This is a genomic window from Terrabacter sp. RAF57 (assembly GCF_052113925.1).
Taxonomy (GTDB): domain Bacteria; phylum Actinomycetota; class Actinomycetes; order Actinomycetales; family Dermatophilaceae; genus Terrabacter.
On record NZ_JBFRDT010000007.1, the window covers coordinates 1 to 163,011 of the forward strand.

Genomic DNA, 163,011 nt, shown 5'->3' on the forward strand with positions numbered 1-163,011 from the left:
GCCGCGCGCTCCACCTCAGCAGGTGTGAGCGACTTCTTCGCTGGCCGCGCGCTCCACCTCAGCAGGTGTGAGCGACTTCTTCGCTGCTCTCTCAAGCGGGCTCACGCCCACCAGTGTGTCGGTCATCATCCGACCCTTCCCGCTGAACCAGTCAGCGCGTTGGGCCAGTTACACCGTTACTCGGACAGTCTCGCGCAGGGCGTTGACTCGACTGTGACGGGGCGCTCACTCGACTGTGACGGGGCGCTCACTCGACGGGTGGGGGCGGGGTCAGAAGGCGGTGGCGACGAGGTAGGCGCAGAGACCGACGATGACGGCGGTGATGAGCACGGCGACGGCCGTCGTCAGGCGGTGGTTGACGAGCACGCCCATGATCCTGCGGTCGCGGGTGAAGAGCAGGAGCGGCACGAGGGTGCCGGGCAGGGCGAACGACAGGACGACCTGGCTCCACACGAGCGCGTTGGTCGGCTCGACACCCAGGCCGAGGATGACGAGCGTGGGCACGACGGCGAGCATCCGGCGCAGCAGCGGCGCGATGGGCCGGCGGCCGAAGCCCTGCATGACGACGTCACCGGTCTGGACGCCGACGAGGGTCGAGGCGAGCCCCGACGCGAGGAGGGCGACGGCCAGCATCGTCGCGGCGATCTGCCCCGCGTTGGCCGACAGGGCGGCATACGCCGTCTCGATGCTCGCGCCGGCCGTGGAGGGCAGGGCTGCTGCGAACACGACGAGGCTGATGTTGGCGGCACCCGCGATCGTCATGGCGATGACGACGCTGCGCACGGTGCGGCGGCCGCTGCGCAGCCGCTCGGCGTGGCTCGCCTCGCTGCCGTCGTCATGACCTCGCGACGCGGCCGAGTGGAAGTGCAGGGCGTGCGGCATCACCGTCGCGCCGACGATGCCGACCGCGAGCAGCGCCGCCGACGAGTCGAGCGGTCCGGGCACGACCGAGCGCAGCAGCGCGACCCGGTCGACGTCGGCGACGAGCACCTGCCACAGCAGCGAGCCGATGATGACGACGAGCAGGACGAGCACGACCGAGTCGAAGTGGCTGCGCCCCCGGACCTTGAGGGCGAGGACGACGAGGCTGAAGAGGGCCACGCAGACGGCCCCGGCCATGAGGGGCATGCCGAAGAGGAGCTTGAGCGCGATGGCCCCGCCGACGACCTCGGCGAGGTCAGTCATGATGACGACGAGCTCGGCCTGGGCCCACAGGAGCAGCCGGCCGACGCCCGGGAAGCGGTCGGAGCTGTGCTCGGCGAGGCTCTTGCCGGAGGCCATGCCGAGCTTGGCCGCGAGGTACTGGATGACCATGGCCGAGCAGCTCGCGAAGACGACGACCCACACGAGCGTGTAGCCGTGCTCGGCCCCGGAGGTGATGTTGACGCCGAAGTTGCCGGGGTCGACATAGGCGATGGCGGCCAGCAGCGCCGGGACGAGGGTGCGGGGCGCGCCGATGGTGCCGCCGAGCCCACGCTCGGGCGACCGGTCGTCCACGCGTGGCTGCTGCGCCACTCGCTCACCCATGGGACACAGCATCGAGCCTCCGGGGCGCGTGCGCCAACTCCCCCGGCGTCGATGCGACGAAGGCCTCACCCCGACCGGCCCCCCTCCAGGAGCTCAGCGGGCCGACGCGACCCCCAGGAGGGCGGCGATCCCGAGGGCGCTGCGCGGGTCGTAGGCGGCCGTCCACAGGCCTCCGTGCGCGGCGGCATACGCCTCGTCCTGCCAAGCCGTCGGCTGCGTGGGCGAGCCGGTGCGCAGGTCGTGGACGAGGAGCGCGGCCATGAGCGTGTTGGCCGTGCCGGGCTCGAACACCTCGATGCCGAAGCGGTGCGCGCCGGCGTAGGCGGCGGCGAGCGCCCGGTTCTTGACGACCGAGCGGGTGCGCGTGGGCGGGGCCACCTTGAACGACACGAGACCGCCGTCGGCGCGGTATGCCGTCGCCCGCCACCGCTGGAGGCGCTTGGCGAGCAGGTAGTTGGGTCCCTGCTGGAGCACGACGCTGTCGTTGATGCCGGGGTCCTGGCCGGGCACGTAGTTGCGGCGCAGGAGCCGGCCGCCACTCACGGTGCGCAGCGGCACCCGCAGGACCTTGGAGGTGCGCCGGTGGGCGTAGCTGTCGACGGAGCGCTCGACCGCGGCCCCGGGGACGGCGAAGACGTCGGTCGGGGTCGCGAGGAAGGCGAGGGCGACGTCGTCGCGGCCCTTGGCCTCGACGACCGCGCGGGTCAGGGCGTCGACGGCCATCGAGACGCGGACGTTGGTCTCGCCGTCGGCGTAGACGTAGTTGCCAATGGCGAGCGGTCCGTCGATGGCGGCGACCCATCGGGTGACGGCGCCGAGGTCGTGGACGAGGTCTCCGCCCGCGCGTGCGACCAGTGGCTCATCCCCGGAGCGGACCGGCACGGTGATGGATCCAGCAAGTCGGCGAGTGTCGCCGATCAGCTTGTCCCACAGGTCTTTTCGCGGTAGATCGACGGCGGCGACGTCGGCGCCCCAGCGCAGCAGCGAGCGCAGTGGGCCCATCTCGGCGGCGGCACCGAGCACCACGACGGTGCGGTCGGAGAGGTCGAGCCAGTCGGGGTTGTCGATGACGAGGCCGACCGCCTCGGCGCACGTGGGCTCGACGGTCCCCGCCTCGACCCACAGCTCGAGCCGTCGGCGCAGGGCATCCCCCGAGAGTCGCTCACCGGCATACGGCACCGAGAGCGTGCGGTCGGGCGCGCCCTTGCCACGCACGGTCTCGGAGCCGAGCGCAGGCACGCTCTCGTCGGCGGCGACGGCCGTCTCGAGCGGTCGGTCGCCGTCGTCGGTCGCCCAGAGCATGCGCGCGTGCAGGGAGTCGAGCCCACTCGTGGCGATGGCCTGCGCCGCGCCCGGGACCGCGACCCCGGCCTCGACGAGGCGCCGGAAGTGCGGGAGGTAGCCCTGGCGCCAGTTCGTCTCGCGTTCGGCGGAGGCGGCGCCGACCGGGTCGACCCCCCGCAGGGCGTCGGCGACCACGGCACGTCCGGTGGCAGTCGTGCTGCGGCGGCCGGACGACGGGTCGAGTGGGAAGACCACTCCTCTGGGGTCGCTCATGGGTCCATCCTGCCGGGTGGGCAGGTCGATCCGTCCCAGCCCGGCTGGTCGGCGGGCGCTCGGTCGGCGTGCCCGGCCGCCCGTCCGTCCGTCGTCCGCGGTCGGTCAGCCCTGGCGGAGTCGTCGGTCCTCGACGAGGTAGGACACGCTGGCCGAGGCCAGGTTGCCGGCGCGGTCCCGCACGAAGCACGTCGGGGGCGTGCCGTAGACGGTACGAAGCACTCCCGAGTCGACGGCGACGACGGATCCGCTCTGGCACGAGGCGATCCCGCCGCCGAGGTCCTGCGCCACCCAGTGGTAGCGAGCCGGGGCGGCATACCAGTCGTCAGCGTTCGGGCCACCCTCGATACCCAGCCCGCTCGACGGCGTCGTGGTGACGACCGACGATGCCGCGACGACGCCGTGGCCGCTGCGCGGCGCGACGCCATGACATCGGGGAGGCGGGCTCGCGGCGTCGTGGGCGTCCGCCGGGGATGGTGCCGTGGACCACTCGATCAGGCCGGCTCGACCGAACGGGAGGACGATGGGGACATGAGCACCAAGACGGCCGCCCACGCGGCGAAGCTGACGGCGGACCGGGCCACCGAGGTCGAGCGCATCACCGGGCTGCGCCGGGAGTTCACCGAGGTCGTCGAGGCGTCGGCGGCGAACATCGCCGACGACGAGCACGACCCCGAGGGCTCGACCATCGCCTACGAGCGGACCCAGATCGGCGCACTCATCGAGCAGGCGGAGCGGCACCTCGTCGAGATCGACGCCGCGCTGCAGCGGATCGCCGACGGCGGCTACGGCCGGTGCGAGGTCTGCGGCGAGGCGATCCCCGACGAACGGCTACGGGCCCGACCCACGGCCCGGACCTGCATGAGCCACGCGGGGACCGCCCTGCGCTGACCGACCGTGCGGCAGCGGACAACAGTGAGGGCCCGTCGCCACGAGCCCCCACTGCTGGTCGAACGTCTAGAACCGCGTCACGGTGCTGCTGCCACCGGCCGCACCGCCGAGTCGACGACTCCGACGACGTTCACTGCGCGTACCCGGAAGGACCAGGCCTGCCGGGCGATGTTGCCCGTCGTGAAGGTCGTCGAGCCCGCCGCCAGTGCTCCGGACTGCCCGGAGACCGTCGCGAAGCTGTTCGCACTCCACTGGACGACGTAGCTCGTCTCGTTGGCGACGTCACCCCACGTCAGGCTCACCCGCTCGTTGTTGCCGGACCGGACCGCGGTCGCCGTGGCGATCGTGGGCTGTCCCGGGAGCAGCACCGCCGCCGTGGCGGTGTTGCTCGGCGTCGACTGCCCGGCGACGTTGACCGCGCTGACCCGGTAGGCGTACGTGCTGCCGACCGAGACGGCGCCGTCGACGTAGGTCGCCGTTCCAGTGTTGGCACGCGCCGGCGGGGTCGCGAGCCGGGCGAACGCGCCGCCGTTGACCGAGCGCTCGACGAGGAAGCCGGACTCGTTCGTGGCGTTGTCACGCCACGTGAGGCTGACCTGCGGGCCTGCCGCCAGCGTCGCGGTGAGGGTCGTCGGAGCCGCCGGCGCGTTGACACCCAGGGTGGCCGAGGTCGAGCTCGCCGTCATCGTCGGGAACCCCTTCCCGTAGCCGACCGTGTTCTGGGCGACCACCCGGTAGAGGTAGGCCGTGCTCGGGTTCGACGTGGAGTCGGTGAGCGTCCGCGACTGGTGGATGTTGGTGGCCGTGAGCGGCACGGTCACCGTTCCCACATCCACCCACGACGTCCCGTCGGTGGACCGCTGGACCACGAACGCCGTCTCGGTGATCGAGTTGTCGGCCCACGTCAGGGTGATGTGGCGGTTGTTGCCGTTACCGGTCACCACTGCTCTCCCGGTCGCCGGCCAGGTCACCGTGTTCGGTGGCAGGGCCAAGGACTCGGGACGCATCATGTCCATCTCCTCGTGACTGAGGATGTGGCAGTGGATGACGTACTCCCAGCCCATGTTGACGAGTGAGTTGACGATGGCACCCGTCGGGTTCCCTTGCGGGTCGATGTTGTTGAACCCGGACTGTGATCCGAGGGGCATCATCGGGTTGAGGGCGCGGATCGCGTTCGGCACCTCGAAGGGCACCTGGGGGACCACAGGCCGCAGGGCGACGATGGTGTCCTCGAGCGGGCTCATCCGCACGGTGTCCTTCCAGCCGAGCTCGTTCGCGTCCGGTGGGATGACGATGTTGTCCCACGTGACCCGGTTGAGCACCTGGACGTCGTAGAGGTGGAAGTGGATCGGGTGCGTGTCCACGCCGTTGTGGGTGAAGCGCCAGATCTGCGTCCCGTCCTTGGCGTCCGTGATGGGGGTGACCGCGACGTCCGCTGCCGGCAGGTTGGTGCCGTCGATGAGCTCGGTCGCCGGGTTGATGTACGGGTACAACGTGACGTTCTGCGCTCCCGGTGCCGGAGGTTGCGCCTCCACGCCGAGGTTGGCCTGCATGCGCCCGTAGTCGTCGAACGTCGAGGAGTTCATCTCGTCGTGGATCGCCTTCGGTTCGAGCCCCATCGTCATCTTCGCGGTGGGAGCCGCAAGGGTGTTGAAGCCGAAGGTGCCGGTGTCGTTGACGCGCACGAGACCGTCGCACTTGGTGACGTTTCCCGTCTTGACGTTGCAGTTGCTGCTGGCCGCGAAGCTCGTCCCGTAGGCCGAGTTGTAGGCGGCTTGGCCGACGATCGCCGGGTGCTGGCCGGACTCGAAGACTCCGGATCCGTTCGCCTGGTGCTTGAAGGCGGCGGCGAGCGCCGTCACGTTGAAGGCCGGCGCCGGGGTGGCGGCCGCGATCTTCACCTGCATGACGGTGCGGGTGTTGGGCCCGTAGCCGGGCATGACGGTCGGAGCCCCGGTCGGGCTGAGGTCCGGGCCGCCCGTGTAGTAGTCGTACGACGGCACACGTGCCGGGAAGGCAGCGGGTGCGTCGTTGTAGAGGATCAGCGTCTTGCCCGCGAACTTCGAGAAGTCGACGACGACGTCGGCACGCTCCGCCGGAGCGAGCAGCATCGAGTGCTTGTCGACGTTGCCGAAGTCGAAGCGGGTCGGGTCGGTGATCCAGGTCGTCGGCTGCTGGCCGTCGATCACCGCGGGCGCAGGCAGGAAGCCGCCCTCGCTCGCGATCTGCACCCAGTCTGGGCCGGCGGCGTCGTTGTGGGCGTCGGCCGGTGTCGGTGACACCGTCGGGTCGGTCTGCGCGGCAGCCAGCTCGGTCGGGTTCAGCTTGACCTCGCTCTGGCCGTTGCCGTTCGCCGGGTCGGGGTCGGCCGTGTACCACTGGAAGTTGAAGAACCGGTCGTTCGCGGCGTTGAGCAGCCGCATCCGGTAGGTCTTCGGCTGCAGGGTCATGGTCGGGTAGGCGACTCCGTTGACGATCGGGGTGTCGTTGAACTGCTCCATGCCGGCCGACACGTTGGGCGTGCCGGGGATCTGCTCCGGCTCGCAGAACGGGTCGGTCTGGTACTGCCACGTCGACGGGTCGTCGAGGTTGCAGCTCGGGTCGTAGTACGGGTTCGCGATCGGTCCGTACGTCGTGCCCGTTGCCGGTGGCCAGAACCACGGTCCGTACATCCACCGTCCGTAGGCGCTCAGCCCACCGGGGTCACCAGGGTTCTGCGCCGGCATGTAGACGTGGTGGTACCAGAAGCTGCCCTTGGTGCCCCATCGCTTCGCGTCCCACGTCGGGTCCTGGCCGTATGCCGTGACCTTGCCGTTGGCGTCGACGGTGTCCTTGAGCTGGGCGTCGCCGGGCACGAAGGTCCGGTCCTGGACGATGAGCGGCAAGGTGTCGGCGGCGGTCGGGATCAGGCCCGCGTTCACGAGCGCCTTCTCGGTGTTGTCGGTGATGGTGTAGCCGGCGGCCTCACCGGCATACACGTTGAGACGCGTGATGCCCCACGAGTGGTCGTGGTAGAACATCAGCCGCGCGCTCTGCTGGTTGGTGTAGTAGAACGTCGAGCAGCCATCGTCCTTCGCGGCACAGACTGCGGGAGAGCTGGGGTTGGCCGGGTCCGACAGCATGTCGGGGACGTTCTGCACGCTGACGCCCTGCGGCCACGACGTGCTCTCCCCGGCGGGCGTGATCCACTGGTGCGGCGTCCCGTCGCTGATCCACGGGGTCGTGCCGCCGTGCAGGTGCAAGGTGGCGCGGTTGTCCTTGAAGCAGTCGACGGCCTTCGGCTCCTGGGTGCACGCGGGGTTGCGCACGGCGTCGGTCACGGCGCCGCTGTCGACGGGTGCGGGCATGGCCATCGGGCCCATGCCGGAGCCCATCATCGTACTGTCGGTGGGCAGGAAGAGATCACCGTCGGCGCCCTTGGGCAGCAGGTTGCGGAAGACGATGCGCACTGGACGGTCCTTCGTCGCCGCGATGATCGGGCCGAGCCACTGCGGGGCGGTCACCCCGGTGTAGCCGGAGATGGCTTGCTGGTCGCCGTTCTGCAGCTCGTTGAAGAGGGTGACCTGCCGGCCCGGGACTGCGGTCGTCGAGAGCTGGACGTAGCCGCGGACGAGGGTTGCCGGTAGGTCGGACGAGAACTTCGTGCGGTACTGCACGAGACCGATGACGTACTCGTCGGCGACCTTGCCGTTGTAGGTCTTCGCCTCGGGGACCGCCAACGGGATGAACTTGTTGGCGGGCCCCATGGCTGCGTCCGTCCCCTGCACCTGGGCGATGGCGGGACAGCCGGATCCGTCGGCCTTGGGGTCGCACGTGACCGGCAGCACGTCCTGGAACTTCCTCATGCCCGCCGTGAGGTAGCCGCTGCCGGCATTCGTGACGGTGACCGAGTCGAGCGATCCGACGTCGGTCGTCACGGCGCCAGTGGCACCCGTTCCGCTTCCGGTCGGATCCGTGACATCCACCGTGGCCGCGGTGTACCCCGAGCCCGGGACGTCCACAGCGAGTCCGACGAGCTTGAGCGTCGCGGTCGCCGCGGCTGGGGTCGACCCACTGATCGGGTCGGCGAGCGTCCCGTCGAGGATCCTGACGCCCGGTGCGGTCGTGTAGCCCGAGCCGGGGTCCTCCACCGTGACCTTCTGGACCACGCCGCCGACGAGGTCGGCCTGCTCGACGTGACCGGTGGCACGCGTGCCGTTCGGGTCGTCCGGGAGGTCGATGAGGACGGTGGGCATGGTGTAGCCCGCGCCGCCGTCCGTCAGTGCCACGGCGTCGACGCCACCGGAGGGCGTCACGCCGGCGCCTGCCCCGTCGCCCGTCACGGTGGCGGCCAAGCCGGAGTAGCCGGAACCCGCGGCCGTGACCGACGCGGAGACGACCGCGCCGGTCGCCTTGACCGTCGCGGTCGCCGTCGCCTGCGTCCCGCCAGCGGCGGTCGGCGCGTTGATGGTGACGGTGGGCGAGGTGTAGTCGTGCCCCGGAGCGGTCAGGTTGATCGCACCGATGCTGCCGTCAGGTCCCACCTGCGCCACGGCGGTCGCGCCTGCTCCGGTGCCGGCGTCCGTGATGCTGACCGTCGCCGTCGGCAACGTCAGGGGGCTGTTGGCCCAGTTCGGCCAGGGCCCGAAGTAGTGGGGAACCTTCGACGCGTCCGTGGCTCCCGTCGGTGGCGACGCTGCCGCGACCGTGGCCGGCACCACCCCCGCCTGCAGGCCCAACGCGAGCACCGTCGCGGCGCTGGCCACGATGGCCGACAACCATTTCCGTGGACTGCTTCCTGGCATCTTCCCCACCTACCCCGTTAACTCACATCACATGACCAGTGAATTCACAAAGGCTAGACAGGAATGGAGGTGAGAATATGCCGTTCGTGACCAATAAAGATGCGAAACCTTATGCGCCACAATAGATTCCGGAAACAGAATTCTGCTCTTTCCATTCTCACGCAATCGTGCTCATAATCGCCGAAAGAGGACGCGTTCCGGACCCAGAAAGGGATGAAACCCCCGTTCGACGAACGGGTGTGACGAAGCCCTCTTCGCCTTTTCCAGCGCTTGCAGCGAACCGGGCCTACGGTCGGTACATGAGCAGGAATAGATGGACCTTCCTCTCGAACCACGGACACGTCCTGGTCTGCCTGGCGGACAATCCCGACATGCTCCTCAAGGACGTCGCAGTGAACATCGGGATCACCGAGCGATCCGTTCAGCAGATCGTGTCCGACCTCGAGGGGGCACACGTCATCACTCGACACCGCGACGGGCGGCGCAACCACTACGTGGTCCGTCGCGAGGTGCGCTTCCGACACCCCCTGGAGGCGGGACTGCGCGTCGGCGACTTCATCGACCTCGCCCGGCGACGCCCGCGACTGCGGATGACCGACGCCGCACCACGCCTCGCGCCCGTGCCCACCCCCGTTCGCGAGCGCGAGCGCGACGTCCAGTGACGCCGTCGCGGGCGCCCGCCTCGGTCAGCGGACGATCCGGAAGTTGAACATCGGCGTGCCGAGGGCGCCCATCAGACGGAGCCAGACCGGCAGCAGCATCTCCGTGCCGCGGGCCGTCGTGATGTCGCCGAGGTCGATGACGTCCTCGTGACCGAACTCGGTGAGCAGGGCCGTGACGGCGGCCTTGGCCTCGGCGTCGTCGCCGGACACGAAGACGCTGCTGCTCTCAGGCAGGCCGGCCGGGCGCACCATGAGCTCTGCGGTCAGCGTGTTGAGCGCCTTGACGACCCTGGCGTCGGGGAAGGCACGCTGGATCTGCTCGCCGAGCGAGTCGGAGTCCTTGACGAAGAGGGTGGGCGGCATCCCTGCCGAGAAGTCGAGCGGGTTGGCGATGTCGAGCAGCACCTTGCCGGCGAGAGCGTCGGCACCGGCGAGGCCGAGCACCTCGAGCGAGGCGTCGCCGCTCGTCGCGTTGACGACGACCTCGGCCGAGGCTGCGGCCTCCGCGAAGGTCGCGAGCGAGATGCCCGGGTGTGCCGTCGCCCACGTCGCGAAGGCGGCGTTGCCCATCTGGTCGGGCTCGGTGCGCGCGAGCGTGCTCGCCGGGTCACGCGTGCCGATGGTGACCGCGTGGCCGAGCTCGTCGAGACGGGACGCGATGGTGCGACCGACGGAGCCGGTGCCGAGAACTGCGTAACGCATGGGAGGTCCTTGGGTGTCGGAACAGAATAGACAGATCTGTCTACTTGTCGGGACGCTAGCAGACAGATCTGTCTACTCGCAAGGTATGATGGCCCCATGGCACGGACAGCGAGCGCGGCTCGGCAGCGCATTCTCGATACGGCCTTCGCGCTCTTCTACGCCCACGGCATCCGCGCGGTCGGGGTCGACCGGATCATCGCCGAGTCCGGGGTCGCCAAACAGACCTTCTACAACCACTTCCCGGCCAAGGACGACCTCGTCCTCGCCTACCTCGACGTCGTCGACACGACCTGGTCGGGCCAGCTGCACGCTGCTGCCGAGGCGGCCGGCCCGGCGCCCGCGGACCAGCTCGTCGGGCTCTTCGACGCTCTCGACACGGCCTGCCGTCGCGACGGCTACCGCGGGTGCGCCTTCATCAACGCCGCGGCCGAGAACGAGCCGGGCACGGCCATCCACGCCCGGACGCTCGCCCACAAGGACTCGGTGCGCGGCTGGGTGCGTGGGCTCGCGGTCGACGCGGGAGCACCCGACCCCGACGGCCTGGCGCGCACCCTCACCCTGCTCCTCGACGGCGGACTCGCGAGCGGCTCGCTCGATGCCCTGCCGGACGCACCCCGCGCCGCCAAGGCCGCGGCCCAGGCGCTCGTCAGCGGGGCGACCGCCTCGCACTGAGCGACCTCGAACCGGTCCGCCCCAGCGACGACGGTCCGTCTCAGCGACTCCGGTCCGTCTCAGCGACTCGGCAGCTCTGCGGYGCTCCTCAGCGCAGGCCGGCCGCGATGCGGTCGAAGGCCTGGTCGATGTTGCGCTCGAGGCGACCCGAGCCGCCGTTCTGCTGGTGCTCGATGCAGGCGCGCACGGCCGCGATGGCCACGGCCACCGTCAGGCGCGCCTCGAGCGACGCGCCCGGCTGCACGCCGAGACGACGCTCGAGCGCGGCCGTCAGGGCGTTCTCGATCCGGATGTTGTTGCCGACGAGTGCCGGGGCGAGTGACGGCTCGCCGAGCAGGATGCGCCGACGTCGAGCCCGCAGCTCGCGGTCGATCGACGCGGGCGCGAGCATGCCGGCGAGGATCCGTCGGAGGGACTCGAGCGGCGTCTCGCCCTCGACGTCCTGTTCCAGCGCGGCGGCATACGACTCGAGCTCCTCGGCCGTCGTGCCGATGACGGCGGCCTCCTTGGACGGGAAGTAGTTGAAGAACGTGCGGGCGCTGACGCTGGCCCTGGCCGCGATCTCCTCGGTCGTGACGGCCGCGAAGCCCTTCTCCTCGACGAGGTCGAGGGCGGCGAGGTTGAGCGCGCGGCGGGTCTCGCGCTTCTTGCGCTCACGCAGGCCGCACGACTCGTCGGTCAGCAGGTCCGTGCTCATGCCCCCATCGTGACACGCCCACTGCACGGACTGCAATTTTGCAGTGACTGCACTTTCGGCGTACCGTGGAGGACATGCCACAGAAGACCCAGGGGGTAGCCACGGACACCGCGACCACATCAGCCAGCGAGGCGACTGTCACCAAGGCGCCCGGACTAGACCGCCCGACCCGCAACATCTTCATCGCGCTCATGCTCGGCATGCTCGTGGCGTCGATCAGCCAGACCATCGTCGGCCCGGCGATGCCACGCATCGTCGCCGAGCTCGGCGGCATCGACCACTACTCGTGGCTCGCCACGGCCGCCATGCTCGTCAGCGCGATCACCGTCCCCATCGTCGGCAAGATGAGCGACCTCTACGGTCGCCGCGGCTTCTACCTCGGCGGTCTCGTCGTCTTCATGGCCGGCTCGGTCCTCGCCGGCTTCGCCCAGAACTTCTGGTGGCTCATTGCCGCCCGCGCCATCCAGGGCATCGGCATGGGCACGCTGATGCCGCTGTCGCAGACGATCATCGGCGACATCATCCCGCCGCGGCAGCGCGGCAAGTACCAAGGCCTCATGGGCGGCGTCTTCGGCCTCTCCTCGATCCTCGGGCCGCTCGTCGGCGGATTCGTCACCGACAACTGGGGCTGGCGCTACCTCTTCTTCATCACCCTCCCCGTCGGGGTCTTCGCCTTCTTCGGCATCAGCCGCTTCCTCCACCTCGAGCACACCCCGCGCGAGACGGTCATCGACCGGGCCGGCATCGGCCTGCTCTCGATGACTCTCATCCTGCTCCTCGTGCCCACCTCGCTCGGTGGCACGACCCTGGCCTGGGGCTCCCCCGCCATCCTCGGCATGTACGCCGCCGGCATCGTCACGCTCGTCGCGTTCATCGCCGTCGAGCGCCGGGCCGTCGAGCCCGTCATGCCGCTGCGCCTCTTCAAGAGCTCGCTCTTCACCCTCTCCAACATCGCGGCCTTCATGGTGTCGGTGATGATGTTCGGCGCGATGATCTACCTTCCGGTCTACGCCCAGGGAGTGCTCGGCGCGTCGGCCACCAACTCCGGTCTCATCCTCATGCCGATGTCGGTCGCCATGATCGGCCTGTCGATCATCTCCGGCCTCGTCATCACCAAGACCGGTCGCTACAAGCTGCAGACGATCGCGGGCATCCTCATCATGGGTGTCGGCTTCTGGCTGCTGACCCAGCTGCACTACGGCTCGAGCCAGCTCGACCTCACGCTCTCGATGATCGTCTTCGGCATCGGGCTCGGCATGGCCCTGCAGGTCTTCACCCTCATCATCCAGAACTCCTCGCAGCGCAAGGACCTCGGTGTCGCGACGGCGTCGACCCAGTTCTTCCGCAACGTCGGATCGACTGTTGGCACAGCCGTTTTCGGCACGATCATGACGAGTGGCCTGGCCGGCAACATCGCCTCGCACCTGCCGGCTTCGGTCGTCGAGCAGATGCAGGCCTCCGGTCAGCAGGTCAGCGCCGGCTCGGTGCTCGACCCGGCCGCCCTCGCCAAGCTGCCCCCGCAGATCGCCGCCGGGGTCCAGCAGGGACTGGCCGACTCGCTGCACACCGTGTTCGTCTGGGGTCTCGTGCCTTTCGCGCTCGCCCTGCTCGCCGCGCTCTTCATCAAGGAGGTGCCGCTGCGCGACACCGTGCACACGCCCGACGAGGCCGGCATCGAGCTGCTCGACACGATGTCGCAGTCTGCTCCTGACGACGAGCTCAAGGTGCCGCTGGGCCGCGAGGCCGGCAACACGCGTACGCACGAGCGGCTGCTCGGACTTCGCCTCGGCCTGCTCGCCGACTCGGCGCTGCGCGGCGACCGTCCCCTGCTGACCCAGGCCGTGAGCCGACTCGGCGAAGGCGACCTGGACGCCGGCGCGGCGCTGCTGCACCGCACGTCGCGGATGCTGACGACCGAGGACGCCACGCTCGCCGCCGAGACCGAGCGGTTCGCCGTCGAGGTCGCGGCCCGGGCCAAGGTGCCCGGCGGCATCCTCGACGAGGCGCTCAAGCGCGAGCTCGCCACGGCCGTGGCCGAGCGCGACGCCCGCACGGTCATGACGACGGTCGAGCCGACCGTCGCCGAGCGCCACGAGGCCGTCGACATCCGCCTCCTCGCCGCCGTCGGTGACGACCTCACCGCCGCCTACCTCGTCGACCGGCAGAACGCCAGGGTCGCCGAGCAGGCCGAGGCGCTGGTGCGCTGACCGCGCCCCACTCCCCGACCTGAACCGTCGAGAGGCCACGTTCTGTGGGTCTCGGTCGGGGCGGTTTCAGGGAGCTGTTGCAACGAGGTGGGTGTTGAGGGCTTGTGCGGGAGTCTGCCAGTTCAGGGTTTGTCGGGGGCGGCCGTTGAGCTCGCGGGCGACCTGGTCGAGGTCGGCTTGGGTGTAGGTGCGGAAGTCGGTGCTCGAACGGGGGAAGTACTGGCGTAGCAGGCCGTTGGTGTTCTCGTTGCTGCCGCGCTGCCAGGGTGAGTGCGGGTCGCAGAAGAACACCTTGCAGTCGGTGGCCAGCGTGAACTCTGTGTGGCGGCGCATCTCGATGCCCTGGTCCCAGGTCAGGGTCTTGGCCAGCTCGGCCGGGACCCGGCCCATCAGCTCGGTCAGGACCCGGATGACTTCGGGGCTGACCCGCGACTGGGGCAGGGCTCCGAGCATGACGTAGCGGGTGGCGCGTTCGACGAGGGTGATGATCGCGCTGGCGCCGCGGGCGCCGATGACCAGATCGCCTTCCCAGTGCCCGGGCACGGCCCGGTCACTGGCTTCGGCGGGTCGGGTGGAGATGTGGAAGTCGGCCAGCCAAGGCCGGCTGCCGCGGGCACCGTGCGCGGTGCGGGACTGCGGCCGGCGGCGCGCCCGCCCGGAACGCAGGGCCTGTTGGGTGGCGATCTCGCGGCGCAGCTCGCCACGGCCTTGGAGGTAGATCGCCTGGTAGATCGTCTCGTGCGACACGTGCAGCTCCGGCTGGTTGGGGTAGGTCGAAGCCAACCATCGGGAGATCTGTTTCGGGGACCACCGCTGGGTGAGCTTGGGCAGCACGTGCTCGCTCCACAGGCTCGGCCGGTCCCAGCTGTACGAGCTGCGCAGCTTGGGTCGGTGCGGGCGCCGGGCTCGGCGCCGGTAGTTGTACTGGGCTGCGTGGTGCTCGTAGACCCACCGGTAGGGGCCGCCGAGGTGGCCGCCGGTCCCGCGGGTGCGGCGGGCGTGCGGGTGCCGGGCGCCGGGGCGCCTCAGGTTCGCGCCGCGGTAGGAGTTGTTACGGGTGACCTCGCGCCAGACGGTGGAGCGGTCACGACCGATCGCCGCGGCGATCGCTGGGAAGGTCAGGCCCTGACCGAAGAGCACTTCGATCTGAGCACGTTCGGACAACGACAGACGAGGACCAGGCATGGAGGCCATCCTTGGGGTAGCCCTCGTTGCAACAGACCCTTGAACCCAAGACGTCGAAAGGCCACTTCTCGTCACGAGAAGTGGCCTTTCGTCTGCCCGTGACCGGCACGAAGTGGCCTCTCGACGGTCAGGAGGTGGGGTGTCAGCGGAGGTCGTACGCCTTGAGGAAGCTGACGATGAAGGGCGCGGCGCCCGTCACGCCGTTGTCCCCGACCTCGTTGTAGGCCGCGATCGCGATGTCCCCGCGGCCGGCGACCATCCACACGTGGGTGTCGGGCGGGCTCTTCGTGCCGAACTCGGCGGTGCCGGTCTTGGCGTACTCGACGCCGAGCGGACCCAGGACCGTGCCGGACCCCTCGGTGACGACGTCACGCATCTCCTGACGTAGCACGCCCGCCTCGGTGGGGTCGAGGGGCGTCGCGGGCTTGGGCAGGGCGGGGGCGCCGGCCACGAGCTGCGGGCGCACTGTCTGGCCCTTCATGACCGACGCGACGACGATCGCCATCGTCAGCGGTGACGCCTCGACGCGCCCCTGCCCGATGAACGACGCTGCGTGCTCGACGACGTCGTCGGTCGTCGGCACCGAGCCGAGGAAGCCGGTGAAGGGCAGGTCGAGCTTCTCGCCCATGCCGAGCGACTGCGCGGCGGAGACGAGGTCGTCCTGGCTCACCTTCTCGTGCTGGCTGATGAAGGCCGTGTTGCACGAGAAGGCGAGGGCGGTCCGCATCGGGATGTCGCCGAGCTTGTCCTTGGGGTAGGTCATGTAGTTGCTGAACCGGCGACCGTTGACGGTGAGCGTCTCGGTGCACGGCAGCGTGGTGTCGGCCGTGGCGCCCTTGCGCACGTTGGCGAGCGAGCTGACGATCTTGAACGTCGAGCCCGGTGCCTCCTTGCCGGCGAGGGCGAGGGTCGTGCCGGCGGCGGCGGGCCCGACGGCCGCGGCGAGCACCTCACCGGTCGACACGCGGACGGCGACGAGCGCGGTCGGGTGCTTCGTCTGCTTGGCGAGCGCCGCCTCGGCCGCGGACTGGGCCTTGGGGTCGAGGGTGATCGTCAGCGGCTCACCCTCGGTCGACTGCTCGGCGAAGAGCTCGCGCTTGTCGAGGACGCTGCCGTCGGCGCCGCGCTTGACGGCGTGGACCGCCAGGCCGGGCGTGCCCCGCAGCCGGGCGTCGTAGCGGTACTCGAGGCCGTTCTTGCCGACGGTGTCGCCGGCCTCGAGGGCGTCCTTCGAGGCCTTGATCTGCTCGGCCGTGGCCTCGCCGACCGTGCCGAGGATCGGGGCGGCCCACGTGCGGCTCGGGCCGAGCACCTGCAGGGCCGGGACGGTGAGCGCGCCCGTGACCTTCTCGATCGCGGCGCCCCGCTCCTCGATGATCGGGTCGGTGGCGCGCAGGGTGACGCCCTCGACGAAGGCCTTGGAGCCGGCTGCCGCGACCTTCGCCGCGAAGCGGGCGGGGTCGATCTCGATGAGTGCGGCGAGCTTCTTCGCCGAGGCCGTCGCCTCGGCGCCCGACACCTTCGTCTTGTCGATGCCGACGGCGGCGACCTCGCGCTCGGTCATGATCTTGCCGCCCGAGGAGTCGACGATGTCGGCCCGCCGAGGCCACTTGCGGGCGAGGTCGAGGGTCTCGTCGGAGGTGAGCTGTGGAGCGACGACACCGGGCGTCCAGGACACCCGCCACTGGTCGTCGACGAGACTCAGGTCGACCTGCGTCTCGTAGGTCCAGTCGGTCGGGGACGTCGAGACATCCCAGCGGCTGAAGAGCGTGGCCGTGGCGTGGTCGGAGCCCTCGGTGTGGCTCATCTCGCTGAGGGCCACCTGCGGACGCAGCGTGCCGAGGTCCTTGTAGGCGGCCTTGACGAAGGCGGTCGCCTTGGCGGGCGTCGTGTTCTTGAAGGTGACCGCGCCGAGGTCACCGCTCGCCAGCCCTGAGGCGAGGGCACGAGCGGTGTCGTCGGGCTTCGGCGGCGAGTCGAAGAGGGAGCAGCCGGCGACGAGCGTGCCGACGAGCACCCCCGAGAGCGAGACGGCGACGAGAGTCCTGGCACGAGATCCCCTGAGCATGGCTCCACGGTACGTGCCGGGCCGCGGCCCCCGTGTCATGAGGTCGTGGCGCCCGCGTGACGGTCCTGTGCAGGAGAGGTCGTATGCCGGGTGGTCGGGCCGGGTGCCGGGCGCGCCGTTCCGGGGCTGCTCGGCGTACGGGGACGCCGCCACAGCACGAKCGACCCGAGCAGGCCGACGGCGATCGCGACGAGGTGCACGCCCCAGGCCTGGTTGGCCGGTGAGAGGGCGGCGACGAAGACGTCGCGGCTCGCCTCGACGTGGTCGCGCAGCCCGTCGGGCAGTCCCGAGCGCGGCCGCAGGTAGGACGCGAGGTAGGAGAAGGCGGTCTGGCCGGCGGCGCAGACGGAGAGCAGGACGAGCACCGAGAGCCACGCGACGAGGCGTCGAGCCGGGCGCAGGCCCAGGCCGGCCAGGGCGAGACCTGCGGCCACGCCCACGACGACGGAGCTCCACTGCAGCAGGCCCAGCGACCGCTGGAGGCCGAGCAGGGCGACGACGACGGCGCTGACCCAGCTGCCGAGGGCCACGGCGAGCGGAGCGGCGGCCAGGGCTCGCAGCACCGGGCCGCCGAGGGCGACGAGGAGCCCGAGCACGAGACCGACGACCGTGCCGAGGACCGCGACGGCGAGGACGCCGACGATGACGCGGTCGTCGCGGTCGAAGTCGCTGCCGAGCTGGCGGGTGGCCCCCGCCGACTGGGCGATCGTGTAGGCGCCGGACGTGAGGGCCCCGAGGGCGGCGAGCACGGCCACCCGGAGCCGCCGCCCGGCGCGGGGACGCACCCAGAGCGTCGCGAGGGCCGCGAGGCCGCCGCCGACGAGCGTGATCGTCAGGAGCAGCCCGAGGCGCGCCGTGGTGAACGGCAGGAGGCTGATGTAGCCGTCGGTCGCCGAGCCCGTGGCGACGTCGTAGGGCCAGTTGCGTGGTGAGCGCGCGCCGAGCCCGTCGAGGATCCAGGGGAACGCGCCGCCGACCCACCAGGCCGCCGCCGCGAGAGGGAGGACCGGCCACAGGTGGGCACGCGCAGGCCGACGGTGTGCCTCACTGCCCACGCCAACGCCGGTGTCCACGCGCAGATCCGATCATGACTGACCGACATCCGCCAATCGTCGGTGTGCTCGAGCGCCGCCGAGGGTCAGCGCTCGGGGTCAGCAGTCGGGGTCAGCGCTCGGGGCGCCAGAGCTGCACGGACGCCACCGGCTCGAAGCCGGCCGCGAGGAACGCGCGCAGGGCGCGGGCGTTGCCGGGCGCGCAGGCCGCGACGACGACGTCGCCCTCGTCGATGAGGGTCAGGGCGTCGCGGACGACGTCGGTCCCGACGTGGTCCTTGGACGGATCGGTCTCGAGGCCCACCTCGGGCAGTCCGCCCAGCCCCGTCGAGAGGGTCACGAGCGTGTGGTCGTCGGGGGCGGCATACCCGAAGGTCGTGACGTCGCTGCGCACGGAGGTCGCGTGCTGGGCGCGGGGGTGGTTGCGCAGGTCGCTGCGCGGCACGAGCGCGGGCTCGCCGCCGGCTCCGCGGGCCACGAGGATGAGGTCGAGGGCGTCGATCCAGCCGGTGCCGGCCAGGCGCGAGACGAGGCGCGGGTTGCTCGCGCCGCCGAAGCCGTCCGGGCTCAGGGAGTCCAGGGTGCCGTCCGAGACGTCGTCGTCGACGGCGAGGTAGGCGTGCCCGGTGAAGGCGACGACGCCCTCGACGCCGGGCCGCCACGGCTCGACGCGCTGCCACGCGCCGTCGACGGTCGGGAAGTCGCCGCCTGCGGCCTTGCTGAGGACTTCGGCAATGGGGTGCACGGCGTCCATCAAACCCGCCGCGTCGACCCGGCGCCCGCCGGGGTCCACCTGGTGGCACCCGCCCGGCGCGCGCCCGGCGCGCGCCCGCCGCGCGCCCGCCGCGCTCCCTCTGCTCGCCCGACACCCCCGCCGGGTAGGTTGTGGCCATGTCCCGACCGCACGCGGCCGCCATCGTGGAGGACGCCGTCCACGAGCAGGTCGAGCGCGTGCTCCGCAGCCGCGGCTGGGGCAACCGGGTCATCACCCACGTGGGCTACGGCTCGTCCTCCTTCGTCCGTGTCTATGCGCGGATCCTCCTCGGGCGCAAGGGCCGTGAGGACGTCGAGGGTCCGGAGGCCAGGCAGGACGCGACCGGTGCCCTGAGCCCGGCCCACTACGACCGGGGTTGGCGCGCCTTCATCACCTCGCCCGCGACGGGCGTCCCGGTCAAGGTCACCGCCGGTGACCGTGAGGTCTACGGTCGGTCCGACCGCGGCGGACACGTCGACATCGTCGCCCGCGACCACGGCCTCGCCCCGGGCTGGCAGCAGGTGGTCGTCGAGGTGCAGGGCACCGACCCCGTCGCGGCCGACGTCTTCATCGTCGCCGACGGCGTCACGCACGGCATCGTCAGCGACATCGACGACACCGTCATCACGACGATGCTGCCCCGCCCGATGATCGCGGCGTTCAACACCTTCGTCCGCCGGGGCAAGGCGCGTCACGCGGTCTCGGGCATGGCGCCGATGTACCGCCGCATCCTCTCGGCGCACCCGGGCGCGCCCATCGTCTACGTGTCGACCGGCGCCTGGAACGCCGCCGCCACCCTCAACCGCTTCCTCGTCGAGAACGGCTTCCCCCTCGGTCCGCTCATGCTCACCGACTGGGGGCCCACCAACACGGGGTGGTTCCGCAGCGGACAGGCGCACAAGCGCACCTGCCTCGACCGCCTCGCCCGCGACTTCCCCGAGATCACGTGGCTGCTCGTCGGCGACGACGGCCAGCACGACCCCCAGATCTACGCCGACTTCGCCGAGGCGCGCCCCGACCGCGTCGACGCCATCTGCATCCGGCACCTGTCGCCGACCGAGCAGGTGCTCTCCAACCCGATGAAGATCGACTCGCCCATCCGTCCCTGGGCGTCGCGGTCCGTGCCGACCTACTCGGCTGCGGACGGGCACGGGATGCTCCGCGTCCTCGAGGGCGCCGGCAAGGTCGGCGAGGTCGTCGCGGCCGACGAGCAGCCCTCGCGTCCGGGCCGTTCCGTCGGCTCCGGGTGACAGACTGGGGCCATGCCTGAGCTGCCGGAGGTGCAGGCGCTCGTCGACTTCCTCGCCGAGCGGACGGACGGCCTTGCCGTCACGAAGGTCGAGCTCGCCTCGTTCAGCGTGCTCAAGACGTTCAACCCGCCACCGCAGGCGCTCGAGGGTGCACCCATCGACGGTGTCCACCGCCACGGCAAGTTCCTCGACATCGACGCCGACGGCACCCACCTCGTCTTCCACCTCGCGCGGGCTGGCTGGCTGCGCTGGTCCTACCAGCTGCCGATGACCGTGCTGCGACCGGGCAAGTCACCGATCGCACTCCGGGTGCGGTTGTCCGACGGCTCCGGTTTCGACCTCACCGAGGCCGGCACGAAGAAGTCGCTCGCGGCCTACATCGTCACCGACCCGGCCCAGGTGCCCGGCATCGCGCGCCTCGGCCCCGACCCGATGGCCGACGACTTCACGCTCGAGCAGTTCCGCTCGATGCTCGAGGGCCGGCGCACGCAGATCAAGGGCCTGCTACGCGACCAGGAGTTCATCGCCGGCGTCGGCAACGCCTACTCCGACGAGATCCTCCACGTCGCCAAGATCAGCCCGTTCGCCATCGCGGGCACGCTCGCCCCCGAGGTGGTCGACCGGTTGTATGCCGCCCTGCGCGACACGCTGAAGAGCGCGGTCACGACGGCGTCGGGCAAGCCGGCCAAGGAGCTCAAGGACGCCAAGCGCGCGGGCATGCGGGTCCACGCGCGGACCGGCCAGCTGTGCCCGGAGTGCGGCGACGTCGTCCGCGAGGTGTCGTTCGCCGACACGTCGCTGCAGTACTGCGCCACCTGCCAGACCGGCGGCAAGCCGCTCGCCGACCGACGGATGTCCAAGCTGCTCAAGTGAGCACGTCTCGTCAGGCATGACGGCCCGGCGCGGATTCGTCCGGAATGCAACGCTTCCGGTCTCGTGGTTGTCTTCATCGTCATGAAGCCGTTGACCCACCACGTCCTGCGCGGTCCCCTCCACCCGGTTCGTCCCGGTCGAGCGTTCGTCGCGCTCGCCCTCGGATCCGTGCTCGTCACGAGTGCCTGCGGGCAGGCGACGCCGTCACCCGGGGCCGCCACGCCCGCCGGTGGCGACGGTCCGTCGGCCACGGCCGGCTCGACGGTCGACGCCGGCGCGGGCGCCGAGACGGCGACGTCGGGCGGCGTGCGCCTCGAGGCGACGATGGCGCCGGGAGGGCCCGAGGTGGGCGCGACGGGTGCCGGCGTCGCGGCGAGTCCCGGCCTCGTCGTCGACTACACGCTGACCAACACGGGCACGAAGCCCGTCCTCGCCTACGACGTCGTGCCCGCCGACCTCGGCAGCGCGACGCTGCCCATGGACGTCGATGCCAAGCACGCGTGGGTCTACGAGGAGTCCGGCGTCCTCCGCCTCAGCAAGCAGGGTTTCGCTCCCGGCCCGAACGTCCGCTTCGCGGCAGCGCCCGTCATGGGCGGCCACACGATCGCGCCCGGTGCCAGCATCACCGGGAAGGCGTATGCCGTGTCGCCGCCGACGCTCGACGTGCCGAGTGACTCCTTCGAGGCCCCACGGACCCCGGTCGACCCGGCCGTCAAGCAGTGGCAGTTCTGCGTCCAGGTGTCCGATCGTGCCGAGCAGGCCCGACCGTCCGCCGTCGGCGGCGGCGTCGTCGAGGCGCCCTCCACAGCGCCGCAGGGCGACGAGCTCGTCTGCACCCCACCGTCGACGATCCCGGTCGCCTGACGGGGTACGCCCGGCCCCTCAGGGACCGACCTACAGGGAGTCGGTCATGTGCCCGACCGAGGAGCACGCGAAGAGCAGCATCGAGGCCCCGGGTGAGATGGCAGCGGCGAGCAGGCACCACGTCTTGACCGACCGTGAGGCGACCCGCGCCCCGTCCCAGTCGCCGAGGGCTCACTTCGGGTTGACCTGGGTGGACTTGATGATCGCGACGATCCCGAAGGGCGTGAAGCAGCAGATCGTGCACAGGATCGCCCAGCCGAGGCGGGTAGGGGGTGGCGGTGCCTGGCCGCTGCGGGGGCCGACCCACTCGGCGATGGGGGCGGCGGCATACGGCAGCGGGTCGAGCCGGCCTGCAGGCGGCGGCAGGGGGACGGGCGGCTGCATCACCGGCGCGCTCGAGGCGCTCGGGACGGGAGTGGCCGTGGCGTCCGGCGAGTCGAGGTCGGGCAGCCACTGCGACCAGGTGTCCTGCGTGGGCTCGGGTCGACGGTCGTCCATGGTCCGGGTGCTCCTGGCTCGGCGGGTCGGTCACTGGTGAGACCCGTCAGGAGCGACAGCGTTACACGGAGAAGGCGCGTGCGGGTGTGAACCGGACGAATCGCCCCGAGTCAGATGATGGTGGGGTCGCCGTCCGCGCTGAGCTGCTTGCCGGCCCGCTCCCACTCGAGCATCCCGCCCTCGACGTTGGCGACGTCGTAGCCCTGGTGCACGAGCCACTGGACCGCGCGGGCCGACCGGCCGCCCATCCGGCAGACGATGGCGACGGTGTCGTCGGTCTCGGGCAGCTCGTCGATGCGTGCCGGCAGCTCCGCGAGGGGGATGTGGATGGCGTTGGGGGCGTGGCCAGCGGCCCACTCGTCGGCCTCGCGGACGTCGACGAGGACGGCGTCGTCGGGCAGCTCGGACACGGTCGTCGTGGGGATGCTCATGCCGTCCATCCTGACACGGGACCTCGTCATCCCACGCGGGCGGCGAGGGTGTTGAGCACGGCGGCGGCCTCGTCGGCGTCGTCGACCGTGACGACGACGTCGGGCTCGCCGATGCGGTGCACGACCAGCGCCTCGCCGGCGCGGGTGACGTAGCCACGCCGGCCGTCGACGCCGATCCGCCAGCCCCAGCCGCCGAACTCGCGCAACGGGGAGACGGTCGTCGTCCCGGCCGACGCCACCCGCTCGAGCGGCACGCGCGACCACGAGAGCCCGGCGCTCGAGACCCGCAGGCCGGAGGTGTCGACCGTGACGCGCGCCGAGAGGGTGAGAGCGAGGAGAGCCCCGAGGGCGAGCGCCAGCAGCCAGACCCAGGCGAACCCGGCGAGCGCCACCCAGACGAGCGGTAGCGCGACGACGACGGCGAGAGCCAGCGTCGGGCCGACGCGCAGGCTCGCCCGCCCCGTCCACGCGAGCCGGGTCGTCGGCGTGACGTCGAGCCGAGGCGCGTCGGCGGGCAGGGGCTCGCGGGCGCCGGTGACCTCGGGTGGCGTCGGGCGTCCCCAGCGCCAGAGCCCGACGGCGACGAGGGCAGTCAGCAAGAGTGTCGGCACGGCCCACTGCGGCGGGAACGCCTGCGGGACCTGTCCCGGCCGCTGCGCGACGAGGCCACCGAAGAGCACGCCGCCGAGGAACACGGCGAGGCCACCGGCGACGGCGGCGAGGGGACCCCGGGCGGAGCGGTGCATGAGCGCGCCGAGGCCGACGAGGGCCAGTGGCATCACCATCGTGATGACGGCCGCGGTGACGACGGCCGCCCCGAAGGGCTGCCAGCGGTCCGGCTCGCCGTGCAGGCCCCAGTGGACGGCCACGGGGTCCGGCACCAGGTCGCGGACGGCATACGCCAGCCCGGTGCCGACCGCGGCCACGACGGGAGCCAGCGCGGCGCTCGCGATGAGGGCGTGGGTGGGGCGGCGGTCGGTGGTCATCGCTGGAACTCGCTTTCGATGAGTCGGGTGAGGTCGGCCGGGGTGGCGCCGACGAGCCGAGCCGCGGCGACGAGCTCGGCGACGAGGGTGCGCAGCCGCGCGTCACCTCCGGGGTCGGAGGTGCTGACGACGGCCCCGCGGCCGCGGCGCAGGTCGATGAGCCCCTCGTCCCGGAGGGACTGGTAGGCGCGGAGCACCGTGTGGAGGTTGACGTCGAGCACGCCGGCGACCTCCTTGGCCGAGGGCAGGCGGTCGCCCTTCGCGAGACGCCCGGAGGCCATCTCGCGTCGGACGCAGGCGGCCACCTGCACGTGCAACGCCGTGCTCGACGTGGGGTCCACCCGCCACAACATAGTTCTAGTATCACTATAAATAGGTCATCAAGACAAGCGGCTAGGGTGGAGGCCGTGAAGATCCTGTCGATCCAGTCCCACGTCGCCTACGGTCACGCCGGCAACTCGGCCGCGGTCTTCCCGCTCCAGCGGCTCGGGCACGAGGTCTATCCCGTGCTCACGGTCACCTTCTCCAACCACACCGGCTACGGCTCGACGCGAGGCCCGCTCATCGCGCCCGCCGACGTCGCGGCCGTCATCGACGGCGTCGAGGAGCGGGGGGCCTTCCCGGCCATCGACGCGGTGCTCTCCGGCTACCAGGGCGCCGAGGCGGTCGGCGAGGTCGTCCTCGACGCCGTCGCACGGGTCAAGGCGGCCAACCCCGCCGCGGTCTACTGCTGTGACCCGGTCATGGGCGACGTCGGCCGCGGCTTCTTCGTGCGCGAGGGCATCCCCGAGTACATGCGCGACCACGTCGTGCCGAGGGCCGACATCGTCACGCCCAACCAGTTCGAGCTCGAGTTCCTCGTCGGTCGCCCGGTGTCGACGCAGGCCGACCTCGTCGCCGCGGCGCGCGAGCTCGTCGCGCAGGGGCCGAGCGTCGTCCTCGTGACGAGCGCGCTGACCTTCGACACGCCTGAGGGCTCGATCCAGATGGCGTGCGTCACCGCCGACGACGCCTGGGTCGTGACGACCCCGATGCTGCCGATGACGGTGCGCGGCGGTGGTGACGTGACCGCTGCGGTCTTCCTCGCGCACCACCTGACCGACGGCCCGGAGGTGGCCCTGCGCCGCACCGCGGCGACGATGTATGCCGTGCTCGAGCGCACCCACGCGAGCGGCTCGGACGAGATGCTGCTCGTGGCCGAGCAGGACGCGATCGCGCACCCCGACGAAGTTTTTGAAATCTCTTCGATCAGTTGACCGTTTCGCCCCAGAGCGCGTTATAGTCGCAACGCGCCGTTCCGCATGACCACCCCTGACCGTGCGGAACGGCGCTTTTTCATGTCTGAATTCAGTGGAATCCGAATCAAATGACTTCGGTATCCATGGAGTCGGTGTGGGTCTCGCCCTCCGGCCCGGCGTTCGGAAGACGCGCCGATCAGGGCCGATCGGGATGTCTCAGGTTTTCGGTAGAGATGGGTATAGCCTCCGATCGTGGACCCGATCACGAACCCGTACGCCCCGGGGGCGGGCCAGCGCCCGCCCGAGCTCGCCGGCCGTGACGAGCAGCTGCGCACCTTCGAGGTCGTGCTCGAGCGCATCGCCCGCGGACGCTCCGAGCGCTCGATCGTCCTCACCGGCCTGCGCGGCGTCGGCAAGACCGTCCTGCTCAACGCCCTGCGCAGCTCGGCGGTGCGGGCCGACTGGGGCACCGGCAAGTTCGAGGCCCGCCCCGACCAGCGGCTGCGGCGACCGCTCGCCGCAGCCGCGCACCAGGCCGTGCGCGAGCTCGGTCACCCGCGCGGCGAGGACGTCGACCACGTGCTCGGCATCATCAAGGCCTTCGCCCTGCGCGACGCCCCGACGGGCGCGAAGCTGCGTGACAAGTGGCAGCCGGGCATCGACGTGCCGGCCGTCACCGGACGGGCCGACTCGAGCGACATCGAGATCGACCTCGTCGAGCTCTTCACGGACGTCGGCGGCCTCGCCGCGGACGTCGGCAAGGGCATCGCCTTCTTCATCGACGAGATGCAGGACCTCGACCCCGACGACGTGTCGGCGCTCTGCGCGGCGTGCCACGAGATCTCGCAGTCGGGCCTGCCCGTCATCGTCGTCGGTGCCGGCCTGCCCCACCTGCCCGCGGTGCTCTCTGCCTCGAAGTCCTACTCCGAGAGGCTCTTCCGCTACTCGCGCATCGACCGGCTGCCTCGCGACTCCGCCGACCGCGCCCTCGTCGGGCCGGCCACCGAGGAGGGGTGCGAGTTCACGCCCGAGGCGCTTGACGAGATGTATGCCGTGACGGCGGGCTACCCGTACTTCATCCAGGCCTACGGCAAGGTCGTGTGGGACGTCGCGCCCTCCTCACCAGTGACGGCCCAGGACATCCGGGTCGCGGTGCCCGAGGCCGAGTCCGAGCTCGCCGTCGGCTTCTTCGGCTCACGCTTCGAGCGGGCGACGCCCGCCGAGCGCGAGTACCTCCGGGCCATGGCCGACGCGGCCCTCGTAAACGCGCCTGCGGGGGAGGGGGACAYGGAGGGGGGCGACGCAGCGATCGCGGACGAGACGGCATACGTCCGCGACGGGGTGACCGAGCGCGACGCCGTGCCGACGTCCGCCGTGGCGGAGGTGCTGGGGCGCAAGCCGCAGTCGCTCTCGCCGGCGCGCGACGCCCTCATCAAGAAGGGCCTCATCTACTCCGGCGAGCGCGGCCTCATCGCCTTCACGGTGCCCCACTTCGGCCGCTACCTGCGCACCCAGTCCTGAGGGCTACGCGGGCGCCTCGCCCGCTGCGACGTCGAGGTGGGCGCGCCGTCCGTCGCGGTCGAGCACGAGGATGACCTCCACCGGCTCGTCATCGGCGGTGATGGCGTGCGGGACCATCGTCGAGAACTGCGCCGACTGGCCCTCCTCGACGAGCACGACGCGCTCGCCGAGGTGCAGCCTAGCCGTCCCCGACAGCACGGTGAACCACTCGTGACCCGGGTGCACGCCCAGCCGGCCGCTGTGGCGCGTGGCCGTGATCCGCATCTTGGCCACGACCAGACCGTGCGGCTCGTCCTCACGCGTCAGCAACCACGTCGTGCGCCCCTGGGTCGTGTCCCGGCGCGGGTGGATGACGACGTCGTCGTCGCTCGCGAGGTCGACGAGCTCGTCGATGGTCGTGCCGAGCGCGCGGGCGATCGGACCCAGCTGGTCGATGGCGATCCGGCGGTGGCCGGTCTCGATCCGGCTCAGCGTCGACGGGCTGAGGCCGCACCGGCCGGCGAGGGCGTCGAGGGACCACCCGCGAGCGACGCGGAGGCCGCGGATGCGGGCGCGGATCACTGCGTCGAGATCGAGTTCTTGCGTCATCGGCAAGATCGTATGCCGTATGCGCAACGGTGTCCTACCGTGACACGTATGTCGCACGCACAGCACGGAGACGCCCCCGCCCCCGCCGGTCACGCCGCCCACCACGGACACGCTGACCACGACGGCCACAGCCACGACGACCTGGCGTCCGAGGTCGAGGGCGCCGACCTGCTCGACCTCGACGGCGACGTGCTCCGGGGCTACTGGGACGCGGCGCTCGACCGCGTCACCGCGGCCCTGGCGTCCTCGCCGGCCGACGAGCAGGGCGCGCCCGCCCGCGTGGTCGACCTCGGTGCCGGCACGGGCACCGGCACGCTCGGACTGGCGCGCCGGCTGCCGCACGCAGAGGTCGTCGCCGTGGACGTCTCCGAGCTCGCCCTGGCTCGCGTCGACGCCAAGGCGAGGGCCGCCGGCGTGGGCGACCGCGTCCGCACCGTCGTGGCCGACCTCGATGCCGGATGGCCCGACCTGGACCCGATCGACCTCACCTGGGCCTCGATGTCACTGCACCACCTCGCCGACCCGAACCGCGCTCTCGCCGACCTTCGACGGACCACCCGCGACGGGGGTCTGGTCGCGGTGGCCGAGTTCGACGAACCGCTGCGCTTCCTGCCCGACGACCCCGGTCTCGGCCGTCCCGGCTTCGAGGGCCGGGCGCTCGGCGTGCTCTCCGCCGTGCACGCCGAGGTGCTGCCCACCATCGGCGCGTCCTGGGGCGAGGTGCTCGGCGAGGCGGGGTGGACCGTCGTCGACGAGCACGACGTCGTCATCGACGAGCGCTCGCCGGACCATCCGCACGCCGGCCGCTACGCCCGAGCCTGGTTCGACCGGCTCGCGCACGGCCTCACCGACCGGCTGGACGCCGAGGACCACCGCACGCTCACGGCACTGCTCGACGACGACGGCCCCCACGGCCTGCTCCACCGCACCGACCTGCACCTGCACGGCATCCGCACGGTGACGATCGCGCGCCGCTGACCGGTCTCGGTCTGCCGACGGCCCGCCGATGGGGAGTGCTCCCCGCCTTCCGGCGCGCCGGCCGCGAGCGGCTGTCCTAGCGTCGGACCCGGGACGAACGTCGGGCGACCGCCCGACGGCCCGGGGGCCCGTGGGCCCCACGACGACAGGGGACACCATGAAGAAGACGATCGCGTCGGCCGGAGTCGCGGCCGCGCTCGCCGGGGCCGTCGTGGCTTCGGCACCCGCCGCGCAGGCCGCCACGGCGCGCAACGGCGTCTGCGAGACGGGCGAGTTCTGCCTCTACTACAACTCCGGCAACGGCGGGTCGCTCGTCGACCTCGCGAACAGCCAGTCCGACTACGGCACCGGGTCCGGGTGCGTCACCTTCGTCTCGGCGGGCAACGGCCAGGGGCAGTGCGTCAAGAACAACGCCGCGTCGGTCTGGAACCGGGAGGCCGCCGTGGCGACGGTCTTCTACCGGAGCGGCTACTCCGGGGCCATCGACTCGGTCGACCCGGGCGTCAAGGCGGACCTGCGTCCGGAGCTGAAGAACGAGAATGCCGGCCACATCGTCGGCTTCGCCACCAACGACGCGTTCGAGTACGGCGTCTACCACTCGTCGGGTGCACGCGTGACGGCGTGGTTCGACGGCTACCTCAACACCCCGGGGCGACACGAGGGCATCGATGTCGCCTACCAGTCCGGCGCCGACGTCTTCGCCGTCCTCGGCGGCACGGTGACCCGGGTGACCGAGGGCAGCGACGCGACGGATGCGCTGTCCACGCTCGCGGTCTACAGCGCCACCTACGACAAGACCGTCATCTACCTCCACCTCAACCCATTGGGCTTCGCGGTGGGGCAGTCGATCTCAAAGGGCCAGAAGATCGGCGACGAGGCAGCTCGCGGCGCCCCTGCCACGCACACCCACGTCGAGATGCGCCCCGGGCGCCAGACCGCGGCGACCTTCAGCAGCGACACGACGCTCGTGAACCCGGTGCCCACCCAGTTCTGGATGGACCGCGGCTACAACGCCTGCTGCCAGTGACGCGTCGGGTGTGGCCGACGCGCTCGGCCGCACCCGACACCCGGGGCCAGCCGTCTCGGCGAGCCGCATGCCTCCCAATTCCATTGTGTGGCAAGGTTGCCGATCGTGCCTGCTCGCTCCTTGCCCCCGCTCCTGGCCGTTCTCGTCGCCGCGGGCGTGGCGCTCGCCGGCTGCGGCCTTCCGCTGCCGTCGCCCGGCGCCGGCGTCCCGCACGCCCCGACCCGCGTCGTGCCCGGCAGTGCGGCAGGCGGACCCACCGCGAGCTCCGGGCCGTCCCCCGGCCCGACCCTGACGCCCGCGCTGGCGCGCGCGGCGCTCACGACGCTCGACGGCCTCCCGGTCAAGGGCCGGGCCCCCAAGACCGGCTACGACCGGGACGCCTTCGGCCCCGCCTGGAGCGACGACGTCGACGTGAGCCTCGGGCACAACGGCTGCGACACCCGCAACGACGTGCTGCGCCGCGACCTCGTCGCCGAACGGTTGAAGGCCGGCACACGCGGGTGTGTCGTCGTCTCAGGCACGCTCGCGGATCCCTACACCGGGCGCACCATCACCTTCGTCCGGGGACGTGCCTCGTCGTCGAAGGTGCAGATCGACCACGTCGTCGCCCTCGGCGATGCCTGGGTCACGGGTGCGCAGCAGCTGACGGCGACCGAGCGCAGGACGCTCGCGAACGACCCGCTCAACCTGCTCGCCGTCGACGGCCCGACGAACAGCGCCAAGCGTGACGCGGACGCCGCGTCGTGGCTGCCTCCGAACAAGGCCTACCGCTGCACCTACGTCGCGCGTCAGGTCGCCGTGAAGTCGCGCTACCGCCTCTGGGTCACCGCGGCGGAGAAGGCGCAGATCGCTCGGGTCCTCGCCGGGTGCTCGCGAGCGCGCTGACTCCGGCTGTCGCCTGGGAGGTGGAAGGGCCGGACCCCACCTGACTGCCAAGCCGTGAGGGAGGGGTGGAGTGGCAGTCAATCCCGGCCCTTCCAGTAGGACACGCTACGGGACGCGAGGTGCCCTGTGGGGGCGAAGATCCCCGTGAATCCTGTCGATTCGACAGGAAATGCGCCTTTCGTCGGGCTCGTGGGCGTCACATCCTCGGTGCACCGTTCTCCCGGAATCGCCCGAACCGCGTTCGCCGCGCACTTCGACGACCCGCGAGGCGGTGCGACCTAGCCTGCTGGCATCCGGGGTCCTCGGCATCCCGGCGACCTCTGGCGGACCCGATGCCCAGACCGACAGAACGCCCGACCGCCTACGTGCCGGGGCTCGACGGAGTGCGGGCCCTCGCGGTGGCGGCTGTCGTCGGCTACCACCTCGGGGTGCCGGCCCTCGGCGGAGGGCTGCTCGGGGTCGGGGTCTTCTTCACGCTCAGCGGCTTCCTCATCACGGGCGTCCTCGTCGCCGGCTGGGAACGCACGCGGACCGTCGGACTCGGCCGCTTCTACGTGCACCGGGCCCGTCGGCTGCTTCCGGCCGTCGTCGTGGTGCTCGTCGTCGTGTCGTTCGTCTCCGTCGTCACCCACCCCGACGCCGCGGGTGAGCGCCTGACCGAATCCGTGGCCGCCCTGCTCTACGTGAGCAACTGGAAGACGATCTCGGACGGCGAGTCCTACTTCCAGCGGTTCAGCGGGCCGGGGCCCTTCGACCACCTCTGGTCCCTCGCCGTCGAGGAGCAGTTCTACGTCGTCTGGCCCGTGCTCATGCTCGGACTCCTCGTCGTCGTGCGGGGTCGGCTGCGTGGCGTCGCGACACTGACGACGGTGCTCGCCCTCGCGTCGTTCGTGCTCCTCTGGCTCCTCGCCGTGCCGGGCTTCGACAACACGCGGGCCTACGAGGGCACCGACGCGCGGGCCGGAGGACTCCTCGTCGGCGCCGCCGTGGCCCTCGTCTGGCGTCGCGGCGCACTGCCACCACTGCCCGAGCGGAAGGACCGTCGGGCTCTCGACGCCGTCGGCGTCGGCTGTCTCGTCGTCGTCCTCGCCCTCATGACGCTCACGGACGAGTACTCGCTGTCGCTCTACCGCGGTGGACTGCTGCTGCTGTCCCTCGCCACGGCCGGCCTCGTCGCGGTCGTGTCGCACCCGCGGTCACGGCTCGGCCGCCTGCTCGGGGTCCGGCCCCTGCGCTGGGTCGGCGAGCGCTCGTACGGCATCTACCTCTGGCACCTGCCCGTCGTCGCCCTGACCGGCCCGGACGTGCTGCGGGGGCATCACGGGCTCCGGGGCGCGCTCCAGCTCGGGCTGACGCTGCTGCTCGCGACGCTGTCGTGGAACCTCGTCGAGGACCCCATCCGCCGGCGCGGCTTCCGGCGCGCCCTCCGCCCGCGACGGCCGCGACCCGGCGACCTGCCGCGCGCCGTGCCGTCGATGCCGGCCGTCGCCGCTGGCACGATCGCCCTGGCCCTTGTCTCCGTCACCTCGCTCAGCGCAGCCGCGCTCGTCGGCGGGGGACGGGCGGACGACCGGGCGCTCGACCCGGGCGACCCGCCCGTGCCGCCGACGACCGCCGCGACCGCGACGTCCCCACCCGCGTCACCGACGTCACCGCAGTCCCCGACCTCACCGACCTCACACTCGTCACCGACGTCACCGACCGTGCCGCCGTCGCACCCTCCGGCGCGGACGTCGTGCACGTCCCTCGTCCACGTCGGGGACTCGACGTCCGTCGGCCTCGTCGACCCGGCATACCAACCGCGTTCCGCGACGCGGCTGCCCGCCCAGTACGCCCGCGTCGGGGTCACGAGCTTCGTGCCGGACATCCTCGGTGCGCGCTCGATCGTCGAGACGTTCCGGGGTCAGCCGAACGCCGAGAGCGCCGTGACGTCACGGACCACGCAGGGGTATGCCGGGTGCTGGGTCCTCGCGATGGGCACCAACGAGGTCGCGAACCAGTACGTCGGGGGTGTCGTGCCGCTCGCCGACCGGATCGACCTGCTGATGCGGCCGATCGGCAACCACCCCGTGCTGTGGCTGACGGTGCGCACCACAGACACCTCGGGGCCCTACGCCGACCGCGAGATGGAGAAGTGGAACGCGGCGCTGCTCGACGCGTGCAGCCGCTACCCGACCATGCGCGTCTACGACTGGCGCACCGAGGTGCACCGGTCGTGGTTCGTCGACGACGGGATCCACTTCACGACGCGGGGCTACACCGAGCGCGGCAAGCGCATCGCCGACGCGCTGGCCCGGGCCTTCCCGGCCGCCGGGGTGCCGGCCCCCGGCTGTCTCGTGCAGTCGGGAGACTGACACGCCGGGACGCCCCGGCCACCATCCGGTTTCGCGACGAGGCCTCCGGGAAGGCATGCTCGTCGCATGCGCCCGGCCCTCGACCTCCTCCTCGTCGTGGTGCTCCTCGGCCTCGCGGTCCACCTCGCGCGCACCGACCCGCGCCGATGGCGGATCGGGGTCCTGCTCCTCGGCGCCCTCTGGGCCGCGCTGTCGGCGCTCGGGGTGGACGTGCTCGTGCTCCCGCAGGTCCTCTCGGTCGTGCTGGGACTCCTCTTCGTCGGCAACGGCCTGCGCCTGCTGCGCCCGCAGAGCCGGGGTCTGACCAACGTCCTCGCCCTGCTCCTCGGCATCGCGATCCTGACCGCGACGGCCGTCGGAACGGGCGTCGTCGGCTCCGGTGCCGCCGGCGCGATCGCCGCCGCCCCGACGGGGCCGGAGGTCCTCGGGATCGTCGTCCTGCTCCTGCCCGGCTACCCGGCGCTCGCCTTCGGCAGCTTCGCGCTCTACTGCCTGACCTACCGGCGCCACCGTGCGCGCGCCGAGCCGGCGGCGGTCGTCGTCCTCGGCTCGGGACTCGTGGGCGGCACGGTGCCGCAGCTGCTCGCCCACCGGCTCGACGCGGCCGCCGACGCGTGGCGGGCAGAGCGCGACCGCGGCCACGAGTGCCTCCTCGTGCCGAGCGGCGGGCAGGGCGACGACGAGCCGATGTCCGAGGGGGTGGCCATGACCGCGTACCTCATGGCCCACGGCATACCCCAGGGGTCGGTCGCGACCGAGGACCGCGCGACGACGACCGAGGAGAACCTGCTGCTCTCACGCGAGATCCTGCGCTCGCGCGGGATCGGCGACGCCGGGCCCCTGCGCGTCGTGACGAGCAACTACCACGTCGGCCGCGCGGCGCTGCTGGCCCGGCGCCTCGGCATCGACGCCGACGTCACCGGCGGCCCGACGGCGTGGTACTTCGTGCCGAGCGCCTTCGTGCGCGAGTTCCTCGCCGCGCTGACGCTCCACCCGCGCACCAACCTCGGGGGCCTCGGCGTGTGGGCGGCCTGGACGGCCTGGCTCGCGTATGCCGTCCTGCCCGTCTGAAGGCGCCCCGCGCGGTCACGACGTGGCTGGCCCCTGAGCCAGGTCGTCACGCAGCACCCGCTTGAGCAGCTTGCCGCTCTGGTTGCGGGGCAGCTCGTCGACGAAGTGGATCGCCTTGGGCAGCTTGAAGGGCGCGAGACTGGCGCGGGCATGGTCGACGAGCTCGGTCTCGGTCACCGTCTGTCCGTCGCGGAGGACGACGACGGCGGTGACGGCCTCGACCCAGCGCTCGTGCGGGGTCGCGATGACGGCGACCTCGGCCACGGCCGGGTGGGTGTAGAGCGCGTCCTCGACCTCGCGGGAGGCGACCATGACGCCGCCGGTGTTGATGACGTCCTTGATGCGGTCGACGACGGTGAGGTAGCCGGCGTCGTCGCGGGTGACGAGGTCGCCGGAGTGGAACCACCCGTCACGGAAGGCCTCGGCCGTCGCGTCCTGCTTGTTCCAGTAGCCGGTGCACAGCTGCGGCGATCGGTAGAGCAGCTCGCCCGACTGCCCGGCGGGTACGTCGGTGCCTTCGGGGTCGACGACGCGTGCCTCGACGAAGAGCACGGTGCGGCCGCACGCCTCAGGTCGCTCGGCGTGCTCCTCGGGCCGCAGCACCGTGGCGAGCGGGCCGATCTCGGACTGCCCGAAGCAGTTCCAGAAGCCGAGCCCGGGCAGGCGCTGCTGGAGCCGGTCGCGCACCGGGACCGGCATGATCGACGCGCCGTGGTACGCCTTGCGGAGCGAGCCGAGGTCGGCGGTGTCGAGCGCCGGGTGGTTCGAGAGCGGCACCCAGACGGTGGGGGCGAGGAAGAGCGAGCCGATGCGGTGCGTGGCGACCCGCTCGAGGATCGTCGCGACGTCGGGGCGGGGCAGCAGGTGGTTCGTCGCCCCCACGGCGAGGTAGGGCAGGAGGAAGACGTGCATCTGGGCCGAGTGGTAGAGCGGCATGGAGTGCAGTGGGGCGTCGTCCTCGCGCAGGTCGAGGCCGACGATGCAGGAGACGTACTCGTGGACGAGGGCCCGGTGCGTCATCATCGCGCCCTTGGGCTGGGACGTCGTGCCCGAGGTGTAGAGCAGCTGGACGAGGTCGGTGTCGCGCGTCCCGACGTCGAGCGTGGGCACGTCGCCCTCGCTCCACCGCGGCAGCACGGCGCCGTCCCCGCCGTGGAGCAGCAGCACCTGCTCGAGGTCGGTGTCGGCGCGCACGGCCTCGACGCCGTTGCGCAGTGCCACGTCGACGAGCGCGACGCGCGCGCCCGAGTCGCGGAGCAGGTAGGTCAGCTCGGGGCCGGTCAGCGCGTAGTTGACGGGGACGTGGACGAGGCCCGCGCGGGCACAGCCGAGGTAGGCGAGCAGGTAGGCGTCGGAGTTGACCCCGACCGTCGCGACGCGGTCGCCGCCGGTCAGCCCGAGACCGAGCAGGTGCGCGGCCGCGCGGGACACGGCGTCGTCGAGGGCGGCATACGTCCACGTGCGGTCGTCGAAGACGAGCGCGACCCGCTCCGGATGCCGCGCGGCGCTGCGGCGGACGACGTCGTCGACGGTGCTCGAGGTGATCTGCGCGGTGCTGGCGCTCATGGGGTGTCTCCGGGGTTCGGGCGTTCGCGAGGTCGGTCGGGTCGGTGGGCGGGCGCGGCGAAGGACTCGAGGAGGGCTCCCGCCCCGGCGCCTCCGGCGAGTCGCGCGATGGTCGCCGCCTCGTCGGCGAGCTGGACGGCATACGGCCGCTCACCGGCCAGGCGCAGCAGGCGGGCCGCCTCGCCGACCGCCTCGCGAGGAAGGGCGGCGATCGCGGCGACGACCTCGCCGGCGCGGGCGTCGAGGTCCGGGGCGGGGCACACCTCGGTGACGAGACCCCAGTCGAGCGCGGTCGCCGCGTCGATGGGGGCGCCGGTCAGCAGGAAGAGGGCGGCCCGGCGAGCGCCGACCGCGCCGGGCAGCAGGGCGCTGACGCCGCAGTCGGGCGACAGTCCGACGCCGGGGTAGGCAGCGACGAACGTCGCGTGGTCGGCCGCGAGCACGATGTCGGAGGCGAGGACCAGGCCGACACCGGCTCCGGCTGCGGCGCCCTGGACCACCGCGACGACGGGGACGGGCAGGGCGCGCAGGGCCACGAGCGTCTCGTGCAGCACCTCCGCCAGCTCGGCGACGAAGGCCCGGCGCGCTGGTGCCGCGGCCATGGCGCGCACGTCGCCGCCGGCGCAGAAGAGCCGGCCGTCGGCCCGGAGGACGACGACGTGCACCGGTCCGGAGGCGCTCGCGACCGCGCCGACCGCGTCGCGCAGCGCGATGGCGGTCGGCAGGTCCACGGCGTTGCCGGCGTCGGGTCGCGCGAGCCGGATCGTGGCCACGCCGTCCGACACCGACAGCATCGGCACCGTCGTCGTCACGGGCTCATCCTGCCCCGCCGGAGCCGTCCTGGGGAGGGTGGCGCACGGAACGACCGCTCGCGTATGCCGTCCGGCGTGGTCGGCGGCCCCGTACAGTGACTGGGCATGGACTTCGTGACACGAGGGTTCCAGGGTCGGCCACGCGGCCGTGACGACCGGCTGCCCCCGGGCCAGTACCTCACCGGTGACTTCCCGGTGCTCTCGGCGGGCCCCACCTCGAACGTCGACCACGACGAGTTCGAGCTGTGGGTCGCGACGGAGGACGGCACCCGCCACGCGTGGTCGTGGGCCGAGCTCATGGCCCTCCCGGCCGAGACGGTGACCGTCGACATCCACTGCGTCACGAGCTGGTCCAAGCTCGACACCGAGTGGCGCGGCGTCTCGCTCGACACCCTCCTCGCCGACGTCGAGACGGCCGCCGACTTCGCGATGGTGCACAGCTACGGCGGCTACACGACGAACCTGCCGCTCGAGGACCTCCTCGACGGACAGGCCTGGGTCGCGTACGGCTACGACGGCGACGACCTCCGACCCGAGCACGGCGGTCCCGCAAGGCTGCTCGTCCCGCACCTCTACTTCTGGAAGTCGGCCAAGTGGGTGCGCGGCATCGAGCTGATGCTCGAGGACTCGCCCGGCTTCTGGGAGCAGCTCGGCTACCACGACTACGGCGACCCATGGCGCGAGCAGCGGTACCAGGGGGACTGAGCGCCCGGCGCGCGTGGCGGGAGGCCACGCTCGTCGAACGACGCCCCGAGACCGACAGCGCCGTGACGCTCGTCCTCGACGTCGACGGGTGGCCCGGTCACCTGCCGGGTCAGCACGTGGACGTGCGGCTCACCGCGCCCGACGGCTACACGGCGACCCGGAGCTACTCCGTCTCGGCGCCCGAGTGCGGTGACCGGGTCGAGCTGACCGTCCAGCGGGTGCCGGACGGGGAGGTCTCGACCTTCCTCGCCGACGGTCTCGCGGTCGGTGACGCCGTGCGCGTGCGTGGGCCCGTCGGTGGCTGGTTCGTCTGGCGCACCGGGCAGCCCGGGCCCGTGCTGCTCGTGGCCGGGGGCTCCGGCGTCGTCCCGCTCATGGCGATGCTGCGGGCCCGTGACCTCGGCGCACCGCCCTTCCGTCTAGTGTACTCGGTCCGCGGGCCCGACGAGGTCATCTACCGCGACGAGCTCGCGGTGCTGGCCGCCACGGAGGGCGTCGAGGTCCGGCTCGTCCACACGCGCCGGGCCCCCGACGGTGACGGGCGCCCGGTCGGCCGGCTGCGCGAGTCGGACCTCGCCGCTCCCGGCTGGACGGGGGAGGACGCACCCACGTGCTACGTGTGCGGACCGACCGGCTTCGTCGAGGGTGCTGCCGACCTGCTCGTCGCGCTCGGCCACGCGGCCGACCGCATCCGGACAGAGCGATTCGGGCCGAGCGGCCCGTGAAGGAGGACCTCCCATGACGATCCCCGACGGTCCCGGGCCCACGGCGGCGTACGACGGCAACCTCATGGCCGGCCCGCTCTCGGAGCTCTTCGCGCTCGACGTCACGGTGGCCGTCGTCCGCTGTCGCGGCTGTGGCACGGACTCGGAGGTCGCGACGCTGCGCGTCTACGGGCCCGAGCCGGGCCTCGTCGGTCGGTGCCCCGGCTGCGACGACGTGCTCGTCCGGGTCGTCCGCACTCCCGACGCGGTGTGGCTCGACCTCGGCGGCGTCACGTCACTGCGGGTGCCGGCCCCGAAGCGCTAGCCGGGTCAGCTCAACGGTGCGGCCTCGTGCCACAGGTGCGCGTTGCAACGCGCACTCCAGGCGTCGGGGACCATCTCCCGCGCCACCGCACACCGCTGCGGGTGAGCCGGTCCGTTGAGTAGGGCGTGGATGCCGATGGCAGCGAAGACGCCCGCCCGGTCAGCCCTGCAGACCGGCCTCGATCGCGGCGATGATGCGCGGACGCATGTCGTGGGCGTCGATGACGGCGTCGACGGACCCGACCGAGACGGCGCGGTGGATGCTGTGCACCGTGTCGAACTCCGACGCGACCTGGCCGAGCTTCTCAGCGCGCACCGAGCTGCGCAGCTCGGCGAGCTCGGTGGCCAGCCGGGCGCGCCCGACCCCGGTGGCCGACGCGAGCTGACCCTCGAGCTCGGTGACGCGCGGATCGGACGCCGTGCGGGCGTCGACGTCGCGCGAGAAGACGACGGCCGCGGCCGGCGCACCGCCGAGCACCGACGCGAACGACCCCTCGATGGCCAGCACCGTCATGCGCGGGTTGAGCGTCTTGGAGAAGACGACGAACGCGCCGCCGTGGTAGCGGGAGACGACGGTGAAGACGATCGGGCCGTCGAAGTTGACGATGGCCCGGCCGATCTCGGCGCCGTACTCGAGCTGGAGGCTGCGCATCGACTCGGGTGAACCGTCGAAGCCCGACAGGTTCGCCAGGACGACGACGGGGCGGTTGCCGCTCGCCGCGTTGATGGCGCGCGCCACCTTCTTGCTCGACCGCGGGAAGAGCGTGCCGGCCGTGTACGTGTCGGGGCCGTCGGTGGGCGGGAAGCCGCGGCGCGGCACCGACTTGGACTCGATGCCGATGAGGCACACGGGGATGCCACCGAGGTGGGCGTCCTGCACGACCGCGGTCTCGGCGTCGGCCATGCCGGCCCAGCGCTCGAGCGGCTCGCGGTCCTGGTCGCTGACGGCCCGCATGAGAGTGCGGATGTCGAACGGCTTCTTGCGGTCCGGGTTGGTGAGCGAGCTGAAGATGTCGCCGACCGTCTTGAAGCCGGAGTCGGCCAGCTCGTGCGGGTAGAGCGTCACGTCACGGTGCGACGGGTCGCTCGTCGTGACGCGGCGCGGGCCGGACTCGCCCGGGCTGACGTAGGCGTGCTCGTAGTGCGCCATGAGGATGGCGCGGGCACCCGCGAGGTCCTTGGCCCAGTACTGCGCCTGCCCGTTCGGGCCCATGACGCGGTCGTAGCCACCGATGCCGAAGTTGTCCTCGGCCGAGACGCCGCCGGAGAAGTCGAGCGACTGCTTGCCGGTGAGGACCATGGCGCTGTCCGGCGTCATGACGAGGATGCCCTTGGTGTGCATGAGCATCGTCGCCTCGGCGTTCCAGTAGGGCTGGGCGCCGACGTTGATGCCGGCGACGACGATGTTGATCTCGCCACCCGCCTGGGTGAACTCGATGATCCGCTTGAGGGCACGGGCGACCCAGTCCATGTTCTCGGTGCCGGAGTCCATCGAGATGCGCGCACCGGCCGAGAGGGAGTACCACTCGAGAGGCACCTGCATCCGCTCGGCGAGGTCGAGGGCCGCGATGACCCGGGCGCACTCGGCCTCGGCCACGGAGCCGAGCGACCGGAGCGGGTCGCCCGAGAGGACGACGCGGGTCACGCCCTCGGGGTGGCGGACCGTCGGCGAGCTGACGACGGCGACGATGATGCCGGCCTTGTTGAGACCCTGCGGACGGTCGACGGGCACGAGCGTGCCCGAGTCGTCGAGGTCGTGCTCGACCACCGTGCCGCCGTCGCCGGCGATCATCGACTGGAGCTCGTAGGGGTAGACGAGACCTCGGCGTCGGGCCCGGACGACCTTGGAGGCGTAGTCGTCGAGCGGCTTGAGCGGCTCGGTGGGTGGGGCGCCGAGCGATCCGGTGACGCCCGAGCCGGGCTGGTAGAAGAAGYGGCCCGCGATCGGAGCGGGCGCCTCGCCGGGTGCCCCGGCGACCTGCGCCTGCACGAGGACCTCCTCGATGCCGGCGCCGGCGGTGACGGGGGCGATCTTGCTCTGGAGCGCCGTCAGCTGCCCGAGGTCGGCCTCGATGGTCGGCCAGATCTGGACCCACACGTGGTTCATGTCGAGCCGGGAGCCCTTGGCACCGCGGCTCGCCCGGACCCGACGGATCGCCTCGAGGCAGTTGGCGATGGCGCGCTCGACGTGCGGCAGGCCCGACACCTGACCGGACTCGTCGCGCACGACGACGACCTGACGCACCTGCGCGAGGGCGACGAGGCGGTGGTCGTCGGGGTTGTCCTTGGCGACGCACTCGTAGAGCAAGACGTCCTCGGGGGCCTCGAGCCGCGTCACGTCGAAGGACGTGAGGCGCCACAGGTTGAGGCGGCGCCCGACCATGGGGTGCACGCCGCGGACGAGGCGGTCCTCCACGAGGGTGCCGTCGACGGGGCGGAAGGTGAAGTAGCCGACCGGGCGCCCCTGGCCGGCGCTCACGGCGACGGCGACCCGGCGTACGTCCTGGGCGAAGGGCAGCTGCTGGAGCAGCGCGGCGAGCTGATCGCTCGCGGCGTCCGGCGACTCGGGCTCCTGCGCCCAGCGCAGGTAGAGGTCGACGACGGACTGGAGCCCCGTGGGTCGCGACCACACGTCGTTGGAGACGGCCGCGTCGAGCGGGCTGCCCGGCACGAGCTCGTCGACCCCGCCGATCGTCGACGTCAGGTGCGTCGGACGCTCGTCGAGCGTGTAGTCGGCGACGGCGAAGGGCCGACCGCCCTCCGAGAAGGTGCGCAGGCCGTGCAGCTCGTGCTCGCGGTAGTGCCGCTTGATGAGCACCTCGAGCATCGGCTCGTGCTCGGGCAGCCGCTCCGGCGCCTCCTCGTGGAGGCGCTCGGTGAGGAACCGGACGATCTGCTCGGGGATCGCGGCGAGCTCGTCGATGCGCGCCGTGTGGTCGGGTGCGTCTGGCTCGGCCGCGAGCGCCGCGAGCTTGTCGCGGACCCCGGCGAGGACGCTCTGGCGCTCCTCGTCGACGAGCGGCTGGTCGAACCAGCGGAAGCGGACGCTGCGGGCGAGGTCGCCGATGACGGGGAAGCGCAGCTGGGTCGCGACGACGAGCCGGTCGAGCGCGTCACGGGCCGCCGCGTTGAGCGGCGGCGCCGGGATCGGCTCGGCGAGCCACCGCTGGAGGATCGATGTCGCGAGCTGCACCTCGGGCGCCGAACGCTGCTGCGCGAGGAAGACGCGGAAGACCGCCTCCTCCAGGTCGGGCGTGCGCTCGAAGTCGGTGACGCCGTAGTGGCGCAGGACGCGGGCGAGCTTGTCGCGGAAGTCCGCCGAGAGACCGGCGCGGTCGACGTCGAGGCTCTGGAGGTAGGAGTGGAAGTGCTCACGCGGGCTGTGGACGAGCAGCTCGGTGTGGCGCTCCTCGGCGGCCGGACGGTTGCGGCTCAGCTCGGCGAAGTCGGTGAGCAGCTCGAGGACGTCGATCTCCTCGGCCAGCGGGATCGTGCCCTCCGCCGCGAGCTCGTCGCGCGCCGAGAGGTAGCCGGCGAGCACCCTGCGGTCGCCGATCGGGTCGCCGTCGAAGCCGAGGACGCTCGCGGAGAGGTCCTCGATGCCGCGGTCGACGCGCTCGCGAACGCTCGCCTGCCCGGCGTTCGAGTCGGGCAGGTCGAGGTCGACGGTCTCGGTGGCCACGGCCTCGGTGACCTCGGCCTCGTCGCCGGTGGGCTCGAGCCGAACGAGCGGTGCGCCGGTCTCGACCTGGCTGCCCACGCTGACGAGCAGCTCGCGCACGCGCGCGGCGAAGGGCGCCGGCAGCACCGTCTCCATCTTCATCGACTCGAGGACGAGCACCGGCGCACCGGCGGCCACCTCGTCGCCCACCGCGGCCGGGGTCGCGACGACGAGCGCGGGCGCGGGCGACCGGACGACGCCGCCCTCGTCGCGGGACACGCGGTGGGTCACGCCGTCGACCTCGACGAGGTGGACGGGGCCGTGGGTGGCGGTCACGAGGCGGTGCGCGCGTCCCTCGACGACGATGCGGCCGGCATACTCGTCGATGCGGTCGAGCGTCGCGTCGACGACGTGCTCGTCGCCGCCGTTGGCGATGGAGACGCGGTAGCGGTGCGACGCGGTGCGCAGCACCATGACCTTGTATGCCGTGCCGCGCAGCTTGAGGTCGATGGCGCGGCCGACCGTGTGCTGCACCTGCGGACGACCCCCGCGGGCCGACTCGAGCAGGCGGGCCCGCTCGATGGCCTCGGCGTCCTCGTAGGCCTCGATGCCGGCGGCGACGAGCGCGACGCCGGAGTGGCGGTGCGACACGAGGCGGCCCTCGGCGCGGACGCGGTCGATCCAGCCCGTGTCGGCGGAGCCGTCGATGATCTCGGGCTGGTCGAGCAGGTCGAGGATGAAGCTCTTGTTCGTCGAGCCGCCGTCGATGACGACGGTCGTCTCGGCCATGGCGCGGCGCAGGCGGGCCAGGGCCTCGTCGCGGTCGCGGCCGTGGGCGATGATCTTGGCGATCATCGAGTCGAAGTCGGCGGGGATCGAGTCGCCTTCTCCCACACCGGTGTCGACGCGGATGCCAGGCCCGGCCGGGAACTGGAGCAGGCTGATGCGGCCGGGGCTCGGGGCGAAGTCGCGGTCGGGGTCCTCGGCGTTGAGGCGGGCCTCGACGGCGTGGCCGCGCTGCGTGGGGCGGCCGCCGGGCAGGTCGTCGAGACGCCCGCCGTTCGCGACGTGGATCTGGAGCTTGACGAGGTCGGTGTCGGTGACGACCTCGGTGATGGGGTGCTCGACCTGGAGGCGGGTGTTGACCTCGAGGAAGGCGAAGAATCGCTCGCCAGGGTGGTAGAGGAACTCGACGGTCCCGGCGCCGGCGTAGCCGACCGCGATGGCGAGCCGCTCGGCGCTGGCCCGGACCTCGTCCTCCTGCTCGGGGCGCAGGACGGGAGAGGCGGACTCCTCGATGACCTTCTGGTTGCGGCGCTGCACCGAGCAGTCGCGCACGCCGACGGCCCACGCGGAGCCCTGGCCGTCGGCGATGACCTGGACCTCGATGTGGCGGGCGCCGGTGACGAGCTTCTCGAGGAAGACGACGCCCGAGCCGAACGCGCGCTGGGCCTCGTCGCGGGTGCGCTCGTAGGCATCGGTGAGGTCGGCGTCGGAGTCGACGCGGCGGATGCCGCGGCCACCACCGCCGGCGGTCGCCTTGAGCATGAGGGGATAGCCGATGCGTGCGGCTGCTGCCTTCGCGTCCTCGAGGGTGTCGACGCCGCCGCGGCTCCACGGCGCGACGGGGACGCCGACCTCCTCGGCGATGAGCTTGCTGCCGATCTTGTCACCGAGCTTGCGCATGGCATCGGGGCTCGGACCGATGAAGGTGACGCCGACGCGCTCGCACAGCTCGGCGAAGGCGGGGTCCTCGGCGACGAAGCCCCAGCCGACCCACGCCGCGTCGGCCTTCGTCTCGCGCAGGGCGCGCTCGAGGACGGCGTGGTCGAGGTAGGGGCGCGCCGAGGCCGGCCCGAGGTCGTAGGCGTCATCGCTCTCGCGCACGAACATGGCCCGCCGCTCGCCCTCGGTGTGCAGGGCGACCGTCTCGATGCGGTGGCCGTCGCGACCCGCGGCGGCGTTGAGGTCCCGCACCGCGTGGATGAGCCGCATGGCGGCCTCGCCGCGGTTCACGATGGCGATGCGCGAGATCATCGGTGCTCCTTCAGACGGGGGTGGTGTCGCACCCTGCAGCCTTCCACGCCTGCCCGGTGACCGGCGAGTAGACAGGCCAGTCGTTCGCCCGTGGGCGGCTGGCCGGCGCGCTACCGTCGGATCGTGGAGGGGAGCTCGGCCGTCGGCGCGTTCGGTACGCGGCTCCGCGCCCTGCGCGAGGCCAGGTCGCTGACGCAGGAGGAGCTGTCGGAGCGATCCGGCCTCAGCGTCAAGGCGATCGGCGCGCTCGAGCGCGGCGAGCGGCTGCGCCCGCATCCGCACACCGTCCGGGCGCTGGCCGACGCGCTTCTCCTCGGCGACGTGGAACGCTCTGCGCTCGTGGCATCGGTCCCGCGCCGGGCGGGGCCGTCAGGGCCGTCAGGGCGGTCGGGGCCGCTTGAGCACGAGGGCTGGTCTGCAGCAGCGGGTGGCGCCTTTGCGGGGTCGGGACTGACGCCGCTCTTCGGGCGCGACGAGGACCTGACGCGTCTCACGGACCTTCTCACCGCGCGCGGCGCCCGGTTCATCACGCTCACCGGACCGGGCGGCGTCGGGAAGACCCGCCTCGCGACGGAGGCCGCGATGCGGGTCCGCGACGCCTTTCCCGGCGGCGTCCGGCTGCTCGACCTCGCGGCCGTGCGCGAGCCGGACGAGGTGCTGCCACAGGTCGCGGCGGCGCTCGGGGTGATCGAGGAACCGACCGGGACCGTCCACCTCGCGGAGCGGGTCGCGGGCCACCTCGCAGATCGTCGGGTGCTGCTCGTCCTCGACAACCTCGAGCAGGTCTTCGCGTGCGGGCCTCGCGTGGCCGAGCTCCTCGGGCTCGCGCCGGGGCTCACGGTGCTCGCCACCAGTCGCGCTCCGCTGCGGGTCCGCGCCGAGCAGGAGGTGCCGGTGGCGCCGCTGGCTCTGCCCGCCCTCGGTGACGGGCCCGACGCCATGACCGCCGTGGCCGCCTCCCCTGCCGTCGCGATGTTCCTCGACCGCGCTTCGGCGGTTGGCGCTCAGGTGCGCGACGGCGCTGCCGGGGCCGCCACACTCGCAGCCATCGCGCGACGCCTCGACGGGCTCCCGCTCGCCATCGAGCTGGCCGCGGCGGCGGCGCGCGTCCTGCCGCCCGACGCGCTGCTGTCACGGCTGGAGGCAGGCACCATCGACGTGGGCGTCGGCGGCCCGCGCGACCTGCCCGAACGGCAGCGCAGCATGGCGACCGTGCTGGCCGGGAGTGTCGGACTGCTGGAGTCCGGACAGCGCGACCTGTTCCTGCGCGCTGCCGTGTTCTCCGGCGGCTTCTCGCTCGACTGGCTCGCAGCCGTGGAGCCGATCGTGGAGCCACTTACGACTGCCGGCTCCGACGACGTGTTGCCCCGCGTCGCCGCCCTCGTCGAGCAGGCACTCGTGCTGCCGGCGCCCTCGCCGGACGGCGTCCCCCGATTCCGCCTCCTCGAGCCGGTTCGGCAGCACGCGATCACGCAGGCGCACGCCGCGGGTCTGGCGCTGCCTGCGGCCGACGCCCACGCCGCGTACGCCCGGCAGGTGGCCGTGGACGCGCACCGACGACTGTGGTCGGCCGGCATCGGACCGGTGCTCGACCGCGTCGAGGCCGAGCGCGGCAACCTGAGGTCGGGACTGCTCCGGCTCCTCGAGCTCGGCCGGGTGTCAGAGGCCGCCGACCTCGCCGGAGGCCTCTGGCCGTACTTCGCCATGCGCGGTCGCGTGCGCGAGGGCCACGAGTGGCTCGAGCGCGTGCACGGCACCGGCACCACGACGGCGGTGGCCTGGTCAGCGGTCGGCCGCATGGGACTGATGCTCGTCGTCGGGGAGGTCGACGGCCTTCGCATGCTCGGCGACCTGGCGATCCGGCTGTCCGAGCGGGCCGGCGACGCGCTCCTTGTCGTGGAGGCCTCCCTGCTCAGTGGGCTCGGTGCACTCTTCGCCGGCGACCTCGCCGCAGGGGAAAGGCTCCTGGCCCTGGCGGAGGCCCGCGCTGAGGATCTGGGCGTCGAGGAGGCCCACCCGGTCGACCCCCTGCCCTGGGCGCGGCTGCACGTGCAGGTGGGGCGCGGACAGGGGCTGCTGCTCGCGGGCGACGCCGAGGGTGCGACGCGACTGCTCGCGGAGGCGGTCACGGCGGCAAGGGCGCTGGGCAACGAGTTCGGGCTCGCCACCTCGCTCAACACGCTCGCGACGGCACGCCAGGTCGCCGGGGACGACGCCGAGGCCGCGGCCCTCCTCGGCGAGTCCCTCGCCGTGTCGTTCCCGCTACGACTCGGCTGGACGCTCGGCTACGCGGTCCCCGAGCTCGCCGGGGTGGCGGCGCGGTCGGGCCGCCCCGTGGCCGCGGCCCACCTCTTCGGCGCGGCGGCGACACTCGGTGACACGACCTCGGTGGACCCGCACTACCCGCCCTCGCGCGCCGGCGCGGAATCCGGGCTGGCGGTCGCCCGGACGCAGCTGGGCTCCGACGAGTTCACCGCCGCGTGGGATGCGGGTCGGACGGCGACGCAGGAGGAGGTGGCCCGTTTCGCGGCCGATGTCGTGGCCGACATCACCTCCCCGGGCGACACGGACCTCAGCCTTCGCGGACGCGGCTGACAAAGCGTCGGTACTGCCGTGCGCCGAGGGTGCGCACGAGGACACGAGCCGGAAGGGGCAGCTTCGCGAGCATCGCCCGGCGCTCCTCGGGCGAGCACTCCTCGAGCAGCGCACCGAAGAGCAACGGCAGTTGTGGTCGGGTCATCGCCTCCATTCCGTGCTGCCCGAGGCTGTCCCACTCCGCAACGGTGACATACCGCAGGCACAGTGGCAGGATCTCGCGCTCCTCGAGGTCGAGGTGCTCGGCGAGGTCGGCAGCGAACCGTTCGAGGACGTCGGCCAGCTCGACGCCGCGCTCTCGGGTCGGCGCCGCCTCCCAGGCGGGCAGCAGGTGCGCCACGCGCTCGAGGTGGTCCTCGATCCCGTGGTGCTGGGCCCGCATCGTCTCGACGAGACCGGTGGACGGCGCGGCCCGTTCGAGCAGCGCCGGCCACAGTACGGCGTCCTCACTGGTGTGGTGCATCTCGAGGCCGGCGAGCACAAGGCGCAGCACCTCGGCGAGACTCCTGGCCCGCGCCCCGTCGCCGTCCGCGACCTGGCGGACGAGTCCCGGCAGCAGGCGCGTCTCGCGGCGGAAGGCGCGGTGGATGATCACCATCTCGTGGACCCACGGAAGGTCGGAGGTCGGGGTGGTGCTGAAGGTCGTGGTGCTCACGGTGGTGCCTTTCGACGAGGACGAGCGGTCCCCTCCAGCGTCGGCCGACGAAGCGCGCGGTCCCAGCCACGGCGGGCCCACGCCACCCCCACAGTCCCGCCTCAGTGACGCGTCAGGTGAGCTCGGTGACGACGGCACGCACCATCTGACGGCCGTGCTCGGCCATCCGCGGGAAGGTGTGCCGGTAGTAGTCGATGCCGGTGAGCGACGGCGCCAGTGCCCAGCCGCACGCCCGGAGCCACGTGGCGTCGTCGGGGCAGACGGTCCGGCGGTAGAGGTCTCGTGCGTCTCCCGTGAAGGTCCACAGGGCGGCGGCGACGTCGGGAGCCGGGTCGCCGACACCGAGGGCGCCCCAGTCGATGACGCCGACGAGGCGGCCGCCGTCGACGACGAGGTTGCCGGGCTGGAGGTCACCGTGGATCCACACGGGGTCGCCGTCCCAGTCCGGAGCGGAGACGCAGATGTCCCAGGCGCGCTCGGCGGCGTCGAGGTCGAGGCCGTCGTCGTGGCCGCGCAGCCGCTCGAGGCCGGCGCGCGCCGCCGCGTCGACGTGGGAGAGCGGGGTGCCGCGCGAGCCCGCTGGCTTGGTGGGGCCCCCCGTGGGGTCGACCTCGCGCAGTCGCAGGGCGAAGTCCGCGACGTCGCGGGCGAGCGGGGCGTCGTCGGAGCCGAGGCGCGGCGGGGTCGCGCCGTCGACCCAGGGGACGACCGACCACGCCCACGGGTAGTCGTCGGACGGGCGTCCGAGGTGGACGGGGACCGGCACGCTGACGGGCAGGTGCGGTGCGAGACGAGGGAGCCACCGGGCGTCGGAGTCGGCCTGCTGCGCGGCCCACTCGACCTTGGGCATCCGCACGACGAGCGCGTCGCCGAGCCGGAAGAGGACGTTGTCGGTGCCCTCGACGTCGTCGGGGAGCGCCGTCACGGGCAGACCGTGCCACTGCGGGCACTGCTCGGCGACCAACCCCTCGACGAGCTCGGGAGTCGCGCGGACCTCGTCCTCGTGCATGGGCATCCCGGCACGCTAGGCGGCGAGCAGCGTCTCTGGCGACTGCTTTCCGGGCGGGCGAGGTGGGTCTTCGCCGCAGAGGCGCACCTCGCGCCAGCAGGTGCGCGGTGCACTGCGCACTCCTGAGATGGACGCGTTCTTCTGGGGCGACGGCGTACCTCCGACGTGGCGGCAGGAGTACGTTTCCCTCACCGGCGCAGGGGAGCGCCACGGACGACAGGGGCAGTCGCATGGACGAGACGGTGACGAGCTCGACGCGGGCGGAGGCGCCGGACGGGCTCGGGCAGCCGGGGCAGCGCGGTCCGGACTCGCCTCTCAGCGGCGTGGAGCGTTCAGTGGGTCGCCCCGTGAGCGTGGGCCTCGTGCTCCTGCTCGTCGTCGCCAACACCATCGGCTGGCTGTGGTTCGTCAACCACCAGGACGAGCAGTTCCAGATGCTCCAGTCGCAGGTGGGGGCGGTCGACGTGTCCGTGCCGTCCTCCCAGACCGACCCGACGCTGTGCTGGCTCGTCGGAGCGCAGGCACGGGCCGCCGGTCACGCCAAGGAGCTCCTGGGTCAGGTGACCACGTCGGGCACCGTCGACGCGTGCATCGAGAACGTGATCCGAGGCGCCAACGGCGACGGCCGATGACCCGGGTGCGAGGCGCTGCCACCGACTGACACCAGGGGCCGATAGCGTTCTCACCCGTGACCACGATCGACGACGTCAGGCAGGCCGTCCGCACCGCGTCCGAGGTGTCGCTCGACGTCGTCCTCGGGCCGATGAAGTCGGGCAAGAGCCTCGCGCTCATCTCGCTGCTGTCACCGCTGCAGTTCACGCGGGTGCGACACCGCGTGTACCAGTCGGAGCGGCACGTCCGCGACAGCGGCGTCACCTCCCGCAGCGGTGGTGTGCTCGCGACGACGAAGGTGCGCAGCCTGCACGAGGCCCTCGACGAGCAGCTCGACGTCGTGGCCGTCGACGAGGTGCACATGTTCGACCTCGACGACGTCGCGGTCGTCGACCAGCTCCTGCGTCGCGGCACCCGTGTCGTTGTCGCCGGCATCGACCTCGACCACCGCGGCGAGCTCTTCGCCCCCGTCCGGGCGCTGCTCGAGCTCGGGCCCGACACCGTGACCTACCGCCGCGCCGTGTGCGACCAGTGCCGCGACTTCAGCGCCACGCACACGCAGGTCCTCCGCGCGGGTGAGCCCTTCCTCGACAGCCTCGGCGGGTCCGAGGCGCTGCCGGACGACGGCACCTTCACCTACGAGGCCCGCTGCCGATCCTGCTTCGTCCGACCTGTGGTGTCCTGACGCGCCTGATCGAGCGGGTGGGGTGTGGTCACGTCCTCACACCCCGAGGTCACCGCTTCCGGGCGATGGTCAGACCATCGAAGGCGGTCAGGACGACGGTCTCGACGCGATCGTCGGAGACCACCAGGTCGTTGAAGGCGCGCAACGCGACGGTGTTCGCGTCGTCGATCTCGGGATCGGTGATTCGGCCGCTCCACAGGACGTTGTCCGCGAGCAAGAGCCCCCCAGGGCGAACCCGCGGCACCAGCTCGGCCCAGTAGGCGGCATACGCCGGCTTGTCCGCATCGATGAAGACCAGGTCGATGTCCGCCGCCGTGGGCAGTGCCCGCAGGGTGTCCAGGGCCGGCGCTATACGCAGCTCGATCCGGTCATCGAGGCCGGCGGAGGCCCACGCCCGTCGACCGATCTCGGTCCACTCCGCGCTGACGTCGCAACAGAGCAGGGAACCTCCCTCGACCAGACCCCGGGCGATGCACAGGCTCGAGTAGCCGGTGAACGTCCCCACCTCGACGGCCCGGCGGGCGCCGACGAGTCGGGCGAGCAGGGTGAGCAGCTGTCCCTGGTCGTCGCCGATCTGCATCCCGGCCGCGTCCCCGAGCCCGGCCGTCTCCGCCTGGAGGCCCTGGATCACGGGATCGGGACGGCAGGTGCCGTGAGCGACGGCGTAGGAGCGGATCGCGTCGGTCACCGGGAAGCTACGCATCCTCGAACGCTACGCCCCCGGCCAAGGGCGTGCTCCGCGTCCGGAGCCACGGGCCCTCCCGCTACCGTCCTGGGCATGAGCCGACCCACCAGCGCCGTGCGCCTCATCAGGGCCGCCGCGCTCACCGACACCGCGCCCTACGCGTATGCCGCGACGACCGACGCCGGCGCCCGGCTCCTCTTCACGGCGGGAGCCTGCCCCCTCGACGAGTCCGGTGCGACCGTGGCTCCCGGCGACGTCGCGGCCCAGGCCCGGCAGTGCGTGGACAACCTCGTGACCGCTCTCGACGCCGCTGGCGCCACGCTGGGCGACGTCGCCTACACGCGCGTCATCGTGGCGACCACCGTGCGGGAGGACCTCGTGGCGGCGTGGACCGTCGTCCACGACGCCTTCGGCGAGCACGAGGTGCCGAGCACCCTGCACGGCGTCACCGTCCTCGGCTACCCCGACCAGCTCGTGGAGATCGAGGCCGTCGCCGCGCTCAGGTAGCCGGCTCGGCCTCGTGGGTCGTGACGATGTCGTGGGCCGCGGCCCAGGCCGTGATGTCGCGCTTCTCGATGGCCGTGGCCATGAGGTCGGGGAACTGGTCGGGCGTGCAGGCGAAGGCCGGCACCCCGACGGCCGCGAGGGCCGAGGCGTGGTCGGCGTCGAAGCTCGGCCGGCCCGAGTCGCTGAGCGCGAGCAGGGCGACCATCGTCGCGCCGGACGCGACGATCGAGGATGCGCGTCGGACCATCTCCTCGGCGATGCCGCCTTCGTAGAGGTCGCTGATGAGCACGAGGATCGTCTCGCCCGGCTGCTCGATGAGGCCCTCGCAGTAGGCGAGCGCCTGGTTGATGTCGGTGCCTCCGCCGAGCTGCACGCCGAAGAGCACGTCGACGGGGTCGTCGAGCTCGTCGGTGAGGTCGACGACGGCGGTGTCGAAGACGACGAGGCGGGTCTCGACCGACCGGAGCGAGGCGAGGACTGCCCCGAAGACGCTGGAGTAGACGACGGACTCGGCCATCGAGCCGGACTGGTCGATGCAGAGGATGATCCGCCGCTCGACCCGGTGCGCCCGCCGGGCGTGACCCACGAGCCGCTCAGGCACGACGGTGCCGTGCTCGGGCTGGTAGTGCTTGAGGTTGGCCGCGATGGTGCGGTTCCAGTCGATGTCGGACGCCTTGGGGCGCCGGGTGCGCGACGCCCGGTTGAGCGCGCCGGAGACGGCCTGGACCGTCTCGGAGCGGAGCCGCTCCTCGAGCTCGTCGGTGACGACGCGGACGACCGCCCGCGCCGTGGCGCGCGACCGCTCGGGGATGACACGGCCCAGCCCGACGAGCGTCGTGACGAGGTTGACGTCGGGCTGCACGGCCTCCATGAGCTCGGGCTCGAGGAGCAGCTGGGTCAGGCCGAGGCGGTCCATCGCGTCGTGCTGCATGACCTGCACGACCGACGACGGGAAGTAGCCACGGATGTCGCCGAGCCAGCGCGCGACGCGCGGCGCCGACGCCCCCAGACCGCTACGGCGCTCGCCGTCGTAGAGCTCGCGCAGGGCCTCGTCGCGCTTGAGGTCGTCGGGGTCGAGGCTCGCGCCCTCGCCGATGCCGTCGGACTGCTCGCCGCCGAGGACGAGGCGCCAACGGGTGAGCCGATCGCGGTCGGTCATGACGCCACCTCCATCCCGAGCAGTCGGGCGACCGCGGCGAGCGCCGGTGCCGCCCGGTCGAGGTCGAGCGAGTCCGTCGACGACGGGGTCGTACGCGTGCCGCTCGCGAGGTCGCGCAGGTGCGTCCCGATGAGGCGGCGTTCGGCGGGCTGGTAGCGCGAGAACGTCCGGCGCACGAGGGGCAGGAGGTCCTCGAAGGCCTCCTCGGACGCGCCGACGAGCCACTCGTCGATGATCGAGAGCAGGTCGTCGCCGTGGATGAGGAGCAGCGCCTCGCCGGTGAGGAAACCGTCGAGCCAGGCCGCGGCGGCCGGGGCCGGGGTGCCGGGGGAGAGCCGGCGGCTCAGGCGCGCGGCCGCCTCGTCGTGCGTGAGGTGCCCGCCGTCGAGCAGCAGCCGGTTGACGCGTCCGGCGACGGCGCCGTGGATGACCTCGTCGCGACCGACGGTCACGAGCGCCTCGGTCCACGGGTCGCGCAGGTCGTGGCGGTCGACGAGCGCCACACCGCGGTGCGCCGCCTCGACAGCGGTGCGCATGGCGGCCGCGCTGTCGTCGTCGAGGCTCGAGCACGCGGCGCGCAGCCCGACGGACGCACGCACGACGACGGTCTGGAGCACGTGCGCCACGTCGGCGACGTCGACCCCGCGCACGTCGCCGTAGCGGCACGTCCGCGCGAGCGGCTCGACGGTCTCGAGCAGGGCCTGGGTGTCGTGCTGTCGGGCCGTGCGCTCGGCCAGCGCGGCCACGACGGCGCGCAGTCCCTCCGGCAGGTCGGCGAGCAGGCACTCCTCGATGAGCCGCCCGAGGACGCGGAGGTCGGCCGCCTCCCGCGCCTCCTCGGCGATGCGGGACTCGGCGGCGCTGCGGACCGTCGTGCCGTGGAGGCTCGCCTCGATGACGGCGACGGCGAGCTCGGGTGTCCACTCGAGCTCCCAGGCCTCCTTGAAGGTGCCCGTTGTGCGGCCGGCGTCGACCTGCGTGCCCCACGGGACGTCGAGGACCGCGAGTCGGTGCAGCAGCACCGACCGGGCGAGCTGGGACTCGCGGCGGAGGTCGAGCTGCACGACCGTCGAGGTCGCGGACGCCTTGAGCCGCAGCGTCTTCTGCTGCTTCGCGAGGTCGCCGGCCAGCGGCACCATCGGCGTCGACTCGGGCACCCGCCCGAGCAGCTCACCGATGACGAGGGTGCGGTCGACGAGCCGCAGGGGGAGGTCGGAGCCCTCCGTGAGGACCGCCCGGGCCGCATCGGTCAGCTCGGCGAGCCCGACCGACGGCCTGCCCCGCACGGCGGCGAGCGCGCCCGCGAGGCGGGTCGCCTCGACGACCGAGGCGGTCGACGCGTCGAGGTCCTGGTCGCGCAGGGCCCGGGCGACGCGGACGAACCACGACGGCACGACCTCGTCGTCGGGGGTGACGAAGAGGTGGTGGTACCACCCGGGCGAGCGGACCCCCGCGCCGTAGCCACTGGCATACGACAGGCGCTCGGAGCTCCACGGCGCCCACGTGGCGGCGACCTTGATCTTCGGCAGCCTGCTCATGAGCGCGTTGTCACGACTGGCGGGCGGGAAGGAGGCCGGGTCTAGAGCTGGGGCGTGGTAGGCGCCGCAGATGACAGCGATGCGCTCGCGACCGCCCCGCATCTCGGCGCGGATCACCTTGCGCATGAAGGTCTCTCGGCGCGCGTCGTCGTCGACCTCGAGGTCGCCCCGGATCCCCTCCATCGCCTCGCGCAGGTGGGCGAAGTGGGCGAGGGACGAGGTGCGGCGGTGCTCGACGGCGTCCTCCCACCAGCGCTCGGGGTCGTCGTAGCCGGCAGCCGACGCGAGGGCCGAGATGGGGTCGAGGCGACGGCCCGGACGACGCGGAGCGTCCCCGGCGTCGCTGTCGGCGAGGTGGTGCGTCGCGGGCAGGTCGGCGAAGCGGACGTCGACCCCGTGCTCGAGCGCCCACTTCAGCGCGACCCACTCGGGGGAGAAGACGGCGAACGGGTAGAACGCCGCCCGCCTCGGCTCGTCGACGGCGTAGACGAGCCCGGCCACCGGCGGCACGAGGTCGGGGTCGGCGGCGAGCGGGATCAGCGCGTCGAGCTCGGGCGGCCCCTCGATGACGACGACGTCGGGCAGCAGCTCGTCGAGGGCGCGCCCGACGGAGCGTGCGGAGCCCGGGCCGTGGTGCCGTACGCCGAGCACCTCGACGCGGACGTCCAGCCCACGCACGCTCACGGGCTCAGCCGAGCTCGCGGCACGCGCGGTAGAGGTCGGTCCACTCGGTGCGGTCCTTGACGACGGTCTCGAGGTACTCGTGCCAGACGATGCGGTCCTGGACCGGGTCCTTGACGACGGCGCCGACGAGGCCGGCCGCGACGTCGTCGGCCCGGACGATGCCGTCGCCGAAGTGGGCCGCGAGCGACAGCCCGTTGGTCATGACCGAGATGGCCTCAGCCGTCGACAGCGTCGCCGAGGGTGACTTCACGGTGGTGCGCTGGTCGGCGGTCACGCCGGAGCGGAGCTCGCGGAAGATCGTGACGACGCGCTCGATCTCGGCGAGGGACTCGAGCCCGGGCGGCAGCTCGAGCGAGCGGCCCAGGGAGTCGACGCGGGTGCGGACGATCTCGACCTCCTGCGCCAGGGTGTCGGGCAGGGGCAGCACGAGGGTGTTGAAGCGGCGCTTGAGGGCCGACGAGAGGTCGTTGACCCCCTTGTCGCGGTTGTTGGCGGTGGCGATGACGTTGAAGCCCTGCTGCGCCTGCACCTCGGAGTCGAGCTCGGGGATCGGCAGGTGCTTCTCCGACAGGACCGTGATGAGGGCGTCCTGGACGTCGGCCGGGATGCGCGTCAGCTCCTCGATGCGCACGAGGGTGCCGGTCTCCATGGCTCGCATGACCGGGCTCGGCACGAGCGCGCCGCGCGTCGGCCCCTCGGCGAGCAGCCGCGCGTAGTTCCAGCCGTAGCGCAGCGACTCCTCGGGCGTGCCGGCCGTGCCCTGGACGATGAGGGTCGACGAGCCGCTGACGGCGGCCGCGAGGTGCTCGCTGACCCACGTCTTGGCCGTGCCCGGGACGCCGAGGAGCAGCAGGGCCCGGTCGGTGGCGAGGGAGGCGACGGCGACCTCCATGAGCCGTCGTGACCCGAGGTACTTCGGCGTGATCTCGGTGCCGTCGTCGAGCGTGCCGCCGAGGAGATAGGTCGTGACGGCCCACGGTGACAGCCGCCAGCGCGGAGGGCGGGGGCGGTCGTCGGAGGCGGCGAGGGCGGCCAGCTCGGCGGCATGCGCGTCCTCGGCGTGGGCGCGCAGGACCGTGGTGGGAGATGGTGATTCGCTCATCTGAAGGCCTCGGTGATCGATCGCTTGACGGAGTGGAACTGGAGCAGGTTGCGCAGGTTGGTCGTCAGGGTCTGGTCGGCACCGCTGGACTCGAGCCAGCGCTCGACGGCGTCGAGCGCGGCCGGGTGCAGCCCGGCGACGAGGTAGGGCATCGTCGCGACGACGATCGCCGAGCCCTGGGGTGCGGCGCGCAGCCGGGACACGAGCGCGACGCTGTAGTCGGCCGACCACGGGGGCTCGACGGCCGCGATGACGGCGGCCGCGTGGTGCGGCTTGGTGCTCGTGGCGTCGACGCGCCTCAGCACGGCTCGCTCACGCAGCTCGCGCGGGAGGGCGGGCACGAGCGTCGGGTCCCAGCCGCCGTCGAGGAGCGCCGCCGCCCACTCCGGGTCGCGTCGGACTCGCACGGCACGGCGTATGCCGGCCAGCGCGTCCGTCGCCTGCGCGTCGGTGAGGCGCTTGACCGTCGCCACCGGACCGGCGCCGGTCAGCTCGGCCCAGAGCTCGAGCGGGGCGCCGGCGCAGAGCTGCTCGAGCCACCAGCCGCGGGCGGAGCGGCGCGGCGGGGGCTTGCCGAGGCCGTCGYGCACGGCGGCGGGGTCGGGCTCGTCGGGCAGGGTCACCTCGACGGCGCGACCGAGCAGGCCGGCGCGCCGCACGAGCGGTCGCAGCCGTGCGGCCATGCGCGTGGCCCGGGCCGAGCCCGGGAGGGCGTCGAGCAGCTCGGCCGCCAGCTCACGCACGCTCGAGGCCCGGTCGTCGAGAGCGTCCTCGAGGAGCGGCTCGTCGTCGGGGCCGAGGGCGATGCGCAGGGCGTCGAGGTGTGCGCGTCGGTCGCGCGCCGCGTCGGTGGCCCAGGTGGAGCGGACGAGCTCGCGCGCCGCAGCCGGGTCGTGGGCCCGGACACCGGCGAGCACGGTCACCCGGTCGGTCGAGGGCAGGCGGGCCCAGTCGTCGCCCCGCGGCGCGGTGCCGGTCCGGCGCGAGGCGGTGCGGGCCTCGGCGCCCGCGGAGGCGTCGGCGACCCACGACCACTCGTCGCGCAGCCCGGCGAGCCAGCGGCCACGCTCGTCGAGCACCGCGGCCGTCGGGCGCCGCAGCTCGCGCGCCCCGGTGGCGAGCGCGAGCAGCGTMGAGAGCAGGGCGTGCGGCACCCGGCAGCCGGCGTCGTCGGCGGCACCCAGCCAGTGCGCGAGCAGGGCGCTGCGCTGCTGGGCCCCGGCCGGGGGCTGGGTCATGACGAGCTCGAGCAGCTGGACGGCCCGGCGCGGAGCCACGGGACGCCGGTCGTCGGGGGCGGCTTGCGGTGGGTCGGCGTGGTCGAGCCGGCGCCCCGCGCGCAGGGCCGCGCCGCCCAGCGCGGCGGCGTCGAGGAGGGCCTCCTCGCGGGAGGACTCGCCGGAACGTCCCAGGACACCGGCCCGCCCGAGGTCGGGCAGCGGGGGCGCCGGCCGGCGCGCCGTGCCCAGCAGCGCGGCGTTGCCGACGTCGCGCCACCACGTGTCGAGGTCGCTCACAGCCCGACCACCTCGCCGTCGAGCACGACCGTGAGCGGCCGCAGGCGGGTCTCCTCGAGCTCGCCGAAGACGCGCGCCGGTCCGCCGCCGGTCAGGGCGAGCAGCGACCACACGTCGGCGTCGTCGGTCAGGGAGACGCTCGAACCCTCCGCGTCGACGACCCGGTCGACTCCGACGCGCACGTCGGACAGGACGACGGGGATGCGGCGCGCCCACGGGTTGCGGCCCCAGGTCTCGGCCGCCGCCGACCGCGCGTCCTCGAGGGACGCGCCGGACGGCATACGCACGTCGCCGTCGGAGACGGTGGGCTCGTCGACGAAGAGGGCCCGCCGCACGGCGGCACCCGGGTAGCGCGCCAGCGTCGCGTCGAGCCCGGATCCGACGACGCGCGCGACCGGCAGCACCTGGCCCCCGGCCGCGAAGTCGAGCACCTGCACCGTCTCGCCGGTGGCGCTCCCGCGCAGCCACGTGCGCTGCTGCTGGAGGCGGCCGTCGTCGCTGCGGTGCGCGCCGAGGACGAGCCAGCGGTCGGTCACCGCGTCGGCCCGGCGCACCGACTCGGTGCTCGTCGACCAGCCGAGGTAGGCGCGCAGGTCGCCGAGTCGGGCCTCGTCTAGCGACTCGCGTCCGGACCAGGCCCGGGTGGCGGTCCACCAGCGACCGAGCGCGACGAGCAGGCGCTCGGCCCAGTCGGGGCGACCGCTCACGGCGCCGCCGACCGAGCGCACGTCGTCGGCGAGTCCGGGCAGCTGGGCGTCGACGAGGCGCGCGGCCGTGCCGTCCCACCACGCGTAGGACTGGTGCCGTGCGGCTGCCGTGCCGCTGCGCGCGAGGTCGGTGAGCCACCGCGCGAAGTCGTCCATGCCGTCGTCCATGAGGGCGAGCCGCTCCTCGAGGCGCTTTGCCGCGGCTGCGGGGTCGGGGGTCCTCGCCGGGCGGGCGGCGTCCCCGGCGGCCTTCGCCTCGGCCCGGGCCGAGCGCTCGGCGGCCCACTCCTGGGCGAACCCGGCCACCTCGGTCGCCTCGGCGACGGACCCCGACCCGTCGACCCAGAGGAGCAGGAGCGCGAGCCCGTGCTTGCACGGGAGCTTGCGGCTGGGGCACGAGCACCGGAACGCGGGCCCGGTGAGGTCGATGCTCACCTGGTAGGGCGTCTTGCCCGAGCCCTGGCACTTGCCCCAGAGCAACGTCTCGGTGGAGCCGGTGTCGGACCACGGCCCGGGGCGTGCGAGCCTCCGGGCAGCGGCCAGCGACGAGGCGTCGGGAGCCAGACCGGCCACCTGCTGGGAAGTCCATCGCGTCATGACTCGCACATCATGACCGACACCTCCCACACCCGTGGGCGGAGCGCCGTATGCCGTGTCGCCGTTTGCCGTGCCGCCGCGTGCCGGGTCGCGCGCGTGCGGTCAGGCGTCGCCGGTCGAGCTGCGGCTGCGGTCGGCGTCACCCTCGCGGAGGAGCCGCTCCAGATGCGCCATGACGCTGGCGCGCTCGAACCGCCGGTGGCCGCCGGGCGTCCGGGTGGAGGTCAGGAGGCCCACCCGGGCCCAGCGGGTGATGGTGGCCGGAGAGACCCGGAAGATCCGGGCGACCTCGTGCGGAGCCATGAGCTCCCGCGCATTGCCGTCGTGCCCGCGGTCGGACGAGTGTGCTGTCGCCATGGTGCTGCCCCCGTGTCCCCTGTGCGCTGCGTCCCCCGACGCGCGATCGACCACAACATACCCACCTTCGCAGCCGTGAGTCGGCGAAGCGAGGGCCGAAGCGCACCTTCCGGCCGGCCGTTCGCCGGGTGATGATGGCCGGGTGACCGACCTCGCCTCTGCGCACGTCCTCGTCCTCGGCGCCACGGGCGGCCTCGGCAGCGCGATCGCGAGGCGTCTCGTGGCGTCCGGCGCCCGGGTCACCCTGTCCGGTCGGGACGGAGCCCGTCTGGAGGCGCTCGCCGACGAGCTCGGCACCGCCGTCGTGACGGTCGTCGCCGCCGACCTGACGATACCCGACGGACCGGCCTCGGTCGTGCGTGCCGCGAGTGCGGACGCAGCTCTCACGGGGGTCGTCAACGCCGCCGGTGTCGTCGCGTTCGGCCCGGTCGAGGACCTCGACGACGACACCCTCGACGAGGTGCTCCTGCTCGACCTCGTCGCGCCGATCCGCCTCGCCCGTGCCGCCCTCGCGGTCATCCCGGAGGGTGGCTTCCTCGCGCAGGTGAGCGCCGTCGTCGCCGAGAAGGCGATGCCCGGGATGGCGGCCTACAGCGCCGCGAAGGCGGGGCTCACCGCCTTCGACGCGGCTCTCGCGACCGAGCTGCGGCGGCGACGCATCCGGGTCCTCGACGTCCGTCCGCCGCACACCGAGACGGGTCTGGCGACCCGACCGGTCGCCGGCGAGGCGCCGAGGCTGCCGCAGGGGCTCGACCCCGACGCCGTCGCCGAGCGCGTCGTGCGGGCCCTCGCCGACGACGAGCGCGACCTCCCGTCGACGGCCTTCACAGCCTGACGCCGGAGGCCCTGAGCAGATGGGCGAGGTCGGGGGCGAGCTGGCGGGCGTACTGCACCGACGTGTGGAGGTAGTCGCCCTTGAGCACCGTCCCGGTCGTCGTCGTGAAGATGGGGCACCGTCCGTCGACGCAGTACCAGTGGGTCGTGTCGACGAAGACGGCGTGCTGCACCTTCTTCTCGACGTTCCGCGTGCGCGCCCACCACGTCGGGATGCCGGTGACGCACCGTCCCGGCGACCCGCCCGGCCGGTAGCAGTCGAGGAACGCGACGCCCGGCATCGACGGCGCGACGATGACGACGGTGCCGACGCTCCCGCGCACCGCGTCGACGAACGCCTGGTCGGCGGCCAGCCACTCCTTCGCCGAGGCCGTGCCCTTCGCGTGGGACCTGAGGCGGACGGCCCACGAGTACGTCTCGGTCATGATGAGGACCTTCGGCTTCACCTTCCGCACGTAGTCGAGCACCATCTTCCGGTGGTCGACGCAGGGGAGCGCCCACTCGTCCTTGCCGTAGTCGGCGTCGACGCCGTTGACGGCACAGGCGATCTTCGTCATGCCGCGCACCTTGTAGGTCCTGCCGTAGGCCTTCTCGACCGTCGCGAGGAGCGGGAAGCCGATGGAGTCGCCATAGACGATGATCTCGGGCCCGGCGAGGTTGCCGAAGGTGCACGACTCGGGGTCCTCGGCGTCGGTCGCCGTGCAGGCGCTCATCGCGGCGCGCTGGTCGGCGGTCGTCTGCCACTGGTCGGGTGAGGGATTGAGGTCGGCCGGCCACGACCCCGACGCGAGGGCGCCTCGGAGCCCGTCCTGGATGCGGGTTCCGCTGGCGCCCAGTGGGATCGGCGTCCAGCTCGTGGCCGTGGGCGTCGGCGTGGAGGCCGGCATGGAGGTCGGCACGGGGGGCGTCGTCCGGGTCGGTGGGCTGGTCGTCGCGGTGGGCGTCGGCTCGGGGGTCTGCGCCGTCGGAGCGGGCACCTCGCCCTCCGGAGGTGGGACGGCGCCATCGGGGTCGTCGGCCGCGACGACGGTGCCACCCGCGAAGAGGTCGGGTCGGGCCGACGCCGCCCCGCCGACCCCGACGACGAGGAGCACGAGCGCCAGGGCGGCGGCCACCATGCTGCGACGCCGCACGCGTGGCGCGTCGAGGACCGGTCGCTCGACGAGGTGGTGCGAGATGACGGCCAGCGCGAGCGTCGCCGTGAGGACGATCGCCGCGCTCGTCGCCCCCGTGGTCGTCAGCACGACCGGGGCGAGCACGACGAGCGGGAAGTGCCAGAGGTAGAGCCCGTAGGAGATGTCGCCGACGTAGCCGCTCACCGGGTTCGTCAGCAGCACCGCTCGCGGTGCCGGCGCACCGATCCCGGCGACGAGCACGAGCACGGTGCCGACGGCGACCCCGAGCGCCGCCGGCCAGGGGACGCCCGTGTCCGGCGTGGCGAGGACGTATGCCGTCACGACCGTCGCGAGGCCCGCCCACGAGAGTGCGGTGCGGGTTGCGGGAGCCAGCCGGACGGCATACCGGGGCACGGTGGCGAGCGCGGCGCCGAGCGCGAGCTCCCACGCGCGGGTCAGCGTCGAGAAGTAGGCGGTCGTCGGGTCGGAGGAGGTCGAGGCGGCTGCCCAGACGAGGGACGCGACGCCGACGGTCGCAGCGAGGCTGCCGATCGCCACCCGGTGTCGGCGCACACCTCCCGCGACGGCGACGACGAGCACGACGAGCAGCGGCCAGACGAGGTAGAACTGCTCCTCGACCCCGAGTGACCAGTAGTGCAGGAGCGGCGAGGGCGCCGACCCGGTATCGAAGTACGTGTCGGCGCGGGCGGCGTAGTGCCAGTTCGCGGCGAAGAGCATCGCCCACAGGGCATCCGTGTGGATCGAGGCGACCTTGGCACCCGCCCACGCCCACGGCGCGATGGCGACGACGGCGGCGATGACGAGCAGGGCGAGCGGCAGGATCCGTCGAGCCCGACGGATCCAGAAGTCGCGCAACGAGATCCGTCCGGTGCGGTCGCGCTCGCGGACGAGCACCCCGGTGATGACGAAGCCGGACACGACGAAGAAGGCGTCGACTCCGAGGTAGCCGCCGCTCGGCCAGCCGAAGAGGTGGAAGGCGATGACGGCGGTCACGGCCACGGCCCGGAGGCCCTGGATGTCCGCCCTACGCGGTCCCCCCACCGGACCGTCGCTCATGCGGGACAGCATGCACCGCGCGAGCCTCCTGGGAGACGGTAACGCGGGTGCCGATCCGATCGCGGCCGGGCAGGGCGGTCAGGGCGAGCGCCAGGGCGAGCGCGGCGAGCACGACCACCGCGCCCACGACGGCGCGCCAGCCGGGTCCCGACCACGCGTAACCGAGCAGCCAGCCGACGAGGGCGGACCCGCTGTAGTAGGCGACGTTGTAGAGCGCGGTCGCCTGGGCGCGCCCGGTCGTCGCCCGGGCGCCGACCCAGGCGGAGGCCGTCGCGTGGGCGGCGAAGAAGCCGGCCGTGAGGACGAGGAGGCCGACGACGACGACGGGCAGCGCGCCCGACAGCGTGAGCAGGGCGCCGACGGCCATGGTCACGGTGCCCGAGACGAGCACGCGCCGCCGCCCGAGACGCGGCACCCAGCGGCCGGTGAGGCGCGAGCTGACGGTGCCGGCGGCATACGCGGCGAAGATCAGCGACCCGACCGTCGCGGGCAGCGCGAACTCCGGGCCCTCGAGCCGGAAGGCGAGGTAGTTGTAGACCGCGACGAAGCCGCCCATGAGGAGGGCCCCCTGGCCGTAGAGCGCCAGCAGCGCCGGGTCCCGCAGGCTCGTGCGTATGCCGTCCACGACGGTCCGCGCGGTGGCTGCGGTCGTCGGTCGGTAGCCACGCGCCCGCGGCATGAGCCGCAGGAAGACGACCGACGCGACGGCACACACGGCGGCCACCGTGAGCAGGGCCGGGCGCCAGCCGACGACGCCCGCGAGCGGTCCGGCGATGAGCCGCCCGGCTGCACCACCGATCGTCGTGCCGGAGATGTAGGCGGCCGCAGCCGCTGCCGTGTGGCGGGCGTGCACCTCGTCGTGGAGGTAGGTGACGGCGAGCGCGGGCAGCCCACCGAGGGCCATCCCCTCGACGAGGCGCAGGGCGAGCAGGGCCTCGATCCCGGGCGCGAGCGCGACGGCGACGCCGAGCACGGTCGAGGCGACGATGGCCACCTGCATGGCGCGCAGCCGACCGACGCGGTCGGCGATCCACGACCATGGCAGCACCGCGACGGCGACGCCGAGGGTCGCGAGCGAGACCGACAGGGCCGCGTCGGCGGGGCTGACCTCGAGGCCGCGCGCGAGGGTGGGCAGCAGCCCCTGCGGTGAGTAGAGCTGCGCGAACGTCGCGATGCCGGCGGCGCCGAGCCCGACGAGGATGCGGCGGTACTCGCGGCTCGCGGGGAGGTGTCCGGCCCAGGTCATGCGCTCGACGCTAGGTCGGTCAGGTCGTGCGCACCAATGCATACCAAAGGCGCGACTCATACGATCAGAGCATGAGACCTGCCGAGTTCCGGGCTGTCGTGCGGCTGCTGCCCGTCTTCGTCGTCGTCGCGGAGGTCGGCCAGGTGACGACCGCGGCCGCCGTTCTCGGCATGCCCCAGCCGACCGTCAGCCGGGCCCTGGCCCGCCTCGGGGACCTGCTCGGCACCCCCGTCGTCGAGCGGGACGGGCGCGGGATCGCCCTGACGGCGGCCGGACGGGCGCTGCTGCCCTTCGCGCAGGAGGGGGTGGGTGCACTCGAGCGCGGTGTCGACGTCGTGACCGGGTCGAGCGTCGTCGGGCACGGCACGGTCGGTCTGTCGTTCCAGACCCTGCTCGGGGAGGCCGTCGTGCCGGCCCTCATCCGCCGTTTCCGCGACCGCTTCCCGGGGGTGCGGTTCGAGCTGGCCCAGGGCTCACGGCAGAAGGCCCTCGACGACTTCGAGGCCGGCCGCTGCTCCGTCGCGCTCGTCGCGTCGCCACCGTCACTGCCCGGTGCGTCGACCACGGTGCTCTACGACGAGCCCCTCGTCGTCGCCGTACACCGGTCGCACCCGGCCGCCGGGGCTGGCTCGGTCTCCGTCGAGCGTCTGGCCGCCGACGGGGGCGACGAGCTCATCGTCCTCAAGACCGGCTTCGGCCTGCGTGGCCGCGTCGAGGAGATCTACGCCGACGCCGGGGTGCCGCTGCGCGTGGCCTTCGAGGCCGAGGATGTCCACACCGCAAGGGGACTCGTCGGTGCAGGGCTCGGCGTCGCCATCCTCCCGGACTTCGCCCCGGAGGGCGACGTGGTCCCTGTCCGGCTCGACCACCCGCAGGCGCAACGGACCATCGGCGCGATGGTGCGCAACCCCGCGCACGACCCGACGATCGCGGCCTTCGAGGAGTTCGTGGGCCGGTCGGGGCGGCCGGTGGCGCTCGCCGCGCTCAGCCGGCCATCCTGACCACGATGGTGATGAGCCCGGCGACGAGGAGGGCGGCGGCGGCGATGCCCGCGAAGACGAGCCCGATGCGCTGGTCGCGCCCCGTGCGACCGGGTCCGTCCACGGCCTCCGACCCGACCTGGTCGACGAGGTGCTGCGGGCCGTTCGGTCCTGCGTTCATGGGAGCTCCATCGGTCGGGTCCTGCGGGTCACGGTGCCTGGGCACGGCAAACGAGCCTATCGCCGAACAGGTCACGCGCGCGGTGGGCAGGCCGGCCTGTCGTCAGACAGCCGTGGACTCGTCGATCTGCGTGGAGGACTTGCCGAGGGCCTCGTGGAGGGTGCGGGCGCCGCGGACGGGATCGCCGTCCAGGCGGGTCGCGTGGCACAGCTGGGCGACCTCGTCGGTGGCGCCAGCCGCGGCGAGGTGTACCGGTGTGGACGTGGCGACGCGGCGCAGCGCCGGCGCGTGGGCGGCGAAGGCGGTGGCCCGGCGTGCCGCGACGACGACGACCTCGGGCTGGAGCGTCCGGCAGGTGAGGGCGAGCTCGGCGGAGGGCGTGTCGGCACCGAGGTAGCAGGTGCGCCAGCCGAGGCGAGAGAGCACGATCGAGGTGGCCATGAGCCCGAACTCGTGCTGCTCGCCGGGCATGCAGGCGAGCACGGCGAGGGGGCCCTCGGGTCGTTCGTCGGCCCCCATGAGAACCGAGAGCCGCGAGCGCAGGACGTTGCTCGCGAAGTGCTCCTGGGCCACGCCGATCGACCCGGCCGACCACCGTTCACCGAGCTCGTGGAGGTAGGGGAGCACGACGAGCGAGAGGGCGTCCTCGACGCCGAGCTCGTCGAAGACCTGGGTCAGGGTGCGGTGCCCGCCGGTCTCGTCGAACGCCTCGAGCGTCTGCTCGAGGTGGTTCATCCACTCGCGGGGCGTGGTGCGGCGCGGCGTCGGCATGGCGGGATCCTCGCGGGTGGGACGGGGACCCGGGACGTCACCCGGGTCCGAACTGACGCAACGTACCCAGTGGGGCCGTCCTCCCCACCAGCCGTGACCGAATCGTGGCCCGGCGTGCCGGACCACCCCTGCGAGCAGGCTCGACGGGTGGCGCTAGAGGTCGCTCATCATCGAGACGGAGCACGACCCGGCCCGCGTGGGCACGTGGTGCGGCGCCGACACCGAGGGCAGGCGCACGTCGGCGAGCGATGTCGTGACGACAGGGGCGGCCGGGGCCACCGTCCGGGGTGCGGCGACGGCCGACGATCCGGCCAGGGCCGTGAGGGCGACGAGTGCCGAGCCCGCGACGGCGGTCAGGGCGCTGCGACGGGTCAACCTGCTGCGGCGCGTGTCCATCTGTCCAGTGTGCGCCCGTCCGGCCGCCGGGTCCATGGGGACCCGACGGCATACGTCCTCGTCATCGGGCCGGGAGGCGGGTGACCCAGAAGGGGGCCGTGTCGGGTGAGGGGATCCCGAAGCGGGCGTTGACGACCCACAGCGAGCCGAGCGCGGCCGTGGCGGTCGACGGCACGTCGAGCCCGGCGTCGGTGAGCGTGGCGACCCACCGACCGCGCAGCTCGCCGGCGTGGGTCCGGAGTCGCACGACGCTGACGTCCTGAGGGCCGCTCCCGCGCACGTTGTAGAGGGTCCGGCCCACGAGCTCCAGCCCGTCGCCGCTCGTGATCGGCGGTCCACCGGTGACGGCGATCCGGCGGGCGACGCCGGAAGCCGGGTCGACCTGCCAGAGGCCACCCACGCGGCTGTGGTTCAGGAGGATGGGCCCGTGGGGCAGAGTGCGGATCCCGTTGGCGTTGAAGGTGTTCGGAGGACTGGTCGGCCAGTCGCCGATGAGGTTCACGAACTCGGCCGGGGCCCCGGACGGGCGGCCGTGGCGGGTGAGTCGCACGATCGTGAGGCGGTCGACGTTCGAGTCGGTGGCCCACACGGCGCGACGGGTGACGACGAGGTCGTTGAGGAAGCCCGCCCCGGGGACCACGGTGTCGCCGACGACGGCTCCCGACCGGGCGTCCACGGCCCAGACGTGTCCGACGGCGCCGAGCGAGCCCACGGCCCAGACGAGCCCGGTGCGGGCGTCGAAGTAGAGGCCGCGCAGCGACCGTCCGGCCTCGGGGGCGAGAAGGGTGCGGACGGCTCCGGTGCGGAGGGAGCCCGTGACGATGCGGCCGTCGGCGACGGAGCCGACGTAGAAGGTCGGTCCCGGCCCGGACGTGATGCCCTCAGGGCGGGTCCCGATCGGTAGGTCGATGCGCGAGGGGAGGTGGCCGCGGCCACGGCCCTGCTCGGCGGAGGCGACGGGAGCGGTCAGGGCGGTGACGGCGACGGCAGCAGCCGAGCCGAGGACGAGGCGACGCGAGGGAGTGCCATGGTGCACGGCGTTGTGGTTGTCCATCCTCCATGGTGAGCGGACGACCGACCCGAAATCGAGGGGCGGCCGGTGAACCTTTGACCCGGGTGTGTCGTTGCACCCGGGCCGCCGCCCCGGAAGCAGCACGTATGCCGCCTGGCCCGGCCAGGCGGCATACGTTCGTCCGCGTCCGGAGGGACGCGGTCAGCAGCGGAGGTCAGCGGAAGAGGTCGAGCTTCCCGTGCTTCTCGGCCAGCAGGTAGTAGACGGTGACGCGGTTCTTCGTGCGGTCGCCCTTGAGCGTCTGCCCGACCTCTGCCAGGGAGGCGTCGAGATCGGCGTCGGAGTCGGTGAGGCCGAGCTTCTTCTTCATGAATCCGTCACGCACGCGGTCGGTCTCGCTCTTGTCGCTGAACGACACCAGTGCCGAGTCGCGCTTCTGCAGCGCGATGCCGCAGTGCCGGACAACGCCCTTGATCGCGGCGTCGTCGGCGTCGGGGGAGTACTTCTTGACGTCAGCTGCCCAGTCTTCTGCCATGTGCCGTGCCCCTCTTCGTCGAATGGCGTGAACACCGCAGACGCTAGACCTGAAACCGCTGCCGGAGAAGGGTCCTCGCTGGGAAGTTCCGGGGAGAACCGTCCGCTCGTCAGGCGGTGAGCATCGCCCAGGTGCGGGCGCCCACGACACCGTCGGCGGTGAGGCCCCGGGACTGCTGGAACGCCTGCGTCTTCGTCGCGGTCATCGCGCCGAAGACGCCGTCGGCCGTGAGGGTGTAGCCCCGGTGGGTCAGCAGCTTCTGCGCGGCGACGACGGCCTGGCCGCTCGAGCCGCGCTTGACGGAGACGACGAGCGCCGACCACGTCTTCGGTCCGACGACGCCGTCGGCCGTGAGGCCCTTGGAGCGCTGGAACGAGATGACGCGGCTCTGGGTCGTCGGTCCGAACGAGCCGTCGACGGTGAGGCTGAACCCGCGCTGGCGCAGGAGGTGCTGGATGGCCGTGACGCGGAAGCCGCTCGCCCCTCGGTCGACCGTGGTCCAGGCGATCGGGGCGGGCGTCGGGGTGCCGCCACCGCCGCCGATCCGCCGGGCGAGGGCCGCGAGGCGAGCATCCCCGGGGCGGACGTTGATCTCGAAGTGCATCTCGTCCTTGCGGCCCGAGTAGTCGCCGCCCCAGCGCACGACTCCGTTGCAGGAGTTCAGGATCGAGCGGATGTGCGATCGCTGCGTCGCCGTGAAGGTGCCCGACCTGCCGAGCGGGTGGCGCGGGGCGTTGAGGTCGATGGCCGTGCCGCTCGAGTGGTTCGACAGGGTGGTGCTGCCCGAGATCGGACGGTAGCTGTGGCCCCAGCACCAGCCCTTGACGAGCCCCTCGACCTCGCTGTTGAAGCGGCGGGCGACGTAGCCGAGGACGACGTGTGCGTCACCACGGCGGACGCCGGCCGGGAAGGTCGCGGCGCCGACGGCCAGGGTGGCGAGCGGGACGGTCGACGACGAGCCGGCGGGCCAGCCGTTCTGGGACGTGGCGGCCTGGGCGGCGGTGGCCGTGGCCGCGACGAGTCCGCCGCCGATGAGGAGGCCGCCCGCGCCGCGGATCAGTGTGCGGCGCCCGACGGCGGGACTGGTGGTTTCGTGGAGCTCACACATGACTACCCCTGAGCGTGTGTCGGTGGCGTGGACGCGGGCGCGTCCGCAGCGCCGACGCTAGGGGCGAGCGGCGTTGCGGTACATGGGGAGAACTCCCCGACCGGAGGCCACGAGGGCGTCGCCCAGGGCGGTGCGCCAGTAGAGCACCTCGCGTCCCGACCGTCGGCGCAGCACGGTGCCCGAGGCGAGCAGCACCTTGAGGTGGTCGCCGACCGAGCCCAGCGGCATCCCCGTGCGGCCCACGAGCGCGCTCGTGCTCGACGGGCCGTCGAGGGCGCGCAGCAGCCGTGCGCGAGCGCTGCCGACGAGGCGCTCGAGCCCGTCGTCTGCCTGGCCGTCGACCTCGGCGAGGGCTCCGGTCACGGGGTAGTAGATGGCGTAGCGACGGGGGAGGTCCCAGCCGACCCACGTGGCGGTCCCGTGGGCGGGCACGAAATAGAGGTCGGCGTCGTCGTCGAGGACGCGCGAGGGCAGGTCGTAGCGGTTGATCCGGAGCTGGCCGTCGCCGAGCCACTCGCGGTCGCGGCCGAGGTCGCGCAGCACGGCGGCCCAGCCGTGGGTCGCGAGGCGCGCCGTCCGCGACACGATGTCGGCACGCAGGATGCGCTCGCGGCGGCCCCAGTCGCTGGCGAGAGCGTGCGTCCACACCCACTCGAGCAGCTGGGCCGCCTGCTCGGCCGTGCCCGGTCGGCTGAGGATGCGGGGCAGCGACGCCTCGGGGGTGCTCTCGCGCAGGTAGGCGCGAACTCGCTTGTCCCCCAAGGCTCGCACGTCATCGACCTCGTCGGCGAAGCTGCGTCCCGGACCGTCGGGCGGGAGTGCGAGCCAGTCGGAGATCCATCCCGTGCGCCAGCTGTGGTCGAGGACGGCACGCCGCACGGGGTGCTCTGCGAGCATCGCCTCGAACGACTCGCGGTGCGCGGCGGCGAAGGCCCGCCCCGCGGCGTCGCTGGGCCGCACGAGGTCGTTGAGGGCGGCGACCGTCTCGATGCGCGGGGACACCACGAAGCGGCTCCGCGCCAGCAGGTCGGCCGAGATCCGCCATGTCCCCATGTTTCGCCTCCCTCCGAAAGATTAGCGCCTCGAGCCGCGAGTCGTCAGGGTGGAGCGAGTGAAGACCTACCGCCAGCTGTTCGCCATCCGTGAGTTCCGGGTCCTCTTCCTCGTCCAGTGCATCAACATCGGGGCGTATGCCGTCGCGTCCCTCGCGCTCGGCACCATCACGTTCGCGGCCACGGGGTCGCCGGTCCTGACGGCCCTCGCGATGTTCGGCGCGCCGCTCATGCGCATCGTCGGCCAGACCCTCTTCGGCTCCGGCTCCGACCTCGTCCGTCCGCGCACCGCGTTGGTCCTCGTCTTCACGACGACGATGGTGAGCGACCTGCTCCAGGCGATCCCGGGGCTCGGGTGGGGTTGGCGCTTCGCGCTGCTCGCCGTCGGCCCGCTCATCACCTCGGCGCTCGGCGGCAGCATGATGGCGCTCGTCTCCGACATCCTCCCGCCCGACGGCTTCATCCTCGGCCGGGCGACGATGAACATCGCGGTCGGCGGCATGCAGATCGTCGGCTACGGCATCGGCGGTCTGCTCCTCATCACCTTCACGACGACCGAGCTCTTCCTCGGCTCGGGTGTGGCGCTCCTCGTCGCGGTCGTGCTCCTACGTCTCGGCCTCGCGGACCACCCGCCGCGGCACGCGGCCACCTCTCTCGTGCGCCGCACCCGCGAGGTCAACCGCGCCCTGCTCGGGTCGCGCGTCATCCGTCCGCTCTACCTGACGTTGTGGGTGCCCAACGGGCTCATCGTCGGGTGCGAGGCACTCTTCGTGCCGTTCGCGGGCGAGCGCGCGGGCTACCTCTTCGCCGTCACCGCGGCGGGGATGCTGCTCGGCGACGTCGTCGTCGGGCGCTTCCTCGCCGTGGCCGTGCGCGACCGGCTCATCGGCCCGCTGCGGCTCCTGCTCGCGATCCCCTACCTCGCCTTCTTCGCCGTCCCGTCGCTTCCGTATGCCGCTGCGCTGGCCTTCGTGGCGTCCGTGGGCTACTCGGCGAGCCTGCCCCTGCAGGAGCGGCTGGTGACGCACACCGACGCGCAGGCGCGAGGCCAGGTCTTCGGGCTGCAGGGCACGGGCCTCATGGTGGGCCAGGCCCTCGGGGCGCTGCTCGGGGGCGTCGTCGCGACCGCGCTGGGGATGGGGCCGGTCGCGGCCGCGCAGGCGATGGGCGTCATGGCCGTCGCCTCGGTGGTCGTCTCGGTCGCCCTCACCCCCGGTCTGCGCCGGTCGCGACCCGGGGTCGCCGTGCGCGAGGGCGCGCCGGCCTGACCGCCTTCATCCGGTCACCAGCCCACGTCGTCGCGCGATGGCGGCCGCCTCGGTGCGACCGGAGGCGCCGAGCTTGGCCAGGAGGTTGGAGACGTGGACGCTCACGGTCTTGGTGCTGATGTAGAGCTGCTTGCCGATCTGACCGTTGGTCAGGCCCTGCGCCAGCAGCGCGAGCACCTCGAGCTCGCGCGGGGTGAGGTCGACCGTCACGCCGCCGGGGCGCACCGCGTCGAGCTCGGCGAGGAGCGGCTTGGCCTCGAGCCTGACGGCCTCCTCGCGGGCCAGTTCGGCGACCGTGCGGGACTCGACGTCCTCGCCCGCGGCCCGCAGGGCCTCGGCGAGCCGCGCCCGCGAGCGGGCGGTCTCGAAGACGTGGCCGTAGCGCTCGAAGGCCGCGACGCTCTCGCGCCACGCCTCGACGAGCTCGGTCACGGGCGGCGGCTCCTCGACCCCGGCGACCCGCTGCAGCCGCAGCACCTCGGCCTCGAGCCGTGCGGTCCACGCCCACGTCTCGCGGCTCGTGTCCTCGAGCGACTCGGCGGCGGCACGCTCGAACTTCGGGCGGCTCGCCTTCTCGACGGCGGGCCGGAGCTCACTGATGCGGCGGCCGCGATCGGCGAGCTCCTCGACGACGGCGACGGCTCGGGCCCGGAGCGCCGGGTCGCTCCGCGGCACGAGCGCTGCAGCCTGCCCGGCCACGAGCGCGGCGAGCCGCACGACGGCGTGGTACTCGCCCCAGGTGGCGTCGAGGACGCGGACGGCCTCCTCGGTGAGGTCGAGCATCCCTCCGAGGTCGCCCGTCTGGCCGAGCACGTCGACGGCGGGCATGGTCGTCAGCACGACGCACAGGCCGTCGACGGGCCACCACTCCCGCATCGCCCCGATGAGGTCGGGGTCGACGGGGTCTCCGCGACCGGCCTGCACGAGCAGGGCGGCGCCGGTGAAGATCGTGCGCCCCGGCTGTGGGGCCGGTCGCCCTGCGAGGTCGAGGCGTCGAGCCGCGCCGTCCCAGTCGCCGAGCTCGTAGGCCGTGAGTCCGCCGAGCAGGCGGCACTCCTGCCCCCAGGGTGCCCACTCTCGGTGCATCCGCCGGGCGACGGCGGCCCCGCGGTCGTAGAGCTCGAGCGACCCGGGAAGGTCGCCGCGGCGGTGCGCGAGGGACGCGAGCTGGTGCAGGGCGCGCAGGAGGAGAGGGTCGTCGGGGTCGATGTCGGCGACGATCGAGCGAAGGTGCGTCTCGACCGAGTCGAGGTCCTCCTGGGCCTCGAGGATGYGAGCCATGATGGTGCGCACCTCGGCGAGCGCGCCGCCGAGTCCGAGACGCTCGGCGAGCAGCGACACCTCGTTGCCGACGACGGCCGCCTCGACGAACGAGCCGTTGTCGACGAGCGCCTGCACCCGGGCGACGAGCACCCGGACCCGGCGTTCGTCGGCCTCCTCGCCGATGAGCGACAGGGCCTCGTCGGTCAGGGCGATGGAGTCGATCGGCAGGTCGAGGATGCGCGAGCGGATGACGAGCGTCGAGAGCAGGTCGGCGCGCGCGCCCGGGTCCTGGGCGGTGCCGGGATGGTCCAGCCGGTCGCGCAGCAGGTCCATGGCTCGGATCGGCTCGCCGGCGACCATCGCCGCGCGCGAGGCCCGGAGGGTCACCTCGTCGCGCTCGGGGTCGTCCTCGTCGAGCCACGTGAGGGCGCGCTCGAGGAGCAGCAGCGCCTCCTGCGGACCGCCGACGGCCATGGCGGCCTCGGCCGCGGCTCGACTCGCGCGGACCGCCGTCGGCAGGTCGCCCACGGCGGCGGCGTGGCGGGCCAGCTCGGACGCGGGGGCGAGCTCGGGACGCTCGGCCAGCACGGCGGCATACGCCCGGTGGAGCCGGAGGCGCTCGCCGGGCAGGAGGCTGTCGGCCACGGCCTCACCGAGGAGGGCGTGGCGGAAGGTGTAGGCCGGCGGCCAACGGGCCTCGAGGACGTGGTGCTCCACCGCGGCGGCCAGCGCGGCCTCGAGCGTCTCGTCGGGGAGGTCGACGACGCGGGAGAGGAGGTCGTGGCCGATGAACTGCCCGCCCTTGAGGGCGATGGCCCGGAGCACGCGCTGGGCGGTGTCGTCGAGCTGCTCGACGCGGGCGCGGAGCACGCGGCTCAGGCCGCCGGTCAGGCCCTGGCCGGCCGCGGCGCTCGCGACGAGCTCCTCGGCGAAGAACGGGTTGCCCTCGGAGCGGCGGGCGATCTCGGCGTTCGTCGCGGCGTCGGTGGGGGCGCCCTCGATGCCGGAGACGAGCTCTCGCACGGCGTCGTCGGGGAGCGGGGCGAGCTCGACGTGCTCGAGACCCGCGATGCGCGCCCACACGGCGAGCGTCTCGTGCAGGGGGTGGCGGCGGTAGAGGTCGTCGGAGCGGTAGGTCACGACGAGGCCGACCGCGTGCGTGAAGCCACGGGTCAGCAGGAGGGTGATGAGGTCGCGCGAGGAGTGGTCGGCCCAGTGGACGTCCTCGACGACGAGGAGGGACGGCTGGGCGTCGCCGAGCGCGGACAGCAGGGCGTGCACGGCCTCGGCGACCTGGCCGGGGTCGGTGCTGCGTCCGGAACGGTCCCGGTCGGGTGCGTCGGCGCGCCCGGGCAGCAGGTGGCCGAGGCTCGGGTGGGTCTCGAGCACCCGTTCGACGACGTCGGGATGGCCTGCGTCGATGGTGCCGACGAGCTCGACGAAGGGGAGGTAGGCGAGGCTGCTGCCCGCCTGGCCGACACAGTGACCGACGGCGGTGAACCAGTCGGACGCGGTGGCCTCGGCGACGAGGTGCCCCACGATGCGGGACTTGCCGATGCCGGCGTCGCCGGACAGCACGACGACGCCACCGGGCCGGGCACCCGGGGTGGGGCGCAGTCCGATGGCGTCGGCGAGACGGAACAGGTCGGTGTCCCGCCCGATGAGGGGGCCCGTGCTGAGCGGCATACGCGGAATCATCGCGTACTCCGCCGACAGGAGCGGGACGGTCGGCGACACGGGTCGCGTCGCCGTCGTCACCGCGCGCGGCCCGGGTTGTTCTCCTCTCGGGAGACCCGCGCCATGGTGCGGCGCATGATCTCGAGCGACGAGTCGCGGCGGACGCGACGACGCTGCGGGTAGCGGGACTCGATCTCGACCTGGACGGTGCGGAAGTCGATGTACTGAGTGGTCATGGTCTTTCCTCTGCTCGTGCCGTTCTGGACTTCTCCAGACTCGGTTGCTGAGGTAGACCCCCACATCGGACGACCGCCCTATCCCTGCCCGCCGACTACCTCAGATCCGATGGCGTATGCCGTGTGGACCCGTCTGAGGTAGGCACCCGGTGGAGCTTCAGGCGGGCGGGAAGGCGGCCGCCAGCCGATCGCGCACGGCTGCGACGTCCACGGTCGCGAGCGGCGCTGTGTCGCGGGTGGACGGCGTCGCGGTGACGAGCTGCAGGAGGCGCTTGGACCACAGCACGTGAACTCCGCGCGTCGTGAAGGCACCGCCGATGAGCGGCCAGTCGGCAGCGACGAAGCACAGCACGCCCGTCACGGGGACGGTCGGGTCGTCGACGGACGTGCGGACGAGGTCGACCTGCCCCAGCACCCCGTCGACGAGCTTCGTGCAGTCACGTCCACCGACGACGAGCTTCTCTGTGCGTTGGCGGAAGAGCCCGCCCTCGACGCGGAGGGCGGGCCTGCCCTGGTACTTCTTCGCGTCGACGACGAAGATGCCGTGGCGCGAGACGACGACGTGGTCGATGTTGGCCCGCGTCCTCGGAATGCGCCGGTCGTGCAGCACGGCGAGGTCGTCACCCACGAGGGCGTCGAGACGGCCGCCCACGAACTGCTCGCCCTCCGCGCCGGTGTCCCAGGCCCGGGTGCTCTGCGGCTCCTCGGTGATGGCGAGGAGGAATCCGCCGATGCGCGGGTGGCGCTCGCGAACGCGGCGCTCCCGGGCGTCGCGCCGTCGTTCGAACTCGCGCCGCGCCGACCCGCCGGCCGGGCCGCTGGTTTCCCGGGCCGGCTCGGGCTGGAGGGACGGCTGGGCCTGTCGTTCCTCGGGGACGACGGCCACGCCGACGTCGTCGCACTCCGGGGCGACCGTCGTGGCCGACTCACCCGGGCACTCGAGGCAGCGCACGGTCCGGCTCGACCGTTCGTAGACGGCGCGCGTCCCTGCTGGGAGCGCGGCGGCGCACCGTCGGCACGTGCCGGCATACCGAAGCCTCATGCGTTTGTCGTCGCCGACGTCGGCGACCTCCCCCGTGCTCACGCAGCAGAGGTTAGGTCGAGCCGTTCCGTCGCGCAGGCCAACGAGCGAATCGGGCGTTCAGCCGAGGAGGAGGGTGGTGGCGATGGTGAACATGACGACGGCGATCGCGACGTCGAGGACGCGCCACGTGGCTGGCCGCGCGAAGAGCGGCGCGAGCAGGCGCGCGCCGTAGCCGAGCGAGGTGAACCACACGACGCTGGCGAGCGCGGCCCCACCGGCGAACCACCACCGTCCGTCCGGACCGTGCTGGTTGGCGAGCGACCCGACGAGCAGCACGGTGTCGAGGTAGACGTGCGGGTTGAGCCAGGTGAGCGCGAGGACCGTCGCGAGCACGCCTCTGCGCGACCGCTGGATGGCGCCGGCTTCGAGGCCCTTGGGGTGGCGCGCGTTGCGCAGGCACAGCAGGCCGTAGCCGACGAGGTATGCCGCCCCGACCCACCGCACGACCGTCAGCAGTCCCGGGTGGGCCGTGACCAGACCGCCCACGCCGAGCACGCCGGCGAGGACGAGGACGGCGTCGCTCACGGCGCAGACGGCGACGACGAGCCCGACGTGGTGACGCGCGAGGCCGGTACGGAGCACGTAGGCGTTCTGCGCGCCGATGGCCACGATGAGCGAGGCCATCGTGAGGAAGCCGGGCACGAGGGAGGTCACGCCCTCGACCGTAGAGGGATCGCGACCTTCAGTGAAGCGAAGGTTTCTTCACCATCATTAGCATGGCTTCATGCGGCTCCAGCCCGAGCACCTCGCGACCCTGCTCGCCATCATCGACACCGGCACCTTCGACGCGGCGGCCCGACGGCTCCACGTGACACCGTCGGCCGTGAGCCAGCGGGTCAAGGCGCTCGAGGCCGAGGTCGGTCAGGTCGTCGTCGTGCGCAGCACCCCGTGTCGCGCCACGAGCGCGGGCGAGGCGCTCGTCCGGCTCGCCCGGCAGCAGGGACTGCTCGAGTCGGAGGCGCTTGCCGGGCTTGTCGCCGACGGCCGGTCCCGGGTCGACCTGCCTATCGTCGTCAACGCGGACTCGATGTCGACGTGGTTCGGTGCGGTGCTGACCGAGGCTGCCGCCTGGGACGACGTCGTGCTGCGCCTGAGGGTCGAGGACCAGGACCACTCGGCTCGGCTGCTCCGGTCGGGTGAGGTGCTCGGCGCCGTGACGTCCGACCCGACGCCGGTCCAGGGCTGCTCGACCGAGCCTCTCGTCACGATGCGCTACCTGCCGGCGGCGGCGCCGCCGCTCGTGGACCGATATCGGGTCGGCCGTGGGATCGACTGGGCCGCAATGCCGCTCGTGCGTTTCAACGACAAGGACGACATCCAGCAGCGCATCCTCGACCGGCGCGGCGTGGACGTCGCGCCGCCGACGCACGAGGTGCCCGACGGGGGTGGCTTCGTGACGGCGGTCCGCTCCGGGCTCGGCTGGGGTGCGCTCCTGACAACTCAGCTCGGGCCGTTGCTCGACGCTGGTGAGCTCGTGCGACTCGGGTCGCGCGACCACGTCGACGTCCAGCTCTACTGGCAGCGGTGGAGGCTGCCCTCGGCGCACCTCGACCGGCTGAGCGACACGGTCCGACGCGAGTCGGCGCGTGGCGGGATCCATCCGGATGTCGGCAGTCACCCGCAAGGGGTGAGCCGCGGCGACCAAGGCCGCTCGATAGTGGAGTGATCGACCCGTCGACGGGAGCGAGCCGAGGATGAGGGTACGACCAGAACGCCTGAACGCGGCGATCGCCTGGCTCTTCATGGCCGGCTCTGCGTGCTTCGTGCTGGGCTCGTTGCCTGCCTACCTGAATGCCGTCGGCGGATGGGTCGATGGCGTCACCTACGTCGTCGGCTCGGTCTTCTTCACCAGCGCTTCGTCCTGCCAGCTCGTGCAGGCGCAGAACCCCTCGACGACCGCCGTCGACGAGGTCACCCAGCACCAGCCGGTCCAGGCCCGTCTGTGGTGCTGGCTGCCGCACGAACTCAACTGGCTGGCCGCGGCCGTGCAGCTCCCCGGCACGCTGTTCTTCAACGTCAGCACCGTCGCCGCCGTGACCCACAACGCGACGGCCGCCGAGTCCGATCGCTACGTGTGGCGGCCCGACCTCTACGGGTCGGTGCTCTTCCTCGTGGCGAGCGCCTGCGCCGTGCTCGCGGTCTCGAGCCGCTTCCTCAGCGTCCAGCCCCGGTCGTTCCCGTGGCGGATCGCCTGGCTCAACATGCTCGGCTCGGTGTTCTTCATGGCCTCCGCGATCGCCAGCTACGTCGTGCCGAGCACGGACCAGGTGCTGAGCACGCGGATCGCCGTGGCCGGGACCTTCTGGGGCGCCGTGTGCTTCCTCGTCGGCGCCGCACTCCTGCTCCCGGCCTGGCGTCGTGCCGTCGCGACCGCCACGCCCGCGAGTCCCTAGACACCACCCCTCCGTCCGACTCAAGGAGAAGCGCATGTCCACACCGTCCGAGATCAACGCCATAGCAGCGCTCTACGGCAACCGCTTCGTGACCGAGGAGGTGCCCAGCCGCGAGTTCCCGGTCACCGGGATGAGTGCAGTGGACGCGATGCGCCTCGTCGCCGAGGACCTCGCCCTCGAAGGAGATCCGGGGCGCAACCTCGCGACCTTCGTCACCACGTGGATGGAGCCCGAGGCGCAGCAGATCATCGCGGAGAACCTGCACCGCAACTTCATCGACCACGCTGAGTACCCGCGCACGGCCGAGATCGAGCAGCGCTGCATCCGGATGCTCGCCGACCTGTTCCACGCCCCGGGCGAGACCACCGGGGCACGCACCCAGGGCTCGTCCGAGGCGATCATGCTCGGCGGTCTGTCGCTGAAGTGGAACTGGCGCACCCGTCGCCAGGCCGCGGGCGGCTCGACGGAGCGTCCGAACCTGGTCTTCGGCGGCGACGTGCACGTCGTGTGGGAGAAGTTCTGTCGCTACTTCGACGTCGAGGCGCGGATCGTCCCGCTTCAGCCCGGGAAGTACACCATCGGCCCGGAGGACGTCGCGCCGCACGTGGACGAGAACACCATCGGAGTCGCGGCCGTCCTCGGCACCACCTTCACCGGCCACAAGGACGACATCGTCGGCATCAACGACCTCCTCGTGCAGATGAAGCGAGAGCGTGACCTCGACGTGCCGCTTCATGTCGACGGGGCCAGTGGTGGCTTCGTGTGGCCGTTCCTCTACCCCGACTCGCCGTGGGACTTCCGGCTCGAGCAGGTGCGCTCGATCAACGTCTCGGGTCACAAGTTCGGCCTGGTCTATCCGGGCATCGGCTGGCTGATCTTCCGGGAGGTCGCAGACCTGGCGCCCGACCTGGTCTTCAAGGAGAACTACCTCGGCAAGACCGACTCGACCTTCACCCTGAACTTCTCGACGGGGTCGGCGATGGTCCTGGCGCAGTACTACAACCTCGTGCGCTACGGACGTGAGGGCTACACCTACATCATGCGCAACATGCAGGCGAATGCTCGGATGCTCGGCGACAAGCTCGAGGCGATGGGGCGCTTCGAGCTGATCGGCCGGGAGGAGGAGCAGCTCCCGCTCGTCGCCTTCATGCTGTCCGGTGACCACGGGTACGACGAGTTCGACATGGCCTGGCAGCTGTCTGCCGAGCGCGGTTGGATGGTGCCCGCCTACACGCTGCCGCCCGACGCCCAGGACGTCACCATCATGCGCGCGCTGGTCAAGGAGACGATGAGCCGCGAGCACGTCGACACGCTGGCCCGCGACATCGAGGAGGCCTGCACGACGCTGGCGGCGAAGGGTGCGGCACACGAGTCGGAGCGAGCCAAGATGGTCAGCGGCCCGGGCCACTGATCAACTGCTGCGCCCTCGACCGTCCTCGGTCCGGGCCTACTCGGCGGAGGCGAGCCACGCCCGCCACGCGGCATACCCCCCGATGACGTCGGTGGCGCGGTGGATGCCGAGGTCCTGGAGCGAGGCGGCCGCCAGGCTGGACGTGTAGCCCTCCTGGCAGAGGACGATCACCTCGAGGTCGTGGCTCGCGACCGGCAGCGACGCGTCGCTCGAGGGATCGAGACGCCACTCGAGGACGTTGCGCTCGATCACCGTCGCGAAGGGCAGCTCACCCTCGGCCGCACGCTGGGCGGCGGGGCGGATGTCGACGACGAGCGCGCCGTCCGCACGTGCCATCTCGGCCTGCTCGGGCGTGAGCCGGTGGAGGCGACCGCGAGCCTCGGCGAGGACCTCGTCGATGGTGCGGGGTCGGGACATGGTCAGGCCTCTCGGGACGGGCAGCGGCAGGTCGGCACCCTTGCGCTGGGGGCACGTCCACCGTGCCACACGGCGGGCGTCGACGCCTGTGCGACCGGACCCCTGACACCCGTCCGTGGTGGCGGGATGTGGGGGACATCTGACCGGAAAACCGGCGGCGCTCTGTCGGTGTCGACGCCTACGGTCGTCGGGTGACCGTGGACTCCCGCACTGCATCCCAGGCCCCGTCCAGCGCTCGCCGTGCAAGGTGGCTCGTCCTGGCTGCCGTGGCCGTGACGCTCCTCCTCTGGGCGTCCGCGTTCGTCGCGATCCGCCACCTCGGCCGAGACGTGCCGCCGGGCGCGCTGTCGCTCGGGCGTCTGCTCGTCGCGTCGGTCGCCCTCGGGGTCCTCGTCTTCCGACGGCCGCGGACCTGGCCGGGCCGCCGCGACTGGCCCCTGCTGCTGCTCTGCGGGGTCGGCTGGTTCGGCATCTACAACCTCGCCCTCAACGAGGCCGAGCGGCGCATCGACGCCGGCACCTCCGCGCTCATCGTGCAGATCGGGCCGATCATCGTCGCGCTCCTCGCCACGGTCTTCCTCGGTGAGAAGATGACGCGTTGGCTGCTCATCGGCATGGCCGTCGGCTTCGCCGGTGTCGTCGTCATCGCGCGCGGCTTCTCCTCAGGCGACTCCGGCGACATGGTGGGCGTGTGGCTCGCCGTCCTGGCTGCGGTGACGTATGCCGTGGGCGTCCTCGCGCAGAAGCCGCTCCTCGGGCGGTTGCCGGGTCCCGAGGTCACGTGGCTCGCCTGCATCATCGGCGCCGTCGTGTGCCTGCCGTGGAGCGGCGAGCTCGTCACCGTGGTGCGTGACAGCGACCCCAGCACCTTGTGGTGGATCGCCTACCTCGGGATCTTCCCGACCGCCATCGCCTTCTCGACGTGGGCCTACGTGCTGGCGCGCAGCGATGCCGGCACGCTGACCCTGACGACGTTCCTCGTGCCGTTCATCGCGACACTCATCGCCTGGGCGCTGCTCTCCGAGGTGCCGCCGCCCCTGACCTTCGTCGGCGGGGCGTTGTGCATCGCCGGTGTCCTGCTGACGCGGCGCAAGCCACGAGTGGCTCCGACCGCGGAGGAGTGAGCGCGCTCCGATCCCTTTGCGACGCAACGGGATCGGATGGACTCACAGTGTGGACAGACCTTCACAGTCTATCGAACGTGTGTTCCAATAGAGGGGTCGGCGACCCGGGTGGGAGGAGTGAGTTCGTGCCATTCCTCGACACCGGGCGTCCGGCGCCCGACGCGACTGACGGTGGCAGCAGCCTCGATCCCCGCGTGGTCTGGCTGCTCGGTCAGGCGAAGGCCCGCGCCGATCGCGCGCAGGAGCGCAGCGCGTCCCTCACGTTGGATGACGAGGCCGAGGAGGTGCTCTCGCAGATCGAGCGCCTCGAGGTCCAGAAGGCTCGCCTCGAGGGTCGTCTCGTCGACGCGTATGCCGCGCTGCACTCCGTCGAGGAGCAGCAGCTCGCCCGGTGGACGACGAGCTCGCCCGTCCCGATCACGGCCGACCAGGTCGCCGCGCAGGAGATCGCCTGGGCGACCGGGGTGGGCGCGACCGAGGTCGCCCGCCGGCTCGAGCTCGCGACAGCACCCCGGCGTCATCGGGTGCTGCGTGAGCGGCTGCGGACCGGTGCTGTCAGTCTCCAGCGAGCCCTGCGCGTCGTCGTCGAGACGCGGGCGCTGGGCGACGACGTCCTCCCCGACCTCGAGGCCACGGTGCTCGCGCCGGCTCCGGACGGCGCGGTCGCCTCTCAGCGCCTCTTCGCCACGCGGTTGCAGCGGTGCGTCCGCTCGGCCGACTCCCGGGCTGCCGAGGGGCGCCGCCGGTCCTCTCGTCTGCGTCGCACGGCGTATGGCCGCCTCGTCGAGGACGGGATGGGGACGTTCACCGTCGTCGCGCCGGCCGAGCGGGTCGTCGGTGTGCTCGACCGGGTCGATGCCCTGGCTCGGGTCGCCCGCGCGGGTGGCGACGACCGCAGCCTCGACCAGCTGCGCAGCGACCTGCTCTGCGACCTCGCCCTCTTCGGCGTCGTCCCGTCCGGCACCGGCGGACCTGTCGGTGCCGGTGGCGGTCTCGGTGGTGGTCTCGAGGAGGAGCTCTCGTGTACGGGCCTGCTGTCCGACGCGGCGCCCGCGGCCGTCCGCATCGTCGTCCCGTTCGAGGTCGCCGTCGGGATGTCCGACGCCGCCTGCGAGCTGCCCGGCCACGGCTGGGTCACCGCCGCCCACGCCCGCCAGATCATGACCGCACCGGGCTCGGTGTGGCAGCGCCTTGCCGTCGACGTCGACACCGGCCGCGCCCTCGAGCTCTCCACCGACTGCTACCGCCCGACCGCCGCGATGGTCGAGCACGTGCGGGCCGTCGACGGCGTCTGCCGGGCCCCCGGGTGCCAGGTGCCGGCCGACCGGTGCGACCTCGACCACGTCGTCCCGTGGCCGGCCGGCTCCACCCACGTCTCCAACTCCGAGTCCCTGAGCCGGGGCTGCCACAACGGCAAGACCGCCGGAGTCTGGCAGGTCGAGCGGGTCGACGACGACGGCATCTCCTGGTCCTCGCTCGCCGGTCGCGACTACATCACCTATCCCAAGGACTGGCGAGAAGCCCTCCGCGACCCGGGCGCGGGTCCACCGCCTCGATGCCTTTCAGCTGGAGCCGAGACTGCCGACGATCCGCCACCCTTCTGACCGCTGGGCTCGGCTGTGCGGGCACGGCGTGCAGTGAGGCTGGTCCGGGCTCAGTCGCCGGTGACGGTCGTGAGGCAGAAGGGATGGCCGACAGCGTCGAGCAGGACCCGCAGGCGGGCGGGGCCGGCTGGCGCGCGGCTTCGACAGCGCCAATGGCGGCGGGTGGGCCTAGCGTGGCCGGATGACGCTCCCGGCGGACAGTCATGTGCACAGCGAGTGGTCGTGGGACGCCGCGCACGGATCCATGGACCGCACGTGCGCGCGGGCGCTCGAGCTGGGACTGCCGCGGACATCGTCCGCAGCTACCTGCGCGACGTCGCAGCCATGGTCGCGGCCGACGACGCCTTCGAGGTCCTCGCCCACATCGACGACCCCATCCGTTCTTGGGACGAGGCCGCGGACGGCCCCTTCGACCCGGCGGAGTTCGAGGTCGAACTCCACCAGGCCCTCGAGGCCGTCGCGGAGGCCGGCAAGGTGCTCGAGATCAACACGGTCCTGCCGCTGCACCCGACGGTCGTCCGCTGGTGGCACGACGTCGGCGGTGGCGCGGTGAGCTTCGGCAGTGACGCGCACGAGCCCGTGTCGCTCGCCCGTCGGTTCCGCGACGCCCGGCACCTCGCCGAGGCCTGTGGCTTCCGACCGGCTCGCGATCCGCACGACCTGTGGCCGCGCATCGACTGACGGCCGCCAGCCGGCGCGGGCCAGGTGTGTCAGCGGGTGACGGGCACGTCGTGCAGGACGCGCTCGATGTCGCGGTCGACCTCGGCGTCGGCGCCGAAGGGAGCGCGCGGCAGTGAGAACGTCCGACGGTGGTGCGGCTCGAGGGCCGCGACGATGGCGATGATCATGACGAAGAAGAAGATGATGTCCATGGCAGAAAGTCTGCGCTCATCATGATCCCGCCACGAGTGGCAGAACTGTCGATGATCGACAAGATCCTGCCAACCGTGCCATGCTGGCCGGATGCTGCGCACCATCGCCGTCATCGCCCAGGAGCCCGTGGCCATGTTCGAGCTCGGCGTCCTCTGTGAGGTCTTCGGCATCGACCGCACCGACGACGGTGTCCCGCCCTTCGACTTCCGCGTCTGCTCGGCACGCCCGGGCGAGGTGCTCCGCACGACGAGCGGCCTCAGCATCGTCGCGCCCTTCCCTCTCGAAGCCGCCTGCGGTGCCGACCTCGTCGCCATCCCCGGCGGAGCCGTCGACGGTCCCTACGACCCGGACGTCCTCGACATCCTCCGCCACACCGCAGCGAACGGCGGTCGCGTCCTCTCCGTCTGCTCGGGCGCCTTCCAGCTCGCCGCCGCCGGCCTGCTCGACGGCCGTGAGTGCACGACCCACTGGAGGTATGCCGCCCGGCTGGCCGACGAGCACCCCCGCGCCTGCGTTGACCTCGACGTCCTCTACGTCGAGGACGGCCCGGTCCTGACGAGCGCCGGCACGGCTGCCGGCATCGACGCGTGCCTGCACATCGTGCGCACCGAGCTCGGCTCGGAGGTGGCGACCCGCATCGCGCGCCGCATGGTCGTCCCGCCGCACCGTTCCGGTGGGCAGCGCCAGTTCGTCGAGACGCCCGTCCCGTCCGAGCCGTGCGAGGGCCTCCAGGACGTCATGGAGTGGGTTGCCGAGCGCCTCGACGAGGAGCACTCGATCCCGTCGCTCGCCAGGCGGGCGGCCATGTCGGAACGCACCTTCGCCCGCCGCTTCACCGCCGAGGTCGGCACGACCCCGCACAAGTGGCTGACGAGCCAACGGGTGCTCCGGGCCCGTCACCTGCTCGAGTCGACCGACCTCGACATCGAGCGGATCGCCCGCGAGAGCGGCTTCGCGACGGCCGCCGTGCTGCGGCACCACTTCCAGCGCGAGATCGGCATCCCGCCGGTCGCGTACCGCCGCGCCTTCACGAAGCAGCCCGCCTCGGCCTGACCCTCCGCCGCAGCTTCAGCGCGACAGGCTTGGTTACCGTCAGTAAGTTGCTGGCCAGTGGACGCCACCGACGTCGTCCTGCCGCCTGAGGGGAAGCCGCCGTGCCTCGTTCGACCCAACGCCCGTCCCGCACCCGTCGCGTCGTCGGCGTCGTCGTGCTCGCGATCGCCGCGGCGGTCATGTCGCCGGTCACGACAGCCCGGGCCTCTGGCTTCTACGACCCTCCCGCGCCCGTCACCGGAGCACCCGGCACGGTGCTCGAGGCCGAGCCGATGACCTTCTATCTCGACCCGGTCAAGGCCGTCCCGTCGACCGCGCGCGCCACTCGGGTCAGGTATGCCAGCCGCGACCGCAGCGGCGCCCCGATCGCCGTGACGGGCACCGTCCTCGTGCCGCCGGTCCCGTGGTTCGGTCCGGGCCAGCGCCCCCTCATCGGCTACGCGGCGGGCACCCAGGGGATGGGTGACCAGTGCGCCCCGAGCCGTCAGCTCGCCGCCGGCTCGGAGTACGAAGGCGCCTTCATCTCCGGCCTGCTGACCCGCGGCTATGCGGTCGCCATGACCGACTACCAGGGCCTCGGCACACCCGGCACCCACACGTACATGGTCCGCGAGGCCCAGGCGCACGCCGTCCTCGACATGGTGCGCGCCGCCCAGCGCCTCCCCGGCACCGGGCTGCCGAGCGGCGGCCCGGTCATGCTGGCCGGTTACAGCCAGGGCGGCGGTGCGAGTGCCGCAGCCGTGGAGCTCGCGCCCACGTATGCCCCAGAGCTGAGGCTCGAGGGTGCGGTCGCCGGCGCCGTCCCCGCCGAGCTCGGTGCCGTCGCCGACCACCTCGACGGCAGCCTCTACTCCGCCTTCGCGCTCTACGCCGTCGCCGGCCAGTCCGCCGCCTACGGCCTCGACCTCGACGGCTTCCTCAACGCCCGAGGCACCTCCGTCATCGCCGCGGTCAAGGGCGAGTGCGTCGGCGAGTCGATCGCCCTGCACGCCTTCACCCGCTCGAGCGACCTGACGAAGGACGGGCGCACGCTGACCGAGCTCGCCGCGGCAGAGCCCTTCCGATCGATCATCGCCGAGCAGCGCATCGGCCGGCTGAGGCCCGCCGTCCCGGTGCTCGTGACGCACTCCGTCCTCGACGACGTCATCCCGTATGCCGTCGGGCGCGGTCTCGCGCACGACTGGTGCACCCGCGGCGCCAACGTGGCCTTCTCGCCCAACATCACGCCGACGCACGTCGGCGGGGCGGTGCCGTCGTTCGCCAAGCAGTACGCCTTCCTCGAGGCCCGCGCCGCCGGGCTCCCCCAGGTCTCCGACTGCTGGTGGCTCTGAGCCGGTCCGACCGGCCGGGCTCAGCGGTTGCGGCGCGCGATCGCCGTCGAGAGCGCGGTCGCGAAGCCGCACCACACGGCATACGGCGACAGGGCGATCCCGGCCCCCTTGCTGACGGTGCCGGCGCGGCGGGCGAGGTCCGCCGCGCTCGCCGTGAGCAGCGCCGCCTCCGCGGCCGCCACCCACGGCTTGCGCACGCGCCAGAAGAGCACGCTCCAGGCCGTGTTGAGGGCGAGGTTGGTCCCGAAGGCCTTGAGGTAGGCGTTGCGACCCTCGGTGTCACCGGCCTTGTCGTACGCGTTGAGCGCCGTCGCGGACGTGGCCGCGATGTCGGCGTAGAGCGCGGTCCACACCAGGGGGAAGGCGAGCGTCGGGGGCTGCCAGTCCGGCAGGTCGAGCGATCGGTACCAGCGTGACTCCGGTTGCGTCGCAAGCGAACCCGCAACGGCGCTCGCCACCGTCGCGGCGCTCGTCAGGGCGAGGTTGCGCATCGCCGTGTCGGGCTTGGCCGTGTGCATCGCCGACCGGACGGCCGTGTCGAAGTCGATGAAGCCCCCGGGCACGTCGACGTGCTCCCGGATGTCGTCCTCCTTGGCGACGACCTCGTGGACGAGGCTGCCGACGAGCGGCTTGGCCAGGCCCGCCGAGATCGGGGTGACGAGCCCGACCCAGTGGCTCGCCAGGCGCGGCGTCAGCACCGGCACGGTCACGACGACCGGGCGGCGCCGGTCCGTCGCGTCGGAGAAGCGGGCGATCATCTCGCGGTAGGTCAGCACCTCGGGGCCCCCGATGTCGAAGGTGCGGTTGACCTCGGGGGCCAGGCTGCCGGCGCCCACGAGGAGCGTCACGACGTCGTCGATGGCAATCGGCTGGATCTTGTTGTCGAGCCACTTCGGCGCGACCATCGCCGGCAGGCGGGTCGTGAGGTAGCGCAGCATGTCGAAGGACGCCGACCCGTCACCGAGCACGACGGCGGCCTGGAGCACCGCGGTCGGCACGCCCGAGTCGAGCAGGATGCGGCCGACCTCGACGCGCGAGGCGAGGTGTGGCGAGAGCACCTCGTCATCGGGGTGCAGGCCGCCGAGGTAGACGATGCGCGAGACCCCGGCCTCCTTCGCCGCCTCCGAGAAGATCGTCGCCGCCTCGCGGTCGCGCTCCTGGAAGTCGGGCTGGTCGTCCATCGAGTGCACGAGGTACCACGCGGCGTCGACGTCCTCGAGCGCGCGGCGCATGTCGTCGGCCGACGCGACGTCACCCTCGGCGACCTCGACCCGGTCGACCCACGGCTTGTCGTCCATCGAGGCGCGGCGGCGGGTCAGCACCCGCACCGCCCAGCCCTCGTCGAGCAGCCGCGGCACGACCTGCCCGCCGACGTATCCGGAGGCGCCCGTGACGAGGGCGCGGCGCGGAGTGCCGTCGGTCGTGGTGGAGTTCGGGGCAGGGTTCATGCGGTCACCTGGTCAGCTCGAGGGCGGGTGGGAGGAGCAGGAGCATCCCGGTCGACCACACGACGTGCGTGATGATCGGCCCGAGGAAGCCGCCGGTGACGCGGCGCTGCAGGGCGGTCACGAGACCGATGACGGCAGCCGCCAGGACGAGCAGCGGGATGCCGCTGCCGACGGTGGTCAGGGCGTAGAGCAGGGTCGTCAGGGTCACCTGGTGGCGCGGGAGGGCGGCGTAGAGGGCGCCGCGGAAGTAGAGCTCCTCGACGACGCCGTTGACGAAGGTGATGGCGAGCACCGCCGTGAAGGCCCCGAACCGAGCGTGGTCGAGCAGCTGGTCGACCGGCTCGCGCAGCACGGGGATGCGGGCGACGACGAGCGCACCGACGAGGAAGAGGACGAGGAGCAGCACGCCGAGCACGAGGGACTGCACGATCGGCCGGGCCTTCTCGCCGCGACGCGTGTGCCCCATGCCCGCGTGCAGGGGGCCCGACAGCAGCGCGCCGACGAGCCACACCGCCGCCAGGGCGAGCGTCGCGACGTAGAAGAGCGGGTCGCCCGGGGTGATCCGCAGCGCCCAGGCCAGCACCGCGGTGCCCACGACGAAGGTGAGCGCGACGACGACCTGACGGCGCCGGAAGACGTCGTCGGGGTCGCGGTGGTCGCGGTCCACCTTCTCGATGAGCGCGGCGTTGACGAACGCACGCAGCTCGGTCACGGGGCCCCGCATCTCGTCTCCTAGCCTCGGGCGCGCTCGTAGCGGGCCAGGGTCTCCTTGCGCTCCTCATCATGGTCGACGACGCGCTGGGGATACTCGTGGTCGTACCCGTTGTCGTGCTTCCACGGCTCGTGAGCCGCGCCACCCGGTAGGTGGGCGAGCTCCGGGACCCAGCGCCGGACGTACGCCCCCTCGGGGTCGAACTTCTTCCCCTGCGTCACCGGGTTGAAGACGCGGAAGTACGGCGACGCGTCGGTGCCCGTGCCGGCGACCCACTGCCACCCGTGGTTGTTGGAGGCGATGTCGCCGTCGACGAGGTGGTCGAGGAAGTGCTGTGCCCCGACCGGCCACCAGACGTGGAGGTCCTTGGTGAGGAAGCTCGCCGTGATCATCCTGACGCGGTTGTGCATCCAGCCCTCCGCGAGCAGCTGGCGCATGCCGGCGTCGACGACGGGGTAGCCGGTGCGCCCCTCGCGCCACACGTCGACGAGCCGGTCGGTCTCGGCGCCCGAGTCGTAGGGCAGCTTCGCGAGCTCGGGCCGCAGGTCGTGCCACGCCGAGTCCGGGCGGTGCCACAGCACGTCGGCGTAGAACTCGCGCCAGATCAGCTCGGTGACGTAGGTGCTCGCGGCCTGCGACCGCCCCGCCGAGTGCGCCGCGATGTCGGCGAGCATCGTGCGGGGGTGGATCTCGCCGTACTTGAGCGGCGCCGACAGCCGGCTCGTCGTGTCGAGGTCGGGACGGTCGCGTTCCCTGTCGTATGCCGTGAGCCCGTCGTGGAGGAAGCTCTCCCACCGCTTGAGCGCGGCGGCCTCGCCGGCCTCGAGCCGGGACAGGTCGGGCACCTCGGGCAGCGGGTCGCTGTGGACGTCCTCGCGCAGCCACGGGATGCGCTTGGGGCGAGCTGCCGGAGCCGGCCGCCCGTGCTGGTGCCATGCCTTGGAGAAGGGTGTGAAGACCTTGTACGGCGAGCCCGCCTGGTTGACGATGCGACCCGGCCCGACGGCATACGGCGTCCCTGTGGCCACGAGCTCGCGCCCGTCCTCGGCGAGGGCCTTCTCGACGGCGTCGTCGCGTCGGCGGCCGTAGGGCGTCGTCTCCCGCGACACGTGGACCTGCGTCGCCCCGACCTGCTTGGCGAGTCGGGTGATGACGTCGACGGGGTCACCGCGCCGGACGACGAGCGCCCCCCGGGTGTCCTTCGACAGCGACGCGAGGGAGGCGAGCAGTCGCCGGGTGCGGGGCGTGTCGGTCTCCAGCAGCCGTGGGTCGAGGACGAAGACCGGCAGCACGTGCGCGGCCGCGTCGACCGCCGCGAGCAGCGCCGGGTGGTCGTTCAGCCGCAGGTCGCGGCGGAACCACAGGATCGACGTCGTCGACGGAGCCATCACAAGGCCGCGGCCGCGGCGCCCTCCCGCTCGAAGCGCACCTGGGCCACGTCGAGGTAGCCGGTCGCGAATCCCGCCTCGCAGTAGGCGAGGTAGAACTCCCACTTGCGGCGGAAGGTCTCGTCGAAGCCGAGGGCGTGCACCTCGGGCCAGCGGGCGAGGAAGGTCTCGCGCCAGCGCCGCAGGGTCTCGGCGTAGTCGGTGCCGAACGCCTCGACGGCCGACATGCGCAGCGTCGTCGCGGCGTCGGTCGTCTCGCTCATCGCCTGGAGGCTCGGGATGAGCCCGCCGGGGAAGATGTGCTTCTGGATCCAGCCGTAGGAGTGCTTCGTCGCCATGAGCCGCTCGTGCGACATGAGGATCGCCTGGACGGCCGCGATGCCGCCCGGGGCGAGGCGCTCGTCGATGGTGCGGAAGTAGGTCTCCCAGTACTCCTCGCCGACGGCCTCGATCATCTCGACGCTGACGACGGCGTCGTAGACACCCTCGACCTCGCGGTAGTCCTGGATGCGGATGTCGACGGTGTCGGTGAACCCGGCATCGGCCACGCGCTGACGGGCGAGCGCCGCCTGCTCCTTGGAGAGGGTGACGCTCGTGACCGTGGCGCCGCGCCGCGCCGCCTCGAGGGCGAGCGTGCCCCAGCCGGTGCCGATCTCGAGCACACGGCTGTCCTGGCCGACCTTGGCCATGTCGAGGATCGCGTGGACCTTGCGCAGCTGGGCCTCCTCGAAGGACTGCGTGCGCAGCGGCTCGTCCTCGTCGAAGATCGCCGAGCTGTAGCTCATCGTCTCGTCGAGGAAGGTCGCGAAGAGGTCGTTGGACAGGTCGTAGTGCGCCTCGATGTTGCGGCGCGAGCCGAGCAGCGAGTTGTTCTGGATGCTCGGGATGCGGCGGTCGACGAAGCCGCGCAGCCGCAGCCACCCCTCGGGGACGGCCGTCGTCATGCGCTCGGCGAAGGGCATGAGCAGCTCGGCGAGGTCGGTGCCCTCGGCGGCCTTCCAGTCCCCGGCCATGTAGGCCTCGCCGATCCCGATCTTGGGGTGGTGCGCGAGCCTCTCGAAGACGGCGGTCGGACGCACGATCTCGAGCCCCGGCCGGTCGGTCCGACGCGTGCCGCCACCGAGGAGCAGGCCGTCCGGCATGACGACGTCGACCGGCACGCGCTTGGCGACCTGGGCGAGGATGCTGCGGGCCAGGCGGGCGCGCACGCACAGGACGCGCAGGGTGGGGCGGCGCAGGCACAGCGGCTGGGCCATGGTCGGGGACTGGGCGGTCATCGGACGGCCTCCTTGGGGTGTCGGGGGCGGGGCATGACGGGCAGACGGCGCAACCACAGACGGATGCCGTGTACCCGGATGAGGGTCGTCACTCTCTGCGTGATGAGGCCGTGACGTCGGACGAGGCGGAGCAGCGCACGGGTCGTGGCCGGCTCCGGGGTGCCGCGGGTGACGGCGGTCATGATCCGCTCGCCGTCGCGGTCGAGGGCCACCGTCACGCTGACGGCGCCGGGCTCGAGGACGAGGCGGACGGCATACTCCCCGCGGGTGTCGTTGAAGGGGGAGACGTAGAAGGCCTTGCCGACGGTCGCCGTGCCGTCGTCGTGGACGTCGAGGAGGTAGGCGTGGCGCTCGCCGTACGTGTTGTGCACCTCGAAGACGACGGCGAGGAGCGAGCCGTCGGGCCGCAGGCACCAGAAGACCGACAGGGGGTCGAAGGTGTGGCCGAGCACCCGCGCGTTGGCGAGCATGAGGACACGGTCCTCGTCGGCCAGCGACACACCGCGCGCCGCGAGGAAGCGCTCGATGTCGCCGCGGATGCCGCCGCCGAGCCGACCCTCGTCGAGGTGGTCGCGCACGTCGAAGCGCGCGAGCAGCCTTGCAGGCCAAGGGAGTCGGGGTAGATGGTCGACGTCGACGAGCCACTGGTAGTGGCCGTAGGTGAAGCTGTGGTGCAGCGGGGTGCGGCGCGAGTGGGCCACGGTGCCGTCGACGAGCGCGGGCACCTCGGGCGGTGTCAGGACGGCCGTCACCAGCGCACCCCGAAGGACTCTGCGGCTTCCACGCCGGAGCGGCACCCGTCCTCGTGGAAGCCCCAGCCGAGGTGTGCGCCGGCGAAGGCCAGGCGGTCGCCGCCGCCCTCGCGCAGGCGCGACGCGGCCTCGACGGCCTCACGCGTGAAGATCGGGTGGTCGTAGGACATCCGCGCCGTCACGAGCGACTCGTCGATGCTGCCTTCCGGGTTGAGCGTCACGACGTGGTCGTCGGCGTCGGTGATGCCGTGGAGGCGGTTCATCCAGTAGCTGACGGTGACGTCGGGGGCCGGGGCGTCACATGCGTGCATGCGGTAGTTCCAGGAGGCCTTGGCCTGGCGCGGCTTCGGCAGGACCGATGAGTCGCGGTGCAGCCAGGTCTCGTTGCGGGAGTAGCGGATCGCCGAGAGGTCACGCTTCTCGTCGGGCGTCGCGTCAGCGAGCAGGTCGAGGGCCTGGTCTGCGTGCGTGGCGATGACGGCGCGGTCGAACGTCGCCGTCCGACCGTCGCCCACGAGCACGTCCACGCCGTCGTCGTGCCTCGTCACGGCGGTCACCGGGCTCTCCTTGCGCACGTCGGGCAGGCGCTCGACGAGCCGGTCGACGTAGGTCGCCGACCCGCCGGTGACGGTGCGCCACGTGGGCGACCCCGTCACCGTCAGCATCCCGTGGTGGTCGAGGAACCGGAAGAGATGACGCGCCGGGTAGGACGACGCGTCGAGGTCGCCGCACGACCAGACGCAGGCCACGAGCGGGATCGCGAAGTGGCGCACGAAGTAGTCGGAGAAGCCCTCGACGGCGAGGAACTCGCCCCACGTCGGGTCCTGCGAGTCGTCGGCGAGCAGGGCGCGCGCTGCCGCGTGGAAGCGCCGGACGTCGCGGAGCATCCGGATGAAGCGAGGGTCGGCGAGGCGGCGCTTCTGGGCGAACATCCCCCTGGGACCGCGCCCACCGGCATACGACAGGCCGCACCCCTCGCACGTGATGCTCATGCTCATCTCGGTCGGCTGGGTCGGCACGTCGAGCTCGCTGAAGAGGCGGAGCAGGTGCGGGTAGGTCTTCTCGTTGTGCACGATGAAGCCGCTGTCGATGCGCAGGCTGCCATCGCGCCCGGGGACGTCGTGGGTGTGCGCGTGCCCGCCGAGGCGGGTGTCGCTCTCGTAGAGGGTCACGTCGTGCGTCGCGCTGAGCACGTGGGCGGCGGTCAGGCCGGACACGCCCGCGCCGATGACGGCTGCGGTCGGTCTGGTCGACGGGGTGGGTCGGTTCGGTCGAGTCACCGAGGCCTCCTGGCTGATGTGGTCCCGTGTGGTTCGGCGCGGAGCCCCGACCGGATGGTTCCGACGGTTCGAGTGACGGAGGTCGCGTCGTGCGTTGTCCATCCTTCGTCCACACCGTAGAGTGGCTGTACAAGGTCTGTCAAAGGTTGGAGAACGCATGGAGATCGAGCGCAGCGTCACGGTGGCACACCCGGTCGGCCGTGTGTTCGCGTACCTCAGCGACTTCACGAACACCACGGAATGGGACCCAGGGACCGTCCGCACCGAGCGGGTGTCGGGCGACGGGGGCCTCGGCACGCGCTACCACAACGTGTCGAAGTTCCTCGGCCGTGAGACCGAGCTCGACTACATGGTCATCGAGCACGTCCCCGACGAACGGTTCGCGCTGCGGGGCGAGAACGCGACGGTCGTCGCCAAGGACACGATGACCTTCGTGCGCACCGTGACCGGCTCGGGAGCAGCCGCGGGCGAGGGCACGACGGTGACCTACCGGGCGGACTTCGAGTTCAAGGGCATCGCCAAGCTCGCCGCACCGCTGCTCGCGCCGGCCTTCAAGAAGCTCGGCGACGAGGCCGAGCAGGGCATGCGAGACGCGTTGAGCAGGCTGGGGTAGCGGATGTACACCATCAAGCGTGCCGCGGAGCTGACCGGGATCAGCGTCGCCACCCTGCGCGCCTGGGAGCGCCGCTACGGCGTCGTCAGCCCGCAGCGCTCCGACGGCGGCTACCGCCTCTACGGCCCCGAGGACGTCCGCGCCCTCGCGATCATGAACTCCCTCGTCAACGAGGGCTGGTCGGCCCGTGAGGCCGCCGCCGAGACGACCCGGCGGCTCTCGAGCCGCGACCCCGCTGGTCGCGAGGCACCCTTCGGTCGCGCCGACCGCGCCGACCGCGCCGACCGAGAAGGCCGCGGCGGCCGCGGCGGCCGCGTCGCACCGCTGCGCCCCGGCGGGCGCTACCAGTCCGAGGACGCCGAGGCGTTCATCCGCGCGGCCGAGCGGCTCGACTCCGCGTCCGCGACGGCAGTGCTCGATGCGCGCTTCGCGCTCGGCACCTTCGAGCACGTCGTCGACGACTGGCTCATGCCGACCCTCCAGCTCGTCGGTGAGGAGTGGGCGCACGGCCGGCTCACCGTCGCCGGTGAGCACCTCGTCTCGTATGCCGTCCAGCGCCGTCTCGCAGCCGCCTACGAGGCCGCGTCGGTCCGGGTCGACGGCCCGACCCTCCTCATCGGTCTGCCACCCGGTTCCCGTCACGAGCTCGGCCTGCTCGCCTTCGCCGTGGCCGCGCGTCGGGCCGGCTTCGCGACGGTCTACGTCGGCGCCGACCTGCCCGTCGAGGACTGGCTGCGCGCGATCGAGGCTCGAGGGGCGACCGGCATGGTCATGGCCGTGCCGCGCAACATCGACATCGCCTCGGCGCAGGAGATCGTCGACACCGTGGCCCGCGTCCACCCGGAGGTCGTCATCGGGCTCGGCGGCAGCCAGCAGAACGAGATCAGCGGACCCTGCGTGCACCTCGGCCACTCGATCACCGTCGCGGTGGGCGAGATGACGCGCCGCCTGCGCATCCCCGCCTGACGGTGCGCGTCCTCGTCCTCGGGGGCACGGGGGAGGCTCGGGACCTCGCCGGTCGCCTCGTCGAACGCGGCGACGCCGTCGTGTCGAGCCTCGCGGGTCGGGTCAGCGCGCCGGCCCTGCCGGTCGGCGAGGTGCGCGCCGGCGGCTTCGGCGGTGTCGACGGCCTCGCCGACCACCTCGTGGCGCACGGCTACGACGTCGTCGTGGACGCGACCCACCCCTTCGCCGCGCAGATCACGGGCAACGCCGTCGCCGCCTGTGGCCGGGTCGGCGTGCCGCTCGTCCGACTCCAGCGGCCGGGGTGGTCGCGCCACCCGCTCGCCGGGGCGTTCACCTGGGTCGACGACGTCGAGGCCGCGCGGGTCGCGGCCGAGGCCCTCGGGGTCCGGCCGTTCCTCACGACCGGGCGCCAGCAGCTCGAGACCTTCGCCGCGTGGGACGACCGCTACGTCCTGGCGCGTGTCGTCGACCCGCCCGACTGGGACGTGCCCTCCTCCTGGGAGGTGCTGAGGGCGCGCGGGCCCTACCCCTACGCCGCCGAGCGCGAGCTCCTCGAGAGCCGCGGCGTCGACGTGCTCCTGACCAAGGACTCCGGCGGCGCCCTGACGGAGGCCAAGCTCGGTGCCGCCCACGACCTCGGCGTGCCCGTCGTCGTCGTGCGACGACCGCCGGTGCCCGACGGCGTGGACGTCGTCGAGTCGGTGGGGGAGGCCCTCGGCGCGATCGGCGCGATGGGCGCGAAACCGGCCTGACGGCATACGACCTCGCGTACGTTCGAGAGGTGACGGCGGACCTGCAGCAGCGGGCGCGGTGGGAGCGGCTGCTCCCGGGTGTGGCGGTGCTGCGCCGCTACGACAAGGTGTGGTTGCGCGGCGACGTGCTCGGTGGCATCACGGTCGCCGCCTACCTCGTGCCCCAGGTGCTCGCCTACGCCGAGGTGGCCGGACTGCCCGCGGTCAGCGGGCTGTGGGCCGTCGGGCCGGGACTGCTCGTCTACGCGGTGCTCGGGTCGTCGCGACAGCTGTCCGTCGGGCCCGAGTCGACGACCGCGCTCATGACGGCTGCCGGCGTGGGTGCGCTCGTGACGGCCGGCGGGGGCATCGCGATGCGCCAGGAGATGGCTGCGCTCCTCGCGATCGCCGTCGGGCTCATCTGCCTCGTCGGCTTCGTGACGCGGCTCGGCTTTCTTTCCGACCTGCTGTCGAAGCCGGTGCTCGTCGGCTACATGGCCGGCATCGCGGCACTCATGATCGTCAGCCAGATCGGCAAGGTGACCGGGCTCCACGTCGACGGCGACTCCTTCCTCCAGGAGGTGAGGTATGCGGTCACGCACCTCGGCGACGTCCACGTGCCGACGGTCCTGCTGTCGCTGGGCGTGCTCGTCGTGCTCTTCGCCTTCCAGCGCTTCGCGCCGCTCTGGCCGGGGCCGCTCATCGCGATGCTCGGGGCGACGGTGGTCGTCGCCGTCCTCGACCTCGCCGGCCGTTTCGGCATCACGCTCGTCGGCCCCGTGCCGGAGGGGCTCCCGTCCTTCTCGCTGCCCGACGTGTCCGACGTCGACGTGTGGGCCCTGCTGCCTGCGGCCCTGGGCGTCGCGGTCGTCGCCTACTCGGACAACGTGCTGACCGGCCGGGCCTTCGCCGGTCGCCACCGCGAGACCATCGACAGCGACCAGGAGTTCCTGGCCCTCGGCGGCGCCAACGTCGCGACCGGCCTGTTGCAGGGCTTCCCGATCAGCTCGAGCGGCAGCCGCACCGTCATCGCCGACTCGATGGGGGCACGCACCCAGCTGCACTCCCTCGTCTCGCTCGTCCTCGTCATCGCGACCCTGCTCTGGCTCGGGCCGGTCATCGCGGCCTTCCCCACCGCGGCGCTCGGCGCCGTCGTCGTCTACGCCGCGATCCGCCTCGTCGACATCGCCGAGATGCGGCGCATCGGCGCGTTCCGGCGCAGCGAGCTCGTGCTGGCGCTCGCGACGACCGTCGCCGTGCTCCTCTTCGGGGTGCTGCCCGGCATCGGGGCGGCGATCGCGCTCTCGGTGCTCGACCTGCTGCGCCGCATCGTCCACCCGCACGACGGGGTGCTCGGCTACGTGCCCGACGTCGCGGGCATGCACGACATCGACGACCACCCGGACGCCGTGCAGGTGCCCGGCCTCGTCGTCTACCGCTACGACTCGCCCCTCTTCTTCGCCAACTCCGACGACTTCGTCAGCCGTGCCCTCAAGGTCGTCGACGAGGCGACCCGCCACGCACGGGTCGAGTGGTTCCTGCTCAACGCCGAGGCCAACACCGAGGTCGACCTCACGGCCGTCGACGCGCTCGAGACCCTGCGCTCGACGCTCTCGGACCGGGAGATCCGCTTCGCCATGGCGCGGGTCAAGGAGGACATGCGGCTCTCGCTCGAGGCGGGTGGCTTCATCGAGAAGGTCGGGACGGACCTCATCTTCCCGACGCTGCCGACCGCCGTGGCCGCGTATGCCGCGTGGTACGAGCGCGAGCACGGCTCGGGTCCGCCCGGGCTGCGGATCCCACCCGTGCCGGTCCAGCCCGAGCCCGACGCCTAGCCTTGCCGGCATGCACCTCGACCCACCTGCCGCGCCGCCGATCGTCGTCGGCATCCATGTCGCCAAGGGGCGCCGGCTGCCGACGCGCTCGGTGCCGAGCGTCGAGGCGGAGGCGGGCGCCGGGCTCGTCGGTGACCGCTACCACGGAAGCAAGCACCGGCACGTGACGATCCAGTCGCTCCCCGACCTCGAGGCGGCCGCTGCGGACCTCGGCCGTCCGGTCGACCCGGGCCTGACGCGTCGCAACCTGACGATCTCCGGCGGCGTGATCCCGACGAAGCCGGGCACCCGCATCACCATCGGCGACGTCGAGCTCGAGGTCGTGCGCATCGCGGCGCCCTGCCGCCTCCTCGACGACAACCTCGGACCGGGCGCGGCGCGGGCGCTGCACGCGCGGGCGGGGACGGTCTTCCGGTTGCTGACGTCCGGGGCGATCAGCGTCGGCGACGAGGTCGACCTCGCCCCCTGAGCGCTGCCACGGCCGCGACAGCGACGGCGACGGCGACGGCGAGGGAGYCGGCCCCCACGCGTTGCGCGAGGCGGGCGGCCGGTGCGATGTCGTGGGCGCGCGCCGTCGGGCCGTCCCCGAGCGTGCCGCGGTCCTCGGTCCGGCCGTCGTAGGTGTTGGACCCGCCGAGCCGCACCCCGAGCGCGCCGGCGAAGGCGGCCTCGACGACGCCGCCGTTCGGGCTCGGGTGGGCCGGGGCGTCACGCCGGACGGCCGCCCAGCCGGCGACGGCCCGCTCCCTCGACCCGGCGCTCGCCAGGGCCAGTGCGGCCGCGACCCGGGCCGGGACGCAGTTGACGACGTCGTCGAGCTTCGCTGCGGCCCAGCCGAACTCGTGGTAGCGGTCGTTGCGGTGGCCGACCATCGCGTCGAGCGTGTTGACGGCTCGATAGCCGAGCAGCCCGGGGACGCCGAGCAGACCGCCCCAGAGGAGCGGCGCGACGACCGCGTCGGACGTGTTCTCGGCGAGCGACTCGATGCAGGCGCGGGCGACCTCGTCGGCGTCGAGCCGCGTCGTGTCCCGCCCGACGAGGTGGCGCACCTGCACGCGAGCGGCCTCGAGGTCACCCCGCCGCAGCTGGCCGTCGATCGTGGACGCCTCGCGCGTCAGTGAGCGACCGCCGAGCACGGCCCAGGTCGCCGCGGCGGTCACGAGGGTGTGGGCGACGTCGCTGCGCCGCGTCGACCGCTCGGCCACGACGCCGAGGCCGGCGGTGGCGCCCACGAGCAGCGCGACGTGCGCGACGCCGCGAGCGCGCCGGACGGCATACGTCCGCTGCTCGAGGGCCGTTGCGGCCGAGCCGAACCCGGCCACGGGGTGCCAGCGGCGCGGGTCGCCGAAGGCCTGGTCGAGCGCCCAGCCCAGGACCAGTCCGACGGACCGGCTCATCGGAGGACGTCGAGGGCTGCGACGTCACCGATGACGACGACGGCAGGGGCGCCGAGGCCGTCACGGCGGGCGCGGGCGTCGATGTCGCGCAGGGGTGCCCGGACCGTTCGCATGCTCGGCAGCCCCGCGTCGGCCACGACCGCCGCAGGGGTCTCCGGCGACAGACCCTCGGCGACGAGGGTCTCGGCGACCGCTCCCAGCGTGGCGACACCCATGAGCACGACGATCGTCGTGCGGCTCCGGGCGATGGCCCCCCAGTCGAGGGTGCTGCGCGGGTCGCCCGGCGGCACGTGGGCGCTGACGACGGTGAAGCCCTGCACGAGGCTGCGGTGCGTCACGGGGATGCCGGCGAGGGCCGGTGCGGCGATGCTCGACGAGATCCCCGGGATGACGACGACGGGGATGCCGCGCGCCGCGCAGGCCTCGGCCTCCTCACCACCGCGACCGAAGACGAAGTTGTCGCCGCCCTTGAAGCGCAGGACGTTCCGACCGGCCAGGGCGTGCTCGACGAGGAGGTCGTTGATCCGCTCCTGGGGTGTGAAGTCGCCGCGCGGGATCTTGCCGACGTCGACGACGTGCACGTCGTCGCGGGCGTGCCGCAGCGCGCTGAGCGGCGCGAGCCGGTCATGGACGATGACGTCGGCCTGCCGGACGGCCTCGATGCCGGCGACCGTCAGCAGTCCTGGGTCCCCGAGGCCTCCCCCGAGGAGCGTCACCGTCCCGACCTCTGGGTGACCTTCCGTGACAGCGGTTCCGGGGGTCGGCGCGGGAGACGTCGACAGGTCGCCGCGGAGGACGACGTCGTAGGCCGTCGGGTCGGCCTGCGGGGCGAGCGTGACGAGCCCGCGTTCGGCGAGGTCGCGCAGCGAGGTGGGAAGGTCGTCGAGCGCCGCGGCGACGGTCACGCGGGCCTCGTCGCGCAGGAGCGCATGGACCGTCGCGACCGAGTGCGGTGCGATGCGCGCGACGAGCACGGAGAGGCCGGAGAAGCTCAGCTCAGGCGACATGACGCAGTCTCCTCAGGTCGTCGAGCGCCGCGGCGACGCTGCGTGAGGTCTCGGCGTCACGCACGGCGAGCCGGATCCACGTCGGGCCGAGGCCGGGGAACGTCTCGCCCCGGCGCACGGCGAACCCGAGGCGGGCGAGGTCCTCGCGGACGGACCCGGCGCCGAGTGGGCTCGTGTCCACGAGGACGAAAGGCGCCGCCGACGGGGCCGCGGTGCGCAGCCCGACGGCGGCGAGCTCGCCCACGAGCACCGCGCGGTCGGCGGCGAAGGACACGGCCGCTGCCTCCGCCTCGGCGACGGCGCGCTCGGACAGGCAGGCGACCGTGGCGGCGAGGGCAGGGCTCGAGACGGACCACGGCGGCTGCACGACACGGAGGCCGGCGACGAGCGCGGGGTCGCCGACGACGTAGCCGGCACGCAGGCCGGCCAGGCCCCACGTCTTCGTCAGCGACCGGACGACGATCAGCCCTTCGAGGTCGCGACCGACGACCGACTCGGGCTCGCCCGGCACCGCGTCCATGAAGGCTTCGTCGACGACGACGACGCGCCCGCTCCGGCGCAGCGCCCGCACGCCGCCGGCGGGGTGCAGCACCCCCGTGGGGTTCGTCGGGTTGCCGACGACGACGAGGTCGGCGTCGGCGTGCTCGCCGGACGGGGCGAAGGCTGAGGGGTCGAGGCGCAAGCCGTCCTCGTGCGGGAGCACGCACCGGTCGACCGGTCGACCGGCGGCGACGAGGGCTGCCTCGGGCTCGGTGAACTGCGGGTGCACGACGACGGGGCGGCTGCCGGCGACCGCGCGGGCGACGAGCGTGAACGCCTCGGCCCCTCCCGCGGTCGGCAGCACGCACTCAGGGTCGACGCGGTGCCGTCGCGCGATGGCAGTGACCGCCGCTGACGGGTCCGGGTATCTCCCGAGGTCGTGCAGCGAGTCCGCGATGACGTCGGCGAGCCATGGCGGCGGCGCCGGCAGCCGGACGTTGACCGCGAGGTCGACGAGACCGGGCACGGCGTCACGGTCGCCGTGGTGGTGCAGGTCGACGAGCCCGCTCACGACGCCCTCCGGCGCGAGGCGTCCGTGACGGCATACGCGTGGACGGCCTCGGCGAAGCGGCCAGCGAGCCGGGGGTGACCCGCCCAGTGGGTATGGAGATAGGACGCGTGCAGGGTGGCCCGGCCGGTGCCGGCGGGGTCGAGGGCGAAGCCGTCGGGCGTCCCGTCGAGCAGCCAGGCCGCCGAGCCGGGCCGCTGCTCGCCGCCCACAGTCGTCCGGTGGAACTCGTGGCCCGTCACGCGGGTGCCGGCCACCGAGAGCACCGAGTCGCCCGGGGCGATCGCGGTGCGATAGCCCAAGGTGAGGCGTGGGCCCATCGCGGCCACCGTCGGGATCGCGCCGACCATCTCGTGGCCGTCGACGGACTCGGAGAGGTAGAGCATGCCCGCGCACTCGGCCACGGTCGGCAGGCCGCCGCGGACGGCGTCCAGGATGTCCTCGCGCAGGGCGGAGTTCGCGGACAGGTCCTCGGCGTGGACCTCGGGAAAGCCGCCGCCGAGGTAGAGCCCGGCCGTGCCCGCGGGCAGCGACCGCGCGTGGAGCGGGTCGAAGACGACCGGCTCGAGGCCCGCGGCCCGGAGCAGCTCGTCGGTCTCCGCGTAGCGGAAGGTGAAGGCACGGCCGCCGGCGACGGCCACGACGGGACGCCGCCCGGTCGGGGCCGGCCGGGCTGCCTCGCCGAGGACGGTGACAGCGTCCCACGCCGGGACGTCGAGGTCGGGGGCCGACCGGGCGATCGACAGCACCGCGTCGAGGTCGACGTGCTCGGCCACGCGCTCGGCGAGCAGCCGCACCGACCGGGCGGCCTCCTCGCGCTCGGCGGCGGGCACGAGGCCGAGGTGACGCGACGGCGCCTCGATGCCGGCGTCGCGCGGCAGCACCCCGAGGACCGGGACCCCGGTCGCCTCGAGCGCCGACCAGACCTCGCGGGTGTGCCGGCCCGACGCCGCCTTGTTGAGGACGACCCCGGCGACGCGGACCCCGGGCTCGAAGGTCGCGAGGCCGTGGACGATCGCGGCCGCGGTGCGCGTCATGTGGCTGATGTCGAGGGCGAGGACGACCGGCGTGCGGGTCAGGGTCGCGACGTGCGCGGTCGAGGCGTAGCCGTCGCCGCCGATGCGCCCGTCGAAGAGGCCCATGACGCCCTCGACGACGGCGACGTCGGTCGGTCCGCCGGCGGTCGCGCCGTGCACGAGGAGCGGCGCGACCTGGTCCTGGCCGCAGAGGAAGGGGTCGAGGTTGCGACCGGGTCGGCCCGTGGCGAGCGCGTGGTAGCCGGGGTCGATGAAGTCCGGGCCCACCTTGAACCCCGAGACCCCGAGACCACGGGCGCGCAGCGCGGCCATGAGCCCCGTCGCGACGGTCGTCTTGCCGTGGCCCGAGCCGGGGGCCGCGACGACGAGTCGAGGGAGGGCGGTGGCGCCGGGCACGTCGGGCCCGGCCGGGAGCCGGCCGAGGGCGGTGCCGACCGCCGAGCCGACGGCGGCGTCGACCGCGCTGCTGAAGGCGCTCACCACTCGATCCCTCGCTGGCCCTTCTGGCCCTCGTCGAACGGGTGCTTGACCTTGGTCATCTCGGTCACGAGGTCGGCGAGGTCGAGGACGGCCTGCGGGCAGCGACGCCCGGTGATGACGACGTGCTGGTGGCCCGGGCGGTCGCGCAGGGTCGCGACGACGTCCTCGACGTCGATCCAGCCCCACGCCATCGGGTAGGTGAACTCGTCGAGGACGTAGACGGCGTGCGTCTCGGCAGCGAGCCGGCGCTTGATCTCCGCCCACCCCTCGCGAGCCGCCTCGGCGTGGTCGTCCTCGGTGCCCTCCTTGCGGGTCCAGGACCAGCCGGCGCCCATCTTGTGCCACTCCATCGGACCGCCCTTGCCGGTCTCGCGGTGCAGCTCGGCGAGGGTCTCGACGGCGGTCTGCTCGCCGATGCGCCACTTCGCGCTCTTGACGAACTGGAACACGCCGACCGACCAGCCCTGGTTCCAGCCGCGGAGGGCGAGGCCGAAGGCGGCCGTCGACTTCCCCTTGCCGTCGCCGGTGTTGACGATGAGCAGGGGGCGGTTGCGGCGCTGGCGCGTCGTGAGGCCGTCCTCGGGGACGGTCGTCGGCTGGCCGCGCATCAGGCGGCCCGTCCCGTCGGGCGCGACGTGCGTGCCGCGCCGACGATGGCCGACGCGGCCAGCTCGCCGACGGGCAGGTGCTCGGCGCCGAGGTGCTCGGCGAGCCGGGCCGCCAGCCCCATCCGGAAGCGCCCCGACTCGCAGTCGAGCACGACGCTCTCGACTCCTTCGCCGCGCAGCTGGGTGGCGACGCGCCCGGCGCGGCCCAGGGCATCGGTGCCGCTCGTGGCCCGGCCGTCCGTGACGACGACGAGGAGCGCGCGCCGGTTCGGGTCGCGCAGGCGCTCGACGCGCAACGTGTCGTATGCCGTCCCGAGCCCTTCAGCGAGCGGCGTCCGTCCGCCGTGGGGCAGGTCGCGAAGCCGCCGGGCCGCGATGTCGACCGAGCCGGTCGGCGGCAGGGTGAGCTCGGCGTCGGACCCGCGGAAGGTCACGAGGCCGACCTTGTCGCGCCGCTGGTAGGCGTCGAGGAGCAGCGAGAGCACCGCCGACTTCACGGCCTCCATGCGCTTGCGGGCGGCCATCGACCCGGACGCGTCGACGCAGAGCAGCACGAGGTTGGACTCCCGACCCTGCAGGACCGAGCGGCGCAGGTCGCCGGGCAGGACGCGCAGGCGTCCCGACCGGTCGCCCGTGGCGCCGCGTCCCGCGGCCGCGCGGATCGTCGCGGGCACGTGGACCGGCCCGGTGCGGGCGGTCGTCGAGCCGACGCGGCGTCCGGTGCTCGTCAGGGCGGCCGACCGGCGTCCCGGGTCGCCCTGCCCGATCCCCTTGGCGCGCAGCAGCTTCGCCCGGTAGGGCTCATCGGCGGCGCTCACCGCCGAGGCAGCGGGCACCTCACTCTCACCGCCCTCGCCGCTCTCACCGCCTTCGCCGAGCCCCGGCTCGAGCTCGGCGTGCTGGGGCTCGGGCTGTCGTGGCGACTCCTGCCCGTCGGTCCGTGCCGTCTCCGACGACGAGCTCGGCTGCGCTTCGCGGTCGCGGTCGTGGTTGCGGTCGTGGTCGAGGTCGTGGTCAGCAGGCTCTGGCTCGCCGCCGTCCCCCGGTCCCGGATCCGGCTCGGGGTCCGGATCGTCGTCGCCGAGGAGCTCGTCGAGGAGGTCCTCGTCGATCCCGGGGGAGTCGAACGGGTTGCGGCGCCGGCGGTGCGGCAGCGCCAGCCGGGCTGCCGCCCGGACGTCGGCGACGGTGACCACCGTGCGTCCCGACCAGGCCGCGTGGGCGAGGGCGGCGCGTGCCGTGACGATGTCGGCGCGCAGACCGTCGACCTCGAAGCCGGCGCAGACGACCGCGATCCGGGTCAGCATCTCGTCCGTCAGGGTCACGGCTCCGACCCGTGACCGCGCGTCGGCGATCCGCCCGCGCAGCGCCTCCTGGTCGTCCTCGAACCGGGCCGCGAACGCAGCCGGCGACGCGTCGAAGGCCAGCCGGCGGCGTACGACCTCGGCGCGCAGCGCGGGCTCCCGGGGCGCGGCGACCTCGACGGTCAGCCCGAAGCGGTCGAGCAGCTGCGGGCGTAGCTCGCCCTCCTCGGGGTTCATCGTCCCGACGAGGACGATCCGGGCGGCGTGCGAGACCGAGACGCCGTCGCGCTCGACGGTGTTGCGGCCCATGGCCGCCGCGTCGAGCAGCAGGTCGACGAGGTGGTCGTGGAGGAGGTTGACCTCGTCGACGTAGAGGATGCCGCGGTTCGCGGCCGCAAGCAGGCCGGGCTGGTATGCCGTCTCGCCGCGTCCCAGCGCCCGCTCGAGGTCGAGGGACCCGACGACACGGTCCTCGGTGGCGCCGATCGGCAGCTCGACGAGACCGGCCGCTCGGGTGCCGGCCGCGGCGTCCGGGTCGTGCGGTCCGTCCGGGCATCCGGCGCCGTCGCCCGGTGCGCAGCCGAAGCGGCAGCCGGCGACGACCTGCTGGCGGGGGAGCACAGCGGCGAGGCCGCGCACCATCGTCGACTTCGCCGTGCCCTTCTCGCCGCGCACGAGCACGCCGCCCACCTCCGGCGAGACCGCCGTGAGGACGAGCGCCAGGGCCAGGTCGTCGGAGCCGACGACCGCCGAGAAGGGGAAGGTGCCGGGTGGTGACCCGTGCTGGTCAGGGTCGTTGAGGACGTCGTTCGGGACGTCGTTCGAGCCGTCGCGCATGTGACTGCGAGCCTCCTGCGGGTGCCGCGCCCGCGTCGGTGGACCGGACGCGCCCGGCGGGCGCGACCAGCGACGGGAGATGCCCTGGCTTCCGCCGACCGCGTGGTCGGAGGTTCACAGTGGCGGGACCGCTCCGGATTCGCACCGGATTCCTCTCCCAGTCGCCAGCGGCAGTCTGCCACGTCGCCGGGGTGCGGCGCCCGGCGGCTCAGGCCGACTGCGCCCCGGTGCCGGTCTCGGTGCCCGTCTCGGCGTCGGTCGGCAGGATCGACACGATGGCCCGCCACACGGCGGTCGACGTCGTCGGCACCAAGGCCGGGCCGTGCTCGTCGGCCTCGATCCGGAGCAGTCCGGCGTCGACGTCGACCCACGCGAGTCTGCGCACGACGGTGCGGTCCCGGGCCTGGAAGGCGATGTCGACGACCGACAGCTGCCACAGTCCGGCACGCACGGCCGCGCCGGCGCGGGGCCACGGGGCGAGCAGGTCGGCGAGGGCCTCGCTGCCGGCGGTGCGGGCGGCCACGGAGTTGGAGGCGAGGTCGTCGAGCAGCGACTCGTCGACGACGGCCGACGCCGCGTCGAGACGGGGCCGGGCCTGCAGCCCGGTCAGCTGCGCGATGGTCGTCGGCACGAACTCGGTGCTCAGGGCCGCGAAGTCGTAGGTGCCGTCGGCGAGGTCGGTGAGCATGGCGCTGACGAGGGCCACCCAGGCCTGGTGGAGGCGCACTCCGTCGGGTCCGGTGACGAGCACCTGGAGCGAGCCGAGCGAGGTGGTGACGGCGGCCAGGGCGTTGCGCAGGACGGGGTGCGGGGTTCCGTCGGCGACCACGCCGGCGTCGCTGAGGCGCTCCACGACGTCCTCGCAGGCGCCCTCGGGGTCGGTGGCGTACTCCACGAGGGTGATGAACGCGTCGGCGTCGAGCCGCAGACGGGTGGTCGAGGCGTCGAACGTCACGCTCATGCAGGCACCCGACCGTCGGTCCGCATGACGAGGCTCGCCGCGACGGCGTCGAGGACGGGTGCCAGGTGCGTGAGTCGCAGGGTGCCGACCCGGGCGGTCAGCGTGATGCCCGTGCCGTCGACGACGGTCGTCCACGACTCGGTGGTCACGGACTCATGGGCAGGGGTCGAGTGGGTCGTGAGCCGGCGCAGCCCGACGTGGCCCCCCACGGTGATCTCCTCGTGGTCGAGGAGGAGGTAGCCGTCGAGCTCCTGCGACTCCAGGTGCTGCGTCGTGCGCTGCCACTCGGCGAGCGAGCCCTGCACGTCGGCGAACATGAGGACGACGTTGGTCCGGAAGCGGTCGGAGTCGTCCGGCTCGACGGCGGCGACGACGTCCCCGTCCGGCGAGAGCTCGATCGCGTCCCAGTGCTCTGGCACGGCGAACGACACCCCGCCCCCGCGCGTGCTCATCGTGGTCAGTCGGGCCGTCGGGACCTGCTCCGATCCCTGGTGGACGTCGGTCATCTGGTGTTCCTCCCCTGTCGCCATCTGGCTGCCAGCCGTCCCCCGACGACGTGCGATAAACATCATGAGGCCGAGGTGGGGCGTATCGGGCCGGAACGGTCATAACGAATGCCTCCGGATCGTCGCGCTAGGGTCGCCGCTGTGATCGAGGTGGTCGGCGTGGGTGCATCCGGGCTGGAGTCCCTCGGCCCCGACGGCCGCCGGCTCGTCGACGAGGCCGAGGTCGTCGTCGGCGGTGAGCGTCATCTCGCGATGCTCGGGGTCCGTCCTGGCCGGCGCCTCGTGCCGTGGCCGTCGCCCTTGCTCCCGGGCCTGCGGCGCGTGCTCGACGACGCCGGTGCGGGTCGGGTCGTCGTGCTCGCGAGCGGGGACCCGCTCGTCTCGGGCATCGGGTCGACCCTTGTGCGCGAGCTCGGTGCCGCCGTGGTACGCATCCACCCGGCTGTCTCGTCGGTAGCGCTCGCCCGAGCCCGGATGCATTGGGCTGCAGAGGATTCCGACGTCGTCACCCTCGTGGGCCGAGATGTCGACCGGCTGCGACGTGACCTGGCGCCGCGGGCCCGGCTCGTCGTGCTGACGTCGGGTGACGACGCCCCCGCGCGCATCGCCTCCCTGCTCGTCGAGGAGGGGTATGCCGGCAGCCGGCTCACGGTGCTCGGTGACCTCGGCTCACCGGCGGAGTCGCGCATCGACGGGGTGGCCGCATCGTGGGACGGCCGTCCCGCCCCTCGGCTGAGCCTCGTCTGCGTCGAGTGCGAGCCCCGTCCTGTGCGGAGCGCGAGGTCGCTCGTGCCGGGACTCGACGAGACGGCATACGACCACGACGGGCAGCTGACGAAGCGCGTCGTGCGGGCGGCCGCGCTGGCCCACCTCGCCCCGCAGCCCGGCGACGTCATGTGGGACCTCGGCGCCGGCGCCGGGTCGGTCGGCATCGAGTTCGCACGGCAGCACCCGCGCAACGAGGTCCACTCGGTCGAGCGTGACCCGGAGCGGGCTGAGCGGGTGCGGCGCAACGCCCGTGCGCTCGGGGTGCCCGGGGTGCGGGTCGTCGAGGCGGCGTCGATCGACGCGGTCGCGGAGCTGCCCCGTCCGGACGCCGTCTTCGTGGGGGGCGGAGCCACCGGCCCGCTGCTCGACGCGTGCTGGGCCGCACTCGGGCCGGGGGGACGGCTCGTCGTCCACGGCGTCACGGTCGAGACCGAGGTGCTGCTCCACGAGGTCCGGGCCAGGCTCGGCGGGTCGATGAGCCGGATCGCCGTCGAGGACCTCGACACCATCGGGTCGCTCCACGGCTGGAAGCCTGCACGGTCGATCGTGCAGTGGTCGGCGGAAAAACCTGTGACACAGACGGATTCGGAGACTGACGCATGACGGTCCACTTCATCGGTGCCGGCCCTGGTGCCGCCGACCTGCTGACGCTCCGCGCGGTGCGGCTCCTCGGGGAGGCGCAGGTGTGTCTCTATGCCGGCACCTACATCGGGTCGGAGGTGCTCGCGCACTGCCCCGAGGGAGCCGAGGTCGTGGACACCCAGCACCTCGACCTCGACGCCATCACCGAGCACTGCGTCCGCGCCCACGCGGCCGGTCACGACGTGGCGCGGCTGTGCTCCGGGGACCCGTCGCTCTACTCCGCCGTCGCCGAGCAGACCCGGCGGCTCGACCGCGCGGGAGTGCCGTGGGACGTGACGCCCGGCGTTCCCGCGTATGCCGCTGCTGCTGCCCTCATCGGCCGCGAGCTGACGGTCCCCGAGGTCGCGCAGTCCGTGGTGCTGACCCGGGCCCACCGCGACTCGACGCAGATGCCCGAGACGGAGTCGCTCGCCCACTTCGCGCGGTCCCGGGCCACGCTCGTGCTGCACCTCGCGATCCGCCGCACCCGCGAGCTCATGGCGTCGCTCGTCGGCGACTACGGCGACGACTGCCCCGTGGTCGTCGTCGCCAACGCCGAGCAGCCCGACCAGCTCGTGCTGCGCGGGACCCTGACCGACATCGCCGACCAGGTCGAGGCCGCCGGTCTGCGTCAGGCCGCGGTCATCCTCGTCGGACGCGCGCTCGCCGCGCGCGACGCCGACGACTTCGTCGAGTCGCACCTCTACGGCACGCGGATCACCCGAAACACGCCGGGCGCCTGGGGTCCCCGTGGCGTGTCCGGACGGGCTGTGTCAGGATGCGAGTGCCGCAGTGCACGGGAAGTCGGTGTGATTCCGACGTGGTCCTCGCCACTGTGACCAGGGAGCAAGTCCCCACCATTCGCCACTGGTGACCTCAGGTTGACGCCGGGTCGCTGGGAAGGCTGGGGAGGCGTGACGATCTGGAAGCCAGGAGACCGGCTGCGGCGCGATCTGTCCACGAGGCATGGAACGAAAGGGTCAATCTGCCATGACCACTGCTGCATCGGCGTCTGCCGTCTCCCCGTCCACCAGCGTCCGCGTCCCCGTCTGGGCGTGGGTCCTGCTGGCGTTCGCCGTCTTCGCGCTCTACTTCGTCTCGCAGGAGAACGGCGCCCTGCTCAGCGCTCCCGCTGCGCAGATGCTCCACGAGCTGACGCACGACGCGCGTCACGCCCTCGGCGTCCCCTGCCACTGAGGTGGGCCTGAGCTTCGGCTCCGTGCTGCGGCGCGGGGTCCTTGCCGGCGTGTCCGCAGGTCTCGCGGCCGCCGTCGTGATCTGGCTCGTCGTCGAGCCGGTCATCCGTCGGGCCCTCGCCATCGAGGACATGCGCTCGATGCACGGCGGCCAGTCGGCACGCGCCGGTCTGCCCACCCACGGTGGCGACGAGCCGCTCGTGTCGCGGGCCGCCCAGGTCGTCGGTGGCGCCCTCACGGCGGTCCTCGTCGGGGTCGCCGTCGGGGTCGTCTTCGCCGTCGTCTTCGCCAGGATGCGTGAGCGGCTCCCCGGTCGGGGCGACTTCGGCCGCTCGATGGTGCTCGCCACCATCGGCTTCGCAGCCGTGAGTCTCCTTCCGGCACTGAAGATCCCGTCGAACCCGCCGGCAGTCGGCGATCCGGAGACAGTCGGGCAGCGCACGATGGTGTACGCCGTCGTCCTCCTCCTCGGGGTCGCGATCGCCCTGCTCGTGCCGGTGCTCGACCAGCGCCTCGCGGCGCGGGGGACGGTGCCGTCCACGCGGTGGGCCATCGACGTCGTCGCGACCGTGGTGCTCGTCGTGCTCGTGCTGGTGCTCGTGCCGGGCTCGCCCGATGCAGTGCCAGCCGACGTGCCGGCGGCGCTGCTCTGGGACTTCCGGCTCGCGTCCCTGGCACAGCTCGCCACGATGTGGCTCACGCTGGGTCTCGTCTTCGGCCTGCTCCTCGAACGGCTCGCAGCGCCCAAGCGGGCTTTCGAGCCCGTGACGGCGTGACGGCATACGAGAACGCCTCTGCTGACAACGATTCCGCGCGCACGTGCATCGTCCGCGTGTGCCGTGACTGCTGTTGCGGCACGGAACGCAAGCACCCCGGGGTCGACCACGACGGGCTCCTGGCCCGTCTCGAGGTCGGCACCCGGGGGAGCGCCCGTGTGCTGCGGAGCGCGTGCCTGCTCGCCTGCGACGAGTCGAACGTCGTCGTCGTGACCCCGTCGGTGGCCGGTCGCCTGGCCGGCGGTCGGCCCGTGTGGGTGCGCGCCGTGCTCGACGACGAGACGGTCGACGCGGTCACCGGGTGGGTCGCGCTCGGCGGCCCGGGTGTTGCGGACGTGCCGGCGCCGCTCGCGCAGCAGGTGTTCGCCCCGAGCGGGCTGTCGCTGACGTGGACGGCGGTCTGAGGCGCCGCGTCAGGAGTCGGCGCGGACGTCCAGCCCCACCTCGACTGTGTCGCCCTCCTCGACGTCTTCGGCGCGACGGACGGCGACCTTGAGGGGGACGACGTAGCCGCCGTCCTTGGACCACAGCGACGTCGTCCATCGGGTGCGCCCGATGCGGGCGGTGACCGGGATCATGCCCCAGCCGTAGCTGACGTGGGCGACGTCGTGGAGCGCCTGCGACTCGTCCTCGGGCACGGTGACGAAGTAGTAGGGCGACGGACCTCGCCACTCCCAGACCTCGGCGCTGAACTCCAGCTCCATGCCCACAGGATGGCACCGATGTCGGTCCGGTCGACGTGGTCTGCGACGGCCTGCGGTCGCTAGCATCGTGACCGAGATGGACATTCCTCAGCAGGTCGAGGCCTACCTCGCCGGTCAACCCGAGCCCAAGCAGACCGAGCTCCGATCCGCGACGGCATGACCGGCGACCAGAGCTGCGGACCGTTGTCCACGGAGCAGAGATAGCGGCGTGGTCGACCAAGCCGTCGGGTCAACACTGTCCACGGAGGAGGTGGGGGCGTGTCGATGTTCGTTCCCGGGGCGGAGCTGAGCCGGCGGTTCCACGACGAGGCCGTGCAGCCCGTCTTGAGTGCCACCTTTCCCGGCGTGCCGCACTCTGCTGCGCTGCTCGGCCGCGGGTCGGAGGTGCTCGGCTTCGATGATGAGATGTCGACGGACCACGACTGGAAGCCGCGTGCTCTGATCTTCCTTGCCGAGGAGGACGAGCGGCGCCTCGGTGCCGAGGTGCGAGCGGCGCTGCAGCGCGACCTGCCGGCGACCTTCGCCGGTCGTCCGACCGGCCATGCGGTCCACACCGTGCGCGGCTATCTCCGGCAACAGCTGGAGCTGGACATCGACCACGACATCGAGCCGCGCGACTGGCTGACCCTGCCGGAGCACGGGTTACGTGCGTTCACCTCGGGCGTCGTCTTCCACGACGAGGTGGACCTGCAGACGGCCCGCGACCGTCTGGCCTACTACCCCCATGACGTCTGGCTCTACCTGCTGATCGCCGGGTGGTGGCGCGTCCACCCGGAGATGAACCTGGTGGGCAGAGCGGGAGCTGCGGGCGACGAGCTGGGCTCCTCGCTGATCGGGTCGCGCCTCGTCGGCGACCTGATGCGGCTCGCGTTCCTGATGGAACGGCAGTACGCGCCGTACTCGAAGTGGTTCGGGACGGCCTTCTCACGTCTGGCGTGTGGCCCAGAGCTGACTCCGGTCCTGTGGAACGTAGGCCGCGCGGCAACGTGGCCGGACCGCGAAGCGGCCCTCATGACGGCGTACGAGCGTCTGACCGCGATGCACAACGCGCTCGGTCTGACGGCTCCGGTCACGACGGAGGTCGTGCAGATGTGGGACCGACCCTTCAAGGTCGCGTGGGCCGGCATCCCGGACCTGCTCCTGCCTCTGATCCAGGACCCAGCGGTCGTGAGCATTGCGCAGAGATGGCCGGTCGGACCCGTGGACCAGTTCCGCGAGCTGATCTGGGCACCGCAGAATCGACACCTGCTCCTGCGACTCTTCGACTAGGGGAGCCGACAGAGTGTTCGCACGCGTCTCCGGGCCCTGGCCAGAGTGGTCGCCCGCGAGCGTCAGTGGACGTAGCGGGGCGTCCACACCTGGCCGACGCCGGTGACGCGGGTGCCGGACGCGCAGACGATGACGAGGCACTTCATGTCGATCGTCGCCGGGTCGAGGTCGGCGAGGGTCGTCACCGTGAGGGACTCCTCGGCTCGCCCGACGTCGCGACCCACGACGACGACGGTGGCTGGGTCGCGTTCCTCGAGGAGGACCTCGCGCGCGCGGGCCACCTGCTCGGTCCGGCTGCGTGAGGCGGGGTTGTAGAGAGCGACGACGAGGTCGGCCGACGCGGCGGCCCGCAGGCGCCTCTCGATGACGTGCCACGGCTTGAGCCGGTCGGAGAGCGACATGATGGCGAAGTCGCCGCCCAGCGGTGCGCCGGCGCGAGCCGCCACGGCCTGGGCCGCCGTGACTCCGGGTAGCACGCGCACGGGCACGTCGGTGTAGCCGTGCGTCTCGGCCGCCTCGAAGACCGCCGACGCCATGCCGAAGACTCCGGCGTCGCCACCGGAGACGACCGCGACCCGCTCCCCCTTGCGGGCCAGCTCGAGGGCGTCCCGGGCGCGGTCCACCTCGACCGTGTTGCCGGAGGCGTGAGGGGTGAGGCCCTCGCGCTGCGGGACCCGGTTGACGTAGGGCGCGTAGCCGACGACGTGACCGACCTCGGCGAGCGCGACCGACGCCTCCGGGGTGAGCCAGCGGTCGGGTCCGGGGCCGAGGCCGATGACGACGACCTCGCCCTGGACGTCGTCCACCGGGCCTTCTTGCGGGACAGCCGGATCGCTGGTGCCTGAGGATGCCGCACGCCCCGCCGCGTCGGCCCGCAGGTCGCGACCGGGGACGACGACCATCGACATGTACGGCACGGTCGAGGCGTCGACCTCGGCGGCGGGGAGCACCCGTTCGGCATCGGAGCTGGCCCGCTCGACGTAGCGCGCCTCGTCGAGCCGTCCGGCCTGGCGCAGGGCCTCGCGGACGTTCTCGAAGGTGCGGCCGAGCTTCATCACGACGGCAGCCTCGGTGTCGGCGAGCCGGCGCGCGAGCTCCGGCACCGGCAGCGTCCCGGGCAGGATCGTCAGCACGTCCTCGTGCCGGCAGAGGCCGGTGGCGACGGCGGCCGCCGACCCGCTGACCGACGTGACACCCGGGACGACCGCGGTGTCGTAGCGGTCGGCGAGACGGTCGTGGAGGTACATGTAGGTGCCGTAGAAGAGCGGGTCCCCCTCGGCGATGACGACGACGTTGCGGCCCGAGTCCAGATGTGCGGCAAGGCGATCGGCCGATTCGTCGTAGAAGTCGGCCATGCGGCCGTGGTAGCCGAGGGGGTGGTCCGTCGCGCCGGTGGTGACAGGGTAGACGAGCAGCTCCTCGACGACTCCCTCACGGAAGTAGGAGGCGGCGATGCGTCGGGCGATCGAGTCGCCCCGCGGCCCGCTGTGGAAGGCGACGACGTCGGCCTCACCGATGAGCCGCGCGGCCTTGACCGTGACGAGCTCGGGGTCACCTGGCCCGACGCCGACGCCGCGGAGCCAGCCGGTCACAGCTCCTCCTCGCGGGCCAGGGCGTTGACGGCAGCGGCCGCGAGGGCTGAGCCACCGCGCCGACCGTGCACGACGAGCCACGGGATGTCGAACGGGTTGTCGGCCAGGGCGACCTTCGACTCCGCGGAGCCGATGAAGCCGACGGGGATGCCGATGATGGCGGCCGGCCGCGGGCCCCCGTCGGCGATGGTCTCGAGGAGGTGGAAGAGCGCCGTGGGCGCGTTGCCGATGGCGACCACGGCGCCGTCGACCCGGTCGCCCCAGAGCGAGACGGCGGCCGCGGATCGCGTCGTGCCCCAGGCCTGGGCGAGAGCCGGAACCCGCTCATCGCGCAGCGTGCAGACGACCTCGTTGTCGCGGGGCAGCCGGGCCCGGGTGATGCCGGAGGCGATCATGTGCGCATCGGTGAGGATGGGCGCACCGGACCGCAACGCGGTCCGCGCGGCCGTGACGAGCCGGGGGTGCACGGCGATGTGCTCGGTGAGGTCGACGTCGCCGCTCGCGTGCACCATGCGGACGGCCACGACTCGGGCGTCCTCGGGAAGGTGGTCGAGCCGGGCCTCCGTCCGGATCGTCGCGAACGACCGGCGATAGATCTCCGCCCCGTCCGTGACGTAGTCGTAGCGGCGCGTCGGCGCCTGCCGTGTCTCGGCGGTCACGTCCATGAGGACTCCTGCTCGGCGATGGTGGACAAGGCTTCCTCGGTTGACCGTGGGGCCAGCACGTCGACGTATGCCGTCGCGGGCGTTCCGCACCGACGCTCGCACCCGCTGACGTGCACGGGGAGGTGGCCTCCCGACAGGACCGGGGCGAGGTCGCGGGCCAGGGCTCGGGTGTCGAGAGCGGACCGCGCGCAGCCCGGGAGGCCGGTGCAGGCGTGCAGCCGGGTCCAGGGTGAGCCGGCGTGGGTCACCAGGCCCGCTGCCTCGAGCTCGGACAGTGCTGCGGCGGCGTTCTCGATGACGAGCGAGCGCCACGGCGTCACGAGCACGCGGTCCGTGACCCCGGCGAGCGCGGCAACGTGGTCGCGTCGGAGCAGGCCGAGCGGCACGGCCACGACAGCGTGGTCGCCGACGGAGCCGAGCGGGCGCTCCGGCCGACGTGGCAGGTCGAGCTCGGCCGTCGGCTCGGGTCCGAGCGGCACCCCGAGCTCGCTGACGTGCCAGACGGATTCGTCGCCGCCGGCCGCTTGCACGAACTCACGGGCGAGGGCGATGAGCCGAGGCACGGCGGCCACCAGTGGTACGTCCCAGCCGCGGTCGATGCCACCAGCCAGCACGACGCAGCGACCGGGACCGGTCGCGAACACGCCGAGGTCGAAGGACTCGCTTACGACGTCGCCACGCCCGTCGTCGAGGACGAGGAGGAAGCGGCCGCCGAGGCGGGAGAGGTCGGGATCGGTGCGGAGCGCGGCGTCGAGCGCGCGGGTCACGGGACGCAGGTCACAGTGCCCGGTGCCGTCGAGGCCGGAGAGCGGCGAGGCGACGATGTTGCGGACGAGCTCGTGGGGCGCCGATGGGACGAGTCCCGTCGCCCGGATCGCATCACGGATCCGCGGCGTCAGCGGGTCGGGGAGCCCGCGCAGCTGCAGGGCGCCACGAGACGTCAGTTGGATCGCCGGATCCGCCTGTCCGGCAATGACATCCATGAGAGCGGACAGGGCCTCGATGCGCACCGGCTGGCCGGCAGGACGGAGCCGCACGATCGAGCCGTCGACCGCGACGAAGGGTCGGCTGACACCGGGACAGGCATCGCCTGCCCGGCGCTCTCGGCTCGACGGGGCGGTCACGCGGCACATGCTAGGCCCGAGCCCGGCGAGGTCAAGACGGCTGTCTCGGGCACCGGCCCGATGTCAGGGGCTCGGCACCCACATGTACTGGGGGGTCTGGCACACCTCGACGAAGCCGAGTCGCTCGTACGTGGGCCGACCCATCTCGGACGCCATGAGGACGGCTTCGGTGCATCCGCGGCGTTGCGCGAGGTTCATCAGGGTGGCGGTGACGGCATACCCCAGGCCTTGTCGCCTGGCCGACTCGACCGTGACGATGTTGTAGACCCCCGCCGTCCGCCCGGTGACGAAGACCGACCCGGTGCTCACGGCCTCCCCATCGACCCGGGCGACGACGTGGAAGAGGACGTCCGGGCCGAAGTCGGCCAGGGCCAGTCGCAGCGGTTCGACGACGAAGTCGGGGAAGCCGAAACCGGAGGCCATCACGGCCACGAGCTCCTCGGTCACCGGGCTGAGCGAGATGTCGACATCCGCCCGCAGGCGTGTGTCGACCGGTCCGGTGAGCCGGACGTGCATGCCCGGCTCGGGGCGCGGGTCGATGCCCCGGTCGCGCAGCACGGCGTCCATCTCGGTTGTCATCGTCGACGGGGTCGCCCACCACAGGAAGGGCAGCCCTCGGGCCACGTAACCGTCGACGAGCTCGGCGGTGCGCCGCGCCTCCGAACCCGCAGCGAACCGTGCTCCGCAGATCGCGTTGAAGAGCGGGAACGCGAGATCGCGGGTGAACGCGACGACATCGTCGTCCGGGAGGGCCTTGACGTGCTCGGTGCCGGCCAGGAGCCGGAACTGGGCGATGAGGTTCTCCTCCACTGCGGTGACTCGTGGATCGCCGTGAGCGCTCACGGTCGCACCGTAGCCGGGGCGCGATGCGGTCCGCAGGGAAATGCGCGTCGCCCACGGGCTATGGTGGGGCCAGCGTCGTCGATCCAGGAACCCGGTGAGAATCCGGGACGGTCCCGCCACTGTGAGTCGCCACCCGTGAGGGAGGCGGTGAGTCAGGAACTGCCGGCAGCGCTTCTCTTTCCTTTCGACCGCGGGGCGTGGACACCCCGCCGAGGAGTTCCAGTGACGCGCATCGCGCTGCTCTCGACGTCTGACACCGACCTGCTGTGTGCCCGCGGGAGCGGTGCCGACTACCTGGTCGCCAACCCTTCGCGTGCCGGTCACACGTCCATGGCCGAGGCCATCGAGGCTGCCGACATCGTCGTGGCCCGCATCCTCGGCGGTCCCCAGGACCTCTGCGAGGGCTTCCGCCGGATCCGGAGCACGGACACGCCGATGGTCGTGCTCGGCGGCGAGCAGACCCCGCACGCCGCCCTCATGGAGCTCTCGACGGTCGCGCCTCGCGTCGTCGCCGAGGCGCACCGCTACCTCGCCGAGGGCGGCGCGGCCAACCTCCGGGAGCTGCACGCCTTCCTCGGCGACACACTCCTCATGACGGGGGAGGGTTTCGAGCCACCCGTCACCCTGCCGACGTGGGGCGTCCTCGACCGCCCGGAGCCCCAGCCTGCGGCCGGCGGCCACCCCCGTCCTCGAGTCGGGATCCTCTTCTACCGCGCTCAGTTCGCCGCCGAGAACACCTCCTACGTCCACGCCCTCGCCGACGCCGTCGACGCGGCCGGCGGTGTCGGTGTGCCGGTCCACGTCTCGTCGCTGCGCGACGCCCCCGCCGACCTTCTCGAGCACCTGACGGCATACGACGTCCTCGTGACGACGGTGCTCGCAGCGGGCGGCACGAAGCCGGGCACGGCGAGCGCCGGCGAGGACGACGAGGCGTGGGACGTGCAGGCACTGGCTGCCCTCGACGTCCCGATCATCCAGGGCCTCTGCCTGACGTGGAGCCGCGACCAGTGGGACGCGAGCGACGACGGGATGAGCCCGCTCGACGTCGCGACGCAGGTCGCCGTGCCCGAGTTCGACGGCCGCATCATCGGAGGGGTCTTCTCCTTCAAGGAGACCGACGCCGACGGCCTGCCGCACTACGTGCCCGACCCCGAGCGCTGCGCGCGTCTCGCCACGCTCGCCGTCAACCACGCCCGCCTGGGCCACACCCCGCCGGCCGAGCGGCGGATCGCGGTCGTCCTGTCGGCCTACCCGTCCAAGCACTCGCGCATCGGCAACGCCGTCGGTCTCGACACGCCGGTCTCGATCATCCGGCTGCTGCGGGCGATGCGCGACGCCGGCTACGACCTCGGCGAGCCGGGCGAGATCCCCGGCACCGGGCCGCTCGAGCCGGTCGACGGCGAGTCGCCCGACACGACCGCGGGCAACGCGCTCATCCACGCCCTCATCGAGGCCGGGGGCCAGGACGAGGACTGGCTGACGCAGGAGCAGCTGAGCGGCCAGCCGGTGCGGATCCCGGCTGCCCGCTACCGCGAGCACTTCGACGCCCTCCCGTCGGGGCTGCGCGACGCCGTCACGAGGCACTGGGGCGACGCGCCCGGCCAGGTCTTCGTCGACCGCCACGCGGACCCCGAGGGCGAGCTCGTCGCGGCGAGCATCCGGGCCGGCAACGTCGTCGTCCTCGTCCAGCCGCCGCGTGGCTTCGGCGAGAACCCCATCGCGATCTACCACGACCCAGACCTCCCGCCGACGCACCACTACCTCGCCGTCTACGACTGGCTCGCAAGGGAGTTCGGCGCCCACGCCGTCGTCCACATGGGCAAGCACGGCAACCTCGAGTGGCTGCCCGGCAAGAACCTCGCGCTCTCCGCGGCGTGCGGGCCCGACGCGACGATCGGCTCGATCCCGCTCGTCTACCCCTTCCTCGTCAACGACCCCGGAGAGGGCAGCCAGGCCAAGCGTCGCGCCCACGCGACGATCGTCGACCACCTCGTGCCCCCGATGGCCCGCGCCGAGTCCTACGGCGACATCGCCCGACTCGAGCAGCTGCTCGACGAGTACGGCAACGTCTCCGTCATGGACCCGGCCAAGGCGCCGGCCCTGCGCGCCGAGATCTGGACGCTCATCCAGTCCGCTCAGATGCACCACGACCTGGGACTCGAGGACCGGCCCGACGACGATGCCTTCGACGAGTTCGTCATGCACGTCGACGGCTGGCTCTGCGAGGTCAAGGACGTCCAGATCAGGGACGGACTCCATGTTCTTGGCGAGGCCCCCACGGGGGAGGGCCTCGCCAACCTCGTGCTCGCGATCCTGCGGGCCAACCAGGTCTTCGCCGGTGCCGTGGGCGCCGTGCCGGGACTTCGGACGGCGCTCGGGGTGAGTGAGGGGCACTCCGAGCGCTCGTCCGTCGACGACGCCGAGGAGCAGGCGAGCGCACTCGTCGTCGCTCTCGCCGAGGCCGACTGGGACGAGGCCGCAGTGCCCGGCATCGTGCGCGACCGGCTGGGCGCCGACCCGCAGGTCGACACCGATGGCGTATGCCGTTCGCTGGCCTTCGCGTGCCGCGAGGTCGTCCCGCGGTTGCGGGCGACGACGGGCGAGATCGACGCGGTGCTCCATGCGCTCGACGGCGGCTACGTCCCGGCCGGGCCGTCGGGGTCGCCTCTGCGCGGCCTCGTCAACGTGCTGCCGACCGGCCGCAACTTCTACTCCGTCGACCCGAAGGCGATCCCGAGCCGACTCGCCTGGGAGACCGGGCAGCGCCTCGCCGACGACCTGCTCGCCCGGCACCGGGCCGACACCGGCGAGTGGCCCCGGTCGGTCGGTCTCTCGGTGTGGGGCACGTCGGCGATGCGCACGTCGGGCGACGACATCGCCGAGGTGCTGGCGCTCCTCGGCGTGCGCCCCCGCTGGGACGAGATGTCGCGCCGGGTCGTCGGGCTCGACGCCACCCCGCTCGCCGAGCTCGGCCGGCCGCGCATCGACGTCACGGTCCGCATCTCCGGCTTCTTCCGCGACGCCTTCCCGCACGTCATCGCCATGCTCGACGACGCCGTGCAGCTCGTGGCCGACCTCGACGAGTCCCCCGACGACAACTACCTCCGGGCCCACGTCGCCGGCGACCTCGCCGAGCACGGTGACGCCCGCCGCGCCACGACCCGGATCTTCGGCAGCAAGCCCGGCTCCTACGGCGCCGGCATCCTCCCGCTCATCGAGTCGGGCAACTGGCGCTCGGACGGCGACCTCGCGGAGGTCTACGCGACGTGGGGCGGCTTCGCGTACGGGCGCGAGCTGGACGGCATACCTGCTCGGGCCGACCTGGAGCGCACCTACGCGCGGATGGACGTCGCCGCCAAGAACATCGACACGCGCGAGCACGACATCGCCGACAGCGACGACTACTTCCAGTACCACGGCGGCATGGTCGCGACGGTCCGCGCGCTCACCGGTCGCGAGCCCAAGGCGTACGTCGGCGACTCCACGACGCCGGACGCGGTGCGCACGCGCAGCCTCACGGAGGAGACGGCGCGCGTCTTCCGGGCGCGCGTCGTCAACCCGCGCTGGATCGCGGCGATGCGGCGGCACGGCTACAAGGGCGCCTTCGAGCTCGCGGCGACCGTCGACTACCTCTACGGCTTCGACGCGACGGCCGGGGTCGTGACGGACTGGATGTACGAGCAGCTCGCCCAGACCTACGTGCTCGACAAGGAGAACCGCGACTTCCTCCAGCACGCCAACCCGTGGGCGCTACACGGCATGATCGAGCGGCTCCACGAGGCCGTCGACCGCGGCCTCTGGGAGGAGCCGGACCCCCAGCTGATGGCGGACCTCCAGCAGGTCTACCTCGACGTCGAGGGCGACCTCGAGGACTGACGCCATGTGCCACGAGGTCCGGTCGGTCCTCGTCCCGAGCGAGATCGTGCGCCTCACCGCGCAGGTGGTGTGAGTGGGCGACAACAGCCGCGCGATCACCCGCATGATCACCAGTGAAGGCCCCCACCGCTCTGTCGGCCGAACCATCTACGGTTCGGTCGGGACTTCAAAGCGCTGGCTTCCCGACCGGTGCAGCACGACGTAGTGGCGACACGCTGGGAGCGCGGAAGGACGTGAGGTCGGCACGTGCCATGGGACGTGAACTCATGGAACAGCACAGCTTGGATGACTGGATCCTGGTGTTCGACCGTGCGAAGACGCGCGAGCTCGGCTGCTCCGGCCAACGGTGCTCGTCCGCAGAAGCGCCCACCGTCGAAGGTGCCTGGCGTGCCACGTGCCCAGCGGGCCATACGCTGACTCGTCATCGACGGCCGACCCGCGTCGGCTGGTGTGGCCGCTGCTCGGGGCCGCCGCGTGTTCGTGTGTTCGAGTCAACCTTCCACGGGCAGTCGGGGACCATGCACCCGAACTACGTCGCCGAGCTCACCGCACTTCTGGCCGATGTCCCGCATCAGGCACCGGGAAGCCTCCCGCCGGGGCAGGTCGTCCGCGTGACGGCACCCGGCCCGTACGGTGGTCTCGTCGGACCGATCCTGCGCAGAGGCCGGAGCAACTACAAGGTGCGTCTGGAGGAGGGCGTGCTCACCGTGCCCTTCGCTTGGGTTGAGGCGGTGGGCTGAAGCCCTGGCGGGGCGGCGCCGGCGGCTCAGAACTGGAGGCCGCGCATGTCGTGCTCGACGACGTCGACGTCGCCGCACCGCTTGCAGGTCAGGATCGTGCGACCCCTCAGCTTCATGCGCGTGTAGCGGTGGCCGAGGATGAGGCACTTGAGATTTCGTCGCGCCATCCCCCGAGTCTCCTCCGATCCCTTCGCCCCGAGACCGGATCGACCGGAACTAGCTGAGGATCCCGTGGCGTGCGTTCCAGCGCCTCGCGCCCGCAGCCGCGTCGACCATGCCCCACACCCAGAAGCCGAAGACGCCGACGATCCCGATGAGGACGATGACGAGCACGCAGCTGAGAAGGTAGCCGATGAGGATCCCGACGCCCTTGGCCACGTCGCCGTTGATCATGCTGCCGAGGCCGGGCAGGAAGAACGACGCGAGCACGGAGAGCGCCGGGCTCTTCGGTGCCACCTGGGCGTAGTAGACCGGGGTGCCGACCATCCCGGGAGGGCCGGGGGAGGGCGTCGGCGGCGGCCAGCCGGCCTGTCCCCAGGGCGTGTCCGCCACACGGTGCGGCAGCCCGTGGGCGTCGGTCGCGGCCGCCGGTGGGGCCATCGGGGGCCGGGTGTGCGCCGTCCACGCGCGCCCGTCCCAGTAGCGCTCGCCCTCACCGGCCGGGTACCAGCCGGGAGGAGCCGAAGGTCCTTGGTTCATGATCGAGCTCCTCCTCAGCCTCGTCAGGGTCCTGACATCCAGAGCGTATGTCGGGACGTGGCCGCATCTGGACGTTTTGTCAGGGAGCGAAGGGCGTCAGGCAGAAGGGATGGCCGGCCGGATCGAGCAGCACGCGCCAGCGGGCATCGGGCTGCGGGTCCGCGAGGCGCGCGCCCAGTCCGCGGGCGCGCTCGGTCTGGGCGTCGAGGTCGTCGGCGTCGACCGTGACGTCGAGGTGCACGATCGAGTGGTCGGGCCACGTCGGCTCGCGATGGTCCTCGACCACCTGCGCCACGAGGACCAGGCCGCCCACGTCGACAGCCGACGCGTGGTCGTGGGACCAGAGCACCGTGCCGTCGAAGAGCTCCGCGTAGAAGGTCGCGAGCGCGGCGTGGTCGGCGCAGTCGAGCGAGACGGCGCTGACGCGAAGGGGGGCTGGGTCGGCGTTCATGGTGCCTGCTCGTCGGCGGGCTCGGCCTCGGGCAGGACGGGCTGGTCGGTGGGGTAGAGGCCGACGGCGAGGCCGTAGACGGTGTCGCCCGAGCGCGGCAGGGCGGTGAACTCGCGCACGAGCCCCTCGACGCGGCGCCAGAACTCCGACGCGCTCTCCCTGGGGATCCGGACGTGCCGGAGCGTCGAGTAGAGCGTGTCGTCCTCGTGGGCCGGGACCGACTCGGCCGCGGCGACCGAGAGCCCGTTGACGCACACGGGGACCGTCGGGTCCCCGGGGTGGCGGGAGACGCCGATGGTGATGGTTCGGCCGGTGCGGCCGTAGAAGCGCTCGTCGATGGCGCGCACCCGGCGGGTCCGGACGACCCGCAGCATGCCGGCGTCGACGAGCACGCCGACGTGGTGGGCGACGGTGCTCCTGGGCCGGCCGACGGCGGCGGCCAGCTCGGCCACGGTGGCCGCCCGCTCGAGCACGAGGTCGAGGAGGGACGACCGGAGCGGGTCGGCGATGGCCCGCAGCTGGGCAGGCGTCGTCAGCTCCACCGCGTCGGGGAGCTCGTAGTCGGGAAGCTGCGGGCTATTGATCGACATTGTTGGATCAGTCTAGATTGTTGGATCAACAGCAGGGAAACCATCGAGCACAGGAGCAAGCATGGCCGACGTCCTCCTCCTCCACCACGCCCAGGGCCAGACCCCAGGCTTCCTCGCCTTCGCCGACGCCCTGCGCGCCGCGGGCCACACCGTTCACACGCCGGACCTCTACGGCGGGGAGAGCTTCGCCACCCTGGACGAGGGGATGGCCAAGGCCCGCTCGATCGGCTTCGGCACCCTCCAGGAGCAGGGGGTCGCCGCGGCCGACGGTCTCCCCGACGACCTCGTCTATGCCGGTTTCTCGCTCGGCGTCATGGCGGCGCAGCGGCTCGCCCAGACCCGACCGGGCGCCCGCGGCGCCGTCCTGCTCGACTCGGCCATCCCGCTCGGCGAGTTCGCCCCCGACTGGCCCGCGGGCGTCCCCGTGCAGATCCACGGCGGCGAGGCCGACGAGTTCTTCATGGACGAGGGTGACGTCGACGCGGCTCGCGCCGTCGTCGCCGCCGCCGAGGACGGGGAGCTCTTCACGTATGCCGGGTGTGGGCACCTCTTCGCCGATGCGAGCACGACGGCCTACGACCCCGAGGCCGCAGCGCTCGTGCAGCAGCGCGTCCTCGACTTCCTCGCCCGGGTCTGAGGGTTCAGGCCGGGGTCTCTGGACTCAGGGCCTCGCGGGTCAGGGAGTAGTAGATCTCGTCGGAGCGGGTGCCGTCCGGGTTGGGCAGACGGCCGCTGAGCCGGCCCTCGGCCCGGAAGCCCGCCTTGGCGGCCACCCGGCCCGAGGCCTCGTTGCCCACCTTGTGGCCGAGCTCGAGCCGGGCGAGTCCTGTCTCCTCGAGCGCCCACCGCGACACGAGTCGCAGGGCCCGGGTCGTGACGCCGCGCCCCCGGAAGGCCGGGAGCACGCCGTAGCCGATGAGCCCGGTGCCGGGCGGTCCCATCCGCAGGACGCCGATGACGCCCGCACTCTCACCGGAGGCGGCGTCGACGACGACGAATCGCGCCGCCCGCCCGCGGCGCCACTCGAGCGTGGCCGAGGCCGCCCGGCGGTGCGCCTCGTCGTCGGTCAGCCGCTGACCCGCGAAGTCCCAGCGCAGCGACTCCTCGTTGTTGTGCTCGTCCCGCACCGTCTCCCAGTCGGTAGCGGTCATCGGCCGCAGCGTGACGACTCCGTCGGTCAGCGGCTTCGTCTGCGGGAAGGGGCTCGGGCGGGGGCCGGTCGGCGCGTCCGCCGGCGGCCGGAGCAGGTAGGTGTCCATGACCCAGCCGTGGCGCTCGCGCGCCTCGGCGCGCAGGCGCCGCACCTCGCTGACGACGTCGGCGAGACGTCCGTGCACGAGCAGCTCGTCGGGCGTGCCGAGGTAGGCGCCCCACCAGAGCTCGAGGTCGGGGAACGCGCCGGCGAGCTCGGCGCACGCGAGGTGCCCGTCGAGCATGACGACGACGTCACCGAGCGAGGGGTCGTACTCGTCGAGGAGCCGCCGACCGGTCGTGATGTGGATCGGCGCGCCGATCCGGTTGAGCGGGATGCGGTGCCGCGCGGCGAGCAGCTGCGGCGCGCTGATCCCGGCAATGACGTCGTGCTCGACGGTGAAACCCGTTGCGGCGTAGCGCTCGACGAGCGCGTCGACGACCCGGATCGTCGAGTCGTAGAAGGCCGGGTCGCCCCACACGAGGAAGCCGACCGTGGTCTCGCCGTCGTCGAGCCCGTCGATGACGTCGGCGTACGCGTCCACGCGGGCCGCGTGCCAGTCGCGCACCCCGCGGTCGTATGCCGTCTCGTCGCGTTCGGCGTCCGGCCCCCGTCGCGGGTCGGTGACCTCCACGACGCGGTAGGCGTGCTCGGCGGGGATGAGGGCGTCGCACACGGCCTGCCGGGCGGCGACGAGGTCGGATTTCGCGTCGCCCTTGTCGGCGACGAGGTAGACGTCGACGGTGGCCAGGGCGCGGGCCGCCTCGCCGGTCACGTGACCCGGGTCGCCCATGCCGATCCCGATGACACGGATGCGCTCGATCATGGCGTGGCTCCCACCCGGGTGAAGGAGAGGAGTGCGTCGATGTCGACGTGCGCCTCGAGGGCGTCGGCGAGGGTGTCGAGCATCCGCTCGCGCCGCGCCGCGAAGCCCGGGCCGTCGGCGTGCGGCCGCCACTGCGACCCCGCCGCGAGGGCGACCTGTGCGAGCCAGGCTCGACGGAAGTCGTCGCTCTCGAAGGCGCCGTGCCACATCGTGCCCCACACCTGGCCGACGCTCCAGCCGTCGAGGAAGCCTTGCGCTGCAGGCGATTCCACGGTCGCAGGGTGACCGTCGGTCAGCCGTCGCGCGATACCGTGATGGATCTCGTAGGCGGTGTCCACGGCGTGCTGGCCCCACGACCCCTCGGGCCGCGCGAGCACCTTCGACTCGCCGAACTCGACCCGCACGGGCAGGTGCCCGAGGCCGGGCACGACTCCGACGCGGCCCTCGACGTCGTCCTCGATCTCGTGCCCGAGCATCTGGTAGCCGCCGCACACGCCGAGCACCGGACGTCCGGCCGCGACGCGGCGGTCGATGACCTCGGCGAGTCCCCGTTCGCGCAGCCACTCGAGATCGCTTGCCGTCGAACGGGATCCAGGCAGGACGAGCAGGTCCGCGGCCTCGGCGACGGCCGGGTCGATCGTCACGAGGACGTCGACGCCGGGCTCGGCGGCGAGGGCGTCGACGTCGGTGGCGTTCGAGATGCGGGGGAGCCTGAGGACGGCCACCTTGAGCCGGTCGCGAGAGGTCGCGGACAGGGCGGTCGAGGCCCGCCAGTGACCCACCTCGAGGGTGTCCTCGCTGTCGAGCCACACGTCGAGCAGCCACGGGATGACGCCGTGGAACGGCACGCCGGTGCGGTCCGTGATGGCGTCCAGCCCCGGCTCGAGCACCGACACGTCGCCGCGGAACTTGTTGATGACGAAGGACTTGAGCAGTGCCCGGTCGTCCTCGTCGAGGAGCGCCCACGTGCCGTAGAGCGAGGCGAGGATGCCGCCGCGGTCGATGTCACCGACGACGACGACCGGCAGGCCGAACTCGCGGGCCAGTCCCATGTTGACGTAGTCGCCCGAGCGGAGGTTGATCTCGGCGGGGGAGCCGGCGCCCTCGCACACGACGAGCTCGTACGCGTCCGCGAGCTCGCGGTAGGCCGCGAACGCGGCGTCGGCCAGGTGGGCGCGCCCGGCGGCATACTGCCCCGCCTCGAGCGTCCCGGCCGGTTCGCCCCGCACGACGATGAACGACCGGCGGTCGGTGCCCGGCTTGAGCAGCACGGGGTTCATCGCCGTGGTCGGCTCGACGCGGGCGGCGACGGCCTGGAGCCACTGCGCCCGGCCGATCTCGCCGCCGTCGAGGCAGACCATCGAGTTGTTCGACATGTTCTGCGCCTTGAACGGGGCGACCCGCACGCCACGGCGCACGAGCGCGCGGCACAGTCCCGCGACGATGACGGACTTGCCGGCGTCGGACGACGTCCCGGCGACGAGGAGGCCGGAGGGAGCGGCGGGCGTGGGCACCTGACCATCCTGCCGGACGACCCCGCAACGCCACCCGACGGTCCTACGCTGCACACATGCAGCTGCGCCCGGTCGACGACGCCAACCCGGTCCAGCGCGCCCTGCGGTCCGTCGTCGCCTCCCGGCCGGGTGCGTGGGTCTCGAAGCGCGCGCTCCACCGGCTCGACCTGCTGGCCCACCGGCTCGCGCCCGGCCGGACCCTGCCGAGCCAGTGGCTCGCCGCCGTCCCCGTCGGGATGCTGACGACGACGGGTGCACGGTCCGGGCAGCCCCGCACCGTGCCGCTCATGCTGGCGCCGCTCGAGGACGGGTGGGGCGTCATCGCCTCCCGCTACGGCTCGGCGACGCCGCCGGCGTGGTACTTCAACCTCCGCGCGCACCCGCAGGCCTCGCTCGAGGTCGACGGCGTCGTGCACCGGGTCAGGGCCGAGCAGGTCCAGGGGCCCGACAAGGAGCGCGTGCGCGAGGCGGCGCTCGAGTACTACCGCGGCTACACGGCCTACGAGGAACGTGCCGGTGGGCGCGACCTCGGCTTCTTCGTGCTGCACCCCGAGCGCGACTGAGCGCGCTCGGGGTGCAGGTGGGCCGGTGGTTGTCCGGCCTACTCCGGGTCGCCGTCGGCGAGCAGGCGGTAGAGCTTGCGTCGGGTCTCCGTGAGGATCTCCGCCGCCTCCGCGCGCTGTTGGGAGGTGCCGGTCGTGACGACCTGCCACATCCCGCCCATGACCTGGCCGACGAGTGGCATGAGGTCGTTGGCACCGCCGGAGGGGCGGGGCGCCTCCTCCTCGGTCGACTCCTCGAAGGGCCGCCAGGTGGCGGCCATCTCCTCGGCGTTCTCCTCGACGTAGGCGCGACCCGCGTCGGTGAGGCGCAGCAGTCGCCGGCCCTCGACGTCGCGGCCCTCGACGAGGCCTTCGTCCTCGAGCTGTTGGACGGTCGGGTAGACCGAGCCGGGGCTCGGCTTCCACGCACCGTTCGTGCGCTCGGAGATCTGCTGGATGAGCTGGTAGCCGTTCATCTCGTCGCCCGCGAGGACGTCGAGGATGGCGGCGCGGACGTCGCCGCGTCGGGCGCGGGGTCCGCGGCGTCCGCCGAACTCAGGGCCGAAGCCGGGTCCGCCGAAGTGGCGGACGAGGTCGGCGACCCACGGGGGCGGGCCGGGGCGGCCACGGCCGCCGGGGCCGGGTCCTCCGGGACCGCCCCAGGGGCCACGACCGGGTCCGAAGCCGGGGCCGTTGCCCTGGCCTCCCCAGCCGCCGCCCCAGTTGCCGTCCCAGCCGGACTCGCGTCGGTGGTGGTGGTGTCCGTGCATGGTGGTTCTCCTTCTACGAACGCGACTCACGAACAGTCGCGATAGGTCGACGATATATCGCGACTGTTCGTGATGCAAGCACCTGTCCAAGACCTCCGCGAGTGGGTAAGGGCGGGGCGGGTGCGAGAGCCCCCAGTGCGAGTCCGCGGCTTCCGCCGTATCCAGCCCTCTACGACATTCGCTAGATGTCTGGATACGGACGAATCGGCAGGTCAGCGCCACGGGAAAAACTCGCACTTCATTGAGGTACGGCGCAGGTTTCGTTAGCGTTCAACGACGGGGGCATGCGAATCGCCCGTGAGGAGGACTTGACGTGGCGAGCACACAGGGGAGCGGCTCGGCGTCCCACACCGATGTGGACGCCCGACGAGCCAACGCGATCGCGAGGAGATCCATGAGCAACGTCCCGGCCGTTCCGCTGGGCGAGAAGCGCACCGTCCGCATCCAGTGGGCGCCGTCCGCGGCTCCTCGGATCCGCAAGGAGCTCGTCGAGGACCTCCTGGCCCGTGAGGTCTCGCCGCAGGTCATCGACGAGGCCGAGATCGTCGTCAGCGAGCTCGTCGCCAACGCCATCCGCCACGCAAAACCCCTCTCCGACGGTGCGATCCGCATCCACTGGAAGGTCAAGAACAACGTCGTCGAGGTCGAGGTCTCCGACGGCGGCGGTCCGACCGCGCCCCGCCCCGCGCCCCCGACGATGTGGGCCCCGGGCGGCCGCGGTCTGCGCATCGTCCGCTCCCTCGCCCACGAGTGGGGCGTCATCGAGGAGCCCCACGGCCGCACCGTCTGGGCCTCGCTCGGCGGTCCCTCGCGCCGCCGTTCGCACTGAGCCTCGGGCAACCCGCGTCCGTGTCCCTTCCCGACCCGGCGCTCGTCGTCCTCGTCGGCGCCTCCGGCTCGGGCAAGTCGACGTGGGCGGCCTCGCGCTACCGCGACGCCGAGGTCGTCTCGTCCGACGCGCTGCGCGCCGTCGTCGGCAGCGGTGAGCACGACCTCGACGCCTCGACCGATGCCTTCGCGCTGCTCGAGCAGGTCGTCGCCGCCCGCCTCGGTCGCCGACTGACGACTGTCGTCGACACGCTCGGCACCGATGCCACCCGGCGCCGTGCGTGGCGGGACACCGCTCGGGCCGTGGGACTCCCGGCCGTCGCGGTCGTCCTCGACACCCCTGCGGACGTATGCCGTGCGCGCAACGCGGCCCGCGACCGCCCGGTCCCGGCCCGCGTCCTCACGAGCCAGCTCGCGTCGGTCGCAGCCACGGTCGACGTGCTCGATGCCGAGGGCTGGCAGGTCGTGCGGGTCGCCGTGGACCAGTCGTCCACCGACGGGCCCGCGCTCGGGCCTGCCCGTCCTCCAGCCTCGGCCGGGGCACCGCCGGGCCTGCGCGGCGTCGTGCTCCAGCTCTCGCGCTTCCCGGCCGAGGGTGACCTGCTCGTCTGGCTGCGCGACATGGCCGCCGCGGCCGAGGAGGCCGGGCTCGCCGGCCTCGCCCTCATGGACCACCTCATCCAGATCCCTCAGGTCGGCCGCGCGTGGGACCCGATCCCGGAGCCGTGGGTGACCCTCGGCGCCCTCGCCGCCTCGACGACCCGACTCCAGCTCGGCACCCTCGTCACGCCCGTCACCTTCAGGGCCCCGGGCATCACGGCCAAGGCCGTGGCGACGTTGTCCGCGCTGACGGGTGGGAGGGCGTTCGTCGGTGTCGGTGCGGGCTGGTGGGAGCGCGAGCACGCGGCATACGGCCTCGGGTTCCCTTCTGCGCGAGTGCGACTCGACGCGCTGGAACTGGGGATCGAGACGATGAAGGCCCTCTGGGCACCCGGCACCAAACCGTATGCCGGACAGTGGGTCTCGCTGCCCGAGACGACGTCGTACCCCAGGCCGGTCGGCGAGATCCCCGTCATCGTGGGCGGCGGCGGCGATCGGACGCTGCGCATCGCGGCCCGGCTCGGCGACGGCTGCAACGTGCCCTCCGACGAGGTCGGTCTCGCCAAGGTGGTGCGCTACCTCGCGCTCGTGGGGCAGGCCGGTCGGGACCCGGCATCGGTCCACGCGACGGTGCTCGACCTGCCGCTCGTCGGCCGGGACCGCGACGACGTCTGGGGCCGTGTCGAGCGACACCGGGGTCGCACGGCCGCAGCGACCTTCGCTGCGCGGCACCACGCCGGCACGGCGGCGGAGCACGCGACCCGTCTCGCGGGCCTCGCCGACCTCGGGGTCACCACCGCGTTCGTCGCACCGGTCGGGCTCGACGGGCCCGACGACGTGCTGGCCCTCGCCCCGCTCGCGACCGCGTTCGGCTGACCCCGCCCCGGCCACTAGGGTGGCGCGCATGGGTAAGGCATCACGTCGACCGCGCAGCGAGCGCGCAGACCGTTCCGCACGTCCGCTTCCGGCCCCGTTCGTGGCGCGCCCCTTCGAGGGCCTGCCCAACGAGACCGACTGGGTCGCGATGCGCGAGATCGTCCCGGCCGCGACCGCCACGGTGCGCTTCGCGAAGGGCCAGGCGCCTGAGGACGCGCCCGACGAGGTGACGATCGCGACCGTGCTTCCCCTGGCCTGGCCGGGCCTGCACCGCGAGAACGGCGAGGTGCTCGTCGGCATCCAGTCCGGCAACGCGAGCGGCGACACGAGCCGCGACATCGCCCAGGCGATCGCGCTCGCGTCCGTCGCCGAGGCCGGCTCGCCCGTGACGACGCTGCCGGTCTCGATGGCCGACACCCCGCGCCTGCAGGACATCCTCGACACCGAGGCGACCTTCGAGATGGAGCTGCACGAGGGCTTCGACTTCTGGGTCGCCGACGCCGACCTCGACGCCGACGGCAAGGAGTCGCTCGACCGCGCCAACGAGTCGGCCATCCCGACCGTCAAGCTCGACGCCGCACCGTCCGCCTTCTGGTGCCGCATCGGCGAGCGCACCTACGTGCGTTGGGTGCTGCCGTTCGACGAGGACACCGCGACCGGTGCCCTGGCCCGCCTCCACGCCGCCGGCGAGAGCCACCTCGGCGAGGACGGCCGACTGCTCGGCTGCTTCCGCTCGAGCGGACTGCTCATCCCGGTGTGGGAGGTCGACCCCGGTTCAGCCGCCGCCGACTTCGAGGACGCCGTCGCGGCCATGAGGACGAAGATCGACGCCGCGGCCGCCTCGACCGAGCCGCTCACCGCGGCCGAGCGCGGCGCCAAGGCCGGGCTGACCAACCGCCAGGTCACCCTGCGCTGAGGAGACGCGCGACGATGACGACCCCACCGCTGTCCGTCGCCGTCGTCATCCCGGCCAAGGACGAGTCGGCCCGGATCGCCGAGACCATCCGGGGCGTGCGCACGATTCCCGGCGTGTCAGCGGTCGTCGTCGTCGATGACGGGTCGACCGACGGCACCGCCGTGATCGCCGCCCGCGAGGGGGCCGAGGTCGTGCGCCACGTACGCAACCACGGCAAGGCCGACGCGATGATGAGCGGCCTCGGCCGCGTGTCCGGGCTGCGCCGAGTCGGGCGCCTCGACGCCGGCACCTCGGTCCTCTTCGTCGACGCCGACCTCGAGGCGTCGGCCCAGGCCGTCGGTGCCCTCGTCGGACCGGTCGCCCGCGGCGAGGCCGACCTCACGATCGCCACCCTGCCCGAGCAGAAGGGCAGCGCGGGCGGGCACGGCCTCGTCGTCGGCCTGGCCCGGCGCGGCATCGAGGAGCTCACCGGCTGGGCGCCGAAGCAACCGCTGTCGGGCATGCGCTGCCTCTCGCCGGCGGCGATCGCCGCGGCCACGCCCTTCGCCCGCGGGTGGGGCGTCGAGGTGGGCATGACCGTCGACGTGCTCGACGCCGGCCTGACCATCCTCGAGGTGCCGTGCGACCTCCAGCACCGGGTCACCGGCACCGACTGGCGCGCGCAGGTGCACCGGGCCGGTCAGTACCGCGACGTCGCGCTCGCCCTCGGCGTCCGCCGGCTGCGTCGCCGCCTCGGCCCCGGCTGACGGCCGGCGCCCGCATCCGGTGCCCCACGGGTTGAGGTGATACGTCGCGGTGGAGCGCGGCGGCACACCCCGATCGGGCGGGACGTGCCACGGGTCGAGGTGATAGGTCGCGGTCGGACGCGGCGGCATACCTCGAACGAAGGCTGCCCTCAGATGTGGTGGCGGTCGCGGCGCCGGCGCACGGGGGCGTTCCGCGCCTCGATGGACAGGAAGTGCATGACCGCCGACACGACGAGCGGCACGGTGAAGATCGCCGCGACGGGTGGGATCGCCGCGCCCGAGTCGTTGGTGAGGAAGCCGATGACGGCCATGACGATGACCGAGAGCAGGCCGCGTCGCATGAGCGGGGCCTCCTCGAGCAGGCGGCGGAGCGGCTCGGTGCCGAGGATGCCGGGGCGCAGCACGATCATGACGACGACCACCATGAGTGCGACGACGACGAGGAGCAGCACCGGAAGGTGCACGGCGAGGGAGACGTTGGCCCACAGCTTGCGCGACATGACGTCCCAGGCACCGCCGTCGATGACGGTCTGGAGGAAGCGCCCCGGGTGCGAGCGCTCGGACTCCGGCCGGCGCCAGTCGAGGTAGCAGACGAGCCCGACGACGAGCCCCGCGACGAGCAGGACGAGCGACACGTTGCGCACCGACGTGCGCCAGCCCATGACGCCCATGAGGAGGAAGCCGAGGGCCGGCACGAGCGCGATCGGCCCACCGAAGTCGGCACCCCAGGCGGGGAGCACGTCGACGGCCAGCGCCACGCCCCCGATGACGACGACCGCGAAGACGGCGAGCCGCGGGGAGTCCCGCCTCACGAGCGCGTGCGCGATGGCGGCGCACAGCAGCAGGACGGCGGCGGCATACAACGCGAAGGCGACGTTGCCCATGCCGTAGAAGCGGCCTCCGACGAGCGGCTGGAGCCCGAAGATCGACGAGATCTGCAGGTGTGAGCCCGTCAGCAGGTCGATGCCGATGACGCCCGCCGTGATGGCCGACATCGCAGCCAGCGGGCCGAGGGCCGAGCTGCTCCACGGGCCCTGGAGGCACGCGAGGGTCAGCACGGAGCTGATCGCGAGGACGAGGACGAGGAGCACCGCCACGAGCACGACGGTGTTCGTCGACCAGCGCCACCACGGGACGAGGTTGGCCAGGAAGGTCGCGGCGGGCATCGCGGCGGAGACGAGGCCGACGAGGCGCACGAGGCGCAGGACGCGCGCCCGCGTGAAACGGCGGTTCCACGGTCGGGCCCGGCGCATCACGAGCCACAGCACGACCATCGCCAGGGCCGTGCCCACGAGCCAGATGAGCAGGAACGGCGCGACGACGTCGTGCATCGCGTCGGCCTTGGTGTCGATGTCGGTGAGCACCGTCAGCTTGGCCGCGGCCGTCGACTCGCTGTTGTTGGCCGACGGCACGACGCTGAGCGCCCGGCCGCCGATGGCGGCCTGGGGCTCCACGCCGCCGCGCTGGAGGATCGTGGCCGTGATGTCCGAGAGCTGCGCGATCCCGACCATGCGCGTCGAGGCCGACGCGAGCAGGCCCGGGGCGTAGTGCGGGCCGCTCGCCGTGAGCAGCCGCAGACGCTCCTGCTGGTCACGGTCGGCCAGCCCGGCGACCACGAGGTCGGCGCCGTTGGGCATGGCGTCCATGACGAGCTCGATCCGGCGCTCGATGCCGTTGATCTGCTCGAGGTGCCGCGTCGGGTTGGGGTCGGTCGAGCTGATGCCGCCGACGTCGACGATGCTGACCGGGCACTGCGCCAGGTCGGACACGAGGGTCGTCGCCTGGAAGGGGGAGTACTTCGCGACCTTGCCGTCCCCCGTCGCGGCGGCGAGGCCGGCGCCCGGGCCGACGGCCTGGATGCACGTCTTGGCGGCCGCGAAGCTGTCGCCGAGCAGGCCGAGCTGTGCCCGGAACTCCGCCTCGCGCGACGCCGCCGCAAGTGCGTCGAAGCCGATGACGCGGTAGCCGGTCGTCGCGTCACCCGCGACGGACGGCAGCGGCGTGCACTGCGGGCGGGACTCCGTCGTGTCCGGCCCGGCCGCCTCGCCGGCCGAGACGGTGGCCCAGCCGTCGGTCGGGCACGTCGTCAGCCGCAGGCTCTTGACCGACACCGACGCGGCCGAGCCGTCACGGAGCAGGCCCCAGAGGATGGGCGTGTCCTCGGCCGAGACGTCATCCCACGAGAGGCCGCCGAGCCCCACGACAACGAGCGACTCGCCCGGTTTCGGCTGCGAGGTGGGCGGCACGGGGACGGTGGTGCGCTTGACGTACGCGAGCGTGAGGGCAGCCACCATCACCAGGAGCAGGACGACGAGCGTCTTGACGGGGTGGCGGCGGATCACGGGGGACAGACTACAAACCGAGCCTGTCGGTGGAGGGGGAGGTCACGGGCTGGAATCGGAAGGCTACGGGCCACCGGCGCGGCTACCCTTGCCGATCGTGGACGCCCCGACGCTGACGACCCTGGCCATCGCCGCCGTCGTCGTCGCGCTGCTCGCCCTCGCGCTCGCCGTCAGGGCCCAGCTGCAGCTCTCCCGGGTCCGGCGCGACTTCGCCGCCCTGGACGACGGCGGCCAGACCGACATCGCGCGCGTGGCCGCCACCCAGAACCACCGCATCGACCGGCTCACGGCCGAGCTGACCCGCCTGCGCGAGCACGTGGCGAGCGCGGAGGACGACGTGCGCCAGAGCCTGCGCAACGTCGCCGTCGTGCGCTACGACGCCTTTGGTGACATGGGCGGGCGGCTGTCGTTCTCGGCCGCGATCGTCGACGACCTCGGTGACGGCATCGTCATCAGCTCGATCCACGCCCGCGGAGAGTCCCGCACCTACGCCAAGGGCATCGTCGGCGGGAAGTCGAGCATCACCCTGACCCCCGAGGAGCAGCAGGCGCTGGCCTCGGCGACCCGCCTGCCCGACCGGACGAAGGACGCGTCGTGACGCCGCCCCGCACCCCAGACCAGCTGCACCGCTTCGGCTACCTCGGGCCGCGTGGCACCTTCACCCAGATGGCGCTCGACGCCTGGGACGCCGCCGAGGGCCGCGACCACCTGCCGTTCGGCTCGGTCGACGCGGCGCTCTCGGCGCTGCGGGCCGGTGACATCGACGCGGCCATGGTCCCGATCGAGAACTCCGTCGAGGGCGGCGTCTCCGCGACCCTCGACTCGCTCGCGACGGGGGAGCCGCTCGTCGTCATCGGCGAGGTGCTCGTCCCGATCACGTTCGTCCTCTGCGCCCGGCCGGGTGTGCCGCTCGACACGGTCCGCACGGTCGGCACCCACTCGCACGCCTGGGCCCAGGTGCGCGGCTGGATGGGGCAGCACCTTCCCGAGGCGGAGTACGTCCCGACCCTGTCGACGGCCGCGAGCGCCGCCGCGCTCGGGCGGCCGGGCGACGTCATGTTCGACGCCGGCGTCTGCGCGCCCGCCGCGGCCCGCAACGAGGGGCTCGAGATCCTCGCCGAGGACATCGGCGACAACGCGTCGGCCGTGACGCGCTTCGTCCTCGTCGCGCGACCCGGCACGCTGCCCGAGCCGACCGGCGCCGACAAGACGACGGTCGTGCTCTTCCAGCGCGACGACCACGCGGGTGGCCTGCTCGAGCTGCTCGAGCAGTTCGCCGTCCGCGGGGTCAACATGACCCGCCTCGAGTCGCGGCCCACGGGCGAGGCCATGGGGTCCTACTGCTTCTCCATCGACTTCGAGGGGCACGTCCTCGACGCGCGCGTCGGCGAGACCCTCATGGGCCTGCGGCGGGTGTGTGCCGAGGTGCGGTTCCTCGGGTCCTACCCGCGGGCCGACGGGGGTCGCCCTGACGCACGGCCCGGCACGTCCGACGACGACTTCGATCGCGCGAGGACCTGGCTCGACGACCTGCGCGCCTGACCGGCCCTCCTCGGGCGGTCCGGCCGACTCGGCCTCAGCCGATCGTCGCGCCCATCTTGAGCAGGAAGAGCGTCTCGTCGCCGACGACGCCGTCGTCCCCGATGCGGTTGGCCTGCTGGAAGCGCTTGACGACCTTCTTCGTCTCCGAGCCGAAGTCCCCGTCGACGGTGATCGTGCCGCCCGCGGCCCGCAGCGCCCGCTGGAGCGTCACGACGTCGGGGCCTTTCGAGCCGACCTTGAGCGTGCCGTCACCGAGGGCGCGCGAAATGAGCAGCACCCACATGCCGGCGTCGATGCGGCCCGGCTTGGGCGCCGGCCCCTCGAAGGTCGACTCGACCTTCGTCACGGCCGCGCGGGTCTGGGCGCCGTAGACGCCGTCGACCGCGACCGGGCCGTAGTCGGCGTCGTTGAGGAAGCACTGGAGCGACCGCACCGCCGGTGCCTTCGCGCCGGGCTCGAGCACGGGGTATGCCGGCAGCGTGCGCTCGCACGCCCCCGCGACGCTCCCCGGGTCGGTCGGCGTCGGCGTCGGCGCCGGTGTCGTCGGCGTCGGAGCCGGTGTCGCGCTGAGCGTGGCCGACGGGCGCGGGGTGGGCTTCGTCGGGGTGAGCGGGTCGGCCGTCACCGTCGGGATCGGCTCGGTGGGGCCGGGTTGGACGGTGCCCGTCGCCGTGGCCGTGACCGTGGGCGACTCGACGGCTGACGTCGTCTGCGGTGTCGTGCCGCTGCACGCCGTCAACGTCAGGCCGAGCACGACCACCGCTGCAGCAGAGGCGATCCCGCCCCGTCGATCGTGACTGTTCCGAACGCCTGCCATGCCCTGCACCCTGACTCCCCTGAGCTCACGTCGCGCGGTCCCGACGTCCGCGCACGTTCGAGAAGTATGCGCCGCCGGGGGTGAGCGCGCGAGCGCGACGCGCGGCGACGGCATACGCGGGCCGTGCCCGTCCGAGGTGCGCCCTGCACGAGGGCAGGGGAGGGGGCGCCGGTGCTGCCAGGCCCGGCGCCCCACGGACGGGACCGCCCCCTGGAAGTCCCGAACCCCTGTGCAGGTCACCGGGCCTGCTGCCCCTCCGCAGCGCCCCGTTGCAGCCCGGTGACCGTTCCCCCTGACCACCCAGAGTCGTCCCGTCCGGGCTTGATACGTCTCCGGACGAAAAAGTTCGGAAGGCCCGATGTATCAGGAAAACGCGTACGCACACTCAGTCGGGTGTAAGGGTCTTTCCAACACCATCCGCCCCTCAGGAGGTTGTCGATGTCAGAGTCGGGTCCCGACGCCCCACAGGGAGCGACCGGCGAGAACGCGGCCGGCGGCTCCCGCCGCCCCGAACGTCCGCCCGTCCGCGCCCTCGACCCGGCCACGGCGATGCGCCTGACCGACGGTCGCCCGCCGCTTCCCGCCCTCTACCTCTCCGACCGCCTCCTCGTGCGGACTCCGTCGGGTGGGGGCAGGCCGCGAGGACTCGAGGACCTGCGCACGGCGCTGGGCAAGCTCGAGCTCGACTTCACCGTGACGCCTCGGCCCGAGGGTGGGCCGCGCGATCTCGACCAGCCCTCCTGGGGCACGAGCATCACGCTCCGGCCGACCCGCTCGATCGACCCTGTCGACGCATGGAGCGTGCTCCAGCGGCTGCGCCAGTCCGGCGAGCCGATCGCCGAGCAGCTGAGCCTCGAGCACGTCCTGCGCCCGGCAGACGGCTACTGGGGCGGCGTCGGCGGCTACTGGGGCGGCGTCGGGGGCTACTGGGGCGGCGTGGGCGGCTACTGGGGTGGCGTCGGGGGCTACTGGGGTGGCGTCGGCGGGTCCGCGCTGCAGGAGTACTCCGTGCCCGGGCGGGGCGGCCGTATGCCGGTGGCCCTGGCCCTGCCCGACCCGCGGCTGCGGGCACGTCCCGTCGACCGCAACCCCGTCGTCGTCGTGCCCGACACGGCGGTCGCGGCGCACCCCTGGTTCAAGGACGGCGAGGGGGTCGTGCGGCTCGAGCTCAAGGACGGCCGGCTCGTGCCGGTGAAGACGCCGAAGCCGGTCGACCCACCGATCGCCGTGCCGGCCCCGAGCGAGCCCGTCGGGCTGCTCCAGGGGCACGCGACGTTCATCGCCGGCCTCGTGCGCCAGGGCTGCCCGGAGGCGACGATCCTCTCCATCCCTGTCATGGGTGACGACGGCGTCGTCGACGAGAGCGTCATGCTCGACGTCCTCCAGGCGTTGCTCGACCGGCACGTCCACGGGCAGGAGCACGACGACGCGTCCGAGGTGGTCGACGTCCTCTCGCTCTCCCTCGGCTACTACGCGGAGGACCGCAGCTACACGTCCGGGCCGGTCGCCGACCTGCTCGACCGCTTCGGCGAGCACGGCGTCCTCGTCGTGGCCGGTGTCGGCAACGACGGCACGAACGCGCCGTTCGTCCCGGCGGCGCTCGCGGCGGCGCCCCCGCAGCGCGTCACCGCGAAGTCGGTCCCGCCGCTGGCCAGCGTCGGCGCGACGAACCCCGACGGGGTGACCGTCGCGCTCTTCTCCAACAACCTCACGGTCGTCAGCGCCGTGCGGTCCGGCGTCTCCGTCGTCAGCACCTTGCCGCTCACCAACGGCATGGGACAGCCGTCGTCGCAGGTCTCGGCCGACGGCACGGTGCGCTGCACGGTCGACCCCGACGACTACACCGGTGGCTTCGGTGTCTGGAGCGGCACGTCCTTCTCCACCCCGGTCTTCGCGGCAGAGCTCGCGGCGGCCCTCATCGACGAGGGCGGCCTGGCCGACGTCTCGTCCACCGTCATGCGCAAGCGCGCCATCCGTGCGCTGCGCACCTGCATCGGAAGGGCGCGATCATGACGCCGACCCCCACCGCCCCCGACGGCCTCGGGACCCTCGCGGGCAAGGCGTTCGCCGCCTACCGCGCGGGCGAGCGCGAGCGGCTCTCCGAGCTCGTCGACCTCGTGACCCCCGTGCTGTGGAACGCCGCACGGTCCCAGGGCGGTGCGCCGGCGACGTGCGAGGACGCCATCCAGACGGCGTTCCTCCAGCTCGTCGACCGGGCCGACTCGATCAACGAGCCGGCTGCGGTGCTCGGCTGGCTCGTCGTCGTCGTCAAGCGCGAGGTGTGGCGGCTCGCCCGCGGGGCCCGGCGCGAGTTCGGTGTCGAGGAGGTGCCGGAGGCCCCGGCGCAGCAGCTCGACCCCGAGGCGCAGACCATCCTCTCGGAGCGCCAGCGCGTGCTGTGGAAGCACGTCTCGACCCTCTCCCCGCGGTGCCAGGAGCTGCTCCGGGTCATCGCGTTCGCCGACCGCCCCGACTACGCCGCCATCGCGGAGTCGCTGGGGATGCCGGTCGGCAGCATCGGCCCGACCCGTGGCCGCTGCCTCCAGAAGCTGAGGACGACCCTCGGCACCGACCCCGGATGGGCGGTCTGACATGACATCTCACACTGACGCCATCGATGCCCGCGACATCGCCAACCTCCACCACGTGCGTGACCTCTTCGGCCACGCCGACCCCGTCCCGAGCGACCTCGCCGAGCGCATCAAGTTCGCGATCACGGTCCACGCGCTGCACGCCGAGGTCGCCGAGCTCATGGACTCGGCCCTGCTGACGACCCGCGGCGCGGAGACGAAGGTCGAGCCGACGCCCACCGACTCGGTGACGTTCACGGCCGCCTCGGTGAGCCTCATGGTCTCGGCCGGGCCGGCGGACTCCGACGACGACGACGCGGACGACCGCGTGCGCGTCGACGGCTGGGTCACGGCGCCCGGTGCACAGATCGAGGCGGTGACGACCGAGGGCAGCTCGACGGTGATTTCGGATGCGAACGGGCGCTTTGTTCTGGATGATCTACCCCATGGGCCGGTGCACTTCGTCGTCACTGACCCGGGCAACGAGGACATGCGACCGGTCATCACCCCCACGATCCAGATCTGACGATCCCGACCTGACGTGGTGACCGGCCCCTGAGCGAGAGGCCGGGCGGGAGCCATCGATCTGCTCGAGAGTGCACGCACCCTGCGCGAGCAGGGTGCCGCGGACAACATGGCCGGGCGGCCGGTCGATGCGGCGCGCTCGCTGACGGCGGCCCTCGACGAGATCGAGCGCGTGGCGGGCGCCGCGCCCTCCCGGGACCGGCTCGAGCTGCGCTGCAAGACGCTCATCACGCTCGCCCTGACGGAGTTCATGCTGTCCGGGGTGGAGGCCGCCCTGGCTCGGCTCTCCGAGGCCGAGGTGCTCGTCGACGAGCTCGGCGACGAGGCGCTCCGAGCCCGGCTCGACTACCAGCGCGCCAACATCCACGGCCGCGTCGGTGACCTCGCCTCGGCATGGGACGGGCTCGAGGGGGCGGTGCGTCGCCTCGACGCCTTCACCGAGCGCGAGCAGTGCTCGGTGCACCTGAGCCGCGGGATGCTCGCCTTCGAGCTGCTGCGGCCGCAGGAGGCGCTCGAGTCCTTCGCCGAGGCGGCGCGCCTCGCGCACGACCTCGGCGGGGTGGCCCAGGAGTTCATGGCCCGCCACAACGAGGGGTATGCCGCCTACCTCCTCGGTGACATCCCGCGCTCCCTCGCCGGCATGGCCCTCGCCGAGGAGCTGGAGTCCGACGTCTTCACGGGACCGGCGCGCCTCGACCGCGCCCAGGTGCTACTCGAGGCGGGGCTCGTCAAGGAGGCCGTCGAGGCGCTGCACGGTGGCCTCGAGACCCTCGAGGGCGACGGCCACGACCAGATGCGGGCCGAGTTCGAGCTGGCACTCGCGCGCGCCCACCGGCTGCTCGGCCACCTCGACCTGGCAGCCTCGGCCGCGGCGTCGGCTCGCGAGACGTACGCCCGCATCGGGGCGACCGCGTGGGCTGCCAAGGCGATGCTCGTCGGCCTCCTCGTCGAGCTGGACCGCCAGCGGCGCACCCGCCGTGGTCGGGAGCGCGACGGCCGTCATGGGGTCGGGGACGCCCATCCCGACGCCGAGCTCGTCCGGCAGGTCGTTGGTGTCGGGGACGCCACCGTGGCGCTCGCGGCGGCGGCGACCGCCGACGATCTCGCGGAGACGGCGACCGAGCTGGGCGACTCCGAGCTCGCCGACAGTGCCAGGGTCGTCGCCGCGCAGGCGCTGCTGCTCGCCGGTGACCCGGCCGGAGCCAACACGAGGCTGCTCGGCCTCGAGCGGGTCTCCACCGGGTCACTCTCCGACGAGCTCGATGCCGCCGTCGTCACCGCGATGACGCTCGTCGCCACGGGTGACCTCGCGCCGGCCCGACGCATCCTCGCTCGGGCCTCCCGTCGCCTCGCGGCCGGCCAGGAGGGCAGCGCGAGTCTCGACCTGCGCACCGCCCGCGCGGTCCACGGCGCCCGGCTCTCCGAGCTCGACCTCGAGCTCGCCGTGCCCCGGGGCAGCGGCGCCGTGCTCGAGGCCCTCGAGCGGTGGCGCAGCGCGACCGACCGGCTGCCCTCGCTCGGGCGCCCCGACGACGAGCAGCTCGCCCAGCTCACCGAGCAGCTGCGCGCCGTCCGTGGGCACCTGCGCGGCGAGGGCGACCCCGAGCAGGCGCGTGAGCTGCACGACCACGCCTCGCGCCTGGAGCGGCAGATCCGAGACCGCGACTGGGCCCTGAGCCGCAGCGGCGGGGCCTCGCGCGCCGTGCCGGTGCGGGTCCGTGAGGCGCGCGAGCACCTCGGCCGGGTCGACCGCGACCTCGTGTGGTTCTTCCGCCACCGCGGCCGCATCGGTGCGGTCGGGGTCGTCGGTGGTCGCGCGACGATGCGTGACCTCATGCCGGCCGATCGGGCCGCAGAGCTCGCCCAACGCATCCGCGTCGACCTGCGGGCCGCGGCCACGCACCACCTGGGCCCGCTCGCCGGCGCCGTCTGGTCGTCGCTGCGTTCGAGCGCGACCGAGCTCGACGACGGCCTGCTGCGGCCGTGGCGCACCGACCGTGGCCTCGTCGTCGTGACGTGCCCCGAGCTGTCGGCCCTCCCGTGGGCGCTCCTGCCGTCGATGACCGGACGGCCGTTCACGGTGGCGCTGTCGCTGACGTCGTTCACCCGCCGCGCCGCACCACCGGGGGACGCTCCTCGGCGGGGGCCCGTCCACGTCAGCGTCGGCCCGTCTGTGCCTCGCGCGTCGGGCGAGGGCCGCACGATCGTCGGCACGTGGGGCGAGGTGGCCCACCTCGCCGAGCCGTCCCGCCGGGCCGACCTCGTCGGGGCACTCGCCCGCTCGGGTGTCGTCCACGTCGCCGCGCACGGCACCCACCAGGTGGAGTCGCCGCTCTTCTCCTCGCTCGTGCTCCACGACGGGCCCGTCTTCGCTCACGAGCTTCAGCCCACCGGCGTGCGCGCCGACCACATCGTGCTCTCGGCGTGCGAGGTCGGGCTCGCCTCGCCCCGCCCCGGGCACGAGTCCCTCGGCCTCGCGCTCTCACTGCTCTCGCTCGGCGCGCGCTCGGTCGTCGCGGCCGTCTCGCCCGTGCCCGACGACGTCGCCGCGACGACGATGACGCGCCACCACGAGCTGCTCGCCTCCGGCCTCCCGAGCGACGAGGCCCTGGCCCGCTCGGTCGCGGAGACCGACGACGTCGCCGCAGCCTTCCTCAACCTCGGCGGCCAGCACCGCCCCTGAGCGCGCCCCCATCCCGAACCGAACGCAGCGTTCGATCGCGAACTCAGGGCTCTAACAGTGAGTTCGAGAGCGAACGCGGCGTTCGGTCGGGTTTGTGGCGGGTCTGTGGTGGGTCAGGCGGCCTTGCGGCGGGCCTTGATCTCGCGGCGCTTGCGCAGGGCCATGGCCAGGGCGATCTTGCGGGCGTCGATGGACAGCTCGCGGAGCATGCCGGAGATCGGGTTCGTGTAGCCGGTGAACCACAGGCCTCTGGCGCCGCGCGCCGTGCGCCCGCCGCGTTCGACCGGGCGGCCCTTCTCGTCGAGCACCCCGAGGTGCCCGATGAGGGGCTCGAGCCCCTGGCTGTAGCCGGTCGCGAGCACGACGAGGTCGGGCGTCAGGCGTGTGCCGTCCGCGAGCACGACGGCATCCCCGTCGAACTCCCGCAGCGCGGCCACCGGCTCGACGGCGCCGGTCCGGATCGCGTCGATGATGCCGACGTCCTGCACCGGGATCGCGTTGTCGCGCTCGACCCTGGTCAGCAGGCCGGTGTCGGGACGCGGCAGTCCCTGCGCCGACAGGTCAGGGGTCTGCAGCCGGCCGACGATCGGTGCCACCGTGTCGACGAAGGCCGTGGGCAGCCGCCGCACGGCGATGCCGGTGTACTGAGCGGCATACGGCCCCGTGTTGCGTCGCAGGATGTGCGGCACCGTGCGCACGGCCAGGCGCACGCGCGCGGCGCCGTGCTCGACGAGGTCGACGGCCAGCTCGGTGCCGGTGTTGCCCGTGCCCACGACGAGGACGTCCTTGCCGGCGTGGGCCGACCCGTTGCGGTAGTCCCGAGCCAGCACGACCTCACCGGAATATCCTTGCAGGCCAGGCACGTCCGGCTCGCGAGCCGTGTGGTTGAAGCCCGTGGCCACGACGGCGTACGGCGCCGTGAGGGTCGTCCCGTCCGCGAGCGTGAGCGTCCACGACTCACCGTCCGCGGAGCGGTCGACCCGGCGCACCGCGGTGCCGAGGCGCACGTCGAGCCGGTGGTGGGCGGCATACAGCTCGAGATAGCGCACGACGTCGTCGCGTGCGACCCAGCGGCCCATCTCCTTCGGGATCGGGAAGCCCGGAAGGCCGGAGAGCTCACGCGGTGTGTGTAGGTGCAGCCGGTCGTAGTGGCTGCGCCACGACGTGCCGACGCCGTTGCTCCGCTCGAGGACGACGCCGTGCAGGCCACGGGCTTCGAGGGCGGCGGCGACGGCCAGGCCACCCGGGCCGGCACCGATGATGTATGCGTCGACCGGGACGCTGCGCTGGGTCACCGGCCCAACGTAGCCGCCCACCCTCGACAGTTCTCGGCAAACCCCGCCCCGATCCGAACGGTGGGCAGCATGCTGGAGCGGTGACCCCTCAGTCGGGCCCGACTCTTCCCGAGGAGCCGGGCGCCGCCCCGAACATGTTCACGCGGGAGCGGATCGGCGAGGGCGACGCTGCCCGCGTCGCCACCCTCGTCGCGCTCCTCGACGCGCAGGAGCAGCAGCCGGCGGTCCGGCGCCTGCGGGCCTGGGCGTTCGAGGCCCTGGCGCCGGAGCCGGGGGAGTCGGTCGTCGACGTCGGGGCCGGGCTCGGCACGGAGCTGCGTCGCCTCGCCGAGGCCGTCGCACCGAACGGACGTGCGGTCGGTGTCGAGCCCAACCCCGGCCTGCGGGAGGAGGCGTCGCGGCGTGCGGCCCTGCTCGGGTCCGCCGCGACGTTCATCGACGGCGACGCCGCCGACCTGCCCTTCGCCGACGGTGCCGTGCACGTGCTGCGCTGCGAGCGCGTCTTCCAGCACCTCGCCGACCCGCAGGCTGCGGCCCACGAGCTCGCGCGGGTGCTCGCGCCCGGTGGACGCGCCGCCGTCCTCGACAGCGACTGGGGCACCGTCATCAGCCACCCCGGAGACCCAGACCTCGTGCGTCGCTACGCCGAGGCCAACTGGCGACGGATGCCGAACCCGTTCGCAGCGCGACACCTGCCGAACCAGCTCCGGGCCGCTGGGCTGCTCGTCGACCACGACATCGGCTCGGCCGCGCTGGTCATGCCGCCGCGCGCGCTGCTCGGCAGCGGTGTGGTCCACCGGAACGCCGATGCCGCGGTGCAGGAGGGCGCGCTGACCCGCGAGGAGGCCGACCGGCTCCTGGCGGACGTCATGGCCGCGGCGCGGGCGGGCACGGCCTTCTTCTCCGTGACGATGTTCGGGGTCATCGGTCGCAAGGCCGGCTGACGGTGCAGCCGGGAGACCGGGCACGTCACCGCCGGGTCRCAGGCTCCTCGGCGCCGACGTGCTCCTCGAGCCAGGCCGTCAGCGGTCGCACGGCCCGCCACGTGTCCCGGACCTCCGTCAGCGTCCGGGTCGTCGACAGCCAGGCGGGCGCGCCGAAGTCGCGGGAGACCATCAGCTCCTTGTGACGCAGCGTCGCGATGCGGGGGTGGTCGGCGGCGTATCCCCTCGGGGTGGTCTTGACCTGCTCGCCCATCAGCTCGAAGTCCTTGCCGCGCAACGCCTCGAGGATGGTCTCGAGCGCGAGTCCACTGGACGGCGCGTCGACGGCTGCCCGGAAGCGGGCGGTCTGCGCCGGGCTCACCGCCCGGAAGCCGCCGCCAGCGCGCAGGCCGTCGGCGCTCACCTGCACGTAGTGGCCGAGCACCGTGCCGGAGCCCACGAGCGCGCCCTGGTGGGTCTTGTAGGGCGACTTGTCGGCGCTGAAGCGCACGTCGCGGTTGGGCCGGAAGAGCTTGGCGGGGCCGAACTCGTCCTCGAGACCGTCGAGCAGGGCGAGCATCGGCTCGCGCACGTCGCGCTCGTAGACGTCCTTGTGGGCGAGCCACCAGTCCCGGGAGTTCACGTCCTCGAGCTCGGCGTAGAAGGACAGGGCACCGGGAGGAAAGCCGGAAAAGGTCGGGGAGGAGGACTCAGGCGTGCTCATGTGGCGACTCTGACACCGGGACCGGGTTGTTAGGCAAGGCTTACCTGTGCTTTCCTGAATTCCGTCACGTCGCCGTGGCGTAATTGCTGAGAACAACCTGAGAGAAGGCACCCGTGCTCGCGAGCAACGCGCTCATCGGACTCCGAGAAGGACTCGAGGCGGCCCTCGTGGTCGTCATCCTCGTGGCCTTCCTCGTCAAGACCGATCGCCGCTGGGCCCTGCGCCACGTCTGGACCGGGGTCGGTGTCGCCGTCGCCCTGTCGGTCGCCCTCGGAGCCCTGCTCACCTACGGCACGAAGCAGCTGACCTTCGAGGCCCAGGAGCTCATCGGTGGCAGCGCCTCGATCATCGCGGTCGTCTTCGTCACCTTCATGGTCTTCTGGATGAAGTCCGCCTCGCGGACGATCTCGGGCGAGCTGAAGGGCAAGCTCGACAAGGCGCTCGACATGGGCCCGCTCGCGATCGCCCTCGTCGCCTTCCTCGGCGTCGGGCGCGAGGGACTCGAGACGGCGATCTTCTTCTACGCCACGACCGAGGCCGCCGGCCAGGGCAACAACCAGCCGCTCATCGGCTGGGTCATCGGTCTCGGCGGCGCCGTCGTCCTCGGCTGGCTCATCTACCGAGGCGCGGTCAAGATCAACCTCGGCACCTTCTTCCGCTACACCGGCATCCTCCTCGTCCTCGTCGCGGCCGGCATCCTCGCCTACGGCATCCACGACCTCCAGGAGGCCGGCTTCCTGCCCGGCCTGACGACGCTCGCCTTCGACGTCAGCGCGACCGTCGACCCGGGCAGCTGGTACGCCACCCTGCTCAAGGGCATCTTCAACTTCACGCCCGCGACCACCGTGCTCCAGGCCATCGCGTGGGTGCTCTACGTCGGCATCGTCCTGACCCTCTTCCTGCGCCCGGCCCGGCCGGCCGGCCCGGTCGCCCCGGTCGCCCCGGCGCAGCCGGCCCCCAGCGCGACCCCGACGAGCGACGCGCGTCCCACCGTCGCCGCCTGACCGTCTCGCGCCGACCGGCCCGGCCGGTCCCCTCCGCACTCACACCGACGCCCTCCAGGAGAACCACCATGCCCCGCCCTGCCCTGCGCCCCGCTGCCCGCGCCGTGCGCACCGCCGTGCCCGTCGCCCTGTCACTCGCAGCGGCCCTCGCCCTGACCGGCTGCGCCGACAAGCCGACCGCGACTGCCGGCTCGACCGCGGCCGGTGGCGGCGGCGGACCGATCACGGTCAACGCCACCGACACCGCGTGCGAGCTGAGCGCCACGACGGCCAAGGCCGGCACCGTGACCTTCCAGGTCACGAACTCGGGCAGCAAGGTCAACGAGTTCTACCTCTACGCCGAGGGTGACCGCATCGTCTCCGAGGTCGAGAACATCACGCCCGGCCTGAGCCGCGAGCTCAAGGTCGAGATCACCGATCCCGGCACGTTCACGACCTCGTGCAAGCCCGGCATGGTCGGCGACGGCATCCGCGGCGCGTTCACCGTGACGGGCACCGCGGCGAAGGGCAGCGCCGACTCGAAGGTCGCCAAGGCGATCACCGACTACAAGGCCTTCGTCGCCTCCGAGGCCGACGAGTTCGTCGACGGCACCAAGGAGTTCGTTGCCGCGGTCAAGGCCGGTGACGTCGCGAAGGCCAAGTCGCTCTACGCCCAGGCGCGCCACCCGTGGGAGGCCATCGAGCCGGTCGCCGAGAGCTTCGGCGATCTCGACCCGAAGATCGACGGCCGTGAGGACGTCATCGCCGACGGGATGGCCTTCACCGGCTACCACCGCCTCGAGAAGGACCTCTGGAAGGACGGCCTCCAGAAGGACTCGGGCGCCGTCGCCGACCAGCTGCTCGCCGACGTCACCGAGATCGCCGCGAAGAGCAAGACCGTCGAGCCGACCGCCCTGTCGATCGCGGGTGGCGCCAAGGCCCTGCTCGACGAGGTCGCGACGGGCAAGATCACGGGCGAGGAGGAGCGCTACTCGCACACCGACCTCTGGGACTTCGACGGCAACCTCGAGGGCTCGCGCCAGGCGCTCGCCGTGCTGCGCCCCGTCATCGCCGAGCGCGACCCGGCCCTGCAGAAGGCCCTCGACGCCGACTTCACCGAGCTCTCGACCCTGCTCGCCAAGCACAAGACCGGTGCCGACTACACGAGCTACACCGCGCTGACCGAGGCCGACATCAAGGAGCTGACCGTCTCGCTCGACGCGCTCTCCGAGCAGGTGTCCAAGGTCCCCGGAGTCGTGGAGGCCAAGTGAGCGACGAAGGCCTCAGCCGCCGCCGGCTCCTCGGTGCCTCGGGCACGGCTGCCGTCGCCGGCGTCGTGGCCGGCGCCGGGACCGCGTACGCCGTGTCGCGCGGTGACGACGCCGGCGCGGCAGGTGCCCCGCCGTCCACCGCAGCGCCCGCGCTCGCGCTCGACGCGGCCATCCCGTTCCGCGGTGAGCACCAGGCCGGCATCGTCACTCCCGCGCAGGACCGCCTCCACTTCGTGGCGCTCGACGTCGTGACGAAGGACCGCGCGCAGCTGCGCCAGCTCCTCGAGGACTGGACCCGTGCGGCCGAGCGGATGACGGCCGGCGCCGAGGCAGCGCCCGGCGGGCTCGTCGGTGGCGGCCCCAACCGGGCACCCGAGGACACGGGCGAGGCCTACGGCCTGCCGGCGTCCGGGCTGACGATCACGATCGGCTACGGCCCCTCCCTCTTCGACGACCGGTTCGGCCTCGCGTCGAAGCGCCCGGCCGCGCTGCAGGACCTCCCGACCTTCACCGGCGACCAGCTCGATCCGCGCCGCACGGGCGGGGACCTCTGCATCCAGGCGTGCGCGAACGACCCGCAGGTCGCGGTCCATGCCGTGCGCAACCTCGTGCGGCTCGGCTTCGGGGTCGTCGCGGTCCGCTGGTCCCAGCTCGGCTTCGGCCGCACGTCCTCGACGTCGACCGCGCAGGCCACGCCGCGCAACATGTTCGGCTTCAAGGACGGCACCAACAACGTCAAGGCGGAGGAGCCGGAGGGCCTCGCGCAGCACGTGTGGGTCGCACCTGACGACGAGACCGGCGGCGGTGCGTGGATGGCCGGCGGCTCCTACCTCGTCGCGCGCCGCATCCGGATGCACATCGAGGTCTGGGACCGGACGAGCCTGCAGGAGCAGGAGGACATCATCGGTCGCGACAAGAAGGAAGGGGCCCCGCTCGGCCGGGCGAAGGAGTTCGACGCGCTCGACTTCGCGAAGAAGGGCCCCGAAGGCCAGCCGGCGATCCCCGTCCACGCGCACGTGCGCCTCGCCCACGAGAGCCAGCTCGGCGGCATACGCATCCTGCGGCGCGGCTACAACTTCACCGACGGCTCCGACGGCGTCGGCCACCTCGACGCGGGGCTCTTCTTCCTCGCCTACATGCGCGACCCGGGCAGGCAGTTCGTCCCGATGCAGCGGGCGCTCGCCAAGGCGGACGTGCTCAACGAGTACATCGAGCACAACGGCTCGGCGGTCTTCGCGTGCCCACCCGGGCTGAAGGACGGGCAGCACTGGGGTCAGGGGCTCTTCGCCTGAGCGGCCCTGCCCGGACCCATCCCCTCCTCCCGCCCGAACGCTGCGTTCGGTCGCGAACTCAGGGTTCTAACAGCGCGTTCGCCACCGAGCGCTGCGTTCGATGCGGGGGGTGAGGGGGCGGCCTACTGGCTGACGCGCACCGTGAGGCAGCCGGGGCGCACGGTCGCACTGACCTCGGTGGCCTCGCCGATGACATCACCGTCGATCTGGACCGGCACGGGCCGGTCGGTGCGGACGCGGATCTCCTTGCACGCCTTGTGGTCCAGGGTCGGGTGACCCTTGCGCTGCCGGGTGGCGACCCGCGTCGCCACGGGCACCCAGCCGACGACCCCGCGCGGGGACGCGATGACGGCATCGAGCTGGCCGTCGTCGACGCGGGCGTTCGGCATGAGCACGAGGCCGCCGAGGAGGCGTCCGCAGTTGCCGATGACGACCATCCTTGCGCGACGGCGGAACTCGAGCTCGTCGTCGACCTTGACGGCGATCCGGAACTCCGGCGAGACGAGATGCTTGAGCCCCGAGACCATGTAGGCGGGCCAGCCGACCTTGGCCTTGAGGTTCTCGTTGGTGCCGGCCATGATCTGCGCGTCCATGCCGACACCGCTCATGACGAGGAAGTAGTGCGTCTCGGGGTCGACGGGCTCGTCGGCGTCCTCGCCCGCCTCGCCGCTCGCGGTCACGCCCAGGACGAGCTCGCCGACGTCGATGCGCCGGTTGCGCCCCGTCAGCGCGACCGCAACGGCCGCCTCGAGGGCGACAGGCAGGTCGAGGTTGCGCGCGAGCAGGTTGCCGGTGCCGGCGGGGAGGATGCCGAGCGCCGTCTCGGTTCCGACGAGGGCGGTCGCGACGTTGCGCACGGTGCCGTCGCCACCGAGCGTGCACACGATGTCGACGCCGTCGCGGACGGCCTGCGCGGCCTGCCCCTGACCGGGGTCCTCGACGGTCGTCTCGTAGAAGTGCGGCTCGCCCCAGCCGTTCGCGCGGCACGAGGCGGTGATGCGCTCGCGCACCGCGGGCAGGTCGGTGAACTTCGTCGGGTTGATGACGATCCCGGCCCGCTTGAGCGGGGCCGGGCTCTCGTCGCCGCTGCGGAAGTGGTCGCGCGGCGGGCGGGGACGGCGGCGCAAGGTCGCGGTCGCCTCAGGAGCGACGCGGGTCAGGACGACTCCTCCGATGACCAGCGCCAGCACGACGAGGCCGGCGACGATCCACGGCAGGTAGTCCTTGAGCACGAAGACATACGGTATCCCCCGCAGGGTGGACTCCCGAACTGCCGCTCGCCGGTGGGCGCCCCGGCCCTAGGCTGGGCGCCATGAGCGAGCCCCCCACCGACCCCGGGCCGTCGATGCCGGACGACGCGGACTGGACGTGGGTCCTGACGCGACCGTGCCCCGACTGCGGCTTCGACGTCGCGGCCGTCGAGCCCGCCGACGTTCCGGCGCTGCTCCGCGACGCGGGGCAGCGGTATGCCGCCGCGCTGGGTCGCGACGACGTGCGGGCCCGCCCGGCCGAGGGCGTCTGGTCGCCGCTCGAGTACACCTGCCACGTCCGCGACGTCTGCGACGTCATGCGGGGCCGGCTCGAGCAGATCCTCGCCGGAGGCGGCGAGGTCGTCCGCTTCGCCGACTGGGACCAGGACGAGACCGCCGTCGAGCAGCAGTACTGGCGCTCCGACCCCGACGTCGTGGCACGCGAGGTCCCGGCGGCGTTCGAGGCGGCGGCGACGGCATACGCCCTCCCGGCGGGTACGCAGTGGGAGTGGCCGGCCCTGCGCAGCAACGGCTCGGAGTTCACGGCCCGCACCCTCGCGCTCTACTTCACCCACGACATACGCCACCACCTCTGGGATGTGAACGCATGACCCTGCCCATCGACGTGCCCCTCCAGCTGCCCGAGCCACGCACGCCCGACCCGCACGACGCCCCCGCCATCCGGTGGGGCGTCCTCGCGCCCGGTGGCATCGCGCACGCCTTCGCCGACGCCGTGGCGGTCGGAACGTCGTCGTCGGTCGTCGCCGTCGGCTCGCGCAGCCGCGAGCGGGCGCAGGACTTCGCCGACGAGTTCGCGGTCCCGCGGGCCTACGGCTCCTACGAGCAGCTCGTCGCCGACCCGGAGGTGGACGCGATCTACGTCGCGTCGCCGCACTCCGAGCACCGCGACCACGCCCTGCTCGCGCTCGAGGCCGGCAAGCCGGTGCTCGTCGAGAAGGCCTTCACCCGCAGCGCCGCCGAGGCCCGCGAGGTGCTCGCCGCCGCCGACGCCCAGAACCTGCTCGTCGTCGAGGCGATGTGGAGCCGCTTCCTGCCGCACTACGACGTCGTGCGGCACGTCGTCGAGACCGGCCTCATCGGCGAGCTCGTCGCCGTGTTCGCCGACCACGGGCAGCGTCTCTACCCCGGCGGCCCGGCCCGCCTCTCGCAGCCCGAGCTCGCGGGTGGCGCCCTGCTCGACCTCGGCGTCTACCCCGTGTCGTTCGCCGACCTCGTGCTCGGCGCACCGTCGGCCGTCACGGCCACGGGCACGCTCACCGACTTCGGCGTCGACGCGACGACGACGATCACCGTCACCAGTGCCGGGGGAGGCCACGGCGTGCTCTCGTGCACGATGGCCGCGGTCACCCCGGTCACCGCGGTCGTCGCCGGCACCCTGGCCCGCCTCGAGCTGTCCGGCGCTTTCTACGGTCCGGGCTCGACGATCCGGCTCGTCGGCCCCGACAACGAGGTCATCGACGAGCGGCCCGGCGGCCTCACCGAGGACGTGCGCGGCTTCTCCTACGAGGCGGCCGAGTTCGCCCGCTGCCTCGTCGCCGGCCAGACCGAGTCACCGCTCATGCCGCACGCCACGACGCTGCGCGTCATGGAGACGATGGATGCCGTACGCCGTCAGGTCGGGGTCGTCTACCCCGGCGAGTGAGGTGGGCGCGGGCATCACCCCCAACAGGTGATGCCCGCCGACGTCGGCGGGACGAGGATCGAGTGCCATGACGACGACGACATCGCTCACGGCGGACCAGGCGGACCTCGTCCGCGAAACCGAGCCGGCCCGCCTCGCCGAGCTTTCCGAAGACGAGCTCATCGAGCTGCACCAGAGGGTGCGTCGGGCCCGCACCAAGCACGTCGGTCTCTACCGGCGTCAGGCCAGCGCGCGGGTCGCGGCCAAGGGGTCTCGCGGCGCGGCCCGACCGGCCAACCGGCTCAACGCCGACCGCGCCGAGGTCTTCGAGCTGGCTCTGGCACGGGTCAGCGCGAGGCTCGGCGTCGTCGCCCGAGCCGCGGCCGCCGACCTCAAGGCCGAGCGCCTCGCGGCGGCCCGTGAGGTCAGGGCCGGGACGGGTCCGGGATCGGTGGCCTCGACCGCCGGTGCCGCCTCGGTGCCGTCGGGCAAGCGGCGCGCGACGAAGACGACGGGCGGCCTGAAGCGGGACGCGTCGTCGCAGTCTCAGGGCGCCCGCCGACAGGCCAAGAAGGACGCTCGCTAGACCGAGCCCGACGGCGTGCAACCATTCGGGCCGGGGACGCAGTCATAGAGGATGACTCACCCGACCGACGACAGGGTTGCCATGCTCACCGAAGAGTTCATCCCGTTCGACCAGGCGATGTCCGGTCCGCCGCCGCTGTTCATGGCGTTCTTCGGCCTCGTCGCCATGATGATCGTCGCGGGGTTCGCGTTCGTGATCATCAAGGGCGTCTCGCAGTGGCGGGCCAACGAGGCCAGCCCGCTGCGCAGCGTCGAGGCCCTCGTGGTGTCGCGTCGCACCGACGTGCGCCGGCGTTCCGGGTCGCCGGGCCTCCCCGGCGCCGAGGCCGGCGCGCCGATGAGCGCCGGCACTCCCTCGACCGCGAGCACGACGTACTTCGTGACGTTCGAGGAGCCGTCCGGCGAGCGCCGTGAGCTGATGGTGTCCGGTCGGGACTTCGGCCAGCTGGCCGAGGGCGACCGCGGCCATCTCGTGCACCAGGGCACCCGCTACAAGGGATTCACCCGACAGACGGTCGTCGACGGTCCACGCTGAGGCAACACCGGCCGGGCGCTCAGGGCAGCTGCACGGAGCCCGTCGCGGTGACGAAGTCCTCGCCGACGAGCCGGGTGTCGAAGGTCAGGTCCACCCGCCCGTGCGTGTCGGCCGAGACGGGAAAGCACAGGTGCAGTCCGCGCACGGGCGGGGCGTCGGCGCCCAGGACGAGGCTCATCCCGGGCTCGGCGACCGCCGCGGTGCTGCCGGCCGGGCTGGCCATCGCGCGCTGTGCCGCAACGCCGCCCACCGATCGCGACGGCGACTGGATCGTCCCGATGAGCTCGAGGACGAGCTGGTCGGAGGCCAGGGGCACATAGGTCACGTCGACCGGGTTCGGACCCGAGCACGCCGCCGTCAGGAGGCTGACGTCGCGCGACTCGAACCTGGCGCCCGTGTGGGCGTTGCTGATGACGACGGTCGCCGGGACGTCGCGCGGTCGGGTCGCGACGGCCGTCGCATTGGCCTTCGGGTCGCCGAGGGCGAAGACGGCCTGGTGGTCGCCCTCGCCGCCGAGGACGAGCTGCGCCGCGGTCAGGTCGAAGTCGTCCGGCACCGAGGGGAAGCGCAGGGTGCTGGGCAGCGTCGTGCCGTGCGGGATGGTGTCGGAGGCGGTGTCCCACGCCGTCACGTGGTCGGGGGAGCCGACCGAGATCTCGGCTCTCGTGGCGCCGAGGTTGGTGTCGACGGACGACGTGTTCGTCAGCTTCGCCTGCACCTCGAACAGCCGGGTCGTCTCATCGAGGCGCGCGGAGACGAGCTCGATCTCGAAGCCGGACCACCACACGGGAGTGCCCGGCAGGAAGGCCACCTCGGTCGGCGAGCCTGACCCGGAGGCCGTCGACGGAGGCGAGGAGGTCAGCCCGTCAGCGGCGGCCGACGTCGCCGAGCCGACGGCAGCCGTGCCCGGTCCCGGCGCCGGGCCCGGGGTCGGCGTGCCGACCGAGCTCGCGCAGGCCGCGAGGAGGCCTGCGGCAGCGGTCGCGACAGCAGCGGTGGTCGCGGTGGTCGCGGCCCTGACCAGACGTGTGCGCACCATGGTGGCTCCATCGTTAGCGGGCCACCCCAGTGTGCTCGCGGGCTCCCGGCCCGCGCAGCCGAATTACGACCTCCTGGTGGGCTCAGGCGCCGGTCGTGTTGGGGTCGCGCCAGCGCCGCTCGAAGGGCAGGCGCCACGTGAAGGGTGCGACGAGCTGGTGGATCTGGTTGGGGCCCCACGTGCCCGGGTCGTAGGGGCGCACGATCGGCGGGTTGTCGAGGAGCGGCTGGCTGATCTCCCAGAGGCGTTCGATGCCGTCGGCCGACGTGAAGAGGGTGCGGTCGCCGCGGGCGGCGTCGTAGATGAGCCGCTCGTAGGCCTCGAGCACCGCTCCGGCCCAGTCGGTCTCGCCCATGGAGAACTGCATCGAGAGCTTGTCGAGCTTCATCCCGGGCCCGGGACGCTTGCCGTAGAAGGAGAGCGACATGCGCGACCGGTCGGCGAGGTCGAAGGTCAGGTGGTCCGGGCCGTTGTCGCCGACGCCCGATCCGGCCGGGAACATCGAGCGCGGCGGCTCCTTGAAGGCGATCGAGATGATGCGCGCGCCCTCAGCGAGCCGCTTGCCGGTGCGCAGGTAGAAGGGCACCCCCGCCCAGCGCCAGTTGTCGACGAAGCACTTGAGCGCGACGAAGGTCTCGGTCTGGCTGTCGTGCCTGACGCCGGGGACGTCGCGATAGCCGACGTACTGCCCGCGCACGACGTCGTGCGGCTCGATCGGCGACATCGACCGGAAGACCTTGTTCTTCTCCTCGCTGATGGCGTGCGGCTCGAGCGCCGTCGGCGGCTCCATCGCGGTGAAGGCGAGCACCTGGAAGAGGTGCGTGACGACCATGTCGCGGTAGGCGCCGGTGCTCTCGTAGAAGTCCGCGCGCTGCGCGAGGCCGAGCGTCTCCGGGACGTCGATCTGGATGTGGTCGATGTGGTTGCGGTGCCAGATCGGCTCGAAGAGGCCGTTGGCGAAGCGGAAGGCGAGGATGTTCTGGGCCGCCTCCTTGCCGAGGAAGTGGTCGATGCGGAAGATCTGCTCCTCGTCGAAGACCTCGTGGAGCTCGGCGTTGAGCTTGCGGGCGCTCTCGAGGTCGGTGCCGAAGGGCTTCTCCATGATGATCCGGCTGCGTTCGACGAGACCGGCCTCGGCGAGCTGGTGCACGACGGCGAGGGCGGCCTTGGGTGGCACCGAGAGGTAGTGCAGCCGTCGTGCGTCGGGTCCGAGGATCGCCTCCGACTCGTCGACGGCGGCGCGGATCCCCTGCGGCCCGGCGCTGCCCGGCACCCAGTGGATCCGGTCGGCGAACTCGCGGAGGTCGTCGTCGCTCACGTTGTGGCTGCTGTGCTCTCGCACCGACGCGAGGACGAGGTCGAGGAACTCCTCGCGGCTCAGCTCGTCGAGCGAGGTCGCGACGATGCGCAGGCCCTCGAGGAGCTGGGACTCGTGCAGGTGCAGCATGCCCGGGAGCAGCTTGCGCCTGGCGAGGTCTCCGGTGGCGCCGAAGAGGACGACCGTGGTGGCTGGCATGGGTCCAGCGTGGCGCAGATCGGGCGCCAGCGGGAGGTGCGGTCCGGACCGGTCGGGCGAAGACCCACCACAGGGGCGCTCGCCGTGGGAACCTCAGCCATGGCACACGGCGCCGGGCACGACGCAGACCTGCCGGCCGACGGGGGCGCGGTGGAGCCCGCGTCAGGTCGTCTGGCGCGTCTGCGGTCGCGAGGCGAGGACACCGCGTCCCGGTATGCCCGGAAGTACATGGAGCTCTCGCGCCGCATTCCTGCGGCGAAGGTGCCGCTGGAGATGGCGGCCCTCTACGTCGCCCGCCAGGGCATGCTGCTCGCCAGCGCCGTCGCCTTCCGCACCTTCCTGTGGCTGCTCCCGCTCGCCCTGCTCGTGTCCGGGCTGGTGGCGGGACTCAGCCGCGCGATCCCCGGTGCGGCCGAGGACGCCGTCGCCGTCACGGGGGTGACGAGCACCCTGCGGCAACAGATCACCGTCGCCCTCGAGGAGTCCACGCGCTCCTGGTGGGTGGCCGTGCTCGTCGGTCTCTTCCTCTCGCTGTGGACGACGCGAACCCTGATGCGCAACCTCGTCATCGTCAACGCGCACGTGTGGGACGCCCGGGTGCCGCGACGCTCGCAGCGCGAGGTGCTGGGGGCGACGCTCGTCTTCGGGGCGGCCTGGCTGGGCATCTTCCTCGGTGCCGCGCTCGTCACGAGTCTCGACAACCTCCTGCCCGGCGGCATCCTGCTGTCCTTCGTCTGCCAGGCGGGGATCTCCGGTGCCGGGTGGGTGCTCATCACCCTCCACCTGCCCGACCGGCGCCGGTCCTGGCTGGACCTCGTGCCCGGCGGTCTGCTCTTCGGGGTGGGGCTCGCGACCCTCCACGTCATCAGCCGCGTCTACCTCCCGGCCCGGATCGAGCACTCGTCGGCGCTCTACGGCTCGCTGGGCGTCGCCGGTGCCGTGCTCGTCTGGCTCCTCGTCGCCGGTCAGCTCATCGTGGGCTGCGCCATCCTCAACCGGGTGTGGCTGCGCCACCAGGACCCGACGTTCGACCTGGACTTCGACGCCTCGTTGGACTTCTCGATTGAGCCGGCCATCGAGAGGGCCGCCGAACGGGCAACCGAACGGACCAGCGAACGGACCACCGAGAAGCCAGAGGATTCGGGCGACACCACGGTCTGAGGCGTCTCGTGCCTCTATGCTCGGCCCATGCTCATCATCGGCATGATCCTCTTCGGCATGCTCGTCGGCGCCGCCGCCCAGCTCATCCTGGGTCGCGAGGGCAAGAGCGTCGACTGGACGATGGCCATCGTCGCGGGCCTCGTCGGCTCGTTCGTCGGTGGTCTTCTCGCGAGCCTCATCGCGGGCGACGGCCTCGCGCTGCGACCGAGCGGCATCATCGGCTCGATCGTCGGTGCCGTCGTCGTGACGGCCGTCTGGCGCTGGAGCCGCACTCGCAGCGTCACCCGCTGACCGAGCCTCTGGCCGCAGGGCCGGTCAGAGGGTCTCGACGCGGACGCGTCCGCGCGTGACGACCCACCGGTGGGTCAGGCGTATGCCGTCGAGCAGGCTCTCGTCGTGGCTCACGACGAGCACGGTCCCTCCGAAGGACGCCACGGCGGCCTCGAGCTGCTCGATGGCGTCGACGTCGAGGTGGTTCGTCGGCTCGTCGAGCACGAGGACGTTGACCTCGCGACCCTGGAAGAGGGCCATGAGGGCGCGCGTCCGCTCACCCATCGACAGGCTCCGGGCCGGACGTGAGACGTGCTCGGACCCGAGCCCGAACTTCGCGAGGAGGGTRCGCACCTCCGCGACCGGCCACTCGCTCCCCGACCTCGGGTGGGTCCCGAGCTCGCGCCGCACGACCTCGAGCACCGAGGCGTCGTCGTCGAGCAGGTGCCGGCGCTGGTCGATGACGCCGACGGCCACACGCGTGCCCAGGCTCTGGCGGCCGGACGTGAGGGGCAGGTCACCGAGCAGGGCGCCGATCAGCGTCGTCTTGCCCGAGCCGTTGTCGCCGACGAGCGCGATGCGGTCGCCGCGGCCGACGACGAGGCTGACCGGGCCGAGGCGGAAGCCGTGCCGCTCGACGACCGCGTCGGACAAGGTGGCCACGACGTCGGCGGAGGGCCGGCCTTCGGTGATCGCGTAGCGCAGCTGCCACTCCTTGCGTGGTTGCTCCACCGCGTCGAGTCGATCGGCGGCCCGCTCGAGGCGGCCGCCCTTCGCCGCCTGACGGTCGGCCCGGGCCTTGTGCTTCTCGCGGATGTGCTTGTCGGGCTCCTTGCCGAGCGCGACGTTGCGCCGCCCCCGGTCGGCCCAGTCGTGCCGCTGCCGGGACTGCGCGAGCAGCGAGTCCCGCTCGGCGGCATACCCCTCGTACGCCTCCCACGCGTGGGCGCGGGCGAGCTCGCGCTGCGCGACGAAGCTGCTCCAGCCGCCGGTGTAGTGGCCGATGCGCTGCTGCTTGACGTCGAGCTCGACGACGCCGGTGGCGACCGCGTCGAGGAAGGTGCGGTCGTGGCTGGCGACGAGGATCGGGCCCTCGTGCGCGGCGACGAAGTCGGCCATGAGGGTGAGCCCGCGGGCGTCGAGGTCGTTCGTCGGCTCGTCGAGGAGCAGCACGTCGTACTGGCTGAGCAGCACGGCGACGAGGCAGGCCCGCGCGGCCTGCCCGCCGGACAGGGTGCCGAGGGGACGGTCGGACGCGACGTCGAGCCCCACGCGGGCGGCCACCTCGGGCAGCCGCTCGTCGAGGTCGGCGGCCCCGAGCGCGAGCCAGCGTTCGAGGGCGGCGGCGTAGCGGTCCTCGCTGCCCTCGTCGCCGGCAGCGATCGCGGCGGACGCGGCCTCGAGCTCGGTGTCGGCGGCCGTGACGCCGGTGCGTCGACGGGCATACGTCAGGAGGGTCTCCGACGGGTCGGGCACGACCTGCGGGAGCCAGCCGACCGTCGCGTCGCGCGGGGCGAGACGGATCGAGCCGGCCTCGATCGGCAGCTCGCCGACGATGGTGCGCATGAGCGTCGACTTGCCCGACCCGTTGGGGCCGACGACGGCGAGCACGTCACCGTCGGCGAGGGTCAGGTCGAGACCGGCGAAGAGGGTGCGTGCCCCGAAGGCGACGTCGAGTCCGGAGATGGTGACGGAGGAAGACATGGGGGGTCCTTGATGGTCGGCAGGGCCCCGCGGGTGACGTCAGACGGTCGTCGTCAGGTCAGCGGCGGGCGGGCTCGAGGCATCAGGAGATCCACACGGGAGAGAAGGTATGCCGCGCCCAGGGCTCGCGTCCAGCCCTTTTCCGCCGCGCTCGGGCAACCTCGACCCCGCCCAGGCGGAGTTGTGGCGGTCTGGCGGGCTTCCGGGGCGGGCGAGGTCCGCCCGGGCGGAGTTGTCGCGCCGGGCTCAGGGGAGGGCGGCGTCGTGGACGACGATGGCGATCTGGACGCGGTTGTCGGCGCCGAGCTTGTCGAGGACGCGCGACACGTGGGCCTTGACGGTCGGCACGGAGAGGTAGAGCTCGCGCGAGATGTCGGCGTTGGACAGTCCGCGGCCGATGGCGAGGGCCACCTCGCGCTCGCGGTCGGTGAGGGTCGCCAGGCGGGCCTCGGCGTCGGCCCGTCGCCGGTCGCCCGCGTCCGCCACGGCTCCTCCGCCGGTCGCGACATGGGCCATGAGGGTCGCGGTGACGCTCGGCGACAGGATCGGCTCGCCGGCGGAGACGAGGCGCACCGCCTCGACGAGCCGTCGCGGCTCGGTGTCCTTGAGCAGGAAGCCGTGCGCGCCGGCCCGCAGCGCCTGCACGACCATGTCGTCGGCGTCGAAGGTCGTCAGGACGATGACCTTGAGGTCGTCGCCGCGCGCACCGCGGACGGCACGGGCGCCTTCGGACAGCAGCGCTCTCGTCGTCTCGAGGCCGTCCCGGCGCGGCATCCGGATGTCCATGAGGACGACGTCGGGCCGGTGCTCGTCGACGACGCGTTCACCCTCGATGCCGTCACCCGCCTCCGCGACGACGTCGAGGTCGGGTGCCCCACCGAGGATCATCCTCAGCCCGGCACGCACGAGCGCGTCGTCGTCGACGATCACGACACGCGTACGCCCTGGGTCCCCGGTCATCGCGACCACGGTAGCCGGGCCGTGAGGACGAAGTCGCCCGCGCGGTCGGGACCGTAGGTCAGCTCGCCCCCGGCGAGGACGGCCCGCTCCGTGAGCCCGAGCAGCCCCAGCCCGGCTCCCACCGTGACGTCCTGCGTATGCCGTCCGCTGCCTCCCCGCCTCCGCGCGGGACTGGGTTGCGCACCGTCACCCGCACCGCCTCGTCGTCGAGGCCGCCCTCCGGGGCGGTGGCCACGGTGACCCGGACGGCCGCGCCCGGGGCGTGCTTGCGGGCGTTCGTCAGGCCCTCCTGCACGATTCGGTACGCGCCGCGCGACACCTGCTCGGGCACGCGCTCGAGGTCACCCGACCGGTCGAGCCGGACCGTCGTGCCGCCGGAGCGTGCCTCGGCGACGAGCGCCTCGAGGTCGGCGAGCGTCGGCTGCGGCGGCTGGGGCGTGCCGTCGGCGGGAGCCCCCGAGCCGGGCACGTCGCGGAGCACGCCGAGCACGGCCCGCAGCTCGGTCAGGGCCTGGTTGGCGCTCTCGCGGACCACCTCGGCCGTCTCGGAGACCTGCTCGGGCGTCAGGTCGGTGCGGTAGGCGAGGGCGCCGGAGTGCATGGCCACCAGGGAGATCCGGTGTGCGAGGACGTCGTGCATCTCGCGCGCGATCCGGGCGCGCTCGGCCACCTGCGCCTGGACGACGCGCATCGCCTGCTCGCGCTCGGCGGTCAGGGCCCGTTCGTGGAGCGAGCCGACGAAGGCGCGGCGCTCGCCGATGGCCCAGCCGATCGCGACGCTGACGGCATAGCTGAGCAGGCCGATGATGACGTTCGGCAGGGTGACGACCTGGTCCTCGGTCGGGTAGACCATCGAGTGCGACCAACCCGCCACCATCCACGGCACGAGGACGACCGCGATCTCGCGCCAGTGGCGGCGCGTCGACAGGGACACGAGCGCCACGACGGACGCACCGATCGCCACGGAGGAGATCCCGGAGAGGGCCGCCGTGACGACGGCGACAGCGAGCGGCCAGCGGCGGCGCCAGAGCAGCAGCGTCGTCGAGCCGAGCCCGATCGCGAGGTCGACGAGGAGCCAGTCCTTGCCGAACGTCGGCTCCACGTGGCGTTGGTCGAGCTGCGCCTGCACGGCGCCCCAGAGTGCGAGCCCGAAGAGGAAGGCGACCCCGAGCCGCCACGTCTCACCCCACACGTGGCCCCGTCGGGTGCGGGCGATCCGGGGCAGCGGCACCCGGCCAGCGTAGGCGCCGACCGGGCGCGACGGCATCCGACCAAGGTCTCGTCCGCGACCGCCGACAGGGTCCGACCCTGAGCACGGACCCTGACTCCGGTCAGGGTCGGGTGCGACCTAGGTAGGGGTCGGAATCAGGCTTGTGACGGATGTGCGACCACCGCTTCTCCCGGGAGGGTGGAGCCCATGATCACAGTGGAACGACTCACCAAGCGCTACGGCCCGTTCACGGCCGTCGACGACGTCTCCTTCGACGTCAAGCCGGGCCTCGTCACCGGCTTCCTCGGCCCCAACGGCGCCGGCAAGACGACCGCGATGCGCGTCATGGCCGGCTTGACGCCCGCCTCGTCAGGACGGACCACGGTGCTCGGCAAGCCGTATGCCGCCCTGCCGAACCCCGGCCGCCACGTCGGCCTCCTGCTCGACGCCTCCGCGCAGCACGCCGGCCGCACCGGCCGCGAGGTCCTGACGCTCGGCGCCATCCTCATGGGTGTCGGCAAGCACCGCGTCGACGAGATGGTCGAGCTGGTCGGCCTCACCGAGAAGGAGGCGAACCGCCGGGTGCGCAACTACTCCCTCGGCATGCGCCAGCGGCTCGGCATCGCCCACGCTCTGCTCGGTGACCCCGAGGTGCTCATCCTCGACGAGCCGGCCAACGGGCTCGACCCCGCCGGGATCCGCTGGATGCGTGACCTCCTGCGCGGTTACGCCAACGAGGGCGGCACGGTGCTGCTCAGCTCGCACCTGCTCAACGAGATCGAGCGCGTCGCCGACGAGATCATCGTCATCGGCCACGGCACGATCGTCGCCCAGGGCACCAAGGACGAGCTGCTCGCCGGGGCCGGCACCTACACCCGCTCCACCGACGACGACGCCCTCCTGGCCGCGCTCGCCGAGGCCTCGATCGTCGCCCAGCGCACCCCGACGGGCGGCCTGCAGGTCGAGGCCGAGCCGATCGCCGTCGGCCGCGTCGCCGTTGCCCACCAGATCGTCCTGACCGAGCTGCGCGGCGCCGACAGCCGGGGCCTCGAGGAGATGTTCCTCGACCTCACGGCCGACGCCGCCCGAGAGGAGGTGGCGGCATGACCGCCACGACCACGACGACGCCCACCGCGGCTCCCGTCTCCAAGAACGCCGAGTCGGCCCTGCCGACCCACGCCAAGGTGCCGAGCCGCATCGCCGGCCCGCGTCCCACGACCGGGGTGCCCTTCGGCCGTCTCGTCCACGTCGAGCTGCGCAAGATGCTCGACACCCGCGCGGGCCGCTGGCTCCTCATCGGCATCGGCGCCATCATCGCGATCGCGCTGACGATCATGTTCTTCAACGAGGGCGGCCAGCACGCCTTCGGCGAGTACCTCCAGGCCACGACGATGCCGATGGCGCTCATCCTCCCGGTCGTCGGCATCCTCGCCGTGACGTCCGAGTGGAGCCAGCGCACCGGCCTCGTCACCTTCGGTCTCGAACCGCGCCGCATGCGCATCGCGTGGGCCAAGCTCCTCTCGGCCCTCTTCGTCGGTGTCTGCGCCTTCGCCCTGTCGCTCGTGCTGGCCGCCCTGGCCCACCAGGCCGCGATCACCTTCCGCGGCATCACCGGCGACTGGTCCACGGACGCGCTCGTGCTCCTCGGCGCCGGCGGCTACGTGCTGCTCGGCATCGCCCAGGGTGTCGGTTTCGGCATGCTCTTCAAGAACACGCCCGCCGCGGTCGTCGTCTTCTTCGTCCTGCCGACCGCGTGGTCGATCCTCGGCTCGATGGTCTCGTGGCTGGGCGATGCCGCGACCTGGCTCGACATGAACCAGACGATGCAGCCGCTCTTCGAKGGATCGCTGACGGGTGCCCAGTGGGCCCACCTCGCCACCTCGGTCGCCGTCTGGGTCGTCGCGCCCCTCGCTGTCGGCATCTGGCGCCTGACCCGCGCCGAGGTGAAGTAGCCGAGGTCAAGTGGCCGGGGTCAGATAACGGCATCAACCCCCGCATGTGGTCGGTCGGATTCCCAAACGGGACATGTCCGCCCACTTGCGGGGAACCCTTGGCCGGGTCATGGCGCAGGTCCTACCGTGGCTGGGTCAGGGGATGACCGAACAGGGATGTACATGATCAAGAAATCGCTCATTCGTCGCCTTGTCGGAGTCGGTGTAGTGGCTGTGACCGCCAGCACTGCTGGGGTCACTTCCCTTGCTGCGCAAGCAAGTTCAGCACCGTCTCACCAACCGAAGGTCATCGCCTCCGGCCTCAACAGTCCTCGCCAGCTCGCCTTCAGCCCGAGTGGCTCTCTCTACGTCGCGGAGGCCGGCACCACCGGCAACACCGCCTGCCGTCCCAGCCCCCTGGACCCGGACGGGGGCGCCCAGGCCTGCGTCGGCCTGACCGGATCGGTCGCCCGCATAGGTGCTGAGGGATACGTCAAGAGGGTCGTGACCGGGCTCCCGTCCGTCGGGTCGCCGGCTGATGCGCTCGGCCCGGCCGACCTCGTCTTCACCGGGAAGGACACCTTCGCGCTCACCACGGGCCTGGGTGGCTCTCCGGAGTATCGGACCAGCTTCGGACCCCAGGGCCGTGACCTCGGCAAGTTGCTGAAGGTCGAGCTCAAGGGCTACGGCAAGGCGCGCGTGACGACGATCGCCGACCTCGCGGGCTTCGAGCAGCGCAAGAACCCCGATGGCACCGACATCGACAGCGACCCGACAGGTCTGGCGCGGGCCGGAAGGGGCTTCGTCTACACCGACTCCGGTGGCAACTCCGTGAACGCGGTCCGCAGGCACGTCTGGAACGTGGCCGTGCTCCCGCCCGTGCTGACCACCGTGGCGTCCCCTGCCGGCCCGCCGGCGGGTTTCCCCGCCGACGCGGTGCCGACGGACATCGTCAAGGGACCGGACGGGGCCTGGTACGTCTCGCAGCTCGTCGGCTTCCCGTTCGAGAAGGGGTCGGCAGCCATCTGGCGCATCAAGCCGGGCCACGCGCCCACGAAGTGGGCCACCGGCCTGACCAACGTCACGTCGCTCGCGTTCGACAAGAAGGGCCACCTGTACGCCGTGGAGATCGCGTCGAACGGGCTCGCATCCCCGCCGCCGATCGGCGCGCTGGTGCGTGTCAGGCCGCACTCGACGTCCCCGACGGTCGTCGCCGGCGGCCTCTTCATGCCGTACGGCCTCGCGCTGCGCGGTGACCACGCATACGTGACCACGCACGCGACCGACGCAGGCGGCGGACAGGTGGTGAGGATCCACCTCTGACCCCGAAGCGGACTTTCGACGGTCACCACGCGACCAGGGGTGCCGTGTGCCTGACGGGGGCACACGGCACACCCCGGCGTGTTGCTGGGGCGAATCGCCTTGTCAGTTGGCCGCGTTCGTCTTCGTCTCGACGATCGGGTCGTTGACGACCTTGGCGTCGTCGGCGTCTCCGCCCGGGTTGGCACCGCCGAGGCCGGCGCGGACGAGCTCCTCGATCTGCTTGCCCGTCTCGGCGTCGACGCTCTTCCAGTAGTCGAAGGCGCGCTCGAGCACCGGGGACTTCACGCCGCCGAGCAGGTGGCCGGCCACCGTCTCGGTGAACGTCTCTCGCTGGGCGTCGTCCCAGACCTCGCGGACGAGCAACCCCGCCTGGCTGAAGTCGTCGTCGTCCTCGCGCAGCGTGTAGGCCTGGCGCACCATGGCGCCGTCGGTCTCCCAGCCCTCCTCGACCTCACCGACCTCGTCGGCGTAGCCGCGGCCCTCGCTGTTGGGGGCGTAGACGGGCAGGTCGCCGTGGTGGTCGTAGGCCATCGGGCCGTCCTGGGTGTAGGTGTTGAGGCCCTCGACGCGCGGCCGGTTGACCGGCAGCTGGAGGTAGTTCGGGCCGATGCGGTAGCGGTGCGTGTCGCTGTAGGCGAAGACGCGGCCGAGCAGCATCTTGTCGGGCGAGAAGCCGATGCCCGGTACGACCGCCGACGGCTCGAAGGCCGCCTGCTCGATCTGCGCGAAGAAGTTGTCGGGGTTGCGGTTCAGCGTCATCGTGCCGACCGTGATGAGCGGGTAGTCGCGGTGCGGCCACACCTTCGTCAGGTCGAACGGGTTGAGGTGGTAGGTCTTCGCGTCCTCGTAGGGCATGGCCTGGATCGACAGCGTCCAGCTCGGGAAGTCGCCCGCCTCGATCGCGTCGTGGAGGTCGCGGCGGTGGTGGTCGGCGTCCTGACCGGCGATCCGCTCGGCCTCGGCGCCGGTCAGGCCCTCGACCCCCTGGTTGCTGTGGAAGTGGTACTTGACCCAGTGCTTGTCTCCGGCCTCGTTGACCCAGAGGAAGGTGTGGCTGCCGTAGCCGTTCATGTGGCGGAACGTCTTCGGGATGCCGCGGTCGCCCATGAGGTAGGTGACCTGGTGCGCCGACTCCGGGTTGAGGCTCCAGAAGTCCCACTGCATGTGGTTGTCGCGCAGCCCCGAGCCGCCGCGGCGCTTCTGGCTGCGGATGAAGTGCGGGAACTTCATCGTGTCGCGGATGAAGAAGACCGGGGTGTTGTTGCCGACGAGGTCGTAGTTGCCCTCGGTCGTGTAGAACTTCAGCGCGAAGCCGCGCGGGTCGCGCCACGTGTCCGGGCTGCCCTGCTCGCCGGCGACCGTCGAGAAGCGCGCGAGCATCTCGGTGCTGGCGCCCTTCTGGAAGAGCGCGGCCTTGGTGTAGGCCGACACGTCCTCGGTCGTCTCGAAGGTGCCGAACGCGCCGGAGCCCTTGGCGTGGACGTTGCGCTCCGGGATGCGCTCGCGGTTGAAGTGCGCCATCTGGTTGAGGAAGTGGTGGTCGTGCAGCAGGATCGGGCCGTCCGGGCCGACCGTGAGCGAGTTGCGGTCACTCGGCGCCGGTGCTCCGGTCTCGGTGTGCGACCCGAGTCGCGCCTCCTCGCTCGGGGCCGTCTCGATGGACTCGCGGGACTTCGTGCTCTCACTCATGTCTGCTCCTTCGACGTCTGTACAGGGGCCATACCCAGTCGGCCCGGCCGGTCCTAGAGTCGGGTCATGAGGCTGCGCCGTGTCGTCGAGGCCGTGCCGGTGGTGGCCGCGGTGGCCACGGCCCTGCTGGCTGCCGGGTGCACGACCGACGGAGGCGTGCGCGTGTCGCCCACGGTTGGCGTGTCCGCGGGGACCGCGACGCCCGAGGTCTCCCTGACGCCCATCGACCCCGGGCCACCCCCCGCCGTTACGGTGCCTCCGCCGGTGGCCGGTGAGGTGGCGCGGGTGGTCGTGACCAAGCAGGGCTCGGGCAAGGCGTTCCGCAACGTCCCCGGCGTGCCGGTCGCCGAGGGGCACACCTACACGGTCGAGGTCGCCTGCGCCGCCGGTCGGGCCACGGAGGGCTCGAGCTACGCCGTCTACGACGCCGCGCCCGGCACGTGGGGCCACGGCGAGCCGCTCTACTCGCGCCCGTTTGCGTGCGACGGCGCCGTGCAGCGGACCGTGCACCTCGGGCTGCCGTCCGGGCGGGTCCAGATCGACGTCCGCGGCCTCCCGGCCGACGCCGTGACGGCATACGCCCTCATCCGCCCCGAGTAGTCGAGTGAGCGCCCCGCCCCACTCGAGTGAGCGGCGGTTTCAGGGCGTGTGCGCAACGTTGAGTAGTTCGTTGAGTTTATGGGCGGGGGTGTGGAAGCCGAGGGTGGCTCGGGGGCGGGTGTTGAGCAGTTGTTCGA

At 72.7% G+C, this 163,011-nt stretch carries 149 protein-coding genes, 1 pseudogene and 3 riboswitches; of the genes and pseudogenes, 71 read left to right on the forward strand and 79 right to left on the reverse strand.

What is annotated here, in order from left to right:
• Positions 1-270: 270 nt before the first annotated feature.
• From AB4Y83_RS10570 to AB4Y83_RS10580, 3 genes are all read right to left on the reverse strand, one after another.
• The gene (locus tag AB4Y83_RS10570; RefSeq protein WP_442296835.1) at positions 271-1,527 is read right to left on the reverse strand and encodes an Nramp family divalent metal transporter; all 1,257 of its coding nucleotides are present in this window, start codon (positions 1,525-1,527) and stop codon (positions 271-273) included.
• Positions 1,528-1,620: 93 nt separating this feature from the next.
• Positions 1,621-3,084, reverse strand: a complete 1,464-nt coding sequence (locus AB4Y83_RS10575; RefSeq protein ID WP_442296836.1) for a hypothetical protein — start codon at positions 3,082-3,084, stop codon at positions 1,621-1,623.
• 105 nt (positions 3,085-3,189) lie between these two features.
• Positions 3,190-3,639 (reverse strand): hypothetical protein, encoded by a 450-nt coding sequence (locus AB4Y83_RS10580; RefSeq protein WP_442296837.1) that lies wholly within the window; start codon positions 3,637-3,639, stop codon positions 3,190-3,192.
• On the opposite strand from AB4Y83_RS10580, the gene AB4Y83_RS10585 reads away from it, so the two are divergent.
• Positions 3,616-3,975: a TraR/DksA C4-type zinc finger protein gene (locus AB4Y83_RS10585; protein ID WP_442296838.1), complete on the forward strand. Its 360-nt coding sequence runs from the start codon at positions 3,616-3,618 to the stop codon at positions 3,973-3,975. The two genes, AB4Y83_RS10580 and AB4Y83_RS10585, sit on opposite strands and share 24 nt — an antisense overlap.
• Before the next feature lie 77 nt (positions 3,976-4,052).
• Here the strand turns inward: AB4Y83_RS10585 and AB4Y83_RS10590 are convergent, their stop codons facing one another.
• Positions 4,053-8,732 (reverse strand): multicopper oxidase domain-containing protein, encoded by a 4,680-nt coding sequence (locus AB4Y83_RS10590; protein ID WP_442296839.1) that lies wholly within the window; start codon positions 8,730-8,732, stop codon positions 4,053-4,055.
• A 326-nt stretch (positions 8,733-9,058) separates the two neighbouring features.
• On the opposite strand from AB4Y83_RS10590, the gene AB4Y83_RS10595 reads away from it, so the two are divergent.
• A complete protein-coding gene (locus tag AB4Y83_RS10595) occupies positions 9,059-9,421 on the forward strand; it encodes a helix-turn-helix transcriptional regulator (protein ID WP_442276397.1) in 363 nt (120 codons plus the stop codon).
• Between the two features lie 24 nt (positions 9,422-9,445).
• Here AB4Y83_RS10595 and AB4Y83_RS10600 read toward each other — a convergent pair whose 3' ends face one another.
• Positions 9,446-10,123, reverse strand: a complete 678-nt coding sequence (locus AB4Y83_RS10600; RefSeq protein ID WP_442296840.1) for an NADPH-dependent F420 reductase — start codon at positions 10,121-10,123, stop codon at positions 9,446-9,448.
• A 96-nt stretch (positions 10,124-10,219) separates the two neighbouring features.
• Between AB4Y83_RS10600 and AB4Y83_RS10605 the strand changes: the two genes are divergently transcribed.
• Positions 10,220-10,795, forward strand: a complete 576-nt coding sequence (locus AB4Y83_RS10605) for a TetR/AcrR family transcriptional regulator (RefSeq protein ID WP_442276395.1) — start codon at positions 10,220-10,222, stop codon at positions 10,793-10,795.
• A gap of 88 nt (positions 10,796-10,883) precedes the next feature.
• On the opposite strand, the gene AB4Y83_RS10610 is transcribed toward AB4Y83_RS10605, so the two are convergent.
• Entirely contained in the window at positions 10,884-11,492 is a 609-nt protein-coding gene (locus tag AB4Y83_RS10610) for a TetR/AcrR family transcriptional regulator (protein WP_442296841.1), read from the reverse strand.
• Between the two features lie 74 nt (positions 11,493-11,566).
• Here AB4Y83_RS10610 and AB4Y83_RS10615 point away from each other — a divergent pair, with 74 nt between their 5' ends.
• Positions 11,567-13,699 (forward strand): MDR family MFS transporter, encoded by a 2,133-nt coding sequence (locus AB4Y83_RS10615; protein ID WP_442296842.1) that lies wholly within the window; start codon positions 11,567-11,569, stop codon positions 13,697-13,699.
• Between the two features lie 66 nt (positions 13,700-13,765).
• On the opposite strand, the gene AB4Y83_RS10620 is transcribed toward AB4Y83_RS10615, so the two are convergent.
• The 4 genes from AB4Y83_RS10620 to AB4Y83_RS10635 form a co-directional block, all read right to left on the reverse strand.
• Positions 13,766-14,884, reverse strand: a complete 1,119-nt coding sequence (locus tag AB4Y83_RS10620) for an IS30 family transposase (RefSeq protein ID WP_442277111.1) — start codon at positions 14,882-14,884, stop codon at positions 13,766-13,768.
• Positions 14,885-15,026: 142 nt separating this feature from the next.
• Entirely contained in the window at positions 15,027-16,952 is a 1,926-nt protein-coding gene (locus AB4Y83_RS10625; RefSeq protein ID WP_442296843.1) for a penicillin-binding transpeptidase domain-containing protein, read from the reverse strand.
• Between the two features lie 35 nt (positions 16,953-16,987).
• Positions 16,988-18,025 carry a hypothetical protein gene (locus AB4Y83_RS10630; protein ID WP_442296844.1) on the reverse strand — a complete coding sequence of 346 codons (1,038 nt, stop codon included), beginning with the start codon at positions 18,023-18,025 and terminating at the stop codon, positions 16,988-16,990.
• Positions 18,026-18,116: 91 nt separating this feature from the next.
• The gene (locus AB4Y83_RS10635) at positions 18,117-18,749 is read right to left on the reverse strand and encodes an N-acetyltransferase (RefSeq protein WP_156415522.1); all 633 of its coding nucleotides are present in this window, start codon (positions 18,747-18,749) and stop codon (positions 18,117-18,119) included.
• Between the two features lie 146 nt (positions 18,750-18,895).
• Here AB4Y83_RS10635 and AB4Y83_RS10640 point away from each other — a divergent pair, with 146 nt between their 5' ends.
• The 3 genes from AB4Y83_RS10640 to AB4Y83_RS10650 all read left to right on the forward strand — a co-directional run bounded on the left by AB4Y83_RS10640 (position 18,896) and on the right by AB4Y83_RS10650 (position 21,745).
• Positions 18,896-20,008, forward strand: a complete 1,113-nt coding sequence (locus AB4Y83_RS10640; protein ID WP_442274068.1) for an App1 family protein — start codon at positions 18,896-18,898, stop codon at positions 20,006-20,008.
• A 12-nt stretch (positions 20,009-20,020) separates the two neighbouring features.
• Complete coding sequence (locus AB4Y83_RS10645; protein ID WP_442296845.1) at positions 20,021-20,881, forward strand: Fpg/Nei family DNA glycosylase; 861 nt, start codon at positions 20,021-20,023, stop codon at positions 20,879-20,881.
• Positions 20,882-20,944: 63 nt separating this feature from the next.
• Entirely contained in the window at positions 20,945-21,745 is an 801-nt protein-coding gene (locus tag AB4Y83_RS10650) for a hypothetical protein (RefSeq protein ID WP_442274069.1), read from the forward strand.
• Between the two features lie 171 nt (positions 21,746-21,916).
• On the opposite strand, the gene AB4Y83_RS10655 is transcribed toward AB4Y83_RS10650, so the two are convergent.
• The 4 genes from AB4Y83_RS10655 to AB4Y83_RS10670 form a co-directional block, all read right to left on the reverse strand.
• Positions 21,917-22,243 carry a CD225/dispanin family protein gene (locus AB4Y83_RS10655; RefSeq protein ID WP_442296846.1) on the reverse strand — a complete coding sequence of 109 codons (327 nt, stop codon included), beginning with the start codon at positions 22,241-22,243 and terminating at the stop codon, positions 21,917-21,919.
• 110 nt (positions 22,244-22,353) lie between these two features.
• Positions 22,354-22,683 carry a rhodanese-like domain-containing protein gene (locus tag AB4Y83_RS10660; RefSeq protein ID WP_056775043.1) on the reverse strand — a complete coding sequence of 110 codons (330 nt, stop codon included), beginning with the start codon at positions 22,681-22,683 and terminating at the stop codon, positions 22,354-22,356.
• Positions 22,684-22,700: 17 nt separating this feature from the next.
• Positions 22,701-23,660 (reverse strand): DUF1648 domain-containing protein, encoded by a 960-nt coding sequence (locus tag AB4Y83_RS10665; protein ID WP_442274071.1) that lies wholly within the window; start codon positions 23,658-23,660, stop codon positions 22,701-22,703.
• Positions 23,657-24,013 (reverse strand): GntR family transcriptional regulator, encoded by a 357-nt coding sequence (locus AB4Y83_RS10670; protein ID WP_442296847.1) that lies wholly within the window; start codon positions 24,011-24,013, stop codon positions 23,657-23,659. Before AB4Y83_RS10670 ends, AB4Y83_RS10665 begins: the two co-directional genes overlap by 4 nt.
• Positions 24,014-24,067: 54 nt before the next feature.
• On the opposite strand from AB4Y83_RS10670, the gene pdxY reads away from it, so the two are divergent.
• Both pdxY and AB4Y83_RS10680 read left to right on the forward strand, forming a co-directional pair.
• A complete protein-coding gene (pdxY, locus tag AB4Y83_RS10675; RefSeq protein WP_442296848.1) occupies positions 24,068-24,916 on the forward strand; it encodes a pyridoxal kinase PdxY in 849 nt (282 codons plus the stop codon).
• A 234-nt stretch (positions 24,917-25,150) separates the two neighbouring features.
• Positions 25,151-26,419 (forward strand): ATP-binding protein, encoded by a 1,269-nt coding sequence (locus tag AB4Y83_RS10680; RefSeq protein WP_442296849.1) that lies wholly within the window; start codon positions 25,151-25,153, stop codon positions 26,417-26,419.
• A gap of 3 nt (positions 26,420-26,422) precedes the next feature.
• Here AB4Y83_RS10680 and AB4Y83_RS10685 read toward each other — a convergent pair whose 3' ends face one another.
• Positions 26,423-27,007, reverse strand: a complete 585-nt coding sequence (locus AB4Y83_RS10685) for a helix-turn-helix domain-containing protein (RefSeq protein WP_056775029.1) — start codon at positions 27,005-27,007, stop codon at positions 26,423-26,425.
• Between the two features lie 48 nt (positions 27,008-27,055).
• On the opposite strand from AB4Y83_RS10685, the gene AB4Y83_RS10690 reads away from it, so the two are divergent.
• The 5 genes from AB4Y83_RS10690 to AB4Y83_RS10710 all read left to right on the forward strand — a co-directional run bounded on the left by AB4Y83_RS10690 (position 27,056) and on the right by AB4Y83_RS10710 (position 33,322).
• The gene (locus tag AB4Y83_RS10690; protein ID WP_442296850.1) at positions 27,056-27,985 is read left to right on the forward strand and encodes a class I SAM-dependent methyltransferase; all 930 of its coding nucleotides are present in this window, start codon (positions 27,056-27,058) and stop codon (positions 27,983-27,985) included.
• Positions 27,986-28,142: 157 nt separating this feature from the next.
• A complete protein-coding gene (locus AB4Y83_RS10695; protein ID WP_442296851.1) occupies positions 28,143-29,012 on the forward strand; it encodes a peptidase inhibitor family I36 protein in 870 nt (289 codons plus the stop codon).
• 105 nt (positions 29,013-29,117) lie between these two features.
• Positions 29,118-29,897 carry an HNH endonuclease family protein gene (locus AB4Y83_RS10700; RefSeq protein WP_442296852.1) on the forward strand — a complete coding sequence of 260 codons (780 nt, stop codon included), beginning with the start codon at positions 29,118-29,120 and terminating at the stop codon, positions 29,895-29,897.
• 332 nt (positions 29,898-30,229) lie between these two features.
• A complete protein-coding gene (locus AB4Y83_RS10705; RefSeq protein WP_442296853.1) occupies positions 30,230-32,251 on the forward strand; it encodes an acyltransferase family protein in 2,022 nt (673 codons plus the stop codon).
• Between the two features lie 66 nt (positions 32,252-32,317).
• Positions 32,318-33,322 (forward strand): YdcF family protein, encoded by a 1,005-nt coding sequence (locus AB4Y83_RS10710; protein ID WP_442296854.1) that lies wholly within the window; start codon positions 32,318-32,320, stop codon positions 33,320-33,322.
• Between the two features lie 15 nt (positions 33,323-33,337).
• Here AB4Y83_RS10710 and AB4Y83_RS10715 read toward each other — a convergent pair whose 3' ends face one another.
• Positions 33,338-34,888: a fatty acyl-CoA synthetase gene (locus AB4Y83_RS10715; RefSeq protein WP_442296855.1), complete on the reverse strand. Its 1,551-nt coding sequence runs from the start codon at positions 34,886-34,888 to the stop codon at positions 33,338-33,340.
• Positions 34,885-35,700 carry an enoyl-CoA hydratase/isomerase family protein gene (locus AB4Y83_RS10720; protein WP_442296856.1) on the reverse strand — a complete coding sequence of 272 codons (816 nt, stop codon included), beginning with the start codon at positions 35,698-35,700 and terminating at the stop codon, positions 34,885-34,887. The genes AB4Y83_RS10715 and AB4Y83_RS10720 overlap by 4 nt, the downstream gene beginning before the upstream one ends.
• A 105-nt stretch (positions 35,701-35,805) precedes the next feature.
• Between AB4Y83_RS10720 and AB4Y83_RS10725 the strand changes: the two genes are divergently transcribed.
• Genes AB4Y83_RS10725 through AB4Y83_RS10735 form a run of 3 tightly spaced genes read left to right on the forward strand, consistent with a single transcriptional unit; the run spans position 35,806 to position 37,434 of the window.
• Positions 35,806-36,405, forward strand: a complete 600-nt coding sequence (locus AB4Y83_RS10725) for a sulfite oxidase-like oxidoreductase (RefSeq protein ID WP_442296857.1) — start codon at positions 35,806-35,808, stop codon at positions 36,403-36,405.
• Positions 36,375-37,130 (forward strand): ferredoxin reductase, encoded by a 756-nt coding sequence (locus AB4Y83_RS10730; protein WP_442296858.1) that lies wholly within the window; start codon positions 36,375-36,377, stop codon positions 37,128-37,130. Before AB4Y83_RS10725 ends, AB4Y83_RS10730 begins: the two co-directional genes overlap by 31 nt.
• 13 nt (positions 37,131-37,143) lie before the next feature.
• A complete protein-coding gene (locus AB4Y83_RS10735; RefSeq protein ID WP_442274084.1) occupies positions 37,144-37,434 on the forward strand; it encodes a DUF6510 family protein in 291 nt (96 codons plus the stop codon).
• 159 nt (positions 37,435-37,593) lie between these two features.
• Here the strand turns inward: AB4Y83_RS10735 and AB4Y83_RS10740 are convergent, their stop codons facing one another.
• Entirely contained in the window at positions 37,594-43,131 is a 5,538-nt protein-coding gene (locus AB4Y83_RS10740; protein WP_442296859.1) for an ATP-binding protein, read from the reverse strand.
• 123 nt (positions 43,132-43,254) lie between these two features.
• On the opposite strand from AB4Y83_RS10740, the gene AB4Y83_RS10745 reads away from it, so the two are divergent.
• Entirely contained in the window at positions 43,255-45,726 is a 2,472-nt protein-coding gene (locus AB4Y83_RS10745) for an ATP-binding protein (protein ID WP_442296860.1), read from the forward strand.
• Here the strand turns inward: AB4Y83_RS10745 and AB4Y83_RS10750 are convergent.
• Complete coding sequence (locus AB4Y83_RS10750) at positions 45,704-46,381, reverse strand: hemerythrin domain-containing protein (RefSeq protein WP_442274087.1); 678 nt, start codon at positions 46,379-46,381, stop codon at positions 45,704-45,706. The two genes, AB4Y83_RS10745 and AB4Y83_RS10750, sit on opposite strands and share 23 nt — an antisense overlap.
• Positions 46,382-46,493: 112 nt before the next feature.
• Positions 46,494-47,396: an aminoglycoside phosphotransferase family protein gene (locus tag AB4Y83_RS10755; protein WP_442296861.1), complete on the reverse strand. Its 903-nt coding sequence runs from the start codon at positions 47,394-47,396 to the stop codon at positions 46,494-46,496.
• 341 nt (positions 47,397-47,737) lie between these two features.
• Here AB4Y83_RS10755 and AB4Y83_RS10760 point away from each other — a divergent pair, with 341 nt between their 5' ends.
• Together AB4Y83_RS10760 and AB4Y83_RS10765 are read left to right on the forward strand one after the other, a co-directional pair.
• Complete coding sequence (locus AB4Y83_RS10760) at positions 47,738-48,022, forward strand: hypothetical protein (protein WP_442296862.1); 285 nt, start codon at positions 47,738-47,740, stop codon at positions 48,020-48,022.
• A 56-nt stretch (positions 48,023-48,078) separates the two neighbouring features.
• Complete coding sequence (locus AB4Y83_RS10765; RefSeq protein WP_442296863.1) at positions 48,079-48,687, forward strand: thymidine kinase; 609 nt, start codon at positions 48,079-48,081, stop codon at positions 48,685-48,687.
• Between the two features lie 49 nt (positions 48,688-48,736).
• Here AB4Y83_RS10765 and AB4Y83_RS10770 read toward each other — a convergent pair whose 3' ends face one another.
• Positions 48,737-49,390, reverse strand: coding sequence for an O-methyltransferase (locus tag AB4Y83_RS10770; RefSeq protein WP_442296864.1), 654 nt, complete (start codon positions 49,388-49,390; stop codon positions 48,737-48,739).
• Positions 49,391-49,465: 75 nt separating this feature from the next.
• On the opposite strand from AB4Y83_RS10770, the gene AB4Y83_RS10775 reads away from it, so the two are divergent.
• Positions 49,466-49,879 carry a RidA family protein gene (locus AB4Y83_RS10775; RefSeq protein WP_442274091.1) on the forward strand — a complete coding sequence of 138 codons (414 nt, stop codon included), beginning with the start codon at positions 49,466-49,468 and terminating at the stop codon, positions 49,877-49,879.
• On the opposite strand, the gene AB4Y83_RS10780 is transcribed toward AB4Y83_RS10775, so the two are convergent.
• From AB4Y83_RS10780 to AB4Y83_RS10805, 6 genes are all read right to left on the reverse strand, one after another.
• A complete protein-coding gene (locus AB4Y83_RS10780) occupies positions 49,872-51,038 on the reverse strand; it encodes a VWA domain-containing protein (RefSeq protein ID WP_442296865.1) in 1,167 nt (388 codons plus the stop codon). The genes AB4Y83_RS10775 and AB4Y83_RS10780 overlap by 8 nt on opposite strands.
• Positions 51,035-53,260, reverse strand: a complete 2,226-nt coding sequence (locus AB4Y83_RS10785; protein WP_442296866.1) for a DUF5682 family protein — start codon at positions 53,258-53,260, stop codon at positions 51,035-51,037. Before AB4Y83_RS10785 ends, AB4Y83_RS10780 begins: the two co-directional genes overlap by 4 nt.
• Positions 53,261-53,264: 4 nt before the next feature.
• The gene (locus AB4Y83_RS10790; protein ID WP_442296867.1) at positions 53,265-54,362 is read right to left on the reverse strand and encodes an ATP-binding protein; all 1,098 of its coding nucleotides are present in this window, start codon (positions 54,360-54,362) and stop codon (positions 53,265-53,267) included.
• Entirely contained in the window at positions 54,359-55,879 is a 1,521-nt protein-coding gene (locus AB4Y83_RS10795; RefSeq protein ID WP_442296868.1) for a DUF5691 domain-containing protein, read from the reverse strand. The genes AB4Y83_RS10790 and AB4Y83_RS10795 overlap by 4 nt, the downstream gene beginning before the upstream one ends.
• On the reverse strand, positions 55,876-57,183 hold the full coding sequence (locus AB4Y83_RS10800) for an SWIM zinc finger family protein (protein ID WP_442274096.1): 1,308 nt from the start codon (positions 57,181-57,183) through the stop codon (positions 55,876-55,878). Before AB4Y83_RS10800 ends, AB4Y83_RS10795 begins: the two co-directional genes overlap by 4 nt.
• A gap of 102 nt (positions 57,184-57,285) precedes the next feature.
• Positions 57,286-57,540: a MerR family DNA-binding transcriptional regulator gene (locus AB4Y83_RS10805; RefSeq protein ID WP_442274097.1), complete on the reverse strand. Its 255-nt coding sequence runs from the start codon at positions 57,538-57,540 to the stop codon at positions 57,286-57,288.
• 142 nt (positions 57,541-57,682) lie between these two features.
• Between AB4Y83_RS10805 and AB4Y83_RS10810 the strand changes: the two genes are divergently transcribed.
• Positions 57,683-58,375 (forward strand): SDR family NAD(P)-dependent oxidoreductase, encoded by a 693-nt coding sequence (locus tag AB4Y83_RS10810; protein WP_442274098.1) that lies wholly within the window; start codon positions 57,683-57,685, stop codon positions 58,373-58,375.
• On the opposite strand, the gene AB4Y83_RS10815 is transcribed toward AB4Y83_RS10810, so the two are convergent.
• Both AB4Y83_RS10815 and AB4Y83_RS10820 read right to left on the reverse strand, forming a co-directional pair.
• Entirely contained in the window at positions 58,365-60,566 is a 2,202-nt protein-coding gene (locus AB4Y83_RS10815) for an acyltransferase family protein (RefSeq protein WP_442296869.1), read from the reverse strand. The two genes, AB4Y83_RS10810 and AB4Y83_RS10815, sit on opposite strands and share 11 nt — an antisense overlap.
• Positions 60,535-61,812 carry an MFS transporter gene (locus AB4Y83_RS10820; protein ID WP_442296870.1) on the reverse strand — a complete coding sequence of 426 codons (1,278 nt, stop codon included), beginning with the start codon at positions 61,810-61,812 and terminating at the stop codon, positions 60,535-60,537. The genes AB4Y83_RS10815 and AB4Y83_RS10820 overlap by 32 nt, the downstream gene beginning before the upstream one ends.
• Positions 61,813-61,883: 71 nt before the next feature.
• Between AB4Y83_RS10820 and AB4Y83_RS10825 the strand changes: the two genes are divergently transcribed.
• The gene (locus AB4Y83_RS10825) at positions 61,884-62,813 is read left to right on the forward strand and encodes a LysR family transcriptional regulator (protein ID WP_442274101.1); all 930 of its coding nucleotides are present in this window, start codon (positions 61,884-61,886) and stop codon (positions 62,811-62,813) included.
• Here the strand turns inward: AB4Y83_RS10825 and AB4Y83_RS10830 are convergent.
• From AB4Y83_RS10830 to AB4Y83_RS10860, 7 genes are all read right to left on the reverse strand, one after another.
• Positions 62,797-62,973, reverse strand: coding sequence for a hypothetical protein (locus tag AB4Y83_RS10830; RefSeq protein ID WP_442274102.1), 177 nt, complete (start codon positions 62,971-62,973; stop codon positions 62,797-62,799). The two genes, AB4Y83_RS10825 and AB4Y83_RS10830, sit on opposite strands and share 17 nt — an antisense overlap.
• Before the next feature lie 102 nt (positions 62,974-63,075).
• Positions 63,076-63,744, reverse strand: coding sequence for a cobalamin B12-binding domain-containing protein (locus AB4Y83_RS10835; protein WP_442274103.1), 669 nt, complete (start codon positions 63,742-63,744; stop codon positions 63,076-63,078).
• Positions 63,745-63,897: 153 nt separating this feature from the next.
• Entirely contained in the window at positions 63,898-64,140 is a 243-nt protein-coding gene (locus AB4Y83_RS10840) for a hypothetical protein (RefSeq protein ID WP_442274104.1), read from the reverse strand.
• A 61-nt stretch (positions 64,141-64,201) separates the two neighbouring features.
• The gene (locus AB4Y83_RS10845) at positions 64,202-65,194 is read right to left on the reverse strand and encodes a hypothetical protein (RefSeq protein ID WP_442274105.1); all 993 of its coding nucleotides are present in this window, start codon (positions 65,192-65,194) and stop codon (positions 64,202-64,204) included.
• A gap of 172 nt (positions 65,195-65,366) precedes the next feature.
• Positions 65,367-65,687: a DUF2853 family protein gene (locus AB4Y83_RS10850; RefSeq protein WP_442274106.1), complete on the reverse strand. Its 321-nt coding sequence runs from the start codon at positions 65,685-65,687 to the stop codon at positions 65,367-65,369.
• 109 nt (positions 65,688-65,796) lie between these two features.
• The gene (locus AB4Y83_RS10855) at positions 65,797-66,795 is read right to left on the reverse strand and encodes a peptidoglycan-binding protein (RefSeq protein ID WP_442296871.1); all 999 of its coding nucleotides are present in this window, start codon (positions 66,793-66,795) and stop codon (positions 65,797-65,799) included.
• A gap of 57 nt (positions 66,796-66,852) precedes the next feature.
• Positions 66,853-67,848 carry an ArsR/SmtB family transcription factor gene (locus AB4Y83_RS10860; RefSeq protein ID WP_442296872.1) on the reverse strand — a complete coding sequence of 332 codons (996 nt, stop codon included), beginning with the start codon at positions 67,846-67,848 and terminating at the stop codon, positions 66,853-66,855.
• Positions 67,849-67,906: 58 nt separating this feature from the next.
• Here AB4Y83_RS10860 and AB4Y83_RS10865 point away from each other — a divergent pair, with 58 nt between their 5' ends.
• Complete coding sequence (locus AB4Y83_RS10865; protein WP_442296873.1) at positions 67,907-69,115, forward strand: hypothetical protein; 1,209 nt, start codon at positions 67,907-67,909, stop codon at positions 69,113-69,115.
• A 6-nt stretch (positions 69,116-69,121) separates the two neighbouring features.
• On the opposite strand, the gene AB4Y83_RS10870 is transcribed toward AB4Y83_RS10865, so the two are convergent.
• The 4 genes from AB4Y83_RS10870 to AB4Y83_RS10885 form a co-directional block, all read right to left on the reverse strand.
• Positions 69,122-72,115, reverse strand: a complete 2,994-nt coding sequence (locus AB4Y83_RS10870; protein ID WP_442296874.1) for a helix-turn-helix transcriptional regulator — start codon at positions 72,113-72,115, stop codon at positions 69,122-69,124.
• A gap of 17 nt (positions 72,116-72,132) precedes the next feature.
• Complete coding sequence (locus AB4Y83_RS10875; RefSeq protein ID WP_020143554.1) at positions 72,133-72,291, reverse strand: hypothetical protein; 159 nt, start codon at positions 72,289-72,291, stop codon at positions 72,133-72,135.
• A 157-nt stretch (positions 72,292-72,448) separates the two neighbouring features.
• Positions 72,449-73,375 (reverse strand): nuclease-related domain-containing protein, encoded by a 927-nt coding sequence (locus AB4Y83_RS10880; RefSeq protein WP_442296875.1) that lies wholly within the window; start codon positions 73,373-73,375, stop codon positions 72,449-72,451.
• Between the two features lie 57 nt (positions 73,376-73,432).
• The gene (locus tag AB4Y83_RS10885) at positions 73,433-74,029 is read right to left on the reverse strand and encodes a LysE/ArgO family amino acid transporter (protein WP_442296876.1); all 597 of its coding nucleotides are present in this window, start codon (positions 74,027-74,029) and stop codon (positions 73,433-73,435) included.
• 70 nt (positions 74,030-74,099) lie between these two features.
• Here AB4Y83_RS10885 and AB4Y83_RS10890 point away from each other — a divergent pair, with 70 nt between their 5' ends.
• From AB4Y83_RS10890 to AB4Y83_RS10900, 3 genes are read left to right on the forward strand one after another with little or no spacing between them, the layout of a single operon-like run.
• Positions 74,100-75,041 carry a LysR family transcriptional regulator ArgP gene (locus AB4Y83_RS10890; protein ID WP_442296877.1) on the forward strand — a complete coding sequence of 314 codons (942 nt, stop codon included), beginning with the start codon at positions 74,100-74,102 and terminating at the stop codon, positions 75,039-75,041.
• A 28-nt stretch (positions 75,042-75,069) separates the two neighbouring features.
• Positions 75,070-75,768 carry a hypothetical protein gene (locus AB4Y83_RS10895; RefSeq protein WP_442296878.1) on the forward strand — a complete coding sequence of 233 codons (699 nt, stop codon included), beginning with the start codon at positions 75,070-75,072 and terminating at the stop codon, positions 75,766-75,768.
• Between the two features lie 34 nt (positions 75,769-75,802).
• Positions 75,803-77,179, forward strand: a complete 1,377-nt coding sequence (locus AB4Y83_RS10900) for a glutamate decarboxylase (protein WP_442296879.1) — start codon at positions 75,803-75,805, stop codon at positions 77,177-77,179.
• Between the two features lie 36 nt (positions 77,180-77,215).
• On the opposite strand, the gene AB4Y83_RS10905 is transcribed toward AB4Y83_RS10900, so the two are convergent.
• Positions 77,216-77,596, reverse strand: a complete 381-nt coding sequence (locus tag AB4Y83_RS10905) for a rhodanese-like domain-containing protein (RefSeq protein WP_442274116.1) — start codon at positions 77,594-77,596, stop codon at positions 77,216-77,218.
• A 191-nt stretch (positions 77,597-77,787) separates the two neighbouring features.
• Here AB4Y83_RS10905 and AB4Y83_RS10910 point away from each other — a divergent pair, with 191 nt between their 5' ends.
• The 3 genes from AB4Y83_RS10910 (at position 77,788) to AB4Y83_RS10920 (ending at position 81,005) form a co-directional block, all read left to right on the forward strand.
• On the forward strand, positions 77,788-78,720 hold the full coding sequence (locus AB4Y83_RS10910; RefSeq protein ID WP_442296880.1) for a DMT family transporter: 933 nt from the start codon (positions 77,788-77,790) through the stop codon (positions 78,718-78,720).
• Positions 78,721-78,845: 125 nt separating this feature from the next.
• Complete coding sequence (locus AB4Y83_RS10915; protein WP_442296881.1) at positions 78,846-80,324, forward strand: HNH endonuclease signature motif containing protein; 1,479 nt, start codon at positions 78,846-78,848, stop codon at positions 80,322-80,324.
• 255 nt (positions 80,325-80,579) lie between these two features.
• Positions 80,580-81,005, forward strand: coding sequence for a hypothetical protein (locus AB4Y83_RS10920; protein ID WP_442296882.1), 426 nt, complete (start codon positions 80,580-80,582; stop codon positions 81,003-81,005).
• A 29-nt stretch (positions 81,006-81,034) separates the two neighbouring features.
• Here AB4Y83_RS10920 and AB4Y83_RS10925 read toward each other — a convergent pair whose 3' ends face one another.
• A complete protein-coding gene (locus AB4Y83_RS10925) occupies positions 81,035-81,196 on the reverse strand; it encodes a hypothetical protein (protein WP_156415519.1) in 162 nt (53 codons plus the stop codon).
• Positions 81,197-81,287: 91 nt separating this feature from the next.
• On the opposite strand from AB4Y83_RS10925, the gene AB4Y83_RS10930 reads away from it, so the two are divergent.
• Both AB4Y83_RS10930 and AB4Y83_RS10935 read left to right on the forward strand, forming a co-directional pair.
• On the forward strand, positions 81,288-82,250 hold the full coding sequence (locus tag AB4Y83_RS10930; protein WP_442296883.1) for a GlxA family transcriptional regulator: 963 nt from the start codon (positions 81,288-81,290) through the stop codon (positions 82,248-82,250).
• 101 nt (positions 82,251-82,351) lie between these two features.
• Positions 82,352-83,581, forward strand: a complete 1,230-nt coding sequence (locus AB4Y83_RS10935) for a lipase family protein (RefSeq protein ID WP_442296884.1) — start codon at positions 82,352-82,354, stop codon at positions 83,579-83,581.
• Between the two features lie 20 nt (positions 83,582-83,601).
• Here AB4Y83_RS10935 and AB4Y83_RS10940 read toward each other — a convergent pair whose 3' ends face one another.
• The 6 genes from AB4Y83_RS10940 to AB4Y83_RS10965 are packed head-to-tail and all read right to left on the reverse strand — an operon-like array spanning position 83,602 to position 90,438.
• Positions 83,602-85,029 (reverse strand): tryptophan-rich sensory protein, encoded by a 1,428-nt coding sequence (locus tag AB4Y83_RS10940; protein WP_442296885.1) that lies wholly within the window; start codon positions 85,027-85,029, stop codon positions 83,602-83,604.
• A gap of 4 nt (positions 85,030-85,033) precedes the next feature.
• A complete protein-coding gene (locus AB4Y83_RS10945; RefSeq protein WP_056774914.1) occupies positions 85,034-85,753 on the reverse strand; it encodes a CPBP family intramembrane glutamic endopeptidase in 720 nt (239 codons plus the stop codon).
• A gap of 8 nt (positions 85,754-85,761) precedes the next feature.
• Positions 85,762-87,129, reverse strand: a complete 1,368-nt coding sequence (locus tag AB4Y83_RS10950) for a cryptochrome/photolyase family protein (protein ID WP_442296886.1) — start codon at positions 87,127-87,129, stop codon at positions 85,762-85,764.
• Positions 87,129-88,406 (reverse strand): class I SAM-dependent methyltransferase, encoded by a 1,278-nt coding sequence (locus AB4Y83_RS10955; protein ID WP_442296887.1) that lies wholly within the window; start codon positions 88,404-88,406, stop codon positions 87,129-87,131. Before AB4Y83_RS10955 ends, AB4Y83_RS10950 begins: the two co-directional genes overlap by 1 nt.
• A complete protein-coding gene (locus AB4Y83_RS10960; protein ID WP_442274125.1) occupies positions 88,403-89,158 on the reverse strand; it encodes a DUF1365 domain-containing protein in 756 nt (251 codons plus the stop codon). The genes AB4Y83_RS10955 and AB4Y83_RS10960 overlap by 4 nt, the downstream gene beginning before the upstream one ends.
• Positions 89,155-90,438, reverse strand: coding sequence for an NAD(P)/FAD-dependent oxidoreductase (locus tag AB4Y83_RS10965; protein WP_442296888.1), 1,284 nt, complete (start codon positions 90,436-90,438; stop codon positions 89,155-89,157). The genes AB4Y83_RS10960 and AB4Y83_RS10965 overlap by 4 nt, the downstream gene beginning before the upstream one ends.
• A 157-nt stretch (positions 90,439-90,595) precedes the next feature.
• Here AB4Y83_RS10965 and AB4Y83_RS10970 point away from each other — a divergent pair, with 157 nt between their 5' ends.
• From AB4Y83_RS10970 to AB4Y83_RS10990, 5 genes are read left to right on the forward strand one after another with little or no spacing between them, the layout of a single operon-like run.
• A complete protein-coding gene (locus AB4Y83_RS10970; protein ID WP_442274127.1) occupies positions 90,596-91,051 on the forward strand; it encodes an SRPBCC family protein in 456 nt (151 codons plus the stop codon).
• A 3-nt stretch (positions 91,052-91,054) separates the two neighbouring features.
• Positions 91,055-92,017: a MerR family transcriptional regulator gene (locus AB4Y83_RS10975; protein WP_442274128.1), complete on the forward strand. Its 963-nt coding sequence runs from the start codon at positions 91,055-91,057 to the stop codon at positions 92,015-92,017.
• 2 nt (positions 92,018-92,019) lie between these two features.
• Positions 92,020-92,769: a cobalt-precorrin-6A reductase gene (locus AB4Y83_RS10980; RefSeq protein WP_442274129.1), complete on the forward strand. Its 750-nt coding sequence runs from the start codon at positions 92,020-92,022 to the stop codon at positions 92,767-92,769.
• Between the two features lie 29 nt (positions 92,770-92,798).
• Positions 92,799-94,583: a SulP family inorganic anion transporter gene (locus AB4Y83_RS10985; RefSeq protein ID WP_442296889.1), complete on the forward strand. Its 1,785-nt coding sequence runs from the start codon at positions 92,799-92,801 to the stop codon at positions 94,581-94,583.
• 10 nt (positions 94,584-94,593) lie between these two features.
• A complete protein-coding gene (locus AB4Y83_RS10990) occupies positions 94,594-95,052 on the forward strand; it encodes an MOSC domain-containing protein (protein WP_442296890.1) in 459 nt (152 codons plus the stop codon).
• Here the strand turns inward: AB4Y83_RS10990 and AB4Y83_RS10995 are convergent.
• The 8 genes from AB4Y83_RS10995 to AB4Y83_RS11030 all read right to left on the reverse strand — a co-directional run bounded on the left by AB4Y83_RS10995 (position 95,018) and on the right by AB4Y83_RS11030 (position 103,768).
• Positions 95,018-95,980, reverse strand: coding sequence for a cobalamin biosynthesis protein (locus tag AB4Y83_RS10995; protein ID WP_442296891.1), 963 nt, complete (start codon positions 95,978-95,980; stop codon positions 95,018-95,020). The two genes, AB4Y83_RS10990 and AB4Y83_RS10995, sit on opposite strands and share 35 nt — an antisense overlap.
• A complete protein-coding gene (gene cobA / locus AB4Y83_RS11000; protein WP_442296892.1) occupies positions 95,977-96,987 on the reverse strand; it encodes a uroporphyrinogen-III C-methyltransferase in 1,011 nt (336 codons plus the stop codon). Before cobA ends, AB4Y83_RS10995 begins: the two co-directional genes overlap by 4 nt.
• A complete protein-coding gene (gene cobC, locus AB4Y83_RS11005) occupies positions 96,977-98,038 on the reverse strand; it encodes an Rv2231c family pyridoxal phosphate-dependent protein CobC (RefSeq protein WP_442296893.1) in 1,062 nt (353 codons plus the stop codon). The genes cobA and cobC overlap by 11 nt, the downstream gene beginning before the upstream one ends.
• Positions 98,035-99,552 carry a cobyrinate a,c-diamide synthase gene (locus AB4Y83_RS11010; RefSeq protein ID WP_442296894.1) on the reverse strand — a complete coding sequence of 506 codons (1,518 nt, stop codon included), beginning with the start codon at positions 99,550-99,552 and terminating at the stop codon, positions 98,035-98,037. Before AB4Y83_RS11010 ends, cobC begins: the two co-directional genes overlap by 4 nt.
• Positions 99,549-100,160, reverse strand: coding sequence for a cob(I)yrinic acid a,c-diamide adenosyltransferase (gene cobO, locus AB4Y83_RS11015; RefSeq protein WP_442296895.1), 612 nt, complete (start codon positions 100,158-100,160; stop codon positions 99,549-99,551). Before cobO ends, AB4Y83_RS11010 begins: the two co-directional genes overlap by 4 nt.
• Positions 100,160-102,301, reverse strand: coding sequence for a VWA domain-containing protein (locus AB4Y83_RS11020; RefSeq protein WP_442296896.1), 2,142 nt, complete (start codon positions 102,299-102,301; stop codon positions 100,160-100,162). The genes cobO and AB4Y83_RS11020 overlap by 1 nt, the downstream gene beginning before the upstream one ends.
• A gap of 57 nt (positions 102,302-102,358) precedes the next feature.
• Positions 102,359-102,479, reverse strand: a riboswitch (cobalamin riboswitch).
• A 30-nt stretch (positions 102,480-102,509) separates the two neighbouring features.
• The gene (locus AB4Y83_RS11025; protein ID WP_442296897.1) at positions 102,510-103,262 is read right to left on the reverse strand and encodes a hypothetical protein; all 753 of its coding nucleotides are present in this window, start codon (positions 103,260-103,262) and stop codon (positions 102,510-102,512) included.
• Positions 103,259-103,768: a hypothetical protein gene (locus tag AB4Y83_RS11030; RefSeq protein WP_442274140.1), complete on the reverse strand. Its 510-nt coding sequence runs from the start codon at positions 103,766-103,768 to the stop codon at positions 103,259-103,261. Before AB4Y83_RS11030 ends, AB4Y83_RS11025 begins: the two co-directional genes overlap by 4 nt.
• Positions 103,769-103,909: 141 nt before the next feature.
• Between AB4Y83_RS11030 and cbiE the strand changes: the two genes are divergently transcribed.
• The 5 genes and pseudogenes from cbiE (at position 103,910) to AB4Y83_RS11055 (ending at position 107,533) form a co-directional block, all read left to right on the forward strand.
• A complete protein-coding gene (cbiE, locus tag AB4Y83_RS11035) occupies positions 103,910-105,139 on the forward strand; it encodes a precorrin-6y C5,15-methyltransferase (decarboxylating) subunit CbiE (protein ID WP_442296898.1) in 1,230 nt (409 codons plus the stop codon).
• Positions 105,136-105,813: pseudogene (locus AB4Y83_RS11040) on the forward strand (cobalt-precorrin-4/precorrin-4 C(11)-methyltransferase); the annotation flags it as partial. The gene cbiE and the pseudogene AB4Y83_RS11040, both read left to right, overlap by 4 nt.
• A gap of 117 nt (positions 105,814-105,930) precedes the next feature.
• A riboswitch (cobalamin riboswitch) is annotated at positions 105,931-106,117 on the forward strand.
• Positions 106,118-106,147: 30 nt separating this feature from the next.
• Positions 106,148-106,354 carry a CbtB domain-containing protein gene (locus tag AB4Y83_RS11045; protein WP_442274143.1) on the forward strand — a complete coding sequence of 69 codons (207 nt, stop codon included), beginning with the start codon at positions 106,148-106,150 and terminating at the stop codon, positions 106,352-106,354.
• Between the two features lies 1 nt (position 106,355).
• Positions 106,356-107,129, forward strand: coding sequence for a CbtA family protein (locus tag AB4Y83_RS11050; RefSeq protein ID WP_442296899.1), 774 nt, complete (start codon positions 106,356-106,358; stop codon positions 107,127-107,129).
• A complete protein-coding gene (locus tag AB4Y83_RS11055) occupies positions 107,126-107,533 on the forward strand; it encodes a hypothetical protein (RefSeq protein ID WP_442296900.1) in 408 nt (135 codons plus the stop codon). Before AB4Y83_RS11050 ends, AB4Y83_RS11055 begins: the two co-directional genes overlap by 4 nt.
• 9 nt (positions 107,534-107,542) lie before the next feature.
• Here AB4Y83_RS11055 and AB4Y83_RS11060 read toward each other — a convergent pair whose 3' ends face one another.
• Positions 107,543-107,833 carry a DUF1905 domain-containing protein gene (locus AB4Y83_RS11060; RefSeq protein WP_442296901.1) on the reverse strand — a complete coding sequence of 97 codons (291 nt, stop codon included), beginning with the start codon at positions 107,831-107,833 and terminating at the stop codon, positions 107,543-107,545.
• 264 nt (positions 107,834-108,097) lie between these two features.
• Between AB4Y83_RS11060 and AB4Y83_RS11065 the strand changes: the two genes are divergently transcribed.
• Positions 108,098-109,102, forward strand: coding sequence for a DUF4037 domain-containing protein (locus tag AB4Y83_RS11065; RefSeq protein WP_442296936.1), 1,005 nt, complete (start codon positions 108,098-108,100; stop codon positions 109,100-109,102).
• 62 nt (positions 109,103-109,164) lie between these two features.
• On the opposite strand, the gene AB4Y83_RS11070 is transcribed toward AB4Y83_RS11065, so the two are convergent.
• Genes AB4Y83_RS11070 through AB4Y83_RS11085 form a run of 4 tightly spaced genes read right to left on the reverse strand, consistent with a single transcriptional unit; the run spans position 109,165 to position 113,326 of the window.
• The gene (locus tag AB4Y83_RS11070) at positions 109,165-110,694 is read right to left on the reverse strand and encodes a precorrin-2 C(20)-methyltransferase (protein ID WP_442296902.1); all 1,530 of its coding nucleotides are present in this window, start codon (positions 110,692-110,694) and stop codon (positions 109,165-109,167) included.
• Entirely contained in the window at positions 110,691-111,359 is a 669-nt protein-coding gene (locus AB4Y83_RS11075; protein WP_442296903.1) for a precorrin-8X methylmutase, read from the reverse strand. The genes AB4Y83_RS11070 and AB4Y83_RS11075 overlap by 4 nt, the downstream gene beginning before the upstream one ends.
• Positions 111,350-112,492: a precorrin-3B synthase gene (locus tag AB4Y83_RS11080; RefSeq protein WP_442296904.1), complete on the reverse strand. Its 1,143-nt coding sequence runs from the start codon at positions 112,490-112,492 to the stop codon at positions 111,350-111,352. Before AB4Y83_RS11080 ends, AB4Y83_RS11075 begins: the two co-directional genes overlap by 10 nt.
• A gap of 54 nt (positions 112,493-112,546) precedes the next feature.
• Positions 112,547-113,326 (reverse strand): GNAT family N-acetyltransferase, encoded by a 780-nt coding sequence (locus tag AB4Y83_RS11085; RefSeq protein ID WP_442296905.1) that lies wholly within the window; start codon positions 113,324-113,326, stop codon positions 112,547-112,549.
• Positions 113,327-113,362: 36 nt separating this feature from the next.
• A riboswitch (cobalamin riboswitch) is annotated at positions 113,363-113,505 on the forward strand.
• 43 nt (positions 113,506-113,548) lie between these two features.
• On the opposite strand from AB4Y83_RS11085, the gene cobN reads away from it, so the two are divergent.
• On the forward strand, positions 113,549-117,202 hold the full coding sequence (gene cobN / locus AB4Y83_RS11090) for a cobaltochelatase subunit CobN (RefSeq protein ID WP_442296906.1): 3,654 nt from the start codon (positions 113,549-113,551) through the stop codon (positions 117,200-117,202).
• Positions 117,203-117,468: 266 nt separating this feature from the next.
• Complete coding sequence (locus tag AB4Y83_RS11095; protein WP_442296907.1) at positions 117,469-117,942, forward strand: hypothetical protein; 474 nt, start codon at positions 117,469-117,471, stop codon at positions 117,940-117,942.
• A gap of 26 nt (positions 117,943-117,968) precedes the next feature.
• Here AB4Y83_RS11095 and AB4Y83_RS11100 read toward each other — a convergent pair whose 3' ends face one another.
• The 4 genes from AB4Y83_RS11100 to AB4Y83_RS11115 all read right to left on the reverse strand — a co-directional run bounded on the left by AB4Y83_RS11100 (position 117,969) and on the right by AB4Y83_RS11115 (position 119,682).
• Positions 117,969-118,109, reverse strand: coding sequence for a hypothetical protein (locus tag AB4Y83_RS11100; protein ID WP_156415514.1), 141 nt, complete (start codon positions 118,107-118,109; stop codon positions 117,969-117,971).
• Positions 118,110-118,158: 49 nt separating this feature from the next.
• Entirely contained in the window at positions 118,159-118,641 is a 483-nt protein-coding gene (locus AB4Y83_RS11105) for a DUF2510 domain-containing protein (RefSeq protein WP_442274153.1), read from the reverse strand.
• A 79-nt stretch (positions 118,642-118,720) separates the two neighbouring features.
• Positions 118,721-119,092 carry a VOC family protein gene (locus AB4Y83_RS11110; protein ID WP_442296908.1) on the reverse strand — a complete coding sequence of 124 codons (372 nt, stop codon included), beginning with the start codon at positions 119,090-119,092 and terminating at the stop codon, positions 118,721-118,723.
• The gene (locus AB4Y83_RS11115; protein ID WP_442274155.1) at positions 119,089-119,682 is read right to left on the reverse strand and encodes a helix-turn-helix domain-containing protein; all 594 of its coding nucleotides are present in this window, start codon (positions 119,680-119,682) and stop codon (positions 119,089-119,091) included. Before AB4Y83_RS11115 ends, AB4Y83_RS11110 begins: the two co-directional genes overlap by 4 nt.
• A 61-nt stretch (positions 119,683-119,743) precedes the next feature.
• Between AB4Y83_RS11115 and AB4Y83_RS11120 the strand changes: the two genes are divergently transcribed.
• A complete protein-coding gene (locus AB4Y83_RS11120) occupies positions 119,744-120,319 on the forward strand; it encodes a dienelactone hydrolase family protein (RefSeq protein ID WP_442296909.1) in 576 nt (191 codons plus the stop codon).
• A gap of 4 nt (positions 120,320-120,323) precedes the next feature.
• Here AB4Y83_RS11120 and cobF read toward each other — a convergent pair whose 3' ends face one another.
• Together cobF and AB4Y83_RS11130 are read right to left on the reverse strand one after the other, a co-directional pair.
• Positions 120,324-121,700 carry a precorrin-6A synthase (deacetylating) gene (gene cobF / locus AB4Y83_RS11125; RefSeq protein ID WP_442296910.1) on the reverse strand — a complete coding sequence of 459 codons (1,377 nt, stop codon included), beginning with the start codon at positions 121,698-121,700 and terminating at the stop codon, positions 120,324-120,326.
• A complete protein-coding gene (locus AB4Y83_RS11130) occupies positions 121,697-123,214 on the reverse strand; it encodes a cobyric acid synthase (protein WP_442296911.1) in 1,518 nt (505 codons plus the stop codon). Before AB4Y83_RS11130 ends, cobF begins: the two co-directional genes overlap by 4 nt.
• A gap of 56 nt (positions 123,215-123,270) precedes the next feature.
• Here AB4Y83_RS11130 and AB4Y83_RS11135 point away from each other — a divergent pair, with 56 nt between their 5' ends.
• Positions 123,271-123,777, forward strand: coding sequence for a nitroreductase family deazaflavin-dependent oxidoreductase (locus AB4Y83_RS11135; protein ID WP_442274159.1), 507 nt, complete (start codon positions 123,271-123,273; stop codon positions 123,775-123,777).
• Positions 123,778-123,815: 38 nt separating this feature from the next.
• Here AB4Y83_RS11135 and AB4Y83_RS11140 read toward each other — a convergent pair whose 3' ends face one another.
• Positions 123,816-124,526 (reverse strand): PadR family transcriptional regulator, encoded by a 711-nt coding sequence (locus AB4Y83_RS11140; RefSeq protein ID WP_442274160.1) that lies wholly within the window; start codon positions 124,524-124,526, stop codon positions 123,816-123,818.
• 394 nt (positions 124,527-124,920) lie between these two features.
• On the opposite strand from AB4Y83_RS11140, the gene AB4Y83_RS11145 reads away from it, so the two are divergent.
• The 4 genes from AB4Y83_RS11145 to AB4Y83_RS11160 all read left to right on the forward strand — a co-directional run bounded on the left by AB4Y83_RS11145 (position 124,921) and on the right by AB4Y83_RS11160 (position 128,492).
• A complete protein-coding gene (locus AB4Y83_RS11145; protein WP_056774825.1) occupies positions 124,921-125,355 on the forward strand; it encodes an ATP-binding protein in 435 nt (144 codons plus the stop codon).
• A 20-nt stretch (positions 125,356-125,375) separates the two neighbouring features.
• A complete protein-coding gene (locus tag AB4Y83_RS11150) occupies positions 125,376-126,830 on the forward strand; it encodes an LLM class flavin-dependent oxidoreductase (protein WP_442296912.1) in 1,455 nt (484 codons plus the stop codon).
• Positions 126,831-126,930: 100 nt separating this feature from the next.
• A complete protein-coding gene (locus tag AB4Y83_RS11155; protein WP_442296913.1) occupies positions 126,931-127,746 on the forward strand; it encodes a DUF5926 family protein in 816 nt (271 codons plus the stop codon).
• Between the two features lie 14 nt (positions 127,747-127,760).
• The gene (locus AB4Y83_RS11160; protein WP_442274163.1) at positions 127,761-128,492 is read left to right on the forward strand and encodes a glycosyltransferase family 2 protein; all 732 of its coding nucleotides are present in this window, start codon (positions 127,761-127,763) and stop codon (positions 128,490-128,492) included.
• Between the two features lie 149 nt (positions 128,493-128,641).
• Here the strand turns inward: AB4Y83_RS11160 and AB4Y83_RS11165 are convergent, their stop codons facing one another.
• Positions 128,642-130,834 (reverse strand): hypothetical protein, encoded by a 2,193-nt coding sequence (locus AB4Y83_RS11165; RefSeq protein WP_442296914.1) that lies wholly within the window; start codon positions 130,832-130,834, stop codon positions 128,642-128,644.
• A gap of 97 nt (positions 130,835-130,931) precedes the next feature.
• On the opposite strand from AB4Y83_RS11165, the gene AB4Y83_RS11170 reads away from it, so the two are divergent.
• Together AB4Y83_RS11170 and pheA are read left to right on the forward strand one after the other, a co-directional pair.
• Positions 130,932-131,432 (forward strand): DUF4446 family protein, encoded by a 501-nt coding sequence (locus tag AB4Y83_RS11170; protein ID WP_442274165.1) that lies wholly within the window; start codon positions 130,932-130,934, stop codon positions 131,430-131,432.
• Complete coding sequence (pheA, locus tag AB4Y83_RS11175) at positions 131,429-132,376, forward strand: prephenate dehydratase (protein WP_442296915.1); 948 nt, start codon at positions 131,429-131,431, stop codon at positions 132,374-132,376. The genes AB4Y83_RS11170 and pheA overlap by 4 nt, the downstream gene beginning before the upstream one ends.
• Positions 132,377-132,410: 34 nt before the next feature.
• Here pheA and AB4Y83_RS11180 read toward each other — a convergent pair whose 3' ends face one another.
• Entirely contained in the window at positions 132,411-133,193 is a 783-nt protein-coding gene (locus tag AB4Y83_RS11180; protein WP_442296916.1) for a peptidoglycan-binding domain-containing protein, read from the reverse strand.
• Between the two features lie 438 nt (positions 133,194-133,631).
• Between AB4Y83_RS11180 and AB4Y83_RS11185 the strand changes: the two genes are divergently transcribed.
• The 4 genes from AB4Y83_RS11185 to AB4Y83_RS11200 all read left to right on the forward strand — a co-directional run bounded on the left by AB4Y83_RS11185 (position 133,632) and on the right by AB4Y83_RS11200 (position 138,971).
• Complete coding sequence (locus AB4Y83_RS11185) at positions 133,632-135,206, forward strand: S8/S53 family peptidase (protein WP_442296917.1); 1,575 nt, start codon at positions 133,632-133,634, stop codon at positions 135,204-135,206.
• Positions 135,203-135,784, forward strand: a complete 582-nt coding sequence (locus AB4Y83_RS11190; RefSeq protein ID WP_056774801.1) for an RNA polymerase sigma factor — start codon at positions 135,203-135,205, stop codon at positions 135,782-135,784. The genes AB4Y83_RS11185 and AB4Y83_RS11190 overlap by 4 nt, the downstream gene beginning before the upstream one ends.
• Position 135,785: 1 nt before the next feature.
• On the forward strand, positions 135,786-136,289 hold the full coding sequence (locus AB4Y83_RS11195; RefSeq protein ID WP_442274169.1) for a carboxypeptidase-like regulatory domain-containing protein: 504 nt from the start codon (positions 135,786-135,788) through the stop codon (positions 136,287-136,289).
• A gap of 108 nt (positions 136,290-136,397) precedes the next feature.
• Positions 136,398-138,971, forward strand: a complete 2,574-nt coding sequence (locus tag AB4Y83_RS11200; protein ID WP_442274170.1) for a CHAT domain-containing protein — start codon at positions 136,398-136,400, stop codon at positions 138,969-138,971.
• A gap of 113 nt (positions 138,972-139,084) precedes the next feature.
• On the opposite strand, the gene AB4Y83_RS11205 is transcribed toward AB4Y83_RS11200, so the two are convergent.
• Positions 139,085-140,266: a flavin-containing monooxygenase gene (locus AB4Y83_RS11205; RefSeq protein ID WP_442296918.1), complete on the reverse strand. Its 1,182-nt coding sequence runs from the start codon at positions 140,264-140,266 to the stop codon at positions 139,085-139,087.
• Positions 140,267-140,346: 80 nt separating this feature from the next.
• Here AB4Y83_RS11205 and AB4Y83_RS11210 point away from each other — a divergent pair, with 80 nt between their 5' ends.
• Entirely contained in the window at positions 140,347-141,210 is an 864-nt protein-coding gene (locus tag AB4Y83_RS11210; RefSeq protein WP_442296919.1) for a methyltransferase domain-containing protein, read from the forward strand.
• A 25-nt stretch (positions 141,211-141,235) separates the two neighbouring features.
• Here AB4Y83_RS11210 and AB4Y83_RS11215 read toward each other — a convergent pair whose 3' ends face one another.
• Entirely contained in the window at positions 141,236-141,913 is a 678-nt protein-coding gene (locus AB4Y83_RS11215; RefSeq protein WP_442296920.1) for a DUF2461 domain-containing protein, read from the reverse strand.
• Positions 141,914-142,026: 113 nt separating this feature from the next.
• Between AB4Y83_RS11215 and efeU the strand changes: the two genes are divergently transcribed.
• From efeU to efeB, 3 genes are all read left to right on the forward strand, one after another.
• The gene (gene efeU / locus AB4Y83_RS11220) at positions 142,027-142,917 is read left to right on the forward strand and encodes an iron uptake transporter permease EfeU (protein ID WP_442296921.1); all 891 of its coding nucleotides are present in this window, start codon (positions 142,027-142,029) and stop codon (positions 142,915-142,917) included.
• Between the two features lie 68 nt (positions 142,918-142,985).
• A complete protein-coding gene (efeO, locus tag AB4Y83_RS11225; protein WP_442296922.1) occupies positions 142,986-144,167 on the forward strand; it encodes an iron uptake system protein EfeO in 1,182 nt (393 codons plus the stop codon).
• Positions 144,164-145,459, forward strand: coding sequence for an iron uptake transporter deferrochelatase/peroxidase subunit (gene efeB / locus AB4Y83_RS11230; protein WP_442296923.1), 1,296 nt, complete (start codon positions 144,164-144,166; stop codon positions 145,457-145,459). Before efeO ends, efeB begins: the two co-directional genes overlap by 4 nt.
• A gap of 122 nt (positions 145,460-145,581) precedes the next feature.
• Here efeB and AB4Y83_RS11235 read toward each other — a convergent pair whose 3' ends face one another.
• Complete coding sequence (locus AB4Y83_RS11235; RefSeq protein WP_442296924.1) at positions 145,582-146,691, reverse strand: diacylglycerol/lipid kinase family protein; 1,110 nt, start codon at positions 146,689-146,691, stop codon at positions 145,582-145,584.
• Between the two features lie 80 nt (positions 146,692-146,771).
• On the opposite strand from AB4Y83_RS11235, the gene AB4Y83_RS11240 reads away from it, so the two are divergent.
• The 4 genes from AB4Y83_RS11240 (at position 146,772) to AB4Y83_RS11255 (ending at position 149,471) form a co-directional block, all read left to right on the forward strand.
• On the forward strand, positions 146,772-147,320 hold the full coding sequence (locus AB4Y83_RS11240) for a DinB family protein (RefSeq protein WP_442274189.1): 549 nt from the start codon (positions 146,772-146,774) through the stop codon (positions 147,318-147,320).
• Entirely contained in the window at positions 147,317-148,372 is a 1,056-nt protein-coding gene (locus AB4Y83_RS11245; protein WP_442296925.1) for a Gfo/Idh/MocA family protein, read from the forward strand. The genes AB4Y83_RS11240 and AB4Y83_RS11245 overlap by 4 nt, the downstream gene beginning before the upstream one ends.
• A 67-nt stretch (positions 148,373-148,439) precedes the next feature.
• On the forward strand, positions 148,440-148,937 hold the full coding sequence (locus tag AB4Y83_RS11250; RefSeq protein ID WP_442274191.1) for a hypothetical protein: 498 nt from the start codon (positions 148,440-148,442) through the stop codon (positions 148,935-148,937).
• Positions 148,938-149,018: 81 nt separating this feature from the next.
• Positions 149,019-149,471 (forward strand): DUF2500 domain-containing protein, encoded by a 453-nt coding sequence (locus tag AB4Y83_RS11255; RefSeq protein ID WP_442296926.1) that lies wholly within the window; start codon positions 149,019-149,021, stop codon positions 149,469-149,471.
• A gap of 19 nt (positions 149,472-149,490) precedes the next feature.
• Here AB4Y83_RS11255 and AB4Y83_RS11260 read toward each other — a convergent pair whose 3' ends face one another.
• The gene (locus tag AB4Y83_RS11260; RefSeq protein ID WP_442296927.1) at positions 149,491-150,510 is read right to left on the reverse strand and encodes a hypothetical protein; all 1,020 of its coding nucleotides are present in this window, start codon (positions 150,508-150,510) and stop codon (positions 149,491-149,493) included.
• Positions 150,511-150,592: 82 nt separating this feature from the next.
• A complete protein-coding gene (gene zwf / locus AB4Y83_RS11265) occupies positions 150,593-152,026 on the reverse strand; it encodes a glucose-6-phosphate dehydrogenase (RefSeq protein WP_442274194.1) in 1,434 nt (477 codons plus the stop codon).
• A gap of 99 nt (positions 152,027-152,125) precedes the next feature.
• On the opposite strand from zwf, the gene AB4Y83_RS11270 reads away from it, so the two are divergent.
• Complete coding sequence (locus AB4Y83_RS11270; RefSeq protein ID WP_442296928.1) at positions 152,126-153,187, forward strand: YhjD/YihY/BrkB family envelope integrity protein; 1,062 nt, start codon at positions 152,126-152,128, stop codon at positions 153,185-153,187.
• Between the two features lie 27 nt (positions 153,188-153,214).
• Positions 153,215-153,478 (forward strand): GlsB/YeaQ/YmgE family stress response membrane protein, encoded by a 264-nt coding sequence (locus AB4Y83_RS11275; protein ID WP_442296929.1) that lies wholly within the window; start codon positions 153,215-153,217, stop codon positions 153,476-153,478.
• Between the two features lie 24 nt (positions 153,479-153,502).
• Here the strand turns inward: AB4Y83_RS11275 and AB4Y83_RS11280 are convergent, their stop codons facing one another.
• The 3 genes from AB4Y83_RS11280 to AB4Y83_RS11290 all read right to left on the reverse strand — a co-directional run bounded on the left by AB4Y83_RS11280 (position 153,503) and on the right by AB4Y83_RS11290 (position 157,352).
• A complete protein-coding gene (locus AB4Y83_RS11280) occupies positions 153,503-155,161 on the reverse strand; it encodes an ABC-F family ATP-binding cassette domain-containing protein (RefSeq protein ID WP_442296930.1) in 1,659 nt (552 codons plus the stop codon).
• A gap of 246 nt (positions 155,162-155,407) precedes the next feature.
• Entirely contained in the window at positions 155,408-156,121 is a 714-nt protein-coding gene (locus tag AB4Y83_RS11285) for a response regulator (protein ID WP_442296931.1), read from the reverse strand.
• A 58-nt stretch (positions 156,122-156,179) separates the two neighbouring features.
• Positions 156,180-157,352: a sensor histidine kinase gene (locus AB4Y83_RS11290; RefSeq protein ID WP_442296932.1), complete on the reverse strand. Its 1,173-nt coding sequence runs from the start codon at positions 157,350-157,352 to the stop codon at positions 156,180-156,182.
• 186 nt (positions 157,353-157,538) lie between these two features.
• On the opposite strand from AB4Y83_RS11290, the gene AB4Y83_RS11295 reads away from it, so the two are divergent.
• From AB4Y83_RS11295 to AB4Y83_RS11305, 3 genes are all read left to right on the forward strand, one after another.
• Complete coding sequence (locus tag AB4Y83_RS11295; RefSeq protein ID WP_442296933.1) at positions 157,539-158,438, forward strand: ABC transporter ATP-binding protein; 900 nt, start codon at positions 157,539-157,541, stop codon at positions 158,436-158,438.
• A complete protein-coding gene (locus AB4Y83_RS11300) occupies positions 158,435-159,283 on the forward strand; it encodes an ABC transporter permease (protein WP_442296934.1) in 849 nt (282 codons plus the stop codon). The genes AB4Y83_RS11295 and AB4Y83_RS11300 overlap by 4 nt, the downstream gene beginning before the upstream one ends.
• Before the next feature lie 162 nt (positions 159,284-159,445).
• On the forward strand, positions 159,446-160,585 hold the full coding sequence (locus AB4Y83_RS11305; RefSeq protein WP_442274201.1) for a ScyD/ScyE family protein: 1,140 nt from the start codon (positions 159,446-159,448) through the stop codon (positions 160,583-160,585).
• A gap of 102 nt (positions 160,586-160,687) precedes the next feature.
• Here the strand turns inward: AB4Y83_RS11305 and AB4Y83_RS11310 are convergent, their stop codons facing one another.
• Positions 160,688-162,274: a catalase gene (locus tag AB4Y83_RS11310; RefSeq protein ID WP_442296935.1), complete on the reverse strand. Its 1,587-nt coding sequence runs from the start codon at positions 162,272-162,274 to the stop codon at positions 160,688-160,690.
• Positions 162,275-162,340: 66 nt separating this feature from the next.
• Between AB4Y83_RS11310 and AB4Y83_RS11315 the strand changes: the two genes are divergently transcribed.
• Positions 162,341-162,874: a hypothetical protein gene (locus AB4Y83_RS11315; RefSeq protein WP_442274203.1), complete on the forward strand. Its 534-nt coding sequence runs from the start codon at positions 162,341-162,343 to the stop codon at positions 162,872-162,874.
• The last annotated feature ends 137 nt before the right edge of the window (positions 162,875-163,011 follow it).

Bases quoted from the DNA above. Each gene is read 5' to 3' on its own strand.
- AB4Y83_RS10570 (WP_442296835.1), bottom strand. From the start codon at position 1,527: ATGGGTGAGCGAGTGGCGCAGCAGCCACGCGTGGACGACCGGTCGCCC.
- AB4Y83_RS10575 (WP_442296836.1), bottom strand. From the start codon at position 3,084: ATGAGCGACCCCAGAGGAGTGGTCTTCCCACTCGACCCGTCGTCCGGC.
- AB4Y83_RS10585 (WP_442296838.1), top strand. From the start codon at position 3,616: ATGAGCACCAAGACGGCCGCCCACGCGGCGAAGCTGACGGCGGACCGG.
- AB4Y83_RS10595 (WP_442276397.1), top strand. From the start codon at position 9,059: ATGAGCAGGAATAGATGGACCTTCCTCTCGAACCACGGACACGTCCTG.
- AB4Y83_RS10600 (WP_442296840.1), bottom strand. From the start codon at position 10,123: ATGCGTTACGCAGTTCTCGGCACCGGCTCCGTCGGTCGCACCATCGCG.
- AB4Y83_RS10605 (WP_442276395.1), top strand. From the start codon at position 10,220: ATGGCACGGACAGCGAGCGCGGCTCGGCAGCGCATTCTCGATACGGCC.
- AB4Y83_RS10610 (WP_442296841.1), bottom strand. From the start codon at position 11,492: ATGAGCACGGACCTGCTGACCGACGAGTCGTGCGGCCTGCGTGAGCGC.
- AB4Y83_RS10615 (WP_442296842.1), top strand. From the start codon at position 11,567: ATGCCACAGAAGACCCAGGGGGTAGCCACGGACACCGCGACCACATCA.
- AB4Y83_RS10620 (WP_442277111.1), bottom strand. From the start codon at position 14,884: ATGCCTGGTCCTCGTCTGTCGTTGTCCGAACGTGCTCAGATCGAAGTG.
- AB4Y83_RS10625 (WP_442296843.1), bottom strand. From the start codon at position 16,952: ATGCTCAGGGGATCTCGTGCCAGGACTCTCGTCGCCGTCTCGCTCTCG.
- AB4Y83_RS10640 (WP_442274068.1), top strand. From the start codon at position 18,896: ATGTCCCGACCGCACGCGGCCGCCATCGTGGAGGACGCCGTCCACGAG.
- AB4Y83_RS10645 (WP_442296845.1), top strand. From the start codon at position 20,021: ATGCCTGAGCTGCCGGAGGTGCAGGCGCTCGTCGACTTCCTCGCCGAG.
- AB4Y83_RS10655 (WP_442296846.1), bottom strand. From the start codon at position 22,243: ATGGACGACCGTCGACCCGAGCCCACGCAGGACACCTGGTCGCAGTGG.
- AB4Y83_RS10660 (WP_056775043.1), bottom strand. From the start codon at position 22,683: ATGGACGGCATGAGCATCCCCACGACGACCGTGTCCGAGCTGCCCGAC.
- AB4Y83_RS10665 (WP_442274071.1), bottom strand. From the start codon at position 23,660: ATGACCACCGACCGCCGCCCCACCCACGCCCTCATCGCGAGCGCCGCG.
- AB4Y83_RS10670 (WP_442296847.1), bottom strand. From the start codon at position 24,013: ATGTTGTGGCGGGTGGACCCCACGTCGAGCACGGCGTTGCACGTGCAG.
- AB4Y83_RS10685 (WP_056775029.1), bottom strand. From the start codon at position 27,007: ATGACGCAAGAACTCGATCTCGACGCAGTGATCCGCGCCCGCATCCGC.
- AB4Y83_RS10690 (WP_442296850.1), top strand. From the start codon at position 27,056: ATGTCGCACGCACAGCACGGAGACGCCCCCGCCCCCGCCGGTCACGCC.
- AB4Y83_RS10695 (WP_442296851.1), top strand. From the start codon at position 28,143: ATGAAGAAGACGATCGCGTCGGCCGGAGTCGCGGCCGCGCTCGCCGGG.
- AB4Y83_RS10705 (WP_442296853.1), top strand. From the start codon at position 30,230: ATGCCCAGACCGACAGAACGCCCGACCGCCTACGTGCCGGGGCTCGAC.
- AB4Y83_RS10710 (WP_442296854.1), top strand. From the start codon at position 32,318: ATGCGCCCGGCCCTCGACCTCCTCCTCGTCGTGGTGCTCCTCGGCCTC.
- AB4Y83_RS10715 (WP_442296855.1), bottom strand. From the start codon at position 34,888: ATGAGCGCCAGCACCGCGCAGATCACCTCGAGCACCGTCGACGACGTC.
- AB4Y83_RS10725 (WP_442296857.1), top strand. From the start codon at position 35,806: ATGGACTTCGTGACACGAGGGTTCCAGGGTCGGCCACGCGGCCGTGAC.
- AB4Y83_RS10730 (WP_442296858.1), top strand. From the start codon at position 36,375: ATGGCGCGAGCAGCGGTACCAGGGGGACTGAGCGCCCGGCGCGCGTGG.
- AB4Y83_RS10735 (WP_442274084.1), top strand. From the start codon at position 37,144: ATGACGATCCCCGACGGTCCCGGGCCCACGGCGGCGTACGACGGCAAC.
- AB4Y83_RS10755 (WP_442296861.1), bottom strand. From the start codon at position 47,396: ATGCCCATGCACGAGGACGAGGTCCGCGCGACTCCCGAGCTCGTCGAG.
- AB4Y83_RS10770 (WP_442296864.1), bottom strand. From the start codon at position 49,390: ATGCGTAGCTTCCCGGTGACCGACGCGATCCGCTCCTACGCCGTCGCT.
- AB4Y83_RS10775 (WP_442274091.1), top strand. From the start codon at position 49,466: ATGAGCCGACCCACCAGCGCCGTGCGCCTCATCAGGGCCGCCGCGCTC.
- AB4Y83_RS10780 (WP_442296865.1), bottom strand. From the start codon at position 51,038: ATGACCGACCGCGATCGGCTCACCCGTTGGCGCCTCGTCCTCGGCGGC.
- AB4Y83_RS10790 (WP_442296867.1), bottom strand. From the start codon at position 54,362: ATGAGCGAATCACCATCTCCCACCACGGTCCTGCGCGCCCACGCCGAG.
- AB4Y83_RS10800 (WP_442274096.1), bottom strand. From the start codon at position 57,183: ATGACGCGATGGACTTCCCAGCAGGTGGCCGGTCTGGCTCCCGACGCC.
- AB4Y83_RS10805 (WP_442274097.1), bottom strand. From the start codon at position 57,540: ATGGCGACAGCACACTCGTCCGACCGCGGGCACGACGGCAATGCGCGG.
- AB4Y83_RS10815 (WP_442296869.1), bottom strand. From the start codon at position 60,566: ATGAGCGACGGTCCGGTGGGGGGACCGCGTAGGGCGGACATCCAGGGC.
- AB4Y83_RS10820 (WP_442296870.1), bottom strand. From the start codon at position 61,812: ATGACCTGGGCCGGACACCTCCCCGCGAGCCGCGAGTACCGCCGCATC.
- AB4Y83_RS10825 (WP_442274101.1), top strand. From the start codon at position 61,884: ATGAGACCTGCCGAGTTCCGGGCTGTCGTGCGGCTGCTGCCCGTCTTC.
- AB4Y83_RS10830 (WP_442274102.1), bottom strand. From the start codon at position 62,973: ATGAACGCAGGACCGAACGGCCCGCAGCACCTCGTCGACCAGGTCGGG.
- AB4Y83_RS10835 (WP_442274103.1), bottom strand. From the start codon at position 63,744: ATGCCGACGCCGCGCCGCACCACGCCCCGCGAGTGGATGAACCACCTC.
- AB4Y83_RS10840 (WP_442274104.1), bottom strand. From the start codon at position 64,140: ATGGACACGCGCCGCAGCAGGTTGACCCGTCGCAGCGCCCTGACCGCC.
- AB4Y83_RS10845 (WP_442274105.1), bottom strand. From the start codon at position 65,194: ATGGACAACCACAACGCCGTGCACCATGGCACTCCCTCGCGTCGCCTC.
- AB4Y83_RS10850 (WP_442274106.1), bottom strand. From the start codon at position 65,687: ATGGCAGAAGACTGGGCAGCTGACGTCAAGAAGTACTCCCCCGACGCC.
- AB4Y83_RS10855 (WP_442296871.1), bottom strand. From the start codon at position 66,795: ATGTGTGAGCTCCACGAAACCACCAGTCCCGCCGTCGGGCGCCGCACA.
- AB4Y83_RS10860 (WP_442296872.1), bottom strand. From the start codon at position 67,848: ATGGGGACATGGCGGATCTCGGCCGACCTGCTGGCGCGGAGCCGCTTC.
- AB4Y83_RS10875 (WP_020143554.1), bottom strand. From the start codon at position 72,291: ATGACCACTCAGTACATCGACTTCCGCACCGTCCAGGTCGAGATCGAG.
- AB4Y83_RS10890 (WP_442296877.1), top strand. From the start codon at position 74,100: ATGCGGCTCCAGCCCGAGCACCTCGCGACCCTGCTCGCCATCATCGAC.
- AB4Y83_RS10895 (WP_442296878.1), top strand. From the start codon at position 75,070: ATGAGGGTACGACCAGAACGCCTGAACGCGGCGATCGCCTGGCTCTTC.
- AB4Y83_RS10900 (WP_442296879.1), top strand. From the start codon at position 75,803: ATGTCCACACCGTCCGAGATCAACGCCATAGCAGCGCTCTACGGCAAC.
- AB4Y83_RS10905 (WP_442274116.1), bottom strand. From the start codon at position 77,596: ATGTCCCGACCCCGCACCATCGACGAGGTCCTCGCCGAGGCTCGCGGT.
- AB4Y83_RS10925 (WP_156415519.1), bottom strand. From the start codon at position 81,196: ATGGACATCATCTTCTTCTTCGTCATGATCATCGCCATCGTCGCGGCC.
- AB4Y83_RS10930 (WP_442296883.1), top strand. From the start codon at position 81,288: ATGCTGCGCACCATCGCCGTCATCGCCCAGGAGCCCGTGGCCATGTTC.
- AB4Y83_RS10940 (WP_442296885.1), bottom strand. From the start codon at position 85,029: ATGAACCCTGCCCCGAACTCCACCACGACCGACGGCACTCCGCGCCGC.
- AB4Y83_RS10945 (WP_056774914.1), bottom strand. From the start codon at position 85,753: ATGCGGGGCCCCGTGACCGAGCTGCGTGCGTTCGTCAACGCCGCGCTC.
- AB4Y83_RS10950 (WP_442296886.1), bottom strand. From the start codon at position 87,129: ATGGCTCCGTCGACGACGTCGATCCTGTGGTTCCGCCGCGACCTGCGG.
- AB4Y83_RS10955 (WP_442296887.1), bottom strand. From the start codon at position 88,406: ATGACCGCCCAGTCCCCGACCATGGCCCAGCCGCTGTGCCTGCGCCGC.
- AB4Y83_RS10970 (WP_442274127.1), top strand. From the start codon at position 90,596: ATGGAGATCGAGCGCAGCGTCACGGTGGCACACCCGGTCGGCCGTGTG.
- AB4Y83_RS10975 (WP_442274128.1), top strand. From the start codon at position 91,055: ATGTACACCATCAAGCGTGCCGCGGAGCTGACCGGGATCAGCGTCGCC.
- AB4Y83_RS10990 (WP_442296890.1), top strand. From the start codon at position 94,594: ATGCACCTCGACCCACCTGCCGCGCCGCCGATCGTCGTCGGCATCCAT.
- cobA (WP_442296892.1), bottom strand. From the start codon at position 96,987: ATGTCGCCTGAGCTGAGCTTCTCCGGCCTCTCCGTGCTCGTCGCGCGC.
- cobO (WP_442296895.1), bottom strand. From the start codon at position 100,160: ATGCGCGGCCAGCCGACGACCGTCCCCGAGGACGGCCTCACGACGCGC.
- AB4Y83_RS11020 (WP_442296896.1), bottom strand. From the start codon at position 102,301: ATGCGCGACGGCTCGAACGACGTCCCGAACGACGTCCTCAACGACCCT.
- AB4Y83_RS11025 (WP_442296897.1), bottom strand. From the start codon at position 103,262: ATGAGCGTGACGTTCGACGCCTCGACCACCCGTCTGCGGCTCGACGCC.
- AB4Y83_RS11030 (WP_442274140.1), bottom strand. From the start codon at position 103,768: ATGACCGACGTCCACCAGGGATCGGAGCAGGTCCCGACGGCCCGACTG.
- AB4Y83_RS11045 (WP_442274143.1), top strand. From the start codon at position 106,148: ATGACCACTGCTGCATCGGCGTCTGCCGTCTCCCCGTCCACCAGCGTC.
- AB4Y83_RS11060 (WP_442296901.1), bottom strand. From the start codon at position 107,833: ATGGAGCTGGAGTTCAGCGCCGAGGTCTGGGAGTGGCGAGGTCCGTCG.
- AB4Y83_RS11065 (WP_442296936.1), top strand. From the start codon at position 108,098: ATGTTCGTTCCCGGGGCGGAGCTGAGCCGGCGGTTCCACGACGAGGCC.
- AB4Y83_RS11075 (WP_442296903.1), bottom strand. From the start codon at position 111,359: ATGGACGTGACCGCCGAGACACGGCAGGCGCCGACGCGCCGCTACGAC.
- AB4Y83_RS11080 (WP_442296904.1), bottom strand. From the start codon at position 112,492: ATGTGCCGCGTGACCGCCCCGTCGAGCCGAGAGCGCCGGGCAGGCGAT.
- AB4Y83_RS11095 (WP_442296907.1), top strand. From the start codon at position 117,469: ATGGAACAGCACAGCTTGGATGACTGGATCCTGGTGTTCGACCGTGCG.
- AB4Y83_RS11100 (WP_156415514.1), bottom strand. From the start codon at position 118,109: ATGGCGCGACGAAATCTCAAGTGCCTCATCCTCGGCCACCGCTACACG.
- AB4Y83_RS11105 (WP_442274153.1), bottom strand. From the start codon at position 118,641: ATGAACCAAGGACCTTCGGCTCCTCCCGGCTGGTACCCGGCCGGTGAG.
- AB4Y83_RS11110 (WP_442296908.1), bottom strand. From the start codon at position 119,092: ATGAACGCCGACCCAGCCCCCCTTCGCGTCAGCGCCGTCTCGCTCGAC.
- AB4Y83_RS11115 (WP_442274155.1), bottom strand. From the start codon at position 119,682: ATGTCGATCAATAGCCCGCAGCTTCCCGACTACGAGCTCCCCGACGCG.
- AB4Y83_RS11120 (WP_442296909.1), top strand. From the start codon at position 119,744: ATGGCCGACGTCCTCCTCCTCCACCACGCCCAGGGCCAGACCCCAGGC.
- cobF (WP_442296910.1), bottom strand. From the start codon at position 121,700: ATGATCGAGCGCATCCGTGTCATCGGGATCGGCATGGGCGACCCGGGT.
- AB4Y83_RS11135 (WP_442274159.1), top strand. From the start codon at position 123,271: ATGCAGCTGCGCCCGGTCGACGACGCCAACCCGGTCCAGCGCGCCCTG.
- AB4Y83_RS11140 (WP_442274160.1), bottom strand. From the start codon at position 124,526: ATGCACGGACACCACCACCACCGACGCGAGTCCGGCTGGGACGGCAAC.
- AB4Y83_RS11145 (WP_056774825.1), top strand. From the start codon at position 124,921: ATGAGCAACGTCCCGGCCGTTCCGCTGGGCGAGAAGCGCACCGTCCGC.
- AB4Y83_RS11160 (WP_442274163.1), top strand. From the start codon at position 127,761: ATGACGACCCCACCGCTGTCCGTCGCCGTCGTCATCCCGGCCAAGGAC.
- AB4Y83_RS11180 (WP_442296916.1), bottom strand. From the start codon at position 133,193: ATGGCAGGCGTTCGGAACAGTCACGATCGACGGGGCGGGATCGCCTCT.
- AB4Y83_RS11185 (WP_442296917.1), top strand. From the start codon at position 133,632: ATGTCAGAGTCGGGTCCCGACGCCCCACAGGGAGCGACCGGCGAGAAC.
- AB4Y83_RS11190 (WP_056774801.1), top strand. From the start codon at position 135,203: ATGACGCCGACCCCCACCGCCCCCGACGGCCTCGGGACCCTCGCGGGC.
- AB4Y83_RS11195 (WP_442274169.1), top strand. From the start codon at position 135,786: ATGACATCTCACACTGACGCCATCGATGCCCGCGACATCGCCAACCTC.
- AB4Y83_RS11200 (WP_442274170.1), top strand. From the start codon at position 136,398: ATGGCCGGGCGGCCGGTCGATGCGGCGCGCTCGCTGACGGCGGCCCTC.
- efeO (WP_442296922.1), top strand. From the start codon at position 142,986: ATGCCCCGCCCTGCCCTGCGCCCCGCTGCCCGCGCCGTGCGCACCGCC.
- AB4Y83_RS11240 (WP_442274189.1), top strand. From the start codon at position 146,772: ATGAGCGAGCCCCCCACCGACCCCGGGCCGTCGATGCCGGACGACGCG.
- AB4Y83_RS11245 (WP_442296925.1), top strand. From the start codon at position 147,317: ATGACCCTGCCCATCGACGTGCCCCTCCAGCTGCCCGAGCCACGCACG.
- AB4Y83_RS11250 (WP_442274191.1), top strand. From the start codon at position 148,440: ATGACGACGACGACATCGCTCACGGCGGACCAGGCGGACCTCGTCCGC.
- AB4Y83_RS11255 (WP_442296926.1), top strand. From the start codon at position 149,019: ATGCTCACCGAAGAGTTCATCCCGTTCGACCAGGCGATGTCCGGTCCG.
- AB4Y83_RS11260 (WP_442296927.1), bottom strand. From the start codon at position 150,510: ATGGTGCGCACACGTCTGGTCAGGGCCGCGACCACCGCGACCACCGCT.
- zwf (WP_442274194.1), bottom strand. From the start codon at position 152,026: ATGCCAGCCACCACGGTCGTCCTCTTCGGCGCCACCGGAGACCTCGCC.
- AB4Y83_RS11270 (WP_442296928.1), top strand. From the start codon at position 152,126: ATGGCACACGGCGCCGGGCACGACGCAGACCTGCCGGCCGACGGGGGC.
- AB4Y83_RS11275 (WP_442296929.1), top strand. From the start codon at position 153,215: ATGCTCATCATCGGCATGATCCTCTTCGGCATGCTCGTCGGCGCCGCC.
- AB4Y83_RS11285 (WP_442296931.1), bottom strand. From the start codon at position 156,121: ATGACCGGGGACCCAGGGCGTACGCGTGTCGTGATCGTCGACGACGAC.
- AB4Y83_RS11295 (WP_442296933.1), top strand. From the start codon at position 157,539: ATGATCACAGTGGAACGACTCACCAAGCGCTACGGCCCGTTCACGGCC.
- AB4Y83_RS11305 (WP_442274201.1), top strand. From the start codon at position 159,446: ATGATCAAGAAATCGCTCATTCGTCGCCTTGTCGGAGTCGGTGTAGTG.
- AB4Y83_RS11310 (WP_442296935.1), bottom strand. From the start codon at position 162,274: ATGAGTGAGAGCACGAAGTCCCGCGAGTCCATCGAGACGGCCCCGAGC.
- AB4Y83_RS11315 (WP_442274203.1), top strand. From the start codon at position 162,341: ATGAGGCTGCGCCGTGTCGTCGAGGCCGTGCCGGTGGTGGCCGCGGTG.